Annotated in this window: 166 protein-coding genes, 3 rRNA genes and 1 other annotated feature (1 of these 170 cut by a window edge); of the genes, 65 read left to right on the forward strand and 104 right to left on the reverse strand. The window is 52.5% G+C overall.

All coding sequences use genetic code 11. The annotated features are described in order from the left end of the window. On the forward strand, positions 1–833 hold the end of the coding sequence (locus L1D43_RS08575; RefSeq protein ID WP_239850768.1) for a translocation/assembly module TamB domain-containing protein. 3,139 nt of this gene lie to the left of the window's left edge; 833 of the gene's 3,972 nt are visible here — the last part of the coding sequence; its start codon lies beyond the left edge, outside the window; it ends in the stop codon at positions 831–833. 109 nt (positions 834–942) lie between these two features. On the opposite strand, the gene fadR is transcribed toward L1D43_RS08575, so the two are convergent. Then, positions 943–1,704 carry a fatty acid metabolism transcriptional regulator FadR gene (fadR, locus tag L1D43_RS08580; protein ID WP_052813810.1) on the reverse strand — a complete coding sequence of 254 codons (762 nt, stop codon included), beginning with the start codon at positions 1,702–1,704 and terminating at the stop codon, positions 943–945. Between the two features lie 298 nt (positions 1,705–2,002). Between fadR and nhaB the strand changes: the two genes are divergently transcribed. Together nhaB and dsbB are read left to right on the forward strand one after the other, a co-directional pair. Beyond that, complete coding sequence (nhaB, locus tag L1D43_RS08585; protein ID WP_239850771.1) at positions 2,003–3,598, forward strand: sodium/proton antiporter NhaB; 1,596 nt, start codon at positions 2,003–2,005, stop codon at positions 3,596–3,598. 87 nt (positions 3,599–3,685) lie between these two features. Continuing rightward, the gene (gene dsbB / locus L1D43_RS08590) at positions 3,686–4,201 is read left to right on the forward strand and encodes a disulfide bond formation protein DsbB (protein ID WP_239850772.1); all 516 of its coding nucleotides are present in this window, start codon (positions 3,686–3,688) and stop codon (positions 4,199–4,201) included. Positions 4,202–4,611: 410 nt separating this feature from the next. Here dsbB and L1D43_RS08595 read toward each other — a convergent pair whose 3' ends face one another. The 7 genes from L1D43_RS08595 to L1D43_RS08630 form a co-directional block, all read right to left on the reverse strand. Beyond that, entirely contained in the window at positions 4,612–5,358 is a 747-nt protein-coding gene (locus tag L1D43_RS08595; RefSeq protein WP_239850774.1) for a hypothetical protein, read from the reverse strand. A gap of 151 nt (positions 5,359–5,509) precedes the next feature. Beyond that, entirely contained in the window at positions 5,510–7,369 is a 1,860-nt protein-coding gene (locus L1D43_RS08600; protein WP_239850776.1) for an AAA family ATPase, read from the reverse strand. A gap of 4 nt (positions 7,370–7,373) precedes the next feature. Continuing rightward, positions 7,374–7,868 (reverse strand): ABC-three component system middle component 2, encoded by a 495-nt coding sequence (locus L1D43_RS08605; RefSeq protein ID WP_239850777.1) that lies wholly within the window; start codon positions 7,866–7,868, stop codon positions 7,374–7,376. Further along, positions 7,861–8,961, reverse strand: a complete 1,101-nt coding sequence (locus L1D43_RS08610; RefSeq protein ID WP_239850778.1) for an ABC-three component system protein — start codon at positions 8,959–8,961, stop codon at positions 7,861–7,863. The genes L1D43_RS08605 and L1D43_RS08610 overlap by 8 nt, the downstream gene beginning before the upstream one ends. 1,054 nt (positions 8,962–10,015) lie before the next feature. After that, the gene (locus tag L1D43_RS08615) at positions 10,016–10,456 is read right to left on the reverse strand and encodes a YcgN family cysteine cluster protein (protein WP_239850779.1); all 441 of its coding nucleotides are present in this window, start codon (positions 10,454–10,456) and stop codon (positions 10,016–10,018) included. Between the two features lie 105 nt (positions 10,457–10,561). Next, positions 10,562–11,575: a lytic murein transglycosylase gene (locus tag L1D43_RS08620; protein WP_239850780.1), complete on the reverse strand. Its 1,014-nt coding sequence runs from the start codon at positions 11,573–11,575 to the stop codon at positions 10,562–10,564. A 284-nt stretch (positions 11,576–11,859) separates the two neighbouring features. Beyond that, positions 11,860–12,141 carry a YcgL domain-containing protein gene (locus L1D43_RS08630; RefSeq protein ID WP_239851108.1) on the reverse strand — a complete coding sequence of 94 codons (282 nt, stop codon included), beginning with the start codon at positions 12,139–12,141 and terminating at the stop codon, positions 11,860–11,862. Positions 12,142–12,267: 126 nt separating this feature from the next. Here L1D43_RS08630 and minC point away from each other — a divergent pair, with 126 nt between their 5' ends. From minC to minE, 3 genes are read left to right on the forward strand one after another with little or no spacing between them, the layout of a single operon-like run. Beyond that, positions 12,268–12,933, forward strand: coding sequence for a septum site-determining protein MinC (gene minC / locus L1D43_RS08635; RefSeq protein ID WP_239850781.1), 666 nt, complete (start codon positions 12,268–12,270; stop codon positions 12,931–12,933). Between the two features lie 24 nt (positions 12,934–12,957). Next, on the forward strand, positions 12,958–13,767 hold the full coding sequence (minD, locus tag L1D43_RS08640; RefSeq protein WP_041511058.1) for a septum site-determining protein MinD: 810 nt from the start codon (positions 12,958–12,960) through the stop codon (positions 13,765–13,767). Between the two features lie 2 nt (positions 13,768–13,769). Further along, on the forward strand, positions 13,770–14,030 hold the full coding sequence (minE, locus tag L1D43_RS08645; RefSeq protein WP_239850782.1) for a cell division topological specificity factor MinE: 261 nt from the start codon (positions 13,770–13,772) through the stop codon (positions 14,028–14,030). A 109-nt stretch (positions 14,031–14,139) separates the two neighbouring features. Here minE and rnd read toward each other — a convergent pair whose 3' ends face one another. From rnd to tsaB, 7 genes are all read right to left on the reverse strand, one after another. Next, complete coding sequence (gene rnd / locus L1D43_RS08650; protein ID WP_239850783.1) at positions 14,140–15,246, reverse strand: ribonuclease D; 1,107 nt, start codon at positions 15,244–15,246, stop codon at positions 14,140–14,142. A 90-nt stretch (positions 15,247–15,336) separates the two neighbouring features. After that, complete coding sequence (gene fadD, locus L1D43_RS08655; protein WP_239850784.1) at positions 15,337–17,010, reverse strand: long-chain-fatty-acid--CoA ligase FadD; 1,674 nt, start codon at positions 17,008–17,010, stop codon at positions 15,337–15,339. 200 nt (positions 17,011–17,210) lie between these two features. After that, a complete protein-coding gene (locus L1D43_RS08660; protein WP_239850786.1) occupies positions 17,211–18,155 on the reverse strand; it encodes an alpha/beta fold hydrolase in 945 nt (314 codons plus the stop codon). Further along, positions 18,152–19,006 carry a methyltransferase gene (locus L1D43_RS08665; RefSeq protein ID WP_239850788.1) on the reverse strand — a complete coding sequence of 285 codons (855 nt, stop codon included), beginning with the start codon at positions 19,004–19,006 and terminating at the stop codon, positions 18,152–18,154. The genes L1D43_RS08660 and L1D43_RS08665 overlap by 4 nt, the downstream gene beginning before the upstream one ends. An 82-nt stretch (positions 19,007–19,088) precedes the next feature. Beyond that, on the reverse strand, positions 19,089–19,790 hold the full coding sequence (locus tag L1D43_RS08670; RefSeq protein ID WP_239850789.1) for a M50 family metallopeptidase: 702 nt from the start codon (positions 19,788–19,790) through the stop codon (positions 19,089–19,091). Positions 19,791–19,911: 121 nt separating this feature from the next. Next, positions 19,912–20,253: a hypothetical protein gene (locus L1D43_RS08675; protein WP_239850790.1), complete on the reverse strand. Its 342-nt coding sequence runs from the start codon at positions 20,251–20,253 to the stop codon at positions 19,912–19,914. Between the two features lie 65 nt (positions 20,254–20,318). Then, on the reverse strand, positions 20,319–21,032 hold the full coding sequence (tsaB, locus tag L1D43_RS08680; protein WP_239850791.1) for a tRNA (adenosine(37)-N6)-threonylcarbamoyltransferase complex dimerization subunit type 1 TsaB: 714 nt from the start codon (positions 21,030–21,032) through the stop codon (positions 20,319–20,321). Positions 21,033–21,531: 499 nt separating this feature from the next. Here tsaB and L1D43_RS08685 point away from each other — a divergent pair, with 499 nt between their 5' ends. Further along, on the forward strand, positions 21,532–22,473 hold the full coding sequence (locus tag L1D43_RS08685) for a DMT family transporter (RefSeq protein ID WP_239850792.1): 942 nt from the start codon (positions 21,532–21,534) through the stop codon (positions 22,471–22,473). Further along, positions 22,470–23,771 (forward strand): NAD(P)/FAD-dependent oxidoreductase, encoded by a 1,302-nt coding sequence (locus L1D43_RS08690; RefSeq protein WP_239850793.1) that lies wholly within the window; start codon positions 22,470–22,472, stop codon positions 23,769–23,771. The genes L1D43_RS08685 and L1D43_RS08690 overlap by 4 nt, the downstream gene beginning before the upstream one ends. Positions 23,772–23,811: 40 nt before the next feature. Here the strand turns inward: L1D43_RS08690 and L1D43_RS08695 are convergent, their stop codons facing one another. Further along, on the reverse strand, positions 23,812–25,833 hold the full coding sequence (locus L1D43_RS08695) for an ATP-dependent DNA helicase (protein ID WP_239850795.1): 2,022 nt from the start codon (positions 25,831–25,833) through the stop codon (positions 23,812–23,814). A gap of 293 nt (positions 25,834–26,126) precedes the next feature. Continuing rightward, positions 26,127–26,247, forward strand: a sequence feature (His leader region). A 68-nt stretch (positions 26,248–26,315) separates the two neighbouring features. Here L1D43_RS08695 and hisG point away from each other — a divergent pair. From hisG to L1D43_RS08775, 16 genes are all read left to right on the forward strand, one after another. Next, on the forward strand, positions 26,316–27,215 hold the full coding sequence (hisG, locus tag L1D43_RS08700; RefSeq protein ID WP_239850797.1) for an ATP phosphoribosyltransferase: 900 nt from the start codon (positions 26,316–26,318) through the stop codon (positions 27,213–27,215). A 34-nt stretch (positions 27,216–27,249) separates the two neighbouring features. Next, complete coding sequence (gene hisD / locus L1D43_RS08705) at positions 27,250–28,551, forward strand: histidinol dehydrogenase (RefSeq protein WP_239851109.1); 1,302 nt, start codon at positions 27,250–27,252, stop codon at positions 28,549–28,551. A 1-nt stretch (position 28,552) separates the two neighbouring features. After that, positions 28,553–29,638, forward strand: a complete 1,086-nt coding sequence (gene hisC, locus L1D43_RS08710) for a histidinol-phosphate transaminase (RefSeq protein WP_239850799.1) — start codon at positions 28,553–28,555, stop codon at positions 29,636–29,638. A gap of 62 nt (positions 29,639–29,700) precedes the next feature. Beyond that, the gene (hisB, locus tag L1D43_RS08715) at positions 29,701–30,768 is read left to right on the forward strand and encodes a bifunctional histidinol-phosphatase/imidazoleglycerol-phosphate dehydratase HisB (protein WP_239851110.1); all 1,068 of its coding nucleotides are present in this window, start codon (positions 29,701–29,703) and stop codon (positions 30,766–30,768) included. Continuing rightward, a complete protein-coding gene (gene hisH / locus L1D43_RS08720; RefSeq protein WP_239850802.1) occupies positions 30,765–31,454 on the forward strand; it encodes an imidazole glycerol phosphate synthase subunit HisH in 690 nt (229 codons plus the stop codon). The genes hisB and hisH overlap by 4 nt, the downstream gene beginning before the upstream one ends. Next, positions 31,451–32,188 carry a 1-(5-phosphoribosyl)-5-[(5-phosphoribosylamino)methylideneamino]imidazole-4-carboxamide isomerase gene (gene hisA / locus L1D43_RS08725; RefSeq protein ID WP_239850803.1) on the forward strand — a complete coding sequence of 246 codons (738 nt, stop codon included), beginning with the start codon at positions 31,451–31,453 and terminating at the stop codon, positions 32,186–32,188. The genes hisH and hisA overlap by 4 nt, the downstream gene beginning before the upstream one ends. Beyond that, positions 32,170–32,943: an imidazole glycerol phosphate synthase subunit HisF gene (hisF, locus tag L1D43_RS08730; protein ID WP_239850804.1), complete on the forward strand. Its 774-nt coding sequence runs from the start codon at positions 32,170–32,172 to the stop codon at positions 32,941–32,943. Before hisA ends, hisF begins: the two co-directional genes overlap by 19 nt. A gap of 28 nt (positions 32,944–32,971) precedes the next feature. Further along, positions 32,972–33,592 carry a bifunctional phosphoribosyl-AMP cyclohydrolase/phosphoribosyl-ATP diphosphatase HisIE gene (hisIE, locus tag L1D43_RS08735; protein ID WP_239850805.1) on the forward strand — a complete coding sequence of 207 codons (621 nt, stop codon included), beginning with the start codon at positions 32,972–32,974 and terminating at the stop codon, positions 33,590–33,592. A 710-nt stretch (positions 33,593–34,302) separates the two neighbouring features. Continuing rightward, positions 34,303–35,448 (forward strand): GGDEF domain-containing protein, encoded by a 1,146-nt coding sequence (locus L1D43_RS08740; protein ID WP_239850806.1) that lies wholly within the window; start codon positions 34,303–34,305, stop codon positions 35,446–35,448. A 254-nt stretch (positions 35,449–35,702) separates the two neighbouring features. Then, the gene (locus L1D43_RS08745; RefSeq protein ID WP_041511043.1) at positions 35,703–36,443 is read left to right on the forward strand and encodes a response regulator transcription factor; all 741 of its coding nucleotides are present in this window, start codon (positions 35,703–35,705) and stop codon (positions 36,441–36,443) included. A gap of 6 nt (positions 36,444–36,449) precedes the next feature. Beyond that, entirely contained in the window at positions 36,450–38,705 is a 2,256-nt protein-coding gene (locus L1D43_RS08750; protein WP_239850807.1) for a tetratricopeptide repeat protein, read from the forward strand. A 597-nt stretch (positions 38,706–39,302) separates the two neighbouring features. Beyond that, positions 39,303–41,120, forward strand: coding sequence for a S8 family serine peptidase (locus tag L1D43_RS08755; RefSeq protein ID WP_239851111.1), 1,818 nt, complete (start codon positions 39,303–39,305; stop codon positions 41,118–41,120). 739 nt (positions 41,121–41,859) lie between these two features. Beyond that, on the forward strand, positions 41,860–45,240 hold the full coding sequence (locus L1D43_RS08760) for a S8 family serine peptidase (RefSeq protein WP_239850808.1): 3,381 nt from the start codon (positions 41,860–41,862) through the stop codon (positions 45,238–45,240). A gap of 418 nt (positions 45,241–45,658) precedes the next feature. After that, complete coding sequence (locus L1D43_RS08765; protein WP_239850811.1) at positions 45,659–46,345, forward strand: proprotein convertase P-domain-containing protein; 687 nt, start codon at positions 45,659–45,661, stop codon at positions 46,343–46,345. A 229-nt stretch (positions 46,346–46,574) separates the two neighbouring features. Beyond that, positions 46,575–47,681, forward strand: a complete 1,107-nt coding sequence (locus L1D43_RS08770) for a phosphoribosylaminoimidazolesuccinocarboxamide synthase (protein ID WP_239850813.1) — start codon at positions 46,575–46,577, stop codon at positions 47,679–47,681. A gap of 556 nt (positions 47,682–48,237) precedes the next feature. Then, on the forward strand, positions 48,238–50,400 hold the full coding sequence (locus L1D43_RS08775) for a M3 family metallopeptidase (RefSeq protein ID WP_239850815.1): 2,163 nt from the start codon (positions 48,238–48,240) through the stop codon (positions 50,398–50,400). Between the two features lie 116 nt (positions 50,401–50,516). Here L1D43_RS08775 and lpxM read toward each other — a convergent pair whose 3' ends face one another. The 4 genes from lpxM to pheS all read right to left on the reverse strand — a co-directional run bounded on the left by lpxM (position 50,517) and on the right by pheS (position 55,289). Then, positions 50,517–51,452 (reverse strand): lauroyl-Kdo(2)-lipid IV(A) myristoyltransferase, encoded by a 936-nt coding sequence (gene lpxM / locus L1D43_RS08780; RefSeq protein WP_239850817.1) that lies wholly within the window; start codon positions 51,450–51,452, stop codon positions 50,517–50,519. 149 nt (positions 51,453–51,601) lie between these two features. Beyond that, positions 51,602–51,898, reverse strand: coding sequence for an integration host factor subunit alpha (ihfA, locus tag L1D43_RS08785; RefSeq protein WP_041511036.1), 297 nt, complete (start codon positions 51,896–51,898; stop codon positions 51,602–51,604). A 4-nt stretch (positions 51,899–51,902) separates the two neighbouring features. Then, positions 51,903–54,290 (reverse strand): phenylalanine--tRNA ligase subunit beta, encoded by a 2,388-nt coding sequence (gene pheT, locus L1D43_RS08790; RefSeq protein WP_239850820.1) that lies wholly within the window; start codon positions 54,288–54,290, stop codon positions 51,903–51,905. Between the two features lie 15 nt (positions 54,291–54,305). Next, complete coding sequence (gene pheS, locus L1D43_RS08795; protein ID WP_041407220.1) at positions 54,306–55,289, reverse strand: phenylalanine--tRNA ligase subunit alpha; 984 nt, start codon at positions 55,287–55,289, stop codon at positions 54,306–54,308. A 392-nt stretch (positions 55,290–55,681) separates the two neighbouring features. Between pheS and L1D43_RS08800 the strand changes: the two genes are divergently transcribed. Further along, the gene (locus L1D43_RS08800; RefSeq protein ID WP_239850823.1) at positions 55,682–57,184 is read left to right on the forward strand and encodes a methyl-accepting chemotaxis protein; all 1,503 of its coding nucleotides are present in this window, start codon (positions 55,682–55,684) and stop codon (positions 57,182–57,184) included. A gap of 100 nt (positions 57,185–57,284) precedes the next feature. Beyond that, positions 57,285–59,912: a PAS domain-containing protein gene (locus L1D43_RS08805; RefSeq protein WP_239850825.1), complete on the forward strand. Its 2,628-nt coding sequence runs from the start codon at positions 57,285–57,287 to the stop codon at positions 59,910–59,912. A gap of 60 nt (positions 59,913–59,972) precedes the next feature. Here the strand turns inward: L1D43_RS08805 and L1D43_RS08810 are convergent, their stop codons facing one another. From L1D43_RS08810 to topA, 5 genes are all read right to left on the reverse strand, one after another. Continuing rightward, entirely contained in the window at positions 59,973–60,857 is an 885-nt protein-coding gene (locus tag L1D43_RS08810; RefSeq protein ID WP_239850827.1) for a RimK/LysX family protein, read from the reverse strand. Between the two features lie 58 nt (positions 60,858–60,915). Continuing rightward, positions 60,916–61,290 carry an STAS/SEC14 domain-containing protein gene (locus tag L1D43_RS08815; protein ID WP_239850829.1) on the reverse strand — a complete coding sequence of 125 codons (375 nt, stop codon included), beginning with the start codon at positions 61,288–61,290 and terminating at the stop codon, positions 60,916–60,918. A 566-nt stretch (positions 61,291–61,856) separates the two neighbouring features. Next, complete coding sequence (locus L1D43_RS08820) at positions 61,857–62,207, reverse strand: DUF3802 family protein (protein ID WP_239850834.1); 351 nt, start codon at positions 62,205–62,207, stop codon at positions 61,857–61,859. Between the two features lie 119 nt (positions 62,208–62,326). Further along, complete coding sequence (locus L1D43_RS08825) at positions 62,327–62,902, reverse strand: YceI family protein (RefSeq protein WP_239850835.1); 576 nt, start codon at positions 62,900–62,902, stop codon at positions 62,327–62,329. Positions 62,903–63,100: 198 nt separating this feature from the next. Further along, on the reverse strand, positions 63,101–65,755 hold the full coding sequence (topA, locus tag L1D43_RS08830) for a type I DNA topoisomerase (protein ID WP_239850836.1): 2,655 nt from the start codon (positions 65,753–65,755) through the stop codon (positions 63,101–63,103). 357 nt (positions 65,756–66,112) lie between these two features. Between topA and astB the strand changes: the two genes are divergently transcribed. Further along, positions 66,113–67,450, forward strand: a complete 1,338-nt coding sequence (gene astB / locus L1D43_RS08835; protein WP_239850837.1) for an N-succinylarginine dihydrolase — start codon at positions 66,113–66,115, stop codon at positions 67,448–67,450. Between the two features lie 144 nt (positions 67,451–67,594). Here the strand turns inward: astB and L1D43_RS08840 are convergent, their stop codons facing one another. Continuing rightward, entirely contained in the window at positions 67,595–70,117 is a 2,523-nt protein-coding gene (locus tag L1D43_RS08840; RefSeq protein WP_239850838.1) for a hypothetical protein, read from the reverse strand. A 216-nt stretch (positions 70,118–70,333) separates the two neighbouring features. Between L1D43_RS08840 and L1D43_RS08845 the strand changes: the two genes are divergently transcribed. Continuing rightward, positions 70,334–71,653: a dicarboxylate/amino acid:cation symporter gene (locus L1D43_RS08845; RefSeq protein WP_239850840.1), complete on the forward strand. Its 1,320-nt coding sequence runs from the start codon at positions 70,334–70,336 to the stop codon at positions 71,651–71,653. Positions 71,654–71,778: 125 nt separating this feature from the next. Here L1D43_RS08845 and L1D43_RS08850 read toward each other — a convergent pair whose 3' ends face one another. The 13 genes from L1D43_RS08850 to L1D43_RS08910 all read right to left on the reverse strand — a co-directional run bounded on the left by L1D43_RS08850 (position 71,779) and on the right by L1D43_RS08910 (position 86,560). Then, a complete protein-coding gene (locus L1D43_RS08850) occupies positions 71,779–73,083 on the reverse strand; it encodes an inosine/guanosine kinase (RefSeq protein ID WP_041511024.1) in 1,305 nt (434 codons plus the stop codon). 197 nt (positions 73,084–73,280) lie between these two features. Further along, a complete protein-coding gene (gene hemH, locus L1D43_RS08855) occupies positions 73,281–74,294 on the reverse strand; it encodes a ferrochelatase (RefSeq protein WP_239850848.1) in 1,014 nt (337 codons plus the stop codon). Between the two features lie 122 nt (positions 74,295–74,416). After that, positions 74,417–75,061, reverse strand: a complete 645-nt coding sequence (gene adk / locus L1D43_RS08860; protein ID WP_160793579.1) for an adenylate kinase — start codon at positions 75,059–75,061, stop codon at positions 74,417–74,419. Between the two features lie 196 nt (positions 75,062–75,257). Beyond that, positions 75,258–76,097 (reverse strand): tetratricopeptide repeat protein, encoded by an 840-nt coding sequence (locus L1D43_RS08865; RefSeq protein WP_239850850.1) that lies wholly within the window; start codon positions 76,095–76,097, stop codon positions 75,258–75,260. 138 nt (positions 76,098–76,235) lie between these two features. Then, a complete protein-coding gene (htpG, locus tag L1D43_RS08870) occupies positions 76,236–78,155 on the reverse strand; it encodes a molecular chaperone HtpG (protein ID WP_239850851.1) in 1,920 nt (639 codons plus the stop codon). A 154-nt stretch (positions 78,156–78,309) separates the two neighbouring features. Continuing rightward, the gene (gene recR, locus L1D43_RS08875; protein WP_239850852.1) at positions 78,310–78,909 is read right to left on the reverse strand and encodes a recombination mediator RecR; all 600 of its coding nucleotides are present in this window, start codon (positions 78,907–78,909) and stop codon (positions 78,310–78,312) included. A 2-nt stretch (positions 78,910–78,911) separates the two neighbouring features. Continuing rightward, entirely contained in the window at positions 78,912–79,241 is a 330-nt protein-coding gene (locus tag L1D43_RS08880; protein ID WP_011866032.1) for a YbaB/EbfC family nucleoid-associated protein, read from the reverse strand. A gap of 234 nt (positions 79,242–79,475) precedes the next feature. After that, entirely contained in the window at positions 79,476–82,637 is a 3,162-nt protein-coding gene (gene dnaX / locus L1D43_RS08885; protein ID WP_239850853.1) for a DNA polymerase III subunit gamma/tau, read from the reverse strand. 384 nt (positions 82,638–83,021) lie between these two features. After that, entirely contained in the window at positions 83,022–83,576 is a 555-nt protein-coding gene (gene apt, locus L1D43_RS08890) for an adenine phosphoribosyltransferase (RefSeq protein ID WP_083764354.1), read from the reverse strand. A 159-nt stretch (positions 83,577–83,735) separates the two neighbouring features. After that, positions 83,736–84,104, reverse strand: coding sequence for a YbaN family protein (locus tag L1D43_RS08895; protein ID WP_239850854.1), 369 nt, complete (start codon positions 84,102–84,104; stop codon positions 83,736–83,738). A 299-nt stretch (positions 84,105–84,403) separates the two neighbouring features. Beyond that, a complete protein-coding gene (locus L1D43_RS08900; protein ID WP_239850855.1) occupies positions 84,404–85,147 on the reverse strand; it encodes a putative DNA-binding domain-containing protein in 744 nt (247 codons plus the stop codon). Then, positions 85,148–85,984 carry a DUF692 domain-containing protein gene (locus tag L1D43_RS08905; protein ID WP_239850856.1) on the reverse strand — a complete coding sequence of 279 codons (837 nt, stop codon included), beginning with the start codon at positions 85,982–85,984 and terminating at the stop codon, positions 85,148–85,150. It abuts the gene before it with no gap. A 102-nt stretch (positions 85,985–86,086) separates the two neighbouring features. Beyond that, positions 86,087–86,560 carry a hypothetical protein gene (locus L1D43_RS08910; RefSeq protein ID WP_239850858.1) on the reverse strand — a complete coding sequence of 158 codons (474 nt, stop codon included), beginning with the start codon at positions 86,558–86,560 and terminating at the stop codon, positions 86,087–86,089. A gap of 441 nt (positions 86,561–87,001) precedes the next feature. On the opposite strand from L1D43_RS08910, the gene dusC reads away from it, so the two are divergent. Together dusC and L1D43_RS08920 are read left to right on the forward strand one after the other, a co-directional pair. After that, positions 87,002–87,931: a tRNA dihydrouridine(16) synthase DusC gene (gene dusC / locus L1D43_RS08915; protein ID WP_239850860.1), complete on the forward strand. Its 930-nt coding sequence runs from the start codon at positions 87,002–87,004 to the stop codon at positions 87,929–87,931. A 210-nt stretch (positions 87,932–88,141) separates the two neighbouring features. After that, entirely contained in the window at positions 88,142–88,498 is a 357-nt protein-coding gene (locus L1D43_RS08920) for a TraR/DksA C4-type zinc finger protein (RefSeq protein WP_041511011.1), read from the forward strand. A gap of 155 nt (positions 88,499–88,653) precedes the next feature. On the opposite strand, the gene L1D43_RS08925 is transcribed toward L1D43_RS08920, so the two are convergent. From L1D43_RS08925 to L1D43_RS08955, 7 genes are all read right to left on the reverse strand, one after another. After that, the gene (locus L1D43_RS08925) at positions 88,654–91,272 is read right to left on the reverse strand and encodes a TonB-dependent receptor (RefSeq protein WP_239850862.1); all 2,619 of its coding nucleotides are present in this window, start codon (positions 91,270–91,272) and stop codon (positions 88,654–88,656) included. A 590-nt stretch (positions 91,273–91,862) separates the two neighbouring features. Further along, positions 91,863–92,777 (reverse strand): exo-alpha-sialidase, encoded by a 915-nt coding sequence (locus L1D43_RS08930; protein WP_239850864.1) that lies wholly within the window; start codon positions 92,775–92,777, stop codon positions 91,863–91,865. 334 nt (positions 92,778–93,111) lie between these two features. Then, positions 93,112–93,978, reverse strand: coding sequence for a 23S rRNA pseudouridine(2605) synthase RluB (gene rluB, locus L1D43_RS08935; RefSeq protein WP_041511006.1), 867 nt, complete (start codon positions 93,976–93,978; stop codon positions 93,112–93,114). Further along, on the reverse strand, positions 93,971–94,588 hold the full coding sequence (gene scpB / locus L1D43_RS08940; protein WP_239851112.1) for an SMC-Scp complex subunit ScpB: 618 nt from the start codon (positions 94,586–94,588) through the stop codon (positions 93,971–93,973). Before scpB ends, rluB begins: the two co-directional genes overlap by 8 nt. A 15-nt stretch (positions 94,589–94,603) precedes the next feature. Further along, positions 94,604–95,392: a ScpA family protein gene (locus L1D43_RS08945; RefSeq protein ID WP_239850865.1), complete on the reverse strand. Its 789-nt coding sequence runs from the start codon at positions 95,390–95,392 to the stop codon at positions 94,604–94,606. 183 nt (positions 95,393–95,575) lie between these two features. After that, a complete protein-coding gene (locus L1D43_RS08950) occupies positions 95,576–96,196 on the reverse strand; it encodes an L-threonylcarbamoyladenylate synthase (RefSeq protein WP_041511004.1) in 621 nt (206 codons plus the stop codon). Further along, complete coding sequence (locus L1D43_RS08955; protein WP_239850866.1) at positions 96,193–97,053, reverse strand: PHP domain-containing protein; 861 nt, start codon at positions 97,051–97,053, stop codon at positions 96,193–96,195. Before L1D43_RS08955 ends, L1D43_RS08950 begins: the two co-directional genes overlap by 4 nt. A gap of 445 nt (positions 97,054–97,498) precedes the next feature. Between L1D43_RS08955 and L1D43_RS08960 the strand changes: the two genes are divergently transcribed. The 8 genes from L1D43_RS08960 to L1D43_RS08995 all read left to right on the forward strand — a co-directional run bounded on the left by L1D43_RS08960 (position 97,499) and on the right by L1D43_RS08995 (position 105,817). After that, entirely contained in the window at positions 97,499–99,067 is a 1,569-nt protein-coding gene (locus L1D43_RS08960; RefSeq protein ID WP_239850867.1) for an anthranilate synthase component 1, read from the forward strand. Further along, positions 99,064–99,675 carry an aminodeoxychorismate/anthranilate synthase component II gene (locus L1D43_RS08965; RefSeq protein WP_239850871.1) on the forward strand — a complete coding sequence of 204 codons (612 nt, stop codon included), beginning with the start codon at positions 99,064–99,066 and terminating at the stop codon, positions 99,673–99,675. Before L1D43_RS08960 ends, L1D43_RS08965 begins: the two co-directional genes overlap by 4 nt. Beyond that, on the forward strand, positions 99,669–100,724 hold the full coding sequence (trpD, locus tag L1D43_RS08970) for an anthranilate phosphoribosyltransferase (RefSeq protein ID WP_239851113.1): 1,056 nt from the start codon (positions 99,669–99,671) through the stop codon (positions 100,722–100,724). The genes L1D43_RS08965 and trpD overlap by 7 nt, the downstream gene beginning before the upstream one ends. After that, a complete protein-coding gene (gene trpCF, locus L1D43_RS08975) occupies positions 100,724–102,193 on the forward strand; it encodes a bifunctional indole-3-glycerol-phosphate synthase TrpC/phosphoribosylanthranilate isomerase TrpF (protein WP_239850875.1) in 1,470 nt (489 codons plus the stop codon). Before trpD ends, trpCF begins: the two co-directional genes overlap by 1 nt. 51 nt (positions 102,194–102,244) lie before the next feature. After that, complete coding sequence (gene trpB / locus L1D43_RS08980) at positions 102,245–103,453, forward strand: tryptophan synthase subunit beta (protein ID WP_041407223.1); 1,209 nt, start codon at positions 102,245–102,247, stop codon at positions 103,451–103,453. After that, entirely contained in the window at positions 103,446–104,249 is an 804-nt protein-coding gene (gene trpA, locus L1D43_RS08985) for a tryptophan synthase subunit alpha (protein WP_239850878.1), read from the forward strand. The genes trpB and trpA overlap by 8 nt, the downstream gene beginning before the upstream one ends. Positions 104,250–104,587: 338 nt before the next feature. Beyond that, positions 104,588–105,193, forward strand: a complete 606-nt coding sequence (locus L1D43_RS08990) for an HAD-IA family hydrolase (RefSeq protein WP_239850879.1) — start codon at positions 104,588–104,590, stop codon at positions 105,191–105,193. 93 nt (positions 105,194–105,286) lie between these two features. Beyond that, the gene (locus L1D43_RS08995) at positions 105,287–105,817 is read left to right on the forward strand and encodes a CIA30 family protein (RefSeq protein ID WP_239850880.1); all 531 of its coding nucleotides are present in this window, start codon (positions 105,287–105,289) and stop codon (positions 105,815–105,817) included. Positions 105,818–105,907: 90 nt separating this feature from the next. Here the strand turns inward: L1D43_RS08995 and L1D43_RS09000 are convergent, their stop codons facing one another. Then, positions 105,908–107,110, reverse strand: a complete 1,203-nt coding sequence (locus L1D43_RS09000; protein ID WP_239851116.1) for an HD-GYP domain-containing protein — start codon at positions 107,108–107,110, stop codon at positions 105,908–105,910. Between the two features lie 374 nt (positions 107,111–107,484). Here L1D43_RS09000 and L1D43_RS09005 point away from each other — a divergent pair, with 374 nt between their 5' ends. The 3 genes from L1D43_RS09005 to xthA are packed head-to-tail and all read left to right on the forward strand — an operon-like array spanning position 107,485 to position 109,162. Further along, positions 107,485–108,030 carry a septation protein A gene (locus tag L1D43_RS09005; protein WP_239850881.1) on the forward strand — a complete coding sequence of 182 codons (546 nt, stop codon included), beginning with the start codon at positions 107,485–107,487 and terminating at the stop codon, positions 108,028–108,030. Continuing rightward, a complete protein-coding gene (locus L1D43_RS09010) occupies positions 108,030–108,329 on the forward strand; it encodes a YciI family protein (protein WP_011866059.1) in 300 nt (99 codons plus the stop codon). Before L1D43_RS09005 ends, L1D43_RS09010 begins: the two co-directional genes overlap by 1 nt. A 23-nt stretch (positions 108,330–108,352) precedes the next feature. Next, positions 108,353–109,162, forward strand: a complete 810-nt coding sequence (gene xthA / locus L1D43_RS09015) for an exodeoxyribonuclease III (RefSeq protein ID WP_239850882.1) — start codon at positions 108,353–108,355, stop codon at positions 109,160–109,162. 61 nt (positions 109,163–109,223) lie between these two features. Here xthA and L1D43_RS09020 read toward each other — a convergent pair whose 3' ends face one another. The 7 genes from L1D43_RS09020 to L1D43_RS09050 form a co-directional block, all read right to left on the reverse strand. Continuing rightward, positions 109,224–110,672: a methyl-accepting chemotaxis protein gene (locus tag L1D43_RS09020; RefSeq protein WP_239850883.1), complete on the reverse strand. Its 1,449-nt coding sequence runs from the start codon at positions 110,670–110,672 to the stop codon at positions 109,224–109,226. Between the two features lie 71 nt (positions 110,673–110,743). Next, a complete protein-coding gene (locus L1D43_RS09025) occupies positions 110,744–111,238 on the reverse strand; it encodes a DUF1097 domain-containing protein (RefSeq protein ID WP_239850884.1) in 495 nt (164 codons plus the stop codon). Between the two features lie 251 nt (positions 111,239–111,489). Beyond that, on the reverse strand, positions 111,490–113,733 hold the full coding sequence (locus tag L1D43_RS09030) for a molybdopterin cofactor-binding domain-containing protein (RefSeq protein WP_239850885.1): 2,244 nt from the start codon (positions 113,731–113,733) through the stop codon (positions 111,490–111,492). Beyond that, complete coding sequence (locus tag L1D43_RS09035) at positions 113,730–114,236, reverse strand: (2Fe-2S)-binding protein (RefSeq protein ID WP_011866064.1); 507 nt, start codon at positions 114,234–114,236, stop codon at positions 113,730–113,732. Before L1D43_RS09035 ends, L1D43_RS09030 begins: the two co-directional genes overlap by 4 nt. Before the next feature lie 209 nt (positions 114,237–114,445). Beyond that, the gene (locus L1D43_RS09040) at positions 114,446–115,207 is read right to left on the reverse strand and encodes an NTP transferase domain-containing protein (RefSeq protein WP_239850892.1); all 762 of its coding nucleotides are present in this window, start codon (positions 115,205–115,207) and stop codon (positions 114,446–114,448) included. After that, positions 115,204–116,313 (reverse strand): XdhC/CoxI family protein, encoded by a 1,110-nt coding sequence (locus L1D43_RS09045; RefSeq protein ID WP_239850893.1) that lies wholly within the window; start codon positions 116,311–116,313, stop codon positions 115,204–115,206. Before L1D43_RS09045 ends, L1D43_RS09040 begins: the two co-directional genes overlap by 4 nt. Positions 116,314–116,489: 176 nt before the next feature. After that, positions 116,490–117,134, reverse strand: a complete 645-nt coding sequence (locus L1D43_RS09050) for an MBL fold metallo-hydrolase (protein ID WP_239850894.1) — start codon at positions 117,132–117,134, stop codon at positions 116,490–116,492. Between the two features lie 160 nt (positions 117,135–117,294). Between L1D43_RS09050 and L1D43_RS09055 the strand changes: the two genes are divergently transcribed. From L1D43_RS09055 to L1D43_RS09070, 4 genes are all read left to right on the forward strand, one after another. Beyond that, entirely contained in the window at positions 117,295–118,584 is a 1,290-nt protein-coding gene (locus L1D43_RS09055) for an alpha/beta fold hydrolase (RefSeq protein ID WP_239850895.1), read from the forward strand. 1,078 nt (positions 118,585–119,662) lie between these two features. After that, entirely contained in the window at positions 119,663–121,339 is a 1,677-nt protein-coding gene (locus tag L1D43_RS09060; protein WP_239850896.1) for a choice-of-anchor X domain-containing protein, read from the forward strand. Further along, positions 121,332–121,904 carry a hypothetical protein gene (locus tag L1D43_RS09065; protein WP_239850897.1) on the forward strand — a complete coding sequence of 191 codons (573 nt, stop codon included), beginning with the start codon at positions 121,332–121,334 and terminating at the stop codon, positions 121,902–121,904. Before L1D43_RS09060 ends, L1D43_RS09065 begins: the two co-directional genes overlap by 8 nt. 790 nt (positions 121,905–122,694) lie before the next feature. Further along, positions 122,695–124,380 (forward strand): AIPR family protein, encoded by a 1,686-nt coding sequence (locus L1D43_RS09070; protein WP_239850898.1) that lies wholly within the window; start codon positions 122,695–122,697, stop codon positions 124,378–124,380. Positions 124,381–124,546: 166 nt separating this feature from the next. Here the strand turns inward: L1D43_RS09070 and L1D43_RS09075 are convergent, their stop codons facing one another. The 4 genes from L1D43_RS09075 to L1D43_RS09090 form a co-directional block, all read right to left on the reverse strand. After that, positions 124,547–125,434 (reverse strand): class III extradiol ring-cleavage dioxygenase, encoded by an 888-nt coding sequence (locus tag L1D43_RS09075; protein ID WP_239850899.1) that lies wholly within the window; start codon positions 125,432–125,434, stop codon positions 124,547–124,549. Between the two features lie 55 nt (positions 125,435–125,489). Further along, positions 125,490–126,464: a glutathione S-transferase family protein gene (locus L1D43_RS09080; protein WP_239850901.1), complete on the reverse strand. Its 975-nt coding sequence runs from the start codon at positions 126,462–126,464 to the stop codon at positions 125,490–125,492. A gap of 78 nt (positions 126,465–126,542) precedes the next feature. Further along, positions 126,543–126,983 (reverse strand): DoxX family protein, encoded by a 441-nt coding sequence (locus L1D43_RS09085; protein WP_239850903.1) that lies wholly within the window; start codon positions 126,981–126,983, stop codon positions 126,543–126,545. Positions 126,984–127,220: 237 nt separating this feature from the next. Further along, positions 127,221–128,420 carry a LysR family transcriptional regulator gene (locus tag L1D43_RS09090; RefSeq protein WP_345773702.1) on the reverse strand — a complete coding sequence of 400 codons (1,200 nt, stop codon included), beginning with the start codon at positions 128,418–128,420 and terminating at the stop codon, positions 127,221–127,223. 216 nt (positions 128,421–128,636) lie between these two features. Here L1D43_RS09090 and L1D43_RS09095 point away from each other — a divergent pair, with 216 nt between their 5' ends. Beyond that, on the forward strand, positions 128,637–128,831 hold the full coding sequence (locus tag L1D43_RS09095) for a DUF4250 domain-containing protein (RefSeq protein ID WP_239850905.1): 195 nt from the start codon (positions 128,637–128,639) through the stop codon (positions 128,829–128,831). 153 nt (positions 128,832–128,984) lie between these two features. On the opposite strand, the gene galK is transcribed toward L1D43_RS09095, so the two are convergent. The 4 genes from galK to L1D43_RS09115 form a co-directional block, all read right to left on the reverse strand. Further along, on the reverse strand, positions 128,985–130,178 hold the full coding sequence (gene galK, locus L1D43_RS09100) for a galactokinase (protein WP_239850915.1): 1,194 nt from the start codon (positions 130,176–130,178) through the stop codon (positions 128,985–128,987). A 59-nt stretch (positions 130,179–130,237) separates the two neighbouring features. After that, positions 130,238–131,326 (reverse strand): UDP-glucose--hexose-1-phosphate uridylyltransferase, encoded by a 1,089-nt coding sequence (locus L1D43_RS09105; protein ID WP_239850917.1) that lies wholly within the window; start codon positions 131,324–131,326, stop codon positions 130,238–130,240. Between the two features lie 343 nt (positions 131,327–131,669). Beyond that, a complete protein-coding gene (locus L1D43_RS09110; RefSeq protein WP_239850919.1) occupies positions 131,670–132,545 on the reverse strand; it encodes a helix-turn-helix domain-containing protein in 876 nt (291 codons plus the stop codon). A 245-nt stretch (positions 132,546–132,790) separates the two neighbouring features. Further along, positions 132,791–134,761: a DNA topoisomerase III gene (locus tag L1D43_RS09115; protein WP_239850921.1), complete on the reverse strand. Its 1,971-nt coding sequence runs from the start codon at positions 134,759–134,761 to the stop codon at positions 132,791–132,793. Positions 134,762–134,912: 151 nt separating this feature from the next. On the opposite strand from L1D43_RS09115, the gene L1D43_RS09120 reads away from it, so the two are divergent. Next, positions 134,913–135,188 carry a hypothetical protein gene (locus L1D43_RS09120; protein WP_239850923.1) on the forward strand — a complete coding sequence of 92 codons (276 nt, stop codon included), beginning with the start codon at positions 134,913–134,915 and terminating at the stop codon, positions 135,186–135,188. A gap of 122 nt (positions 135,189–135,310) precedes the next feature. On the opposite strand, the gene L1D43_RS09125 is transcribed toward L1D43_RS09120, so the two are convergent. The 20 genes from L1D43_RS09125 to trmJ all read right to left on the reverse strand — a co-directional run bounded on the left by L1D43_RS09125 (position 135,311) and on the right by trmJ (position 156,350). Beyond that, entirely contained in the window at positions 135,311–137,428 is a 2,118-nt protein-coding gene (locus tag L1D43_RS09125) for a methyl-accepting chemotaxis protein (RefSeq protein ID WP_239850924.1), read from the reverse strand. A gap of 244 nt (positions 137,429–137,672) precedes the next feature. Next, positions 137,673–139,187 (reverse strand): amidophosphoribosyltransferase, encoded by a 1,515-nt coding sequence (gene purF, locus L1D43_RS09130; protein WP_239850926.1) that lies wholly within the window; start codon positions 139,185–139,187, stop codon positions 137,673–137,675. An 87-nt stretch (positions 139,188–139,274) separates the two neighbouring features. Further along, complete coding sequence (locus tag L1D43_RS09135) at positions 139,275–139,763, reverse strand: CvpA family protein (protein ID WP_011866100.1); 489 nt, start codon at positions 139,761–139,763, stop codon at positions 139,275–139,277. Positions 139,764–139,966: 203 nt separating this feature from the next. Then, on the reverse strand, positions 139,967–140,680 hold the full coding sequence (gene dedD, locus L1D43_RS09140; protein ID WP_239850928.1) for a cell division protein DedD: 714 nt from the start codon (positions 140,678–140,680) through the stop codon (positions 139,967–139,969). Between the two features lie 6 nt (positions 140,681–140,686). Further along, complete coding sequence (gene folC / locus L1D43_RS09145) at positions 140,687–141,979, reverse strand: bifunctional tetrahydrofolate synthase/dihydrofolate synthase (RefSeq protein WP_239850930.1); 1,293 nt, start codon at positions 141,977–141,979, stop codon at positions 140,687–140,689. A 44-nt stretch (positions 141,980–142,023) separates the two neighbouring features. Then, complete coding sequence (gene truA, locus L1D43_RS09150) at positions 142,024–142,809, reverse strand: tRNA pseudouridine(38-40) synthase TruA (protein ID WP_011866103.1); 786 nt, start codon at positions 142,807–142,809, stop codon at positions 142,024–142,026. 261 nt (positions 142,810–143,070) lie between these two features. Further along, the gene (locus tag L1D43_RS09155; protein WP_239850932.1) at positions 143,071–145,797 is read right to left on the reverse strand and encodes a FimV/HubP family polar landmark protein; all 2,727 of its coding nucleotides are present in this window, start codon (positions 145,795–145,797) and stop codon (positions 143,071–143,073) included. Positions 145,798–145,998: 201 nt separating this feature from the next. Further along, positions 145,999–147,015, reverse strand: a complete 1,017-nt coding sequence (locus L1D43_RS09160; RefSeq protein ID WP_239850938.1) for an aspartate-semialdehyde dehydrogenase — start codon at positions 147,013–147,015, stop codon at positions 145,999–146,001. Positions 147,016–147,017: 2 nt separating this feature from the next. Next, a complete protein-coding gene (locus L1D43_RS09165) occupies positions 147,018–148,148 on the reverse strand; it encodes a 4-phosphoerythronate dehydrogenase (RefSeq protein WP_239850939.1) in 1,131 nt (376 codons plus the stop codon). 144 nt (positions 148,149–148,292) lie between these two features. Then, positions 148,293–148,724, reverse strand: coding sequence for a nucleoside-diphosphate kinase (gene ndk / locus L1D43_RS09170; RefSeq protein ID WP_041510960.1), 432 nt, complete (start codon positions 148,722–148,724; stop codon positions 148,293–148,295). Between the two features lie 202 nt (positions 148,725–148,926). Next, the gene (iscX, locus tag L1D43_RS09175) at positions 148,927–149,118 is read right to left on the reverse strand and encodes a Fe-S cluster assembly protein IscX (RefSeq protein WP_239850940.1); all 192 of its coding nucleotides are present in this window, start codon (positions 149,116–149,118) and stop codon (positions 148,927–148,929) included. A gap of 120 nt (positions 149,119–149,238) precedes the next feature. Then, the gene (gene fdx, locus L1D43_RS09180) at positions 149,239–149,574 is read right to left on the reverse strand and encodes an ISC system 2Fe-2S type ferredoxin (protein WP_041510958.1); all 336 of its coding nucleotides are present in this window, start codon (positions 149,572–149,574) and stop codon (positions 149,239–149,241) included. 8 nt (positions 149,575–149,582) lie between these two features. Continuing rightward, entirely contained in the window at positions 149,583–151,445 is a 1,863-nt protein-coding gene (hscA, locus tag L1D43_RS09185) for a Fe-S protein assembly chaperone HscA (RefSeq protein ID WP_239850941.1), read from the reverse strand. Positions 151,446–151,518: 73 nt separating this feature from the next. Then, positions 151,519–152,040: a co-chaperone HscB gene (hscB, locus tag L1D43_RS09190; RefSeq protein ID WP_239850943.1), complete on the reverse strand. Its 522-nt coding sequence runs from the start codon at positions 152,038–152,040 to the stop codon at positions 151,519–151,521. Between the two features lie 17 nt (positions 152,041–152,057). Next, complete coding sequence (gene iscA / locus L1D43_RS09195; RefSeq protein WP_041510955.1) at positions 152,058–152,381, reverse strand: iron-sulfur cluster assembly protein IscA; 324 nt, start codon at positions 152,379–152,381, stop codon at positions 152,058–152,060. Positions 152,382–152,395: 14 nt separating this feature from the next. Further along, entirely contained in the window at positions 152,396–152,779 is a 384-nt protein-coding gene (gene iscU / locus L1D43_RS09200; protein ID WP_041510954.1) for a Fe-S cluster assembly scaffold IscU, read from the reverse strand. Between the two features lie 36 nt (positions 152,780–152,815). After that, positions 152,816–154,030 carry an IscS subfamily cysteine desulfurase gene (locus L1D43_RS09205; protein ID WP_239850951.1) on the reverse strand — a complete coding sequence of 405 codons (1,215 nt, stop codon included), beginning with the start codon at positions 154,028–154,030 and terminating at the stop codon, positions 152,816–152,818. Between the two features lie 77 nt (positions 154,031–154,107). Beyond that, positions 154,108–154,569 (reverse strand): Fe-S cluster assembly transcriptional regulator IscR, encoded by a 462-nt coding sequence (gene iscR, locus L1D43_RS09210; RefSeq protein ID WP_011866115.1) that lies wholly within the window; start codon positions 154,567–154,569, stop codon positions 154,108–154,110. 196 nt (positions 154,570–154,765) lie between these two features. Continuing rightward, entirely contained in the window at positions 154,766–155,587 is an 822-nt protein-coding gene (gene cysE, locus L1D43_RS09215) for a serine O-acetyltransferase (protein ID WP_041510952.1), read from the reverse strand. A gap of 4 nt (positions 155,588–155,591) precedes the next feature. Continuing rightward, positions 155,592–156,350 carry a tRNA (cytosine(32)/uridine(32)-2'-O)-methyltransferase TrmJ gene (gene trmJ, locus L1D43_RS09220; RefSeq protein WP_239850952.1) on the reverse strand — a complete coding sequence of 253 codons (759 nt, stop codon included), beginning with the start codon at positions 156,348–156,350 and terminating at the stop codon, positions 155,592–155,594. 157 nt (positions 156,351–156,507) lie between these two features. Here trmJ and suhB point away from each other — a divergent pair, with 157 nt between their 5' ends. The 6 genes from suhB (at position 156,508) to L1D43_RS09250 (ending at position 160,931) form a co-directional block, all read left to right on the forward strand. Beyond that, positions 156,508–157,311: an inositol-1-monophosphatase gene (suhB, locus tag L1D43_RS09225; RefSeq protein ID WP_041510950.1), complete on the forward strand. Its 804-nt coding sequence runs from the start codon at positions 156,508–156,510 to the stop codon at positions 157,309–157,311. Positions 157,312–157,654: 343 nt separating this feature from the next. Further along, positions 157,655–158,827 carry an NnrS family protein gene (locus tag L1D43_RS09230; protein ID WP_239850953.1) on the forward strand — a complete coding sequence of 391 codons (1,173 nt, stop codon included), beginning with the start codon at positions 157,655–157,657 and terminating at the stop codon, positions 158,825–158,827. A gap of 108 nt (positions 158,828–158,935) precedes the next feature. After that, positions 158,936–159,340 (forward strand): phosphate-starvation-inducible PsiE family protein, encoded by a 405-nt coding sequence (locus L1D43_RS09235; protein WP_239850954.1) that lies wholly within the window; start codon positions 158,936–158,938, stop codon positions 159,338–159,340. 175 nt (positions 159,341–159,515) lie between these two features. Continuing rightward, positions 159,516–159,818, forward strand: coding sequence for a PilZ domain-containing protein (locus L1D43_RS09240; RefSeq protein ID WP_041510949.1), 303 nt, complete (start codon positions 159,516–159,518; stop codon positions 159,816–159,818). Positions 159,819–159,931: 113 nt separating this feature from the next. Beyond that, the gene (locus tag L1D43_RS09245) at positions 159,932–160,600 is read left to right on the forward strand and encodes an AAA family ATPase (RefSeq protein ID WP_041510948.1); all 669 of its coding nucleotides are present in this window, start codon (positions 159,932–159,934) and stop codon (positions 160,598–160,600) included. Next, positions 160,587–160,931: a hypothetical protein gene (locus L1D43_RS09250; RefSeq protein ID WP_041510947.1), complete on the forward strand. Its 345-nt coding sequence runs from the start codon at positions 160,587–160,589 to the stop codon at positions 160,929–160,931. The genes L1D43_RS09245 and L1D43_RS09250 overlap by 14 nt, the downstream gene beginning before the upstream one ends. A 7-nt stretch (positions 160,932–160,938) precedes the next feature. Here L1D43_RS09250 and L1D43_RS09255 read toward each other — a convergent pair whose 3' ends face one another. After that, complete coding sequence (locus L1D43_RS09255) at positions 160,939–161,181, reverse strand: YecH family metal-binding protein (RefSeq protein ID WP_041510946.1); 243 nt, start codon at positions 161,179–161,181, stop codon at positions 160,939–160,941. Positions 161,182–161,338: 157 nt separating this feature from the next. Here L1D43_RS09255 and L1D43_RS09260 point away from each other — a divergent pair, with 157 nt between their 5' ends. The 3 genes from L1D43_RS09260 to L1D43_RS09270 all read left to right on the forward strand — a co-directional run bounded on the left by L1D43_RS09260 (position 161,339) and on the right by L1D43_RS09270 (position 165,299). After that, positions 161,339–163,036 (forward strand): sensor histidine kinase, encoded by a 1,698-nt coding sequence (locus tag L1D43_RS09260; RefSeq protein ID WP_239850955.1) that lies wholly within the window; start codon positions 161,339–161,341, stop codon positions 163,034–163,036. Continuing rightward, positions 163,033–163,743 (forward strand): two-component system response regulator BtsR, encoded by a 711-nt coding sequence (gene btsR, locus L1D43_RS09265; RefSeq protein WP_239850959.1) that lies wholly within the window; start codon positions 163,033–163,035, stop codon positions 163,741–163,743. The genes L1D43_RS09260 and btsR overlap by 4 nt, the downstream gene beginning before the upstream one ends. Before the next feature lie 119 nt (positions 163,744–163,862). Further along, positions 163,863–165,299, forward strand: a complete 1,437-nt coding sequence (locus L1D43_RS09270; RefSeq protein WP_239850961.1) for a carbon starvation protein A — start codon at positions 163,863–163,865, stop codon at positions 165,297–165,299. Between the two features lie 113 nt (positions 165,300–165,412). Here L1D43_RS09270 and L1D43_RS09275 read toward each other — a convergent pair whose 3' ends face one another. The 9 genes from L1D43_RS09275 to L1D43_RS09315 all read right to left on the reverse strand — a co-directional run bounded on the left by L1D43_RS09275 (position 165,413) and on the right by L1D43_RS09315 (position 173,413). Further along, positions 165,413–165,952 (reverse strand): YaeQ family protein, encoded by a 540-nt coding sequence (locus tag L1D43_RS09275; RefSeq protein WP_239850963.1) that lies wholly within the window; start codon positions 165,950–165,952, stop codon positions 165,413–165,415. 68 nt (positions 165,953–166,020) lie between these two features. Continuing rightward, positions 166,021–166,932 (reverse strand): bifunctional precorrin-2 dehydrogenase/sirohydrochlorin ferrochelatase, encoded by a 912-nt coding sequence (locus tag L1D43_RS09280; protein ID WP_239850965.1) that lies wholly within the window; start codon positions 166,930–166,932, stop codon positions 166,021–166,023. A gap of 70 nt (positions 166,933–167,002) precedes the next feature. Then, positions 167,003–167,320: a DUF2007 domain-containing protein gene (locus L1D43_RS09285; RefSeq protein ID WP_041510940.1), complete on the reverse strand. Its 318-nt coding sequence runs from the start codon at positions 167,318–167,320 to the stop codon at positions 167,003–167,005. Between the two features lie 336 nt (positions 167,321–167,656). After that, complete coding sequence (secF, locus tag L1D43_RS09290; protein WP_239850967.1) at positions 167,657–168,604, reverse strand: protein translocase subunit SecF; 948 nt, start codon at positions 168,602–168,604, stop codon at positions 167,657–167,659. A 13-nt stretch (positions 168,605–168,617) separates the two neighbouring features. Continuing rightward, on the reverse strand, positions 168,618–170,468 hold the full coding sequence (gene secD / locus L1D43_RS09295) for a protein translocase subunit SecD (RefSeq protein ID WP_239850969.1): 1,851 nt from the start codon (positions 170,466–170,468) through the stop codon (positions 168,618–168,620). A 39-nt stretch (positions 170,469–170,507) separates the two neighbouring features. Further along, positions 170,508–170,840: a preprotein translocase subunit YajC gene (yajC, locus tag L1D43_RS09300; protein ID WP_033539156.1), complete on the reverse strand. Its 333-nt coding sequence runs from the start codon at positions 170,838–170,840 to the stop codon at positions 170,508–170,510. A 27-nt stretch (positions 170,841–170,867) separates the two neighbouring features. Continuing rightward, positions 170,868–171,992, reverse strand: a complete 1,125-nt coding sequence (gene tgt / locus L1D43_RS09305) for a tRNA guanosine(34) transglycosylase Tgt (RefSeq protein ID WP_011866134.1) — start codon at positions 171,990–171,992, stop codon at positions 170,868–170,870. Between the two features lie 168 nt (positions 171,993–172,160). Then, complete coding sequence (gene queA / locus L1D43_RS09310; protein ID WP_239850971.1) at positions 172,161–173,198, reverse strand: tRNA preQ1(34) S-adenosylmethionine ribosyltransferase-isomerase QueA; 1,038 nt, start codon at positions 173,196–173,198, stop codon at positions 172,161–172,163. A gap of 71 nt (positions 173,199–173,269) precedes the next feature. Beyond that, the gene (locus L1D43_RS09315; protein ID WP_162484110.1) at positions 173,270–173,413 is read right to left on the reverse strand and encodes a hypothetical protein; all 144 of its coding nucleotides are present in this window, start codon (positions 173,411–173,413) and stop codon (positions 173,270–173,272) included. Between the two features lie 195 nt (positions 173,414–173,608). Between L1D43_RS09315 and L1D43_RS09320 the strand changes: the two genes are divergently transcribed. Beyond that, positions 173,609–174,202, forward strand: a complete 594-nt coding sequence (locus tag L1D43_RS09320; RefSeq protein WP_239850973.1) for an ACP phosphodiesterase — start codon at positions 173,609–173,611, stop codon at positions 174,200–174,202. 155 nt (positions 174,203–174,357) lie between these two features. Next, positions 174,358–174,798 carry a protein disulfide oxidoreductase gene (locus tag L1D43_RS09325; protein ID WP_239850975.1) on the forward strand — a complete coding sequence of 147 codons (441 nt, stop codon included), beginning with the start codon at positions 174,358–174,360 and terminating at the stop codon, positions 174,796–174,798. 32 nt (positions 174,799–174,830) lie between these two features. On the opposite strand, the gene L1D43_RS09330 is transcribed toward L1D43_RS09325, so the two are convergent. Both L1D43_RS09330 and L1D43_RS09335 read right to left on the reverse strand, forming a co-directional pair. Further along, positions 174,831–176,186: a sigma-54 dependent transcriptional regulator gene (locus L1D43_RS09330; protein WP_239850978.1), complete on the reverse strand. Its 1,356-nt coding sequence runs from the start codon at positions 176,184–176,186 to the stop codon at positions 174,831–174,833. Continuing rightward, complete coding sequence (locus L1D43_RS09335) at positions 176,183–177,805, reverse strand: HAMP domain-containing sensor histidine kinase (protein ID WP_239850980.1); 1,623 nt, start codon at positions 177,803–177,805, stop codon at positions 176,183–176,185. The genes L1D43_RS09330 and L1D43_RS09335 overlap by 4 nt, the downstream gene beginning before the upstream one ends. A gap of 452 nt (positions 177,806–178,257) precedes the next feature. Here L1D43_RS09335 and L1D43_RS09340 point away from each other — a divergent pair, with 452 nt between their 5' ends. Together L1D43_RS09340 and L1D43_RS09345 are read left to right on the forward strand one after the other, a co-directional pair. Then, positions 178,258–179,037, forward strand: coding sequence for a hypothetical protein (locus L1D43_RS09340; protein ID WP_239850982.1), 780 nt, complete (start codon positions 178,258–178,260; stop codon positions 179,035–179,037). A gap of 93 nt (positions 179,038–179,130) precedes the next feature. After that, complete coding sequence (locus tag L1D43_RS09345; protein ID WP_239850984.1) at positions 179,131–179,466, forward strand: hypothetical protein; 336 nt, start codon at positions 179,131–179,133, stop codon at positions 179,464–179,466. Here L1D43_RS09345 and L1D43_RS09350 read toward each other — a convergent pair. Genes L1D43_RS09350 through L1D43_RS09360 form a run of 3 tightly spaced genes read right to left on the reverse strand, consistent with a single transcriptional unit; the run spans position 179,463 to position 182,503 of the window. After that, the gene (locus L1D43_RS09350; RefSeq protein ID WP_239850985.1) at positions 179,463–180,977 is read right to left on the reverse strand and encodes an ABC transporter permease; all 1,515 of its coding nucleotides are present in this window, start codon (positions 180,975–180,977) and stop codon (positions 179,463–179,465) included. The two genes, L1D43_RS09345 and L1D43_RS09350, sit on opposite strands and share 4 nt — an antisense overlap. Continuing rightward, on the reverse strand, positions 180,970–181,644 hold the full coding sequence (locus tag L1D43_RS09355) for an ATP-binding cassette domain-containing protein (protein WP_239850986.1): 675 nt from the start codon (positions 181,642–181,644) through the stop codon (positions 180,970–180,972). The genes L1D43_RS09350 and L1D43_RS09355 overlap by 8 nt, the downstream gene beginning before the upstream one ends. 4 nt (positions 181,645–181,648) lie before the next feature. Further along, entirely contained in the window at positions 181,649–182,503 is an 855-nt protein-coding gene (locus L1D43_RS09360; RefSeq protein WP_239850988.1) for a putative selenate ABC transporter substrate-binding protein, read from the reverse strand. A 240-nt stretch (positions 182,504–182,743) separates the two neighbouring features. Here L1D43_RS09360 and L1D43_RS09365 point away from each other — a divergent pair, with 240 nt between their 5' ends. Continuing rightward, positions 182,744–183,418 carry a response regulator gene (locus tag L1D43_RS09365; RefSeq protein ID WP_239850990.1) on the forward strand — a complete coding sequence of 225 codons (675 nt, stop codon included), beginning with the start codon at positions 182,744–182,746 and terminating at the stop codon, positions 183,416–183,418. Further along, complete coding sequence (locus L1D43_RS09370; RefSeq protein ID WP_239850991.1) at positions 183,409–184,758, forward strand: sensor histidine kinase; 1,350 nt, start codon at positions 183,409–183,411, stop codon at positions 184,756–184,758. The genes L1D43_RS09365 and L1D43_RS09370 overlap by 10 nt, the downstream gene beginning before the upstream one ends. Here L1D43_RS09370 and L1D43_RS09375 read toward each other — a convergent pair. Continuing rightward, positions 184,755–185,450, reverse strand: a complete 696-nt coding sequence (locus L1D43_RS09375) for a 2OG-Fe(II) oxygenase (protein WP_239850992.1) — start codon at positions 185,448–185,450, stop codon at positions 184,755–184,757. The two genes, L1D43_RS09370 and L1D43_RS09375, sit on opposite strands and share 4 nt — an antisense overlap. A gap of 120 nt (positions 185,451–185,570) precedes the next feature. Between L1D43_RS09375 and L1D43_RS09380 the strand changes: the two genes are divergently transcribed. Together L1D43_RS09380 and L1D43_RS09385 are read left to right on the forward strand one after the other, a co-directional pair. Beyond that, positions 185,571–186,836 carry an HD-GYP domain-containing protein gene (locus tag L1D43_RS09380; protein WP_239850993.1) on the forward strand — a complete coding sequence of 422 codons (1,266 nt, stop codon included), beginning with the start codon at positions 185,571–185,573 and terminating at the stop codon, positions 186,834–186,836. An 89-nt stretch (positions 186,837–186,925) separates the two neighbouring features. Continuing rightward, positions 186,926–187,234, forward strand: coding sequence for a DUF3135 domain-containing protein (locus L1D43_RS09385; RefSeq protein WP_239850994.1), 309 nt, complete (start codon positions 186,926–186,928; stop codon positions 187,232–187,234). 78 nt (positions 187,235–187,312) lie between these two features. Here the strand turns inward: L1D43_RS09385 and corA are convergent, their stop codons facing one another. After that, positions 187,313–188,260 carry a magnesium/cobalt transporter CorA gene (gene corA / locus L1D43_RS09390; protein ID WP_041510922.1) on the reverse strand — a complete coding sequence of 316 codons (948 nt, stop codon included), beginning with the start codon at positions 188,258–188,260 and terminating at the stop codon, positions 187,313–187,315. Positions 188,261–188,420: 160 nt separating this feature from the next. Continuing rightward, the gene (locus L1D43_RS09395) at positions 188,421–188,789 is read right to left on the reverse strand and encodes a hypothetical protein (protein WP_239850995.1); all 369 of its coding nucleotides are present in this window, start codon (positions 188,787–188,789) and stop codon (positions 188,421–188,423) included. Between the two features lie 164 nt (positions 188,790–188,953). On the opposite strand from L1D43_RS09395, the gene L1D43_RS09400 reads away from it, so the two are divergent. Beyond that, positions 188,954–189,736 carry a DUF2057 domain-containing protein gene (locus L1D43_RS09400; RefSeq protein WP_239850996.1) on the forward strand — a complete coding sequence of 261 codons (783 nt, stop codon included), beginning with the start codon at positions 188,954–188,956 and terminating at the stop codon, positions 189,734–189,736. An 88-nt stretch (positions 189,737–189,824) separates the two neighbouring features. Here the strand turns inward: L1D43_RS09400 and L1D43_RS09405 are convergent, their stop codons facing one another. The 4 genes from L1D43_RS09405 to L1D43_RS09420 all read right to left on the reverse strand — a co-directional run bounded on the left by L1D43_RS09405 (position 189,825) and on the right by L1D43_RS09420 (position 195,163). Then, positions 189,825–190,712, reverse strand: coding sequence for a patatin family protein (locus L1D43_RS09405; protein ID WP_239850997.1), 888 nt, complete (start codon positions 190,710–190,712; stop codon positions 189,825–189,827). A gap of 696 nt (positions 190,713–191,408) precedes the next feature. After that, positions 191,409–191,524 (reverse strand): 5S ribosomal RNA (gene rrf / locus L1D43_RS09410). A 109-nt stretch (positions 191,525–191,633) separates the two neighbouring features. Then, positions 191,634–191,726, reverse strand: a 5S ribosomal RNA gene (gene rrf / locus L1D43_RS09415). Positions 191,727–192,270: 544 nt separating this feature from the next. After that, positions 192,271–195,163 (reverse strand): 23S ribosomal RNA (locus tag L1D43_RS09420). Between the last annotated feature and the right edge of the window lie 27 nt (positions 195,164–195,190).

The raw sequence follows: 195,190 nt of genomic DNA on the forward strand, positions 1-195,190 counted from the left end.
GCCATATCACCATAGCTCAGCTCCCCGAGGGCGGCGTGGCCGAGTCCAGCGATGTGGTCTTCAACGACAGCCTCGCCAGTCAGGTCCAGGTTAAAGACCCCATAGCGGTCACCAGCCAGATAGCTATCCAGGTCGGCGACAAGCTCATCGTCGATGGCATGGGCCTGAGGGGCCTGCTCGTCGGTACTCTGGAGCTGCGCCAAGCCGCCTTCAAGCCGCCGCTGCTCTACGGCGATATCAAGGTGGTGAACGGCAATTACAAATTTATGGGGCAAACCCTATCGATCAAGGCCGGTGAGGTGCAGTTTGTCGGTCCTATGGCGGTGCCTAACCTGAATATCGAGGCGATACGAGAGATTAAAGATGAAGATGTAGTCGCCGGGGTACGCATTACCGGTACGCCGCAGAAACCCATAGTGACTCTCTTCTCTACCCCGTCCAAGGAGCAGGCCGAGATCCTCTCCTACATCATCAAGGGAACCGGATTTAACAGTAACGATTCGGATCAAAACAGCGCCCTGATGATGGGCGCCGCGCTGACCCTGGGCAACCAGCTGGGCAAGAACGCCTTCGGTAACCTGGGCAGCTCGGCCTCCAACATCATAGAGAAGCTAGGGATCTCTAACGTGCAGTTTGACGCCAATGATGACGGTAAGGTCGCCATCAGCGGCTTTATCGGGGATGACCTGATGGTCAAGTATGGTGTGGGGGTGTTCAACCCCGGCTATGAGATGACGGTGCGTTACTACCTGATGTCTCAGCTTTATCTTGAGAGTGTCTCGGGGACCATCTCCAAGACCCTGGACATCTACTACAGTTTCGACATCGACTAGCGTCCTAACCTGCGCTAACCAGCAAGCCAGGACAGACACTAATAAAAAAGCCGCTCTCTATGAGCGGCCTTTCTTTATTTCGACAGGGTCTTTATTTTAGACAGAGCTTTTAGCCCTGGTTAGCCTCGGCCGACTGCATCAGGTTCGCCTTATAACGCTGCCACACCTTACCGCTGTTGATGCCGTAGCTGCGCATCAATACCGGCACGTCGTTGTGGTTGTGATCTTTGGCTAATGCTTCGAGCGCCTGGTAGAAGTCCAGCGCAAGCTCGCGCGCCTTCTCGATGGCAAAATACTCTTCACCCACGCGGCTATAGAGGCCCTTGAAGCCGTTAAGGATCAACACATAAAGCGGGTTGCCAGAATGGTAAGCCAGGGTGTGATGCAGATGGTAATCGAATTCGATAAAGGCCTTGGCATCATCCTTTAGGGTCGCCAGCGGCGCTAATGCCTCTAATACCTTGTCCGGGTTGTAACGCACCGCGCCCTTAAAGTAGATGGCGCTGATGTTGGTACGGGCCGACAGCAGTTGCTCCAGCAGCACAGGTTCACCGGCAGGATTAAGCTCGGCGATAGTCTCAAGCACGTTAAGTCCAGAGGTTTCCCAGATATCATTAACCTTAGTCGGCTTACCGTGTTGAATGGTCAACCAGCCATCGCGGGCGAGGCGTTGCAGCACTTCGCGCAGTGTCGTACGTGTCACGCCGATCAGTTCAGACAATTCGCGTTCGGCAGGCAGAATGGAACCGGGTGGAAACTTTCCCTCCCAAATCGAACGAACAATATACTTTTCGGCAAAGCTCGCAGGACCCTTCGCTTCAATAATATCTTTGTCTTTAGGCGTTACAGGTACTTGGGGGACAGTTGTCATCAGGCCACTATTCCAATTTATTCAAAGTTATCTTGGGCACTGATCATACCAGAGCGGTAAAAAATGGAAACCTAATCCGTAACATTACTGGATAAGATCAAGGACTCAGATCGCAATAATGAGCAAAATAGAGACCACATCAACAAGCTTGTGATATAGATTGCAGTTAATGTCTGTTTTTAGGCAATCTGAGCTAAAAAGGTATTAAATTCTACATATCATTAGGATACACTGAATTGAACAGCGGACTGTTCGTTAACTTTCTGTCAAAAAAAAATTATATAGATGAGAGGATGCCATGCCTGTGACCATGAGTCAGGCGTTTATTGACAATTTCTTAGGAAATTCTCCTAAGTGGTTCAAAATCGCAATTTTATCATTCTTAGTGATCAACCCGATCGTCTTCTACCTCAATCCATTTGTTGCCGGATGGTTACTGGTAGTCGAGTTCATCTTCACGCTGGCCATGGCGCTGAAATGTTATCCCTTACAACCCGGTGGTCTGCTTGCCATAGAGGCGGTATTCATCGGCATGACCTCCCCCACACAGGTACTGCACGAGATCGAAGCCAACCTCGAAGTGCTGCTGCTGTTGATCTTCATGGTCGCCGGCATCTACTTCATGAAGCAATTGCTGCTGTTCGTGTTCACCAAGATGATCACCAAAATCCGCTCTAAGGTAGTGGTTTCCTTGATGTTCTGTGTGGCATCGGCCTTCCTGTCGGCCTTCCTCGATGCGCTCACGGTAATCGCCGTGATCATCGCCGTGGCAGTAGGTTTCTATTCTATCTACCACAAGGTGGCTTCGGGCAAGAGTTTTACCGACGATCACGACCATACCTCAGATAGTCATGGCGAAGGACATCCCCTGTGTGAAGATGAGCTGGAGGCATTTCGTGGCTTCCTGCGTAACCTGCTGATGCACGCCGGTGTCGGTACTGCATTAGGTGGCGTCTGCACCATGGTGGGCGAGCCGCAAAACCTGATCATCGCCGCCCAGGCCAACTGGCAGTTTGCCGAGTTTGCCCTGCGCATGGGCCCGGTCACAGTGCCTGTGTTCGTAGCCGGTATCGCGACCTGCTTCCTGGTAGAGAAATTCAAGTGGTTTGGCTACGGTCAGCAACTGCCCGAGGCGGTACATAAGATTTTGTCTGACTATGCCTCTTATGAAGATGCACACCGCACCAACCACGACAAGATCAAGTTGGTTATCCAGGCTTTAGTCGGTGTTTGGCTGATCGTGGGTCTAGCCTTCCACCTGGCCTCTGTGGGTCTTATCGGTCTGTCGGTGATCATCTTCACCACCGCCTTTAACGGCGTCACCAACGAGCATGCCCTGGGTAAGGCGTTTGAAGAGGCGCTACCCTTCACCGCACTGCTGGCGGTCTTCTTCGCCATCGTGGGGGTTATCATCGACCAACAGCTGTTTGCGCCTGTGATCCAGTGGGCACTGAGCTACGAAGGCAACACCCAGCTGGTGATCTTCTATATCGCCAACGGCCTGCTCTCTATGGTGAGCGATAACGTGTTCGTGGGTACCGTCTATATTAACGAGGTGAAGGCCGCGCTACTGGATGGACAGATCACCCGCGATCAGTTCGACCTGCTGGCGGTTGCCATCAACACGGGGACTAACCTGCCATCTGTGGCGACGCCTAACGGTCAGGCTGCGTTTCTGTTCCTGCTGACCTCGGCCATCGCTCCGCTGATCAGGCTCTCTTATGGACGCATGGTGTGGATGGCGCTGCCCTACACTATCGTATTGTCGATCGTGGGTATTGTGGCCATCGAGACAGGCTTCCTCAGCGACATGACCCAATACTTCTACGATTCGCACATGCTGATCCACCACTCAGTGGCGGAAGCGGCCAAGGGCACAGTTACCGGGCACTAATTTGTTGATTGACTGAACTTATCTAGTTTCGTAAAGTCTTAAAAACGCCTCTAGCAGTTAGAGGCGTTTTTTTATAGGAGAATATCGTTGAGTGCCCTGACCCGATTCGCACAGTCTCGTTTAGCCTGGACCATACTGCTACTCACTGCCCTAGGCTTGGAAGCTTGTGCCCTCTTCTTTCAACACGTGATGAAACTCGACCCCTGCGTCATGTGCATCTATCAGCGCTTAGCGGTACTCGGCGTACTCACCGCCGGCCTCATCGGCGTGGTTGGCCATCAATTCCGTCTGCTGCGTTTCCTCGGCGTACTCCTCTGGGGCGTTAGCGCGGCCTGGGGCCTCAAGCTGGCGCTGGAGCTGGTCGAGATGCAAACCAACCCATCGCCTTTCTCCACCTGCTCCTTCCTGCCGGAATTTCCAGAATGGATGCCGCTACACGAATGGTTCCCGTCAGTCTTCCTGCCCACCGGCATGTGCACCGACATTCCCTGGGAGATGTTTGGCATCACTATGTCACAGTGGATGGTGGTGGCCTTCAGCACCTACCTGATTGCCCTGGTGGTGTTTATCATTCCGGCGTTAATGCCGACTAAGAAAGCCTAATTGCGTTTAGGTTATCGCTTATAAGAAACGCCCTTAATGGGCGTTTTTTTGTGGCTAGCTATCGCCTAGCCACGAAAGTCGCTTATTCACCCATCTACCTTGAATCCTATTGATTAGATATTCGAAAATCACTCCTTCAATCTAGTTAATAGCCTGCGGCTCGCTTATGTGCAGATACATCTGCTACACGCCGTAAATCCATCCTTGGAGGCTCGACGATGGCATCCCTGCCATCGACGTCCGCAGATGCATCTACACTGGGTATCTAACGTCTCTTCGATTTGGCGGAATTGGTAATGAAAAGAAGATAAGTCAGGGATTCGAGGTACAACTTTCTGCTTAAGAATGAGGAGCTACGATGTGTGAAAACTAAGATAAATAGGCTAAACGCCACTGTCACTTGTTATATTTTATATTATGAAGTCTTCCTTCTTTACGACTTCAATAAACTGATCAAGCATGGCTCTAACTTTTTGTCCTGACTCACTCACACCTTTAACCTGTTCGTAATACTTTGCTTCACTCTCTTTTCCTTGGCTTTTCCAGTGGAAAGGAGGCAAGTACATTTCCCCTGTTGTATCTTCTTGTGCCCCAAGATGCCCCATACATTGAACATTGAAATCTTGAATTTGATCTATCAAAGCTGTTTTCGCAGTTTCCACGCTTTGGTTATATACCTTATAAGGAGCGTCGTTGAACTTTTCACATTCTTGCAAATCGTGTGAGAAATCCCGTCTTAACCCCGCGTAACCAGCTTGCTCTAACCAATGATGAGTATTTTCATAGGGTAATAACACTAGCAATTCATCGATTATTTTTTTGTCATGAGGTTGCTGACTTTTAAGTACTTCCAGCGCCTTACCATCATTGTATTTAGTCTGCACATAGTTAATATATTGAAACCCAATGTTATGAAGACCGCCAAGAAACATTAACGCTACTCCAGCTACATAAGCAGGCACATCCGGAACATCAATTGGTATATCAATATCAAATAGTTTAAGTAGTACAACCTTTATAATTAAATGCTCAATTAACGGTGCAGCTACGATAGCAGCACCAGTATAAAGAAACATTTTTGTTACTTTGTTTGAAAAAGGCGCTAATAACCACCGTTTGATAAAAGGTAGAATTAGTTCACTCCAAATTTTTTTCATGCTCAAATCTCAGATTAAAATATAACGCCCGCATTTGCGGCTGGTTTGGTGCGCAGCGAAAAACCAGTCCGACAACATGCGCTTGTTATACGAATCCCCACTTAAAGGTATCCAACATTGGCAACAGATGGTCTCCCTTTTGTTCAAATCGCTACTGTATCACCCTCGGAGGGAAGAGACCGAAACGGCCGTGCTGAGGATTTTTAGTGAATACCGTCAACCCAAGCTGATCTTTAAAAGATTCTGGTGGGTGCTCATTTTCTACAATTATAACTTGGCTGTCGGAATGCTCTTCAATCAGGTACTTATAAAATTTCTGTTTTAGACTTGTTCCCTGGAGAGTATCGTCTTCGCCCTCGGGCTTATAATACGCCAATAATGGTGAATCAAGCACTACAAAACCTGGATGTGGTAGCGAGTGCTCTTTACAATATTCGAGTAAGCCTAAAGTAGCTGCAGCGTGCGTTATCGCTCTAAGCCCTTTCCCCCTATTGCCGCGGAGCTTTCCGTTAATAACAAAGTCCATTGTGGCTTCATCAAAATGTACACTGCCTTTATCAGGAAAATCCCAAGCCTCAAGTATTCGCTCTACTGTTTTTGAAAAGTCATGTAGAACCTGAGTCGATAGTTTAGTAGCAACCTTTTGAGCGTCAGACCCCCCTTCCTCTACATCACCGAATAATTTGTCTTTTTGCGCTAGAAGCTTATCTAATCGTGTAAAGACGGAGAGATGTGAAATAACTCTACTGCGTGTATCAACAAACTCAGAGTAGGTAGTTTGTGTGTCTGATAGTTCAGGCGCTATGGAGTTCTTAATGTCAATCTCAACTCCGTCAAATCGGTTATCGATCTCAATTAGGTCTTTAGATAGCCGTACGGATTCCTCATGCAACGCAGTAACTGTAGAATTTAGATCACTTGCCAATTTCTTGATCTTTTCCATTTCTGCTGCTGCCGCAATGACAACTGATTCAACGTCGCCATCACATTTTTCGGTATTGTGTTGAGTTTCAGGTGGAGCACCACAAAGCGAGCAAGGTGCTCGATCTTGGTGCACAAAAAGGGAACCTGATTCTTCAATGGCCATCAGACGATGTAAATCTGTTTCATATTGTGTCTTTAGTAAGTTGAAGCGCACTAACATATCAGCTATGTCATCTTTTCGATCCCTGATTGCCTCACGATCTCTCACAATTTCTCGTCTTTGAATCGTCAGCTCATTCAGCTCAGACTGAATCAGTTGCAGCTTTTCTTTATTTGAGGCAATGGATTTTTCTAGCTTTTCGAGTTGGTCCTCCAACTCCTCACGCCCGACCCCAAACTCGGTAATCTCGTCCTCTACATCAGCAATCCATTGTTCAAGAAGCTCTGCTTTTGCCTGATCGTTAGATTCCGATTGTTTCTGACTATCCAATGGCACTATCGAACTATCATCCGAGCCTGTAAGCATGAGTTTTAAGGTGGATTTTTCGGCGGTTTTAGAAATATATTGACCAGTTAAGAAAGGGGAGTCCTGACGAATTATTTCCTGCTCATTAACAATTATGAGCCTAGCCAAATCGCGAAAACTGAGAGACCTGCAATCTCCATTCGCATTCTTTCGCACACATTTGTTCAGTAAATCTATAACGCCAAGGAGCCAGCCGGAAATATTATCTTCCTTGCCTGCTGCGTGTTTCATCTTAATCGTGCCGCTTCCATTGACATCAGTCGCAGCTTCAACATTCCCCTCGAATATTCGGTAGTTACCGCCCTGAGTACTGCGCTCAAACGTCCATACCCCTTTTTCCGATGATTCAACAGCAATCCGGGCTTTGTCGTAGCCATCCAGTTCAGGAATTTCTCGCAGCTCCTTTCCTCCAAGAAGGAAGTCAATAGCCTCAACAAGGAAGGACTTTCCTGTATCGGATGCGCCACATACAACGCTTAAGCTTTGATCGAATTCTATGAAAGCGGGGGCAACCCTAGTCCCCAAAAAGCATATGCTTCTTATTTTAATTGTCTCATTCATCTGATTAACTTCCACCTAATCCTCGTGACGGATGAAATTGAGTAGTCCATTTGTTAAAGAAGCCACTAATCAGATTGTGAAGATCGATAGTGTCCATATTCCCGAAAGTATCCCCAACCCAATTAGCTCTATCTATCAAAGAACGCATATATGGAGTAGTCAACGAGTCGACGAATGGCTTGGCATAATCACTTGCCTGATAAACAATCCCTTCCGCGCCTGCAATTCTAGTGACAAGCCCACGGCTCATCATTAATAAAATTCCTGATTCAATAATTTTACGCCTAACAAGAAGTTCTCCTTCTCTCATAGGAAGTGGAGGATGAAGGCTTTCGGGACCGTCAAGATCGCCAGAATGAACAACTAGATAGTCAAAGTCTACCAGACGCTGCAAATCCATTGCAGCCGGGAAATTGGCGGCAAGGATGACTAGTGAGCGAATACCTGTCTCAAGAGCGCTGTTAAATACTGTGACATTTGGTCTGCACTCTTCACTCATCTTTCTCACTCCAATTCAACCGGTTGTCATTCACAAGTTGATGGCACATTCCTTGTTTATCCTTCGGACGGGTGACACTAGAAAGTGGGCTCGCATCAACGATAACATTAGCGGCCTGACTCATTGTTGCATTTAAACGATCCATGTCACAGGCATGCGAGGCTTCACACGTATCCACCACTCCATCGAAGATATCATTTTGAAGAGCCTCGAAGACACCTAACGGGACAGTGTCACGAGAAAAACTTCGCAATGACTCTGCATGATAAAAGCGCTCACGCTGCCTGAGAAAGTTGTTCCTTATCCTGTCATCTTTGTCCAGCAGGGAAAGGTCTGGTGATTGCTGGTTATCGCTAATGGACTGCGCATATACACTTAGTAACTGTCTTATGTAGCGCTGATCCATTGATACAGTATTTTCTGGCGGTATTTCAGGATCGGGACGGGTACCAAGTCCTCCACCAAACCTTACTGCATGAAAAGGCGTGAGTGCATGTTGTTCAATCATTTGAACGAGCGACACGGAATCGAATATCGTAAAATCAAAACTCTCAAAATGACTAAGAAGATCACCTTCAAGCTTTATCTTGGCTGTAGATGTAATGCCATCCTCGCAATACTTCTCCCAGTTTTCTTTTAGCTGTTCTTTTAATCTAGGTGCATTGACGAGAAGTTTACCTAGTTTCGTTCCGATTTGTTTTGGGGCAACAAAGTAGTACTTTCGTGGCGGTGTGTATGAACCACATTTCGTAAAATAAATAATCTTACTGAACTCGACCCAAACATCGGAAGGAGTTAAAGGTTTATCGTAAAACTTACACTGGTAGTTATCCCAGCCATCATTAAACTGGTTAGAATTAATAAAACCTACAACGTCTAGCCCTTGGTCGCCTGCACCCGCAAAGCGCTTTACACAATGATACGAACTTTCAAGAGATGAAGCCCACTCCTCAGTAAACTCCTCCCACTCGTCTGCGCTAAATAGCTGCACACGCTGCGTTTTAGGAATAGGAATGCCTGCGCTCACATGCTCTGAGCTATACAACCCTTTTCTAGGATTGGGTGAGATTTTTTTGAAATCATCTTCGTTCATTTTCATTCCGTAGCACGCCGGCCAAAATTCTGACTTAGTCATCCTTAAATTAAGTTTCGAATCGCAATGGTTATTAGTTATGTTCGCTCAGAATAAAAACGCGAACATGCTACGCATCGTATAACAACTTATTAGTGAGACCTTGCAAGGTACGCTACCTTGTAAGGTAGGAGTCCAAGCATGTAAATAAATGAGAACAGAGTTACTTTTTAAGGGATTTGATTGGCGCATATTGGGTCGCTTTATCATTCCCTAAATGGCGTGGTCGATGATTGATTCGATTTGGCCTAGCTCTGTCCTTGATTGGTGATACTTTAATCTGTTTTGTTGCTGAGATTCAACATCTCATTTCACACTTTCGTGAAATTTTTCTTTAGGAATAATAGCTTGTATCAATGAGTAACAGACAAAGCCAAATCGAAGAAACGTTAAATATCGAGTGTAGATGCATCTGCGGACGTCGATGGCAGGGATGCCATCGTCGAGCCTCCAAGGATGACCCCCTTTAAAACAAAGAGTCGGCGTGTAGCAGATGTATCTGCACATGAGCCTGTCGCAGGCAATTGATCCACCATGAAGTGATGATTCTAGGTGCCCTTCCAAATACAAAACGTCGCTAGACGCTCCAGCCCAAACATCAACTAGAAATCAGAAAGGCTAAATCGAAGAGATGATAGATACGGGTGTAAGCACGCTTTTGGCTCTCGGCGGCATGGACGCCGCCGTGAAGCCTCCAAGGACGACTCTCTTTGACAAAAAGTCGGCGTGCCAAAAGAGTGCTTGCACATACGTCGTTCCTTCACATCCATGTGATCACGATATTGGTACTTCCGTGTACAGCACCCGCCGGCAGGCGTTAGATAACCATGAAGTTATGGTGTTAGATACTTTAGCAAACAATCAAGCCCAACAGGCACCGTAGCAGAGCTATCTCACAAGCGTATCTGCACGAAGAGCCTGCCGCAGGCAATAAGTAACATTGATGGCTAACGCTACAGCAAAGTGATTGCAGTCAAAGAAGACTAAAAACACTTTTCACTAGTTGAGTGAAGTACTAGTCGCAATCTTTGAGCGGCCACAACACGATATGATCCTCAAGGTACCTGACCTTGTTCTCATTCACTATCTTGTCGCGGGTCGACATCCCAAGTTCATGCATCTTGGTCTTGTTGCCGGTTAACAGCGGATGCCAACTGGGAAGGTCCCGGCCCTGATACAGGCGGCGGTAGGCGCAGCTGTCTGGCAGCCAGGTGAGCTCGGCGATGTTATCTACCGTCACCTTAGTGCAGCTGGGGACGAAGGTAAAACGCTGCTCATAGTGCATGCAATTACACGCCTTTGCATCGAGCAGCTTACAGGCGGCGTTGGTGTAGTAGAGCTCATCGGTTTCATCGTCGATGATCTTATTGAGGCAACACTTACCACAGCCATCGCACAGCGACTCCCATTCCTGGGGACTCAACTCTGCAAGGGTTTTCTCTTTCCAAAACGACATCTTTACAATTCTTTCAAGGGCCGACCTCTGCCGCTTTCAACGGGCTGAGTCCGGCTTAATGTGGGAGGCCGAGCGGCGCTTTGCCTGCTCGGCATCTGAAATGGTCTATTTTATCTCAGGATATTTAATTCTTTCTGACAGGTAGGTCACGGCCAGGGTAAGGTGTTCTGACCCTTGGGTCTTTCTGAGCACCCGGTAATTGTCATACACCAGGTAGCTGCGACCATTCTTGCCATCTGGCATGATGAGCGACACCTGCATATCCTTGCGTGAGGGCAGATCTGAACCATTAAAGCGTCTGACGCCCAGCGCCTGCCACTGATCGAAGCCCTTATGCACCGCTAGCCCCACGAGATCTTGGGGTAAGGCCTTGGGCGCACTAACCTGACGTCCCCAGGTGCCATCATAATCCCAGCCCAGCTGCTTAAGATAATTTGCCGTGGTGGCAAAGGCATCATCCAGGCTGTGCCAGATGTCGACCCTACCGTCGCCGTTACCATCCTGACCATACTTAGCCAGTTGCTTGGGGGTGAAGTGGGGGTAGCCCATCAGGCCGGTTGAATCACTCTTGAGGTTGTCAAACTTGAGCTGGTCGCGCTCCATCAGCTTGAGCGCCGAAATAAACGCCGCGTCGTATCCATCGCCGCCATAAGCTTGTGCAACGTTAACGGCCTGTTCACCATGGTAGGCGTTAGAGGCGATCACCGTCAGCGCAGGATAGTCGCTGGCATCGAAGGCAGAGGTTATCCCCCAGTAGGCCAGCACAAACCTTGGCTGAACGCCGTACTCCTTGCCGAGTCGGTCGAAAAGCGCCTTGTTATCGCGATACAGGCTTCTGGCCTGTTCGACTAAGGCTTCGCTCACCCGGTTCGGCAAATATTTGTCTAAATTCTCAGGGCCGCTGTTGGCGGGTTCATTGACAACGGCCTTCTTGAACAGCTTTATCTGATCGAAAACCGCATCTATGGTGCCCTGGGCGATCCCCTGCTCGACTGCTTGCTGCTTTAACTCAGAAAGATACTGATCGTAACTGAGCGCGGACTCCTGAGCTTGTAAAGGGCTGGCTAAAAGCAGGCCTTTTGCTAGTAGAGCACTTAGCAAAACATTCTTTAAAAACATGCACTTTCCTATCGGTGACAAGGGTCTGTTTATCTTTCAGGTTTAATTTTTGTTCAGTCTAAACGCGTTTTGCTCGCGGCGTAAGCAAGTAAAGCATAGTCAGCTATGTAAATTGCGCACAACAATGAGCAGGACGCGTTTAGAAGAACCCTCCGGGCAGCTTTTGAAGACAATTTCTACTGCGTTATCGCCCGTTTGTGTAGAATAACTACACCACACGAGCTCTGCCTTGTATAAATCTCCTTCAAAATGCTGCAAAAACAAACAGGAAAGGTCAACAGACCCTAATCTCTGCTATAACCTATCTCTTTCTTGTACTCTTCGAGTAGGTTAACCGGAGGTGGTGGTAATTGAAGATAATACCCCTTCTCGGCAAGTTCAACTTTTACTTTTTCGATATCGGCAAGGGCTAACTGTTCACGTTTGTTTAGCGGCAGCAACATCACCAGTTCGGGCGTACCAAACATCTTCATCAGCGGGTCGGGCACACGCTCGAAATCGTTACGTTTCTCCACAAAAAGATAACTATCGGGTTTTAAGCGACTCTTATATACAGCACAGATCATATAGGGCGAAATTTCCAGTTTATTCAACTTGCCAGCAAATTCCGCACACTATAACATGGAGCGCAAGGATTATAATAATATCTAACCGGCCCAGGCCGGTTAATTTTATCAAGAGCAAGTTTAGGAATGCAGAAACCTAGCCTCGAATTAAAAGGCTCTTCATTTACGCTTTCAGTGCTGCATATTAATGATGCAGATCTCGACGGGGTCGCCCGCGAACTCGACGATAAACTGGCCATCGCGCCGCAGTTTTTTCTTGGTGCGCCCCTGGTGGTCAACCTCAGCGCCATTTCAGATCCCGACTATAACCTCGCCGGCCTCAAAGATCTCTTGATCTCAAGGCAACTGGTGATAGTGGGGATCACGGGCGCGCCGAGTGCCATCGCCACTCAGGCCAAGGCCTTGGGGCTTGCGCTGATCAAGTCTGGCAAACAGAGTCAGAACCAGCCCCAACTGCCCAAGACCACCAAGATAGTGAAGCAAAATATTCGCTCTGGTCAGCAGATTTACGCAAAAAATGGCGATCTCATCATCATTGGCGCCGTGGGTAACGGTGCAGAAGTGATTGCAGATGGCAGCATACACATATACGGTAGTCTTAGAGGCAAGGCCATGGCGGGTGCCAATGGCGATAAGAATGCCGTGATCATCGCCCAGAATATCGATGCCGAGCTGGTCTCCATCGCTGGGCAATATTGGTTAACCGAGAATCTACAGGCACATGCCTCGATCAAGAGCGGTTGTATCAGGCTAGACGGCGACAGCCTTACCGTCGAAGCACTATCGCTATAGAAATTGAAAAGGACAGAAACAAACATGGCACAAATTATTGTTGTCACCTCAGGTAAGGGTGGAGTGGGCAAGACCACTTCGAGTGCGGCCATTGCCACCGGCCTGGCATTGAAAGGCCATAAGACAGTCGTGGTCGATTTCGATATCGGGCTACGTAACCTGGATCTCATCATGGGGTGCGAGCGCCGCGTGGTGTACGATTTCGTCAACGTGATCAATGGCGAAGCCAACCTGAATCAGGCGCTAATCAAAGATAAGCGCACCAGCAACCTGTTTGTACTGCCCGCCTCACAGACACGAGACAAAGACGCCCTGACCAAAGAAGGGGTTGGCCGTGTACTGGAAGAGCTTAAGCAGGACTTTGACTACATCATCTGTGACTCACCCGCAGGTATCGAGACGGGTGCCATGATGGCCCTCTATTTTGCCGACACCGCCATTGTGACCACCAACCCAGAGGTTAGCTCGGTGCGCGACTCAGACCGTATCCTGGGCATGTTGCAGAGCAAGTCTAAGCGCGCCGAAGAGGGACTAGAGCCGGTCAAGGAGCTGCTGCTACTGACCCGTTACTCCCCTACCCGCGTGGCCACCGGCGAGATGCTCAGCGTGGCGGATGTGGAGGAGATCCTGGCCATTCCGCTACTTGGGGTGATCCCCGAGTCGCAAGCCGTACTCAAGGCCTCTAACTCGGGCATACCCGTGATCATCGACCAAGAGAGCGATGCCGGTAAGGCCTACAGCGACGCCGTGGCACGACTAACGGGTGAAGAAGTAGAGATGCGTTTCGTCACCGAAGAGAAAAAAGGATTCTTGAAAAGGATATTTGGTAGCTAATTATGTCTTTACTCGATTACTTCAGAGCGAAAAAAGAGCCAACGACCGCCGTCACCGCCAAGGAAAGATTGCAGATCATCGTCGCCCATCAGCGCGGCGAGCGTGACGCGCCAGACTACTTCCCGGCGATGAAACAGGAGATCATCGAGGTGATCCGCAAGTATGTGCAGATAGACAGCGACCAGGTGTCGGTGCAGCTGGATCAGAACGACGACAACCTGTCGGTACTGGAACTGAACGTGACCCTGCCGGAAAAGTCTTAGGCGACTGGCAGGTCTTACTCAGTAGCCTGAATATGCATACAGAAAAGCCCTCAATTGAGGGCTTTTTCATTGGCGCCGTTTGGCATTTAGCATCTTGGATAATCCTACCTTAGCAGCTAATCTCAGCCAAGGCGTCCTTACTCAGCTCACCGCGCCAGCCCTGCAACACCAAGGGCGTCTCGCCCTGGCCATCGTTCCAGCGCCACTGCAGGTATTCATGGATATGACGCTTAGAGCCCAGCAGCTCCATCGGCACCTGATGGGTTTCCGCCACCTGGGTTAGCGCCTGTTTGATCGCCTTAAAGGCCGACTTGTAGCCGGGTTTCAGGGCGATCACATCGATAGCCTCGGGCAGGTTTTCCAGATCTGCCTTGGCCATCTCGGCGATGATCGCCTTGGCATGCATGCGTTTCTCCTGCTCGGTTAGCTCTGTCATCCTGAAGATCTCGCCGGTAGATTTGGGCTGCTTCTTGGCCAGCGCCAGCAGGGCGTGATCTTTAATCACGAAGCCCAGGGCTAAGTCTCTGTCCAGCGCCTTTTGCAGGCGCCACTTGGCGAGCACCTTCAGATAGGCCAGCTGCTTAGGGCTGAGCTGAAAGGCGTTCTTCACCCTAAGGTAGGCGCTGTCGCCATCCGGGCTCTCTAAACGCCCCTGGGTCATACGCTCACCCTCTTCCAGCAGCCAGGGCATTCTGCCACTCTGTTCGAGCTTTTCTAACAGCTGGGGATAAAGCCGATAGAGGTAATCCACATCGTTGGCGGCATATTGCAGCTGGGCATCGCTGAGCGGGCGCTTCATCCAGTCGGTACGCGACTCGCCCTTATCCAGCTGGACGCCCAGGCAATGCTCCACCAGCTTGGCATAGCCCATACCGTGGCCCCAACCACAGAGCGCGGCGGCGATCTGACTGTCGAACAACACCTTAGGCTGACAGCGACCGTAGCGAGCCAATACCTCGAGATCTTCGCTGCAGGAGTGCAGTACAGTGATCATGTCGTCACGTTCCAGCAGCGCCCAAAATGCAGAGAGGTCGCTTACCGCCACAGGATCGATCAAGGCGAGGGTCTGTCCGTCATAGACCTGGATCAACCCCAGCTTGGCGTAATAGGTGCGGGTGCGAACAAATTCGGTATCTAACATCAGGACCTTCGCCTGACGATACTTGTCCACCAGCGCTCTCAGGCTGGCGTCATCCTCTACATATTGAAAGGTCAAATCTCATCTCCAAATACTGTGGCTCGGTGAACGCAAAAGCCGGCATTATGCCGGCTTTGAGTCACCTAAAACAGGTGGTTCCCTATGCAACTAGGCCGATTTGGCTTCGTCGCGCAGCTCGCGGCGTAAGATCTTGCCCACGTTGCTCTTAGGTAGCTCATCCCTGAATTCTACCAGCTTAGGAATTTTATATCCCGTCAAATGATGACGACAGTGCTTGATCACCTGCTCTTCGGTCAAAGATTTATCTTTCGGTACCACAAACACCTTCACCAGCTCACCGCTCACCTCGTGGGGAACGCCAACGGCGGCCACTTCCAGCACCTTAGGATGCAGGGCCACCACCTCTTCCACCTCGTTGGGGAAGACGTTAAAGCCAGAGACCAAGATCATATCTTTCTTACGATCGACGATATAGAAGAAACCCTGCTCGTCCATGTAACCGATATCACCCGTAGCCAGGTAACCATCGTTATCGATCACCTTGGCCGTCTCTTCCGGGCGCTGCCAGTAGCCCTTCATCACCTGAGGCCCCTTGGCGTAGAGCTCGCCCGTCTCACCCTGAGGCAGCACATTGCCCTCTTCGTCACGCACCTGCATGTCGGTATTGGCGACCGGGAAGCCGATAGAGCCGTTGTAGCCCTCTAGGTTATATGGACAACAGGTCAGCAGCGGCGACGCCTCGGTCAGGCCATAACCTTCCAGCAGGCGGGTCTTAGTGATCCCCTGCCACTTATCGGCCACAGCGCGTTGCACCGCCATACCGCCACCGATAGAGAGCTTAAGGTTAGCGAAATCCAGGGTCTTAAATTCTTCTGAGCTGACCAGGGCGTTAAATAGGGTGTTCACCCCGGTAAGGGCGGTAAAGGGATGCTTCTTCAGCTCAGACACGAAGGCCGGAATGTCCCTCGGGTTAGTGATCAGCAAATTGTTAGCCCCCTTATGGAGGAACAGCAAACAGTTCACCGTCAGCGCGAAGATATGGTAGAGCGGCAGCGCCGTGACCACAAATTCCTTACCATCGGCCAGCAGCGGCGAATAGGCGGCATCGGCCTGCAACAGGTTGCTGACGATATTGCCATGGGTCAGCATGGCGCCCTTAGACACACCGGTCGTACCGCCGGTGTATTGCAAGAAGGCGATATCATCACCCTTGATGGTCGGCTTCACATACTGCAGGCGACGTCCCTTAGAGAGCGACTGACGCATGGAGATAGCATGGGGCAGATGATATTTAGGCACCATCTTCTTGATGTACTTCACCACAAAGTTCACCAGGGTGCGCTTAGGCGCGCTGAGCAAGTCACCAAGACCTGTGAGGATAACGCTCTTCACCGGCGTCTGATCCACCACCTGCTCTAGGGTATTGGCGAAGTTAGACACCACGACGATCGCCTTGGCGCCCGAGTCGTTGAGCTGATGCTTGAGCTCTCTTGGGGTATAGAGCGGATTCACGTTGACCACCACCATGCCGGCACGCAAGATACCAAACAGGGCGATAGGATATTGCAGCAGGTTAGGCATCATGATCGCGACGCGATCGCCCTTCTCCAGCTTGAGTTCATTTTGCAGATAAGCGGCAAAGGCACGGCTGCGCTCTTCGAGTTTACGATAGGTCAGCGTCGCGCCCATGTTGACGAAGGCGGGCTGATCGGCGTACTTGGCCACCGAGCTTTCAAACAGGTCGATGAGCGAGCTGTATTGCTGCGCATCGATGATAGATGGCACATCATGGGGTAAATTTTTCGTCCAAAGCTGTTCCACGAGTCTCTCCTAAATCCCCAGGCAGAGTTAGGGTGAATGAAATCATTCACCTAAGGTTTCAAATATAGAAACTAAACACTGACTTATAAATATTGTAGGTAACACCCAAAAAAATCATACGGGCGTTTTAATTTTGAACATCATCACACAATTAGAGTAAAAATCCTAGTGTAATTTTACCATCTCTTCCCGAGGGGCTGTCACGCTAAAAATGCCTTAATTGCCGCGGCCACCTCAAGGTGATTGCCCATATGGAGATGATGGTCACCCTCGAGCCTTACCTGAGTGAGATCTTGATACCAGGCGGCGACCGAATCGGCCAAACTATCGCCAGTCCTATGTTCAGTACTATTGCCAGACCCTGCGCGGGTTGCCGACACATTCCCCATCAAGGGATAACCAGTTGTGGCGTGGATCGCCAGCACCTTGCCGGCGTGGCCCTGCATCAGGCCACTGACATGATCAAAGTTGAGCCGCATGGGCGAATCTAACTTGAGCCTGGGGTCACTGCGCCAATAACAGTGACCCTCCATTTGCTGCAAGTTGCGCTCGAGGATCAATCGGCACCAGGGCATATCCAGCCCGGTCAGTTTGTGCCTCGCCCTGACGGCAGCATCTAGCACCACAGGTTTGGGCGCCATCTGACTCGTCGCCGCGCGCTGATGGGCGTCGAAGCTGCGCCTGAGCCTCAGTTTGCTCTTATCCGGCGACTCAAACAGGGGCGCGAGCGCCTCGATTAAGATCCAGCGCTCGGCCTTCTCGGCAAAGGCGGCGCTGTAGGCCGAGGCCACTATGCCACCAAGCGAGTGGCCTATCACCCCATGTAGCGGCTGATGACGCACTATGGCATCGATCAGCAGCTCGAGATCATAGAGGTAATCTATCCAGTGCAGCGGATAACCGCCGGGCCTGTGCTGTGACGCACCGTGGCCCGGCCAATCGATTGCCAACAGCCGATAGTCATCAAGGTGCTGGGCGAGCGGCGCGAAGCTATTGGCGTTATCCAACCAGCCATGGAGCGCCAGTAGCAGCGGCTTATCCGCCTCGCCCCATAGACGGCCACCGAGGCGAATATGGGGCAGCGTGATAGTGACCTCGTCACTCCCCTGGCTTGGGGTACACAGCGGCGCTAATGGATCATTCATGCTTTAGGTTTTTTAATGAATTTCAGCGTCATACGATCGCTCTCACCGATAGCAAGGTACTTGGCCTTGTCCTGCTCCCCAAGACGCAGGCTCGGCGGCAGGGTCCAGACGCCCTTAGGATGATCTTTGCTGTCCTTTGGATTGGCATTGACTTCACTGCTAGCTACCAGGGTAAAACCCGCCTTCTCGGCCAGGGCGATCATCTCATCCTGCACCATGTAGCCAGTGCTCAGATCCATGCCAGGGTTGGCCCTGTGTTCGACCACTCCAAAGGTACCGCCAGGCTTAAGCACCTCATAGACGGATGCGAATACCTCCTCAAGCGCACCGGCCTTGGCCCAGTTATGCAGGTTTCTAAAGGTCAGCACGGCATCGGCGCTGTTGGGTGCGCCGAGACTGACGAGTCTTGGCGGATCGAATGCTATGCTAGAGGCTTGTCCCAGCTTGTCGGCATGGCTCTGCAGCCAACTATCTAGCGCCTTGCCCAAGCGAATACGATAGCCTGGCACCTCAAGGCCCTCAGGCGGGTTGGCATCGAAGTTGGCGGCGATATAGTGCCCCTCCTTGGCCAGATAGGGCGCTAGGATCTCGGCGTACCAGCCGCCGCCGGGCCACAACTCCACCAAGGTATCGCTCGGCTTAATCTCGAAAAAACTGAGAGTCTCGCCTGGATGACGATACTGGTCTCGCTCAACATTTGCCGCTTTGCGCAATGGATTGCTTAACGCATCTGTGACCTGTTGATTGACCACAGTCGGCTCGCTGGCCTGGGCATAGTTTGGGCTGACTAGGCTAGGCGTCGCCACGCCTATGGCTAATGCCAGTGAGGCCGCTAAAGTTAAGGATTTCATCGATTCTCTCCCTGAAATAAGGCTATTGGAAAGGCCTAAGCTAGCAGGCTAATTGATAAAATAAAACCTGATATACAGTCGGTTACACTTTTTGCGCGCTCAACTGATTGGCACTGTCGACCCTGCGCCAGCAGAGCCAGAGCATGGTCAGGCTGGTCAGTAACCAGACGCCTACCCAGATCCAGGCCGGGATCCAGGTCTGCTCGGCCAACATGGCGGCATCTCCTCGTCCCGGCATGCCCAGCAACACGGTCGGGCTAGCGAGCGCGTTTAACATCACCATCAGCGCCATCACCCGCAGGGCAAAGGTGAGCAGCGGGCTGTGACTAAGTTTTAACGGCAGCAGAAACAGCAGGGCCAGCATCAACAAGATGGCGACCGTCAAGAGATCCCGCCCCCAGAGTACGATACTTGCCAACACCACCAATCCTAGACAACTAAAACTGACGCGGATCCCCTTGGCCCAGGTAGCCAGATGAAAGATCAGCAATCCCCAGAGCGCCGCGCCAAAATAACCAGCAAAGCCGATCAGCACGGGCCAGCCCCCTTGGCTGACACACAGGCCAGCGCCGTTGGGATAAAGTTCGATATGACTGACTATGCCGCCGCTAAACAGGGTCGCCAGGGCGTGAGATACCTCGTGAAAATAACTCTCAAGCCACTTGAAGGGCACGCTCAGATAGGGAATGCGTGTCAGGGCCAGCGCCAGCAATAGCTCTACCATGAAGAGGCTGCGAGTCGGCATACCGGCGCGAGAAGAGGGGGAATCGATAGAAAAAGCCATACTGGAGAACCCGTCCTTTAGGTTGTTGATGCCTTAAGAGCCGGCGCTTTAGACACGCTGGCGCTACGCCGAAACATCTTCCCTTATTGAAGACTAAACATGAACCTAGCTAAACATGAACCTAGACATAGGTGTCTATGCCCACCATCTGGGAGATGGCATCGCGCTGAGCGGCATGTTGATGCAGCAGATATTGACCTATGGCGCCGCGGCTGTTGCCGGTCTGTTGATCGTACTCGAGCTTGGCGTTGAGTCTGTCTTCGAGCGAACTCATATTCTGCTCGGCGACCTGTGTGGAGATCGATGCGCTGGCATCAAGCTCAGCCCGCCCTGCTGCGGCAGGCCCAACGGGCGTCACATCGGTGACGTTGGCTTGCAGCGCTTGCTGGGGCGCGATGGCATCGCTAATCGCCGATGCGCTCGAAGAGAGTCCAGGCATCAGGTTAGATGACGAAACTTGCATCAAAGTGATTCCCCCTTCTCTCCTGACAGTCTGGTTACGGGATTATGCTTCAAGCCTACACTAAATTACTCGCGACCGGGCAGTTTTTTCCAGGTCACGGTATCGCGCAGATAGACAGGCTGTAACTGATCGACCTCGGTCGCCAGACCCGCCTTCACCGCCGCCTCGGCCAGCGGCAGCATAAAGCGTGCGAGTGGGAACTTAGCCTCTTCAACCAGGCTCATCTGCTCGGTCAATAGCGCCGGATAGGCATCGAAGCCTGTGCCACAGGCGGCAAGCGGCGTGTCAAAAGCCAGCTGGCTCGACAACTCCTCTGGCGCGCAGACTCGCTCTTCCCCAACCAGGCTGGCTAGGCCATCGACGGCGCGATACTCCCCCCAGTAGATCTCACCCATGCGGGCATCGATGGCGGTGGCGACCTGCGCGGCTCCCTTGAGCGTTATGGCGGCCTGCGCCATGGCGGCAAGGGTTGAGATCCCCACCACGGGCAGATCTTGCCCTAAGGCCAGCCCTTGTGTCATCGAGGTACAGATACGAATGCCGGTGAAACTGCCAGGGCCACGGCCATAGGCGATCACGCCTACCTGACTGAGGGAGATCCCCGCCTCTTGCAACACCTCTTGTACCATGGGCAGCAAGCGCTGACTGTGTTCCCGCGGCGCATCGGCCTCACGGGCAAACACCTGTCCCTGATATTGCAGGGCAACCGAACAGAACTCGGTGCAGGTATCGAGCGCAAGTAAACTTAAAGGGGCAGAGAAATCTTTATTTTCCGGCATGTAAAACGAACCAAATCTGTTGCGATACCATGGCGCTGCGCTGCTTATTCAACGGCGCTCGCCCCTCATCGCCAAAACCATAAGATGAATGGCGCCGATTATAACGTAAAAGCCGCCCAGGTATAGCCCTAATTCCGCCAGGTAGAATCCGGGAACCTCGGCAAAACAGGCCGTGTTAAGCTCACTGCACCTCACAAAATGATGATTGATAGACGTCCAGGCTTTCTTCCTCTTTGATGTAAATATCGATTTTCAGCCGAGGATAAACCCGATAACATAAGACGCTAAATTAGGTCGATAAATTAGAGCGATAGCAAGATGCGCGTTAAGCATGGCCACACTAAGCTAGTCGCATGAGACTAGCCAAATTAGCCTGGCCACATTAGTCTCGCAACAATTAGCCTGGCTGCTATCGACGTGACCGCTTTAGGCATAAAAGCCAAAGGTAGTGTTCGCCGACAGAATGTCGATAAGCCTTCTCTTACTCGAGGGTATAGCTGTGCAGAGTCAAACCATAGCCCTGACTGCGAGTCAGTCACATTCACAGGCCATCATCATGGCTCTGGGCTCGGCCGTCTTGATGGGCACTATAGGCGCCCTTGCCCGCACCGCCAACCTCGATGCCAGCATCATCACCTTCTATCGCCTGCTGATAGGCGCCGCCTGCCTCATCACCTACATGCTGCTCACGGGCAAAACGCAGCAGATATTACATCGCCCCAGTAAGCTGCACCTGGTTAACGGTGCCATGCTGGCCGGTTTCATGGTGTTCTATGTACAAGCCATCGGCTACATCAACATGGCCAACGCCGTCATGGTGATCTACCTCGCCCCCCTGGTCAGCGCGGTAGGCGCCCACTTTTTGTTTCAAGAGCGGCTCAAGCGCCAGGATCTGCTCGCCATCGGCATCGCCCTTGTCGGGGTGGTCGCCATCTTACCCAGCCTAGAGAGCCTCACGGGCAGTACGGCCGAACTCAAGGGCTATGGTTTTGCCCTGCTGGCCCTGGCAAGTTACAGCGGCTTCATGTTGATCAATCGCCGGCCCGCCAGTGCCAGCCCCTATCAGAGCACACTGATCCAGTTGAGTTTCGGCGCCCTCTGCCTGCTTCCCTTTGCCATTCATCAAGCCGTGATACCGAGCTTAACCCAATGGTTCTGGTTGGCGCTCATCGGCGTATTTCCTGGATTTCTGGCCATCTTATTAGCGGTTAAGGCGCTCAGGGTGTTGCCCGCGGCGACCTTCGGCACCTTGGCCTATATCGAACCTGTGACCGTGGTGATCATCGGCTGGAGCCTGTTTGCCGAGCACCTCACCCCGAGTCAGTTAATGGGCTGTAGCCTGATCATCTGTGCCGGACTGATACAGACGCGCAAGCGGCGCCGGGGAATGATACAGACACGCAAGCTACTCCGGGCCCCCAATAGAAGGAGTTGTCAATGAGTGCAAAGATCCCAAGAATCGTCATTGTGGGCGGCGGTGCCGGCGGACTAGGCCTGGCCACCCAACTGGGACACAAGTTAGGCAAGAAACAGCAAGCCGAGATCCTGCTGATAGACAAGAACCGCACTCATATCTGGAAGCCCTTGCTACACGAGGTGGCCACTGGCTCCCTCGATGCCGATCTCGACGGCGTGGTCTACTCGGCCCACGCGGTGAAACACGGTTATCAGTTTCAGCTGGGCGAACTTACCGGGCTGGATCTTAAGGGCAAACGACTGCAGCTTGGCGCCATCAGCAACGATAAGGGCGAGGCCCTGCTGCCGGCCAGGGAACTCGAATATGACACCTTAGTGCTGGCCGTTGGTAGCGTCAGTAACGACTTTGGCACGCCAGGGGTGAAGGAACACTGCTTCTTCCTCGACTCTCACCATCAGGCGAACCGTTTTCATAACGCCCTGCTCGACAGCTTCACCCGCATGCATCAATCCGACGAACAGCAAAAGCTCAACATCGCCATCGTCGGCGGCGGTGCGACCGGTGTAGAGCTCTCGGCCGAGCTGTATCATGTGACCGATCTGCTCAAGAGCTATGGCCTAAGCAAGATGACCGCCGACAGACTGGCGATCACCCTCATTGAGGCGGGCCCAAGAATTCTACCCGCCCTGCCCGAGCGCATCGCCGCCTCGGCCACCCGCGAACTGACCAAGCTCGGCGTATCCGTACGGCAAAATACCCGCATCGAAGAGGCCAGTTCCAAGGGCTTTGTCACGGCGGAAAATGAGCTGATCGCCGCCAATCTGATGTTGTGGGCCGCCGGCGTCAAGGCGCCGGACTTTATCAAGCAAATTGAGGGACTTAATTTAAATCGTGCCAACCAGATTTTGGTACGTCCCACCTTGCAGGCCCAGGGCCATGACGATCTCTATGTGATTGGCGATTGCTGCGCCTGCGAGCAGCCAGACGGCAGTTTCGTGCCGCCAAGGGCGCAGTCGGCGCACCAGATGGCTCAGTGTGTCGAGCGCAACATTCTCAATGATCTCAAGGGACTCAGCCTAACCGAATATGAATATGTGGACCATGGCTCACTGGTGAATCTGTCGCGCTTTAGCACCGTTGGCAGCCTGATGGGCAACCTCACCAAAGACAGCATGTTTGTCGAGGGTAAGATCGCCCGCTTCATGTATATCTCCCTCTATCGCATGCACCAGAAGGCGATTCATGGCGTCGCCAAGACCTTCGCCCTCTGGTTGGTAGAGAAGATGATGCGGGTGGTGCGCCCGCGGATGAAGCTGCACTAGCAGCTTAAACCCGGGACGGTTAGGCTCGCCTTGGCTGTCCCTAGTCGATCTGTTGCAGGAAGCTCACCGCCCTGTCGAGATCCCGGGTGCGGTGCATAGGCGGCAAGGAGTTGATAAACGCCTGGCCATAGGGACGATTGACGATACGGTTGTCGCACAGGATCAACACCCCTCTGTCTTTCTCGTCACGAATAAGCCGCCCTACGCCCTGGTTGAGAGAGATCACCGCCTGGGGCAAGGAGAGTTCCATGAAGGGCTCTTTTCCCTCACGCTGCACCCCGTCGGCCCGGGCCTTGTAGAGGTTATCGTCCGGTGAGACGAAGGGGAGCTTATCGATAATCACGCAGCTCAGCAGCTTACCGCGCACATCCACCCCCTCCCAGAAGGCGCCCGTGCCCAGCAATACGGCATTGCCCAGCTGTCGATATTTCTTAAGCAAAGTTTGCTTGCCCGCCTGGCCCTGCACCAAGAGTGGATAGTCGACCCGGCCCTGCAGCATAACCGCCACCAGGTTGAGCATGCGATGGCTGGTAAACAGCATGAAGGTGCGCCCCTTGGCGGCATTAATGGCCTTTATGGCTATTTCCACCAGCTGCTTGGCGGCACGCTCCTGGCTGGCCACCGCCGCCAGATGGCGCGGCACACAAAACAGCGACTGGCGGGCATAGTCGAAGGGACTGTCCAAAATGGTGGTGTTCGTGTTGGTGTGAGTGCTGCTGTTAGTGCCGCGGTTGGTATTAGCACTGGTCTTATCCAACCCCAGCGCCTTGGTAAACAGCGACAGATCTCGGTTGATCTGCAGGGTAGCCGAGGTAAAGATCCAGCTGACATCAGGACTGAACAACGACTGACACTCTTTGGCCACCTTGATGGGGGCGATTCGCAGCGTCAGGTGCTGATAACCATATTCGATGCTATAGGCACTGTCTGGGTTATCACATTGAATAAAAACGGTTAATTTGCTGAGCAGCGCATCAAACTTTTCGACCCCATCGTCAAAGGCTTCATTGCGACCAAGGTAACCCAGCAACATGGTGCGATAGGCGGTCAGCTCGGAGACCAGCGACCAGGCCGCCTCCATCAGGGCCTTATCGCCAAGCAGGCGGCGCCAGTCACGCTCCTCGCTGGCAAACAACAGCCCCTGCCAGTGTAGCAGCTGGGTGTGGCAGCGAGCGGTCATAGCGCCAATCTGCGGCGAGTCGGCCATCTGGGTGCGATAGAGTTCGTTAAAACGCTCAAGCAGGCGAACAAGACTCTTGAAGCTAAGCTGCTGACCGAAATAGGTCACGGCAATATCGGGCAACAAGTGCGCCTCATCGAATATCACCACGTCGCTATCGGGCAGCAGTTCGGCAAAGCCCGTCTCCTTCAGGATGCGATCGGCGAAGAACAGATGATGGTTCACCACTATGATCTTGGCGTCCAGCGCCTTGGCGCGGGCCTTACGGGTGAAACAGGCCTCATAATGCTCACAGCCCTTGCCGATACAGGACTCTTTACTGCTCACCACCAGGGGAATGGCGGGCGACGTCTCAGGGACGGAGTAGAGGCTGCCGATATCACCATCCACCGTCTGGCTGGCCCACTGATCGATACGCAGCAGATCGTCTAAGATCTTGCCGTCGGTCACCTCGACGCCGCTGAGTTGCTTCGCCATCAGGTGCTGACACAGGTAGTTACTGCGCCCCTTGAGCAAGGCGACCTTGGGCCTTATGCCGAGAATATTGAGTAGCGCAGGTAAGTCTTTGAAAAATAGCTGCTCTTGCAGGTTTTTACTGCCGGTACTGACGATGATCTGCTTGCCGCTTAGCAGCGCCGGTACCAGATAGGCATAGGTCTTGCCTACGCCCGTGCCCGCCTCGACCACTAGGTTATCGCCCTTTTGCAGCGTCTCGCTGACTCGAGTGGCCATCGTCTGCTGCTGAACGCGACAGCTATAGCCCTTGATATGACGGCTTAAGCTGCCATCGGGGGCAAATACCTGTTGTACATCCTGAGTCAGTCGTTTGTTCAATGAATGGCTGATGGTTAATCGTTGATGTTTAAAATGACATCCTGGCATTATGCGGATTTTCTTAGCCAGCACAAGGGACTTGAACCATCGGCTAGCCGCTGCCCTAAATGAACCAAACGCTGCCGCTTACGGCTTAGACTAAGATCAAGACTCAGATTGAAACTCAGATTGAATTAAGAGTGCTCAACAAAGCATCAAGTTGAAGAATTTTCACCCCGCTTAAATTAGCGCTTGCATACTCATGCAAACTTGATTAGTTTAAATACAACTCAGGGCGAACTGACGCCCCAAATTACGCACTGCGAGAGAAGACAGAACATGACACAGCGTTTGAATACTATCCATCATCACCATCATATGCGGTAGCCTTCGGATGCTTACTGCCGGAGGACTATTTCCTTCTGGCGGTTGATTCAAAAGCGATCTAAAACCCCTGGAAGGAATTCCGGGGGTTTTTAGTTTCTAGCTTAAGATTTTGTTTTAAAACGATTTAAACAAGTTTACTGAATCAACAAATGAGGAATCATCCTATGTCAGAGTCAAATCGATTACGCATCGCCATTCAAAAGTCCGGCCGCCTGTCTAAAGAATCACAGAAGCTACTCAAGAGCTGCGGCGTTAAGTTTAACGTCAACGAACAGCGCCTCATCGCCCACTCTGACAACATGCCCATCGACCTCTTGCGAGTACGCGATGACGATATTCCCGGTCTGGTGATGGATGGCGTGGTTGATCTTGGCATCATAGGCGAGAACGTCCTCGAAGAGGAGCAAATAGAGCGCCAAACTATGGGTAAGCCAAGCGATTGCATCAAGCTGCGCCAGCTCGACTTTGGTGCCTGTCGCCTATCGCTGGCGGTACCGACCGAGTTTGCCTACCAAGATGCCGCCTCACTAGAAGGCCTCCGCATTGCCACCTCCTACCCTAACCTGCTGCGCCGCTACATGCAGGAGAAGGGCATCAACTACCGCGACTGTATGCTTAAGGGCTCGGTGGAGGTTGCTCCCCGTGCAGGACTGGCCGATGGCATCTGCGATCTGGTCTCTACCGGTGCGACCCTGGAAGCCAACGGCCTGTATGAGACAGAGGTTATCTACCGCTCCATGGCCTGCATCATCCAATCCACCCAGGAGCAGAGTGAGACCAAGCAGGCACTGATCAACAAGATCCTCTCTCGCATCAACGGGGTGGTGCGAGCCAAGGAGAGTAAGTATATCCTGCTACACGCCCCCACCGAGACGCTGGATCAGATAGTCGCCCTGCTCCCTGGCGCCGAGAACCCTACCGTACTGCCGCTGAACGATGACACCAATCGTGTGGCCATCCACGCCGTCAGCAGCGAAGATCTCTTCTGGGATACCATGGAGGCCCTGACTCAGCTCGGCGCCAGCTCCATCCTGGTGATGCCAATCGAAAAGATGATGGGATAACGCCATGACCACAAGCACCATCACAGCCACACAGATGCAGCGCCTCGACTGGCAGGCGCTAGATGACCAGGCCAGATGCCAGGCCCTGTCACGCTCGCCGCTGATTGGCGATGCCAATCTTGAGCAGCAGGTCAAAGATATTATCGACACAGTCGCCAGCCAGGGCGACGCCGCGCTAAGAGCCTTCTCTCGTCGGTTCGACAGGGTGGAGCTCGACGCCCTGCGCCTGAGTGACGAGGCCATCGAGGCTGCCAGCGCGCGAGTCGATGACCAGATCAAGGCCGCCATCGAGCAGGCCAAGGCCAACATAGAGACCTTTCACCAGGCGCAGGCCTTTAAGGGAATTGATCTTGAGACCCAAGCCGGGGTGCGCTGCGAACTACGCAGCGAGCCCATCGAAAAGGTCGGCCTCTATATTCCTGGCGGCAGCGCGCCGCTGATCTCCACTGTGCTCATGCTGGCGCTGCCGGCTAAGATCGCCGGTTGTCAGCAGCGAGTGTTGGTCAGTCCCCCGCCCATTAATGATGCCATCGTCTACGCCGCCAAGGTTTGTGGCATCACGGATATCTATCAGGTCGGTGGTGCTCAGGCGATCGCGGCCTTAGCGCTGGGGACAGAATCTGTGCCAGCGGTTGACAAGATCTTCGGCCCCGGCAATCGCTATGTCACCGATGCCAAGCGCCTGGTGGCACAGGATAGCCGCTGCGTGGTCAGCATAGACATGCCCGCCGGCCCTTCTGAGGTATTGGTGATCGCAGATGGCGACGCCAACCCCGACTTCATCGCCGCCGATCTGCTGTCGCAGGCGGAGCACGGCCCAGATTCTCAGGTGATGCTGGTGACAGATAGCCAGACACTGGCCGACGCCGTTAATTTAAGCCTTGGCGAGCAACTGGCCAGGCTACCCAGGGCCGAGATAGCCACTCAGGCCCTCAGCGCCAGTCGCACCCTGATGGTCGCCGATATGGCCCAGGCCGCCGAGGTCTCTAATCGTTATGGCCCAGAGCACCTGATCATTCAGACCCGCGCCCCCCGTGAAGTGCTGAGCAAAATCCGCGCCGCTGGCTCGGTATTTCTCGGCGCCTATACCCCGGAGTCGGTAGGCGATTACGCCAGCGGCACCAACCACGTGCTGCCCACCTATGGCTATAGCCGCGCCGTCTCCAGTTTGTCCCTGGCAGACTTTAGTCGCCGCTTTACCGTGCAGGAACTCAGCGCAGAAGGGCTGCGGGGACTGGGCGATTGTGTCATGACCCTGGCCAGCGCCGAGCTGCTGGACGCCCACAAAAATGCCGTCGCCGTGCGACTTGCCACGCTAACGGGCGAGGAGAAATAAGATGAGTGTAGAAGCCAAGATGAGTGTTAACACGACATCGCTCGCCGAGCGTCTCGCCCGGCCCGAACTCTTATCCCTCGAGCCCTATCAGTCGGCGCGCCGTATCGGCGGTGAGGGACAAATTTGGATAAATGCCAACGAGTCACCCTTTAATAACAGCGAGTTAGAAGGGTTAAACCGCTACCCCGAGTGTCAGCCGCCCGAGCTTATCCAGCGCTATGCCGACTATGCAGGGCTGTCGAGCCGACAGGTACTCACCAGTCGCGGCGCCGATGAGGCCATAGAGCTGCTTATCCGCACCTTCTGCATCCCGGGCCGAGACAGCATCGCCTGCTTCGGCCCCACCTATGGCATGTATGCCATCAGCGCGCAGACCTTTAATATCGATGTCAACGCCCTGCGCCTAGATGCAACCTATCAGCTGCCCCAGGATCTGCCGAGCCTGGTCGGCGATGCCAAGCTGGTGTTTATCTGCAACCCCAACAACCCGACCGGCACTGTGATTGAGCCCGATGCCATAGAGGCGGTGATCCGCAGCCTGCCAGATACCTTGGTAGTGGTGGATGAAGCCTATATCGAGTTTTGCCCAGACTACAGCGTGGCAAGCCTACTAGATAAGTACGACAACCTGGTGGTGCTGCGCACCCTGTCCAAGGCCTTCGCCCTGGCAGGTGCCCGCTGCGGCTTCATGCTGGCAAACCCTGAGGTCATTGAGATGGTGATGCGGGTGATCGCCCCCTATCCAGTGCCGCTGCCGGTAGCCAAGCTGGCAATCGAAGCCTTAAGCGCCGAGGGAATTGAGCAAATGCTGACCCAGGTCGACACCCTTAAAGCCAACGGTGAAAGGCTCGCAGCGGCATTAACGGCTGCAGGCGCCAGGGTGCTGCCCGCCTTTGGCAACTTCGTGCTGGCCTATTTTGATCAGGCAAATGAGATAAGCGTCGGTGAGATGCAGGCGCGTCTCAAACAGGCGGGTGTGGTTGCCCGGGCTTATAAAGACCCGGTGCTTGCCGATGCCATACGTTTCAGCTTTACCAGTGATGAGCAGACAGATGCCCTACTCGCGCTGCTCAGCCAAAGAGCCTAACCAGGCACACGACTCAATTAAAACAAAATTCAAGATAGAAGCAGATTTAAGGTAGAAGCATGATGAAACAGAAAATCCTCTTTATCGACCGTGATGGCACACTAATCGAAGAACCCGTCACCGACAAGCAGGTCGACAGTCTGGCTAAGCTGGTATTTGAGCCTCAGGTGATCCCGGCGCTGCTCAAGCTGCAGAGCGCGGGCTATCGCCTTGTGATGGTCAGCAACCAAGATGGCCTGGGCACCCCCTCCTTCCCCAAGGATGACTTCGATGCGCCGCAAGATATGATGATGCAGATCTTCAACAGCCAGGGCGTCAAGTTTGATGAGGTGCTTATCTGCCCTCACTTTGACGATGAAAACTGTAGCTGCCGCAAGCCTAAACTCGGCCTGGTTAAGGCCTATCTCACCGAGGGGCGGGTGGACTTTACCCAATCGGCGGTGATTGGCGACAGAGAAACCGATCTAGGCCTGGCCGACGCCATGGGCATTAAGGGGATACAGTACAATCGCGATAGCATGAACTGGGACGCCATCGCCGAGCAGCTCCTTGGCGGCAATCGCGTGGCGACCGTGGTGCGCACTACCAAGGAAACCGATATCAAGGTCACAGTCGATCTCGACAGTGAGCTAAAGAGCAGTATCGATACCGGCATAGGTTTCTTCGACCACATGCTGGACCAAATCGCCACCCACGGCAATTTCAGGCTGGACGTCAGCGTCGATGGCGATCTTGAAATCGACGATCACCACAGTGTGGAAGACACGGCGCTGGCCATAGGCGATGCACTCAGACAAGCCCTAGGGGATAAACGCGGCATCGCCCGTTTCGGCTTTAGCATCCCCATGGATGAAGCCAGCGCCAGCTGCCTGCTGGACCTGTCCGGTCGCCCCTTCATCAAGTTTGAGGGGCAGTTCGAGCGCGAGATGGTGGGCGAGATGGCCACCGAGATGGTGCCGCACTTCTTCCGCTCTCTGGCCGATGGCCTGCGCTGTACGCTGCACCTCTCCACTCAGGGGGACAACGATCACCACAAGGTCGAGAGCCTGTTTAAGGTCTTTGGCCGTACCCTGCGCCAGGCGGTAAAGGTCGAAGGCGACGCCTTGCCATCGAGCAAGGGGGTGCTATGACAAGCCAGGAAACTAAGGCTAGCAACGGCTCCACTATCATCATAGATACCGGCTGCGCCAACTTAAGCTCGGTGCGCTACGCCTTCGAGCGTATCGGCGCCGATGTGGAGGTGAGCGACGATATCGCCAAGATCAAGGCCGCCACCCGCGTGGTATTGCCGGGCGTCGGTACCGCCAAGGCCGCCATGCAGGCACTTAAGGATAAAGCCCTTATCGACACCATATGTGGCCTGACCCAGCCAGTGCTCGGCGTCTGCCTCGGCATGCAGATGCTGACCAAGGCCTCACAGGAGCGCGGTGGCTTAAGTTACGGGAATAGTAACGAGAATACTAGCCAAGACTGTGAGTGCCTCGGGCTGATCGACACCAATATCGAGCAGCTCGATTCAAAGGGTCTGCCCCTGCCTCACATGGGCTGGAATCAGATAAGCCCAAGCCAGCACCCGCTGTTTGCCGGCGTTGCCGAGGGGAGCTACGTCTACTTCGTTCACAGCTACCGCGCGCCACTTGGGGACTTCACCATCGCCAAGAGTGAATATGGCGAGGGCTTTAGCGCCGCCATCGCCAAAGACAACTTTATGGGCGTGCAGTTTCATCCCGAAAAGAGCGCTGGCGTGGGCTCCACTATCTTGAAAAACTTTATGAGAATGACTAGCGAAAGCTTTGACAAGGAGAACGCCCTATGATCATCCCAGCAATCGATCTCATCGAGGGACAGGTGGTGCGTCTCTACCAGGGCGATTACGCTCAGCAGACCACCTTTGAACTCAGCCCACTGGCGCAGCTGCAGCGCTATCAGGCTCAGGGCGCGACCTGGCTGCATATCGTCGATCTGACCGGCGCCAAAGACCCTGACAGAAGGCAGACCCGGCTCATCGGCGAGTTGGTCGACAACCTCGATGCCAACATACAGATCGGCGGCGGCATTCGCAGCGAATCCCAGGTCAAAGAGCTGTTAGCACTCGGCGTCAAGCGGGTGGTAATAGGCTCTCTCGCGGTCAAGCAGCCAGAGTTGGTACAGGGCTGGCTCAAGACCTATGGCAGCGACGCCATCTGCCTGGCGCTGGATGTCAACATCAACCAGGCGAGCGAGAAGATAGTCGCCGTCTCTGGCTGGCAGAGCGGCGGTGGCAAGACACTGGAATCTCTGGTCGCCACCTTCGCCCCCTATGGCCTTAAACACGCGCTGGTGACAGACATCAGCCGTGACGGCACCCTGCAAGGCAGTAATACGGCGCTTTATCAAGAAATTGCCGAGCGCTACCCAGAGATCCAGTGGCAGGCCTCGGGCGGCATCGCCACCCTAGATGATGTTGCCGCCGTGCGTGACAGCGGCGCCAGCGGCATCATCATAGGTAAGGCACTGCTCATCAATAACTTTAACGTAGAGGAGGCGATCGCATGCTGGCCAAACGCATAGTGCCCTGCCTGGATGTCAGAGACGGCAAGGTCGTCAAGGGCGTGCAATTTCGTAACCATGAGATCGTCGGCGACATAGTCCCCCTTGCCGCACGATACGCCCTTGAGGGCGCCGACGAGCTGGTGTTTTATGACATCACCGCCAGTGCCCACGACAGAGTGGTCGATAAGAGTTGGGTCAGCCGAGTCGCAGAGCAGATAGACATCCCCTTCTGCGTCGCCGGCGGCATCAAGAGTATCGAACAGGCACGTGAGAAGCTGGCCTTCGGCGCCGATAAGATCTCCATCAACTCTCCGGCGCTGAGCGATCCTAGCCTTATCGATCGCCTGCAGGATGAATTTGGCCGCCAGTGCATAGTGATCGGCATAGACTCCTACTATGACGCAGATACCGACAGCTACAAGGTGAAGCAGTTTACCGGCGACGAGGCGGCGACCAAAGATACCCAGTGGTATACCCAGGACTGGGTGGAAGAGGTGCAAAAGCGCGGCTGCGGCGAGATAGTGCTTAATGTGATGAACCAGGATGGCGTCCGCCAGGGATATGACATCAAACAGCTTGCCATGGTGCGCGCCATCTGCGACGTGCCGCTTATCGCCTCGGGCGGTGCCGGCACCATGGCGCACTTTCTTGAGGTGTTTGCACAGGCCGGCGTCGATGCCGCCCTGGCCGCCAGCGTGTTTCACAAAGGCATTATCGACATTCAGGCATTGAAGAGTTACCTGCGCGATAACGACATACAGATGCGGCTGTAATCGCCCTTAATCTGCCCAAGGAATAAAGATGAAAAACCTAGAAGATTTCAATAATTTGGACTGGGAAAAACAGCAAGGCCTGCTACCTGCCGTGGTACAAAACCACCTCACGGGTAAGGTACTGATGCTGGGGTATATGGACAAGGCCGCACTGGCTCAGACACTCACCAGCGGCAAGGTCACCTTCTTTAGTCGCAGCAAACAGCGGCTGTGGACCAAGGGTGAGACATCGGGCAATACGCTGGATCTCATCGCCATCGACAGTGACTGTGACAACGACAGCCTGCTGCTGCAGGTGATCCCCAATGGCCCCACCTGTCACCTGGAGCGGGAGAGTTGCTGGCCCGATGGCGAGGCGCACCCCTTTATCGACAATCTGGCGACCCTGATCGCCTCACGCAAGGGGCAAGACGCCAAGAGCAGCTACACGGCGCACCTGTTTGAGCGAGGCACCAAACGCATCGCCCAGAAGGTTGGTGAGGAGGGACTGGAGACTGCCCTGGCGGCCGCCACCCATGACAAGGAGGAACTGGTGAACGAAGCCTCAGATCTTATCTATCACCTGCTGGTGCTACTAGAAGATCAGGAGCTCAGTCTATCTGATATCACGGCTAACCTGCTAAAGCGCCACAGCGCAGCAGAAAAATAGACTAGGACGGTTCGGGCTGACTGGATTGACTGGCTGTATTGACTAACGGTATTAGCTGACGGTATTGGCTAACGGTAAAAGCCGATAAGCCAATACAGTCAAAACCAAAGCATTAGTAAACCTGACACCAAACTGCCTACTGGGCGCAGGACACAAGCTAAGAAGTCTGGGATATCGGCACAAGCCCTGAACACAGCCACAGCCTCTATACCCAGAGAAGGACGCGGTGCTAGCCGCGCCCTTACTACCCAAAATGCCCCTTAGTTCCATTGATAGCTAAGCACCAAGTAACTGACCTGTGCCCTGTGCCCTGTGCCTTGCTCCCTTTCATCAATTTTTGTTTTACTCTGCTTAAACCTATTTCCTCATACTAAATCCAATACCTATACCTATACCTATGCCTATGCCTATGCCTATGCCTATGCCTATGCCTATGCCTATGCCTATGCCTATGCCTATGCAGATCAAGCATGGTATCGGCTATTAGCAAGACGCAAACCCTGCACGCCTACCAGCATTTATCGCCCCTGGCCTCGTCAATATGTGTGTTTCTTAAGACCAGTGTTGCAAAATCGGCCTAAGCAACATAATATACATCCGTATACATATGAATACAGGATGTAACAAAATAGCGTTACATACACCTTTTTGTTACAGCCTTGCCAGATTAAGTGCCCCAAAGCGTGTGTTTAAACTAGAGGTATCCCTTTATGGTCAGGCGTTCTCGACACTATCCACTAGGACGTGGCACATGCCTAGCGTGCTGCCTAACCCTATCGTTATCTTTTCCGCTACAGGCCTATTCGGCAACGGGTCAGGCGCAGCTGCTGGCCGCCCCCTTTAACCAGGCATCGGCCATGTTACCTGGGCTTGAGACAAATGCCGCCCAGGGCCTTTCACCCTTGGTAAGTTATTCGCCTTCGATGGCGGGACGAAAAGACGACGGCTCGATCGCATCGAATACAGCATTGAGTCATAACAGAGGCACAGGCTTAACCTCCTCCTCATGGCTAGCCAGTCTCCACGAACTGAGACCGGCACTGACGCTTAACTATCTGTTCGCCTGCCTATTCGCCATCGTCGCGCTAGCCTATCTCATGCACCGGCTATATAAGCAGGCCGTTACATATTCGACCACACGCCTGGAACAAAAGATCGATGAGCGCACCCAGGCATTGGCGCTTGAAAACAAACGACTGCACGAGATGAGCCAGAAAGATCCGCTAACCGGCATAAAGAATCGGCATTTCATCGAAGAGGTCATCGACCAGGACGTCAACCGGGTGAAGCGCGCCTACGATGCCGCCAGAGAAATGGGGCAGGCCCCCGTCAAGGCCGATATGCTTGCCTTTATCGTCGATATAGATCATTTCAAACCCATCAACGACACCTATGGCCATCTGGTTGGCGACCATGTGCTAACTCAGGTGGCACAGCGATTGAACACCCTATTTCGCAATTATGATTATGTGGTGCGCTGGGGCGGAGAAGAGTTTCTGGTGGTGGCACGCTTTGTCGATCGTCAGCAGATAGACAAACTGGCGGAGAAAATTCGTCTGGCCATAGAAACCATGGACTTTGGTCTCGAGCATCAGGGAGCCATTCGGCTCACCGCCTCCGTTGGCGCTGCCCCCTACCCCTTTTCGGTGACGCAAGCTGACAAGATAAGCTGGGAGCAGGTAATCCACCTCGCCGACATGGCACTCTATGCAGCCAAGACGAGCTCTCGCAATACCTGGTTTAGCTACCGCGCCCAGGAGACTCAGGCCATACCGGACGAGGTACACCTGCATCCCGACAGCATAGAAAAGTTCACCAAGATCTCGAGCAGATCTTACTACCGCAAAACCGCCTAACAGGGCCAGCCATTCAGGCAGGGACGCCGCCCATACCAGCTTGCTTTATCCTCGTTTTCCCCTCGCTTTACCCTCGCTTTACCCTCATCACTCCCCGTCTCACAATTGACGTCTTCACCCACCTAGACAGTTTTTATGCCTCAGTTACAGACAAATAGATCTTTTATATACATAAACATACATTAGAATACAAAAGTGATATATAATAATCGGCAATAACTCCTTTACAGTATTGCAACACTCAGAGGACTATCGTGAAGCAAAATAACTGGATACTGATCGTCGATGACGATGCAGACCTGGCGCTCTTGGTTGCCGATTTTCTCGAAATGAACGGCTACCAGACCAAGATAGAACATAACGGCGCCAAAGCGGTCGAGTGCATCATCAATGAACAGCCAATGCTGGTGATCTTAGATGTGATGCTACCGGATATGGATGGCCTGTCCATCTGCCGTGCGGTGCGCCATGGACATCCTGGGCTGAGCGGCTGTTACAACGGCCCTATTCTGATGCTGACCGCCCTCAACAATGACATAGATGAGGTGGCCGGCCTGGAGACAGGCGCCGATGACTACCTCGCCAAACCCGTTCGCTCCCGGGTGCTATTGGCTCGCGTCAGGGCACTACTCAGACGTAAGCCCGAGCCCGTTGTCGAAGAAAAGTTCACCAAACTACCGAGCAAAAACGATGATGTTATCGCGTTTGATGGACTGGACATAGACAAGAAGTATCAAAGAGTGCAACAGCATGGCGAAGATGTTGAGCTGACCACCGCCGAATTTGAACTCCTCTGGTTACTGGCCAGCAGAGCGGGCGAGATCTGCGACCGGGATTTCATTTCCGATTATTTTGGCGACCTGGGTTATGAGAGCTCACATCGCACCATAGATCTGCGCATATCCCGCATTCGCCGTAAACTCGGTGATGACCCCAGCCACGCCAGCCGCATCAAGACTATCCACGGCAAGGGCTATCTCTTTGTCGGGGATTAATAACAGATGCGCATAAAGCCCCTCGCCCTCTGGTTGCTAGCCGTGCTGATCACCTCGACGCTGGCCGGCATTGCTGTGAGTACTCAGCCCTCCAAGGAAACGGCAGATCTGAGCCATCAGGAGCGAGATCTGCAACTCATCGCCGAGCGAGATCGGGGGGAGGTCTTAACCGCACTGGTCAAACATTACCGAGACAACGACCCACAGAAGAGTTTGCAATATGGCGAGCAGGCGCTGGCACTCTTTTCACGCTGGCCCGACGATAGCCGCAAAATTGTGGTACTGAATAACATGGCATGGGTGCATGTCTCCCTAAGCCAGTACGACAAGGCTCAGCAACGAACCGATGAAAGCAAGGGCCTCGCCAAGGCCAATCAGGACACTAACGGCCTCTACACCGCGCAGACCATGCAGGGCATCATCTACTGGCGCAAAGCCGACTATCTGACCGCACTAAAGACCTTTGAACAGGCGTTGGAGATTGCCAAACAGGAAGAAAACCATAGGGGTATCGCCAATACCACTAACTATATGGCGATCATCTACCAAACCCTGGGGCAACCCGAGAAAGCACTCTCCTACTTTTTGCGCGCCTACAACATACAGAAGGAACTGGGTGACGAGAAGAGCATTGCCGTATCACTCAACAACATCGCCAACATGTATGGAACCAGTGGTAACTACAGCCTGGCGCTGGATTACCAATTACAGTCGCGCAAGATCCGCGAGAAACTCAACGATCTTCCGGGCCTGGCGCAGATCCTAGGCAACATAGGCCTGACTTACTTTTACCTCAAAGACTATGACCAAGCGCTGGCCTATCTGCAGCGTTCCCTGGGGTATTACGAGTCTCTGGAGGATAAACAGGGCATTGCCGAGATCCACAACAACCTGGGTATGGTTCATCAGCAAAAACAACAATTCGAATCGGCCCTGCATCAATATCAGCAAGCCTTGACCATGGCCCAGGCGATCCAAGACACAGCGCTGGAGGCAAGGGTCAACATAGAACTCGCCAATGCCTACATAGCGCTGGACAATGGCGCCCTTGCCGAGCAACAGGTTACCCTAGGGCTGGAACAGGCCGATAAACTCGGCATAGTGACACTCAATGCCTACGGCCTGCTCACCCGCGCTAAGGTAGAACAGCTAAACGGCAACAGTGACCAGGCACTGGCCCTGAGTGAAGTGGCCTTGAGCCATGCGCAACAGGTACAGGATATGCTCATCGTTCGAGATATCCATGAGTTTCGCTATCGGCTCTATAAAAATTTAGCCAAGCCCCAGGAGGCATTACTGAGTCTGGAAGCCTTTAAACAGGTCAACGATGAGATGTTTAACTCAGAAAGTGACCAGAGATTGGCCTTCCTTCTCAGCCACTTCGAGGCAGAGCAACACGAGCAACAGATAAAGCTGCTACAAGCGGATCAGGCACTACAAAGAACACAGCTGGCCCAGCACAGATACCAACGTAATGTATGGCTCGCCGGCCTTACCGTGTTGTTCGTGATCATACTTCTACTGGTCAATCGCCATCATCAACGCAAGATCAACGCCTCGCTCAACCAAAACATCAAGTCACAACGTGAGTTAATTCAGGCCGTCGCCCATGAGTTTAGATCGCCCCTTGCCAGGGTGCAGTTTGCATTCGATATGCTAGAGGAAAAAGTTATCGGCGACAGAGAGCCCAGACTAAGCGAAAACATCAATACCGGCCTGAGTGAACTGGAGAATTTGATCAAAGAGGCTTTGGATTTCATACAGATAGAAAACAAATCAAGGCCACTGCATCTCTCCCAGGTCAACCTGGTTAAGGTACTCAGTGAGCAGATCGACGCCCATACCGGCCTGTACCCAGACAAAGACTTTACCCTGGAGGTCGACAGAAACCGAGAGTGGCTGGTGAGCGCCGACAGTATCCAGCTCGGCCGCGCCTTTTCCAATATCATTCGCAACGCCGCGCGCTTTGCCACCAGACAGATAGTGATCACCCTAAAACAGGAAAAGACCGCCATTGCCATTATCATAGAAGACGATGGACCAGGCATCCCACTCGAGCAAAGAGAGCGGGTCTTTGAGCCCTTTGTCAGGCTAGATCAGAGTCGATGTCGAGACTCTGGCGGTGTCGGGCTCGGCCTGGCACTCGCCAAGAAAATATGTGAGGCACATGGCGGCAGCCTAACGATCTCCTCATCCCCTCTGGGCGGTGCCAGGTTATGCCTCTCCTGCCCGCTCACCACAAAAAACCAGCAGAGCAAGTAATACTGTCGCCCTACTTTGGCTTGCCGTGCCATAGGCAGAAGGCACGGCGCCACTCATTCTTGTTACGCTCACATCTCACACTCTCATCACTCACTTCCATACCTTCTACTGCCACATCTACTACTCTCACACTCATACTCTCACACGAACTGCTACCACATCTTCAGCTCTCACTCACCTTTACTGTTTTCACTCTGAAAGCAATCATGGCTTAAGCCACTGTTTACTTTATCGTTCTGACCTTAAGCAAGCGATACCCGATCGTCATTCTGCGCCCTCCCCAAGTAGCTTAATAATTGAGTTCAACCTCATACCGGCTAGAGGCAGGTTTAAAAAATGTTCTACACTTGTTAAATAAAATTTGATCAAATGAATGTGTTTGTATATAAATGTATATATCGTGTCTGTTGTAGCCAGGGCTGAGCCAGCCAAAGAAAACAGCAGGGCGGTGAGCCTAGCTCAAGCCGAGATCAAATAAACCAACAACGCGACGCCCTCGGAATCGACATGTTTATGCCTGCGCACAGGACTCGGGCCAGACTTGCAAGAGGATAAATATGACATGCCCCAGGCATCGCGTGGAGTCATAAAATGAAGATGAAAATGAACAAACTCGCCAGCATGATCGCCATGTTGACCCTTGGCGTAGCGGCACAAAGTTATGCCGAAGATAACCGCTACGTCATCCAGGTAGATAACCAGCATAAAGGTATGATCAAGGCCTTGGCGGTAAAATCCGGTGCCGACATAAAAGTCGACGGCAATGGCTTCTTCGCCGCGGAATTTCCCGAGCGAGATCTTGCAAAGGTTAAGGGGCTACTCAACAATCCCCACGTACGCCTGGTCGAAGAGGATCAGCGCCGTCGCCTACTGTCACTCTATCAGGATGATGCGGGCGATCCTATGGTCAAGCAACTGACCCCCTACGCCGTCTATCAATCTCAGGCCGATCAGGTCGATTTCGTTGCGGGTAACGGCACTAAGGTCTGCATCATAGACTCGGGGCTAGATAGATCGAATACAGATTTCAACTGGGACGGGATCACGGGGGACTATGACTCGGGTACCGGCGATTGGGATGTCAATGGTGGTCCCCACGGAACACACGTCGCTGGCACGATAGGCGCCGCCGATAATGACATTGGTGTCGTCGGTATGGCGCCCGGTGTCGACATGCACATCATCAAGGTCTTCACCGCCAGCGGCTGGGCCTATTCTTCGGATCTGGCCCATGCGACTGATCTATGTAGCCAGGCCGGCGCCAATATTATCAGCATGAGTCTGGGTGGCGGTGGCGCCAACAGCATAGAGTCTAACGCCTTTGAAGCCTTTACCCAGGCGGGCGGACTCGTGGTGGCCGCGGCGGGCAACGATGGCAACAACGCCCGCTCCTATCCAGCGGCCTACCCCTCTGTGATGATGGTCGGCGCTAACGATGCCGACAACAATATCGCCAGTTTCTCACAATTCCCTAGCTGTACCAGCGGCCGTGGCAAGCGAGCAACCACGGATGAAACGACCTGTGTCGAGATCACCGCAGGTGGCGTACAGACCCTATCCACCTACCCGGCTGACATGGCAACCATGGCCAGCCTCCAGGCCGACAGTCAGTATTACGATACCGCCGCCATGGAAAACCTTGGCACTGCCAGTGGTGCCACCTACTTCATGGGCACGGCGGAAAGCCCGGATGCTGCCGCCAACGGCAAGCTGTGTGTGATCGATCGCGGGAACATCTCTTTCCATGATAAGGTCGCTAACTGTGAGGCTTCCGGTGGTATAGGAGCCGTCATCATCAATAATGTCGACGGCATGTTGTACGGCACCCTTGGCGAGAGCAACACCACGAGCATACCCGCCGTTGGTGCCGATCTGGCCGATCGCACCGCATTCATGGAGGCAACCACGGCCTCTGTCGCCATCACCGCATCCGACTACGGCTACATGAGCGGCACTTCGATGGCGACTCCCGCAGTATCGGGCGTCGCCGCCTTGGTATGGTCAAACTTCCCCGAGTGTACCGGTAGTGAGATCCGCCAGGTGCTGAAAGCGACGGCAGAAGATCAAGGTGCACCAGGCCACGACGAGTATTTCGGCTATGGTATCGTTAAGGCAAAAGCTGCCTATGACTACCTGCAAAACCATGGCTGTAGTGGCCAGGATACATCTCCGGGAACCTTTAGCCTCACCGCCGACTACGGCTTTGCCCGCGGCAAACACACGGTTACCTTGACGACACAGGCCGCCTCAACCCCTAGAGTCGACCTGTATCGCGACGACGTGAAAATTGCCACGGTTGCAGCCAGTACTAGCTATGAAGATACCTTCGGCCGTAAGGTCAGTGGCAGCTTTACCTACAAGGCCTGTGAAGAGAACAGCCAGATCTGTACCGAGACTCAATCTGTTGCCTTCTAACCCAGTATCGTTTAACGACTGGTACTCTCTAACAACGAGTACCGTTTAACGACTGGCACTAGAGAACACTTAGGCAACTGAGTCAGTATCAGGGCAGAGCCCTCTGCCCTTCACACAGGCGTGCCGCGTGTAGCATCGCGCGGCACGCCTGTATTCATCTATATAGCGACCAGGATTCTGTAACGGCTAAGCATCTATAACTGCCGGGCTTCTATAACTGCTAGGTTTTTGTAACTGCCAAGCCCTTTCACTGACTGCCGCCTATCACTATCCAACTCCTTCAGTTGTAAGCCCATACAGCTATAAGCCCCGGCAAGTTCAGGTGTGTAAACGACCAGGCATATAACAAGCAAGCCGATACCCTATTGGCTAGCCCATCATTTTCCCGCCAGGAATCACAGGCTTAGTCCACATTAAGACCATCAAACTACATACATTTATTTACAAATATGTACATTTTGTGACAATTAAGCTAAATAAATGTTGATCTAAATCATATCCGCATATATAACTGTATACATATAGCACACAACTGTATGCGATATAGCCGATTTAAGACCTCATAAGTAACTGGGTGCAACAACACTGAGTACTTACAAATTTAATAACAACAGGAGATCAGTTGATGACTACACCAAAGAAATCATCTACCAAACTGCTCACAACCTTATTAGGTGCATCACTATTAACGGGCTTAAGCCCTGTAGCGCTGGCCGTATCAAAAGCACCGCTCAAAGCTATGCCTGAATACGATCAACAATCTGTTATCGTTAAGTTCAAACAAAAAGTAGCTAAAAAGGATCGTAAAGAGCTTACTCGTAATCTTGGCGTATCTTTCAAAGATAAGAACAACGACGGCGTAGATGACCGCCTGCGCAACATATCTAATGGCCGTCTGGCGGTACTTGAACTGGGTCAAGGCCGTAAAGTTGATGCAGTATTGGCAAGCCTTAAGAATCACCCACTGATCGAATATGCAGAGCCTAACTACATAGTACACACGACTGCAGTGCCTAACGACACTTCATACTCAAGCCTGTACGGCATGCAGAAGATCCAAGCGGAAACCGCCTGGGACTATGTGATCGGTGATTCTTCTGTCGTTGTTGGTGTTATCGATACTGGTTTCGACTTCAACCACCCAGATCTGGCTGACAACATCTGGACCAACCCGAATGAAATCGCCGGCAACGGTATCGATGACGACGGTAACGGTTATATCGATGATATCCACGGTATCTCAGCCATCCTGGATAACGGTAACCCGTCTGACACCGGCGCTCACGGTACTCACGTATCTGGCACTATCGGTGCCAAAGGTAACAACGCCCTGGGTGTTGCCGGTGTCAACTGGCAAACCAACATGGTAGGTTGTAGCTTCCTGGGTTCAGGCGGCGGTACCCTGGCCGACGGCGTACAATGTATCGACTATATGGTTGGCCTGAAAAACGCAGGCGTTAACGTACGCGTACTGAACAACAGCTGGGGTGGCGGTGGTTTCACTCAGACGCTTAAAGACGCTATCACGGCGGCTAACAATGCCGACATGCTATTCGTCGCGGCAGCGGGCAATGACTCGGCCGACATCGACAACGGCGGTTTCTATCCAGCCGGTTACGATGTACCTAACGTAGTAGCAGTAGCTTCTACCGACAACGCCGACAACCTGTCTGGTTTCTCTAACTACGGCGACCAACTGGTTCACCTGGCTGCACCGGGTTCATTCATCCTGTCAACGACGCCTAACAACAGCTATGACACGTTCAGCGGTACTTCAATGGCCACACCTCACGTAGCCGGCGCTGCTGCCCTGATCCTTGCGGGTAACCCGAACCTGACCACGTCACAGCTAAAAAGTGTACTAATGAATACGGGTGATACGCTTGCGGCTTTGGAAGGCAAAACCATCTCAGGTAAGCGTCTGAACGTTGCCAACGCCCTGATCGATTCAGGCGGTGCGGGCCCTTCTTTCTTCATGGAAGCAACGCCAACTAAATCAACCATCAACCAAGGCGACAGCCAGGCTTACGCTATCGACCTGGTTGCAGCGGGCGGTTTCAACGGCACCGCGACTATGAGCCTGACCAGCGTTCCTGAGCTTAACGCAGACGTCATGTTCGCTCAAAACCCGGTTGCAGGCGACACCACTAACACCATGACTATCAATACGACAGAGCAAACTGCGCCTGGTACGTACAACATGACAGTCAACGCCACCGACGGCAGCGTTTCTAAAAACATCAACCTGGAGCTGAAAGTATGGCCTCAAGGTACTGTTTCTACTATGCTGACCAGCAACGAAATCGTGCCTATCAGCGATGACGATCCTTCAAACCCAGCAACCAGCAGCATCAATGTTCCTTACGACATGACGCTGACTCAGGTAGAAGTGTTTGTTGACATCACACACGCTTGGGCATCTGACATGGTTGTGTCTGTTATTTCACCTAGCGGTGAAGAAGTTGTTCTGCACGACCGTGCCGGCGGCAACGGCACCGGCCTGGTTGGCAACTTTATTCCTACCGAATACGAGTTGGACAATGCATTTGGTGAGTGGACACTGAAAGTCGTTGACGAAGTTGCTGGCGATACGGGTGCTATCAACAACTGGTCACTGAAACTGACAGGCGCACCTTCTGCCGGCACAGACTTCGCACCAAACGTACAGATAGTGACACCTGCTAACCAAGGTGCGTACCTGACCGGTGAAACCGTTAGCTTCAGCGCAAGCGCTAACGACACAGAAGACGGCGACCTGACTGCTGACATCGTTTGGACGTCAAGCATCGACGGCGTGATCGGTAACGGCGCGACCTTCACTAAGTCTAACCTATCTGTAGGCGACCACGTCATCACTGCGACCTCTACTGATTCTGCAGGCCAGGCCAGCACAGAAACTGTTGAGCTGTCGGTTGCTGATGCTAACACTACGGTAAGCGGTGCAAACAACACGGCAATCGCTATGCCTGAGATGGGCGGTAAGGTATTCACTGAAATCGACCTGCCTACCGGTGTTGCTATCGATGCGATTGAAGTCAATGTTGATATCTCGTTCGAATCGGTTCAATACCTGAACGTATGGCTACAGTCTCCAACTGGGACCATGGTTAAACTGGTCACCTGGCGTCAATTCTGGAACAAAGATCTGGTTAAGACCTTTAACCCAGTTGAGTTCGCAGGTGAGTCGAGCATGGGGACATGGCGTCTATTTGTTGAAGATACGTCAAGCTACACCATGAACGGCGTACTGAACAACTGGAGCATCTCGGTATCAAACGGCGACGCGGTACTTCCACCTCCTGCTGAAAACACAGCGCCTGTGATGACTATCAATGCACCTATGGGTGGTTCTAGCTTCAACCTAGGCGACAGCATCACCTTCGACGGAACGGCAACTGACGCCGAAGACGGTAACCTGAGCGCTGGCATCAAGTGGTACGATAACTTCAACGGCCTAATCGGTGAAGGTGCCCTGTTCAGCACTAACTCGCTAAGTGCTGGTGACCACATAGTGACAGCTGTAGCGACCGACTCGCAAGACGCGTTCGACCAGGCACAGGTCAGCTTCACAGTGGTAGATGCACCTGTAAACGAAGCCCCTGTTGCTGACTTCGGCTTCACAGTAAACGGCCTTGACGTGCAGTTCTCTGACCTAAGTGGCGACACTGACGGTGCGGTAACAACCTGGTCTTGGGACTTCGGTGACGGCGCAAGCTCTACGCTAGCGAACCCCGGCCACAGCTACACAGCTGCGGGGACTTACACAGTCACCCTAACAGTAAGCGATGACGACGGTGCGACGCACTCAATCACTAAAGACGTCACTGTGACTGAGCCTGTACCAGAGCCAACCATCTTACTGGACGGCAGTGCAACAGTAAGTGGTGATCGCGTTACCGTTTCACTGAACTGGACGACGCCTAGCAAGATGAACCTTGATGTCTATCGTGACGGTACTCTGTTGAAAGCCGGTGAACGTAAGTCTAGTTACACCGACCGCTTTAGCTCAACGGCTACTAGCTTCACCTACCAAGTATGTGAAACTGGCACAGACAACTGTTCTTATGAATTGACTATTGTTCCGACCAATAAGTCAAAAGGTAACACCAAAAAGAACTAAGTAACTCGGGGGGAAGGTGCCGTTTTGGCCCTTCCCTTTTTTACCATCTGACATTAGCTAAACCTTATCGGCATAAAGGCCGAAACCATCATTTCTTTATCAAACACCTGAGGCATTAGAGGTGAACACTAGACGCTCTGCGCTACTTATTGCGCTGCTTTGCACCATCACACAGGCATCTGCCGAATTTATAACACCCTATCGGCCCTATGAGTCACAGCGGCTTAGACTGGTTTACCAAGTTCAAACAGACGATTCAATGAGCGCTCTGGCGCATGATTCAGGCCTGGCGCTGGAAGATATAAAACAATCCTTGACGAGAAAGGATACCGAAGAGACTCGCCCCACCTCCCCCTTACCCACTAATAAAAAATCCCTAAGTGAGGTTATTCAGGCTCCAAAGGCAGGCGATTTAAATATGACGGTACAGACCGGCGTCCAGCGCAGGTCCGCCGGCGAGACGGCAGTTTATTACTTTAATACCCAAGCAGATCAGGAGTGGCAGGGCGATATTAGCCTAAGCCTTGCGTCTTCCCTGGCCAGTGCACGCCTTTCGACCCGTTCGATCATCGCCGGGGAGCCTTTTAGCCTCAGTGTGCCAACGACGCCTAACTGCCAGTCGGGCGACTACATGTTTACCATCACGGCGACGGCCAAAAACGGTAAACAAGTTCGCCAACAGGCGGTAAGCCTGGAGCTTCTACCAAACCACACCATAACCCACAGCTATCACAACACACAGAAGATCACCATAACGGATCACAATACCCATGGCATAAAGAGCATCATCAAGGTACCCCAGACAGGCACAGTCTATGGCATTAACCTCATTGTTGAGATAGCTCACCCCTGGCGTAGCGATCTTCAGGTCACCCTCACCTCACCCTCTGGCACTACTCACACCCTAGATAAACGAGACGAGCCAACAGCGAGCTCCTGCCACTATCGCCTTAAGCAATTCGAGGGGGAAACCAGCAAAGGCGACTGGACACTGAACATCACAGATCGCGCATCGGGCGATCAAGGCTATTTGCACAGCTGGACGATGGAGATCTTAAGCTATGACGCCCAATCTCCATCTGATTTAACCAAGAGCCTTAAGTAGTCGCGGTTTAGTCCCATAAAATCCACGTAGATTAACGGGTAGTTTGCCCCGCTAAATCCACATAAAATAGGGGGCAATTTGCCCCCTGCCTGCGGTCATCATCCTCTTATCAGAACACACTGTTTTTACTGCCACAAATGCTCGGAAAAGGCTGTTGTCCATTGGCAGTTCTGCTACAATTTCGCCGTAATTTCCTCCTCCAACATTACATATAAAAATATACGACCCTATGAATCAATCAAACAAAGTTTTAGCCGTTAATGACGACCTGCCTATTCGCACTGACAAGCCGGTACACTCGGGTAAAGTTCGCAGCGTCTATTGGTTGACAGCCGAAGACAGCGCACGTCTTATTGCGCAAAAAGGTTATGACGTTCCTGCCGATACGCCACTGGCCATCATGGTGATCAGCGACCGTATCTCCGCCTTTGACTGTATCTGGCAAGGCGAAAACGGCCTCAACGGCGTCCCAGGCAAAGGGGCGGCGCTCAACGCCATTTCAAATCATTGGTTCAAACTATTTAAAGAGAAGGGCCTGGCCGACAGCCATATTTTGGATGTGCCTCACCCCTTCGTCTGGATAGTACAAAAGGCCCAGCCCGTGATGGTCGAGGCAATTGCCAGACAATACATCACAGGTTCTATGTGGCGTGCCTACAGCAAAGGCGAGCGTGACTTCTGTGGTATCACCCTACCTGAAGGACTGGAGAAGGATCAGAAGCTGGAAGAAGTGCTGATCACCCCATCGACCAAAGGTGTCTTAACCGGCCTTGAGGGGGTCCCAGAAGCCGACGACGTCAACGTTTCACGTGCGGATCTAGAGCGCCACCTGGAAGGCTTTAACTTCCACAGCAAGGAAGATATCGACCTGTACGAGAAGCTGCTAAAAGAGGGCTTTGCGGTGATAAGCGAGGCCTTGGCCGAGCAGGATCAGATCTTCGTCGATACTAAGTTTGAGTTTGGCTATGTGAACGATGCTAACGGCCAGGAAAAACTCATCTATATGGATGAAGTGGGCACCCCAGATTCTTCACGCATCTGGGATGGCGAAGCACGTCGCAATGGCAAGATCATCGAGAAGTCAAAAGAGGGCTTCAGACAGTGGCTGCTAAACCACTTCCCGGATCCCGATATCCTGCTAAACAAGGAGCGTATGCCTGAGCGTTTTGCCCTCGCCCGTGATAACAAGCTGCCAACTGAGGTGATGATGGATATCTCTAACACCTACGTTGGCATCGCCGAAACCATTATTGGCGAGAAGCTTCACCTGAGCGAGAACCCTCGCCAGGAGATCATCGACATCCTGCGTGATGAGTACCAGCTGATCCAGGCATAACTGATACTCAGCCTGGCTAAGCTTGCCAGGGATAACTCGAAGTTTGATAAAAGATAAGGCCAGCGCTTACGAGACGCTGGCCTTTTTATTACGCTTGCCTGGCAATTGTTCTTAGCTTTTATTCTTGGCTCTATGTTCCTAATTTAAGTTCCTAGTTTAAGCTATTAATTTAGGTTCTTAGCTTTTTTTGTGCTCAGCCTCTTTGCCTCTTCTATCGCAGTGATAGCTGTATTAGTGATTAAGGGCACCAAGCAGTGAGGCGCTTCCCCCTTATTGACGCAAGGGATTTACACCAGCACAAACGCCAGTACAGACACCAGTAAAGACACAGGCAAGGGTGGGATTAAAAAGCCCCAACGTGGCAACGCCCCCACTAGCACACTCGAATATAAAAACCGCTTTAATATTTTCTCACAACTTTATTAATCGAATCTTAAACTTTTGAATTGCCGCGCCCCTGCCCGACTTGATAAGGTATGGCGGCAATCACATCTTTAGCGCCCCCATGCCTGTTAGGCAGCAAAAAACGATTGGGCGCCAGCAACAGGGAGAACCCATGCGCAAGTCTCTTCTCACCACGGCTATCTTAGCCGGTCTATATCTCACTGGCTGTACACCAGCGAGTCAGGAAGCAAGCAATACAGAAGTAGCGAGCACTGAAGCGGCGAAATCTGCCGCGCAGGCGAGTGAAGGTCAAATCAATGCCAGCAACGTACTGCTCAAGAAAAGCGTATTGCAGTATCAGGCGCCAGAGTTTGACAAGATCACCTTCGACGATTATGCCCCAGCATTCACCCAAGGGATCATAGAGCACGATAAAGAGATCCAGGCGATCATCGACAATCAGGCGGCGGCCGATTTTGACAACACCATAGTTGCCATGGAAAAGTCTGGCAGCCTGCTTACCCGCGTGGCCAAGACCTTCTTTAACCTGGCCAGCGTCAACTCTAACAGCCAGGTACAAACCCTGGAAGCCGAGCTAGCACCAAAGCTATCTGCGCACTGGGACAACATCTTCTTAAACCCTGAGCTGTTTGCCCGCGTCGAAAGCGTCTACAAGAGCCGCGACAGCCTGAGCGCCGAAGATAAACACTTGGTCGAGTATTACTACCTGGCGTTTGAGCGCGCCGGTGCCAAACTGTCTGACGCAGATAAAGAGAAGATGCGCGATCTTAACGGTCAGCTCGCTAGCCTGACCACAGAGTTTTCAAAGAACGTTCTCGATTCCTTCAAGAAAGAGGTGATCATAGTTAAAGACAAGGCAGAGCTCGACGGCCTATCTGACGCCGAAATTGCTACCCTCGCCCAGGCCGCAAAAGATGCCGGCAAAGAGGGATACCTGATCACTCTTGTGAACACCACCCGTCAACCAATTCTTTCCAGCCTGAACAATCGCGAGCTAAGAGAGAAAGTGTGGAAGACCTCGGCAAACCGCGCCATGGCGCTTAACGGCCCGAATATCGTCAAGCAGTCACACCTGCACGCCGAAAAGGCGGCGCTACTTGGCTATGACTCTTGGGCAGCCTACACGGTAGCCGATCAGATGGCCAAGACACCGACGGCCGTATATGAGATCTTAGATGACCTAGCACCTAAAGCTGTGGCCAAGGCCAAGCTAGAGGCGGCGGACATACAGGCGCAGATTAAGGCATCGGGTCAAGACTTCGAACTGGCACCATGGGACTGGGCCTATTACAGCGAGAAGGTTCGTAAGGCCAAGTACGACCTGGATCAGAGCCAAGTCACGCCTTACTTCGAGTTTAACCGCGTTCTCAACGACGGTCTCTTCTTCGCCATGGAAAAACTCTACGGCATCACGGTCAAGGCGCGCAAGGATCTGCCTGTATGGAACCCGGATGTGTTGGCCTATGAGATCTTTAACAAAGACAAGAGCTCAGTCGGCATCTTCTATCTGGACCCTTATGCCAGAGAAGGTAAGAACGGCGGCGCCTGGATGGATGAGTTTGTGACCCAGAGCGGCCTACTAGGCACTAAGCCTGTGGTCTACAACGCGCTGAACATTCCAAAGCCGGCTTCAGGCCCAACCCTGATGACCTATGATGAAGTGAGCACCATGTTCCACGAGTTCGGTCACGCGGTCCATGGTCTCTTCTCTCAGGTGAAATACCCAAGTGTGGCGGGTACGGCTACCCCGAGAGACTTCGTCGAATTCCCATCACAGGCCAACGAAGACTGGTCAATCGATCCTGAAGTCCTGGCCAACTACGCCAAGCACTATCAGACCGGCGAGCCTATCCCTGCCGAGCTGCTGAAGAAGGTCCTGGCGGCGAGCAAGTTTGGACAAGGCTTCGATACTACAGAGTATCTGGCGGCGGCCATCCTGGACATGGAGTGGCACTCAATTGGTGTCGATGCCAAGATCGACGACGTGGCTAAGTTTGAGCAGCAAGCTCTGGCTAAACACGGCATCGACTTTGCGCCTATCCCACCTCGCTACAAGTCAGCCTACTTTAGCCATGCATTCGCTGGCGGCTATTCGGCAGGCTACTACGCCTACCTGTGGACCGAGGTCTTTGCGGCAGACGCCTTCGACTTTATGAGCCACAACGGCGGCCTGTCACTGGAGAACGGCAACAAGTTCCGCGACAACGTGCTGTCTAAAGGTAACAGTGAAGATCTGATGCAAGACTACATCAAGTTCACCGGCAGAAAGCCAACCGTGGATGCCCTGCTAAAACACAGAGGCCTAACGGAATAAGTCTGAATTTCAGGCATTAAAAAGCGGCTCATTGAGCCGCTTTTTTTATCACTATCTGCTTCAGCGCGATCTTTTCCCTAACTCTAACACTAACTTTCAAGAGCTTACTTTAAAAGCTAGTAGATAGAGGCTTCGCCCGGCGGACGGGTACGCAGGAGTTTGAGGAACCACATATATTGCTCTGGATAGGCGTTTATCACCTGCTCCACCGCGCGGTTTAATGCTAAGGCCTCATTCTCCTTACCCTGCATCTCCTCGGGTGAGATGGGCGGCAGTACCGTCAGCAGATACTGACGCTTTTGCTGATCATAGCCAATCTTAACCGGCATCACCTGGGCGTTACCGGCCGAGGCCAGACGCCCCACCACAGGTAATGTGGCCTTAACCGTACCAAGAAATGGCGCGAAGACGCTCTTCTCAGGGCCTAAGTCTTCATCTGGCAGATAGAAGAAACTGTTATCGTTTTTCAGCTCAGACAGGAGCGCACGAATGCCCGCCTCCCGCATATAGACGTTGCCGCCCTTAGAGCTACGCATACGGTTATTAAACCAGTCGAACAGCTTGTTACGATGCGCCTTGGCCATGGTGACCATGGGCAGTTCCAGGTTCAACCTCAGCCCGGCGTACTCTATGCCCCATACATGGGGCATGATGAAGATCACCGGCTGACCCGCATCACGAGCGCGCTGCACATGCTCGAAGCCTTCAAGCTGAACGCGGCGACGCAAGTGAGCATCTGAGCGCAGCAGCAGTTCAGACTGCGCCAACAGGATCAACACAAAGTTCTCGATATTATCATCGAGTAGCTTATCGATCTCGGCAGCCGACTTATCGGGAAAACAGGTCTCTAGGTTTACCCTGGCCACCTTGAGCGGCTTCTTGGCGATCTTCTTCACCAGACGCGCCAACAAACGTGCTATCGGATCCCGCAACCAGGCAGGCATAAGGCCGAAAAACACCAGAAGGCCTATGGCAAACCAGGTTAGCCAATACTTGGGATGCAATAACTCGGCGCGAAAACGGCGATCGAAATACTTTGGCTTTTTAGACATGGCTTTTTTAGATATGGATTCTCTAGACAAGAGTACAACCTCTTCCTCATCTAGCGCCTGTACAACACAGGCTTTAACAACAGATAACCAGTTCAGAAGAAACAGAAAAAGCCACTCAAGGAGTGGCCTTCTCTATGTATTAAGTCGGATTATTTACCGGCGTTAGCCTCTTCAACACGACTCTTCAGTTTCTGTCCTGGACGGAAAGTCACCACACGGCGAGCAGAAATCGGGATATCTTCGCCTGTTTTAGGGTTGCGACCCGGTCTTTGATTTTTGTCCCTTAGGTCAAAGTTGCCAAAGCCAGATAACTTGACCTGCTCACCACTCTCGAGGGCTTGACGAATTTCTTCGAAAAACGCCTCAACCATCTCTTTCGCAACGCGCTTGTTAATGCCAAGCGTTTCAAAAAGATGTTCTGCCATTTCGGCTTTGGTAAGTGCCATACTTTTAATCCCTCAACAATGCGTTGAACTCGGTCTTGAGTTCAGAAACTACCTTTTCTACCATTTCAGCAATTTCTTTCTCTTCAAGCGTACGAGCGTTGTCTTGTAGTGTAAGTGCAATCGCCAGACTCTTTTTACCTGGTTCAACACCTTTACCTTGGTATACATCGAACAAGTTTAAGCCAACCAACTGATTTTCGCCAACTTTTCTTATCAAATTTACAACATTTCCTGCCGAAACATCTTCGTCAACTAAGATGGCAATGTCTCGTCGGTTTGCTGGAAACTTAGACACAGTCTGGGCTTGCGGCAAACTCGCGCGCAATAAGGCGTCTAATTCGAGCTCGAATACGATGGTTTTACCATTTAAGCCGAAGGGCTTTTCCAGGCTCGGATGGACGGCACCAATGACACCAATTACACGATCATTTCTTAAGATTTCAGCACATTGCCCCGGATGAAGCGCCGGATGAGATGCTTTTTTAAAAGTAAATTCATCCTCTGAAACTGTCAAGCCGATAATGGCTTCGAGATCGCCCTTAAGGTCGAAAAAGTCGACAGTTTTTGATTCCATCGACCAATGTTCGTCATTTTGGTTACCGGCAATGACGGCGCCCAGCATAGCTTGTTGACGCACACCTGATTCTGCATGCTCATCAGGCACGAAACGCAGACCGGTTTCGAACAGGCGTACACGGTTTTGCTGACGGCTCTGGTTGTAACCCACAGCGGTCAGCAGACCTGTGAACATAGACAGACGCATGGCAGACATCTCTACCGAGATTGGGTTTGGTAGCACCATGGCATCTACGCCCGGATGTACCAACTGCTGCAGCTTAGGATCGACGAAGCTGTAGGTCACGGCTTCCTGGAAACCACGAGCTACCATCATGGCGCGCACACGCTTAAGGTCGATATCGGCCTCGTTATGCAGCGGCATGCTCAGTGCCGCAACCGGCGCAACATTCGGAATGTTGTTGTAACCATAGATGCGGGCAACCTCTTCGATAAGATCTTCTTCGATCGCCATATCGAAACGGTAAGTCGCCGTGGTCACCTGCCAGTTATCATCACTGCGTGATACGCTAAAGCCCAGACGTTCGAGGATTTCGGTCACATCGGCATCGCTAATGTGATGACCCAGTACACGGTCTAGCTTGCTGCGACGCAGCAGGATGTCTGCAGGCTGAGGCAGATGCTCGTCGGCCTTTGCTTCGACCACAGGACCGGCTTGGCCGCCACAGATCTGGAGTACCAGGCGCGTAGCACGGTCGATCACCTTATGTTGTAGCTCAGGGTCGACGCCGCGCTCGAAACGGTGTGACGAGTCTGTGTGCAGACCCAGGCGACGGGATTTACCCATGATCGCCAGTGGCGCAAAGAAGGCACACTCAAGCAGGATATCCTGAGTCTCGCCGGTCACTCTCGAGTATTCACCACCGAACACACCGGCCAAGGCCAAGGCTTGGCTGTTGTCGGCGATAACCAGAGTATCGTTTGGTACGGTAATTTCGTTGCCATCGAGCAGGGTAAGCTTCTCCTCACCATCGCCCAGACGGATCTGGATCTTGCTATCGATTTTGGCTAAGTCGAAGGCATGCATAGGTTGACCGAACTCGATCAACACATAGTTGGTGATGTCGACGATAGGATCGATAGAGCGAATGCCACTACGACGCAGCTTTTCCTGCATCCAGAGTGGCGACTGCGCCTTAACGTTAACATTCTTCACCACGCGGCCCAGGTAGCGTGGACACGCACTCGGCGCCTGGTTATCGATCTCGATGACGTCATCTATGCTAGGTGCTACGGCTTCCCAGGTTGGCGCGACAACGGCTTGGCGGTTAAGTACACCCACTTCGCGGGCCAGACCCACCATGCCGAGGCAATCGGCACGGTTAGCGGTAAGATCCACATCGATGATCGCATCGTCGAGATCTAGGTATTCACGGACATCCTGGCCAATCGGCGCGTCCAGCGGCAGCTCGATAATGCCATCGCTCTCGATCTCTATGCCAAGCTCGCCATAGGAGCAGAGCATACCAAAAGAGGGCTGACCACGTAGTTTAGCCTTCTTGATCTTAAAATCACCCGGCAGTACGGCACCCACCATGGCCACGGCCACTTTTAGGCCCTGACGGCAATTTGGCGCGCCGCAGACGATATCGATCAACTCATCCTGACCGACATTAATTTTCGTCACACGTAGCTTGTCGGCGTCTGGATGCTGGCCACACTCGACCACCTCACCCACTACAACGCCCGAGAAATCACCGGCTACAGGGTCGACACCATCGACTTCGAGGCCCGCCATGGTGATCTGATGTGACAAATCGTCACGACTAATACTTGGATTGACCCACTCACGAAGCCAAGACTCACTGAATTTCATTATTTACTCGCTCCGTTATTTGAATTGCTTAAGAAAACGTAGATCGTTTTCGAAGAATGAACGCAGGTCATTAACCCCATAACGCAACATAGATAGGCGCTCAACCCCCATACCGAAGGCGAAACCTTGGTACTTCTCAGGATCGATGCCAACGCTGCGTAGCACATTCGGGTGAACCATGCCGCAACCCAATACTTCTAACCACTTGCCATTCTTACCCATTACGTCAACTTCGGCCGAAGGCTCAGTAAACGGGAAGTAAGAGGGACGGAAGCGTACTTGTAGATCTTCTTCGAAGAAGTTGCGCAGGAAGTCATGCAAGATCCCCTTCAACTCAGCGAAGTTAACATTTTCATCGACAAACAACCCCTCTACCTGATGGAACATAGGCGTGTGAGTCTGGTCATAGTCATTACGGTAAACGCGGCCCGGAGAGATGATACGCAGCGGCGGCTTTTCCGTTTCCATGGTGCGGATCTGCACGCCCGAGGTCTGGGTACGCAGCATCAGCTTAGGATTGAAATAGAAGGTATCGTGATCGGCACGCGCCGGATGATGCTCGGAAATATTGAGTGCATCGAAGTTATGGAAATCATCCTCGATTTCTGGCCCCTGCTTGACGCTAAACCCAAGCTCACCAAAGAAGGTTTCAATACGTTCGATGGTACGGGTAACCGGGTGCAGACCACCGTTGTCGATGCGACGTCCAGGCAGGGTCACGTCGATACTCTCGGCGCTCAGCTTAGCTTCAAGCTCCTGAGCCTTTAGGCCTTCGATACGCTCGGACAGCTTTTGCTGTACCGCTTGCTTAGCCTGGTTGACCGCCTGACCAAAGGCCGGCTTCTCCTCAGGACTCAGCTTACCCATCATCTTCATCATGTCGGTGATCTTACCCTTCTTACCCAGGTAATCGACACGAAGGTCATCGAGGGCTTTCAGATCATCTGTCCCTTCGATTGCCTGCAAGGCCTGTTCTACGATTTCTGTTAACTCTGACATCATCTCTTCCAGTACGCCCGCTCTCACGCTGAGAGCCAAGACTTTCTATATGCTGACTATTTAATCTTTACGAAAATAGAAAAAGAGACAAATTTTACGTGACCATAAGACGTTTGACTAGGGCTTATTTGGTATTTTTCTAACGAAATCCGTGAGAAAAGGCCATGCAAGCGGAGCAACAAACTCAGATAGGCTAAAAAGCCATCCCAAAATGTAATTTTGATTCGCCGCGATCTCACCAAGCATGTACACTTGAGCCGTACCTTATTTAACAATAACGATAAAAACCCAGTACAAATAAACAACAAACAAACGCCCTGTGACGAAATTCTCGTTAAGTAATCCATTTGTGATCCGATAACGAGATCATCCCCTGGCGACAGAGAAAAGCTATGAGAGAAGTAAAGTTTCGATGGATAGATCAATATCTTATCCATATGACCCTGAAAACCAAGTTCACCATATTGGCAATCATCCCCATCATCACCCTCATGGGGCTTTCCTATATTCTTTATGGACAGTTCAATAGCCAGCTTAAACAGAGTCACCAGCAGAGTGCCCTGGCCGACGCCCAGAAGATGGCGGAACTTATCGACCTGAGTCAGCAATATGTTGCTGACGACAAGGCCGATAACTATCAGCAGGCGCTCATCAGTGCCGGCTTTGCCGACCGCCAGTCGTCACTGAGCACCAAGGCGAGTCGCCTGGTAGACAACGGCGGCGGCACCTTAATGCAGGGGGATTCCCTGACGGCATACAGCCCGGCCGCAAGCGCTAATCTGGCGGCCAAGACAGAGGTGACAGATCTCGACAGTGTGCTCAGTTCGGCCCAGAGCATCGTCATCATCAGCCTAGTGGCGCTTATCCTGGTCATTCTGATCAGCAGCTACTATATCTCCACCTTTGTCGGCGGCGCCCTCTACACCAACGTGATGGCGCTCAAACGAGCGGCCGATGGCGACCTCACTGGGCGATTAAACTTCTTCGAGGTGAAGGACGAGTTCAGCATTCTGGCGGTGAGCATAGATACCCTAGTCGAGCGTCAGCATCAGCTGGTAAGCCGCATGACCCAGGCCAGCAGCCAGATCCGCACCGTGGTGCAGGCCTTCAGACAAACGGCCCAGGAGGGACAGACCCTGGCCGCCGAGCAGCGTCAACACCTGGACTCACTGGCCACCGCCATGGAAGAGATGACCGCCGCGGTAAAAGAGGTCGCCCGCAATGCCGAGCAATCCTCCAATGAGACTCAAGAGGCTAACCAACAGGTAGAGGCAGGCTCGAAAGATATCGCCGTCACCGTCGAGGCCATTGGCGATCTGGCCAACGAAATCGGTGATGCCTCAACCGCGGTGAATACCCTGAACGACAATGCCGCCAAGATCGACGAGGTGGTCACCACCATTAATGCCATCTCAGAGCAGACCAACCTGCTGGCCCTCAACGCCGCCATCGAGGCCGCCCGCGCCGGTGAGCAGGGCCGAGGCTTCGCCGTGGTTGCCGATGAGGTGAGAACCCTGGCCGGCCGAACCCAGGCCGCCACGGTTGAGATCAAGTCGATGATCGAGGCGCTGCAGTCAGGTTCTCAGGCACTGACACAGGTGATGAAACGCACGGTCGAGAAGGCCCAAGACGGCAAGCAGCATGTGCTGGAAACCGGTGAAGATCTCAAGGCCATCGCCCATCACAGTGAGCGGGTGTACGAAATGAGCGTGCTGATCGCCACCTCGGCCGAGGAACAATCGGCCGTGGCCAACGAGATCGCCACCAACCTGATGGAGATCCGCAATCAGTCTCATGACGTGGAGCAGTCAGCCAACCAGTCGGTCTCGGGCTGTGATGAACTGCACGCCACCGCCGAGCAGCTCGATCAGCTGCTGGTCGGGCTGAAAATCTAGTCAGTTTAGCAGCTTAGGGTGGCCACTCGTCACCCTAAGCAAGCTTCATAAGAGTTTAATCCTTTCTCATTTTGATTTAATCTTGATCTATCACTAATGCATGAATGGATCACAAGCCCCTATGGTCGCCAATGAGAAAGACGAGGCCAGCTCATTAAATACTCAGTGGAAGAATAGCCTTACCTTTAAATTCACCATAGTCCAATTTGTGGTCGCGGTCCTGATCATCGCCTCAAGCATCTGGTTGATCTTCTCAACCGAAAAGAAACATCACATGGACACCCAGCTCTCCCTCAGCCAAAACTATGGCCTAGCGGTTATTGAGCAGCTACAACAAGTCACCTCCAAGATCGAGACACTGGCCAACACCATAGGCATAGTGGGCGAAACCTATCGCGGCGAAGATGAGGTGGTGAAAGAGCTTATCCCTTCCCTGCTGGATATCGGCGAGCGCCATCAGTTGATCGCCGGCGGCGGGATCTGGCCCGAGCCCGGCATGTTCGGTAAGCAGAAGACGCGCAACAGCTTCTTCTGGGCACGGGACAAGCATGATGAGTTTCAGTATTTAGACAACTATAACAGCGCCGATGACCCTGGCTACCACCAAGCCTTCTGGTACCTGCCGGCAAAATATTTCCAAGATGGCCATACCCACTGGTCGAAATCCTATGTCGACCCCTACACCAAGGAGGTGATGATCACCGCCTCTGTGCCCATGCGCGCCGATCACAGCTTTATCGGTGTGGCCACCGTGGACATTGCCCTTAGCGGCCTGGATAAACGCTTTAACTTCTCGGACCAAAACCCCCTCTCCAAGGGCTATATTCTGGCGCTGGACAGCTATAACAATCTGCTGGCCGATCCTTTCGATGACGCAGATGCGGGTCAATCCGCCATGCTCGGTCAGCCACTGTCTCAACTGGTCCAGCGCTACCCACAACTTGCCCCCATCGCCAAGCGCATAGCATCTATGGATCAGGCATTTAGTCACCAGATCATGGCCAGCCCGGCCTATCGCCCGGAACAGCTCGAAAAAATACTCGCGCAGACGCCCAGAGCAGAGCGAGAGCGGTTAACGACACTGATCAACGCCTCGATTAAGGGTAGCCATGGTAAGGCGCCCATAGTGACCCTCGAGCTAAGTAGCGATCCCCTGTTCGACGAGCCCGTGCTGGTATCGATTCTGACCATGGCTCAGACCCAGTGGAAGATCATCCTGGTAACGCCATTATCGAGCCTCGCATCCCAGGCCAATGCTATCGCGCTTAAAATAGGCGCCTTCCTGTTACTGGCACAGCTAGTTGCCCTGCTCATCTTGTTTATCTTCCAACATAAACTCTTTATCCGGCCAATCTTTCAGATCGTCTCGGCGCTGCAAAGCGGTAACCTTGGAAGGCTCGAACTCGACGCCAATAGGCGCCAGGATGAGGTAGGCCAACTGGCCAAGGCCTTTATCGCCCGCAGTAATCAGCTGGAGATTGCCTACGCCAGCCTGGATGCCAGCAATCTCGCCCTGGAGCAGCAGCTGGCAATGCAGCAGCTGGCGCAGCAGGAGTTGGAGACCAAGAAGGAGCTGATTAATTCCCTGCTCAATGCGTCGCAGAACCTTATCTGCATCAAGGACACCCATGGCTGCTACTCCCTGGTCAACGACAAGTTCTGTGAGGTGATGGGCATAGAGAGAACTCGTGTCATCGGCATGCGCGACAGCGATCTCTATCCGGCGCATATTGCCGAGATCATCAATCATCACGACCATATCATCTTAGATAGCGATCAGGCCCAGAGCTTCGAACAGCCCATGCCGACCGTGCAGGGTGAACGCATCTACCTGATCACCAAATACCCGATCAAAGACAAGGATGGCAACATCATCGCCCTGGGCGCCATGGCGGTGGACATCAGCAGCCTAAAGACCAAGCAGGCAGAACTTGAGCAGACCATCAAGTTACAGTCCGCAAGAAACGCCGAGTTAAGGCAGGCATTAGACGCCAAGCCTCAGGCCTCAGTGAAAGAAGGCGTAGATCCCAAGGGGCTGGCGCAGCTAAAACAGATAGAGCTAGCACAGCAGGCCATCTTGCCACAGGTGTTACATCAGTTGCTGAGGCAGGAACTACAGGCACTCGAACATATCTTTATTTTGCTACGTCAAATGGATGCCGGCGATATCGATGAGGCGAAGCTCGCCAAGTTTACCGAGGCGCTGACCAGCCAGATAGATATCATACGTCATGGACAATCTTTGATCAGCGCAGACATCACTGATATTCGCGCCACGGTGGCCGACCTCTTTCTTCAGGACTTGGTCGCAATGCTCAGCCCGCAGCTCATCGCCAAGGAGGTCGAGGTGCAGATCGACTGCCCCCATCATTTGACACTTCCCATCTCTCCCTGGCACTTCTTAGTGCTTTGTCACAGATTGATCGGCAACAGCCTGCAACATGCCTTTCCCGATAATCAGGCGCTTAATCGGCCGAAACGGCTCGTTATTGGTATTCGCTACCATGAGGGCCGACTCACCCTCACCCTAAGGGATAACGGCGTAGGAATAAGTCAAAACCGGCTAGAGAAGTTGTCGCACGCACTCGCAAACAATAGTGAAGGACAAGGCTCACTCATCAATATCAATCACTGGCTCAAGGCACAATTCAACGGCAGACTCACGCTCAGCAGTCAGAGCGCGCAGTTTACCGAGCTGGTCTGCGAGCTGGAGCTCGATAAGGCATAAAAAAATCCCCGCATGTATTTACATCCGGGGATTAGACTTATCGATTAGTACGCTAATAGCTCACTGAGCCACATCGACCAGATAGTGGCCCTGCAACCAGTTACGACCGATTAACAGCTTATTGGTCATCTTGGTACGGTCTCTGAGATTCACCTTAACCTTATATTCTCTACCCGGCTCGCCCACATTGAGTTCAACCATATAGCGCACCTCACTCCCCTGCGCGTTGCGAATGAGGGAGGTCTCGACGATACGGGCATGGACACGTTTTGTTTCACCTTTCTCATTTTCTGTGGTGAAAGAGAGCATCTTACCGACGTTTTGCTCCATGTCCGCTACGCCATTCTCCACCTTGAGATCGACCGCGTGCAGCGAATTTTCCACCGCGCCGGTATCGATACGGGTATCAAACAAGAGCCCGGTCTCTAAGATGCTGATGGGCGCTCTGGCACCGATCAGGCGCTTTTCGGCCACATCCACCACATACTTGCCTTTAAGCCAGTTACGACCAACCAGCAGCTTGTAATCCATGTGGCTTCTATCTCTAAGGTTCACCTTGACCTTACGACTATCACCATTAAAGCCGACGTGCATCTCTACCATATAGCGGGTCTCTGTCCCCTGAGAATTACTCACGGTAGAGGTTTTGACTATCTTAGCGCTTAGACGCTTACGCTCACCGGCGGCAGTTTCTGTGGTAAACCAGACCGTCTTACCCACGTTATCTTGCATCTTAGCTGCACTCCCTCCCTGGATCTCGAGGTCGAAGGCGTGCAGAGAGGTGTTACCGGCGCCGGTATCGATACGCGCCTGAAAGACGAGTCCGGCCTCATCGACCGACATCATAGCCGTCTGGCCGATCACGGCTTTATCTGCGCCATAGGCTGATGCCAGAAGAAAAAATGCCACTAACGCCAGCGCTTTAGAGCTCAACATTCTAAACATAAAAAATACCCTAATCCCTATGAAACAAAGCCGACTAGGTGTCGGCTTCTCTGATATGTTAGTCAGGTGAACTCTCCCCCAACCAGCGCAGCGCCTCATCGGCCGCCTGACGGGCAAACACCTTGACCGGACACGGTGCCATATAGGCCATCACTTTAGCGGTTTTGGCCACCCATTCGCTATCAGTGATGATGGCGACTCTGGAAAAGTCAGTCAAATGAAAGAAGCCTAATTTGGCATCATCCCACAAGGTCTCAACAGAAACCCCTTCAAATGCTTCACTAAATTCATACCAGAGTTTAATGGTTGAGTGATCTTGTAACTTTGACTCGATTGCCGGCACCAGAGTCTCGTCGTAGTCGGCGCGAGACAGTACGCCCCTCGCCTTAACGGCCACGATATCATGGTGAAACCCCGAAAGCAGTTCGATCATCACTCGCTCCTTATAATACCAATCGTAATAAACAATTGATCATTCTAGCTTGTTAAAACGCTCGATAACTGTATTAGCATTTTTAATTGTAGAATAACTACTTATCTAAAAATCCTGCTTTGTTCTCAAGCGTTTTTCCTGCGCTATTTCTGATCACATGTTTACTGTGATTGGTATAACTTAATAAACAAAATGATAGACGAAAAGACAGAACAGAGTACAGGTACAGATACAGTGCACCAAATGCTCACTTAAATTGGGCCCTAATCGAATGTACCTGTAATGGCGCATAAACTGTACGCCTAACCAGACCAGGATAAAGGGCACAAAGGGTAATGAGATGACGAACGGAATAAACCCCCAGCCAAACCCCAAGGCATTGGCACTAAAGATCTGAAAAACGACCCAAAACAACACCAGTATCCCATAGATAACAAAGTGTTGTTTACTGATAGAGGCTGCAGACATGCACACAAATTCCCAATTTCGCTCTTACGCTAACAGTAGGAATAAAGACTGACATTCTCAAGCAATGAGTTGTAAACACCTGTTTCGGATTGCAAAAGCTAAGCTTGCATCTTGGCAATTTCCTGATCGAACAGATTTTTGATCAGTCCAGAAAACTCGGTAATAAACAGGGTCTGTTCTTGAGTGGCATTGTGATTGGCCACCTTGGCTAAGATCTCTTCTAAGTCATAGACGATGGCGTCGACTTCGCGAATCACCATGTTGCGCTCGGCGAAGGTTAGGGACGGATTTTGGCCACACACCATGATGATCTGTGCCGCCAGCTGCTCCTCAAACAATTCCATGACGGTGTCACCCGCAACCCCACCGGCTTCGGAGGACTCAAACAGGCCTAGATGCTCGGTAAGATATTGTATTAGATGTATGTATCCGTCTTTATCAGTAACCATTTTTAACCCTAAACACACGACTTATATATGAGCATGGTATAGCCCATGCTCAATATCCAGTTTCTATCGCCATTATGATATAAATCGAGTGTTCGATCTCGTTGTTAGTGCACGTTTTTCTATCGCTTTAAGGTCAGAACGAAAGAAACTGGTACCGCCTTGCTGATAGCGGGTAAACCGGCCAGCTCTCTGAGCTTCTCCACCCCTGGGGTCAGGCCAAAGTCACCGGCATTCACCACCAAAGGCGCCTCGCTCGCCACCATCAACTTATCACTGGCCACCTTGGCCATACTGACCATAACCGGCATGGTCTGCGTCTTGCCATGCAGGCTCACTTTGGCATCGACACTCATGGACATGATGCTACCCACACTCGCCTTATCGATCGCTTGGCCGTCGAGACTAGCACTTAACTCGACACTCGGGTACTGCGCGGTGTCGAACAATACCTCTTTCATGCGCTGATCACGGATCTCCACATTGGTGACCACGCTATTGAGCGGAATTGACAGACTAAAGGCGCCGGCATCACTAAGCGTGCCGGAAACTTGACTAAAATGGTGCACCTCGGCGATATCGCCTTTCTTGATTGAGATAAAGTTAACCCGCGAGCCCTGGTTACTCACCTGCCAATCGGCCGAATAGGCGTTTAAGCTTAACATCCCAAGTCCTGCTGCCATGATCAGTGTTTTCATTTTACGCTCCATTTTTAACCTTAAGTCCGTCGAAACCTCTGCGAAGAAAACCCAGCTAGTTTAATGATTAGCAAGGTAATCTTATCTATATTAGCCTAATACAAAAGATTATGAACCACTAATATTGCACCAATAAAAAAGCCCTAACTCGGTTAGGGCTCTTAACAAGTGAATGACAGCCTGTCAGTTAGACAGCGTCTAGGCCTTCTTCTTCGCCTTTGGTTTAGGCTTAGCCTTGGCTTCGCTGACCCACTTACCGTCGATATATTTCGCCGTCCAACCGGTCGCCTTGCCATCGACCTCAGTTGCCACGTACTGCTCCTTCGTCTTACGGCTAAAGCGCACAACCGCCTTGTTGCCGTCATCATCGGTCACAGGCGCATCGGCCAGATACTGATACTTAGGCCATAGTAGCTCACGGTACTTCACCAGTTCCTCTACCAGTGGCGCCCGAGTCTCGCGGGATTTAGGGAAGGTGCTCGCGGCCATAAAGATCCCCGCGGCGCCGTCTCTCAGCACGAAATAGCCGTCTGACTTAGTGCATTTAAGCTCTGGTAGATGAATAGGATCCTCTTTTGGCGGCGCTACTTCACCGTTTTTCAACAGTTTACGAGTATTCTTACACTCGCTGTTAGTGCAGCCAAAATACTTACCGAAACGACCATTCTTCAGCTCCATATCGTTGCCACAGCGGTCGCATTCGATAATCGGCCCTTCGTAGCCCTTAATCTTGAACTGACCCTGCTCGACCTCGTAGCCATTACAGATAGGATTGTTACCACACACATGCAGCTTGCGCTTCTCATCGATGAGATAACTGTCCATGGCCGTGCCACAAACGCCACATCTGTGTTTAGCCCGCAGTGCATCTGTCTCGGCATCTTCGCTGTTTTCGCTGACGGCCTCTTCACCCGGTGTCAGGTTCATGGTGGTCTTACAGCGCTCTTTCGGTGGCAGGGCATAGCCTGAGCAACCTAGGAACACGCCGGTTGTGCCCGTACGTATGCCCATTGGGCGTCCACAGGTAGGACAGGCGATATCAGTCAGCACCATCTCGTTAGGGCGCATGCCGCCCTCTTCCGGTGGTAACTCGGCCTTTTCAAGCTGTGCGGTCAGGCCCTTGTAGAAGTTGTCTAGCACCTTCTTCCATTCAAGCTGGCCCTGGGCCACATTATCCAGTGTCTGTTCCATGCCGGCGGTGAAATCGTAACTCATCAGCTCTTCGAAGCTGCCGATAAGGCTCTCGCTAACGATCTCGCCCATCTTCTCGGCGTAGAAACGACGATTCTCGACCTTCACATAACCACGATCTTGAATGGTAGAGATGATAGTCGCATAGGTAGATGGACGACCGATGCCGCGCTTCTCTAGCTCTTTCACCAGTGATGCTTCACTATAACGTGCCGGCGGCTTAGTGAAGTGCTGCTTGGGCGCCAACTCCTCGAGGGTCAACACGTCGCCTTCGACAACCAGCGGCAGAGTATTGTCTTCCTCGTTTTTCTTCTTAAGGGCGGTCTGAACTCGGGTCCAACCGTCAAACTTAAGGGTACGGCCACTGGCCTTGAGTTCGTAATCCCCTGCGGTCACCGTCAGGCGAGTCGCATCATATTTAGCTGGTGTCATCTGACAGGCAACGAATTGGCGCCAGATCAACTCATAGAGACGCTGAGCATCTCTTTCCATATCGGTGAGGCTGCTGGCGCTGACGTTGACATTAGACGGACGGATCGCTTCGTGCGCCTCCTGAGCCCCCTCTTTACTGCCATAACGTATCGGCGCATCGGGCAGGTACTTATCACCGTATTCCTTGCCGATCATTTCACGCACACTATCCAGCGCTTCCTGACTCAAGTTGGTCGAATCGGTACGCATATAGGTGATGTGGCCTGCCTCGTAGAGACGCTGGGCCATCATCATGGTCTTCTTAACGCCAAACCCTAGGCGAGTACTGGCCGCCTGCTGTAGCGTTGAAGTAATAAAAGGCGCCGAGGGCTTGCTCGAAGTCGCTTTGACTTCGCGGCTACTGACCTGATACTTGCTATCTGTCAGTGCGTTCACCGCAACCATGGCTTGGCTTTCGTTTACAGGGTTAAAGTTCTCCCCATTAAACTTGGCCACCTGCATCTTAAGCCCTTCGTTACCTAGGGTGGTTAGCTGCGCATGAATGTCCCAGAACTCTTCTGGCACAAACGCCTTAATCTCGCTTTCGCGCTCAACCACCAAGCGAGTCGCAACAGATTGCACTCGTCCGGCAGAGAGGCCGCGGGCCACTTTCTTCCACAGCAGGGGCGAAACCATAAAGCCTACGACACGGTCGAGGAAACGTCTCGCCTGTTGCGCATTCACCATGTTGGTATTGAGCTGCGACGGATGACTGAATGCCTCTTGAATCGCACTCTTAGTGATCTCATTAAAAACGACGCGCTGATAACGCTCTGGGTCACCACCAATCACCTCTTGAAGATGCCATGCAATTGCCTCCCCCTCTCTATCCAAATCGGTTGCGAGGAAGATATGATCTGCATTTTCAGCAAGTGACTGTAACTCTTTGACGACTTTCTCTTTGCCCGGCAGGGTCTGATACTTAGCCTTCCAGCCTCGCTCGGGGTCGACCCCCATACGGGCAACCAAGGCTTTCTTCGCTTTCTCTGTCTTATATTTAGCCTTCTCTTCGGGGGACATCTTGCGCACTTCGGCGGGCGATTTCGTCGACGAACTGGCGTCACTGGAGGAGGAAGTCGGGAGATCACGGATGTGACCTACACTCGATTTTACGATGTAATCTTTGCCGAGATATTTGTTAATAGTCTTGGCTTTGGCCGGTGATTCGACAATAACTAGCGATTTACCCATAGAATGATCTGCGCCAAAAAGTCTCAAAATTCTGTAAATTGGCTCCATATATAGAGGGTTGTATCAATAGTTTCAAGCTAATCCCTGTTTTATTTGTTACGGCGAGCCAATTTTTAACCGTTTTTGAAAAAAATGTGAAAAATAATATTGCGTAATTAAAAACTAATATTTCATTATTCCCCAACTAGCAAGCAATACTTATGCATTTCTGAGCCAATATCACAGATAAGGCCCCAATCCCCTAGCTTGTTATGCCCTAAAGCTCAAGTATACTGGTGCACAAATTCAACGAATTACAGCGCCATCGCTAACCTGTTTTGGCGCCTATTAAAGCAATAATAACTTGAAGGATATGCAATGAAGCATTACGAAGCGAACTTTGATGGACTCGTCGGACCGACACATAATTATGCGGGCCTGTCATACGGTAATGTGGCTTCTTTAAATAACGCCGCCGCAATATCCAGCCCTAAGGCGGCTGCGAAGCAAGGACTCAAGAAGGCCAAGGCCCTCGCCGACTTAGGCCTGGCCCAAGGGATGCTCGCCCCTCAGGAGCGCCCAGATCTTCACACACTGCGCCGAATCGGTTTTTCTGGTACAGATGCCGAAGTGTTAAATAAAGCCGCGAAACAGGCTCCTGCGCTTCTCAGAGCCTGCTGCAGTGCCTCAAGCATGTGGACAGCCAATGCCGCGACCGTGTCACCGAGTGCCGATACCCATGATGGTAAGATCCATTTCACCCCGGCAAACCTGGTAGACAAACTGCATCGCAGCATAGAGCCGGTGACAACGGGTAACATACTCGCTGCCACCTTCAACAATTCCCGCTACTTCCATCACCACCAGCACCTGCCTGAGCATGTGAGTTTCGGTGACGAAGGCGCGGCTAATCACACACGCCTGTGCAACGAATATGGGCATGCCGGCATCGAACTCTTCGTCTACGGCCAGGAAGCGACTAACCCGAGTGCGCCTAAGCCCAAAAAATATCCGGCGAGACAGACACTAGAGGCCTCACAAGCCATCGCCCGCCTGCATCAACTCGATGATGAAAGCAGCGTCTTCATTCAGCAAAATCCTGACGTCATCGACCAAGGCGTATTCCACAACGATGTGATCGCCGTGGGTAACCAAAATGTGCTCTTCTATCACGAGCAGGCCTTTGTCGATACGCAAAAGAAACTGGCGGAGATCCAAGACAAGTTCAACGGTCACGAACTGCACTTCGTTGAGGTGCCTACTGCCAAGATTGGCATTCAGGATGCGGTGAAGAGCTACCTGTTCAACACCCAAATCGTTACCCTGCCAAACGGCGAGATGGCTATCATAGCGCCCACCAACTGTCAGGAAAATGAGGCCGTCCACGCCTACCTGAATGAGCTGGTCACCTTGGGCACACCGATCAAGCAGGTGCACTATTTCGATGTGAAACAGAGCATGCAAAACGGTGGCGGTCCCGCCTGTCTGCGTTTGCGTGTCGCCATGAACGAGACAGAGCTTGCCGCCGTCAACCCCAATACCCTGATGACAGATGAGCTGTTTAACAGGCTCAACCTCTGGGTCGACAAGCACTACCGTGATGAGCTCGCCATAGAAGACCTTGCCGATCCACAGCTCATCGTCGAATCGCGCACCGCGCTGGATGAACTGACGCAGATCATGAAGCTAGGTAGTGTGTATCAGTTCCAGAAGTAGGTATTAATTACTAAGTTAGAATTGAAGAAGCCATCTGTAAAGATGGCTTCTTCAATTCCAAAACTAACGAATTACTTTAGGAAGTCGATGACTCATTGACTCAATAAAAAAGGCGCCTGAAGCGCCTTTTTTAAACAAAGAATATTAGAGAATATTAACTCCAATCGAGACTACCTGAGTAATCAGTCCACCAGGTGTTTCCACTTCGACGATAAACACACCTGTGTTAGGTTCATCTTCACCCTTCAAGGTAACAGTAAATTCACGGCCACCATTATAGTTTGAACTTGGCCAGACATATTCGGCGGTACTCACCACTGAACCTGCACTCGTCTTAAAGCGAACCTTAGAACCTGCAGGCATCTGCTGGTTATGCAGATCTGATATGGTGAAAGATACGCTAGCAGCACCTTTACCTACGATGTTAATGCTGCCACCATAATGATCGCCATCTTTATCGCTAATCAGAATATCATCGGCAGCGGTCGCATAAGCCGTGCTGCCCGACATCACAATGACTAAGCTACGACGAACATACAGCGACTTAGAATCACTTACTCCATCGGCGCAACCTGCATGGACAGGGTCAGAACACAAGACGCCATTATACTTCTTGTCTTTAACATCAAAGATACCGTTGGAATTAAAATCGACTAGCCTCTCTTTTTCGCCGCCCTTATCTTGACCTATTAGCTGATTTGCTGGCTGTGGATTGAATACAGTGTCCTCATTATAATCTCGGAAGGCATCACTTAAATCATAAGACTGCCCAGAAACATCTGTGCCTTTGAGAAACTCATCCATCTCATTGGCATCGAAACGACCATTACCATTGAGATCTGGGAATGACTCCTCGCCAATGGCCGTCGCAGTGATAGTTGCACGACCGCCATACTCTTGGCCATAATAATTGCCATATATTCTAATCTGGTCTGAATTCGAAATATCGCAAACATCCGAATCATCTTCAGTTTCTTTTAGAACGAAGCATCTGAGAGCAGCAGTTGGTCCAATGTCAACATAATCACCTTGCTCATTAAACAAGGTATTTCCGTCTGGGCGCGGTAACTGACTCTTCCATTTAACCGAACATGCACCACCGATTGTCTGACATGCATCCTCAATTGAACCACCTTCGGTGGTAAACGACACTGTTGTGCCATCGGGTACTGGGTTGTTAAAGGCATCGGCCATACGAGCAGTCACCACAACCTCTGTGCCATCCTCGTCCCAACCTTCGGCATTAAGTACAGAGGCTGAAAGTGAGAAACTGTCTTGGTCAGGAATGCCGGTAGATACGATTAATTGACTCGACTGGCTTGAGATAGCTGGTACCGCACCATTATCAACGGTCGCGGTAACACGCAGTGATGTAGCCACTGTACCTGTAGTAACGACAGTCTGTACTATCCCTTCATTGTTAGTCGTTGCCTGCAGAGGTGAGATATCTACACCGCCAACCTTAGTGTTGAGCGAGAACAATACATTCTGATTAGGAACAGGGTTACTGTTCTTATCTAACACCTTGAATTTCACCACAGAAGACTCTACGCCGCCCGTCCCTAAGATGGCGATATTCTGTGGCGTTGCCGAGTCAAATACGATACTACCAACATCGGCTTGCAGCACACTGAGCGTACCTGTCGCCGAAAGACTGATGCCACCGGCACTTGCCGTAACATTGATCTGATCTTCACCCACACAGCCCTGAGCTCTATAGGTCGATGTCGCTACACCATTGCTCGATGAAACCGGCGAGCTAATCTCGGCCTGAGCAGGAATCTTGGTCGCACAGGTTGAGGAGAAATTAACATCTACAGGCTGAGTAAAAGGATTTCCCTTATCATCTTGAATCAGAACAGAAATCGTTGCGGTGCCACCTGCAGAAAGGGTTGCCGTACTAATCTCGGCCTTACCCTGTACAAAAGGATCGCCGCTACCCATCACCACATTTGTCGCGCCGACAACAACGATAGTCTTACCGACTTCATTAGTTGACAGACTGGCGGTGACTTCACCTGCCCCTAAGGAACTGCCCGCGTAGATATCAACTGTCGCCTTTCCTTCAGAATCGGTCACGGCCGTCTTGATAGGGAGATCGCCAATAGTCGTCGCAAACGTCACAATTGTAGGCTTAGTGATGCCCGTTACTGTTGCAGTGATTTTCCCTGGCTCAAGGATGCTGATAGATTGAATAGGGTTACCGGCACCGTCGGTAAGAGACACTGAAACCTGCGCTCCACCGCCGGCTTCACCGCCATCACCCACCATGGTGACGTTCAGCGATGCACTCTCGCCAGAGCTAGTGGTTGCAGTAATGGTTGCGCCTGTATTAATTGCAGCCGTATCCAAGCGCACCTTGGCAATACCATCGGCATCGGTAGCTACCTCGCCCGTACCGGGAGAGAAAGTACCATAAGTATCATTATTTAGACTAAATGATACTAAGGTACTAACAGCTGCCCCGGTCGAATCTTTAACCTTAGCGGTGATCATCGCAGGTTCAGCCACTGAGATCTGCGTATTATCGATAGATAATTCAATAGAGATAGTTGGCGGCGTCGGCGTACCACCCGAGCCATCGTCTGTGACATTCCCCCCGCCGCTACAGGCGACAATAAAAAGCATAAATAAATATGAGGTAAAAACTTTAAACGCTGACTTCATTGTCAGACTCCCTGTTACTCAGATTATCATTGAAAGCATCTGCTTATTACTTATAGGCTAACATTACACAATTTTCCCATAACTTTTCCATCACTAATCGCAATTAAGCGCGTAAAAGTGACAAAAACTTTAACTATTTAGCCATTTCATCACCTAGGGTTTCTTGCTAGGCTTTAGGTGCAAATTGAAAAGCATAAAAATAATACAGGAAGCACTATGGCTGGCACGCAAAACAAAAAAATTGGCCTCACCGGAAAAATACTCATAGGTATGGCTGGCGGCATTTTAATCGGGCTACTGCTACGCAGTTTCTTTCCCGGAAGTGAGTTTATCCAAGAATATATTACTGACGGCCTACTCAACGTCGTCGGCAGTATTTTTATCTCAAGTTTACAGATGTTGGTCGTCCCTTTAGTTTTCATCTCCTTGGTATGCGGCACCTGTTCATTGAGCGACCCATCATCCCTTGGCAGACTCGGCGGAAAAACCATCGCTTTTTATCTATTTACCACGGCTATCGCCCTCTCAATGGCCATTCTTGTTGCCCTGCTCGTCCATCCTGGAAACGCCTCGCTTGCAGCAGAAAACATGCAGTACAGTGTTAAGGAGGCCCCTAGCCTTTCCAATGTATTGATCAACCTCGTTCCCCGTAACCCGATACAAGCGATGACAGAGGGGAATATGCTGCAGATCATCATCTTTGCGGTGATATTTGGCTTTGCCATCTCTCATATTGGCGAGCGCGGCAGACGCGTATCGGCATTATTTAACGACTTAAATGAAGTGATCATGCGCGTGGTCACCCTCATCATGCAACTGGCCCCCTATGGTATATTTGCCCTCATGGGTAAACTCGCCTTAACCTTGGGTCTGGAAACCTTTGAGAGTGTGGTTAAATATTTCGCAGTGGTGTTGGCGGTATTATTAGTGCACGCCTTTGTGAGCTATCCCGTACTATTAAAACTCTTCTCCGGATTAAGCCCCATCACCTTTATTCGAAAACTGCGAGATGTGCAGCTATTCGCCTTTAGTACGGCAAGCTCAAATGCCACGCTGCCAGTTACCCTGGAGACAGCAGAGCACCGCCTTGGGGTCGATAACAAGGTCGCCTCATTCACTCTACCCCTCGGTGCGACCATAAACATGGACGGCACGGCGATTATGCAAGGTGTCGCCACAGTATTTATTGCCCAGGTATTTGGTATCGATCTCACCATCACCGATTACGCCATGGTGGTAGTAACCGCAACCCTAGCCTCTATCGGCACCGCTGGTGTTCCTGGTGTCGGCCTTATCATGCTAGCAATGGTGCTGAATCAGGTGGGTCTGCCCGTAGAAGGTATCGCCCTTATCATGGGGGTCGACAGATTGCTGGATATGGTGCGTACTGCCGTTAACGTTACTGGCGATTCGGTAGCGACGGTTATCATCGCTAAATCGGAAAATGCCTTTAACCAGGCTACGTTCGATGATCCTCAGGCGGGTAAGACGGCAGGCAGCTTCGTCGATCAGGTGAATGCCGAGCTGAAAGAGTAAAGCCTAATACAGGCTTTAAACCGGCACATTAAAAACAAAAAAAGGCGTCCAACGGACGCCTTTTTAACATCTGTGCACTTCAACAGACCCTCGCTAAAACAGCCTCATCAAATGCAACCCTAGCCCTATCGTTCCCAATAGGCTTCTTCTAAGCTGTCTTCCCGCTCAGGCAGACCACGAGACAGGCGCGGACTGTGCTGCGCCAGCACCTCATAGGCCACGCGGTTGGCATACTTACAGATCTGTGAGAAAGAGGAATAACACAGGCCGTCGCGCTTATGCTTGCTCGAGCCCGGCACATTAGCCTTGTGATAGGTATTAGAGGCAAGGTCGTGCAGTAGCGCCGCCAGCGCCCCGTCACCCGCGCCATTAGTGTTACGGATAATTTCCGGGCCGCCCATGTAAGGCGAGATATGAGCGAACACCTTGATCGGTGTCTGGCAATCACGCTTTAGCTTAGGCCTTGAGAACTCATAACGGTTGAATTCTGGGATCGCACCTGGCAGCAAAGTATGGCTGGTTTCACGCTTCTCCGAATCCTCGGTATAACCTGAGGTATAGAGCCCCAATGGCCCCGCGGTGGTGAGCACCATATCACACCACTCAAGCGCTGCATTGCTGGCGCTCAAGGGATCTTTAAAGCCGGTCAGGGCTTCGCCTTCATCTTCGTTCATCGCAAGGATAGTGACATTTTCCTTAATGAACTCTATCCACCACTGTGGATCTTCTTCGATGAGGAAACGTGTGCCTAACGTCAGCACCACTGGAACCTCAGCGGCCTTGGCATATTCAATGGCTTTTAACGCCGCATCGGTGATCTTGTCGCCGCCACTGGCGCGCATCAGGTAGGCCGTCAGCACTAACGCCGAAGAAGTTTGCACTATCTCCTGGTCGATATATTCTGGCGTCAGCTTATCCATCGAACCCTTGCTGATAGCGAAGGTGCGCTCGCCACATTCAGATATCAAGGTAAAGCAACGGCCAATCGGCCCATCGACCGGCTGCAGAAAATTGAGATCCACTTTAGATGAAGTGTTACACAGATAGCGATAGGCGTAGCTGCCCACTTCGATGTGGTTACTCATCACGCCAAACAATACCGAGCGATCGTCGGCCAGAATAGAATAGTTGTGTACCGTGTTACCTATGGTACCGCCGGCAAATTCATCGCTGATCAGCTCAGAAGTTTTCAGTTCGGTGTAGAGCTGATGCGCCTTCTCGTCATCAATAAGTGTCGAGTTTCCTTTTGGTAAAGCGTAACGACTAAGCAACTCGTCACCCACTTTGGCCTCGATATCGACAAGCGTCTGATCGATTCCACTGATGTGGGTAGAAATATGCTGCGGTTGCAGCGTTAACTGCGCCAATAATGGATCGCGATTCTTAACTGGAAAGTAATGTTTCGACTTACGTTGACCGGGAAACTTCATAAGGAACTCACTCTAATGCATCCATGCAGAATCAAATAAGAACAGACAGCACACTAGACCCCCTTAGTCTGCTGTCTATCAGGCCGCGTGGTGATTTATGCAACGCGGGCACCTTCGCCATAAAAATTCGGCGGCGGATCGTACCATATAAAATAGCATCGGGCAGTGATTTATGCCGTTAACATACGATTCTTTGCTTAAGATTTAAGCCAACCCGCCGCCTGCTCGGTAACCAGGTCTGCTAGCAATTGCATATGAGCCTCATCGTCGTTCAGACAAGGGATGAAATGATAGGCCTCGCCGCCCGCCTCGATAAAGCTCTCTTTGCCGCCAATCGAGATCTCTTCAAGCGTCTCTAAACAATCTACCGCGAAGGCCGGGCAGAGAATATCCACTCGTTTAACCCCTTGGCTTGGCAGGCTCTCAAGCAGGGCGTCGGTTGCTGGCGTCAGCCACTCCTCTTTACCAAATTTCGATTGGAAACAGAGGCGCCACTGTGATTCAGATAATCCTAATGCCTCGGCCAATAGCTGGGCCGTTTGTTGGCACTGTGCCTGATAAGGGTCACCCTCGGTCACATAACGCAGCGGCACACCATGAAAGGACATTAATAGGCAATCGCCCTGTCCCTTTTCTTGCCAATGACGCCGCACAGAGTCAGCCAATGCCGCAATATAGGCTGGATGGTTAAAATATTCTTTACTAAAGCGCGTCTCGGGATAGTTACGACGTTGCTTGTAATCGCTGGCGATGGCATCAAATACCGGTGCCACTGTCGAGCAGGAATATTGTGGATATAGAGGGAGCACCACCAGGCGCTCGACGCCCTTGGTCAGCAGCTTATCGATACCCGCAGACAACGAAGGATTGCCATAACTCATCCCCAACTCAACCGGAATATCACGACCATGACGCGCTTTAAGTATCTCGCTTAGCGCCTCACGTTGACGCTCGCTGATCACCATCAGCGGCGAGCCTTCTGGCCACCAGATAGACTCATAGAGCTTGGCCACCGCCTTGGGACGAGTATTTAAGATGATGCCATTGAGTATGGGTTTCCAGATCCAGGGGCTTAAGTCGACCACGCGCGGGTCGCTGAGAAACTGTTTCAGGAACTGCCTAACATCTTTAGGGGTTGGCGTATCTGGCGTGCCGAGATTAACCAGCAAGACACCAAGTTTGGCGGGAGATAAGTTGTGGACTTTGTTCAAGAATTACTCTACTCATATTCTCTGACAAGGATAGCGATAGGCTAGCACCCACCCTGACATAAAAAAAGCCCACCTAGGTGGGCTTTTTCAAATATGAGAAGCAGCTCATTAAAGGAGCCGGCTTAGCCAATCGCCTTAACGATAGCCTCGCTCACGTCGCCAACACTCTGAGTGCCGTCGAACTTGTTGTAGGTCAGCTTGCCTTGCTCGGCAACTTTACCATAGTACTCAACCAGAGGCTTAGTCTGCTCATGGTAGATGCCAAGACGCTTACGCACTGTGCTCTCTTCGTCATCGGGACGAATCGCCAGGTCTTCGCCAGTCACATCATCTTTGCCTTCCACTTTAGGTGGGTTATAAACGATGTGATAAACACGGCCAGAACCTGGATGAACACGACGACCACTCATACGCTTAACGATCTCTTCGTCTGGCACATCAATTTCAATCACGTGATCGATATCGATACCGCTAGCCGCCATCGCATCGGCCTGAGGAATGGTGCGAGGGAAACCGTCAAGCAGGAAACCCTTGGCGCAATCGTCCTGGGCGATACGCTCTTTAACCAGTCCAATAATCAGCTCATCAGAAACCAACTGTCCTGCATCCATCACTTTCTTCGCTTCGAGACCCAGAGGCGTTCCCGCTTTAACGGCTGCACGGAGCATGTCGCCCGTAGAAATTTGTGGCACGCCGTATTTTTCCATGATGAATTGGGCTTGAGTACCTTTACCGGCACCTGGGGCACCTAATAGCATAATGCGCATCTGAGAGTCCTCTTATTTCGCATAGATTTGATTATTAGTTTTATCATTGGGCGGCGATCTTCGCACAAATGGCCGTCCATTTGAAGGGCTGTATGGCCAGTTTTAATTCGACTTTAGGCTGATACCACACATACCACCTTATAAAGCATAGAGGCCAGCATATATCACTGACATACTGGCCCAGTGCAGAGATGCCTTAGTAGAGCAAGGTGTATAATTTGCGGCGATATTGATTGGCCACGGCATGCCCTTGACCCAGTGCGGTAAGGATCTCCATGAAAAGCTGCTTAATCTCACCCTGGTGAGCCTGCAGATCTGTCTTTAATACCAGATAGAGTCGCTCGAGCGCCTCCTCGTCACGCTTGGCACTGTGTAGCGCCTTGGCAAGTGACAAGAGCTTGGCATAATCGCTGGGATTTTGTTCAACCTCTTCCAGCAGGCCCCTTATCTCGGGCGTATCGGCGGCGTCCAGCGCCAGCGAAAGCTTCGCCTTGAGGCTCTGATAGTAGGCGTCTTGGTCGGCGAGACCTATAGCGTCAAGCAGCACCTTGGCCTGATTGATGTCGGCAACGGCGAGCAGCGCATCGGCATATACCAAAGAGACTTCTGCCGTCTGACACTCCTGATAGGCTTGTTTTAACAGTGGCAGTGCCCCTTCGGCATCGCCCTGAGCAAGTTGTACCTTGGCTTGATTAAGGGCGACTTGCCAAGCCTTGGGCAGATGCTGGTCGAGTAACGCCTCGATCTGCGCCGCCTCCTGCAGGCCGGCAAAGCCATCGACCGGTTTACCCTCTTTTAATACCAAAGTGGTCGGCAGGCTCTGGATCTGAAAATAGTTGGCTATCTCCATCTCCTGATCGCAGTTGACCTTGGCCAGTACGAAACGCCCCTGCGCCGCGATCTGGGTCAGCGTCTGCATCAGCTGCAGGCTCTCTGGGCTCTGCTGGCTCCAGAAGGCCATGACAACCACCTGCTGCATGGAGGCGTCGACCACCAGCTGAATGTTTTCTTTAGTTAAATCCAATACCGAATCCATAATGTCTCTTTACCTGAGAGTGCTCTTTACTTTAAGAGTGTCTCTTTATCTGAGAGCGCATGCCTCATTTACTGAGTTAGCGATAAGTAGATAACATAAGAGGCAGTCAAACTGCCTCTTACTTACTCTAGCTTAGATTTATTTTAAGCTGGCTAACAACATCTTGTTCATCAGTTTGATGAAGGCAGACGGGTCGGCCAGGCTGCCTTTCTCAGACAGTTGTGCCTGCTGCAGCAAGAGCTCGGCCCACTGACCAAATAGCGCTTCATCTTGCTCGCTATCCAGACGCTTCACCAGTGGATGCTCGGGGTTGAGCTCAAACACAGGCTTGCTTTCTGGTACGGCCTGACCGGCCGCTTGCATCAGCTTGATCATCTGCGACGACATTTCGCCGGCGCCGGCGACCACACAGGCTGGGGTATCGGTGAGACGACTGGTCACCTTAACCTCGGCCACCTTATCACCCAGAACCTCTTTAACGCGCTTCACTAAACCTTCAGATTCAGTCTCCAGCTTCTCTTGCGCCTCTTTCTCGGCGGCGTCTTCCAGCTCGCCAAGTTCCAGGTCGCCACGGGTCACTGAGTGCAGCTGCTTGCCGCCAAACTCGGTAAGATGGTTGATCAACCATTCGTCGATACGCTCTGACATCAAGAGCACCTCGATGCCTTTCTTACGCAGCAACTCGAGATGCGGGCTGTTAGCCGCCGCTTCATGGCTATCGGCAACGATGTAGTAGATCTTGCTCTGACCTTCCTTCATGCGCTCAACATAGTCGCTCAATGATACGGTATGAGCCGCTTCATTGGTGTGAGTCGAGGCAAAGCGCAGCAGACCGGCGATCTTCTCCTTGTTGGCGAAATCTTCCGCCGGACCTTCTTTCAATACCTGACCAAACTCGGCCCAGAAGGTTTGATACTTCTCGGGATCGTTCTTAGCCAGTTTCTCTAGCATACCTAGCACACGCTTGGTCACAGCTGTGCGCAACGCGGTGGTGATCTTGTTATCTTGCAAAATCTCACGCGATACGTTTAGCGGTAGATCGTTAGAGTCGATAAGACCCTGCACAAAACGCAGGTAGCTCGGCATAAACTGCTCGGCATCGTCCATCACGAATACGCGTTGCACGAAGAGCTTGAGGCCGTGTTTACGGTCACGGTTCCACAGATCCCAAGGTGCCTTCGATGGTATGTACAGCAGGCTGGTGTACTCCTGCTTACCCTCGACACGGTTGTGGCTCCACAGTAGCGGGTCGGTAAAATCATGGGAGATATGCTTATAGAACTCTTGATACTCTTCGTCGCTGACATCGCTCTTGTTGCGGGTCCACAGGGCGGTCGCCTTGTTCATCGCCTGCCAGTGACCTTCGGTCGCAGGAATGGCTTCACCGCCCTCCTCACTCGCTTCCTGGGCTGGCGTGCCTTCTTGCCACATCTCTACCGGTACCGAGATATGATCTGAGTATTTGGTGATGATAGAGCGCAGACGATAATCACTGGCAAACTCTTTCTCTTCTTCGCGAAGGTGTAGGATGATCTCTGTACCGCGACTCTCTTTGACGATATTTTCGACGGTGAATTCGCCTTCACCGGCCGATTCCCACTGCACCGCCTCATCGGCCGCGTGACCGGCGGCGCGAGTGCGCACCGTGACCTTGTCGGCGACGATGAAGGCCGAGTAGAAGCCCACACCAAACTGACCGATCAGCTGTGAGTCTTTAGACTCATCACCCGATAGATTCTTAAAAAATTCCGCGGTGCCAGACTTAGCAATGGTACCCAGGTGTTCGATCACGCCATCGCGTGTCATACCGATACCATTATCTTCGATGGTCACAGTGCCCTTCTCGCTATCGGCACTGACACGCACGCGCAGCTCACCATCGCCTTCATAAAGCTCATCTTTTGTCAGAGCTTCGTAGCGAAGTTTATCGGCCGCATCGGCGGCGTTAGAGACCAATTCACGCAAGAAAATCTCTTTATTAGAATATAAAGAGTGGATCATCAAATTTAGGAGTTGTTTGACTTCTGTTTGAAAGCCATGGGTTTCTTGATGTGACATGGATGTTTCCTTCTCTATTTCACAAAAACGCTTATGGCAATAGAGATGGGGCTGGATTTTGACTTTTCAAGCCAAAAACAAGCAAAGCCGTTTATTTGCTCAAAAAAAATCCAGTTCATGATGAACTGGATTTTATCGATGAGCTTAATAAGCCCTATAACGGGATGCGTCCATTAAAGGAGAGCGCCAGCGTGGTGCTGTCGACATACTCGAGCTCACCGCCCACTGGCACACCGTGAGCGATACGGCTCACCTTGATCTCATGCTGCTTGGCCATATCGGCGATAAAGTGCGCCGTGGCGTCCCCTTCCACCGTCGGATTGGTGGCCAGGATAAGTTCGGTCACCTCACCACTGGCCAGGTGAGTCTCAAGCAGACTCAAGCCCAGCTCGTCCGGCCCCACACCATCGAGCGGTGACAGATGCCCTAAGAGCACAAAATAACGCCCCGAGAAATGACCACCGGCTTCGATCGCCAATACATCGGCGGGCGTCTCGACCACACAGATCAAATCTGAGTTGCCACGACGACTACTGGCGCAGATAGGACACAGACTCTCTTCGGTGAAGGTACGACAGCTGCTGCAGTGCCCCACATCACTCATGGCGCTCGACAGCGCCTGGGCCAGCTTATGACCCGCCTTACGGTCGCGCTCTAACAATTGAAACGCCATGCGCTGTGCCGACTTGGGGCCAACCCCGGGCAAGCAGCGTAGCGACTGGATCAACTCGTCGACCAGGGGACTAAATTTCATCTTTAGAAAGGCATCTTCATGCCAGGTGGCAACTGCATGCCGCCTGTGACTTCTGCCATCTTCTCTTTCTGACTCTCTTCGACACGACGCGCCGCATCGTTGCAAGCTGCCGCGATCAGATCTTCGAGCATCTCTTTGTCATCTTCTAGCAGGCTTGGGTCGATCTCGACCTTACGTACACTGTGAGAGCCTGTCATAGTGACTTTAACAAGACCAGCGCCGGCTTCACCGGTCACTTCCATGCGTGCGATCTCTTCTTGCACCTTAGCCATCTTGTCTTGCATCATCTGGGCCTGTTTCATCAGGTTGCCCATACCGCCTTTTCCAAACATATCGAGTTCTCTTCAATATTAAAAAAACTGGCTAATCTTACTGAATTAGCACCAATAAGCAATCAAAGCTGATCACCAATCTTAAAACTTATGACCTGCGAGCCCTTTCGTCGCACTCAGCGGGCTCATCGCACCAGGCTCATTACAGCTGGCTCGCCGTGAGAGTGCATTACAGCTAACTCACAACACTAATGACTCGTTCTAGCGACAGACTCAGCTGACAACTAACGAGAGTTAAGACTCTTCAATAGCCACAAAGTTCGACTTATCGATAAGTGCTATCGTCTGGCCCCGCTTACCCAGCAGCTCCGGCAGATAACTTAAGCTGTCTGGCTCCATCTCTGCCTGCATCACCTGTGTCAGCCATCGAATGTTCTCATCTTGCAATAACCCCTGATGCGCCAGCTCGAGCAGCTCACGATGAAAACGCTGACGGATCTCTAGCGGCGTCTCGCGCTCAGGCTCGACCCCGACACTAAACGCCACCTGACAGCTGCCGCCTAACGCCTTAGACAAGGCATCTTCGAGCTGCGTGATGGCGCCTGGCGCCGCCAAGTGCTTCTGATTGGGTTTGAGCACCAAAGGCAGTGGCTCACTAAAGGCCTTACATACGGCGTTGACCGCCAGCTGTCTTACCCGGCCGCCGATCTCCAGCGCCGACATCAAGCGGTACCACTTAAGATCCGTATCGTGCCCTGTGATCTCATCGGCCACAAAGGCCACCCGGGTCGTCTGACTGACGGGCTGAGTTACCGCTGAAGATGCAGAAGATTCCTGCGCTGCAGGACTCTGGACGGGATGATTGCCGATAGCAGCGCTTTCATTTGTACCTTGGTCATCCGAGCTTTGGTCCTCCAAACTGAGATCATCCAAGCCTTGTTGAGTCTGAGCAGCGGCATCAGCGCGGGCGTGTGACTCAGATTGAGTATCAACTTGCCCAGCAAGATTAGGCGCTTCATTGCTTGGCGCGATCATCACCTGCTGGCTTGGCTCAGGTGATTCCCAAGGCGGCCTGTCTTCATCATTTAGGTACGCAGTAGGTTTCTGCGCAGAATTATCATTCTGCGTCTCAGGCGCTTTCGTCCCATGCTCAGTCTTCCCAGCCTCAGTCATACCTGCATCAGTCGTCACAGCCGTGTTCGAGACAGCTTCTACGCTCAGGGCTGCTTGCTCTGGCCGTTTGGGCGGCACATAAGGCGCTGCGCCAAACTGATTATCTTCGCCAGCCTGCTGCTCACTACTTGGCTGAGCCTGGTTAGCCCCAGGCTTTTTAGCGCCGACTAGGGGCTTTTTTGATGCGCTCTCCTTAGCCGCGTCCTCCTTAGCCGCATCTTCCTCAAGATCGCTAAGCAGACTCTGACGCGCATTCAGCACGGCGTCGAGCAGATCATCTTCTAACAGGTTGGGCGTGGTTTCTTCACTCGCCGATGCTGTACCGGTGGCCATGCCGCCATGGGGGGCATTTTCACTTACCGGAGCGCTAATAGTCTGGGCACTGTTGTCAGCCTGCGTTGTCGCCTCAGAGGAAGAAATATCGCCAGACGCCGGATTATCCTGTCCCTGCTGATAGGCAAGATAGGCTTCATAGTCGCTTGGGTCGCCAGACTCATCTTCATCTGAGCTGAAATAGAGATCATCGTAAAAACTGCCACTCTCGTCTGCTGACGAACTGGCTTGCTCGGCTATTGAAGCTGTTTGCTCGACGCTTTCTGCAGGCGTTTGAATCTCGCTAGGCAGAGCCGCTTCATCGCCTTGTGCTATCGCAGCACTCGTCGACGCATCCACTTTAGACTCGGCAGATGCTTCGCTTACGGGATTTTTATTTGCCGAGCTTGTTTCTTGCGAGCTCGGCTCAGGACTAGATTCAGGCTCAGGGCTGTGCCCTTGGCTTTGGGCCTGGCTCAAGATCAGCTGCTGCTCGGCAAACAGCTCGAGTGCGCCCTCATCCTCTTCAAGCGCATCCTTTTCTGTCGAATCAGCTTCAACTAAATCCACTGCAACTAAATTCGCTTCAAATGGGCCGTCAGTATCGCTTAACTTGTTCGTGTGCTCTGCAGTTGACGTTTGCGCATCGTCTCGGGACAACATTGCCGCATTTGCTTCACAGCTGGCCTCAACCTTAGCTTTTTCTTCAACCTCGGCTTCCACTTCGATCTGACTATTTGGCACAGACTCAGCAGGTTTCACCGACTTAACTGTTCCATCTGGCCTAGCAGAGGTTGGCGCAACATCTTCACCCTTGCCCTGTTCTGGTAAAAGAGTGTCTGGCAAGAGGATCTCGCTACCTGCCTCGCCCATCCAGCGCTGCACGGGTGCCTCGGGCACAAAGGCGATGGCGCGCAGCAGCGCCATCTCGAGACCGGATTTAGGATCTGGCGCATGGGGCAAATCCTGGCGACCATTTAGCAATAGTTGATAATAGAGCTGTACCTGCTCGGATCTCAGCTGTTTGGCGAAGGCCTTGATCTGCTCGGCATATTGAGATAGCTGAGCGGCACTCGGCGCAAATTGGGTCAAGGTGATCTGATGCAGCAGTTCCAGCAGGCTACGCAGCACCTCATGGGGATCGGCGCCAAAGGATAGCACCTCCCCAGTGACCGTCAGCAACTTGTCGACATCACCATCGCACAGAGCCTTGAGCAAGACGATCACATGATGCTCATCTATGGTCCCCAGCATGGTCTGAACCTGGGCAAGCCTCACCTGACCGGCCCCGAAGGCGATCGCCTGATCCGTTAAGCTCAAGGCATCACGCATACTGCCGTTGGCGGCCTTGGCGAGTAGTTTTACCGCGCCATCGTCATACCCCACCTGCTCCTGAGATAGGATGTGACCAAGCTGCACACAGATCTCATCGAGCGTCAGGCTCTTAAGATTAAATTGCAGACAGCGTGAGAGTACAGTTACCGGCAGACGCTGGGGGTCTGTGGTCGCCAGCAGGAATTTAACATGTTCCGGCGGCTCTTCCAGCGTCTTCAACAGCGCATTGAAGCTGCTACGGGAAAGCATGTGCACTTCATCGATCAGATACACCTTGAAGCGGCCGCGTGTGGGGCGATACTGAACGTTGTCCAGTAACTCGCGGGTGTCGTCGACCTTAGTGCGCGACGCCGCATCCACCTCGATAAGATCCACAAAACGACCCTGGGCGATCTCGACACAGCTGGCACATTGGCCACAGGGCGAGGCCGTTACCCCTTGCTCACAGTTCAGTCCCTTGGCAAATAGCCTGGCCAGACTCGTCTTACCCACCCCTCGGGTACCGGTAAACAGGTAAGCATGATGTAGGCGATTTTGCGATAAGGCATTGGTAAGGGCATGTAGCACATGTGACTGACCGACGACTTGCTCAAATGTTGCAGGCCGCCATTTTCTGGCTAACACCTGATATGACATGAAACTCCCCAAGGTTGGTAACTATTACGAAGCACACTTCATTAATCAGCAAACAATAACATGCCAAGGTCCATCTCGCTAGCAAGCTAAGCGCTTAGCGCGCCTTAATTTATCTTTGTTAAGCCAGCTTGCTTCATGTTTAACCTATCACCCGCTTTGCCAGCCATTTAAAGGCCGATTTCTAAGCCATCTTGAGCCACTCTTTAGTCAGTCTTTAGCGAGTTAACAGGGCAATGCTCGCCTTCTCCCACGCCATCAATCCCATGGGGTAGACAGCAGGTTCACATATCTCATCGGCCTAACATCACAGAGGCCCTGATAGCAAAATGCCGCGGCATAGCCACGGCACTTATATGATCGACATGAGTGATCAATTAGACGGTATTACTCGCCTTCGAACTCACATAGTGTCATCAATGAGAGGCCCATCTCGGCAAGACGATGCTCGCCGCCAAGCTCTGGCAGAGAAATCACAAACGCCGCATGCTCAACCTCGCCGCCTAGCTGACGGATAAGCTTTACTGTCGCTTCGATAGTGCCGCCAGTGGCAAGCAGATCGTCGACCACCAAAACCTTATCGCCCGGCTTAATGGCATCCGTGTGGATCTCCAGCATGTCATGGCCATATTCCAGCTCATAACTCTCAGAGATAGTTTCACGCGGCAGTTTACCTGGCTTACGTACAGGCACGAAACCGACGCCAAGCTCTAACGCCAGAGGCGCGCCGAAAAGGAAACCACGTGCCTCGGTGCCCACCACTTTGGTCACACCAAGATCTTTATAGCGCTCAACAAACAGGGCAATCGTCGCCTGATAGGCCGCTGGGTCTTCCATTAAACTGGTTACATCGCGAAACATGATCCCTGGTTTCGGATAATCTGGAATTGTCTTAATGCTCTGCTTGATCAAGGCTAACTTGTCTGTATTCATTACTACCATCTTTTTCGTTTGAGCCCTTAAAAAGGACAAACTGGCCATAGGGCCAGTTTTGACTAGAATTTTCGGCTAAAGCTTAAGCTCCTTTGGTATGGGTTGCAACAGCGAATGTCACAAAGCTTAACCAAACTCACCGCCAAGGTTCACAACCTAAGTTCACAATCAGTCATCTAATTCGGGAATTTGCCTAAGGTAAAGCAGCAAGCCTGTCAGCATGGCCAGCAGCATCAACTTCACCCACAGCAGCGGCACCAAGATGATACTCACGCTAAAACTTAAACAGGTGGCGATATAGGCCTTGCGCTTCAAGCCGCGGCGAATGGCACGCTCGTTGTGCCAGTTCTGCAGCGCATCGGCAAACCAGGGGTGGGTCATCAGCCAGGCATGGAGACGTTCACTCGAGCGGGCAAAACAGAAGGCCGCTAGCAAGATAAAAGGCACAGTCGGCAAAAGCGGAACGGCGATGCCTAGCAGGCCCAAAAACAGACTGCTAAGGCCTATGAGTAAATAGAAGCCCCGCTTGATGACCATGAATTCCTCGCATAAAAAAACCACTCATAAATGAGTGGTTAGTATACCTGAGTTCGCTCGTTAGGCTAGATGCTTAAGAGATCAGGTTTAGGTGTTTCAACCATGACAGGGTAGCTGGCAGCGTAGGCAACATCATTACCAGCAAGAAACCAAGAAAATAAACAAAATTAAACGGGTCTTTAAACGGCTGACTCATACTTTCCTCACTCATGATTGACAACTTTTATTGATCTAGATCAATTTTCGCCGCCATTATAGAGACAAGCCAGCACGATAGAAAGGACTAATTTGGACAAATTTTATCTCGCGGCGACCACTATCCCCCGCTCGGCCATATCCGCTAGCAGCTGCCTACAGCCTTCCACAATCTGCTGCCTGGGCATCTGCTGGTAGAGCTGGGTTAACCAGTCACACAAGGCCGTAAAGCCCACACCATCTTGTTGACCTATGTAGGCAAGTACCTGAGCGGTAAGCGGATTAAGCTGCAAGAAACACACTTCATCACTGCTATCCCGATAGAGGCAGAAAAAGTTCGGCTGCTCACTGGGCAGCTCGGGACGATAGTCTGGGCTGATGCGCTGCACCTCAAAATGATATTGCGCCACACGGGCGGCCAGGCTTAACGCCAGCGGACGCGCTTCTATGCTTTGTGCATCCAGGCGCTGGGACTGTCTATCATCGGGTGCCGTGGCAACCACCAGCTCCAACCATTCGTAGTGAGCCAGCTCGAGCATGAAGGCCGGGTCTTGCTCGCTCATCTGATATTCGTTTTGCAAGAACAGCAAAAACTCCTGGGCAATCTCGATGAAAATCGGCGTCTGGCAGTCGTGTGTGGCAAAAAACCGCTGAACGAGCGCCTGCCAGGTCTCTTCCTCATACAGGGAGCAGAGCACGGGAAAACCGCTGGCGACAAAGCCCTTCACATTGTTAAAAAACAGCTCGCGATAGATCCCCATGCGTCTGGCATCTGTCCCCTGCGGCAGGGGCGATGAGGGATCTTTGATGTAATCGATGAACGACTGTTGAACTTGGGTAAAACTCATTTAGGCACTCCGGTGACTGGGCTGCAATGCCTGGGCCTGATAGTCGTGTATCCTATTGATCTCTTTTAGCAACTCTGCGGTGGCGGGAATATTAAAGTCGCGCTCGAGCAAGGTTGGAAACACGCCGTGGGTCTGATAGCAAAGCGCTAACAAGCGCCAGACGGGATCGATAACATCGCTGCCATGGGTATCAACCTTAAGATCCTCCGCCTCATCGTAATGACCGGCAATATGCAGGTAGGCGATGCGTTCACAGGGCATGGCCTTCAGGAAGGCCTCGGCATCATATTGATGATTAATCGAATTAACATAGATGTTATTCACATCCAGCAGCAGTCGACAATCCGCCTCTTCCAGCACGGCATTGACAAACTCGCATTCACTCATCTCGCTACCGGGCGCGGCGTAGAAAGAGACATTTTCCAAGATGAAGGGGCGCTCAAGAATGTCCTGAACCTGCTCAATTCGCTTAGCAACATGACGCACCGCCTCATGGGTAAAGGGGATAGGCATCAAGTCATACAGATGGCCCTTGCCCGAGCAGTAACTTAGGTGCTCCGAATAGATATCGATACCATGATGGTCGAGAAAGGTTTTAACCTGCTTAACGAAACGCGTATCTAGGGGCTCCGGACTACCGATAGAGAGCGACAGCCCGTGGCAGAAAAACTTGTGCTTCTCTGTTAACTGCCTAAATTGACGGCCAAATTTACCGCCAAGTGTCATCCAGTTCTCAGGCGCCACCTCGAAAAAATCGATGGCACTTGGAACCGACTGGCAAAACTCATCTAGCATCTCACGGCGCAGGCCTAGACCCACCTTAGCTTGTGTCATCATCACTTCACCTCTAGTGAACAAATTGACGCATTTACCTTATGTAAAAAAAATTAGGCCAGTGAATACTGGCCTAATCGACATGGGCAATTGCCTTAAGGCCGATTACTTGTGGCCACCACACTTGCCTTCTTTGCCTTTCTTCATTCCTTCGCCACACTTGCCCTCTTTGGCCTTCATGTTCTCGCCACACTTACCTTCTTTGGCTTTCATGTTCTCGCCACACTTACCTTCTTTGGCTTTCATGTTCTCGCCGCACTTACCCTCTTTCTGAGCCTTCATCTGGGCGCCGCACTTACCTTCACCACACTTACCTTCTTTGGCGCCTTTCTTCATACCTTCGCCACATTTACCCTCTTTGGCTTTCATGTTCTCGCCGCACTTACCTTCTTTGGCGCCTTTCTTCATGTTCTCGCCGCACTTACCTTCGCCACACTTACCTTCGCCATCGGCGATCTGGTAACCAGCTTGCATTTCACTGTAACCAAACGGATTAGCTTGAGCCTGCGCCGCAAACGCGCTACCAACAAACACAGTGCCTAACGCTACAGCAACAGCAGTATTCTTAACTAATTTCATAATCTCTTCCTTTGTTGATCTCTTATATGCAATGGTTTGCCAACATCAGTGCGTTGCTGGCTCGGATAATATGACCCGGCCCCCTAGCTTTTTATTTCAAAAAACTTATCAGGCATCACATTTATGACCCAAATTATGTGTTAGCGCAAGCATCTAAACAGCAGTAATCGATTGATCTCACGTCTTTATTGACTAAAAATCGATAAGCCAGTCATAGATAACAAAAGATGCTCGCATCTGACTCATAAGTTTGGCTGGGCACAGCCGTTATCCCCACCCCTTCCCGCACGCACACAGGCTTTGTATCTGCCAGGTGCTTGACGTAGAATAAGCGCCCTTTTACCCGGCCTGGCAATGCAGTACTGAAGCAGTACGTACACCATGGCCGACAGGTTCACCTTTTTAGGCTCTGCGCCTTGAATTAATGAGAAAACGAGAATCATGCGTGTCATATTAGCCCCGATGGAAGGCGTTGCCGACGCCCCGATGCGAGCCCTGCTAACCAGCGTTGGCGGCTATGACATGGTGATCAGCGAATTTATTCGCGTTGTCGATCAGCTACTGCCTGAGAAAGTCTTCTACCGACTCTGCGCCGAACTGAAATATCAATGTAAAACCGCCTCCGGCACCCCGGTACGCCTGCAACTGCTGGGACAGGAACCCAACTGGATGGCCGAAAATGCCATTCGCGCCGTCGAGCTGGGTTCTCGCGGCGTGGATCTTAACTATGGCTGCCCGGCACCTATGGTTAATCGCAGTAAAGGCGGCGCCGCACTATTAAAGGAGCCGGAGACCATCTACCGGGTGACCCAGGCCGTCAGGCAGGCGGTGCCCAGGGACAAACCCGTGTCGGCCAAGATCCGTCTGGGGTGGGATGACAAGAGCCGCTGCACCGAAATCGCCCAGGCCATCGAAGCAGCCGGCGCCACCGAGCTCACGGTACACGCCCGCACTAAAGAGGAGGCCTATCGGCCACCGGCCCACTGGGAATATATAGCGCAGATCAAATCGGTGACCTCCCTGCCCATCATTGCCAACGGAGAGATCTGGGGCAGAGAAGATTACCTCAAATGCCGCGAGGCCAGCGGCTGTGATGACGTCATGCTAGGACGTGGCGCCCTGACCATTCCTAACCTGGCCCACGTGGTTAAAGGTAATCAGTCACCCATGCCTTGGACTGATGTTTTGGCGCTACTGCTGCAGTATTCGGAGTTTGAGATCGTCAGCGAGAAAGAGAAATACTATCCGGCGCGTATCAAACAGTGGCTCAGGTTTATCGCCCGTCACTATGAGGAGGGCGAAGCCCTATTCCGTCAGGTGCGTGTACTGAAAGATACCCAGAGTATCTTATCCCTGCTGCGCGGCAGCTAACACTCACCTTATGCCCATCTGTCGCGTCTGCTAACCCTCCCTAACGTAAGGCGCGACAAATAACCAGCCCAGTCTCTCCTTAACTGGTCTGATCTTTACATCCCTAAATGAGATTCACCATAAAAGTCACCGACTTTTGATCTTAGTCATAGCTAAGACGCCCAAGCGGTTTAGACTGATTATCTAAGAATATCAACTAGGCAATGATTTGTGAGCAGATCCCATATCAGACATGAACTGTCGGTGCTTGAAGCGAATCTCAGGAAAGAGTTAGGTACCCTGCTGGCATTACATCAAATAACACTCGATACCCAGCAGCTTTCGCTGACCTCATTAATAGACGAGATGACCTCAGCCAAATTGGCCGACGAACCGCTATTTATCAAGCTAACCCAACTCGATGCAGCCCTATGCCAGCTCGACCTTGGACTCTACGGCCTATGTTCAGACTGCGAGGCCGATATCGAAGCCGAGCGGCTCAACGCCAACCCGCTTGAGCAGCGCTGCACCCAGTGCGCCGCCGATTACTCCCACGAGCATAGGCACGAGCTCAGGCTCACCCACTAGCCACACCTTTATTAGCGGCCTGCTTTGTCATCGAGCAGCTCGCTTAGCCACGTCAGTCATCGATGGCCAAACCAAAAGCATTACGTCAAACATAAAAAAAGCCTCCTGAATCAGGAGGCTTTTATCGTTAAGTCACAGGGAGGGTGAATAACGATTTAGAACTTCTGTGTATAAGAGGCTGTGTAAGTTCGACCATACAAGTTATACAGCGCTGAATCGTATGCTAAGTTGGAATCCAATACTGGATCTTCGTTAGTTAAGTTGCGAATACCCAACGCAAACTTACCACTCCACGGCGCCATATAGTTATAGCTTAGGTCAAAGGTAGTTTGAGAAGGTAGACTACCAATCTCTTCAAACGTTGTAGGATCTGTGGTTTCCGCCTGACCAGCAATATGTTGGGTCAATAATGACACCCCATGGTCGCCATAGGTCCAATCAATTACCCATGTGAAGCGATAATCAGGCAAGCCATTACGTCCAACCATATTGTTTACAGGACCATCAAAGTACTCTTCATCTTCATAGGTAAGAACATAGGTCAAATCAAAACTTGAGCCAAAGTCACCAATTGACGTTTCAATTGGGGCTAAGGACAAGTTGAAGTCAATACCCGACGTATCGAAGCCATTACCGTTAACCAGTGGTGTGGTCGCTTCGAGAATCTTACCGTCTGGACTGTCACCGGCACGAATAATTTCACCTCGAGATAGATTGCCGTAACCGACTTTTGCTTCTTCTCTTAACAGCGAATCTAGAGATACGAAGGTGATCACATCATCAATTGATAAGCTGTAGTACTCAACTTTAGTGCTTAAGCTGTCTGTGATGTTCCAGATAACACCCACGTTGTAAAAATCTGACGTCTCAGGGCCAAGATCTTCATTTGCTGTGCGAGTCACGTCATATTGAGTCGAACGACAATCGGAAGGTGCAGTGCCCTGCAACTCACAATAATGATAGTCTGTCGCATAATCAGCACTGAAAGAGTCCGCTGCATATAAATCTGATAGTGCAGGCGCCCTAAAACCTTGTCCCCAAGAACCACGTATAACCAGGTTATCTAATGCTTGATAACGTAGTGCGACTTTCGGTGTGGTCGCGGTACCGAAGTCTGAGTAATTATCGTAACGGAAAGCAAGGTTCAGCTCTAAATCATCGGTAATTGGCAAAATAGATTCACCAAACAACGCGAATACATCACGATCACCACCCGAACCGTTACCTGAAGAACCAATAACCTCCCCAGCTGCTGATTCTGCATCTACCTTAGACTTGTACTTATACTGCATAAATTCAGAACCGAAGTACCAACCCACTAATCCACCGGGTAGCTCTAACGCTTCAAAGTTTATGCCTGCATTAACGCTTTGAAACTCCATGATATCTTGAGCTAGTGTATCGTGTGAAATAGCCGCTACAACATCGGCACTATTGCCTTCAGGGCCAAAATTAAACTCACCGCTCTTCACCAACGCTTCCACTGTTGGACGGTGAACATAACCCGTACCATAGTTGCTGTTTTCCGCTAGGTTATAGTGATAGGTAAAATCCCAACCAAAGCTATTGTGTTCGCCAACTAAACCAAGCTGAATATCCGTGCTGTAGTCAATCGTCGTAGAATCACGTGTACCCACATCAGTGAAACGATAGTAAACTCGACCGGCATTTTCATTTTTAGTGGTATTAATATAGTTGCCATCGGCATCATAGTTCTGAACGTCTAGCTGACCTGCGTCAACGTTAAACCAACCTGCAGCAGGTGCGTAACGACCAAAGGTTTCGTTGCGGCTAAATAGGCCTTGACCTTCGAAACGGATCTCATCAGAGATCTCGTAATCTGCAGTAACATAACCCGCGGTATACTGACGAGCGGCGTGATCTGCTGCTTCAGAGGTATAGTCATAACCGCAGATAAAGTCACCATCACCATAATCATAGACATGACCGCCACCGACCATTTTTTCGTTGTCACAAGCAGCCATCGGCTTGAACTGGAATGTAGTCATATCCAGGAAGTTACGAGCGTAGGCTGATACCCCTGTAGTATCGGCATACTTATCGGCTAACACGTTAGTAGAGCTTGAAAACCAACGATCACGTTGATAGATAATCTCTCGATTTTGGTGCTCAAATGAGAACGTTAAACTTCCTTTGTCGCTCGTGGTTCCACCAACAACGTGTACTTTCCATTCCTCACCACCAGGTTGATCTGGACTAGTACCCGTTGCCGAAACCTCGAGACCTTCAAAGCCTTTTTTCAAAATAATATTAACTACGCCAGCAACCGCGTCCGAACCATAAACAGCGGAGGCTCCATCGGTAAGCACTTCAATACGTTCAATCGCGGCTGTAGGGATTGTATTAAGGTTTACAGCAGTCCCCCCCATAGTCGGTGAACCCGGCATACGTTTACCGTTTAGCAGCACCAAGGTGCGATCTGCTCCAGCACCACGAAGAGAGATGTTGGCCTGACTTTGCCAGGTACTACCTGATGATTCAGAGAACGAACCGAAAGTGTTTAAATTACTACGGCGCAATACGTCAGCAATTGACATCTCACCTGTCTTCTCAATATCGGCCACACTTATCGTCGTTACCGGAGAAGAACCTTCCATATCAGTTCTTTTAATACGCGAGCCAGTGACTTCGATGCGTTCAACTTTATCGCTTTGCTCTTCAGCAATTGCGATACCAGATAAAGCAAGGCTAGATGTCGCCGCGGCAAATAAGCCTACGCGAACCGCCTTTGCAGTTAAGGTCAAAGAGTTCATATGTTTCCCTCATAATACGAAATCAGAAAAATCCAGTTTCGATCATCAATATATTTTTATTTTTAAATTAAGAAGAATGTCCTTCGGTGAAGATATTGTGAAAAAACAACAAACAAGTCAACGCCGTTAACAACAAAATAACCAGGATGATAATAATTGATACAAATGGATAATAAAAAACAACATAACAGCGCCACAAAAGATCATTCAACCGACTGATAATTAGAGATTTTAAACATAACCCCTTCTTATTGAAAATAACGTAAAAACATAGCCACACAATTGCAACAACTTAATACACCTGTATTTTTTATGTTTAAATTATTAAATAAAGATCAACGGAAAACCAAAAACAAACAAGAAGACAACAATGTAAAACAATGTATCGTAAAAGTAAGTAAGAGCAAGCAATTAGATTTAACAACGGAAAGTTAAAAAACCATTTACCAGGCACCTTTACTTTTATTTAAAAGCAAACTAAACCTCCCCATTAAATTCACGAAGAGTGTATTAAGAACATTTAACCAGGCAATAAAAGGTAATAAAGAAGAGATTAAGACTAAATGAGGACTCACTTAGTCTTAAATATGTTAAAGGGCAATTTTTGCGAAATAAATAGCGCAAGTACCTTCGTGGGAGGAGTAATAGCTCAGCATTAATGTATCATCTTTCAGCACGACACCTGCGTAGCTGGTATCGCCACCCGAGGGTAGAGTCAATAGCTCCTCTATCTGAGCCGTTTGCCGATCGATCGCTACAAGAGAGGTGCGCACTCTGTCGTCATACAGGCGTACCACGCCATAGAGCTTACCCTGATAGAGAAAAGTAACAGGTCCCCCCACGCGACAATTTGTCACTTGCCAACACCACTGGGTATAAGGAGGCGCTGACTCACCCAGTAATGCACGCTCATCGGTCTGCCAAAGCGGATCCCGGCGCAGCAGACAGATGGCCTTATCATGCTCATCGAACACTAGGCCGGACTCATTCACATAACCCGCCTGACTCAGCTTTTCCACCAGGGGCTGAAAATCCCTGTCTGCATTACTTTTATATAGCGCCGCATAGCCATCATGTTCGTGACACAAATAGGCGATGCCATACAAGTGCCCCTTGTGCGGCGTGATGCGCCATAACCACTCTTTCTCTTTCACCAGCGCCTTGAGAGCGGACCAATGCTCACCATCGTGGGATTGCCAGCAGTAAGAGCGCATGCCCTCGCCCTTCCCCTCATGCATAGCGCCGCCACCAAACAGCAGTAATCTGTCATTGTCGGCCACCAGCTTACCATCTCTTAGATCGGCAAAGTCGACATCGACAAGGGCGACACTCTGCCAGTCTTGCCCCTCGTTATCGGATCTAAGGATACGCAGTGCACCGTCTGGCGACACATGGGCACTGGCCTGACGAAATACGCAATACAGCTTGTTTTTAAAGCGCACCAGATCCGTAAAGGCGTTGTGGGGCGAAGCGTCCCAAATCTTGGCTACTGAGATTAGTTTCATGTGTTTCTCCGCACATTGATTGCATTAATGATGGCCGACTAAAATGATGGCCGAATAAGGTTCGTGACTCAAGCCAAGACACAGTTAAAAACAGTCTATAACCAATGGCTAAGGTCTGGCTCTGCGCAAGCACCACTACCAACATGACTAGGTCTGTTGATCTTTCGCGTTCATTTTTGCTGCATTCTGTATCGCTTTTATACAAGGCAGAGCGATTGTCATATAGTGCACTACATCAATGAGCGATAACGCAGCAGAAAAATGATACAGACATAAAAAAGCCTCACTCTCAAAAGAGTAAGGCTTTCTTGATACATGGGCTAATCGGCTTAACCTAGCTTCTCTGGCGCGGCGTCTTACCGGCTGTAGTCTTATGCTTACGCACGGCGCGGCGGATCTTAGCGCTCTTCACCTTGGCGCGGGCCACACTGTGTTTGTCTGTGCCCAGCAGGGTGCGGGTTTCTTCATCTAGGCCGGCCAGCTTACGCAGATAGTTTACCTGCTCTATCGGCAGCTCGACCCAGCCGCCACGAGGCAGTGACTTGGGCAGATCTATCATACCGTAGCGAATACGAATCAGACGGCTCACCTGGACTTCCTGAGATTCCCACAGACGACGAACCTCACGATTACGACCTTCGGCCAGCGACACATGCCACCACTTGTTCATGCCCTCGCCACCGGCTGGCTTTATCTTATCGAAATGCGCCGGGCCATCTTCCAGGGTCACGCCGGTGCGCAGACGCTGAATACAGGCGTCGGTCACCTCACCAAAGGTACGAACAGCGTATTCACGCTCCACCTCATGGGACGGGTGCATCAGGCGGTTAGCCAGCTCACCATCAGAGGTAAACAGCAACAGGCCTGAGGTGTTGATATCCAGACGTCCCACCGCAACCCAGCGTGAGTCGCGGGTCTTAGGTAAACGGTCGAATACCGTCGGGCGCCCTTCGGGATCTTTGCGGCTGCAGATCTCCCCTTCAGGCTTGTGATAGGCGATCACACGGCAAACCAAGTCATCCTCAGACTTGATCGATACCGTACGGCCATCGATACGCACCTTGGCATCGGCCTCGATACGATCGCCAAGTTTGGCAATTTCACCGTCTATACTAACTCGACCTGCAGCAATCCATGCCTCCATCTCACGACGGGAGCCATGGCCTGCACGGGCCAAGACTTTCTGCAATTTTTCACTCATTAGTAGACTCTTCATCGGTTTTAGGCGCTGTATTGTCAGGGGCCGACTCGACCACCTGTGTTTGTCCAAACAGCGCCGCTAGTGACTCGGCATCGGATAAGGGAGGAAGGTCCGCAATCCTGTCCAAGCCAAAATAGGCTAAAAATTCATTTGTGGTCGCATAGAGTGCGGGCCTGCCCGGCACCTCTTTATGACCGATTATCTTAATCCAGTGTCTATCGGATAGACTCTTTATGATATGACTTCCCACCGCCACACCACGAACAAACTCTATATCGGCACGAGTAACCGGCTGACGATAGGCGATCACCGCCAGCGTCTCCAGCGTCGCTCGCGAATAGCGCGGCGCCTTCTCCTGCCACAGAGGCTGCAAATAAGGGCTCAAGGTCTCGATGGACTGAAAACGATATCCGCCCGCCACCTTGACTAACTCTATGCCCCGCCCCTGATAATCCTGCTGCAACTCCTCAATGGCGGCCTTCACTTTGGTGCGGGAGACGCTAAAGTTGGCCAGCACACTCTCATTTAAATGCTTGATAGAGACAGTCCTAGCCATCACAAACAGACTGGCTTCAATCAGCTGTTTGAGCTGATCCGGATTTATTTGCAGTTTCTTACTCGACAATCAATAGGCCCTAACATGTATGGTCGACAGCGGCTGCGCCTGGATCAGATCGACCAAAAGCTCTTTCACCAGCTCCATCAGCGCAAGAAAGCTCACCACCACGCCAGCTCGCCCCTCAGAAACATCAAATAGCTGCTCAAAAGGCACATAGGACTTGCCTTCTAGCATAGCCAATATTTGCGTCATGCGTTCCCGTGTCGACAGCTGCTCGCGTCTCACATGGTGATGCTCAGTGGCCTCGACCCGTTTTAACACGGCCGCGAAGGCTCCGGCTAACTCCACCAACGACACAGACGGCGGCACCAACACAGGCTTGATATCCGGCGCTGGTAGCACCTTAGCCTGAAACACATCCCGCTCGAGTCGCGGCAAGGCATCTAGCCTTTGCTGCGCATCTTTAATCACCTCGTAGGCCTTAAGCTGTCTGATCAGCTGGGCTCGTGGGTCCGCCTCATCTTCCTCTTCAAGCTCGGGCCTAGGTAACAAGAGGCGCGACTTTATCTCGGCCAGGGTCGCGGCCATCACCAGATAGTCGGCGGCCAGTTCTACCCGAGCGCCTTGCAAGAGATCAATGTATTCAAGATACTGATCCGTCACCGGCGCAATGGCCATCTCGACAATATCCAGCTTCTGCTTGCGGATAAGATAGAGCAGCAGATCCAGCGGCCCTTCGAAAGACTCGAGAAACACCTCCAGCGCCTCGGGCGGAATAAAGAGATCCGCCGGCAGTTCTCTGACGGGTTCGCCCCTGACCAGGGCCAAAGGTAAACTTTGCTGAGTCCCCTGCATCCGCTCTCCAAGTCACCCGGCAGGTATCACCCAGCCGGAAGCTAAAGGTATAACTAAACTAAATCCGTAACTAAAATGGTGAGGACCTGCACCGATCGACGGCGGATAATCATCCAGCCAAGGCGAGGCTAATCGACACCAAACGCGCGATTATACCTGCAAATTTGGCCAATAGACAGGGCTTTAGCCAAACTGGCTAATATCCCCGGCGCCTTCACGTAGAATCTCGATATCGCCCTCAGACAGATCGATAACCGTAGTAGGTTTCTCACCCAGATAACCGCCATGAATGATCACATCCACCTGATGCTCCAGGATGTCGCGAATGTGCTCGGGATCTGACTCGGCAAACTCTTCACCCGGTAGGATAAGACTGGTGGACATCAGCGGCGCATCGAGCGCTTCCAGAAGCGCCAGGGCAATCACATTGTCCGGCACGCGAATACCGATTGTCTTTTTCTTGGGGTTTTGCAGGCGCTTAGGCACCTCTTTGGTCGCCTTGAAGATGAAGGTGTATGGCCCAGGTGTGTTGTGCTTCAGCACGCGGTAAGCCTGATTGTCCACCCTGGCATAGGTCGCCAGCTCGGACTGGTCACGCACCATCAAGGAGAAGTTGTGATCGTTCTCTATCTGACGAATACGCACTATGCGGGTCATCGCGTCTTTCTCGCCCAGCAGGCAACCTAAGGCATAGCCAGAGTCTGTGGGATAGACCACCACCCCACCCTGCTTGATCACATTCACCGCCTGATTGATCAGGCGAACCTGAGGATTTTCCTCATGTACATAAAAAAATTGACTCATGGGTTTACCATCCAATTATCCATTTGCCACACCCAATCAACTCCTTGGGGTTGGAACATATTTTTACCTAACTCGAGCCAGCTGCCAGGGAAATGAAAATCGCTTCCCAGCGAGGCGTATAGTTCGTTAAGCCGACTCAAGGCTATTAAGTTGTTACGATCGTCCAGGGTTTGCTGCCCCAGCACCACTTCCATGGCATCGCCACCGGCGGCCTTAAATTCACGTACCAGACGCTTTAACCATTTGGCCGACAACTTGTAGCCACTGGGGTGTGCCAGCACGGCGACGCCGCCCGCCTCATGAATGATGGCGATAGCGGTTTCCATATCGGACCAATTGTTCGGCACATAGCCAGTCTTACCCCGGGCCAGGTATTTCTTGAACACGGCGGCTGCATTGGTGGCATAGCCGTTGTCCGCCAACCAGCGAGCATAGTGGCCGCGACTCAGGGCGGCGCCTTCGGCTAACGCCTTGGCCCCCTCATAGGCACCGCTGATCCCGGCCTTCTCAAGACGCACACCTATCTCCATCGCTCGCGCCTCACGCAAGGCACGCTGCTCGGTCAAGAAGGCATCCAGCCCCTGATGTTCGGGGTCGATATTGAGTGCAACGATATGAATATCGAAGTTATTCCAACGAGTGGAGATCTCGCAGCCGTTAATCAGAGTCAAAGGCTCGGCTTGACTGTCGTTGAAGCTGTGGGCTTCCTTGAGACCGGCTAAGGTATCGTGATCGGTAATGGCCAGCATCTGCACCCCATTAGCGAGGGCACGGGCCACTAATTCTGACGGGGTTAACTGGCCGTCGGATGCCGTGGTGTGGCTGTGAAGATCGATTAAACGCGTTTCATCTGTCATCCCTTTATTCTACTCGACTTTGTTATTAGAAACATCTAATTGGATGAAAATGGACGAAATTGCATGAGATTCGTTAAATCTCATCGGCAATCGCTGCAGATTGTGATCTCAAGATGATAAATACGCCAAATAGAAAAATATTCAATTGACAAGGCTGCGGGGGGGATGTTTTTATATAGCCATCAACGAGATTTTACCTTTACATGAGATAGACACTGAAATGACGACGCAGCTATTCAACAACATCAACTGGTGGTGGCACTTCCCAACTTAGCGGGTGGTGTGAATTTCTGTGCTCATGTAAAAGAGACAAGATTTAAACAAAAAGCCCGCATTCGATGCGGGCTTTTTGCATTTAATCGCCTAATTTTATTAATAGATTTATACACGACTAACCCAAACAAACAATCGAGTTAGTCCACTACCGGCAAGTAGGAGCGCAAATATGGGGCAAGAGTTTCTGGCCAGCGTCAACACCATAAAGGAACGGATCACCTATCATGACGATCCTCTCCAGCTGTATCAGCACCTGACACTGGATGCGGCACATACCATGTTGCTGGAATCGGCTGAGATAGACAGTAAGGATCACCTCAAGAGCATCATCATGACCCACGCCGCCCTGGCCATACGTTGTGAAGGTTATCAGCTCAGCTTCACCGCGCTGAGCGACAATGGTCAGGCGCTACTCGGCCCCATTGCCTGCTTCTTCGGCAGCGATGAGCGTCAACTTGAAGGCAAGACCTTAACCCTTACCCTGCAAAAGGATGCAGGCCTACTGGATGAAGATGCCAGATTAAAGTCGACCTCGCCGCTAGATGGCCTGCGCAGCCTGATAAAACATATCGACATGGGCAATGATGCCCAGTTCGAGAGCCTGTTTCTCGGCGGCGTGCTGGCGTTCGATCTTATCGACACGGTAGAGCCGCTGCCCAAGGTGAACCAGAGCGCCAATACCTGCCCTGATTATCTCTTCTACCTGGCCGAAACCCTTATTCTGGTGGATCACCAAACCCGCAGCGCCGATATCATCAGCCATGATTTTACCCAGCAGACCGATGTTAAGACATCATCAGTCGCGGCGACACTGGCCGAGCGGCGCGCCCAGCTCAGCCAAGCCTGCGGCTCGCTACCTGAGGTAGCGCCACTATCTCCTGTCGATTGCGAAGCCGAGGTCAATGTTTCCGATGAAGCGTTCAAGACCATAGTGACAGATCTTAAGTCCCACATCGTCGCCGGCGACATCTTTCAGGTGGTGCCTTCGCGCAGCTTCAGCCTTCCCTGCCCGAGCCCACTGGGCGCCTACCGCGCCCTCAGAGAAACAAACCCCAGCCCCTATATGTTCTACTTCCGTGGCGATGACTTTACCCTGTTTGGCGCCTCGCCAGAGAGTGCCCTCAAGTATGAGGCCAACACCAATCAGGTCGAGATCTACCCCATAGCCGGCACCCGCAAGCGAGGCAAGACGGCTAATGGCGATATCGACTTCGATCTCGACAGCCGTATCGAGCTGGAACTGCGCCTGGATAAGAAAGAGTTGTCCGAACACCTGATGTTGGTGGATCTGGCCCGTAACGACGTGGCCCGCATCAGCCAGAGCGGCACCCGCAAGGTGGCCGAGCTGCTGAAAGTGGATCGCTACTCCCACGTGATGCACCTGGTCAGCCGGGTCACCGGCCAGCTTAGAAGCGACCTCGATGCCCTGCACGCCTATCAGGCCTGCATGAACATGGGCACCCTAACCGGCGCCCCTAAGGTTAGCGCGGCACAGCTTATTCGCGGCGCCGAAAAGACCCGCCGTGGCAGCTATGGCGGAGCCGTGGGCTACCTCAATGGCCTTGGCGACATGGACACCTGCATAGTGATCCGCTCCGCCTTCGTGAAAGATGGCCAGGCCCATATTCAAGCCGGCGCGGGCGTAGTGTATGACTCAGATCCCCAGGCCGAAGCCGACGAGACCCGCCAGAAGGCTCAGGCGGTCATATCAGCCATCAAGATGGGAGGCGGACAATGAAGCTCTACCTACTGGATAATTTCGACTCTTTTACCTACAACCTGGTGGATCAGTTCCGCAGCCTGGGCTTCGAGGTGGTGATCTACCGTAACGACTTAGACGCCCAGTTTATCGCCGACAAGCTGCTACAAGAGCAAGACAAGGCGGCGCTGGTATTATCGCCCGGCCCGGGAGCGCCCCATGAGGCGGGCTGCCTGATGGCGCTCATCGATCTCTTGGCGGGCAAGGTGCCTATGCTGGGGATCTGCCTCGGCCACCAGGCGATGATCGAACACTTCGGCGGCAAGGTGGAACGAGCCAAGCAGGTGGTTCACGGCAAGGCCAGCCCAACCGAGCACAACGGCCAGGGGATCTTTGCCGGCCTACCCTCGCCGCTCCCCGTCGCCCGATACCACAGCCTGGTAGCCACCAAAGTGCCCGACTGCCTGGAGGTGATCGCCACCACAGACGAGATGCCCATGGCCATCTCCCATAAAACCGTCAAAGCGGTGGGCTTTCAGTTCCACCCCGAGTCTATCTTGACCACACTCGGCAGCCAGCTGCTGACACAGACATTGACCTACCTGACCCAAGACGCCCAGTTAAGCCGCGGCCAAGGAGTATTGTAATGAGTGAACTACAGCCGATTTTCGACAGGCTTTATCAGGGGCAAACCATCAGCCGCGAGGAGACCAAGGCGCTGTTTAGCGAGATAGTCGAGGGCAAGATGGATCCCGTCGCCATGGCCGGCATGTTGGTCGCGATGAAGATGCGCGGTGAGACCATAGATGAGATCTCCGGCGCGGCCGACGCATTGCTGCAAGCCGCCAAGGCGTTTCCCGCCCCCAGTGAGGCGACACGCACCCAGGGCATAGTGGATATCGTGGGCACCGGCGGTGACGGTCACAACACCATCAACATCTCGACCACCTCAGCCTTCGTGGCCGCGGCGGCGGGCGCAAAGGTGGCCAAGCACGGCAATCGCAGCGTATCGAGCAAGTCTGGCTCGTCGGATCTGCTGGCGCAGTTTGGTATCGATCTCACCATGGCGCCCGAGACCGCCCGGGACTGTCTCGACAATCTGGGGCTCTGTTTCCTGTTCGCGCCCCACTATCACGGCGGCGTGCGCCACGCTGTGCCTGTGCGTCAAGCACTGAAGACCCGCACCCTGTTTAACGTCTTAGGTCCATTGATCAATCCAGCCAGGCCCGACTACATGCTACTGGGGGTCTATGATCCTATGCTGGTGCGCCCTATCTGCGACGTGCTCAAGGCGCTGGATGTAAAACGCGCCATGGTAGTCCACGGCAGCGGCCTGGATGAGGTAGCGGTACACGGCGAGACCTTAGTCTGTGAGCTGAAACAGGGCGAAATCGTCGAATATTACCTCTCACCCGAGGCCCTGGGGCTAAGCCGCGCCGAGATAAGCGATCTCGCCGGCGCAGGCCCTGCCGAAAACGCCGAAATCACCCGCGCCATATTGCAAGGCCATGGCCAGTTGGCGCACACTGAGGCGGTAGCTGCCAATGCAGGCTGCGCTCTCTATGTGTCCGGTTGCTGTGACAGCCCACAGCAAGGCACGGCGCTGGCGCTACAAACCCTCACCAGCGGCAAGGCATACACCCTACTCCAGCAGCTTGCTAGCGCGAGCCAAAGTGACAACCTAGGAACAAACTGATGCAAGCGAGTGTAAACAGTCAAGCAGGCGAATCCAAGACAAGCAGCAATGTGCTGACCCGTATCGTCGACACTAAACCGGCTCATATCGCCGCGCTGAAACAGCGCTTCCCCGAGGCCTCGCTAACGCCCAAGGTGTCCGATCGCAGCCTGTATCAGGCACTCAAGGCGCCCAATGCCGGCTTCATCTTCGAGTGCAAGAAGGCCAGCCCCTCTAAGGGCCTCATCAGACAAGCGTTCGACGTCGAGGCTATCGCCGATGTCTACCTGCATTACGCTGCCGCCATCTCGGTACTGACCGACGAGCAGTTTTTTCAAGGCGACATGGATTACCTGCCCAAGGTACGCGCCCGGGTGACCCAGCCCATCTTATGTAAAGACTTCTTCGTCGATCCCTACCAGGTGAAACTGGCGGCCCACCAGGGCGCCGATGCCGTACTGCTGATGTTGTCGGTACTGGATGATGACCATTACCGCCAGCTGGCAAGCCTGGCGGCCCAGTACCAGCTGGATGTGCTGACCGAGGTCAGTAACGAAGAAGAGCTCAAGCGCGCCATCGCCCTGGACGCCGCTATCATAGGGATCAACAACCGCAACCTGAGAGATCTCACCACAGATCTGGCAACCACTGAGGCTTTAGCCCCGCATATCCCGGCCGACCGCGTGGTAGTAAGCGAATCAGGCATCTACACTCAGCAGCAGGTGAGACGCCTCAGCCCCTTAGTTGATGGCTTCCTGGTAGGCAGCTCGCTGATGGCCGAGGCCGATCTTGATCTCGCCTGTCGCACGCTCACCCTTGGCCACAACAAGGTCTGCGGCCTGACCCGCTGTGAAGATGTGCGCGCCGTCACTGATGCCGGCGCCCTCTACGGCGGACTAATCTTTGCCAATAAATCGCCTCGCTACGTTAGCCCAGAGCAGGCACTAGACTTAGTCGAGCAGCAGCGAAGCAGTGGTAAGGGGCTGAATTTTGTCGGCGTCTTCGTCAACGAAGAGGTCACCACCATCGCCGAGCTGGCCAAACGTTTAAACCTGTTTGCGGTGCAGCTTCACGGCAGCGAGAGCGAATACGATATCGATCAGCTCAGACTTAAGCTAAATGAACTTGATTGCCAGACCCAGATCTGGAAAGCGATTGCCGTCGATGTTGATGCTAACGTTAGTGTCGACAGCGACGATTGCCAGGCCCCCTCCATCCCAACCAATGCCGATCGCCTGCTCTACGACAGCAAGACAAAGGCGACAGACGGTGTGCAGTTTGGCGGCACGGGCCATGCCTTTAACTGGCAGCAGCAACTGCCGCAAAAGGCTGATGCCATATTGGCCGGTGGGCTTAACGCAGGCAATGCCTTCGACGCCGCACGGCAGGGCTTCTTCGGCCTGGACTTTAACTCGGGCCTCGAGTCGGCTCCCGGCATCAAGGATGCAGAGCTTATCAAGCAAGCCTTTACCGCCCTTAGACAATATTAACGTTTTGCGGCGCACCGAAACGGCGCCGCCCCATACAGAGAGAGCTTTATGATGACTAAGCTGGACCCTTATTTCGGCGAATATGGCGGTATGTTTGTACCGCAGATTTTGATGCCCGCCCTCAAGCAGCTCGAAGCCGCCTTCGTCGATGCACAGAACGATCCTAGCTTTCAAGCCGAATTTACCGATCTGCTGAAAAACTATGCCGGCAGACCGACCGCCTTGACGCTGACCCGTAACCTCAGCCCCAATCCTCTGGTGAAGATCTACCTCAAGCGTGAAGATCTGCTCCATGGCGGCGCCCATAAGACCAACCAGGTATTGGGTCAGGCCCTGCTGGCCAAGCGTATGGGCAAGAAAGAGATCATCGCCGAAACCGGCGCCGGACAGCACGGCGTCGCCACGGCCCTGGCCTGCGCGCTATTAGGCCTCAAGTGTAAGGTCTACATGGGCGCCAAAGATGTCGAGCGTCAATCGCCCAACGTGTTCCGCATGCGCCTGATGGGCGCCGAGGTGATCCCGGTCACCTCAGGCTCTGCCACCTTGAAAGATGCCTGTAACGAGGCGATGCGCGACTGGTCAGCCAGCTACGACAAGGCTCACTACCTGCTGGGGACCGCCGCCGGTCCCCATCCCTTCCCCACCATAGTGCGCGAATTCCAGCGCATGATTGGCGAAGAGACCAAGGCGCAAATACTCGAACGTGAAGGACGTCTGCCCGATGCGGTGATCGCCTGTGTCGGCGGCGGTTCTAATGCCATCGGCATGTTTGCCGACTTTATCGACGAGCCTTCGGTTAAGCTTATCGGTGTCGAGCCTGCCGGCCTCGGCATAGACACGCCCAAACATGGCGCGCCCCTCAAACACGGTAAGACGGGGATCTTCTTCGGCATGAAGGCGCCGCTGATGCAAGACAAAGAGGGGCAGATTGAAGAGTCTTACTCCATCTCTGCCGGGTTAGACTTCCCATCGGTCGGCCCGCAGCACGCCCATCTGGCGGCAACCGGTCGTGCCACCTATGAGTCGGCCACAGATGATGAGGCACTCGCCGCCTTCCAGCTGCTGGCCCGCAGCGAGGGGATCATCCCGGCGCTGGAGTCGGCCCATGCCCTGGCCTATGCCATCAAGCTGGCCGAGGCCGCCACCGAGGAGACCCTATTGGTGGTCAACCTCTCAGGCCGTGGCGACAAGGATATCTTCACCGTTGCCGACATCTTAGAGAAGCAACAAGCAAACAACGAGGAGAGCGGCAATGAGTAACCGTTATCAGGCAGCATTTGCCGCACTAGGAGCCAATAACCGCGGTGCATTTGTGCCCTTCGTTACCATAGGCGATCCCAATAAAGAATTGTCGCTGAAGATCATCGAGACCCTGGTAGAGAATGGCGCCGACGCGCTGGAACTGGGCTTTCCCTTCTCCGATCCCCTCGCCGATGGCCCGGTGATCCAGGGGGCTAATTTGCGCGCCTTAGCCGCAGGCACCACGCCGAGCGCCTGCTTCGAGATCATCGCAGCGGTGCGCGCTAAATACCCAGACCTGCCCATCGGCCTGCTGCTGTATGCCAACCTGGTGTATGCCAACGGGGTGGAAGCCTTCTATGCCAGGGCCAAGGCCGCCGGCGTGGATTCTGTGCTTATCGCCGACGTGCCGGTTGAAGAAGCCGCGTCCTTTATCGCCGCCGCCAAGGCCCACGAGGTAGCGCCAATCTTTATCGCGCCGCCCAATGGCGATGCCGAGACGCTGCGCCAGGTGGCCGAGCAGGGTCAAGGTTACACCTATCTGCTCTCACGCGCCGGGGTAACGGGCACTGAGTCTAAGGCAGGCATGCCGCTGGATGACATCCTGGCCCAGCTAAAAGCCTTCGACGCGCCGCCGCCCCTACTGGGCTTTGGCATCGCCGAGCCAGCTCAGGTCAAGGCCGCCATCGACTCGGGCGCGGCGGGCGCCATCTCGGGCTCTGCCGTGGTGAAGATCATCGAGGCCCATCAAGACGATGAGCAGGCCCTGCTCAGCGCTCTGGGTCAGTTTACCCGTGAGATGAAGGCGGCGACCTAAGCTGAGGTGTCACACTAGGCAGCTCAGAACATACATTACGATCCCCGCCCTGTGCGGGGATTTTTTTATCCATCATGGCCATATCACTGATCCTTTCTGCTGTCTTCGCCGTAACGCTTACAGCCACCCATCTAGCCCAAACATTCCAAGCTGAAGGATATAGATTCAACACGCATCCTCAGCCCCTTGAATACTGAACAAGATTTACAGTAACAGGAGTAATTGGTGGCCACGGCCTATACTTACTCTATTGCGCTAAAAGCGTTTTTTAACGGCCATTTAACCGCTACTTTGCAAAAATCAGTAGCCCGCATCGCCATTTTACATAAGGACGCGCAATGCAAAGCTTTGACAACTTATTTAAGGGAGTGATCTTCGATCTCGACGGCACCTTGGTGAGCAGCTCCCTCGACTTTAAGGCCCTCAAGCAGGCGGTCGGCTGCCCGTTAGATCAGGATATTCTCGCCTTCGTGAGGCTGCTGCCAAAGACGCGCTCCACCGAGGCGCACAAGATCATCACACGGGCAGAGCACCTGGACGCTATGAGTGCCGAGGCGCTAACCGGCGCATTAGCCCTGCTGGATTTCTTACTACTGCAACAGATCCCAACGGCAATCGTCACCCGCAACAGTCGCCGCGCCGCCGAGTTAAAGATAGAGCGCTGCAAGCTACCGATAGACCTCATCTACAGCCGCGACGATGGCCCGGCCAAGCCCGATCCCAGCTGCCTGCTGGCGCTAGCTAAGGCCTGGCATCTGCCGCCACAGCAGATAGCCTATGTCGGCGACCACCACTATGATGTCCAGGCCGCCAAGCGGGCAGGCATGCCATCAGTACTGCTCACCGCGCGGCGAGCCTATGGCGAGCAGCACGGCGCCAGTTTCATCTTCAAAGATCTGATGGCGCTGCATAGGGCACTGCCCTCCATCTCGCTATGCGCCTGAGCTTGCAATCAATAAGCAGCGCACATGAAGATGCTACTTGGCTTGACCTTACTAGGCCCTAACCTTCTCACTGTCCAAGGAGTCGACACTAAGATGGAAACATTAGCCTTACTGACTCACCCAGGTCACTGGCAATTAGTCAACGATGGGGTAATGGGAGGCCGCTCCCAGAGTGAGCTGAGTGAGTTCCTCAACGACAATCAGCAATATCGACTGCGCTTTAGCGGCAATGTCTCCCTCGAGAACAACGGCGGCTTCGCCTCTGTGTCGCGCACCCTGAGCCAGGAGGAGCAGCAGATTTTACAACAGGCTCGTCCAAGCGGCATTCGCCTCACCACCTTAGGTGATGGCAAGCACTACCAGCTCAGACTCAAAGTGCTTAAACAGGGCGAACTGGTCAGCTACAAGGCAAACTTCGACACCCAGGCGGGCAGACTCGAGCAGTGGACATTTACCCCAGGGGAGTTTATCGAGACCTTTCGCGGCGCGGATTATCCAACGCGGCCCTACCCTGATCTGACGCAACTGGTCGCCGTTGGTCTCTTGATTGGCAATGGCCAGGCGGGAGATTTTGAGCTGCAACTCGCCGAGCTGGCCATTCAATACACACCGGCCTCTCAATGATCCAGGAAAGCCCTATTAACTCAGGACGTTATAGAGCTAAGAGTTAAATGAGCTAAGGCGTTAATAAGCTAGCGTTTGACCAAAAAAGCGCTAGCCCTCGTGGGAGAGAAACTCGATGATCTCATCCATGTTGAGGTCGAAATCATCGGCGCGCACATTCTTGACTATGATGTCATCACGCATCGCTGCCAAATCGATATTGGCCGAGACCTCGAAGTGATTGGGATTCAGGCTATAGAAGGGCTTCACCTTGGGGCGGATAGGGTCTTGATGGTTATGACTCTCGACAATCGCCAGACGATTAGATTCCAGCTGCACCAGAGAACCCACGGGATAGACTCCCATGCACTTGATGAAATGATCCACCAACTCGGCATCCAGCTCGTTATTCTCCCCCAGGGCGCGCAGTATGCTAAAGGCCTTCACCTGAGGATAACCCGCCTTGTAACAGCGATTGGCGGTTAAGGCGTCGAAGATGTCACAGATGGCGATCATCCGCCCATAACGGGAGATCGCCTCGGCGCTGACGCCAAAGGGATAACCCTTGCCGTTGAGCTTCTCATGATGCAGCCTGGCGACCTCCAGGCTCAGCGGGCTGATGTTGGGGGTATTCTCTATGATACTGATGGAGTGATTGGCATGGGTCTTCATCACCTCGAACTCCTCGGCCGTTAACCGACCCGGCTTGTCGAGTATGCTGGGGGAGATCATGATCTTACCCACATCGTGTAAGAAGGCACCGATCGCCAGCTCCCTCACTATCTCTTTATCTATCTTGAGATAGCAGGCAAAAATCGTCATCAGCACAGAGACGGCCACCGAGTGCTCCAGCAGGTACTGATCCTTATGGCGTATGTTGATCACGCAGGCCAGCGCATCGGGATTATCGAATATCGCCTCGATTGACTGATCCGTGACCCGTTTTACCGGTTCAAGGGTCAGAGGCACGCCGTTTTGCGCATCATCGAACAGGCGTCTCTGTATCGCCTTCGACTCATTAAACAACTGCTTGGCCTCGGTCAATCGCCGTTTAAAAAGCCCTGGAGTCTGCTTTGCTGCCCCTGAAGGCACTATCTGCCTAGCTTGTTTTTCCTGAGCGGGGGCGGTTTGCGGCACGCGTCGCTTACTGGCATCGACCAATAACTTTTCGATGCCCTTGTGCTTAAATCCGTCTATCACCTGTTGTTTAGTGATCCATCCCTGCTCCGCCAGTTGAAACTTGCCCTTGGGCTGAGTGATCTCAACCACATACATACCAACGGTCAATTCCGAAACATCCAGTTCCACTATCATATGCTGTACGCCCGCCCCCAGGAGGAAATTCACTGCTTGCTGTGATGCACCAAGGCCCACACAAACAGCTTGGCATCATCTGCAAAAATGTAACACAAGCTTTAACAAAAAACTGCGCCTCAAAATCATCAAGATTTGAGGTATATCAAAAATCTCACCAATAATCATTAACATAGAGTAAACAACCACAATATCCCAGCAGCGTGATTGCCCAAAAGAGCAACAGCGACAATAAAAGCTGTGTGTGCGCTAACCCAGATTAAGGGAATTTCATCGCATTTGCGCCGGTTTCACCTCGCAGCACCGTTTGCCCTACCCAAGAGGCATGTTACACTGCCAGCCATCTTTCTTCCTTGTTTGGTGAACTTGCCTACATGAAACAACTGCTCGACTTTCTCCCTCTGGTGATCTTTTTCGCCGTCTATAAGTTTTTCGACATCTATATCGCCAGCGGCGCCCTGATAGCTGCCACCGCACTGCAGTTGATCATCACCTATCTCCTCTATAAGAAGATAGAGAAGATGCACCTGATCACCTTTGCCATGGTGAGCTTTTTCGGCACCCTCACCTTAGTCTTGCATGACGACGCCTTTATCAAATGGAAAGTGACAGTGGTCTATGCCCTGTTCGCCACCGCGCTGGCCGTGAGTCAATATCTGAATAAGCCTATCCTCAAGGGGATGTTGGGTAAGGAACTGATTGTCGACGACAAGATCTGGTCTCGGGTCACCTGGTACTGGGTCACCTTCTTCCTTGCCTGCGGTCTGATGAACATCTATGTCGCCTTTAACCTGTCTCAGGAAACCTGGGTCAATTTCAAGGTGTTTGGCCTGACGGCTCTGACACTGATCAACACAGTAGTCACTGTGGTTTACCTCTACAAACATATGCCTGAAGAACATAAAAAGGAACTCAAATAATGTGGTACATGATCTCATCTCAAGATGTTGAAAACAGCTTAGAAAAACGCCTTCAAGCCCGTCCTGACCACCTGGCACGCCTACAGGAGCTCTCTGACGAGGGTCGTCTGATGATCGCCGGTCCACACCCAGCCATCGACAGCGACAACCCGGGTGAAGCGGGCTTCACCGGCTCACTAGTCGTTGCCGAGTTCGACTCACTGGAAGCGGCCCAGGCCTGGGCAGACCAAGACCCATACGTGGCTGCTGGCGTCTACCAGAGCGTCATCGTAAAACCCTTTAAGCGCGTACTCCCTTAACACCAAAATTAGGAAGCAAGCTCTTGAAAATAGTTTCATTTAACATCAATGGTCTCAGGGCCAGACTGCATCAGCTACAGGCGCTGATCGACACTCACAGCCCGGATATCATTGGCCTGCAGGAGACCAAGGTGCACGACGAGGCCTTTCCGCTGGCCGAAGTGGAGGCCATGGGCTATCAGGTGCACTACCATGGCGGCAAGGCCCACTATGGCGTCGCCATGCTCTCTAAGCAGACCCCGGTCAAGATTCAGAAAGGTTTCCCCACAGATGATGAGGAGGCACAGCGCCGAATGATCATGGGTACCTTTACCCAGGCCAACGGCCGTCAACTGACGGTACTTAACGGCTACTTTCCCCAGGGCGAGAACATCAGCCATGAGACCAAGTATCCGGCCAAGCGCAAGTTCTACCAGGATCTGATGCAGTATCTGCAGCTGCATCACAGCCCGGATGAAGATATCGCCATCATTGGCGACATCAACATCTCGCCTATCGATCTGGATATCGGCATTGGCGAGGCCAACGCCAAGCGTTGGTTGAAAACAGGCAAGTGCAGCTTCCAGCCCGAAGAGCGTCAGTGGCTGCAAACCCTGCTGGACTGGGGGCTGATTGACACCTTCCGTCAGCTGCATCCGGCACGCAGCGAGCGCTACTCCTGGTTCGACTATCGCAGCAAGGGCTTCGATGACAACCGTGGCCTGCGCATCGACGTGATCCTGGCGACCCCCTCTCTGGCGGAGCGCCTGACCGAATCTGATGTAGACTATGATCTGCGCGGTATCGAGAAACCGTCGGATCATGCGCCCATCTGGAGCAGCTTCCAAGACTAATTCAGTCAGCAATAAAAAAGGCGCCACGAGCGCCTTTTTTATTGGGTATCGCAGCCTTTAACTACTGCAAGCGGTACTGTGACAGGATCCCATCCAGCTCGGCCGAGGATTGTTGCAACTCACTGGCCAGCACCACAGATCGCTCGGCGGTCTCCTTGATGGTCTGGGACTGGTCACGGATCTCGTTGAGCTGAGAGGCGATATCCCTCGCCGACACGCTCTGCTCTTCCGCCGAGGCGGCAATTTGCGAACTCATATCGAACACCTGATCGATAGAATCGGCCATGGTATCGACGTCGCTGCCGACCGACTCGATAGCGGACCGGCCGAGCTCGGCCTGCTCCACAATCTCATGGGTGATATCGGCCAACTGGCCCGAGCCAGATTGCAGGCCTTCGATCATCGACTGGATCTCCACCGTCGCCTGCTGAGTGCGTCCGGCCAGGGTACGCACCTCATCGGCCACCACGGCAAAGCCTCTGCCCTGCTCGCCGGCGCGCGCCGCCTCGATGGCCGCATTGAGCGCCAACAGGTTAGTCTGCTCAGAGATGCCGTTGATGGTGGTGACCACGGCGCCAATCTCAGTGGCATTGCCCGACAGCTGGTCCACAGCGCTGGAGGCCGCATCTATCTGGCCAGTCAACTGGCCGATACGACGTACCGCCTCGGCGATACGCTGCTTGCTGTCGGCCGCGGCCGTTGCATTTTGCTTGGTGTGATCTGAGGTGTTAGCCGCATTATGGGACACCTCTTCGATGGCGGCGGTCATCTGATCCATCGCCACGGCGACGGTATCGAGAAACTGATGCTGGAACTGCGCCAGCTCATCGTTCTGTTTCGCCTGCAGATTAAACTCATCGGAGGCATTGGCCAGCGTCTGGGCGTTATTGCCTATGGCCTTGACCATCTCGCTCATGTTGTCCGCGTTTCTGTCGATCTCGCGGGCGATAAGGCTAAAGTCATCCTTACCGAAGAAATTGAGCCTGAAGGAGAGATCGCCGTCGGCCAAACGCTTAATGGCGATATACATGTCCCACAGGCCACCGCCCAAGGAGGTGGAGATCCAGTAACTCAGCTGATACAGAGGATAGAGGGCAATCAAGGCGACCCACAGCATCCACCAGGCATCGCTCTTGCCCTCGGCCTCCCAGGCGGTGACATCCTGGCTCAGCTGCAAATATTGCCCCGCGACCGGTGCACTGGCGGTCACGTTGTCGCCTCGGCGCGATTGCTCGTCGCTCGATGCCAGTCTCAGGCCGTTGTCCTGGGCAAAACGCCCCAGCGCCTCACCGCTTAAGCCCATCTGACTCGCCACCTTGGCATAGGCATCGACGCTCGCCTGTACCCGGGCCGCCGAGCCGGCGTGCAATTGATTGTTGGCGGCATTTAAGTTCAGCAAGGCGATGGTCAGGGTAATGGCCGTCACCATAGAGCAGACCACCCAAAATTTACCGTTAAGGCTGAGTTTGATCAGCAAGGCATCTATCTTTCTAAACTGGATAGCTTTCATGGAAACCCACTTGTTTATCAGACTAAATTGACGATTTCTTTGGTTCTACCAAATCAAGTTAAGCACAATTTTTATTCTTGAGCCTTGATTAGGCGTAACTTTATGGCGGGTATGGTCTTAGCGGTAAAGGCCACCATCTGCCCCGTCAGTAGCGTCATGGCATAACCCAGGAGCGCGCCGATAACCAGCGGCGGCAGGATGGCCGCCAGATCGCCGCCCAGGGCGAAGGTGATGCAGCAGCCGATGAAGGCGCCAGGAATAAAGGCGAGTCGCTGATAGCTGGCTTGCAGACACATCAGGCTGGTGACGATACCCGTCAGCAGATAACCCACGAGCGGCGTATCGAAATAGCTACCACCGGAGATCACCACCCAGGCCCAGAACACGCCGGAGAGATTAGTGAACCAAGTCATTAACACCCCTTGAAAACCCGTCTTTGGCTGAGCGAAGAAGGTGCTACATGCGAGAAAGCCAACCCAAGTGACTAAGTGAAATGCATCGGCGACCCCTGCCCAAACGGCAGCAAGCAGCCCTGCAGATAATGCGACCTGCATACGATTTTCCATGTATGACCCCTCATTACATTGGAATATTATTTTTGGTTAAATTACTCCAAAACGAATGACAAAAACAGGATCTAGGCCAAATAAACCGGATTAAATGTTATTAAATTGATACACCGCCAATATTTGTAGTAAAAGAACAAAATAATGCTTAGTAATGGAATAAAAATAGCAAAGGCATGAGCGTGGTGATAAAAAAGCCAGTCGATATAACGACTGGCTCTAATGGTTTAAAGCGTATCTAAAGGTAGCGACTAGATCTTGAAATAATCGCTCAGAGGCAGATCGCGAATGCGCGTGCCACTGGCCGCAAAGATAGCGTTGACGATACTGGGCGCGATGGGCGGCACACCCGGCTCGCCCACCCCGGCGGGCGGCGCCATAGATGGCACTAAGATGGTCTCTATCTCGGGGCATTGACTCAGTCGCAGCAGCGGATAGTCATGAAAATTAGACTGCTCCACCCGGCCATCCTTAAAGCTAATGCGCCCCATCAGGGCGATACTGAGGCCAAACATCACGGCGCCTTCGAGCTGAGAGGCCACCCGGTCGGGATTGACCAGGGTACCGGCGTCGATGGCGATAATCGTCTTGAGCACCTTAAGCTGCTTATCCTCGCTCACCTCCACCAGGCTTGCAGCCGCCACATAGGCGGTAAAGCTGCGATGCACCGCGAAGCCCCAGCCTTGTCCCGCCTTGGGCTTAGGCAGCTGCTTCACCTTCTGCTCCACCGCTGAGATCACCCCTTTATAACGGGCGGTGTCCACTGGGTGACGGGCCAGGGTCTCACCATAGTTGCCGTAGTTAAACTTTTGATCGCTAAAGGTCTCTTGTCTGTCCTTGCCTAATAGCTCGCGCCACATGGTAAAGGTATCCAGGCCGCGTTTGCTCGCCAGCTCATCGACAAACACCCCGATGCCGAAGCCATGTTGAATGTTGCACACCGAGCGCATCCAGCCGATACGGGTATGGGCGCTGGCCTTCACCGACTCGCAGCGCAGGCTGTCGATCGCCAGTGGCACATCGACGAAACCCAGATCCAGCTCGGAGGCGCTGGGTTCATCCACCCCCTCGGCGAAGGTCGAACTGATACTGGGGAAGCCGGTGCGCTGCAACATGGCCTCGACCCCCTTGTCGCCCATCCTGGCCTTGAAATACTGGGCACTGATGGCGTGCAGGTAACCATTTTGCAGCTCATCTTCCCGGCTCCAGCACACCTTGATCGGCTGGCCCGCTTGGCGAGACAGCAGCGCCGCCTCGACGCAGAAATCTGGCTTAGACTTGCGACCAAAGCCGCCCCCCAGCAGAGTCACATGCACTGTCACCTGCTCTGCCTTCAGCCCCAAGGCGGCGGCCACATTACCCTGGGCACTCTGTGGCGTCTGGGTCGATGCCCAGATCTCGGCGCCCTTATCGGTGACACTCGCGGCGGCCGCCGGCGGCTCCATCATGGCATGGGCCAGATAAGGCACACTGTAGACCGCCTCTATCGTCTTATCCGCCGGCCAGCTCTGGCTCTGCTCCCCCTGTTGTCTCACCGCCTTACCAGGCTTTTGCACCGCCTGCTTAAGCTGCGCCAGATAGGCGCCGGAGTCATGACCATCATTTGCCGAGTCACTCCAGCTGATGGCGAGTGCCTTACGACCCTCAAGTGCACTCCAGGAGTTGGTGGCCAGCACGGCGACGCCGCCCAGCGGTTGAAAGCTCGGCGCGCCCTGATGTCCCGGCAGGGTAATAACATCCACCACACCGGCGACGGCGCGTGCCGCCTTATCATCGAGCTTGTCCACCTTGCTGCCCAGCACAGGTGGGCGCACTATGCTGGCATAGAGCATGTTTTCCAGCTGGATATCGTAACCATACTCGGCGCTGCCGTCTAAAATCGCCTCCATATCCACTATGGTGTGCCCCTTGCCGATATGGGTAAAGGCCTTGGCGGACTTAAGCTTAAGCCCAGTCACCTCAGGCAGCGGCAACTTGGCCGCCGCCATCGCCAGCTCGCCGAAGCTGAGGCTGCGGCCAGAGGCCGAGTGAGTGACCTTGTTATCGGCTGTGCTCAGCTCGGCTACCGGCACCTTCAAGCGCTCGGCCGCGGCCTGCTCCAGCATGGTACGCGCCATGGCGCCCATCTCACGCATCTTGTCGAAACCCTTGCGTATGCTGCGGGAGCCATCCGTGTTCTGACTGCCGTAACGCTTATCGGCCAGCCCCTGCACCACTACAACCTTGTCCCAATCGGCGCCCAGCTCGTCCGCCAACACCTGAGGAATGCCGGTGCGGATCCCCTGCCCCATCTCGGATCGGTGACAGGTGAGGTAGACCCTGTCATCCTCGCCGATGGCGATAAACAGGTTGAGGCGCGCCTCGCCGTCTTGCGCCAGCGCCATCGGGCTCCAGGCGAGACCGCTGCCACCGAGGGCCAGACCGCCACCAGCCGCGCCGAACAGCTTTAATACGTCCCGGCGACTGAAATTTTGTACCGCGCTGAACTGACTCATGCCTCAATCTCCCTTAAGCTCTGCTCCCTTTCATTCAGATCAAGCTGAGCCGATGTGCCGCTCGCCTGTTTGATCGCCGCCTTGATGCGGGTATAGGTGCCGCAGCGACACAGGTTGCCCACCATGGCCTCCTCTATCTGAGCATCGTTTGGCTGCGGATATTGACTCAGCAGCGCCGCCGCCGACATCAATTGCCCCGCCTGACAGTAGCCGCACTGGGGCACATTATTGTCGCGCCAGGCCTGCTTGAGGCCATCGGCCGCCAGCCCCTCTATGGTGGTCACCTGCTTGCCCTGCACCTGCTTTAGGCTGGTCAGACAGGCCCTGGCGGGCTCGCCATCGACATGTATGGTGCAGGCGCCACAGAGACCGGCGCCGCAGCCATATTTGGTGCCAGTCAGCCCCAGGAGATCTCTGATGGCCCAGAGCACTGGCATATTGGGATCGGCATCTAAGGTGTAGTCTTTTCCGTTTATCTTGAGTCCAAGTTTCGATTGGGACATCAGTTTCTCCTTGTTGACCAATAAGCTATGGTTAACGGCCTTGCTTTAATCTGAATAGCTTGCTTTGATTTAGTTTTAATCTGAATAGCTTGCTTTGATTTAGTTTTAATCTGAACAGCTTGTTTTGTTTTCGCTTTTATTTGATTTAGCTTTGCTTGGTTTAACTTTAATCGACTTAGCGAGTATCTAATTAATTCGAGTCGGTTGCGTCATTGGGCGCCCGCCTTGCTCCTCGCCAAATACGCCATTAGCTGAGATCGGGTATCGATATCGACGCTGGCATTCTCCATCGCCATGGCGATGAGGTTGCCCTCCTGGTAGCGCCGTGACAAGAGGGCCTTGGCGCCGCGATCGCCGCTAAGACTCGACAGCGCCTCATAATCGTCGAAATGAAACAGCGCCGGCGCCCCCAGAGTTAACTCATAATAGGCACAAACCCGGGTGTTTGCCCGGGCGCGGGCGCGAAACAGCCCGAGGTAATCATCAGCCCCCAGCAGCAGCTGATCCCCAAGGGCAATCAGTAGCGTCTCGGCCCGCAGGGCCCTAGCCTCCTTAGCCGCGGCGGCGATGGAATGGCCAAGCCCCCCTAGCCAGTCAGGGTTATGCACTAGCTTGGCCGATGGCGGCAGACAACTGGCCACCGCCTCATGGTGGGCACCGGTGATCACACAAAGACTCGCGCCCAATCTGGCTGCCACCTCGCTTAGCGCGCTATATTGATGACCTATCAGGGTCGTCGGGGATGGACTGGCTGTAGAGTAAAACTCTGGCTGGTAAAATACAGGCTGCTTAGATTCATTGGGCTTAGGTTCTGACGAAGCGCTTGCTAGGTCATTAGCGATTAAGTCATCACTCGCCAAATCATCATTTGTTAAGGACTGCGCCAGTTTCACCCCGCCGAAGCGTCGGCTCTCCCCCGCTGCCAGCAGGGCGATCATCACCTTACCTTGGATACAGGTATCAGGCTTCACGCCATCACCTCTTTGAGGGCGACCCGCTTGGCGCCGTGCAGCACGCCGTGACACTCAGACAAGATAGAAAGCGCGATCGAAGCCGGCAGCTCGCCCCCCAGTGCCAGGCCGGCGGGCGCCGAGAAATAGGCGTTAAAGCTTGCCGCGTCGAGCCCGGCAAGGGCCAGCACCCTGTCACGTCTGTGGCCAGGCCCCAGCAGCGCCAGGTATTTAAGCTGCTCACCGCTGGCATGAATCGCCGCCAGGGCCTCGGAATCAAGCTCAAGGTTGTGCTGCATCACGATGGCGCCATCCAGCCGCGTCCAAAAGGCCTGAGGTAACTCGGCCACCGGACACTTGATGATGTTGGCGCCGACAAAGTCATACTCCCTGGCATAGCTGGTGCGACGGTCGACCACATCAACACGCCACCCCAGCTGCAGGGCTATTTGACACACGGGCTGGGCGTCCAGGCCGCCGCCGAAGATCGCGATGCGATGACGCTCACGCAGCGGAACGACTAAACTCGCAGACTCACCTTGCACCGACTCACATAGCACAGTCTCGCCCTGCACTGACTGGCCCTGTAAAATGCCGGGGCGGGGAAAGTCGCTCAGTTGCCAGCCCGCCTTGGCGTCATCCAGGGCCTGCTGGCTGCACCACACCTGGGCGCCAACTGAATCTGAGGAGCCCGCGGCATTAGTCGAATCGAACGACAGCGAATCGTCGATGAGATCTAACTGATAATGGCATCGCCCCTGGCTGGCGAGCGCGGCCTTAAGCGCCTGAAAATGCAGAAAGTGATTGGCAGCGCACAGGGGCACCAGCATGAGATGAACGAGTCCGCCACAGCCCAGCTGATAACTGGCATCGGCCTCGTCGGTAGCATCGTAACAGACGCTGGCGGCCTGCCCCGTCTGGATCACCTTCTGGGCCCGGCGGCGCAGGTCGGCCTCCAGGCAACCGCCGCTCACCAGGCCGACACTCTTACCCATGCCGTGGATCAGCATCATGGCGCCCACCTTGCGATAGGCCGAGCCCTCCACATGGGTCACCACGGCCAGCACCCAATCATCTTGGGGCGCCGCCGACCAGGCGTTGAGCAGATCTTCGATGTGATGTGACATATCCCTGTGTCTCTTAGGCAAAATTAAGGACTAATGCCTTAACCTAGCAGACACAGAAATAAAAAACAGACTCAAAGCGTTGCAAAAGATTTCACAATGAAAAAACGGCGATTCGAATGAACCGCCGTCTTAAAACAAGCATTTAGAATCCTGATTATCAAGATCAGTTAGTGAGATCAGTTCAGCAGTTGATCCGCCACGAAGGGGTTTTGCTGCCGCTCGGCGCCGAAGGTCGAGATAGGGCCATGGCCGGGAATAAAGCTCACCTCTCGGCCCAAAGGCCAGAGCACCTGGGTGATGGAGTTTATCAGATCCGTATGACTCGACTGAGGAAAATCGGTGCGGCCGATGGAGCCTTTAAACAACACATCCCCCACCCAGGCCAGCTTGTCGGCCGCACTGTAGAACACGATGTGGCCCGGCGTATGTCCTGGGCAATGCAGCACCTCTAAGGTCTGCTCGCCCACGGTGACGCGATCGCCCGAGCAAAGATACTGAGCAGGCGCAAAAGCGGCGACCGGCATGAAACCAAAGTGCTTGCTCTGTTGCGGCAGGGTCTCGAGCCAAAATGCATCATCCTTATGGGGGCCAATAATGGGCACGCCCGCGGCATCCGCCAGCGCCTTGGCGCCACCCACATGGTCGATATGCCCATGGGTCAGCAGTATTTTCTCCAGGGTCAGGCCATGGTGCGTCAGCTGCTGCTGGATGCGCTCTATGTCGCCGCCGGGGTCGACCACCGCGGCCTGCTTGGTTTTTTCGCACCAGATGATGCTGCAATTTTGCTGAAAAGGCGTCACAGGCACAATTTGATACTTCATCTTATTCTTTCCACTTTCATCCACCTCGGCATAGATTAAGTGATCGCGGTGGGATTCACTAACGGCACTGACAAAAAGATTGATCTAGGATAACCTATCCGCGTCATTTAGTACCCCATTGCCTCACACTGGCGCATAAAATTTACAATAAAGGCCCATCATGTCAGACCTTCAACGCCTCGCCGGCATCCACTGCCGCAAACACTTTTTTTCTCTGCCACTGGATCACAATGCAAAGGATGGCGAAACCATCGAGGTGTTCGCCCGCGAACTCGTGGCCCCAGAACACAAAGACAGCCAGTTGCCTTATCTGGTCTACTTCCAGGGCGGACCGGGCTTTGGCGCCATCAGACCCGCGGCCAACGGCGGCTGGATAAAGCGCGCCCTGCAGGAATATCGCGTCTTGCTGCTGGATCAGCGCGGCACCGGCCTCTCGAGCCCGATCAACTATGTTTCACTCGCGCACCTGGACTCACAAGCCCAGGCCTACTACCTCAGCCATTTTCGCGCCGACAGCATCATCCAGGATGCCGAGCTTATTCGCGCGCAGCTGATAGGTGATGAAAAGTGGAGCATACTCGGTCAAAGCTTCGGCGGCTTCTGCGTGCTGAAATACCTAAACGATGCGCCCCATGGCCTGCATGAAGCCTATATCACGGGCGGCATCCCTTCGCTGACCCGCAGCGCCGATGAGGTCTATCAGGCCACCTACAAGCGAGTGCTGGCCAAGAACCAGGACTTCTTCGCCCGTTTCCCAGACGCGCAAGCACTGGTTAAACGCCTGGCCGCCTACCTGCAACAGAACGAGGTGCGCATCGCCACTGGCGAGCGTCTCACGGTGGAGATGCTGCAACTACTTGGGATCAACATAGGCATGGAGCAAGGCGGCGAGCCCGTCTATTACCTGCTGGAACAGGCATTGATAGAGACGGCCCAGGGCACTCAAGTCAACCCGCTGTTTTTGGCCTACTTCTGCCAGTTATTGGACTTTAACACTAACCCCATCTTCGCCCTGCTGCACGAGAGTATCTATTGTCAGCAAGACGCGTCGAGCTGGGCGGCCCACAGGGTGAGACAGAGTTATAACGAGTTTAACTACCAGGCAGACAAGCCCTTCCTGTTTACCGGCGAGATGGTCTACCCCTGGTTCTTCGATCAGTTCACTAATCTGAAACCGCTGAAACACGCGGCGCACCTGCTGGCCGACAAGGCCGACTGGCCCATGCTGTACGATCCCGCCAAGCTGGCCGACAACCAGGTACCGGTCGCCGCGGCCATCTACAGCGAAGATATGTTCGTGGAGATGAATTACAGCCTGGAGACAGCGGCTCAGGTGGGTAATCTGAAATACTGGCTAACCTCAGAATATGAGCATAATGGCATCCGTATGGATGGTGAGCATATTTTGGATAGGTTGATTGTGATTAATCGAGGGGAACAACTTAGGTAAATCTTCTCGGGGGCGTATCGCTCGCCCCGTTTTCCCTGCTCTATCTCTTGCTCATTTCCTGTTTCGTTCCAGTGATTCGTCCATCGAGGCTATTTCGCATTTCTAGCATAATTATTTTAGCCGTTGGCGGTGATGGCGTTTGTTGAGATGATTTGAAGGTCGTACCTTCATGGCTATCTAACGCCTGCCCGGCGGGTGCTGTACAAGGACGTACCAATGTCGTGATCACATGGATGTGAAAGAACGACGTATGTGCAGATACGCCTGTGAGACGCCGTGAATAAATCCCTTTAGGCTCTACCGAAACATCTGATGTGAAAGGACTCACGAATGCCGCGTTGACATGGATGTCAAAGAGCGGCCCTGTTTCGGAAGCTCACCGGCGTATCTACACTCGGTATCCAACATCTCTTCGATTTGGCTTCATTTGTTACGAGAAGTAATTGTAACTGTTCATCTGTTAAGTGAGTTGGGAGTTGTACCTTCATGGCAATCTAACGCCTGCTCCGGCGGGTGCTGTACATGGAAGTACAAATATCGTAATCACAGGGATGTGAAGGAGCGACGGATGTGCAGATACGCCTGTGACACGCTGTGCGCCTTCTGACCTACATGGATGTAGGGAATGCCAAAAAATGTAGGGAACATTTTTGGCCTTGGCCGCTCTGCGGTTTCATCCCTGAAACCGAAGGTCACCGGCGTATCTGCACTCGGTATCTAACATCTCTTCGATTTAGCTTCATCTGTTTCTCGTTGATATAAGCTATTATTTTTAAGGAAAACAGCACATAAAATATGACGCGTCATGTTGAATACCAACTATAGATTAGATTAAAGTTTCACCAGTCAAGGACAGAGCTAGGCCAACTCGATTCAAACATCGACTACGCCATACAGGGAATGAAAAAACCAACAAGCACCAATCAAATCCCTCAATAAGTTAACTCTGACCCTATTTAATTGGGAAAACAGCCGGAACTACGCGATCGTACTTTATGGAAATCTTGGCACCAGGTCTGGACAGATGGACAAGTCATAGACGATGTGCTTGGTGGAATGTTGGGTGGAGTAATTTGAAATGAACAAGCTGATTTTAAGTACATTTTTAGGTATCTTGGCTGTACTCAATACTTTTAGTGCTAGTTCAATACCACAAAGCATACAGATTAATAAGTCTGGCGAGATTATAAATGGTGAGTTTTCAACATCATTTATGTCACCTGCTCTTGAAAAGTTTGTCATTTCGATCTCTATGGTTGATGATACGAATATTAGCAATATTCAGTTAATTATGCCGAGTGGAGTTGTCATTAATTCTGAGAATGCTTCAAATTACAATTGTAACTTTCTATTCTTTACCCCATTGACTCCGCAAGAACACGTAAATTCGTTAGAAAAGGGCCTTATCATAGAGCTCAATAATGTTACCTCAGGTAACTATGTCATTACAGGAAAGGCGAATGGCTCTCAAACTCTTATCCCAATCAGTATAAAATTCCCTACATCAAAGATAAATGTCGCATTAACAGTTGGCGAGGTTGGTCAAAATAAAAAACCAATTAGCGTAGGAAATATGTTTCCTGTCAATGTGCAACTGTATGATGATGGCGTTCCACTGGCTACAGCCGAAGCCTCTTTTGAGTTTGTGAAAGATGGTGTTGTAGTCAGCAAGATTATAGCTGTAGATGATGGCGCTGGAATGGACTTCAAAGCCAGTGATGGGAGTTATCATGCTTTTTTCATCCCTGAGGTTGAGGGGGAGTACACTGTGCTTGTCAGAATTAATGGTACTAATTTAAACGGTGAGAGGTTTGAAGTCAGTGTTGACCAAAGCTTTAAATCTATACTCCCACAAGTATATGTTACCGGCAGTGTTAATGAGAGATTGGTCGACTTAGATAAAGATGGTTATATTGATGAACTCAGATTGGAGTTTGAGACTGCAGGCCCATTTCAATCGACAGGATTTTATTACAATAGGGTTACGTTAGAGACCGAAGATGGTACTAAAATTTTTGCAGGGAACAAAATGGATGCTACAAAAAATAAAATTTTTGTAACGTTTAAGGGGGAGAAACTAAGGAGCCTAGGATATTCAGGTAAATTTACAGTTTCAGATTTCTGGCTTGATTATGGTTATTTGAGGATTCAAGATAAAGATAATTTTTACACTACTTCATATTTTGAACAAGATTCCTGGGAACGAGACGATTTACTTTATTTAGGTAATGTGACATTCGAGCCCATTGACAGCGCGGATGGACGTTTCATCGAAATGATTGACGTATCCTTTGAGGTCGATACGCTTCCCGCGGCAGCAAAGTTTGGCTATTCGGCCACAATAACCACTGTCGGTGACGAGCATGTCGGAGTCTATGGCAATCCTGACATCGAACTGAAGAAAGGGATTAACAGAATTACATTCTCCATTCCTGCAGCTGATTTTGCAAAACTACAATCAAACACGGCATTGAAAATAAACCAATTAACCATGTATCCCTTGATAAAGGGTGGCAATGTTATATCTAAAAGGAATGTGGCAACCAGTGAATTATATTCCTGCTGGGACTTTCGAGGCTGTTCAACAGCCGAGAATGCCATTCCCGTTGTGGTAGACGATGAGGTCACTTCTACTGGAAAAGCCATGTATATACATGTAGCCCAAAATGACTATGACGGTGATTTGCTCAAGGTTAGCGATCAAAAGAAAGATAACCTTGGCACATCAACACAGTGGAGCATTCATTTTGATTAAGTTAAGAATGTTAGAGGCGTTGTGTTCGCTATTATTCGGCGCCGCACTGTTTTACAGTGCAGCGCCCGGGGATACAGGTGTCTCTTTTTTCCCTATGTTGCTGGATTTAGAGCCGCTCTACATATGCTTTGCTATCTGGCTGATATTGTCCGGTCTTGTCGCTTGGTATTTCGGGCCTGTTAAATGGCCGAATATGTTGATTTTTGGGGCCATAGGCATGTTGTCTATTGTCGTGTTATATCCTGTTGAAAAAAGAGTCTATCAGCCCCCAAGCAAGATAGTTGCTGCGGCGAAACAGTATTTGGATGACAACAATGTCTTATATAGCGATTTTAGTGTAGTTGCACGGACTAGAAGCTTGTTTGATCCATTTAGACCTCATTATTGGACTAATAGTGTTTACGCCAATAATAAATTTCCCAATGAAGTAGAAACTGATGATTCCTGGGATCTAGAAAAGCATGGGCGGTTTGCGGTGTATGTTAGAGAATCATTTTGGGGAACTCTGGATATTAAAAGTGGAACATGGTCATCCGATCCCTCACTTTTTTGGCATAAGAAATAAGTCGCATAAATTATGGATACCATCCAACAATACTTCAACATCATTCAAGCCCTTCGCTAGAGCGCAAAAGAAATTAATCGGGCTAGCCATTATGATATGTGGAGTCAGTGATATGCGGGGTCAGAGTATACTTTATTTGATTACCATATTTTTCCTCCCCCCCAGCTTTAGAGTTCACGCTCTATCGCATTTCTAGCATGATTACTTTCGCCGTTAATGGGATTGGCGTTTGTTAAGGTGATTTGAAGGTCGTACCTTCATTGCTATCTAACGCCTGCCCGGCGAGGGATGTGCAGATACACCCGTGAGACGCCGTGAATAAATCCCTTTAGGCTCTACCGAAACATCCCTGTTTCGGAAGCTCACTGGCGTATCTACACTCAATATCTAACGTCTCTTCGATTTAACCTCACTGAACTCTCCCTAAGACAAGCTATTATTATTCGAGAAAAAAACAGGTAAATATGTGACATAACATGTTGATAGCCACTAACAAGATAGATTAAAGTATCACCAGTTAAGGACAGAGCTAGGCCAACTCGATTCAAACATCGACGACGCCATTCAGGGAATGAAAAAACCAACATGCGCCAATCAAATCCCTCAAAAAGTTAACTCTGACCCCATTTATTGTATTGTGTTTGAAGCAAAGGTGATGAATTTCTTTGTAATACAATTGGTTAACAATGCGCGTTTTCACTGATCTAATGAGGTAAACGCGCATTAGTACTAAGTTAAGTTGTCACATGACCAGAATTATATTTAAACCATATTATAGAAGAGGGACTCAATGAAAGATCAAATTTTACATGGATTTGTTGAAGATTTTAGACAAGAAAATAATTTTGGAGATGAGAAGGAGGATGTAGTTTTCGAACACTTTGTAAACCACTGCCTAGTATCCAAACAATACCCAAGAGACTTTGATCTTGGAGACCTTTCAACTGGAGGTGGTAATGACATTGGATTTGATGGAGCCGCATTCATTGTCAATGGTAATATTATTGCGAATGAAGAAGAGGTGGATTTTCTCGTAGAAAAAAATGGATCGCTTGATGTTTCAATAATCCTTATACAGACAAAGAATTCAGTAAAATTTAAAGGCGACCAAGTCGGAACACTCATATTCGGGATAAAAAGTTTTTTTAATAAAAAACCGGCAATTCCTGAAAATGATCAGATTTCAAACTTAAGGAAGATAAAGGATAAAATATACTCCAAGTCAATATACTTCGATTCTCCTCCAGTACTAAAAATTTTCTTCGCAACTAGAGGTGAATGGAAAGAGCCAGAGCCAATCCAAGGGCGGGTTGATTTTGAGATCAATGAAATTAGAGCTAAAAATATATTTTCAAGTATTTTGTTTGATTTTTATGATGCAGAAAAGCTAAAAAACATTTATAGAGAGCTCAAGAGGAAAACAATCAAAGAAGTTCACTTTTCAAAGCATGTTGCATTGCCTGAAATTGCGGGGGTAAGGCAATCGTTTGTTGGTAGTATTTCAGCCAAAGAGTACATAAATCTCATCTCCGATAATGAAGGAGGACTTCAAAAGAGCTTATTCTACGATAATGTTAGGGATTATCAGGGAAGCAATCCTGTAAATACGGAAATAGAGAATACTATAAAGAGTGCAAGTAAACAGGCCGCTTTATGCATTTTGAATAACGGAATCACAATTATCGCAAAAAAAGTTGAGCCTGTTGGCGAAAAAATGAAACTTACTGACTTTCAAATTGTCAACGGTTGTCAATCTAGCCACGTTATTTTCGACAATAGAGCCATTTTTAATGATGGTACAAATATAGTTATCAAAGTAATAGAAACAACTGATCAGGACCTTGCCAACAGTGTCATTAAGGCAACAAATAGACAGACCGAGGTGAAGCTTGAGGCATTTGAGTCATTAGCTCCTTTCCACAAGGATCTTGAAGAGTTTTATAGAGCAAAATCAAAAATTATAAGTAATCCTATTCACTATGAGCGCCGTTCTAAGCAATACGAGGGGTCTGCATCAATAAAGAAATGGCAGATAGTTACTCTAGCAGGGCAAATAAGAGCCTATACTGCTTCTCAGCTTGCGCAGCCACAAAGCACTCATAGGTATTTTGGTGAGTTATTAGAAAGCAATAGATCTAGAATGTTTGTTCAAGGTCAAAATCTTGAAGTTTATTATTTGTCATCACTTCTTCTTAATCGAATTGAACATGCTTTTAAACGGCAGAAGATCCGTGGATTCTACAAGAAATTTAAGTACCAAATTCTTTATATCGCCTTCCAAATCCTGGAGAAAAGGCGAAGTAACGATAAAGGGTATGCATATGCAGTAATGGCGGAAGAGGTAGCTGATTTAAAGAAGGCAATACAGCTATTTACTGATGCCTGCGGAGTTATAGACTCAGCGCTAAGAAATACAACACTTAAACCCTATGATGCCGCCAGAAGTAAGGCATTTACAGAAGAAATTACTCTATAGTCCCAAGCATATAACAAAAGCCTTCAACCGACCGCTTTAAGCGGCGGCTGAGGCCGGCGTTACCCATATAAATATTAATCAGATCCAAGTGGATTAAAGCACAAAGTCTAACTCGAAAATTTCCAATATAATTAATGTCTCGTAAGACCCCTCTCCGCTCAGATAGTTACTCAACCCAAGCGTAGGTGTCGAGGGCGAGGATTTGTAGTTCGACGCTTTGGTGGAGTCGCAGTGGGGGCTTGCTAGCCTCATTAAACCCTTCACCCTGCCCTGCGCCTAGGGCGACGTAGAAGGGCATAAGGTGTTCTATGCTGGGGTGGTTAAACCTGGTGTGGGGTGCCTGACGCTCGACATCCAGCAGCGCGGGCAGATCTCCTTGGGTCAGCTTATCGGCGATCCAATTCACGAAGCTTTGCATCTTCTCTACCTTTTGCGGGTCGCCGGGGCGGCGAAACAGCTCGCCCAAGTTGTGGCTGATGCCGCCCGAACCCAGTACCAATACGCCGTCAGTGCGCAGGGATGTTATCGCCTGTCCCAGGCGGTAGTGATAGTTTGCGCCCTGACGGCTGTCGATAGAGACCAGCACCAGAGGGATATCCGCCTCGGGATAGAGACGGCACAGCGGCGTCCAGAGGCCGTGATCCCAGCCAAGCTGATCATCTAACTCGGCGTCAAATCCGGCGGTTTGCAGAAGATCAGCGACCTCGTCGGCCAGCTTGGGCGCGCCAGGGGCGGGATAGTTGACTCGATAGAGGGCGTCGGGAAAGCCGTAGAAGTCGTGCACTGTGCGTGGGGCCTCGTTTGAGGTAATACGCACCTTGCCACTGAGATCCGTGTGGGCCGAAAACACCAGTATCGCCTTGGGCCTTGGCAGCACCTGACCCAGCTCGGCGAGAAAGACGGCGTTGTCGCTGTCATCCAGGGCCAACATGGGCGAGCCGTGGGAGACGAACAGGCTCGGCATTACACCTGCACTGGTTGCGGCCTTTAGCTGCTCACTCACCTCAGGGGAGATCTGTCTTAAGCTCTTACTTGCGCTCATATTTGTACTCATGCTTGAACTCGCTTTTAAACTCTTTCTGAACTCACTTTCGACTCCATACCTGGCGTCATAAGCTGACCTGGGGGCCGACAGGCACTATGCCCGTTGGGTTAAGGGCCTTGATCGAATAATAGCCCTGCTTGATATGCTCGATGTTGACCGTGGCTGCGATGCCATCGAGGGCATAGATGCGCTGCAGATAGGCCTGTAGCTGCGGCTTCTGGGCGATCAGCTCATGGTTGCACTTGAACAGGCCATAGTAGGCGACATCGAAGCGCACCAGGGTCACGAAGGCGCGAATATCCGACTCGGTCAGCTGCTCGCCAAGCAAGTAGGGGCGACCATCGCTCAGGGTCTGCTCCAACTCATCAAGCAGGCTAAAGACGCCCTGATAGGCCTCTTCGTAGGCAAACTGACTGGTGGCAAAGCCCGCCTTGTAGACGCCATTGTTTAACTCGTGATAGAGACGATCATTCAGGCTATCGATAGCTTGATGCAGCCTCTCTGGATAGAGGTCCAATGCCGGATTTAGTGCCGAGTCGGTAAGGTGATCGAAGGCGGTGTTTAACATGCGTATGATGTCTGCCGATTCGTTATTCACTATCACCTGGCGCTGCTTATCCCAGAGCACGGGTACGGTCGCCCGGCCGGTAAAGTGCGGATCCACCTGGGTATAGAGCTGATGCAGATACTTGTGGCCATTGAGGATGTCGCTGTCTCCAACTACCTTGCTATCAATCGCGCCGCCAAACTGCCAGCCCTGCTCCGAAAGCACGGGGTTGACCACGCTGACACTGATATGCTCGCTAAGGCCCTTGAGCGCCCGCACCATCAGGGTACGTGAGGCCCAGGGGCAGATATAGGCGACATAGAGATGATAGCGACCAGACTCCGCCTTAAAACCGCCCTCACCCGTAGGGCCAGCCTCACCTGTCGGCGTTATCCAGTTGCGAAAGCTAGAGATCTGACGCACGAAACGCCCCTCATCATCCTTCGCCTGCACCGGCTGCCAATCTCCATTCCAACGGCCATCGACTAACATCTGCTTCTCCTTCTAAACCCGTAACAGGATGCGGGGCATAGTCTCTTACACCCGCCCCTACCGTAAAATTGGCTAACCTTAGAGACGACCGGTCAGTAGCTTGTCGATTGAGTAGCGTCCGCCGCCCTGCACCGCCAGAGATAAGGAGGCCGCCAGCAATATCAAGGCAAACTCGTAGCCGTTGTTAGAGACAAACAGGCCGTTGCCCACGTGCAGCGTCATGGCCACCGCCATGGTGAAGGCGGTCAGCATTGCTGCGGGACGGGTCAGCAGACCCAGCACCAGTGCCAGACCACCGAAGAACTCGGCGCTACCGGCCAGCAGGGCCATCAGGTAACCGGGTTCGAAGCCGACGCTGGCCATCCACTGCCCTGTGCCTTCCAGGCCATAGCCGCCGAACCAGCCAAACAGCTTCTGGGCGCCATGGGCGGCAAAGATGAGTCCTAGGGGTAGACGCAGTACTAAGGGGGCCAGTCCTGCATCGCTGTTAAGTAGTTTGATTAACGTTTGCTTGTTCATAGTGATCTCCTCAAAGATGTTTGGTTTGCAGCCTTTAGCCTTTGACTTTGATTAGGTATAAGTCATTAGCCATTCGCTGCCGATGAGGTAAATGTAGCTCTCAACGTTAAATTGATAAACATCACTATCATTTAATGATTAGCAACAAAATGGCGATAATTAGCCTAGACGGCAGATGGGGCTTACGTCTTTAAGCTTTAGTCTTGGGGCTTACGTCTTGGGCATTAGTCTTGCAGCTTAGCGCTCGGACGCAGAAAGCTTGAGGACGAGAAAGCTGACTAATGCGAGAAAGCTAGCTAGAGCGAGAAAGCTGGCCAGAGCGAGAAAGCTGGCCAGAGCGAGAAAGCTGGCCAGAGCGAGAAAGCTGGCCAGAGCGAGAAAGCTGGCCAGAGCGAGAAAGCTGGCCAGAGCGAGAAAGCTGGCCAGAGCGAGAAAGCTGGCCAGAGCGAGAAAGCTGGCCAGAGCGAGAAAGCTGGCYARWGCGAGRAAGCTGGCYARWGCGAGRAAGCTGGCYARWGCGAGAAAGCTGGCCTCATCTAGCGCATCCCAGTAAGGAGTCTTGCCATAGTATTGGCTGAGGGCGTCGACGAAACAGCGCACCTTGCTGGCGAGAAACTTACGGTGCACATAGACGGCGTACAGGCCAAAGGGCTCTGGGGTATAGTCGGTGAGGATCGCTTTGAGCTTACCACTACGCAGGGCCTTGCTCACCAGAAAGGTAGGCTGCACCACTATGCCGCGACCGGCGATGGCGGCCTCCACCAGCATGTCGCCGTTGTTACAGGCCAGATCGCTTGGGATCTTCAGCGCCGAGAAGTGCTCGCCGAATCGACCGAAGGCCGCGCCCAGATCCGAGTAGCTAAAGTGCAGATAGTTGTGATGGATAAGATCCGCCGGGGTCTTGGGCTCACCGCGCTCGGCCAAATACTCGGGAGAGGCGCAGACAACCAGCTTGATCGGGGTGAGCTTCTTGGCGATAAGCGAGGAGCTCGAGAGCTGACCGATACGCAGCGCCACATCGACGCCATCCTCCAGCAGATCCACCTTCTTGTCCGTCAGGGTGATATCCAGCCTGACATCTGGGTGTTGCTGCTGAAACTGCACCAGGGCACTGGGCAGATGGTGAATACCAAAAGACATCGGCGCACTGACCTTAAGCAGACCCGAGGCGGTCTCGCTGAGGTTGGTCAGGGCATTGTCCATCTCCTCTATATCGATAAGCACCTGCTGACAGCGCTCGAAATAGGCCCTGCCCGCCTCGGTCACATTAACCCGCCGCGTGGTGCGATTAAGCAGGCGAACCTTGAGATGCTCCTCGAGTTGAGACACATACTTGCTGACCAGCTGTGAGGAGAGCCCAAGCCTGTCTGCCGCCTTGGTGAAGGAGCCCTCCTGCACCACGGCGGTAAAGGCTTTCATGGTGTCGATTCTATCCAAGACCATCTCCCCTATTCGTTCTCAATCAGTTCTTAATTAGTCGCCAAATTAGTCAACATATGTTGATAATCAAAGACAAAGTAGTCTATTTAATGGAACTTTTGAAGATAATCTAAGGGTAAAAATTCAATCAGCAGAGGTCGTACGCACCGTTGTCAGCCAATAAAAACTGGGCTAAACCTATAACAGATGCATACTCAGACTCAGGAGAACGAGATGGACTACCACTTAACCCAACTAAGCGGCGATATTCTGGTGGGCATAGTCAACGAGCAGCTCAGGCTGAACTGTAATGATAAGCAGGACCTCTTCTACCAGCTGGACATTCCCAGCGCTCAGCTGGAGCAGAAACTGGCGGCATCAGGGTTCGAATATGACCCCATCAGCAACCAATACAAGGCCTGCAAATAGCGATTAACCTGCCAGCGAGTTAAGAAGCTATTTAGCTATATCCCTGGGGATTACGACACTGCCAGCACCAGCTGTCTTGCATCATCTGCGTAAGATCTCTCGCCACCCGCCAGTCGAGTTCCCGGGCCGCCTTTTCAGGGAAGGCTTTGGCGCTTAGGCGAAGGCTCCCGCCCCGCTATGGCACAGATAGATATCCGCCGTCAGCCCAGTCTTTGCCTGATACTCGGCGGCGATTGTCTCGCGCACCTCGGCTATCTTGTGCTCTGGCAGCAGGGCGACCACGCAGCCACCGAAGCCGCCGCCAGTCATGCGCGCGCCGCCATCCATGCCCAGCACCTCGCTCACCAGTGCCACCAGACAGTCCACCTCAGGAGTGCTCACGGCAAAATCATCTCGCAGCGAGCGATGCGAGGCGGCCATCAGACCGCCGATGCGGGCGCTGTCGCCTGCGCTTAACGCCTCAGCCATCTCAAGCACCCGGGCGTTTTCACTCACCACATGGCGGGCACGCCGAAACAGGGTCGGCTCGAGCGAGGCTTCTGCCTGACACAGCTGCTCATAGCTCACCTGCCGCAAAGAGCTCACACCGAAATGCTGCGCCACTTTTTGGCACTGCTCGCGCCTCAGGTTATATTCGCTGCCCACCAGCGCCCGCTTCACATTAGAGTTGATGATCATCAGCCTTAGATCCTCTGGCAGCGGCACCTGATTGATAGCGAGATCGCTGCAATCAAGCAGCATGGCGCGCTCCGCCTGCCCCATAGCCGAGATCAGCTGATCCATGATGCCGCAGTTACAGCCGACAAAATCGTTCTCCGCCTGCTGGCCCAGCTGCGCGGCTTTTATGCCGTCGACCTTGAGATCGAACAGCCCGGCGAAGGCCTTGATAAGCGCCATCTCAAGAGAGGCCGATGAGCTCAGCCCCGCTCCTTTAGGCAGATTGCCGCTAATCATCAGGCTAGCGCCCCTGAGAGGAGGCTGATCCGTCTCGGCCAGATAGGCGCTGAGCATCTTCACCATGCCGCGCACATAGTTGCTCCATGGCGAGACGCTATCCAGTGGCATCTGCGCCATTGCTTGGTCATCGAGCGAAAAGCTAACCTTCTCGTTGTCCATGTCTCTCGCCACCACTTGGATCTGGCTATCATCGCGCTGTGATGCAGCCACCCAGGTGCCCCTGTCGAGCGCCACTGGTAATACCCAGCCCAGGTTGTAGTCGGTATGATCGCCTATCAGGTTGACCCGCCCCGGGGCATAGGCCACCAACGCTGCTTCTTGGCCGAAGGCCTGGGTGAAGGCCTGGGTGAAGGCATAGGTAAGGGCTTGAGTTAGCTCGCCATTTTTCATCTTTCTGTCCTTTTATTTAAAGCCTGGCTTTATCTGTGTTTTTATTGGCTCTGCTTGCCTTAGCTATTTTTGTTGTGGCTGTTCTTGTAATGGCTACTCTTGTAGTGGATTGGGGATTGTTCCCTCAGGCGCGCGGCAGCCTGCTCTGGGGTGATGTCCCGCTGGATCTCGGCCAGCAGCTCATAGCCCACCATGAATTTTTTCACGCTGGCGCTACGCAGCAGCGGCGGATAAAAATGAGCGTGCAGGCGCCACTCGGGGTGGTCCTGGCCATCAAACGGCGCGCCGTGCCAGCCCATGGAATAGGGAAAGGCGCACTGGAACAGGTTGTCGTAACGCACGGTGAGCGCACCGATGATCTCCCCCAGGCTTTCACGGGTTTCGGCGGTCAGCTCGGTCATACGCCTAATATCAAACCTTGGCAGCACCAGGGTCTCGAAGGGCCAGCTGGCCCAGTAAGGCACAAGCGCCACCCAATCATGGTTGCTCACCACAATGCGCACTTCTTGCTGTAGCTCGCGTTCGACATAATCGCCCAGTAGGTTGCCATGATGCTGCTGATAGTAGTCCGCAAGGCGCTGCTGCTTAGTCGCCACCAATGTTGGAAGGTGGTTATGGGCCCAGATCTGCCCATGGGGATGGGGGTTAGAGCAGCCCATGGCGGCGCCCTTGTTTTCAAATACCTGCACCCAGAGATACTTCTGCCCCAATAGCTCGCTCTGGCTCTGCCAGGCGGCGATCACCGCCTGCATCGCCTCGGGGTCGAGCTGTGCCAGCGTCAGGCTGTGATCCGGTGAGAAGCAGAGCACCCGACTCTCCCCCTCTACCGTCTCGAAGCGAAACAGCGGATCCTCCCCCTGAGCCTTGGGGCCTTCACTATTGAGGGCGGCGAAGTCGTTTTGAAACACGAAGGTGGTGTCGTACTTGGGGTTTTGCTCGCCATTGATGCGTTTATTGCCAGGGCAGAGGAAGCACTCGCTGTCGTAACTGGGCGCCGTGGTCAGATCCAGCGCCTCGGTCTGTCCCTGCCAGGGCCGCTTACTTCTATGTGGTGACAGCAACACCCACTCGCCGGTGAGAGGATTGAAACGGCGATGGGGGTGTTCATCGGTTGAAAACTTCGGCTTAGCTTGGGTCTTTTGAAACATAATAGCGATCTACATCCTTGGTTCTTAAGTGATCGCTATGCTCGGCCAGTTGCCCTTTACAGTCATTCCTGAAAAGAGCCTTTTGTTTCCCATTTACCACCCAAGCGAGAAGAAAGCCACACTTATAGTGACAACTAATAGTGGTCAACTAAAATTAAACGCTTCGGGTACTTAGCCCACCCTACATACTACTGAGTATCCAGCACTTCCCCCTCTGTGATCTAGGCAAGAAAGGTTAAAGAGTGACACCCACCATGCTAAACAAGAGCAGATTTTCAATAGGGATTTACCTATTTTAAGGGGACGCTAACGGCACAGAATGCTCCTTTTGGGAAGAATAGCTTCATCCCACCCGGCGACGAAACTCCAGCGGCGACATGTTGAACTCGCGCTGAAAGATGTCATAGAAGCGGCTCACCGAGCCAAATCCTGCCTCCAGCGCTATGTTCAGCACAGGATTCTCGGTATCGATCAGCAAGGCCTGGGCATGTTGCAGTCGTAGCTGGTTAATATATTGTTTTATTGAGACTTTCATTACGCGATTGAAGAGCTTCATCGCATAGTTCTTGTGCAGCCCGGTGGACATGGCCACGTTCTCTATGGTGATCTTCTGATCATAATGGTCGGCGATATAACGCAGCATGGTCTGAATATGGTTAAGCCCGCCAAACACCGGCTTGTCGACCCCATGGCTGCTACGATGAGCCAGATTAAAGGTGCTGTAGTGCTCTATCGCCATGCGCCGGATACGATTGCGGATCTCGTTGATCACCTGACTGGCGAGCAGAGGCTCCTGGCTGGCGATATCCGCCTCCCAGATCTGCGTCAGCTGGCGATCGCACACATAGAGGCTGTCAGACACCATCACCTCGCCATGGAGCAACTGGCTGACAAACTCCCCCGGCAGCATCCAGGTGAGGAAGGCCTGCAGCGGAATGTAGATATTAACTATCTCACCGTCACCATGACAGGCGGTCATCTGATGGGGGATCGAAGCCCAGAAGATGATCATCCGCCCCTCGGGCACAGAGATCTCCTGACCGTTAATCAAATAATCGGCCGAACAATCAAAGAGGTAGTTAATCTCTATATGGCCATGCCAATGGCTGTGGGCCATCACCTCTGGCCGCTTGCGATGAAAGCCAAACTTATTGTCTTGCGCCTGCGCCGTTAACGGACTGGCTTCACTAAACGAAATTTTCTCGACCCATTCGAACATAAGGATAACCCCGGTTAACCCACCTCAGGCGAAACTAACGCACATACACTTGATTCACAAACTTAAGTTATTTTTCGGGAAGTTATACCTTATTTTCAGGAAGGTGCAGAGTGAAACTTACTCAAGTAGCTAGCATGAAAACGACTGATGTTAAATATTCGTTAGGGTATTTTCTGGAAGTCATAGCCACTATTTTGGGAAGTCTCCCATCCAGTATCGAGGATATAAATATCAGGGTGACGTGCTCAATCTCGTTTTGATCCGCTAGCCTTGCCTTTGGTAGCTGTCGCACCGCCGCGTCGATTGCCATAGCCACGTTTCTTAAACGAACGCTTAGGCGCCTCGACACCTTGCAAGGCCTTGGGCAGCTGGGCACCAGCCTGCATTATAAGCCCGTTGAGCGACTCGACTAGCGGCGCCATGAAGCTCAGGTACTTGGCTTCTTTACGACTGATGGCATCCAGGTGACTCTCCCACAGCGCCGTCATATCCGGCGTAGTTGCCGACTCAGGCAGGCTATTGATGAGGCCGCGACCAACAGGGGTCGAGACGATAGATTTTCCCTGGCGCGCCAGAAAGCCTCTTTTAAACAGCAACTCGATGATCCCGGCGCGGGTCGCCTCTGTCCCCAGGCCGTCGGTTTCTTTAAGGATCTTACGGATCTCTGGGTTGCTCACGTAACGACTGATCCCCGTCATGGCGCTCAGCAGGCTGGCATCGGTAAAGGCCTTGGGCGGCTGGGTCTGCTTCTCGATAAGCTCTCCCTGACCAGAGTGCAGTTCTTGCCCCTTATGTAGCGGCGGCAGCAGGGCCAGGGCCTCGTCGCCCTCGCCGTCGGCCTTGTCATCGCTGCGCTTAGGGAACAGTTGCTTCCATCCGGGGGCGATCTCCTGCTTAGCCTTGGTATGAAAATGGCCGCCGGCGATCTCCACCTCAACCTGAGTCTCATGGTAGCGATAGACAGGGTAAAACTGCGCCAGATACTGACGCGCCACTTGCAGGTAGATCTGTTTCTCGGCCTGGCTCAGGGCACTCAGATTAGCTACTTTCTCGGTAGGCACTATGGCGTGGTGGGCATCCACCTTAACATCGTTCCAGGCCTTAGAAACTATCTTGGGATCCGGCGCGGTGCACTGGGCGGTGAGTTCGCCAGCCCCCTTAAGCACGGCGTCGATCACCCTTGGCGCCAGAGCCAGCTGCTCCTTAGGCAGATAACGACTATCGGAGCGTGGATAGGTGATCAGCTTATGTTTTTCATACAAGGACTGACAGGTATCGAGCACCGTCTTGGCACTCATGCCAAATCGTTTCGCCGCATCTATCTGCAGCGACGACAGGTTATAGGGTAAGGGTTGTCCCTGCTGTTTATCTTTGGCCTGCAGATCCGTCACCTTGGCGGGCTGCTCTGTGATCCGCCCCACCACGTTTTCCGCCAGGCGGCGCGACAGCACCCGCCCCTCCTCATCCATATAGGGCTGACAGGCCTCGCTGGGCTGCCACTTGGCCTTAAAATGCGCCTGCTCTTGGGTATACAGATTGGCCTGCACCTCATAGAAAGGCTTGCTGACGAAATTCTCAATAGCCTCATCACGACGCACCACCAATCCTAATAGTGGCGTCTGCACCCGACCGACGGAGAGCACTCCCTGATAGCCCACCTTACGGCCTTGGAGCGTATAGGCGCGAGTCATGTTCATGCCATAGAGCCAGTCGGCGCGGGAGCGCGCCAGCGCCGAGGTCGACAGGGGGATAAACTCTCGGTTGCTACGCAGCTGCCCTAGGGCGCGTTTCACTGCCTGGGGGTTGAGGTCGCTCACCAGTAGGCGCTGGGTCTGTTCTAGCTTGTCGCCCTTGACCCCCAAATAGGCGATCACCTCATCCACCAGCAGCTGACCTTCACGGTCCGGATCCCCGGCGTTCACCAACTGGCTGGCCTGCTTGACCAGTTTTCTCAGTACGCTGAGCTGTCCCCGTGTTTTGCTCTTTGGGGTCATCTTCCACTGCTGCGGCACTATGGGCAGATGGTCGAACGACCAAGACTTGAAGGCGGGATCATAGCTGTCGGGCTCGGCCTGCTCCAGCAGGTGCCCTATGCACCAGGAGACGGTATCGCCATTGGCCGCCGTGATATAGCCCTCGCCCTTCTTGTGGGGTTTAGGTAACACATCGGCGATTGCCCGCCCGAGACTGGGCTTCTCTGCTATGTATAGGATCATACTGACATCAATTACTGTATAAATTAACAGTAACTTTAAACCACTCGTGGCCTTGGCGCAAATAGGAAAAGCAATCTTATGCTTACATGTAAATTTAGTTGAGAATAATTCTCATTAAAGAGTAGTCTAAGGCCATTCTATGGAGGTTGATATGCACATACGACTCAAAACCCCTTACCGACCCGAGCGCCTGCTACTCTATGCCACGCTGACAACGACGGCGCTGCTTCTGCCCTTAATGCCTAACTTAGCATTACCCTGGCGACTGGATCCCCTGATGCTGTTTGGCGCGCTGCTGTTGCTAAGCTGCGCAGGCACTCTATTTGCGCTCGCCCGCCATGGTAAAAATCATAGGCTGGCCATGGGACTCCTGTTCTGCCTCTGGCTGTTGGTGTGGGTAAGCCAAGGCTTGCTGCTCCCCTTCTGAACTCTCGCTATGCTCGATTAGCAGTGACTTGTCCCCAGCTTTGTCTTGGCCTCATCCGGCAAAAACCATTAAAAAGGCGCCTCCCAGGAGACGCCTCAATCAGCTTTAACAACATGCTGAGTCTATGTTTTTAACTTACCTAGCTGTAGGTGCTGCTGCTCCACCAATGCCGCTAGGCTGGCACTGCTCTGCTGCGCCTCATCGGCCAGTCTCGCCAGCTCTGAGGCCGAATCAGAGATGCCGGTTATGTTGCGATTGACCTCTTCGGTGACGGCGCTCTGCTCCTCTGCAGCGGTGGCGATATGGGTCACCTGCCCCGAGACCTCCTGAATCTGGCTCACTATAGTGTTAAGCGAACTCAAGGCCGATTCGGTCTGGGCCACGGCGCGCTGGGCACCATCCACCCCTTGGTCGATGATCTGCGACGCGCTGGTAACCTCCCGCTGTAAGGTCTCGATCAACTTGCCAATCTCATCGGTAGAACTCTGGGTCTTGGAGGCCAGGGCCCGCACCTCGTCAGCAACCACGGCAAAGCCCCGCCCCTGCTCTCCGGCGCGGGCCGCCTCGATGGCGGCATTCAGCGCTAGCAAATTGGTCTGCTCGGCAATGGCGCTGATCACCTCGAGGATCTTACTGATGTTGGTGCTGCTTTCCGCCACCTTGCCCACGGCTTCCTTGGCCAGCAGAGATTCTTGCGACATATGGGTCACATAGCCCATGGCCTGACTCAGGCTGTCTTCACCGGCCTTGACGTTGAGGGTCATCGCCTCGGTTTCCGATGCGGTTTGCTCAGAGGCCTTGGCCACCTCCAGCGCGGTGGCGCTCATCTGATTCACCGCGGTCACCACACTCTCGATGTCACTGTACTGACGATTGACGCTCTTGTGGGTCTGCTGGGCAATCCCGGCTGCCACCTGACTCTCCGCCTGAGAACGTGACGCCAACTCCTTAAGCTCGCCGATCAGCAGGCGCAGCTTGGTAATAAAGCCATTGATGCCGCCTCCCAGGGCGATTAACTCGGCGTGGGATTCCACCGTGATCGCCTGAGTCAGATCCCCCTCGGCGCTGGCAAGGTTTTCCACTCGATTCTGAATCACCTTAAGCGGCGCTATGATGGAACGTATCACTAAACTAATGGTGACCACGGCGATTAAGGAGACGATAACCCCGACGATCAACAGCAGGCTACCCAGAGAGCTGGCCATCGCCGACATCGCCTTATCCATGGCATTGGCGGCCTCATAGGCATCAACCTTGTCCACCTCGATAACCAGCGACCACTGCGCCTTGGCAAGTCCAATATCGATAGGATAAGCGACGATAATATGGCTTCCTTGCTCCAAGTAGCCGCCCTGGCGATGCAGCCCGGTTAACTGACTGGCGAGCGAGGGTGCGATAGACTCGCCCAAGGGCCTTGCCTTCTTATCATAGTGGCTGGCCGCCACCACTAAGCCCTTCTGGCTCAGCAGGGTCACCTTGGCCTTGCCTCGATACAGGCTGGCCGAGAGCTCGTCGATCAGCTTCTGAAACACCGGTAGATTAACGTCTACACCTATCACGCCACGAAAACTGCCGCCCACCACCACAGGTACGGTCAGCGAGGTCATCAGCGCCGTGTTGCCCGGGCTTATCTCATACAGGTAGGGCTCCATCAGACAGGGGCGCTTGGTATCCTTGGCGCACAGATACCATTCGGCCTCGCGCACGCCAAACTCCTTGAGGGTGGCATCATACTTCTCGCTGGCATCGTCCACCTGCTGATGTTCGACGCTGCCATCTTCGTTACGGGTGTAATAGATCTCCAGGGTGCCCGCCTCTGGCACGCTGTGACTAATCTTCTGGGTATATTCGCTATCTCGACCATCATAGCCATTGGGCTCGAACTGGGCGTACATGGAAGAGAGCTGGCTATTCTTGCGCAAAATACCTGCTACAGACTCCTCAACCCCTTCACGAGATAGCGGCTGAGTGGCGGCGCTCTGCTCTATCATGCCCGCAAAGGAGAAGGGAATTCGATAAGCCTCGTTGATGAAACCCGCTACACGCTCGCCATACTCACCGGCTCGGGCGCTAAGACGCTGGCGGGTCTCATCATGCAGCGCACTCTGTACCTGGCTTGCCAGTTGGGCATTTTTGTCGCTGAGCGACCACCAGAGGCTAAAGGAGAGAATGGCAACTATGATCAAAAACAGCGCTGAGGTGATCCAAAGCAACTTAGTACTGATGGACAAGTGTTTCATTTATCACTCCTAAGCAAGGCGGTAGAGATGAGGATTAAGGCGTGAGACCGAGATCTTTCACTCATTAAACATAGCACTAAAGCATTAAAACACCATGCTATCAGGTATTTAATTGACCTTGCAGGAGAAGCGATGTAGCAAAATGCCCCATAAAAAAACCGAGCACTTCTATAAAAATACCGACCTCTCCCATAAAAAAACCGACCACTAGGGGTCGGTTTTTAGCTGACGCATGCGCTATCCCTTAGGGATGACAGACGTTATGTAGCTCTAAGTTAGTGCCGATATCCTTGATGCGATTTGCCTTGGCATCGTCGTTACGTAGCTGGGTCAGGTGATCCAGATAGGCCTGATCCACATCGTTGGTCACATAGTTACCGTCAAATACCGAGGTCTCGAAGCGTTTGATATCCGGGTTCTGCTGACGTACTGCTTCGATCAGATCTTCTAGATCCTGGAAGATGATGCCATCGGCACCGATCAGCTTATTGATCTCTTCGGCGTCGCGACCATGGGCGATCAGCTCGCTCGAGGTTGGCATGTCGATACCATAGACGTTCGGGAAGCGGATCTCAGGGGCCGCAGAGGCGAAGTAAACCTTCTTGGCGCCGGCTTCACGAGCCATCTCGATGATCTGCTCGGAGGTGGTACCGCGCACGATAGAGTCATCCACCAGCAGTACGTTCTTACCCTTAAACTCGGCATTGATAGCATTTAGCTTGCGGCGAACCGACTTCTTACGCTCCTGCTGGCCCGGCATGATGAAGGTACGACCGATGTAACGGTTCTTCACGAAGCCCTGGCGGTATGGCAGGTCTAGGTTACGGGCGATCTCCAGAGCGATATCGCATGAGGTCTCAGGAATCGGAATCACCACGTCGATATCGTGATCTTCCCACTCCTTCTTGATCTTCTCACCCAGCATGGTGCCCATATTCACGCGGCTACCGTAGACAGATACCTTGTCGATGGTCGAGTCTGGGCGGGCAAAATATACATATTCGAAGATACAAGGCGAATAGGTTGGCGACTGGGCACATTGACGCGTGTAGAGCTGACCATCCAAGGAGATATAGATGGCTTCGCCTGGGGCAACATCACGTACCGTCTCGAAACCGACGGCGTCTAACGCCACGCTCTCAGAGGCCACCATATATTCGGTGCCCTGCTCTGTCTCGTTCTTACCCAATACCAGTGGACGGATGCCGTAAGGGTCACGAAACGCCACCAGGCCCTGGCCGATGATCATCGCCGCCACGGCGTAGGCGCCACGTGTCAACTCATGTACCTTAGTGACCGCCTCAAACACCTCGTCGGCAGTGAGGTACTGGCTCTTGGTGTGTTGCAGCTCGTCGGCCAACAGGTTAAGCAGGACTTCAGAATCTGAAGTGGTGTTCACGTGACGACGTTGCTTCACCAGACGCTCGTGCAGCTCGACCGTGTTGGTCAGGTTGCCATTGTGCGCCAGAGAGATCCCGAAAGGAGAGTTAACATAGAAAGGTTGCGCCTCAGACGCGCTCGAGCTACCCGCAGTTGGGTAACGCACGTGACCTATGCCGGCAGTGCCCTGCAGGCGCTGCATATGCTTAGGTTCAAATACGTCTTTTACCAGACCATTGGCCTTACGCAATCTAAACGCATTGCCATCAACGGTGACAATGCCCGCGGCGTCTTGGCCACGATGCTGTAGCACTGTGAGTGCATCATAGATTGTCTGATTAACCGATGTTCGGCCAACTATTCCGACGATACCACACATGGGTAGGTTTCCTCATTTTAAGATGTTCTGATAATTATTATCTGCGGCCATGACCTGAGGTTAAGGCACGCCTATGCTTACGCATTCTTATATTTTAGGTACAAAGCTTGAGGTGTTTTCCACGTAGTCAAAGAACCACTGGATAACCACTCCGAATTCGGGAACCAGTTGCGAGCTGGCCCACCAGTCTGTCTTGGGCGCCCCGGTAAAGGCGTCCAGGAAAAAGAGTATCGCGCTAACGATAAGTGCACCGCGCAGGGCGCCAAAACAGAGGCCCAACACCCTGTCTGTGCCAGACAGGCCCGTCTTGACCACAAGTTGGCCGATAAGGTAATTGACTAAGGCACCGAGAATAAGGGTCGAGATAAACAGGATGGCGATGGCGATGCCGTTACGCACCATTTCATCTTGCATCTGGGTCAGGTAGACGGCGAGATCTTCATAAAATTGACTCGCCACGAAGAAGGCGGCAAACCAGACCACGAGTGACATGGCTTCCTTAACGAAACCACGAAGCAGACTAATTAAAGTCGAGATTGCGATAACCGCAATAATGGCATAATCGATCCAAACCATTGAATAAGGTGATCCAGCATTAGCATTAAGACGGCGGGATTTTACCAGAGACTGAAGACATTCTCACCCCCTAGCCTGATTTAAAAGTGATTTAGTTTATCCGCAATTACGGACACTGAGTTCTGCCCTAAAGCCATTTTGGCCAGAACCCACAAACAGAAACGCCCAGGACGAAGCCTGGGCGTATGATCAAATGAGCTGGGTCACAGCAGTGGGTTATAATCGACCACCGCCGACTTGAGGCCGGTAAACTTATCCAGCTTGGTCTGCAACTTCTGTAGCTTGCTCTTGGAGATATCCGGGCCGACGAACACCTTAGTCAGCTGACCATCCACCGGCTTTTTCGGCACGGTATAGGCGCGGTAGCCCTCGCCTCGCAGTCGCTTGACCAGGGCGTTCACATTATCGGCATTCTTAAAGCTGCCCAGTTGCAGGGTATAGGCCGAGCTTGCGACCTCAACCTTAGATTCAGCCGCCTTAGCTTGCGTGACTTTCGCTGGGGTTTGCCTAACTTCACTGGTTTTAGCTTCACTGGTTTTAGACTCGCTGGTTTTAGCTACGCTGGTATTAGAGGCGTCCGTTTTCGCCGCACTTGTCTTATCATCCGCGCCATCATTCGCCCCCTGCTGCTCGGCTAAGGCTTGGCCGGCGCTATCATCCTGGGCGCTCACCTGCAGGTCGAACTGAGCCTGCTGCTCACTCAGGTCAATGGCCGTAATGCTCTCCTGCTCTTCGAGGCTAGACTCGGCTTGGGGCCGCAGTGGGATCTCGGCAAACTGCTCTTCCTGATGCTGCTTCTTCCCATCTAAGATATCGGGCAAAAAGATCACCCCCAGGGCCACCAAGACTATGATGCCCACCAGACGGTTTTGAAACTGGCTCGATACCTTCTCTTGTTTGACTTCTACTTCATCCACCTGCATTTAACTTAGGTCCAATTGCTTAAACTCTGCCACAGTGTAAAAGGAGCCAAACACAATTACCACATCGGATTGGCCAATCTCTGGCTTTAACGCCCGGTATGCCTGCTCAACCGAGGCAAACCCATAGGCAGCTTTGTCGCCACTCACATAGCTGAGCAAGTCCTGCGCCTTAGCGCTGCGCTCACAGTTAAGATCCGTCAAATACCAGGCGTGGATCTGATCCTCGAGCAGGCCGAGCACGGCGCGGCAATCCTTATCTTTTAGCATGCCACACAGGGCGAAGATACGCTTACCCTTGTAAGCCTCGAGTCGCTGGGTCAGATAGGCCGCCGCATGGGGGTTATGGGCCACATCTAAGATGATCTTAGGCTGCTCGCTGACCACCTCCAGACGACCGGTTAACTTGGCCCCGCTTAACCCGGCAGCGATAGATGTGCGAGCCGCTTCAGTCACAAACTGTAGTGCCAGCAATTGCTGCACCACAGCCAGGGCGGTTGCCGCATTAGCCAAGGGTAAGGTTGGCAGTGGCAAGCCAGACAATGAAAATTGGGGCACAGACGATTGAGGCATATCACCTAGCTCAAAACACCAGTCAGTCTCGCTCGCCTGGTAGCTAAATTCGTGATTCACCCTTACCATCTTGGCGCCGATAGACTCGGCGTATTCAACAACGCTTGCCGGCAAGTCTGGGTCGCCAATAACCACGGGACGGCCAGCGCGCATGATCCCCGCCTTCTCGCGGCCCACCAACTCCCGGGTATCGCCCAGGTATTCCTGATGGTCGATGTCGATGGCAGTGATCACCGCGATATCGGCATCGATAATATTGGTGGCATCCAGGCGTCCGCCAAGCCCCACCTCGAGTAACACCAGATCCAGCTTCGCCTGCTTAAACAGGTAGAGTCCGGCCAGGGTGGCATATTCGAAGAAGGTCAGCGAGATGTCGCCGCGCGCGGCATCTATGGCACAAAACGCCTCGATAAGCGCCTCGTCGCTGGCATCTACCCCATCGATACGTACCCGCTCATTGTATTTGAGCATGTGAGGCGAGCTGTAGACACCGACGCGTTGCCCGGCTTTTCTCATGATGGCTTCTATCATGGCGCAGGTGGTTCCCTTGCCATTGGTACCGGCAACGGTCACCACCTTAGTGCCGCCAAGGCTATCCAGCTCCATGACCTTGGCAACGGCCGCAACGCGGCCAAGGCCCATATCTATCTCTGTGGGATGGATAGCCATCAGGTGGTTCAGCCAGTCATTAAGGCCAGATTGTGCGTTGGGTACAGGCGTCATATCAGAATCTTTTTAATCTTTGTTAATCAGATATTTAGTTTGGATTAGTCGAGCATAAACAGTGGCCCCAGGGCCAGCTTAGGTAAGGCATAGTGCTCGGGATAGGTCACATCCACCAGGTAGAGACCGTTAGGCTTAGCAGTCGCCGCCGCCTGAGTGCGATCCTTCAGCGCCAGCAGCTCCTTAATCCAGCTTACAGGTTGGCGACCATAACCCACCTCGAGCAGAGAGCCGACGATATTACGCACCATGTGATGCAAGAAGGCGTTGGCCTTGATGTCGACACAGATATACATGCCCTGACGGGTCACATTGACCTCGTGAACACAGCGAAATGGGGTGTTCGACTGGCATTGAATGGCGCGAAAGCTGGTAAAGTCCTGCTCACCCAGCAGGAACTGGGCCGCCTCATGCATCTTGGCCTCATCGATCTGCCCCGGATAGTGGCTCACTCCAGAGCGGAGAATGCCGGGTCTAAACTGATGGTTATAGATCATGTAGCGATAACGGCGGGCGGTGGCGGTAAAGCGGGCGTGGAATTCGTCATCCACATCCTTGGCCCAGCGCACGGCGATATCATCCGGCAGGTTGACATTGACCCCTAATGTCCAGGCACTCTCTTTACGCACGGCATTGGTCTCGAAATGCACCACCTGGCCCGTGGCATGAACGCCCGCGTCGGTACGTCCGGCACATTGAATCGAAATAGGTTCGTTGGCAACGAAAGATAGGGCTCTCTCGAGCTGGGCTTGTACCGAGTCCACCTCGGCCTGACGTTGCCAGCCAAAATAACGGCTGCCATCATATTCGATACCTAATGCTACGCGCATGAAATACCTGTCCTCATGTTTAATTACTCACGTTTAAATAAATCTGTTCGCTAGGCGGCGGATTCTAGCACAAGCTAGGTGTTAACTGGATAGTAAATGGCGCGTTAACTGGATAGTTAAGGAGAAAGTTAAGTGGAGAGTCAACTGCACCGATAGCTAACCTCCAGGCTTGCCGCCATCAAAATTATGCTCGTCGCCATAAAAAAACGGCGCCTAAGCACCGTTTTTCAAATCGCTTTTCTAGACTAAATCTCGTATAAATTAGAGCTCGTCTAGCAGCTTCTTAGCTTCCTGCTGCTGACGATCGTTGCCGTCCAGCTCGACCTCTTTAAGCAGCGCCTTGGCGCTGTCCATATCGTCGATCTCGATATAGGCGCGAGCCAGATCCAACTTGGCGTTGACGGCATTCTCTTCATCGTCTACATCGACCATGGCGGCATTGCCCATCAGGCTATCGAGCTCACCCATGTCGACATCCAGCTCCTTGTACTTATCGACATCCAGCTGCTCCTCATCGGCCTCGTTGAGCAGTCTGTCGATATCGATAAAGCCGTTATCTTGCTGGAAGGCGGTCAGGTCGTGCTCAGGCACGGCTCTGGCGGCGCCCTTCTTCTCTGCCGCATCCAGGGCCGCCAGGGCCTGATCCACGGTCAGGTTATCATCATCGTCCAGCTGCAGATCGATACCTTCGTCGTCATCTTCCTCAGCTGGTGTATCCTGTGCACTCGGGGCAGTGCTGGTCAACGCCGATTCCCACTCAAGCATATTATCGCTGCTGCGCTTATTGCCCTTGAGATCACCGAAGAAACCCGACTCACCTTTCTCAGCCTTAGGTTCTGCCTCTTCGACCGATTCGAGGTCGGCCAGCAGTGCATCGAGATCCACCTCGCCGTCATCCTCAGGCTTGGTTTCATCTTGGGCGCTTGGCTCATCTTCACCCAGATCAAATTCTAGCGGCTCATGGCCGTTCGATGGCTTACTCGCTTCCAGCTCGGCTGCTGGGTCGAGTTCGGGCTCGATATCGGCGGACGCTTCATCGCTCGCCGCAATGTCTGGCTCTTGAGTTTCAGCGGCTTCTGGCTCGCTTGCCGGCGCTGCGGGTTCGAACTCCGCCAATAAGGCATCGAGATCCGCCTCATCGGCATTGTCGTTTTCTTCCTCAAATTCGGCGGCAATCTGGCGGGCTATCTCATCATCCTGCTCGCTATCAATTGCCTGCGTCTCTTCGGCTTCAGTCGCTTCGTTTTCGGAGGCTGCTGTTTCAGCGGCTTCAGCATCAAAACCTGCTAGCAAGGCGTCGAGATCGGTATCATCGACCTCGGCTTCATCGCCCTTAGCATCGATAGCCTCTTCAAGTTCCTGCGCTATCTCATCGGCCAGGGTTTCTTGCTGCGCCTCCTCTGGGGAGACTTCAGGCTCGGCGGTTTCCTCAGCCTTAGCCGTCTCTTCCACAGCAGCTTCTTCCACGGCTTCTTCTGCTGGCAGGTTAAACTCGGCCAGCAGCGCATCTAAATCTTCCTCTTTAGTCTCTTCGCTTGGTGTCTCTTGCTCAAATTCGGCTAGCAGCTCATCGAGATCTGTCTCGCTAGTGTCAGCCTCATCTTCAAGCGCTGCAGGCGCCTCGAACGAGGTTTCCTCGGCTAATGGCTCTTCGACTGCCTCGTCCTCAGCGGGTGTCGCTACCGGCGCATCCAATTCGGCCAGCAGGCTATCCAGGTCGTCTTCCGGTGCCGCATTCGTCTCTTCTTCCTGCTCGCCCATGGCCTCGGCCCAGAGATCATCGAGTGACTGCCCTTCATCATCGATCGGTGACATCACTTGCTCATCACCGGCATCGACCACCATCTCGGTGCCTTCTTGCGGCAACTCCTCGCTAAGATCGGCCTCTGGCGTTAACTGGGTTTCGTCGACCTTCATCAAGGAATCCAGCGAATCGGCCTCATCGTCATTATCCAGGTGCACCGCCATTATCTCTTCGCTATCTTCAGGCGCTGGTGCGACAGGCTTATCGTCCATCTGCTCTGCCACAGGCGCGCTCGCCTCGCCAGCCTCGCTCTTATTGTTGCGACGCTTGATAAACAACCATACCAATACCAGCAGCAATAGCGCTGGAATGGCCGCGAACAGACCGAGATAGAGCGGGCTGCTCATCATGGTACGCCAGCTATCATCAACCTCTTTAGGCTGGGCTGGCTGAGTGGCGGCCGCGAGCTGCTGACGTAACTGCTCCACCTCACTGTTGAGTTGCGCCTTTTGCTCTTTCTGAACCAGTAGTGCCTCTTCCAGCTCGGCAATACGGCTGCTTTGCTCATCTATCTTGGCCTGCAACATCTCGCTGTCGTTATTGCCCAGATTCAGCTTATCTTGTGCCCTGGCGAGCTCATCGGTGAGCGACAGGTTCTTGGCCTGCTCGGCTTCGAGCTGCGCCGTTAATGCCTCAATCTGCTTTTGCTGTTCGCCGGTAGGCTTATCAGCCGAAGTCGTTTTGGCCTGAGTCATGTCGGCCTGAGCAGTGTCAGGTTGACTCGCCTCTGGTTCACTCGTTTGCGGCGCTGGTGCCGTCGCTACCGGCTTAGGCTTAGCCGCAGTCTGCGGCTTCTGCCGCCAGCCTCTATCGTTTTTTTCGGCCTGCTGTTTGGCCAGGCTCTTAGGAATAGCCAGCATCACCTCTTTAGAGGGGATCAGCAGGATCATCCCCTTCTCTAGGCTGTTGTAATTGTCACTGGTAAACGCATGGGGGTTGGCTTCATAAATCGCCGCCATCACCTGATAGATGGTCACACTCGCATCGGGACGGGTTTTCTGTGCAATACTCCAGAAGGTATCAGACGCCGTGGTTGGACCGTATTGGCGCAGTGTCTGGCGACTCTCACCATCTGGACCGGTAATATTGAGGGGTTCTGCGGCAGATAAAAGACCCGAAGTCGACGAGAGAACAAGCAGTGCGCTGGCTAGCAAACCAGCAAGATGCGATGTGCGAAAGTTCATCAATTCTTCCCTTTCAAGCGATGATGGACTGCCATTTGGCAGCGTGCTTTAGGCAATTGTATTTATTGAGATTACTATAAACCAGTTTTAGATGGCCTGCTACTGTTCACATTTCAAAAACAAGTGATCACACAAAAAAAAGCCTGCAAACTGCAGGCTTTTTCTCCACTTAGACGCTTATTGGCCCGTTAGGCCGAGCGTTCAGTAGTAGTCTCTGACCAAGACTTCGGCGATCTGTACGCTGTTAAGCGCCGCGCCTTTTCTAATGTTATCAGACACAACCCAGAGATTGATACCGTTAGGATGCGAGATATCTTCACGCACACGGCCCACATAAACAGGATCGGTTCCCGCCGCCTCAGTCGCCGCCGTTGGGTACTCATCGTTAGACTCGAACAGCTCAACGCCCGGCGCATCACGCAACACGGCCTTAACATCTTCGGCGCTCACCGGCTGCACGGTTTCGATATGCACAGCCTCAGAGTGACCATAGAATACCGGCACGCGCACCGCGGTTGGATTAACCACTATCTGGTCATCGCCGAAGATCTTCTGGGTTTCCCAGACCATCTTCATCTCTTCTTTGGTGTAGCCGTTGTCCATAAACTTATCGATCTGTGGCAGCACGTTAAAGGCAATCTGCTTAGGATAGGCCTTAGGCTCTACCGGCAGCCCCTGGAGCAGCTTAGCGCACTGATTGGCCAGCTCTTCGATAGCCTGCTTGCCCGAGCCTGATACAGACTGATAAGTTGCCACATTGATACGTGAGATCCCGAAGGCATCATAGACAGGCTTAAGCGCGACCAGCATCTGAATGGTCGAGCAGTTAGGGTTGGCTATGATGTTGCGGTTACGAAAATCGGCGATCACCTGAGGGTTCACTTCCGGAACCACCAGTGGAATGTCGATGTCGTAACGGAAATGTGAGGTGTTATCGATCACCACACAGCCCTGCTCCGCTGCAATAGGTGCCCACTTGGCCGATACGTCACCGCCCGCCGAGAAGAAACCTATCTGTGCCTGAGACCAATCGAAGGTCTCCACGTCTAAAATTTCGACCTGTTTACCATGGAAAGTTACCGTGTCGCCCGCACTACGACTACTGGCTAAAGGATACAAGTTGGCAACGGGAAAGTTGCGCTCTTCGAGGATCTCAATCATTGTTTGACCCACGGCTCCCGATGCACCTAAAACGACGACGTTAAATTCCTGCGACATAATTACAGACCGACTCCTGAAAAACCTAATTCGAACAACCAATCTACATCAGAACCCGCGGCATTGGCTAGCATTAACGCGCTAAATTCACGTCGATGCTTATGATTTTTTCTCATCAGGTCGAAGCCTTTGTTATTTTGGAATCGCTGGCGAAACAGTTCGTCGTCATCGCGCAGGTCATAGACCAGGCGAACCAGGCTGAGCAAGGCCTTTTCATCGGGCACAGACAAGGGTGACAACTGATGACTCCAGAGCGGTGGCAGCAGGCTGGCAAGCGACTTGTCGACCTCTCTTCCGAGCTGCGCCATCAAGGCCAGATACAACATGAAGGTGCCGCGGGCCTTACCCTCAAGGCTATAGCCTGCAATGTGCGGGGTGGCGATTTCTACCAAGGGCACCAGCTCGGCCGTCGGATCGGGTTCCCCTTCCCATACATCCAGCACCAGCTTAAGATCCTCCCGCACCTGTTTCACCAGAATGAGCGCGCGGTTATCGATCACCTCACCGCGGCAGCAGTTCAGCAGCCAGGTGTCTTCGGCAAGTGCATTCAGGCGCTTCTTATCAAACAGATAGTGGGTGGGATGCTCGCCACCACGCGTTAATGGCACATGCAGGGAGATCACATCACAGCGCTCTATGAGTTCCTCTAGGGAGACAAACTCGCGCTCATCGCCACTGGCTTCGAGCAAGGGGTCGTTAAGCAGCGTATTCACCCCATAGGCTTGCAGACAATGTTGCAGCGCTGTGCCCGTGTTACCAGCACCGACTATGCCGACCGTCTTATTCTTGAGCGGCGAATGAAAACGCCTGGCCAGCTCCAGCATGGCATTGAAGGCGTACTCGCCTACGGCTACCGCGTTACAGCCCGGCGCATTGGTACAGAAGATGCCTCGCTGCTTAAGATAGTCCAAGTCCAGATGGTCCATGCCTATGGTGGCACTGCCGACAAACTTTAGCCTGTCACAGCCATCGAGCAGGGTCTCGTCGACCTTAGTGACTGAGCGCACCAGCAGGACATCGGCATCTTCTACCTGGGCCTGGGTCAGGGTGCGGCCATCGACCATCACCACCTCGCCAAGATCGGCAAACAGGGCTTCGACATAGGGCATGTTTTCATCGGCTACAATTTTCATCGACTTCTCTTCACAGTTTACTTGGGGCTACTTTATCGTATTATTTTGCCGTACCATTTTGCCGCACTATTTTTTTGCAGTAAATTTCGGGCACAAAAAAGGAGCCCTAAGGCTCCTTTTAGCGTGTTTTGCATCAGACTCGTATTAACGAGTACGTGGGCAAAGTTCTTCAGCGCTGAAGAAGTAAGCAATTTCACGCTCTGCAGAAGTCAGTGCATCTGAACCGTGAACGGCGTTTTCGTCGATGCTGTCTGCGTAGTCAGCACGTAGAGTGCCACGAGCCGCTTCTGCTGGGTTAGTTGCACCCATGATCTCACGGTTAGCCAGAACAGCGTTTTCGCCTTCCAGTACTTGAACCATGATAGGACCAGAAGTCATGAACTCAACCAGCGCGCCGAAGAAAGGACGCTCGCTGTGCTCGGCGTAGAAGCCTTCAGCTTGTTCTTTGCTTAGGTGAACCATTTTAGAAGCGATGATTTTCAGGCCAGCGGTTTCAAAACGGTTGTAGATAGCACCGATGTGGTTTTTAGCAACGGCATCAGGCTTGATGATAGAAAAAGTACGTTCGATAGCCATGTCTAGCTTCCTTCATTAAACAGGTTTTTAAAAATTCGCGCGGATTATACGAAATTAAAACCGAAAAACCTACCTTTATAACGAGATGAATGAGACATTCATCAAACCGTCATCTAGGCTGGGCGCGATCCTGCTTGCAAAGTAGCAAACACAAACCTGAACCTCTTTGGGTCAAGGCGATACTAAGAAGCTCGACGCAACATCAATACTCGTTGATCCAACAGGCCTGAATCGCCTCCAGGATCCGCTCATTGCAATGATTGGGGTCGTCGTCAAACTCATCGAGCGCCAGGATCCATTCCCGCAGTTCGGTAAAGCGGATCTTGGCGGGATCCACATCGGGATGGGCCTCAAGCAGACTGAGTGCGACATCGAGAGAATCTATCCATTTCATTGTCTTACCTCTATCGCTGAAAACTCTCCCTTAAGTTTAGTCCCTCGGCGAATTGCGGGATCAAAAAAGCCGGTCTGATGAACCGGCTTTCTTTCGTGTGCAGCGCACTGTTAGTCAGGCTTAACCTTCACTCACCATGTTGATGGTGTATTTAGGGATCTCGACCACAAGATCGCTGTCGGGCACCTTAGACTGGCACGACAGGCGGCTTTCAGGCTCCAGGCCCCAGGCCTTATCCAGCATATCATCTTCGAGCTCATCGCTCTCTTCCAGCTCGTCGAAGCCTTCACGGATGATCACATGACAAGTGGTACAGGCACAGGATTTCTCACAGGCATGTTCGATGCTGATGCCATTACGCAGCGCCACGTCCAGCACAGTCTCGCCCACCTGGGCCTCGACTACTGCGCCGTCCGGACATAACTCTTCATTGGGTAAAAAAACTATTTGAGGCATATTGTTACCTATATATTGTCAACCGACTGGCCCTTGAGCGCCAATCGAATGGAATTATCCATACGTTTCGCGGCAAAGTCCTGGCTGGCATCGTCCAGCGCAGCAATTGCCTTCTCGATGGCGTCCGTATCGGCTTGGCTCGCCACCTGTGCCAGATTGGCCATTCCCGCCTGAATCGTCGCCGCTTCTGCCTCGTCCAGCAGATTGCCATCTTTAGCCAGTGCCGCCGACAGGGATTCTAGTACCCTGGCCGCCTCCACTTGCTGCTCGGCCAACATGCGACGTTCGATATCCTCTTTGGCATGGGCCATCGAATCTTTGAGCATGGTGCCGATCTCTTCGTCGGTCAGACCGAAGGAAGGTTTAACCTGAATGCTGGCCTGCACGCCAGATGATTTCTCCATGGCGGTCACGCTAAGCAAACCATCGGCATCGACCTGGAAGGTGACACGAATATGGGCCGCGCCGGCCGCCATAGGCGGAATGCCTTTGAGGGTAAAACGGGCTAGCGAGCGACAATCGGCCACCAGCTCACGCTCGCCCTGCACCACATGAAATGCCATGGCAGTTTGGCCATCCTTAAAGGTGGTAAACTCCTGGGCGCGGGCAACCGGAATCGTGGTGTTACGAGACACCACCTTCTCAACCAGGCCACCCATGGTTTCGATACCCAGCGACAGCGGGATCACATCCAGCAGCAGTAGATCAGACTCTGGCTTGTTACCCACCAAGATGTCGGCCTGAATCGCGGCGCCGATGGCCACCACACGGTCAGGGTCAATTGAAGTCAGCGGCGCCTTACCGAAGAAACCTTCGACGCGCTCACGCACCAGAGGCACGCGGGTCGAGCCGCCAACCATCACGGTTTCCAGCACTTCATCGGCAGCGATACCGGCATCGCGTAGCGCGCGGCGACAGCTGGCGATGGTCTTCTTCACCAAGGGCTCGATCAGGGCATCGAACTGCACCTTATCGACCACTTGCTCAAATACTTCTCCCGCCGCCAGTGTCAGGCTCGCGGTAACACTTGCCTGCTCGGTCAACGCCTCTTTCACCCGGCGACTCTCGATGAGCAGTGCGCGGCGTTCGCTGGCGCTGAGGCTGGCCAGTTGCCAGCTCTGCTGCAGATGATCCGCCAAGGCATGGTCGAAATCGTCGCCGCCAAGGGCTGAATCACCGCCGGTAGCCAGTACCTCGAACACCCCTTTGTTAAGACGCAGAATCGAGATATCGAAGGTGCCGCCGCCCAAGTCATAGATGGCGATCACCCCTTCCTGCCCCGAGTCTAGGCCATAGGCGATGGCTGCCGCCGTCGGCTCGTTGAGCAGACGCAGCACCTTGACCCCAAGCAGGCTGGCCGCCTCTTTGGTGCCCTGACGCTGAGCGTCATCGAAGTAGGCCGGCACTGTGATCACTACACCTTCTAAGGCCCCCCCTAGGGTCTTCTCGGCGCGATCCACTAAGGGTCTTAGGATATCGGCAGAGATCTGAATAGGGTTGAACTGACCGGCCTGGGTATTAAAGAGCGGCAAGCCGTTTTCGCTGGCAGAGAAATTATAGGGTAGCGAGGCATCCTTGGCCTGGATATCACTCAGGCTGCGCCCCATGAAACGCTTCACCGAGACCACGGTATTGAGTGGGTCTTGGGCAGAGAAACGCTCGGCATCCACGCCGACCTTCACCCCATCTTCGCTGTAGCGCACCACGGAAGCCAGAGCGTGACGGCCTGATTCATCGGCCAGGGTATCGGCAACACCACTGCGCACGGCAGCCACTAGGGAGTTGGTAGTACCTAAGTCAATGCCCACCGCCAGCCTGTGCTGGTGCGGCGCGGCGCTCTGTCCGGGTTCAGCGATCTGCAAAAGTGCCATATCTTTCCAACTTAAAAAAATAAAGGCTCAGTCGACCGCAATCGACGACAGAGCCATAAAAAAACGTTCGGGCTTAAAAGAGAGCGTCTTCGGCTCGCTCGAGTTCCGCCTGCAGCTTCTCCATAAACTTGAGTTTACGCACCAGGTCGGCGGCCTGCTCCAAGACTGAAGCCTCTTCACTGCCTATCTTTTGCGCCAGCTGCGAAGTGATCTCACCGCGATACTCGCCAAAGGATTGATGCAGGTGCTCGATAGCCTCGTCGGGATCATCGCAATCGCTGATCTCCTCCAGCGCCTCACGCCACTCCATCTGCTGCATTAAAAACATTGTGTCTTTAACCGTGGTGGATTCGTGGCTGAGGTCGATTCCCTTGAGGCTGAGCATGTGCTCGGCGCGCGAGATGGGATGTTTCAGGGTGTTATAGCCATCGTTAACCTGGGCGGTATGCTGCACGGCCAGACGCTTGTCCTGCTCGCTGGCATTGGCAAACTTATCAGGGTGCACCGCACGCTGCAGCTCGCGATACCGCTCTGAAAGTAAAGCGGTATCTAGCTCAAACGATGGCGATAAACTAAACAACTCAAAATAGTTCATGTATCTCGATTCGCTCGCTAAACGGTGAAGCTCTCGCCGCAGCCACACTCCCCTTTCGCATTGGGGTTGTTGAACTGGAAGCCCTCGTTGAGTCCCTCTTTGACGAAATCTAACTCGATCCCTTGCAGGTAGATGAAACTCTTGGCATCGATGATGATTTTCACCCCTTCGATCTCATAAACTTCATCGTCGTCATTGAGTTCGTCGACGAACTCCAGCACGTATGCCATGCCGGAGCAGCCGGACGTCTTCAGTCCCAAACGTAATCCGATACCTTTACCGCGGTTAGCCAAGAAACTTCTTACTCGCTCGGCCGCCGCCGGTGTCATCGTTATTGCCATTATTACTCCGACTATTACTTTTCGTGCTTAGCCTTGTATTCGTCTAATGCTGCTTTAATGGCATCTTCAGCCAAGATTGAGCAGTGGATTTTTACAGGCGGTAAGGCAAGCTCTTCAGCAATATCCGTATTCTTAATCGCTTGTGCTTCTTCAATCGTCTTGCCCTTCACCCACTCGGTGACCAGAGAGCTAGACGCGATAGCGCTACCACAGCCGTAAGTCTTAAACTTGGCGTCTTCGATGATGCCTTGCTCGTCGATCTTCAGCTGAAGCTTCATGACGTCACCACAGGCAGGCGCGCCTACCATGCCGGTCACGACTGAAGGGTCGTTCTTGTCGAATGAACCTACATTACGCGGGTTCTCATAATGATCTATTACTTTTTCACTGTAAGCCATGATTCTGCTCCAATCTCTATTCGTTTATCGGCCGGATTAATGGTGTGCCCACTGCACTTTTGACAGGTCTACACCATCTTTGAACATCTCCCACAATGGAGACATCTCTCTCAACTGACCGATAGACTTGGTAATGGTCTCGATCGCATGGTCAATCTCCTCTTCCGTCGTGAAACGACCGATAGAGAAACGGATTGAGCTGTGCGCCATTTCATCGTCTAATCCTAATGCACGAAGCACATAGCTAGGCTCTAAACTTGCTGAGGTACAGGCAGAACCAGATGAAACAGCCAGATCTTTCAGCGCCATCATCAAAGACTCACCTTCGACGAAGTTAAAGCTGACGTTCAGGCTGCCGCAGTATCTCTGCTCTGCATCACCGTTGATATAGGTTTCTTCGATATGCTTGATGCCGTCCCACAGTCTGTCGCGCAGACGACGGATACGGGCGTTGTCGCTTTCCATGTCGGCCTTGGCAATGGCTGCCGCTTCACCCATGCCCACAATCTGGTGAGTCGCCAGGGTACCGCTACGCATGCCGCGCTCGTGTCCGCCACCGTGCATGGTCGCTTCCAGACGAATACGTGGCTTACGACGCACATACAGGGCGCCGATGCCCTTAGGGCCATACATCTTATGGGCCGAGATAGACATCAGGTCGACCTTGGTCTTCTGCAGGTCGATAGGCAATTTGCCCGCGCTTTGCGCCGCGTCTACATGGAAGATCACCTTCTTGGCACGGCAAAGCTCGCCGATGGCGTCGATATCATGAATCACGCCGATCTCGTTATTTACATGCATCAGGCTGAGCAGTATGGTGTCTTCACGCATCGCCGCCTCGAGCTTCTCGATAGGGATGATGCCGTTTGACTCAGGCTCAAGGTAGGTTACCTCGAAGCCTTCACGCTCTAGCTGGCGACAGGTGTCCAGCACAGCCTTATGTTCTGTCTTGCTGGTGATGATGTGCTTGCCTTTCTTATGATAAAAATGCGCAACACCCTTGATGGCCAGGTTGTCAGACTCGGTAGCGCCCGAGGTAAAGACGATCTCACGAGGATCGGCGTTGATCAACTCGGCCACCTGGTTACGGGCGATATCCACCGCCTCTTCGGCCTGCCAGCCGTAACGGTGAGAACGTGAAGCGGGGTTACCAAAAATCCCGTCCATCGTCATGTATTGCATCATTTTCTCTGCTACGCGCGGATCGACCGGCGTCGTCGCAGCATAATCTAAATAAATAGGAAGCTTCATCTCACACTCCGTACTGAGTAGTCATGGCGCGACCACTTAACCACGTACATATAGTAATAATTAATAACAAAGTTAACTTATAGGGTTACTCTTTGTTCCTGTTGCATCTTGTCTTGCTTGATTGAGATAAATTGCACATCTCGCTTGTTCATCAGACCCGCAAGGCTAATGCCATTTAAAAAATCTGAAATCTGTTTGCTCAAATCGCCCCAGAGCGAATGGGTTAAACATCTTGTACCGCTCTGACAATTTCCCAAACCTTGACAACGTGTGGCGTCGACCGACTCATCTACCGCCCGAACCACCATGCCCACGGAGATATCACTGGCGTCGAAACCGAGACGATAACCGCCGCCAGGTCCTCTGACGCTGGAGACTAATCCATGCTTACGTAATTTAGCGAAGAGTTGTTCAAGATAGGAAAGAGAGATTCCCTGACGCTCGGAGATGTCAGCTAATGGGACCGGGCCAGAAGTAGAATGCATTGCAACGTCTAACATTGCCGTTACCGCATACCGACCTTTTGAAGTTAGTTTCATAGCTACCACTGCTCTCTAAAATGCTTAGGTCAATTCAATCATACCCGACTATTTTAGTCAAGTATAAAGCCTAGTATTTTGGTCAGGTATTAAGGGCGTTATCGGAAACAGGAAATACCCTGCTTCGTTGCTGGGGTATTTAACCTGTTTCAAGGCAAAGATTCAACGCTCAGAGGGCAATAAATCTCACTCTTTATTAAATAATGGGATCAAACTCATCTATCGCCTGCTGGCGTTTCTCGGCAGCGGCCTGCTCGGCGTCGCTAAATTCACCCACTTCGAGCTCGGGAAGCCTTTCGGTACAAACGCTGCCGCCCATGCTCTGCACGGCCTGACACACCTCTTGCACCTTAGAGTCCATCAGGTGCATATGGTCGAGCATCTTGCCGATAGCATTGGCCACTGGATCGGGATTATCGGGAGAGACCGCATAGGCATCGAAGCCATATTTCTTGGCCATCTCTGAGCGGCGCTGAGCATGCTCCTTAGCCTCATCGCTAGGCCTGGCCACTTCTCGGGCGGGGATCCCCACCACAGTGGTGTCTTTTGGCACCTCTTTGACCACCACTGAATTAGAGCCCACACGTGCCCCATCGTGCATGGTGATGGGACCGAGGATCTTGGCGCCGGCGCCCACGACCACATTGTTGCCAAGGGTCGGGTGACGTTTGCCCGCCTGCCAGGTCGTGCCCCCAAGGGTAACGCCATGGTATAGGGTACAGTCGTTGCCGATTTCGGCTGTCTCACCGATCACCACGCCCATGCCATGGTCGATAAAGAAACGGTCGCCTATGGTGGCACCCGGATGAATTTCCACGCCGGTCAACCAGCGTGAGAAGGTAGAGATCATGCGCGCCGTCAGACACCACTTGGCCTTCCAAAGCTTATGGCTGACACGGTGGATCCAAATCGCCTGCATCCCTGGATAGTTAAGCAGGATCTCTAGGGTACCGTTCGCCGCCGGATCTCTATGGTAGATGGAGGCTATGTCATCTTTAATTCTGGAAATCACGCCCATGGCTCTATTCTTCCTTCGTTGACTGCACGTCTTTTGTGGCCTGCTGGGCCAATGCGACCTTCTTATCTACCGAGGTCAGGATACCTCGTAGGATGTTCATCTCCTGGCTCTCGATTCTCGCCCGGCTAAAGAGGCGTCTCAGCTTAGTCATCACCTGCCCCGGATGCTGCTTGATGATAAATCCGGTCGAAAGCAGTGTCTTCTCCAGATGAACGAAGAAGTTTTCCTGCTCCTTGGCCAGCGGATACGCCTGCTCTTCCACCGTCTCGGGATCCATGTTGAGATGCGCCACACGCGCCTCATAACAGATGATTTGCACCGCCTGGGCCAGGTTCAGCGAGGTATATTCTGGATTAGCGGGTATGCTCACATGATAGTTGCATTTTTGCAGCTCATCATTGCTCAGGCCATTGCTTTCACGACCAAAGACGATGGCCACAGGGCCATTAACGGCGGCGCCAGCGAGTTTTTCACCCGCCTGACGAGGATCCAGCATGGGCCAGTCCAGAGTACGGCTGCGGGCACTGGTGGCGATCACCAGGCTGCAATCGGCAATAGCGTCTTCCAAACAGTCGACGGTCACCGCATGCTTAAGGATATCCGACGCCCCGGCGGCGAGCGCGACAGACTGGCCATCGGGTGCCACCTTGGGCTCGGCGAGATAAAGTGTGGAAAGCCCCATGGTTTTCATGGCACGGGCGGTTGAACCTATATTACCTGGATGAGTGGTTCCTACGAGAACGACACGAATATTGCTAAGCATGAAACAAGTTTGATTTCTTTCTATAGAACAGTGGATTGATGGTATCACAGCGTAAGGGGATCCCTTAATATAAAAATCTATATTTGATATAACGCTTGAAAAGCGTATAATACGCGCCGATTATTTATATCTGTTCTTTAACATCCAGGGGATTGTAATGCATCCGATGCAGACCATCGCTGTGCGCGCCGCTCGCGCTGCCGGCCAAACAATTATGCGTGCCTATACCGAACTCGACCGTGTAGAAGTTAGCGCAAAAGGTATCAATGACTACGTGACTAACGTAGATAAAGAAGCTGAAGCTGCCATTACATATCAAATCCGCAAGTCGTACCCGGACCACACCATTGTCGGTGAAGAAAATGGTGAGAATAAGGGTCAAAACAGCGACTACATGTGGATTGTCGATCCCTTGGATGGCACTAACAACTTTGTTAGAGGCATCCCTCATTTTGCGGTTTCTATCGCCGTACAACACAAAGGCAAAACCGAAGTTGCCGTCGTCTACGATCCTGTTCGTGACGAGCTGTTCACTGCCGTGCGCGGTAAAGGCGCCAAGCTAAACGATTTCCGTATCCGCGTGAGCAAAGCAAACGATCTTAGCGACGCCATCGTAGGTACCGGCTTCCCATTCAAGGCAAAGCAACACTCAGAAACTTACATGAAGCTGCTGGCCTCTACTTTCAGCCAGTGTGCCGATCTGCGCCGTGCAGGTTCTGCCGCCCTGGATCTGGCTTACGTAGCAGCCGGTCGTATGGACGCCTTCTTCGAAATCGGTCTTAAGCCATGGGACATCGCCGCTGGCGATCTGCTGGTTCGTGAAGCTGGCGGTACCGTCACCGACTTTACCGGTAACCACGGCTACATGGGTTCAGGCAATATCATCGCAGGTAGCCCTAAGGCAACCGTCGCTATGGTGAAGAGCTTCCGCCCTCTGCTGAGCGATGCCCTTAAGCGTTAATCCCGGATTAAACAGCATCGCACGCTAAAGACCGCCTTCATGGCGGTTTTTTTATGCCTGTTGTTTATAACCTATCTATATGGTCTTTTTTAGAGACTTTGAATAACGCTTTTCTCCACTTCATATCCTGATTTCAGCCATAGGCCGTTGCACGGTTTCATCAAGCGCATATCAAGTTAAAAACCGCTACACGAAAAATGCTAGATGAAGAAGCCGCCTCCATTCAAAGCCGGTGCCCTGATTCAATCCTGGTTAATTAAAAACGAGCTGCGCTTATTTACATGCATATAAATTACACCTTATAATATCCGACATATTTACTCGGATATTTAATGAGACGCGTATGCTTAACATAGACGAACCCGCCCATCTCCAACCCAAACTCGCCCTGCTGCGTTTGGGATTTCGTCCCTTCTTCCTGTTTGGCGCCCTGTTCAGCCTGGTTGCCCTGGCGCTGTGGGGCAGCTTTCTCACCGGTCGTCTCGGCTTTACCCCCCATGGAAATCCACTATGGTGGCACGGCCATGAGATGCTATTCGGCTTCGTGATGGCGATTGTCGCCGGCTTCCTGTTAACCGCATCGCAAACCTGGACAGGTCAGAAGAGCATCAAAGGCTGGCCACTGGGAGCCCTCTTCCTGCTATGGCTGACACCGCGCATCTTGCTGGCGAATAATCAATGGGGCGCATTTGAGGTGGTCGCCATGCTGGATCTGCTGTTCGCGCCGGCAGCGGCACTGGTGCTGGCTCGCCAGGTGATCGCCGTCAGGCAGTGGCGCAACTTTGCCTTCATCCCCATCTTGTTGCTGCTCACCATGGCCAATGCCCTGAGCTACTACGGCGTGAGCAGCCAGAATAGCCTACTGGTATCCCATGCCTTTCACGGTGCCACCATCTTGATGGTGACCATAGTGGCCCTCATCGGTGGGCGGGTAATTCCCTTCTTTACTGATAGAGCCACACAGTGGCAGCGCCCGGACAACATCTCCTGGCTGGAGAAGCTCACCTTCATCAGTCTGATGGCACTCTTTATCGCCATGCTCGTGGGTCAGCACCTTGCGGTAATGCTGTGCGCCGCGGTGGCCGGGCTCACCCTCTTGGTACGCTGGTCTCGTTGGGGCGTGCAATCGACCTTTGGCGTACCACTACTCTGGTCGCTGCATCTAAGCTATCTCTGCATCCCGATTGGCCTGCTGCTGATCGCGATGGGCGCTAGCGTCTCGGCCGGTCTGCACGCCATGACGGTGGGGGGGCTCGGCGGCATGATACTAGCAATGATGGCCAGGGTCTCGCTAGGCCATACTGGTCGCAACCTGCTACCACCTAAGGTAATGACTGGCGCCTTCGCCCTTATCCTTATCTCGACAATCACCCGCGTCTTGGCAAGCCTGTTCCCAGAGCAGTTTATGCTTTGGCTCACGGTTGCCCTGGTGGCCTGGATCTTCGCCTTTGGCACCTTTGTTGTCTGCTACGCCCCCATTCTGCTTACCCCAAGGGTTGATGGCAGACCCGGCTAAGCGCCTAACAGAGACCAAAGCGTCAGTTTGTGAAAAGCATCACATCCAGGCTCTGGCATAGCGCTCAATACTTGTTACCATCTATAAAAACATTATTGAGCGCTATTCATGGGAAAACTCTACACGCAATATGGCTCTAAAAGCCTCAAAGCAATAGAACATTTTGTTTTAATTATCATCGCCATCGCCACCATAGTGGCCATAGGGCAAGAGATAGCGCACATCATCAAGATGGGAGAGGTGGCGCTGGCGGATCTACTGCTGCTATTCATCTATCTCGAGGTGCTGGCCATGGTGGCCAACTACGCAGAATCGGGTAAGTTACCGGTGCGGATGCCGCTCTATATCGCCATCGTCGCCCTGGCCCGTTATCTGATCCTAGATATGAAGGGGATGGACGACTGGCGTATTCTAGCCATCTCGGTTTCTACCCTGGTGCTCGCCAGTACGGTTATCGTGATCCGCTGGGGACAGCTAAAACTCCCCTATCCTCGAAAAGAGGACGATCACTAGCCTGTTTGTGGGGCGGCAAGCGCCGCCCCTTTTTACATTTGGCTACCAAGCATCAACTCAACATCAGTTGTAAATAACTAACCGTTATTCATGTTGTTATAACTATTATTTCCCACATAAACTGTGCTACGTTTAAAAGGCTTTCCCCCTATATCTAACAGCAAGGAAAACTCTGATGGATCAAAACCACGAAGATTTTGAAGAACGCCGTCAATCCCTGCGGGTTGACATGGAAGCCGAACGTATCCTGATCTCATGGACAGATGGCTTAGACGTGGTGCACACAGATGATGCCATCTGTATGGATCTGGCGCGTCGTGGTGTGCTGATTGAATACAAGCAGGCTTTTACTTTGGGCGACCTGCTCACTGTCACCTTCAATCCCAACACAGATAAGCAAAACAGTATCAAGGCCCAGGTGTGTCGATGCACCGAATGTGCACCACATCGTTTCCAGGTCGCGATGCAAATTATTTAGCCTTTTCAGTGAACTAAAAACAGGAGTTCGGGCAGTATCCATAACTCTGTTCTATACTAAACAGCACAAGTTCTGCGACATAAAAAAGTGCCAATGCTTGAGGGAGACACGCTATGATTCTGCTTGTTGGGGGTGAGAAAGGTGGCGCGGGCAAGAGTTGCCTGGCCCAAAATATCGCCGTACATATCACTCAAAAATACAAAGCCAACGTATTGATGGTCGACTGTGATCCCCAGCGCACCACCTCAGACTGGATCCAGGCCCGTAACGAAGATACCAGCCTACCCGCGATTAACTGCATTCAACTCTACGGTAAAATTCGTAATGATCTGCTTGGGTTAGACCAAAGATTCGACTATGTGATCGTCGACTGTGGTGGTCAGGACAACCTAGCCATGCGTGCGGCCATGTCGGTAGCCACCTATGTGGTGCTGCCTCTGAGGCCCAAGCGGCGGGATCTAAAGACTCTCCCCCATATGGAAGATATGCTCAGCACCTGTAAGATGGTCAACCCTAAGATGGTGGCTACCGTGGTGATGACCCAGTGCCCTGCGCTGCCCAGCCAATATAAACGCATATTGGAGGCCAAAGAGGTGGTTGAGTCGTTCGGGCTGAGAGTGCTTGACGCGGTGACCTTTAGCCGCAACATCTATGATGACAGTGAAGAACAAGGATCGTCGGTCATCGAAATCGAACCGGAAGGAAAAGCCGCCGCCGAGATACGTGCTATCGCCGATGAACTGTTTGCGATACCACCAGAAAATTCTTATGAGCTTAACTGATCTTAAACGCCGTAAATCTAAGCCACGCAAAAAGTTGTCGGTTGAAGATTTTATCGAGGATGCCAACAACTATGCATTTGGTCAGCCTAGCCTCTCTAATCGCGTCAAGAAACAACGCAAAACCAATACCACGGTCAACCAGAAGAAGCAGGCGAGCCGTATCTTTCGCCATGCCACCTTTACCCTGACCGAGACCAGCATAGCTCAGCTCAATTCGCTGGCGAAGGAGAGCAAGGTGGCCAAGTCTCGCCTGATCCGTATGATGATCACCGAATTCGCCGGTAAATCTAAGGCCGAGCTACAAGCCTTGATAGAGCTCAGCCAGGACTAGCGCTGCGTTAGTGATTGCAGATACGGTCGGCTGCGGTGGCTATCCCCTCAGCCGACTCGGTAAACTTGCCCTTACGTTCGAGAAACGCAATCAGCTCCTGAGCGTCCATCTCGCTGGCCGAACAGGTATGATAGCGTGCATGCTCACCAAACTCGTTATGCATGAGCTGAGTCAGCTCCCTCTTTGATACTGCGCGGCCCAAGGACAACATAAGTTCCATCACCTGATGGCCGTGAATTGAATCTGACATACTCTTCCCAAAAGACATAAAAAAGATATCCCTTTATAACCTATCTCATTGAGAGAAACTTTGATCCCGTACGCAAAGCCCGCCCTTGTCCTAAAACCAGCGCCAGTGCTATGCTGAAGATCACTCAGGCCTCTCCTACACGAGTACCCAAGTTGCTATGCCGCTGATCCTCCTGCTCACCCAACAGATGTGTCTCTATCTGGTGATAGTGTACCTGCTGAGTAAGACGCCGCTGTTTAAGTTGTTTGCCGAAACGGCCACTCGCCTGCCCCATAAGATCTACATCTATCTTATCTTCTCGGGCTTTTGCATCATGGCCACCTATTTTGGCGAGCAGACCAACGATGCTATCGCCAACACCCGAGCCATGGGTGCCGTACTCGGCGGCTTGTTAGGCGGCCCGGTAACCGGTTTTCTGGTCGGCTTAACCGGCGGTCTGCACAGATACAGCATGGGTGGCTTTACCGATCTGGCCTGTGCCATCTCCACCACCGTAGAGGGGCTGTCTGCGGGCATAGTCGGCTTTTATCTGCGCAAACAAAACCGCAGTGAGATGGTCTATGCACCACTGCTGGTCGCCCTGGTCACCTTCTCGGCCGAGATGCTACAGATGGCACTGATCCTGGCTATCGCCAAGCCCTATGGTGATGCCCTAGTCCTGGTTAAACAGATCGCCCTGCCCATGCTGACGGTTAACTCCATCGGCGCCGCTCTCTTCATGAGCATGGTGCGAGATCAGAAGACCATGTTCGACAAGCTCTCCTCCGCCTTCTCCACCAAGGCGCTGAAAATTGCCGAGCGCAGCGTAGGCATTCTCTCTAAGGGGTTCGATCAAGAGGGCAGCACTAAGGTGGCGCAGATCATACTGGAGGAGACCAACGTCGGCGCGGTGGCAATTACCGACAGAGAGAAGCTACTGGCCTTCATCGGCATCGGCGATGACCATCATATTCCCGGGACGCCTATCTCATCTAAGATCACCCAAGATGCCATAGAGCAGAACTGCGTCATGTTCGCCGACGGCGTGGAAACTCCATATGCCTGCTCCATCTCGCCCCAGTGTCGTCTCGGCTCCAGCCTGGTTATCCCCCTGAGGTGTGAGTCTGAGGTGATTGGTACCATCAAGCTCTATGAGCCGAAGAACAAGCTGTTTCTCAACATCAACCGCACCCTGGGAGAAGGGATCGCCAGGCTGATGAGTAACCAGATCCTCTATGGCCGCTATGAGCTGCAACAGAGCCTGCTCACCCAGGCCGAACTAAAGCTGTTGCAGGCTCAGGTAAATCCTCACTTCCTGTTTAACGCCCTCAATACCATCGCCGCCATCATAGGCAAAGATCCCCTGATGGCGAGACAGCTGCTGCAACATCTGTCGCAGTTTCTGCGCATCAACCTCAAGCGCACCACGGGCCAGGTGACCCTCAGCGACGAGCTAGAACATATCGACGCCTACCTCACCATAGAGAAGGCAAGGTTTATCGACAAACTCAGCGTGCATATCGATATTCCGTCCGCGTTGCACCAGTACCGCCTGCCGGCCTTTACCCTGCAGCCCATCATAGAAAATGCGGTGAAGCACGGTACATCACACCTGCTTGAGCCCGGCGAGATCTGGGTCAGTGGCAGAGCCGAGCAAGATTTATTAATATTGGAAGTTAAAGACAATGCAGGTCTGTATCGAGAAGAGCTCAATACAGACACCTCAGGATTAGGTATGTCCATCGTCCATAAGCGGATCCAGAGCCTGTTTGGCCCTAATTATGGCGTTAAGATCAACTGCGAGAAGGACCGTTTTACCCAAGTTATTATTACTCTGCCGCTTAACGATGCGGCACAAACGGAATCCACGGCGTGATCACTTGCTTAATAATCGACGATGAACCCTTTGCCCGCGAAGCTCTCTATGACCAACTCAAGATCTATCCTGATCTTGAGGTAATAGGCCAGTGCAGTAATGCCATAGAGGGGATGCAAGCCATTGGCAAGCTCAAGCCTCAGCTGATCTTCGTCGATATTCAGATGCCCAAGGTAAATGGACTCGAGATGGTCGCCATGTTAGATCCCGACAACATGCCCAGGGTGGTGTTTGTTACCGCCTTCGACGAGTACGCCATCAAGGCCTTCGACAATCATGCCTTCGATTATCTGCTCAAACCCGTCGATGAGGCGCGCCTGGCCACCACTATTGAAAGGGTGCGCCGGGATCTACACCAAAAGCCGCTGGATGCCGTGCTGCCGACTCAGCTCGAGCATGTTCCCTGTTACTGCGGCAATCGTCTCAAGGTGATCAATGTCGATGAAGTGGAGTTTGCCTTTAGCGATCTCAGCGGCATCCATGTCACCACGGCGCAGGAGCAGGTGCACACTCACCTGACCCTCAAGGTGTTAGAGGAGAAGACAGATCTGGTACGCTGCCATAAGCAGTATCTGGTCTCGCCGCAGGCGATCAGCGAGATCCTCATCCTGGAAAATGGCGCCGAGGTGGTCACCCACTCGGGTAAAACCATCCCTGTGTCGCGGCGTTTCCTCAAGCCGCTGAAACAGATCTTCGGCTTTCATTAATACAGTTACCGCCTCGATTTTACCGCTTAATCCGCTTATTCGACCACTCAGCTAAATGTCGGTTTCCTAAAATTGCCGACAGGTTACACTCTTGTTAACTTTTAATGGGAGTACTAATTATGATGTGGTTTCTAATCTGTGTCGGCCTGCTCCTCGGCGGATACTTCATCTACGGTAAGTTTGTTGAGAAGGTGTTCGGTATCAATACCGCTCGCCAAACCCCCGCCTTTACCAAGACAGACGGCGTCGACTATGTGCCTATGTCGAAAGGTAAGGTCTACCTCATTCAACTGTTAAACATTGCAGGTGTTGGCCCCATCTTCGGCCCTATCTTAGGTGCCCTCTATGGTCCTGCCGCCATGCTATGGATCGTCATAGGTTGTATCTTCGCCGGTGCGGTGCACGACTACTTCTCGGGCATGCTGTCGGTGCGCAACAACGGTCAGTCGGTGCCAAACCTTGCCGGTAAGTATCTGGGCAAGAGCGCCAAGCACTTCATGAACGTGTTCGCCATCATACTCTTACTGCTCGTGGGCGTGGTCTTCATCTCGGCGCCGGCTGGCCTGCTAGGCAAATTGACCGGTTGGGATGTTAGCCTTTTCCTTGGCATCATCTTTACCTACTACCTGATCGCCACTATCGTGCCTGTCGATAAGATCATAGGTCGCCTCTACCCCTTCTTCGGCGCCCTGCTGCTCTTTATGTCTGTGGGTCTGACCATCGCCCTGATCGTCTCTAGCGAGCACACTCTGCTGCCAGGTTTCAGCGCCGGTGACTTCCTGACTAACCTAAACCCGAACGACATGCCACTCTGGCCTGCGCTATTCATCACCATCGCCTGTGGTGCCGTATCTGGCTTCCACGCCACTCAGTCTCCGCTGATGGCCCGTTGCGTCGAAAATGAATCTAACGGCCGCTTCGTATTCTACGGTGCCATGATTGGTGAAGGTATCATCGCCCTTATCTGGTGTGCTATCGCCCTGTCATTCTTCGGCGGTGTAGAAGGCCTCAACGCCGGCATGGCGGGTAACCCTGCAAACGTCGTATACGAAGCCTCTACTGGCCTGCTAGGCGCAGTCGGCGGATTCATGGCTATCCTAGGTGTGATTGTTCTGCCTATCACCTCTGGCGATACCGCTTTCCGCTCTGCACGCCTTATCCTGTCAGAGTTCTTCAAGATGCCACAGACAGCGCTGCCTAAGCGTCTAATGCTGGCCATTCCACTGTTTGTGGTTGGTGCGATTCTGACTCAGGTTGACTTCGGTGTGATCTGGCGTTACTTCGGTGTGGCTAACCAAACCACGGCTGTGATGATGCTTTGGACCGCTTCCGCTTACCTGCTGCGTCATAACAAGCTGCACTGGATCTGTACCGTACCGGCCATGTTCATGACTACAGTAGTCATCAGCTTCCTGCTCAACTCGGCCACCTTAGGTGCAGGCCTGCCGATGACGGTTTCTACCATTGCCGGTGTGGTATCAACCTTGGTCATTACCGCACTCATCATAGTAAAGACTAAGGGCCGCGGCGAAGAAGAGTTACCCGAAGAAGCCTAAAATACTCCAGTAACAACCCCCAAAGTAAATAACCAGTCGCGAGACTGGTTTTTTTATGCCTTTATCCAGGGCTTATGGGACGGTAACCGTCGCGCCAGCGTATCTCCTAACGCTTATCCCTTTAGCTGCTCGGGGACTATGTGTACGCTGCCGCTGTCGTTTGAGAGCCACACCTCGCCTTCGCTGATGTTATATTGCAGACTCATGTTACGGGTCACCATCTCACCCATCGCCTTCACCTGCTCTTCGGGCACGTTCCACACCTCGAGATTTTGGTAACGACTGAGCGCCTGCTCATTTTGCTGCCACCAGATAGGCACGGCGCGGCCACCATAGGTATAGAGCAGAACGCTATCGGCGCGGGCACTGGCCTTCCTCAGCCACTTCTCGTCACTCTGACCAAACTCGATCCACAGCTCTATCTCGTCGCTTAAGGATTTCTGCCACAGCTCGGGCTCGCCTTCGACGCACAGCCCCTTGCTAAAGGCCAGGGTGTCGCTGGCATTCAGGGCAAAGGCGAGCAGCCTGACCATCATGCGGGCATCGGTTTCAGACGGGTGTTGTGAAATAGTGAGGGAATGATCCTGGTAGTAGCCACGATCCATGTCGGCAATCTGCAGCTGCACTTTATAAACGGTTGCTTTGGGCGCCATAATGCTCAGTCGTTAAGAATAAAGCGCCTAGTTTACCCTAATTCGGCGCCCTTTGAGCAAGAGAAGCGTTACAGTGCACCCGGGCGCAGGTGTTTCGCCATGGGGAAATGGGCCACCAGCTGGGCTATGGTCTCGGCTTCGGCGTAGACCATCACCCGCTCGCCCTTGTCTAATCTGGCTGCCAACTCACTGAGCGGTAACACGGGCTGACGTCCGGCGTCGCGGCGCACCAACTCAGACAGACGCTCTGGCAGCGCTAAGTCACTACAGAGCCAGTCGAGACGCTGCATCATAGGCACGGCGGCCAGAGGCAGCAGATCGATTGAGGTATGGGCATCGAGCAGCAAAAGCTCGCCACTGGTCGATAGGGTATCGAACGCCTGCTCGTAATAGTTATCGGTGCGCTCATCGAACCTGTCGCCATTGAGGCGGAAAAACTGCTCCCAAAACAGCTTGCGCTGTTCAAACGCCGGCAGACGGTCTTGAACTTCGGTGCGTTTCTCGGCGATGAAATCAAACAGCCCGCTCAGGGATGCTGGCAGCCAGGTCTCCAAACGCGCCCTAAGCTCTCTGGCAAATACAGGCGCCGCGCCGCTGGTGCTGATGGCGACCTGTAAGCGGCCCCTGTCGACGATGGCGGGGGTGATGAAGTTACAGAGTTTGGGGGCATCGACCACATTGACCCAGAGCCCCTGCGCCTTGGCCTGCAGGGCAAACTGACGATTGAGAGGCTCGTCACTGGTGGCCATATAAAGCAGATCTATCCCTTCAAGATCGTCGAGTTCGGCGAATCTCTGTTCCAGGGCGATCAGCCCCTGATTAGCCATGGCCATCACGGCGTCGCAGACATCCGGGGCGATCACCCGAATGTGGGCCTGAGTGCGGCTCAGCAACTCAAGTTTACGGCTGGCGACAATGCCTGCGCCTATCATCAGGATCTTCAGCCCATCGGCCTGAGCGAAAATGGGAAAATATTGCATTATCTAAATGACTTGTCTCGACTAAGAATAAGACAAGAGTAAAGTAAGCCTAAGTCAGCGGCAAGCACTACTAGCTGAGCTGCTCGCTGCGCTCGGCGCTGCAATGCCAGCAGAGTTCAAAGTTACCTTCGTTTATCTCGTGACACTTAACGCACTGCCACTTGGGACTCTCGCTATTTAGGGTCTCAAGCTGCGCCCTGGCCGCCTCATACTGAGACTCTGCGACCCACAGCTCGACATCCTGTAAGTCAACCGGCAACTCACCGATACCACCTAGCAAGGCCTCGCCTCGCAGTTCGACCCCAATACCGCAGGCCTCCAACATCCCTTTCCAAGCATGGGCCTGTAACAAGTTACCACCGGCCACCAACTTACTGCGCTCTTCCATCTTTATCCCCTACAACGCTTGCTCTTTTTGGCAAATTATCAGGTGTATTGATTAATACCAATCGTAATAAATAATTAATCATTCTAGCTTGTTAAAACGCTCGATAACTGTATTAGTATTTTTAATTGTAGAATAACTACTTATCTAAAAATCCTGCTTTGTTCTCAAGCGTTTTTCCTGCGCTATTTCTGATCACATATTTACTGTGATTGGTATATTCGCTCAACATCCTAGCCTTAAAACTGACCAATTGTCGAGTCGGGATCCGGCCAATTTGGCAATAAAAAAGCCACGTAACCGTGGCTTTTTCATGACACATATCAGGCAATCTGTGCCCTATGGCATCAGCGCTTCCTGATCCGCGCCCTCTTTCTCGATCTCTACTGGCATCATATGCTCGCGATTGATCCCCAGCTTAACCGCCAGGAAACTCGCCACATAGATAGAAGAGAAAGTACCCACGAAGATACCCATCAGCAAGGCTGTTGCGAAGCCGTGGATCATGGTACCGCCCTTGAGGAACAGGGCCACAACCACCACCAGGGTCGTACCTGTAGTGATGATGGTACGGCTCATGGTTTGGGTGATAGAGTTGTTCACCACATCTTCTGGAGTGCCCTTACGCATCTTGAGGAAGTTCTCACGGATACGGTCAAACACAACGATAGTATCGTTGAGTGAGTAACCCACCACCGTCAGCACACCGGCCAGGACGGTCAGGTCAAACTCCAGCTGGAACAGAGAGAACACACCTAGGGTGATGATCACGTCGTGCGCCAACGCCGCTACCGAACCCAGCGCCAGGCGCCATTCGAAACGGAAAGAGACGTAGATAAGGATACAGATCAGCGCCACCAAGACGGCCAGGCCGCCCTGCTCAGCAAGCTCTTTACCCACCTGAGGACCAACAAACTCGACACGCTTCTGGGTCACGCTAGGGTCGACCTGAGACGCAGCCTGCATCACATGCTCGACTTGCAGATCGCTCTTCACACCCTCTTTCACCGGCAGACGGATCAGCACGTCGCGGCTCGAACCGAAGTTCTGCACCACGGCACCGTCTGTCTCGTCAGAGGTCAGGGCGCCGCGCAGCTTATTAAGATCGACAGGGTTCTTAAACTCCATCTCAACGACGGTACCGCCGGTGAAATCCAGTCCCCAGTTAATCCCGTTCACGGCCAGAGAGGCGAGTGAGCCGACCACCAAGACAAGTGATAGCGCACTGATGGCCACGGCGTGACGCAGGAAGTTGATCGTGCCTTTAATTGATAAAATCTGGAACATGGTCAACTTCCCCTTAAATAGACAGTTTCTTCACGCGCTTACCGCCCCAGATAGCGTTAACTATCGAGCGAGTACCCACGATGGCGGTGAACATAGAGGTCGCGATACCTATCATCAGGGTCACGGCGAAGCCTTTCACGGCGCCGGTACCCACGGCAAACAAGATCAAGGCCGTCATAAAGGTGGTGATGTTGGCATCGGCAATGGTTGAAAACGCGTTGCCATAACCTTCATGAATCGCCTGTTGTACGCTGCGCCCGGCACGTAACTCTTCACGAATACGCTCGTAAATCAATACGTTACCATCTACCGCCATACCGACAGTCAATACCATACCTGCGATACCCGGCAGCGTCAGCACGGCGCCAGGGATCATAGACATGACACCTACTACCATCACTAGGTTAGCCGTCAGCGCCAGGTTAGCGATAAGGCCAAAGCCGCGGTAATAGACCAGCATGAAGATCAACACGACCGCCATACCCCAGATCATCGCCTGCAGACCGTTGTCGATGTTCTCGGCACCCAGGCTAGGACCAATGGTGCGTTCTTCGACAATAGAAACAGGTGCAATCAGGGCACCGGCACGTAGCAAGAGCGCCAGGTTTTGCGCTTCAGAGTGGTCAAGCCCGGTGATCACGAAGTTGCGGCCCAGACGCGCCTGGATGGTCGCGACCGAAATCACCTCTTCGATCTTATCCATCTTCACGCTGCCGTCAGGGTTCTTGGCGCCGTTATCCTTATACTCGATGAACAGGGTCGCCATCGGCTTGCCGATATTGTCCTTGGTCACGTTCGAGAAGATAGAGCCACCCTTAGAGTCCAGGTTGATAGACACCTGAGGACGACTATACTCGTCGAAACTTGGCTGTGCGCCCTGGATATGGTCACCGGTAAGCATCACCTCTTTATGCAGGGCCACTTTACCGCCCTCGCGGCGATCATAGATCTGCGAACCTGGAGATACGCGACCGGCTGCAATCGCCGCCGCATCGGCCTTCTCGTCAACCATGTGGAATTCGATAGACGCAGTCGCACCCAGGATATCCTTGGCACGGGCCGTGTCTTGAACACCCGGCAATTCGACGATGATGCGCTCCGCACCCTGGCGCTGAACCACAGGCTCGGCAACACCCAACTCGTTCACACGATTACGCAAAGTGGTGATGTTCTGCTGCAGCGCTTCCTCTTTCACTTGCTTGAGGTAGATCTCGCTCATGTTCGCCAGCAGCATGAAATCACTACCAGACGATGCATCGACGAACACCATCTCGTTAGTGCGGCTTTTGAGGAATCGTTCCGCCTTGGCTAAATTCTCGGCATCACGAAACTTGATCTCAATCCCTTTAGGGGTATTGCGAATACCCGCATAACGAATTTTTTCACCACGAAGATCGGTTCTGAAGTCGGCAATTTTTGCTTCTGTCATCTTGCGGATCGCCTCGCTCATGTCCACTTCCATCAGGAAGTGCACACCACCGCGAAGGTCCAGACCCAGCTTCATCGGGCTCCCCCCCATAGACTCCAGCCACTGAGGAGTGGCCGGCGCCAGGTTAAGCGCCACGATATATTTGTCACCGAGTACCTCGGCAATTGCCTCTTTCGCCAGCAGCTGCTGATCGGCATCGGCAACGCGCACCAATAGCTGACCATTTTCCAACTCTGAACGCTTCACCGCGATGCCTTTCGCCGACAGAAGGTCTGTAACCTGACTCTGAGTCGAGACATTAACTTCCGCGCCACGTGTGGCCACGACCTGCACCGCGTGATCTTCACCAAATAAATTTGGTATTGCGTAGAAGGCACCGACGGTGATGATCAAGATCACCATCAGGTTCTTCCACATTGGGTATTTATTTAACACACCATCGCCCTCTTGGCTTAAAGTGACTTAACTTTCAACTTAAAGTGACTTAATAGACCCTTTAGGCAAAACAGCCGCTATGTAATCCTTCTTGATTGTGATTTCTGAGGTTTCGTTGATCGTCAGCAACACGTAATCGTTGTCATCGCTGATCTTGGCGATCTTACCCAAGATCCCACCACTAGTGAGCACTTCATCACCCTTGCTCAGCGAGCTCATCAGGTTCTTATGTTCCTTTACACGCTTAGATTGCGGACGGAAAATCATGAAGTAAAAGATCAAACCAAAAATGACCAGCATGAAAACCAGTTCCATGGTACCACCCGCACCATTTACCGGCGCATCGGCTGCGTATGCATTTGAAATGAACATATTTCTCTCTTCTTATTAGCAGTAAAATTAATCGGATAACTTAGGAACTTCGCGACCTTGACTGGTATAGAACTCCTCAACAAAGGCGTCTAATGTACCTGTCTCGATAGCGCCACGCAAACCTTCCATCAACATTTGGTAATAACGCAAGTTGTGAATGGTGTTTAAACGTGCTCCTAAAATTTCATTACAACGATCTAAGTGGTACAGATACGCCCGTGAGTAGTTCTTACAGGTATAGCAATCACACTTAGCATCGAGTGGTGAAGTATCATCACGATGACGCGCATTGCGGATCTTGATAACGCCTTCACTGGTAAACAGGTGACCGTTGCGCGCATTACGAGTCGGCATGACGCAATCGAACATATCGACCCCTCTACGTACACCCTCAACGAGATCCTCCGGTTTACCTACCCCCATCAAGTAGCGCGGCTTATCGGCCGGGATCTGTGGGCAGACATGCTCAAGAATACGGTGCATATCTTCCTTAGGCTCCCCAACCGCCAAACCGCCGACGGCATAACCGTCGTATCCTATCTCTAACAAGCCTTTAAGGCTCTCATCGCGCAGGTCTTCATACACGCTGCCCTGAATAATCCCGAACAGGGAGTTAGGGTTTTCCAGACGGTCGAACTCATCGCGTGAACGCTGTGCCCAACGCAGTGACATCTGCATCGACTTGCGTGCCTCGTCGTGTGTCGCCGGGTATGGCGTACATTCGTCGAAGATCATCACCACGTCAGAACCGAGCGAGTATTGGATCTGCATCGACTTTTCCGCGTCCATGAAGATCTTTTCGCCGTTAATTGGCGAGCGGAAGTGCACGCCCTCTTCAGTGATTTTACGAATATCGCCGAGACTAAATACCTGGAATCCACCCGAATCGGTCAGAATTGGACGCTGCCAATTCATGAAATCATGCAGATCACCATGCTTGCGCATGATCTCTTCACCAGGACGTAGCCAAAGGTGAAAGGTGTTCCCCAGCAGAATATCGGCGCCCGTGGCGCGCACTTCTTCTGGCGTCATCCCTTTAACCGTACCGTAGGTGCCCACAGGCATGAATGCCGGGGTCTCTACCGTACCGCGTTCGAACACTAAGCGACCACGACGCGCGCGGCCATCGGTTGTATCTAATTCAAATTTCATTTTTAACCTCGCCAGAGAAACAGTCTGACTCTCTTCGTGCCATTAAAACAGACACAGCTGAACAATAGAGATAAGGGCAAACAACTGAGTATCAACCCTCATCAGCAAAAATCTCTAAAAAAATACCCACCTCAAGTGTGGGTGGGTATTTTAAAGCAAAATCATCGCTTAGATCGCTTTTTTAGTCACAAACATGGCATCGCCATAGCTGAAAAAGCGGTATTTTTGTGCAATCGCGTGCTGATAGGCGTTTTTCACCTCATCGAAGCCAGCAAAGGCACTGATCAACATGATGAGGGTCGATTCCGGCAGGTGGAAGTTAGTCACCATGGCGTCGACAATCTGAAACTCATAGCCTGGGTAGATAAAGATGTCTGTGTCGCTGCTGTAGGCCTTAAGCTCCCCTTCGCTGGCCTTGGCCGCGCTTTCAAGCGAGCGTACCGAGGTTGTGCCCACGGCGATGACCCGATTACCGGCCGTCTTGGTCGCCTTTATGCTATCGACCACATCCTGAGGCACCTCGGCCCACTCTGAGTGCATCTTGTGATCTAAGATACTGTCGACTCTGACCGGCTGGAAGGTGCCCGCGCCCACATGCAGGGTCACGAAGGCAACATTTACTCCTTTCTCTTTCAGCGCGGCGAGCAGGGCATCGTCAAAGTGCAGACCCGCCGTCGGTGCAGCCACCGCGCCAGGGTTCTGGTTATAGACTGTCTGGTAGCGCTCCTTATCGGCATCCTCATCGGGACGGTCGATATAGGGTGGCAGTGGCATATGGCCGACCTCTTCGAGCACCTCGAGTATGGTGGACTCGCTATTGAGCTCAAGTTCAAACAAAGTATCATGACGGGCGAGCATGGTCATCTCATAGCCGCCATCTAAGCAGATGATGGTGCCGGGCTTAGGTGACTTGGAGCTGCGCACATGGGCCAGAATACGCTTGTCGTCCAGCATACGCTCGACCAAGATCTCCAGCTTACCGCCGGTTTGTTTCTGACCGAAGACGCGCGCCGGGATCACTCTGGTGTTGTTGAACACCATGAGATCGCCGGGGTTAACCATCTCTAGGATATCGGTAAATTGCCTGTCTGCTACCGCGCCGCTATTACCATCGAGTGTCAATAGTCGGGACGCCGTGCGATTAGGCATGGGATAACGGGCGATCAACTCATCAGGAAGATCGAAAGAAAAATCGGCAACGCGCATAGTCTGTCTCTGCTTAGCATAAATCGGCCGCTAGTCTATTGGCTGATGATGATAAGATCAAGACACAGGGCTTAGCTGGCCTTCTTCTCCTTGTCAGCCACGGCAATATTGGCTTGCAGATCGAAGCTGGCTTTACGGTAACTGTGCTGTTCGAAGGGAATATCGACCTCGACCCGACGCCGTTGAGAGGAAGATTTTTTGCCTAGACGTTTCATTAACCAGTTCCACATCATCCATGATCCTTTAAACCGATAATTAATATGAAGGGTGCTAGGTGCACATCCTGTTGATCCCAGTATCCAGGCATACGGTCCGTTAAAGATAACGCCGCGTCAGATAAAGGTTTCATCACACCTTTGGGCATGATAACGTGAAAAGCGTGAATTAACAAAGCAATTAAACTTTATCTAATGAACTTTTTGGCTCATCTGCACCTGGCAGATAACAGTAAAACCAATCTCGCCGCTAATCTCGCCGGTGATTTTGCCAAGGGTAATATCGCCGATCATCCCAAAGCCCTGCAACAGGGGATCTGGCTGCACAGGCAGATAGATACACTTACCGATAGCCACGAACTCACCAAGGAACTCAAGGCCGCATTTCCTAAGACACTGCAACGCGCCGCGCCGATACTGATCGATCTGTCTTTTGACCATATGTTGGCAAAATATTGGGAAGAGTATCATCACCTGCCGCTGCCCGACTTTGCCCAGCAGGCCTATCAGGCGCTCAGCAGCGCCGAGGAACTTCCGGGCAAACTGAGCGATATCATAATGCGCATGCAGCAGGAAAACTGGCTTATCGCCTATGAGAGCCGTGAAGGACTAAATCAGACCATCAAGGCAGTGAGCCGCCGCGTCTCCAAGCCGGAAATTTTTGATGGCGCCATCGACACGGTGAAGCGGATGGATACCGAGATAGAAATAGCCTTTCGCACCTTCTATCCGCAGCTGATGGCCTATAGCCGCATCTGGACTCGCCAGACACCACCCGAATATCTCTAGTCCGCCATGTCTAGTTCACAGGCTCAATGCCAAACTAAAGGCCAGTAACTGTGTCTTCGCTATTCAAAAGAGTGGTAAGCCGCCCGTTAAGCCACCTGGCGCCTTACCTGAACCCCAGGCGCAAAAGATACCGCTATCTCAGAGACGCAGCCCTTGTGGCACTATTTGCCTTTGCCCTGCTCAGCTACCAGCAGCGTAATATGATATCGGGCGAGGCGCCCCCCTTAAGCGGCATCACCACCCAAGGCCTTCCGGTCACACTCGAGCAAGGTGAGGTCACCCTAGTCTATTTCTGGGGCACCTGGTGCCCGATATGCCGTGTCACCTCCCCCATGGTCAATAGCGTGGCCAATGAACACAGGGTGATCAGCATTGCCGTCGCCTCAGGCTCAGATAACGAGATCAACCAATTCATGGCAGAGCATGGCTATCAGTTTGCCGTCATAAGTGATAGAGAAGCACTACACCAGGACTGGGGTGCCAGCGTATTTCCCGCCATCTATATCATCGACAGACAGGGGCAGATCCGCTTTAAGACCTCTGGTGCCACCAGCAGTTGGGGCATGAGACTCAGGCTGTTGCTCGCCAGCTGGTGACCTGCCGCCAAGGCCGACGGGGCATAGATAAGCTAAACCAGCTGGTATTTCTCCAGGCGATAGAGAAACGCCTTGTAGCTAAGGCCCAAACATTTCGCCGCCTTGGTACGATTGCCCTCGAAGCGGCTCAAGGCCTGGCGCAGACAATCCTTCTCGAAGCTCTCCCACTCGATACCCTCGTCAGGCAAGACAAAGCGAGCCGTATCAAGCGGCCGCGGCGCCGCGTTAAGCTCATGCACCATCTCCTCTTCATCTGTGAGCAAGACGAAACGCTCGATACGGTTAGCCAACTCACGCACATTGCCCGGCCAGCTGTAGTCAAGCAGCGCCTTGAGGGTATCCCGGCTCAGCTTGGGCACGTCCACACCGTATTGATTGGCATGCAGCTTAAGAAAATGTTCCACCAGACGGCCGATATCCTCTTGACGCTCCCGCAGGGCCGGCATATGAATGGGGACGACATTGAGGCGATAATAGAGATCCTCGCGAAAGCGCCCCTCGACCACCTCCTGCTGCAGATCTCTATGGGTCGCGGCGATCACCCTGACATCGAGCTTTATCTCACTGTTCTGCCCGAGGCGAGAGATCACCCCCTCCTGTAGAAAACGCAGCAGCTTGGTCTGCTGCAGCAGAGGCAGTTCGCCTATCTCATCGAGAAAGACAGTGCCGCCATCGGCCGCCTCTAACTTGCCTATCTTCTGGGTATTGGCGCCCGTATAGGCTCCCTTCTCGGCGCCGAATAACTCAGCCTCGGCCAAAGATTCGGGAATGGCGCCGCAGTTGATGGCGATAAAGGGCTTATGGCTGCGCCCGGACAGCTGATACAGCGCCCGCGCCGCCAGCTCCTTGCCCGTGCCACTCTCGCCGCCAATGAGTACGGTCGCGTCGGTGGCACTCACCCGCTGCACCCTCTGATACACCTTCTGCATCTGGGCGGAGCGCCCCACCAGCCCCACCAGCTCCTGCTGCTGCGATAGCTCGGAGGAGAGGCGGCGATTCTGCCGCTTCAGGGCGATAGACTTGGCGACTTTCTCTATGGCCAGCAAGAGGCTCTGACGCTGATAGGGCTTAGCCAGATAATCGTCGGCGCCTGCCTGCATGGCGTCTACCGCATGGGTGATGGTGCCATAGGCGGTAGCGATGATAAAGCCCATGTCGGGGTGTTCACGGCGCACATAGTTGAGCAGGTCCATGCCGGTCAACTGTCCCAGCTTCCAGTCGGAGAACACCAGATCCGGCGCGGACGCCTTAATCATCACAATCGCCTGCTCGACGCTATCGGCGCTCTCCACCTGATACTGGTTTGCCGCTAACATCTGCACGATTAAGGCTCTTTGATCCGGCTCATCCTCAACCACCAAAATATGCAACTTAGGCTGCTCCATCATACTTCCTCTGCCTGGGGCTTAGATTCATCTGAAATAGGTTTGGCGAAATAGAGGGTCACCAGGGTGCCGCCCCCTGGATTATCCGCAAAGGTGATGCGTCCACCATAATGGCCTTGGAGCAACCGCTCGGCGATATAGATCCCCATGCCGGTCCCCTCAGCCTTGGTGGTCACATGGGGCTGCGCCAGCTTATCACGCACCTCGGGGCTAATTCCCTTACCTGTATCGGCCACCTTTAAGATATAACTCTCATCATCTTCCGCCAGAGTCAGATCGATACGGCCCGTGTCCGGGGTCGCCTCCACCGCATTTATTACCACGGCATGCAAGATGCTACGGATCTCAGACTCGGCTCCCTGCACCTTGAGAGCGACATTGTCACAGTGAAAGGCGATGCTGGGCTTGCTACCGTTGATCGACAGTTCCAGCAAGATATCTTGAACCGTCGCTGCCAATGGCACCCATGACTGGCGATTCACCTGGGTGCTCGACAGCGTCAGCAAAGATTGAATGCTCTTATCCATCATGGCGATCTTCTGCTGCATCTGGCTAAGCAACTTGTTGGTATCATCCATAGATGCCGACTGAGCGACGGCCTCAGACAAGAGCCCCAGGGTATGCAGGGGATTACGCAGGCTGTGGGCTATTCCCCGGGTCACCTCACCCAGTTCGGCCAGCTGTTTTTGCTGCGCCATCTGTTTCTTCTGCTCGCTTAATGAGGCAAGCTGGTGACTCATCTTATTAAAGCCATTGAGTATGCTCTTCAGCTCTTTGACGCCACGCTCATCCACCTGATAACCAAGATCCCCCTGTCCCAACTTCTTGTGCCCCTGCGCGAGGGCCGTCAGCGGCGCACTGATCACATGACTGAGCATATAAACCAGCAACAACCCGACCAAGGAGCTCATCAAAATCGCCCCTATCATGGACTCGCTGAAGCGTTCCAACTGCTCGTTAGTCTCCTGATTGGGGAGATTGATATCGTGGGCAAACTCCACGGCGACTCTGCCCTTCTCCGGTGTGGTAGGCGAGATAGGTGCGTCTATGATGGCCACGTTGCCCTTATCCAGCCAGCTATTGGCGTCTATCTCTATCTGACTCACCGCTTCATGTAAACGTCGACGATACTCATCGGCGGCCTCTCTCTTCGCCTCGGCAATACTCGCTTTCTGGCGCTGCTTAAGCTCTCTTTCGTAGGCCATCATGGCATTGAGATGGTCCCTCAGCTCCTGCTGCTTGGCGGCTAGTTTGGCACGGAAGAAGGCTTTCTGCTCGGCAGAGGCCTCGTCGGCCTCCATCTCCATTTGCACCACCTCTTCGCTGAGCTGCGCGATCGCCTCGGAAACCGATTCGATATCCTGCTCAAACTCCTGTCTGAGCGCCTCTGCATCCTCGACTGACGCCTGCATCGCCGCCTCATCGAACTGCACCACGAACTCCTGTTCGCTGCCCACGTTATCGATCAGCACCTTTACCAGGTTTTGCGACAGGTCCCTCGAGCGCTCACTCAACTCGCTCTGTAGCTGCGCCTTATAGAAATGGGAGATCAGCAGCTGGCTGCCACCCAATATCAGAATAAGCGCGCCAAACAGCACAAACAGATAACCTTTAATCGACATAGAGCCCTCAAGTTTCGGTGAAAACGCCGCATTGGCACCATCGAAGATAAATCGTCGCGTGCCTGCCCCCCAGGTTATACAAAAACAGTACCAAGATGAAACCCCTTGTGGAGCACTCTATTAGGCAAGTTGCCAATAAGTCCTCGTGGCCTTCTCTTTAGTAGCGCAAGGCTTACGGGTCTGTAAAGCCGATGCAGAGCACACATGGGACTTGTTCGCAGCTTCCTTAGCACCGAAGTAGCAGTATAGTTAGCACCGAGGTAACAGTATCGCTCGATCGATTTCCCCATATCAGGAATGCCATGACCCATTTGAGGGTAAACCGCTAGGGAACAATATCTCTGTCTTCATGACTGAAGTTGCTCAACCCCTTATCTAGCCTAGATTTCGTCAATTTGGCACGGCCTTAGCAACGCATAGGGAAATCATTCATCACTATGGAAGGAAAAACCATGAAACTCAATAAACTAACTTCGCTCATCGCCTGCTCTGCGCTACTGTCATTTACCTTGGCTGCGGTGCCCACCGACCTACGCCAAATCGATTTTAATGATAGCCAAATCAATGCCAAATTGATTCAGGATGGCGGTGACGCCACTAAGCTGACCCTGGAGCTCGAAGGGAAACAGCACAACTACAGCTTCAGTCAAGAGGAGATGAAAGACGAGCAGCTCATCCGTCAGCAGCTCGCCAAGCTCCCTCGAGAGACCCAAGATAAGATGGTACGCCTGCTCAAACAGATCAACGGTGACGAACATCACTACCATTACCTGCGACACGATAAACTGTCTGAGGCCGATCAGGCTAAGATAGCCTCACTCTCCAAGAAGATGGCTAAGAAAGAGGCTGAACTGGCCAAACATATCGCCAAGATAGAAGTTAAAGTAGCAGCCAAAAGTGCAGAAATGGCGGCGAAAAGAGCCGAAATGGAACGCAAAGCCGCTGAAATTGAAGCGAAAGCCCGAGACTTTGAGGTGATCATCGACGCCCATGATGGCGAATTTAATCACGACATCGAGCTGCTATCGGACGATATCGCCGAAATCGCCACCGAGATAGCAGAGATCGAAATGAAATATCATGGAGACGGCGAGCGAGAGTTCATCGTGATCAGAAATGACGGTGACGAGGCTGACGTCGAAGAGCTGCTCCATCTGATCGAAAGCGGCAAGTTAAGTGACGCCCAAAAGCGCAAACTTCAACAAGCCCTAAACAATGATGATCGCAAATAAATGAAAATGTGAACAACGCGATAGAATACGCCACCGCCCCAAGGTAATCTGCCACCAAGCTATTTATTCACTCTACAATTCGAGGCAATTATCATGTGGTGGCGCATTCTTATCATCTTTCTCGCTTTTGCACTTCTGGGGGCCCATTTTATGCGCTTCGGCCAAACGCTGATCAGCGCAGCTTTCATCGCGGCGCCACTACTCCTGTTTATTCGCCATGTGGCCATCACCCGCAGCCTACAGCTGGTGCTTATCTTAAGCGCCATCTTCGTCTGGGGTTTGAGCGGTTTTGATTATGTACAGATGCGCATCTCGATGGATGCCCCTTGGGTAAGGCTTGCCTTCATCATGTCGGCGGTGACCCTGTTTACCCTCTTGGCCTCTTACTGCTGTCAGGGCGTACAACGCCTGCGACAGGCTAAGCGCTAGACCACACAGGATACCTGGCCGACCGTCATCCCTTGAGACAGGCGCTTGGCCAGCATTCGCCGCGCCAGCGCATCGACCAAGACGTTAAGCAGTGCCGTCACCAAAAGCAGGTAGAAGGCGTTGTTGTAGCGTATCTCACTAAAGGCGCTATCGATATAGAAGCCTAGGGTCATTACCCCCAGCACCCCAAAAATCGCGGTTTCCCGCAAGATCACCTCGAAGCGATAGAAGAGCAGCGACATCAGGTTCGGATAGATTCGCGGCAACACCTCATAACCATAGTGATCGCTGCGGCGCTGATACAGGGCGCTTGGTGTGATCAGCCTATCCTGGCGCGTCAGCAAGTAGGCGATCAGGGCGCCGTTGTGCAACCCCAAGGCTAGCATTGCAGGCAACATCGAGGGGCCACACAGCATCATGAAAATAAACGCCAGAATATACTCAGGCATGGAGCGCATGATCAGCAGCAAGAGCTGCGCTAGGGGCATAGAATACTTACTGCGGCTATGCATGCTGGCAAAACGATGCCCAAGCAGTGCAAGCAGATGGGTCAGTCCCAATGCGCTCACCGCCAGCACTAAAGTCGCCCCCACACCGGGTAAAGCCTGCTCAAAGGTCAGGCGCTGCCACCAGCTGGCAAATCGCGTGAGCCCTTGTGTCAGGTTCTGCTGACCATGGAGCAGCTCGCGGATCCCTGGGGGGAGAATATCGAAGGTTAGGAACTGCCAAACCAGGTGCAGATCGACGCCTGTCATCTTAGGCAAGGTCAACAGCGCCGCCAACAGATAGAGCGGCAGCAGACGGCGACGCGACCAGAGCGGGATGGTGCCAATCAAAACCACGAAGAGGATGAGCAGCGCCGCCCCCTCATGATACTTGCCCTGGCGAAATGCAGTCTCCAGGTAGAAGCCGAGCGTCGGCATACCGATAAAGCCCAATACGGCGCTGCTGCGCAGGGCACACTCGAAACGGTAACGTACGTAGGCCAGCATCAAAGGCAGCACGTGGCCTAGCTTACCGTAACAATAAGCGCTCAACCTGTCACAGCCAAAGGGCAGCGTTTCCCTGGTGGTTCCCGGCGCCTGTTGCAATATATCGTGAAAGACCCGGGCAAAGGTCGCGCCATAAGGTAAGGCGATCGCCAATACACCGGTTAACGGCGACAGGCCAAAGACTTGCAGGAAGAGCAGTGCCCAGAAGATCTCATGGATCCCCCGCACCATGGCGCAGACACCCGCCACCAAAGGCGAGCGATAAACCAGCGCCAAAGGCGATCCAAGCAGCAAACCCAAGGTCACGCCGAGTAAGGCGAAACTCACCGTCTGCCAAAGGGCATTAACCAGTGATTCGGTCGCAAAGAAATCTGGCGTCAGCAGCCCCTGCCCCATGCGCAGCAACTCGCCCCAGGGATCTAGGCTAATGATCTCGATATCGACAAACAACAGGCTGACACCAACCAGCAGCCAGAGGCCTAATGTCAGCCGCTGCCAGGGACCGACAAACTTAAACATCTTGAGTGGTCGCCATTTGGGTATCGAAGAAGCGGGACAGTTGCTCACCATCGAGTTCACTCGCAGGCTTATCGAGCACTAACTTGCCCTCGCTAAGCCCTATTATGCGATCGAAATGTTTCAGTGCCAGCTCACTATCGTGCAGCACCATGATAACCGTCTCATGGCGCGCCTTGACCAGGCTAAGCAGGCGCTGAGCCATCACAGGATCCAGGGCGGAGAATGACTCATCGCCGATGAAGGTCGGTTTTTCCTGATAGAGTGCCCGTGCCAGGGCAACCCGTTGGCGCTGGCCACCGGATAGTGAAGAGACAGTTTTTTGCAGCGGCGCCTCGAGGTACAGCTCAGCACACAGCCTGGCCACCTCTTCACGTCTCGCCGCCATTGGCCAGGCGAGATTCAATAGGTTATAGGCAGAAGAGTGCCTGGCCAAAGCGCCCATATAGACGTTATGAAACACGCTCAGGGCATCGACCAAACCTTGGGACTGACTGCACAGGGCGGCGTCTTGCTTAAGCTGCTCGTAGATATAACTCAGCAGCGTCGACTTACCCGCCCCAGAAGGACCGACTATGGCTAAAGACTCTCCCCGTTTAATCGACAAGTCGAGATCGTCGATGACCCGAGTCTCGCGATAACTCAGGGAGAGTGATGCTATGTGAAGCACAGAATTAATCTAACAGGCCGATCGCCGTCGCTACTGACTCGATTGGCTCGTAGTCTGCGTTATCGGCCTCAACAAACGACTGACGCGGGAAGCTGGCCAGTAGATCTGGATCTTTCATCTCTAGCAGGGCCTTGGTCAACTTCTCGGTAAAGCCATCACCGAAACGCTGTTCGGCATCGGCACGTACCGTCCACTGATAGTCTGGATAGGCAGGTGTTTCCCAGATAACCTTTACCTTGCTGGTATCGACAGTGCCGTTGGCCACAGCCGTTTCCCACACCTTATAGTTTACCGCGCCCACCTGATAGGCACCTGCCTCTACTTGGGCTATGGTGCGGCTATGATCGCCGGAGAAACCGATACGGGTAAAGATATCCTTCACCTGTTTACCCATGTTGCGCTCAATATAAAACTGCGGCATCAGGCGACCAGAGGTAGAACCTTTCGAACCGAAGGTAAAGGTGTAGCCATTCAGGTTAGGAAAGTTGCTTGATTGCTCGAGTGGCGTCGAGGCATTGGCGATAAAGAAGCTCTTAAAATATTGATCTTCATAGCCCTGAGCGATGGCCTGCGAGCCAGGTACCAGACGCCTCGCCTGCACCCCAGAGAGGCCACCAAACCAGGCCAACTGCACCTGATTGTTACGAAATGCCGTTACGGCTGCGGCGTATGATTTCACCGGCACATAGTTCACCTTAACGCCCAGCTCGGCCTCCAGGTACTTAGCCACCTTGTTAAAGCGTGTCTTGAGCTGACTCTCGTTTTCATCCGGAATCGCGGTAAAGGTAAAGGTCTCGGCCAAGGTCGCCGGCACGAACAGACAGGTAAAGATCAGGGGTAAAATTTTAGCTAAGGACATATCCAGGCCTAATAGAGTATAAAATTAACCGGATTCTAACCATTTGACAGGTAAATTAACAGGTACAAGAAGCCCTTATTGCTCACAAAATGCTAACGACTAAAGCCTGTTTGAAGATGAGTCAGTCCCTGTTAAGCTAACCTATTATAAAGTAATGTTTTATAAAACGTCCTCCGCTTGGTTAACAATTGCCCAACCGGCTAACTAAGCGAGAACACAAATAAACAATAGGCAAAACATATGAGAATTTTGGTCGTTGAAGATGATCCCCTCCTGTCCCACCACCTCAAGGTACAGCTGAGTGAATTAGGCAACCAGGTTCAGGTTGCCCTGACCGCCAAAGAGGGCTTTTATCAGGCGACTAACTACCCCATAGACATCGCCATCATCGACCTGGGTCTGCCGGATCAGGATGGTATTGCCCTGATCCAATCGCTACGTAAGGCAGATCTCAAGGCACCCATCCTCATCCTGACCGCCCGGGTCAACTGGCAGGATAAGGTCGAGGGGCTAAACGCCGGCGCCGACGACTACCTGGTAAAACCCTTTCAGAAAGAGGAACTGGTCGCTAGACTAGACGCCTTGGTACGCCGCAGTGCAGGCTTCGTCAAACCGCAGATCACCAGTGGCCCCCTGGAGCTGGATCTGGCCGCAAAGCAGGTCACACTGGATCAGAGCCCGATGGAAGTTACGGCCTTCGAATATCAGATTCTGGAATACCTGATGCGCCACTGTCACGAGGTGGTCGCCAAACAGCGACTACTGGACGTGATCTATGGCGATAAGGAGGGTGATCCCAACACCATAGAGGTGATGGTGAGCCGCCTACGCAAGAAACTCTCCAAGGGCGGCCTGGAAAACCCCATCGCCACCATTCGTGGTCAGGGCTACAAGTTTAATTTGCCATGCAAATAAGGTTTAAGCCCAAACAGCGTCTGCTCACGCGGATGTTTCTCACCTCGCTCTCCATCATCGCCCTGGTGGGCTTCGGCCTGGCCTGGCTGGTCAATTTGTTATACGCCCAAAATAGCTATAACGAGGAGACCGCCGAGCTTATCGCCGAGATCCCCAAGGTGGCAGCCGAGCTGAGGGAGCACGACCTCATCCCCGAAACCTCTGAGTGGCTGGAGGAGAACAACACCCCCCAAAAATATATCATCGCCAGCTGTGATGAGGAGTTCAAACAGGTGTGGACCTCCTCCCTTGCCGTGGATCGCGGCCTGTTCGACACCTGTGAGCGCTTCAACGAGATACGCTTCGACTCACCGCCCTACTACCTCAACCTCGCAGACAGTAAAAACTACTTCGTCTATCTGCTGTCGGTGGAGATCGCCAAGCACAAATACAACCTCTTGGTGATGAAGGATGCCCAGAAGCTCGAACAGGAGTTCGACAAGTTCAGCCGCCGCACCTACTGGCGTTTAGGCATGATCTTGGCCCTGGCCTTAGTGCTATTGATCAGCGCAGGTTACTGGGGGATGCGACCTCTGGTTCGTATGCGTAACGAGCTGCACCAGGTCAGCAGCGGTAAGGCCAAGGCACTCTCGGAGGATTATCCGGTGGAGCTCGAAGGTGTCACCCAGGCGCTCAACCAGCTGCTGGTGCAATCGAGCGCGCAGCAAGAGCGATACCAAAATGCCATGAATGACCTGGCCCACAGCCTGAAGACGCGCCTGGCGGCGGTGCACGCCATTACGGACGACCAGAGTTTGAGTAAGGCGGGCGCCAGCGAGAAGATCATGGAGCAGGTCAGCCAGATGGATCACTTGGTCAAGTATCAGCTCAAGCGCGCCATGCTGGGCCGCAAGGGACTTAAGCAGGAGCAGACCCTAGTAGCGCCACTGATAGAGCAGCTGTCACAGATGCTGTTTAAGGTTTACCGTGACAAGCAGATCCAATTTAGCGCCGATATCCCGGCCGATCAGGTGTTCCCAGGAGACAAAGGGGATCTGATGGAGCTGTGTGGCAACCTGATGGAGAACGCCTTCAAGCTATGTATCAGTAAGGTGGCGGTTACGGCTCGCTACAGCGACAACAGCGAGTTTGTTTTGATCGTGGAAGATGACGGCCCAGGGGTTCCCGAGGCCATACGTCAGAGGATCATCGAGCGCGGCGTTCGCGCAGACACCCAAAAGGCAGGCCAAGGCATAGGGCTTGCCGTTTGTCACGAAATTGTCTCAAGCTACAACGGCAGCCTCAGCATAGATACCTCGTCCCTCGAGGGGGCGAGGTTTACCATTAAGATCCCACTTTAACCCAAGGGGGCGTATAGCTTCTCGGCACGGTTAAACATCACCCAAGAGGTGGCGATATACTTATCGCCACTGATGGGCATGTTGCCTCTATGGCTATGGGTAAAGCCGGCTGGGGCGATCACCATGGTGCCCTTCTTCGGCTTTATCTTACGTTGCTGATAGAAGAACTCGGTTTCGCCGCCCTCTTCCACATCGTTAAGATAAAACATATACAGCACCACTCTATGCAGCGCCTCGTTATGTCCCATCTGGGGGAATTGCTCAGAGTGCCAATGAGGGTATCCCCCCTTACCTTTCTGATAATATTGAATATTAATGCTGCCGCTACGATACAGGTACTGCACCAGGGGCTGTACCCTGTGGCGTCCCAGGGTATCGAAATTTTCCGGAGTCAGCGTCTGCGGCTTGCCCTGCTCATCTGCCAGGGTGACAGCCACCGCCCCCATTAACCCCAGGGCATATTTTTCAAAATATTGCGCGCTGTGTTTTAGCGTATAATTAAGGAGTTCGTTTCTCAGTGGCAGTAACTCCTGAAAGTTATCCATGGTAATGTCACGGCTAATTTTCTTTTCCAGGTCAACACCATGACCCGTAATACCATCAATAACACCAGGATGTGTGTTGACGGTCTCGATGAGACGATCGCACAGTTCATCTGGGATGGCATTGGGGTAGACTTCGATGAAATCCATGTACAACTCGCTAATTTAGATAAATTTGTGATGTAACTATGCTGACACATAGCTTAAGTAATTGTAAAGCCAGCTGGTTCAGATAAAATAACGCGCAACTCAAGGCAAACGTAAATACACATGAGCAGAAGCTGTAAGGTAAAAACAAACCAACTACAAATCGGCAACTTTGTTAGATTACCTGTCTCCTGGAAAGACCATCCCTTTCTATTTAATTCCTTTAGACTCAAGCAAGAAGCTCAGATCGAACTGATCAAAAAACTCGGTATCGAGTATGTGTTTGTCGACCTGGACAAGAGCTCAGCACCGCCGCTGGGCAAAGAAGAAGCCTACGATGCCCCCAGCTTTCGAGATGAAAACGACCTGACACAGCTCAGTCAGCAGATGAATCAAAATAAGCAAGAGCGTATCGAGCACCTCAAGAAACTCAGGCGCGATCTCAAGAAAACCGAGCAGGAATTTGACCGCTCGGTCGCCATGATGCGCAACCTGATCGCCAAGCTGAGAAATCGCCCGCTTAACGCCATTTCCGACGCCAAGGAGCTGATCAACAGCATCACCGAAGAGCTGCTCAACTCTGACAACCTGGTGCTGCACCTGATGAGCGACGCCAAAGACAGCGACGGCATCTACTATCACTCCCTCAACGTGGCGGTGCTCTCCATGATGATCGCCAAGGAGCTGGACTGGCCAAGAGAAGATATCGAGGCGGTCGGTATGGGCGCCCTGTTCCATGACACCGGCAAGCTCAAGATCCCACCCCAGCTGCTACGCAAGAAGACGCCGCTCACCCAGCCCGAGCTGAACTTCATCCGGCAACACCCGGCCATGGGGATAGAACTGTTGAAGCTGGCCAATAACTTCCCCGAAGATGCGGCGCCAATCGTAAGGGATCATCACGAATTTCTCGATGGTAGCGGCTATCCCAGGGGCTTGAAGGCGGAACAGATCAGCCTGCCGACCCAGCTGGTTGCCGCGGTAAATCTCTACGATCAGCTCTGCCACCCAGAGGGGCAAGTTAAGGCTCGAACCCCCTATGCCGCGCTAGGCTACCTGTATAAGAACTACAAGGAGCGGCTAAATCAGGAGGCTATAGGTAAGCTCATCAAGATGCTCGGCGTCTATCCGCCTGGCAGTGTGGTGGAGCTTTCCAGCGGACAATATGCCATGGTGATGGCGGTGAATCTTGAGAAGATCCTCTTCCCACGGATCTTGGTATACGATGCCTTAGTGCCTAAAGAACAGGCGCCTATCGTGGATCTGGAGAGCGAAGGACTCACTATCGTCAGGTGTATAGCCCCCTCGGCTCTACCTGAAAAGATCTTCAAATATCTGAGCCCCAGAGAGCGCGTCAGTTATTTCTTCGGTGGCGATAAGAAGGCGTAAAGCACGACTGACTGTCTTTCTCCGCAGGCCAGACTAAAATTAGAGTACTGGCCTTGCATTATGGTGTTTATGCGCTAAGGGGAAAGAGTATGGTAGAGCTACCCGATTTCGACAGCCTGAAATGGCTGGCGCAGCACGCGCCGCAGCAACTGGCTACCCTGCAGAAAAACCTCAACAAGGCCTTGATCAACGAGGCCCATGCCAACAACCGAGCCCAGCTGGAAACCATTCGCCATCACCTCGAGTTCAAGCTATCGCGCTGCGCCACACCATACGCCCGCAGCTATATGGCGCTGCGGCTGATGAATGACAAGTTCATCACCTTAAATCAGGTGATCAATCAGCCCGACCTTTACACAGATAACAGAGCCAAGGTGCTCTGTTATCCAGGTAAATAGCCTAGAGCATGAGGCTTGAGGCTTGAAGTATGAGGCGTGAGACTTAGTCCAAGCTAAGCCATAACAACCAGCCTGAACTTAGAGCCAGCCTTTGCGTTTAAAGAAGAAATAGGTCGAGGCCGCACTGCCAATCATCATCATGATCGCCATCGGATAACCCCATTGCCATTCGAGCTCAGGCATATTGGTAAAGTTCATCCCGTAGGCGCTGGCAATCACAGTAGGAGGCAGGAAGATCACCGCCGCAACCGAGAAGATCTTAATGATTTTGTTTTGCTGCAAACCACTGAAACCCATGGCCGCATCGAGCAAGAAGTTTAACTTATCGAAAATAAACTGACTGTGCGGCATCAGAGACTCGATATCCGACAACATCTCCCGTAGATCTTTAAGATCTTCCTCGGTCAACTTGCCACGATAATAACGCTGCATATAACGAAGAGAGCGCTGAGTATCGAGCAAACTCAGGCGGATCTTACCGTTAGAGTCTTCCTGCAAGGTGATAAGCTTAAAGACATCGTCCAGCTCGTCACTCTGAAACACCTGCTCGCCCACGTTGTCGAGCACTGAATAGACATCTTCGATGAGATCCGAGAGATAATCCACCTTGAGGTTGAACAGTTCTAGGAAGAGCGCCTGCGGCGTCTGCACCTCTAAGCGGCCTAGACGCAAATAGTTACGCAGTAGTCGGATCAGCCCTACATCGTCTTCCCTGAGGGTCACCAGAAACTGGGGGCGCAGGTTAAAGGAGACGTTCACCCCTTTTACGTCCTGCCCCACACGCTGGGGGAACAGGGAGTTGATGTGCAAGCCGTCCTTGTTTTGATAGAAACGTGCCGAGGCCTCAATTTCGTTAATATCTTCCTCGTCCGGCAGTTCCTCTGCCGAATAGCCCCTCAGCCATTCACGTTCGTCATCTTCAGGTTTGTAGAGATCTAGCCATAAGGTCCCCTCGGGAACACTGTCTCGAATATTCAACTCGACAATGGATAACTTATTCGCTTGAAAGACATAAGCCGTGATCATAGGACCTCCTGAAAAAGACACTTAGATGAAAACTCACCACATCCAAGCGCAGGGTATAATTTGGCGTTATTCTACCGAATAACACGCCATTGAACAGCCTAATTGACTGCTAATGAAGGGAATATAACCAAAATAAAAGTTTAGCCGTCAAAAAGAGAGCCTACCTCATATTTGGCGGGGTATCGGCAATCACAATTCGCTCTTGAGTCGACAACCGCACCTTTAGGCCATCTACTGTAGTAAAGGCATCAGTCTCTAATTCGCGTTTACGCACCTGATAGACCTCCTTCGAAGCCGCGGCTGGCGAGATAATGGTGACATAAACCACCTGATTCCCCTCTTGCCAGGACCAATACCAATAGGCGCCACTTCCCAGGAGCGCCAGGGCCGCAATACCAAAGGCGAGATACTTAAACACGATTCGTTGACCCAACTGACTGGCAGTGGGTTGACTTGCCACCTTGGGCTTACGAAGATAGGCGATTGCGCCGGCAATCACTAACAGAGTCACTAAAATTTTAGTTAACACGCTACGCTCCTGGAATTAATTCCCACCATTATAGGGCCTTAGTTCGCAAATTACTGTAACCCATCCCCCAGGATGCTCAAAAAGCCTAACGGCCACCTGTAAAGTTGTCCAACTGGGCTGCGAGGTGCTATAACACAGGTAAATTACTCTTTTCTCGGTTTACCATGAAATCTTTAATCCATTGCCTATTCCTGATCCCGCTATTATTTGTACAAGCGTACGCCGAAGTCACCATCACCCTACCCGATAGCGCCGAGCCACTGCTTCTTAACGGTAAGGATATCAGCAGCCATCGGCTGATCTCACAAAATGGTCAACAGCAGCTGGCCTTTAATGCCCGCGCCAGCTACCGCGAATTTGGCCAACAGAAGCGCTTCGTCTCAGAGACCCTCATCGTCACCTTCTTGGGCGAGAACAATCACTACCGCGTCACCCTACCTAAAATCAACTCTCCTAGATCAGCAGAAAAATTTAATGACGCCCCCCAAGTCAGTATCACGGATACTCAAGGCAATAAGGTCGCTTACAAGATAGATAAGTTGCTCAAGGATGGAATTCAGATAGGCCGCGATTACAGCGAAGAGATAAAGGCCTACAACATGGGCCAAGGCGTTGCGGCCATAGCGGTCAATCAGCTGGTCCAAATGGCACCTAACACCTCAACCAGAGCCTCGACCAGTACCTCAAGCGGCACAGCAAGTCCTGCGGCGGCCTCCACGACCTTGGCAGCGCAGCAAACCACTGCGCCACAGGGCGCTCAGCCTGTTGGCCAGGCAACTAGTCAACCAAGCACTCAGCCTGTAACTCAAACAGGCACGTCACGCCGCGATCAGATCAATGTGGGCCAGATGTTAGACTTTTGGTACGAACAAGCAGATGAAGCCACCAGAGAAGCTTTTAAAAAGCGTATAGAACTCATCGAACAGGCTCAGCAAGGCGGGCACTAAGCCGGCCGGTTGGATACTACCAGTATCGATAGGCGGCATGACTTTCAATGAAATAGCTTTAAGTGAAATAGCTTAAGCCAGCATAACGTTATGCGGCACGCTTCATGGTGGAAAGGCTATCCTGTTTCAGGAACTTAAATCCCGCCTGCCGCCCAAGTCGATAATCCCTATCAAGCTCTGCCATCGAACTGCCGAGTAACTTGCTCGCCAGTGCCCGGTGGGGGAATAGCTGAATGATCTCCACACCCTCGGGTGGATTGTCGATAAAGGAAAGTGAGCGCTTATATTCCGCTTCATGATGCAGGTAATACTCAATCGCCCTAGGGCAGCGATTCGAGCTGCAGATCCAAGACTTGAGACGATTCACCCAAGGGGTATAAGCTTGGTATTCCTCGGGCATGGTACGTATCACAACTATCTTAGTCGCCCCCCGCCGATAGGCCTCCTCCACCGGCAGCGGTGCCGACAGGCCGCCATCGACATAAAAGCTGTCCTCTACAGGAACTCCTTGGCGATAGAGAAACGGCAGTGCACTCGACGCCTTGAGTAACTCCAGCCAGTTCTGCTTATTGGGCTGACGAAATATCGCCTGATAGTTAGAGCCATTGGTCATGCTAAAAAGCAGCTGGCGATGGCTCAATGCCCGCATCCCGGCAGACAGATCCAAGCCTAACGACTCGCCTTGCACCTGATTAAAGTACCAATCGAGATCCACAGTACTCTTTCCGGCAAGACCGCGACTCACCTTCACAAATTGCGGATCGCGGGACAAGCCCTTAATCGCCTGCTTGGCCAAGCCAATTTGACCTGTGAGATAACTCGAGAGATTCTGAGCACCAGCCGAGGTCCCGATTAGCAGCGCAAATGGGTTATAGCCTTTCTCAAGCCAGGTATCCAACACGCCAGCGGTAAATATCCCCCGCTGCCCACCGCCTTCGGCAATCAGCGCCGTATTTGCCTGAACGTGCGTAGGCATTTGCCCTGGCTGGCTGACCTCTCCCCTAGGAGTCAAGGATGGCCCCAAATGAGAAAGCGAGTCTGTAGAATCAGTATTTAGAGAACTAGTGTTAGGAAAAATGGCAGTTGGAAAACCAGCATTAGGAAAGCCAGAATTAAGAGAATGCATCACAGATTTAGTACCCCAGTTAGCCATTAGCTTTATCCCCTAAATCTAGATCCCCTCGACTCCTCTGTATAATTGAATGATCAAATCGTGCAGATAGAAAACATCTATTAACGCCCAAGTACGCTCAAAGTAACCTATATGAGCCTCTCACATAGAGACTTACGACATCTGCTAATTCAGTGCTTATTAACGGATGGAGATAAACTGCTAGGTCGAGGCCAGCAAAAGAAATGGCATACGCAGACGGCCTCTCACATGGGGGCGTAAGACATCTGCTAATCAAGCGTAGCCTGATGAATTACTGGAGCGCGAAGCAGCTAGGCTGCGAGCTGGGGGGCCTGACCGCCATGGATGGCGGAAATGCAGTTTATGAATGGAGCACTTAACTGCCACCCACGAAGTGACTGTGGGCTGCGTGTGAAGTAGCACTTCCGCGCGACCTACATGGATGTAGGAAGTGCCATAAATTGACAGGAGCAATTTAGGCGAGCGTATAAACGAAAAAATCCCCAGCACAGTGTGCTGGGGATTTCTCGTTTATTAGGCGCCTGGAAATGACCTACTCTCACATGGGGAGACCCCACACTACCATCGGCGCGATTGCGTTTCACTTCTGAGTTCGGGATGGGATCAGGTGGGGCCACAATGCTATGGTTTCCAGACAAATTCTTACTGGTTAATTCTTCGTCTGACGGCATTGTTTCCTCGCTGCAGTGCTCATGTACTCTAGTACACTCCGCGCTTCGCTTCGTTACGGCTTTGTCAGCCCACATGGGGAGACCCCACACTACCATCGGCGCGATTGCGTTTCACTTCTGAGTTCGGGATGGGATCAGGTGGGGCCACAATGCTATGGTTTCCAGACAAATTCTTACTGGTTAATTCTTCGTCTGACGGCATTGTTTCCTCGCTGCAGTGCTCATGTACTCTAGTACACTCCGCGCTTCGCTTCGTTACGGCTTTGTCAGCCAAACAATTACCTGCGTAATTAACCGAAATAATAAATTTAGAAAGCTGTACTCTTATCTAAGAGTCAATCTGAGTTTTAGTACACGGATGTACTGTATGTCATAAATGCAGGAGCAATTTATGACCTCACTTCAATCAAGTACTTTGTATTCTTTTGATTCAGTAACCATCTTACGAAACCCTTTTGGGTTGTATGGTTAAGCCTCACGAGTCATTAGTACAGGTTAGCTCAACGCCTCACAACGCTTACACACCCTGCCTATCAACGTCCTAGTCTCGGACGGCTCTTTAGAGACCTTAAAGGTCTAGGGATGACTCATCTTAGGGCTCGCTTCCCGCTTAGATGCTTTCAGCGGTTATCGATTCCGAACGTAGCTACCGGGCAATGCCATTGGCATGACAACCCGAACACCAGCGGTTCNAAACCCTTTTGGGTTGTATGGTTAAGCCTCACGAGTCATTAGTACAGGTTAGCTCAACGCCTCACAACGCTTACACACCCTGCCTATCAACGTCCTAGTCTCGGACGGCTCTTTAGAGACCTTAAAGGTCTAGGGATGACTCATCTTAGGGCTCGCTTCCCGCTTAGATGCTTTCAGCGGTTATCGATTCCGAACGTAGCTACCGGGCAATGCCATTGGCATGACAACCCGAACACCAGCGGTTCGTCCACTCCGGTCCTCTCGTACTAGGAGCAGCTCCCTTCAATCATCCAACGCCCACGGCAGATAGGGACCGAACTGTCTCACGACGTTCTGAACCCAGCTCGCGTACCACTTTAAATGGCGAACAGCCATACCCTTGGGACCGACTTCAGCCCCAGGATGTGATGAGCCGACATCGAGGTGCCAAACACCGCCGTCGATATGAACTCTTGGGCGGTATCAGCCTGTTATCCCCGGAGTACCTTTTATCCGTTGAGCGATGGCCCTTCCATTCAGAACCACCGGATCACTATGACCTGCTTTCGCACCTGCTCGACGTGTATGTCTCGCAGTTAAGCTGGCTTATGCCATTGCACTAACCGTACGATGTCCGACCGTACTTAGCCAACCTTCGTGCTCCTCCGTTACTCTTTGGGAGGAGACCGCCCCAGTCAAACTACCCACCAGGCACTGTCCTCAACCCCGATTCAGGGGCCAGAGTTAGAACATCAACACTACAAGGGTGGTATTTCAAGGWTGACTCCACGAGAACTGGCGTTCCCGCTTCAAAGTCTCCCACCTATCCTACACATGTAGGGTCAATGTTCAGTGCCAAGCTATAGTAAAGGTTCACGGGGTCTTTCCGTCTAGCCGCGGGTATACGGCATCTTCACCGCAATTTCAACTTCACTGAGTCTCGGCTGGAGACAGCGTGGCCATCATTACGCCATTCGTGCAGGTCGGAACTTACCCGACAAGGAATTTCGCTACCTTAGGACCGTTATAGTTACGGCCGCCGTTTACCGGGGCTTCGATCATGAGCTTCTCCGAAGATAACCCAATCAATTAACCTTCCGGCACCGGGCAGGCGTCACACCGTATACGTCATCTTGCGATTTTGCACAGTGCTGTGTTTTTGATAAACAGTTGCAGCCACCTGGTATCTGCGACTCCCGTCAGCTTAGAGAGCAAGTCTCATCACCAACAGGAGCGTACCTTCTCCCGAAGTTACGGTACCATTTTGCCTAGTTCCTTCAGCCGAGTTCTCTCAAGCGCCTTGGTATTCTCTACCCGACCACCTGTGTCGGTTTGGGGTACGATTCCTACTAACCTGAAGCTTAGAAGATTTTCCTGGAAGCATGGCATCAACTACTTCATCACCGTAGTGACTCGTCATCAACTCTCAGTATTAGGTRCCCGGATTTGCCTAAGYACCCTACCTACAGCCTTAAACGCGGACAACCAACGCCGCGCTAGCCTAGCCTTCTCCGTCTCTCCATCGCAGTTAGCAGAAGTACGGGAATATTAACCCGTTTCCCATCGACTACGCCTTTCGGCCTCGCCTTAGGGGTCGACTCACCCTGCCCCGATTAACGTTGGACAGGAACCCTTGGTCTTTCGGCGAGGAGGTTTTTCACCCCCTTTATCGTTACTCATGTCAGCATTCGCACTTCTGATACCTCCAGCGTGGGTTACCCCTTCACCTTCAACGGCTTACAGAACGCTCCTCTACCGCACTAGCGCAAGCGCTAGTACCCATAGCTTCGGTGTATTGCTTAGCCCCGTTATATCTTCCGCGCAGGCCGACTCGACTAGTGAGCTATTACGCTTTCTTTAAATGATGGCTGCTTCTAAGCCAACATCCTAGCTGTCTAAGCCTTCCCACATCGTTTCCCACTTAGCAATAACTTTGGGACCTTAGCTGATGGTCTGGGTTGTTTCCCTTTTCACGACGGACGTTAGCACCCGCCGTGTGTCTCCCGAGTAGTACTCATTGGTATTCGGAGTTTGCAAAGGGTTGGTAAGTCGGGATGACCCCCTAGCCTTAACAGTGCTCTACCCCCAATGGTATTCGCTCGAGGCGCTACCTAAATAGCTTTCGAGGAGAACCAGATATCTCCCGGTTTGATTGGCCTTTCACCCCCAGCCACAAGTCATCACCGCATTTTTCAACATACGTGTGTTCGGTCCTCCAGTTGATGTTACTCAACCTTCAACCTGCCCATGGCTAGATCACCGGGTTTCGGGTCTACACCTTGCAACTAAACGCGCAGTTAACACTCGGTTTCCCTACGGCTCCGCTATTCGCTTAACCTCGCTACAAAATGTAAGTCGCTGACCCATTATACAAAAGGTACGCAGTCACGGTCTCAAGAACCGCTCCCACTGCTTGTACGTATACGGTTTCAGGTTCTATTTCACTCCCCTCACAGGGGTTCTTTTCGCCTTTCCCTCACGGTACTGGTTCACTATCGGTCAGTCAGGAGTATTTAGCCTTGGAGGATGGTCCCCCCATATTCGAACAAGATATCACGTGTCCCGTCCTACTCGTTTTCACCTAAAGTTAGTTTTCATGTACGGGGCTATCACCCTGTATCGCTGTGCTTTCCAACACATTCCACTAACACCCTCTAGGCTTAAGGGCTAATCCCCGTTCGCTCGCCGCTACTAGGGGAATCTCGGTTGATTTCTTTTCCTAAGGGTACTTAGATGTTTCAGTTCCCCTCGTTCGCCTCATTAAGCTATGTATTCACTTAATGATGACAGCTTATGCTGCCGGGTTTCCCCATTCGGACATCGTTAGCTCAAATGCTTGTTACTAGCTCGCCAACGCTTTTCGCAAGTTACTACGTCCTTCATCGCCTCTGACTGCCAAGGCATCCACCGTATACGCTTAGTCACTTAACCATACAACCCAAATGAGTTTCATCTGAG

Source organism: Shewanella sp. Isolate8 (assembly GCF_022398495.1).
GTDB lineage: Bacteria > Pseudomonadota > Gammaproteobacteria > Enterobacterales > Shewanellaceae > Shewanella > Shewanella aquimarina.

Excerpts from the sequence above, each read along its gene's own strand:
- fadR (WP_052813810.1), bottom strand. The coding sequence starts at position 1,704 with ATGACAACTGTCCCCCAAGTACCTGTAACGCCTAAAGACAAAGATATT.
- nhaB (WP_239850771.1), top strand. The coding sequence starts at position 2,003 with ATGCCTGTGACCATGAGTCAGGCGTTTATTGACAATTTCTTAGGAAAT.
- L1D43_RS08595 (WP_239850774.1), bottom strand. The coding sequence starts at position 5,358 with ATGAAAAAAATTTGGAGTGAACTAATTCTACCTTTTATCAAACGGTGG.
- L1D43_RS08600 (WP_239850776.1), bottom strand. The coding sequence starts at position 7,369 with ATGAATGAGACAATTAAAATAAGAAGCATATGCTTTTTGGGGACTAGG.
- L1D43_RS08605 (WP_239850777.1), bottom strand. The coding sequence starts at position 7,868 with ATGAGTGAAGAGTGCAGACCAAATGTCACAGTATTTAACAGCGCTCTT.
- L1D43_RS08610 (WP_239850778.1), bottom strand. The coding sequence starts at position 8,961 with ATGAACGAAGATGATTTCAAAAAAATCTCACCCAATCCTAGAAAAGGG.
- L1D43_RS08615 (WP_239850779.1), bottom strand. The coding sequence starts at position 10,456 with ATGTCGTTTTGGAAAGAGAAAACCCTTGCAGAGTTGAGTCCCCAGGAA.
- L1D43_RS08620 (WP_239850780.1), bottom strand. The coding sequence starts at position 11,575 with ATGTTTTTAAAGAATGTTTTGCTAAGTGCTCTACTAGCAAAAGGCCTG.
- L1D43_RS08630 (WP_239851108.1), bottom strand. The coding sequence starts at position 12,141 with ATGATCTGTGCTGTATATAAGAGTCGCTTAAAACCCGATAGTTATCTT.
- minC (WP_239850781.1), top strand. The coding sequence starts at position 12,268 with ATGCAGAAACCTAGCCTCGAATTAAAAGGCTCTTCATTTACGCTTTCA.
- minD (WP_041511058.1), top strand. The coding sequence starts at position 12,958 with ATGGCACAAATTATTGTTGTCACCTCAGGTAAGGGTGGAGTGGGCAAG.
- minE (WP_239850782.1), top strand. The coding sequence starts at position 13,770 with ATGTCTTTACTCGATTACTTCAGAGCGAAAAAAGAGCCAACGACCGCC.
- L1D43_RS08660 (WP_239850786.1), bottom strand. The coding sequence starts at position 18,155 with ATGAATGATCCATTAGCGCCGCTGTGTACCCCAAGCCAGGGGAGTGAC.
- L1D43_RS08665 (WP_239850788.1), bottom strand. The coding sequence starts at position 19,006 with ATGAAATCCTTAACTTTAGCGGCCTCACTGGCATTAGCCATAGGCGTG.
- L1D43_RS08670 (WP_239850789.1), bottom strand. The coding sequence starts at position 19,790 with ATGGCTTTTTCTATCGATTCCCCCTCTTCTCGCGCCGGTATGCCGACT.
- L1D43_RS08675 (WP_239850790.1), bottom strand. The coding sequence starts at position 20,253 with ATGCAAGTTTCGTCATCTAACCTGATGCCTGGACTCTCTTCGAGCGCA.
- tsaB (WP_239850791.1), bottom strand. The coding sequence starts at position 21,032 with ATGCCGGAAAATAAAGATTTCTCTGCCCCTTTAAGTTTACTTGCGCTC.
- L1D43_RS08690 (WP_239850793.1), top strand. The coding sequence starts at position 22,470 with ATGAGTGCAAAGATCCCAAGAATCGTCATTGTGGGCGGCGGTGCCGGC.
- L1D43_RS08695 (WP_239850795.1), bottom strand. The coding sequence starts at position 25,833 with ATGCCAGGATGTCATTTTAAACATCAACGATTAACCATCAGCCATTCA.
- hisG (WP_239850797.1), top strand. The coding sequence starts at position 26,316 with ATGTCAGAGTCAAATCGATTACGCATCGCCATTCAAAAGTCCGGCCGC.
- hisD (WP_239851109.1), top strand. The coding sequence starts at position 27,250 with ATGCAGCGCCTCGACTGGCAGGCGCTAGATGACCAGGCCAGATGCCAG.
- hisC (WP_239850799.1), top strand. The coding sequence starts at position 28,553 with ATGAGTGTAGAAGCCAAGATGAGTGTTAACACGACATCGCTCGCCGAG.
- hisB (WP_239851110.1), top strand. The coding sequence starts at position 29,701 with ATGAAACAGAAAATCCTCTTTATCGACCGTGATGGCACACTAATCGAA.
- hisH (WP_239850802.1), top strand. The coding sequence starts at position 30,765 with ATGACAAGCCAGGAAACTAAGGCTAGCAACGGCTCCACTATCATCATA.
- hisA (WP_239850803.1), top strand. The coding sequence starts at position 31,451 with ATGATCATCCCAGCAATCGATCTCATCGAGGGACAGGTGGTGCGTCTC.
- hisF (WP_239850804.1), top strand. The coding sequence starts at position 32,170 with ATGCTGGCCAAACGCATAGTGCCCTGCCTGGATGTCAGAGACGGCAAG.
- hisIE (WP_239850805.1), top strand. The coding sequence starts at position 32,972 with ATGAAAAACCTAGAAGATTTCAATAATTTGGACTGGGAAAAACAGCAA.
- L1D43_RS08740 (WP_239850806.1), top strand. The coding sequence starts at position 34,303 with ATGGTCAGGCGTTCTCGACACTATCCACTAGGACGTGGCACATGCCTA.
- L1D43_RS08750 (WP_239850807.1), top strand. The coding sequence starts at position 36,450 with ATGCGCATAAAGCCCCTCGCCCTCTGGTTGCTAGCCGTGCTGATCACC.
- L1D43_RS08755 (WP_239851111.1), top strand. The coding sequence starts at position 39,303 with ATGAAAATGAACAAACTCGCCAGCATGATCGCCATGTTGACCCTTGGC.
- L1D43_RS08760 (WP_239850808.1), top strand. The coding sequence starts at position 41,860 with ATGCCTGAATACGATCAACAATCTGTTATCGTTAAGTTCAAACAAAAA.
- L1D43_RS08765 (WP_239850811.1), top strand. The coding sequence starts at position 45,659 with ATGACGGTACAGACCGGCGTCCAGCGCAGGTCCGCCGGCGAGACGGCA.
- L1D43_RS08770 (WP_239850813.1), top strand. The coding sequence starts at position 46,575 with ATGAATCAATCAAACAAAGTTTTAGCCGTTAATGACGACCTGCCTATT.
- L1D43_RS08775 (WP_239850815.1), top strand. The coding sequence starts at position 48,238 with ATGCGCAAGTCTCTTCTCACCACGGCTATCTTAGCCGGTCTATATCTC.
- lpxM (WP_239850817.1), bottom strand. The coding sequence starts at position 51,452 with ATGTCTAAAAAGCCAAAGTATTTCGATCGCCGTTTTCGCGCCGAGTTA.
- ihfA (WP_041511036.1), bottom strand. The coding sequence starts at position 51,898 with ATGGCACTTACCAAAGCCGAAATGGCAGAACATCTTTTTGAAACGCTT.
- pheT (WP_239850820.1), bottom strand. The coding sequence starts at position 54,290 with ATGAAATTCAGTGAGTCTTGGCTTCGTGAGTGGGTCAATCCAAGTATT.
- pheS (WP_041407220.1), bottom strand. The coding sequence starts at position 55,289 with ATGTCAGAGTTAACAGAAATCGTAGAACAGGCCTTGCAGGCAATCGAA.
- L1D43_RS08800 (WP_239850823.1), top strand. The coding sequence starts at position 55,682 with ATGAGAGAAGTAAAGTTTCGATGGATAGATCAATATCTTATCCATATG.
- L1D43_RS08805 (WP_239850825.1), top strand. The coding sequence starts at position 57,285 with ATGAATGGATCACAAGCCCCTATGGTCGCCAATGAGAAAGACGAGGCC.
- L1D43_RS08810 (WP_239850827.1), bottom strand. The coding sequence starts at position 60,857 with ATGTTTAGAATGTTGAGCTCTAAAGCGCTGGCGTTAGTGGCATTTTTT.
- L1D43_RS08815 (WP_239850829.1), bottom strand. The coding sequence starts at position 61,290 with ATGATCGAACTGCTTTCGGGGTTTCACCATGATATCGTGGCCGTTAAG.
- L1D43_RS08820 (WP_239850834.1), bottom strand. The coding sequence starts at position 62,207 with ATGGTTACTGATAAAGACGGATACATACATCTAATACAATATCTTACC.
- L1D43_RS08825 (WP_239850835.1), bottom strand. The coding sequence starts at position 62,902 with ATGAAAACACTGATCATGGCAGCAGGACTTGGGATGTTAAGCTTAAAC.
- topA (WP_239850836.1), bottom strand. The coding sequence starts at position 65,755 with ATGGGTAAATCGCTAGTTATTGTCGAATCACCGGCCAAAGCCAAGACT.
- astB (WP_239850837.1), top strand. The coding sequence starts at position 66,113 with ATGAAGCATTACGAAGCGAACTTTGATGGACTCGTCGGACCGACACAT.
- L1D43_RS08840 (WP_239850838.1), bottom strand. The coding sequence starts at position 70,117 with ATGAAGTCAGCGTTTAAAGTTTTTACCTCATATTTATTTATGCTTTTT.
- L1D43_RS08845 (WP_239850840.1), top strand. The coding sequence starts at position 70,334 with ATGGCTGGCACGCAAAACAAAAAAATTGGCCTCACCGGAAAAATACTC.
- L1D43_RS08850 (WP_041511024.1), bottom strand. The coding sequence starts at position 73,083 with ATGAAGTTTCCCGGTCAACGTAAGTCGAAACATTACTTTCCAGTTAAG.
- adk (WP_160793579.1), bottom strand. The coding sequence starts at position 75,061 with ATGCGCATTATGCTATTAGGTGCCCCAGGTGCCGGTAAAGGTACTCAA.
- L1D43_RS08865 (WP_239850850.1), bottom strand. The coding sequence starts at position 76,097 with ATGGATTCGGTATTGGATTTAACTAAAGAAAACATTCAGCTGGTGGTC.
- htpG (WP_239850851.1), bottom strand. The coding sequence starts at position 78,155 with ATGTCACATCAAGAAACCCATGGCTTTCAAACAGAAGTCAAACAACTC.
- recR (WP_239850852.1), bottom strand. The coding sequence starts at position 78,909 with ATGAAATTTAGTCCCCTGGTCGACGAGTTGATCCAGTCGCTACGCTGC.
- L1D43_RS08880 (WP_011866032.1), bottom strand. The coding sequence starts at position 79,241 with ATGTTTGGAAAAGGCGGTATGGGCAACCTGATGAAACAGGCCCAGATG.
- dnaX (WP_239850853.1), bottom strand. The coding sequence starts at position 82,637 with ATGTCATATCAGGTGTTAGCCAGAAAATGGCGGCCTGCAACATTTGAG.
- apt (WP_083764354.1), bottom strand. The coding sequence starts at position 83,576 with ATGGTAGTAATGAATACAGACAAGTTAGCCTTGATCAAGCAGAGCATT.
- L1D43_RS08895 (WP_239850854.1), bottom strand. The coding sequence starts at position 84,104 with ATGGTCATCAAGCGGGGCTTCTATTTACTCATAGGCCTTAGCAGTCTG.
- L1D43_RS08900 (WP_239850855.1), bottom strand. The coding sequence starts at position 85,147 with ATGAGTTTTACCCAAGTTCAACAGTCGTTCATCGATTACATCAAAGAT.
- L1D43_RS08905 (WP_239850856.1), bottom strand. The coding sequence starts at position 85,984 with ATGATGACACAAGCTAAGGTGGGTCTAGGCCTGCGCCGTGAGATGCTA.
- L1D43_RS08910 (WP_239850858.1), bottom strand. The coding sequence starts at position 86,560 with ATGAAATTAGTTAAGAATACTGCTGTTGCTGTAGCGTTAGGCACTGTG.
- dusC (WP_239850860.1), top strand. The coding sequence starts at position 87,002 with ATGCGTGTCATATTAGCCCCGATGGAAGGCGTTGCCGACGCCCCGATG.
- L1D43_RS08925 (WP_239850862.1), bottom strand. The coding sequence starts at position 91,272 with ATGAACTCTTTGACCTTAACTGCAAAGGCGGTTCGCGTAGGCTTATTT.
- L1D43_RS08930 (WP_239850864.1), bottom strand. The coding sequence starts at position 92,777 with ATGAAACTAATCTCAGTAGCCAAGATTTGGGACGCTTCGCCCCACAAC.
- rluB (WP_041511006.1), bottom strand. The coding sequence starts at position 93,978 with ATGAGTGAAAAATTGCAGAAAGTCTTGGCCCGTGCAGGCCATGGCTCC.
- L1D43_RS08945 (WP_239850865.1), bottom strand. The coding sequence starts at position 95,392 with ATGCAGGGGACTCAGCAAAGTTTACCTTTGGCCCTGGTCAGGGGCGAA.
- L1D43_RS08950 (WP_041511004.1), bottom strand. The coding sequence starts at position 96,196 with ATGAGTCAATTTTTTTATGTACATGAGGAAAATCCTCAGGTTCGCCTG.
- L1D43_RS08955 (WP_239850866.1), bottom strand. The coding sequence starts at position 97,053 with ATGACAGATGAAACGCGTTTAATCGATCTTCACAGCCACACCACGGCA.
- L1D43_RS08960 (WP_239850867.1), top strand. The coding sequence starts at position 97,499 with ATGGGGCAAGAGTTTCTGGCCAGCGTCAACACCATAAAGGAACGGATC.
- L1D43_RS08965 (WP_239850871.1), top strand. The coding sequence starts at position 99,064 with ATGAAGCTCTACCTACTGGATAATTTCGACTCTTTTACCTACAACCTG.
- trpCF (WP_239850875.1), top strand. The coding sequence starts at position 100,724 with ATGCAAGCGAGTGTAAACAGTCAAGCAGGCGAATCCAAGACAAGCAGC.
- trpB (WP_041407223.1), top strand. The coding sequence starts at position 102,245 with ATGACTAAGCTGGACCCTTATTTCGGCGAATATGGCGGTATGTTTGTA.
- trpA (WP_239850878.1), top strand. The coding sequence starts at position 103,446 with ATGAGTAACCGTTATCAGGCAGCATTTGCCGCACTAGGAGCCAATAAC.
- L1D43_RS08990 (WP_239850879.1), top strand. The coding sequence starts at position 104,588 with ATGCAAAGCTTTGACAACTTATTTAAGGGAGTGATCTTCGATCTCGAC.
- L1D43_RS08995 (WP_239850880.1), top strand. The coding sequence starts at position 105,287 with ATGGAAACATTAGCCTTACTGACTCACCCAGGTCACTGGCAATTAGTC.
- L1D43_RS09000 (WP_239851116.1), bottom strand. The coding sequence starts at position 107,110 with ATGATAGTGGAACTGGATGTTTCGGAATTGACCGTTGGTATGTATGTG.
- L1D43_RS09005 (WP_239850881.1), top strand. The coding sequence starts at position 107,485 with ATGAAACAACTGCTCGACTTTCTCCCTCTGGTGATCTTTTTCGCCGTC.
- L1D43_RS09010 (WP_011866059.1), top strand. The coding sequence starts at position 108,030 with ATGTGGTACATGATCTCATCTCAAGATGTTGAAAACAGCTTAGAAAAA.
- L1D43_RS09020 (WP_239850883.1), bottom strand. The coding sequence starts at position 110,672 with ATGAAAGCTATCCAGTTTAGAAAGATAGATGCCTTGCTGATCAAACTC.
- L1D43_RS09025 (WP_239850884.1), bottom strand. The coding sequence starts at position 111,238 with ATGGAAAATCGTATGCAGGTCGCATTATCTGCAGGGCTGCTTGCTGCC.
- L1D43_RS09030 (WP_239850885.1), bottom strand. The coding sequence starts at position 113,733 with ATGAGTCAGTTCAGCGCGGTACAAAATTTCAGTCGCCGGGACGTATTA.
- L1D43_RS09035 (WP_011866064.1), bottom strand. The coding sequence starts at position 114,236 with ATGTCCCAATCGAAACTTGGACTCAAGATAAACGGAAAAGACTACACC.
- L1D43_RS09045 (WP_239850893.1), bottom strand. The coding sequence starts at position 116,313 with ATGTCACATCACATCGAAGATCTGCTCAACGCCTGGTCGGCGGCGCCC.
- L1D43_RS09050 (WP_239850894.1), bottom strand. The coding sequence starts at position 117,134 with ATGAAGTATCAAATTGTGCCTGTGACGCCTTTTCAGCAAAATTGCAGC.
- L1D43_RS09055 (WP_239850895.1), top strand. The coding sequence starts at position 117,295 with ATGTCAGACCTTCAACGCCTCGCCGGCATCCACTGCCGCAAACACTTT.
- L1D43_RS09060 (WP_239850896.1), top strand. The coding sequence starts at position 119,663 with ATGAACAAGCTGATTTTAAGTACATTTTTAGGTATCTTGGCTGTACTC.
- L1D43_RS09070 (WP_239850898.1), top strand. The coding sequence starts at position 122,695 with ATGAAAGATCAAATTTTACATGGATTTGTTGAAGATTTTAGACAAGAA.
- L1D43_RS09075 (WP_239850899.1), bottom strand. The coding sequence starts at position 125,434 with ATGAGTACAAATATGAGCGCAAGTAAGAGCTTAAGACAGATCTCCCCT.
- L1D43_RS09080 (WP_239850901.1), bottom strand. The coding sequence starts at position 126,464 with ATGTTAGTCGATGGCCGTTGGAATGGAGATTGGCAGCCGGTGCAGGCG.
- L1D43_RS09085 (WP_239850903.1), bottom strand. The coding sequence starts at position 126,983 with ATGAACAAGCAAACGTTAATCAAACTACTTAACAGCGATGCAGGACTG.
- L1D43_RS09095 (WP_239850905.1), top strand. The coding sequence starts at position 128,637 with ATGGACTACCACTTAACCCAACTAAGCGGCGATATTCTGGTGGGCATA.
- galK (WP_239850915.1), bottom strand. The coding sequence starts at position 130,178 with ATGAAAAATGGCGAGCTAACTCAAGCCCTTACCTATGCCTTCACCCAG.
- L1D43_RS09105 (WP_239850917.1), bottom strand. The coding sequence starts at position 131,326 with ATGTTTCAAAAGACCCAAGCTAAGCCGAAGTTTTCAACCGATGAACAC.
- L1D43_RS09110 (WP_239850919.1), bottom strand. The coding sequence starts at position 132,545 with ATGTTCGAATGGGTCGAGAAAATTTCGTTTAGTGAAGCCAGTCCGTTA.
- L1D43_RS09115 (WP_239850921.1), bottom strand. The coding sequence starts at position 134,761 with ATGATCCTATACATAGCAGAGAAGCCCAGTCTCGGGCGGGCAATCGCC.
- L1D43_RS09120 (WP_239850923.1), top strand. The coding sequence starts at position 134,913 with ATGCACATACGACTCAAAACCCCTTACCGACCCGAGCGCCTGCTACTC.
- L1D43_RS09125 (WP_239850924.1), bottom strand. The coding sequence starts at position 137,428 with ATGAAACACTTGTCCATCAGTACTAAGTTGCTTTGGATCACCTCAGCG.
- purF (WP_239850926.1), bottom strand. The coding sequence starts at position 139,187 with ATGTGTGGTATCGTCGGAATAGTTGGCCGAACATCGGTTAATCAGACA.
- L1D43_RS09135 (WP_011866100.1), bottom strand. The coding sequence starts at position 139,763 with ATGGTTTGGATCGATTATGCCATTATTGCGGTTATCGCAATCTCGACT.
- folC (WP_239850930.1), bottom strand. The coding sequence starts at position 141,979 with ATGACGCCTGTACCCAACGCACAATCTGGCCTTAATGACTGGCTGAAC.
- truA (WP_011866103.1), bottom strand. The coding sequence starts at position 142,809 with ATGCGCGTAGCATTAGGTATCGAATATGATGGCAGCCGTTATTTTGGC.
- L1D43_RS09155 (WP_239850932.1), bottom strand. The coding sequence starts at position 145,797 with ATGAACTTTCGCACATCGCATCTTGCTGGTTTGCTAGCCAGCGCACTG.
- L1D43_RS09160 (WP_239850938.1), bottom strand. The coding sequence starts at position 147,015 with ATGTCGCAGGAATTTAACGTCGTCGTTTTAGGTGCATCGGGAGCCGTG.
- L1D43_RS09165 (WP_239850939.1), bottom strand. The coding sequence starts at position 148,148 with ATGAAAATTGTAGCCGATGAAAACATGCCCTATGTCGAAGCCCTGTTT.
- ndk (WP_041510960.1), bottom strand. The coding sequence starts at position 148,724 with ATGGCTATCGAACGTACTTTTTCTATCATCAAGCCTGATGCCGTTGCT.
- iscX (WP_239850940.1), bottom strand. The coding sequence starts at position 149,118 with ATGAAATGGATAGATTCTCTCGATGTCGCACTCAGTCTGCTTGAGGCC.
- fdx (WP_041510958.1), bottom strand. The coding sequence starts at position 149,574 with ATGCCTCAAATAGTTTTTTTACCCAATGAAGAGTTATGTCCGGACGGC.
- hscA (WP_239850941.1), bottom strand. The coding sequence starts at position 151,445 with ATGGCACTTTTGCAGATCGCTGAACCCGGACAGAGCGCCGCGCCGCAC.
- hscB (WP_239850943.1), bottom strand. The coding sequence starts at position 152,040 with ATGAACTATTTTGAGTTGTTTAGTTTATCGCCATCGTTTGAGCTAGAT.
- iscA (WP_041510955.1), bottom strand. The coding sequence starts at position 152,381 with ATGGCAATAACGATGACACCGGCGGCGGCCGAGCGAGTAAGAAGTTTC.
- iscU (WP_041510954.1), bottom strand. The coding sequence starts at position 152,779 with ATGGCTTACAGTGAAAAAGTAATAGATCATTATGAGAACCCGCGTAAT.
- L1D43_RS09205 (WP_239850951.1), bottom strand. The coding sequence starts at position 154,030 with ATGAAGCTTCCTATTTATTTAGATTATGCTGCGACGACGCCGGTCGAT.
- iscR (WP_011866115.1), bottom strand. The coding sequence starts at position 154,569 with ATGAAACTAACTTCAAAAGGTCGGTATGCGGTAACGGCAATGTTAGAC.
- cysE (WP_041510952.1), bottom strand. The coding sequence starts at position 155,587 with ATGGGCGTGATTTCCAGAATTAAAGATGACATAGCCTCCATCTACCAT.
- trmJ (WP_239850952.1), bottom strand. The coding sequence starts at position 156,350 with ATGCTTAGCAATATTCGTGTCGTTCTCGTAGGAACCACTCATCCAGGT.
- suhB (WP_041510950.1), top strand. The coding sequence starts at position 156,508 with ATGCATCCGATGCAGACCATCGCTGTGCGCGCCGCTCGCGCTGCCGGC.
- L1D43_RS09230 (WP_239850953.1), top strand. The coding sequence starts at position 157,655 with ATGCTTAACATAGACGAACCCGCCCATCTCCAACCCAAACTCGCCCTG.
- L1D43_RS09235 (WP_239850954.1), top strand. The coding sequence starts at position 158,936 with ATGGGAAAACTCTACACGCAATATGGCTCTAAAAGCCTCAAAGCAATA.
- L1D43_RS09240 (WP_041510949.1), top strand. The coding sequence starts at position 159,516 with ATGGATCAAAACCACGAAGATTTTGAAGAACGCCGTCAATCCCTGCGG.
- L1D43_RS09245 (WP_041510948.1), top strand. The coding sequence starts at position 159,932 with ATGATTCTGCTTGTTGGGGGTGAGAAAGGTGGCGCGGGCAAGAGTTGC.
- L1D43_RS09250 (WP_041510947.1), top strand. The coding sequence starts at position 160,587 with ATGAGCTTAACTGATCTTAAACGCCGTAAATCTAAGCCACGCAAAAAG.
- L1D43_RS09255 (WP_041510946.1), bottom strand. The coding sequence starts at position 161,181 with ATGTCAGATTCAATTCACGGCCATCAGGTGATGGAACTTATGTTGTCC.
- L1D43_RS09260 (WP_239850955.1), top strand. The coding sequence starts at position 161,339 with ATGCCGCTGATCCTCCTGCTCACCCAACAGATGTGTCTCTATCTGGTG.
- L1D43_RS09270 (WP_239850961.1), top strand. The coding sequence starts at position 163,863 with ATGATGTGGTTTCTAATCTGTGTCGGCCTGCTCCTCGGCGGATACTTC.
- L1D43_RS09275 (WP_239850963.1), bottom strand. The coding sequence starts at position 165,952 with ATGGCGCCCAAAGCAACCGTTTATAAAGTGCAGCTGCAGATTGCCGAC.
- L1D43_RS09280 (WP_239850965.1), bottom strand. The coding sequence starts at position 166,932 with ATGCAATATTTTCCCATTTTCGCTCAGGCCGATGGGCTGAAGATCCTG.
- L1D43_RS09285 (WP_041510940.1), bottom strand. The coding sequence starts at position 167,320 with ATGGAAGAGCGCAGTAAGTTGGTGGCCGGTGGTAACTTGTTACAGGCC.
- secF (WP_239850967.1), bottom strand. The coding sequence starts at position 168,604 with ATGTTCCAGATTTTATCAATTAAAGGCACGATCAACTTCCTGCGTCAC.
- yajC (WP_033539156.1), bottom strand. The coding sequence starts at position 170,840 with ATGTTCATTTCAAATGCATACGCAGCCGATGCGCCGGTAAATGGTGCG.
- tgt (WP_011866134.1), bottom strand. The coding sequence starts at position 171,992 with ATGAAATTTGAATTAGATACAACCGATGGCCGCGCGCGTCGTGGTCGC.
- queA (WP_239850971.1), bottom strand. The coding sequence starts at position 173,198 with ATGCGCGTTGCCGATTTTTCTTTCGATCTTCCTGATGAGTTGATCGCC.
- L1D43_RS09315 (WP_162484110.1), bottom strand. The coding sequence starts at position 173,413 with ATGAAACGTCTAGGCAAAAAATCTTCCTCTCAACGGCGTCGGGTCGAG.
- L1D43_RS09320 (WP_239850973.1), top strand. The coding sequence starts at position 173,609 with ATGAACTTTTTGGCTCATCTGCACCTGGCAGATAACAGTAAAACCAAT.
- L1D43_RS09330 (WP_239850978.1), bottom strand. The coding sequence starts at position 176,186 with ATGATGGAGCAGCCTAAGTTGCATATTTTGGTGGTTGAGGATGAGCCG.
- L1D43_RS09335 (WP_239850980.1), bottom strand. The coding sequence starts at position 177,805 with ATGTCGATTAAAGGTTATCTGTTTGTGCTGTTTGGCGCGCTTATTCTG.
- L1D43_RS09340 (WP_239850982.1), top strand. The coding sequence starts at position 178,258 with ATGAAACTCAATAAACTAACTTCGCTCATCGCCTGCTCTGCGCTACTG.
- L1D43_RS09345 (WP_239850984.1), top strand. The coding sequence starts at position 179,131 with ATGTGGTGGCGCATTCTTATCATCTTTCTCGCTTTTGCACTTCTGGGG.
- L1D43_RS09350 (WP_239850985.1), bottom strand. The coding sequence starts at position 180,977 with ATGTTTAAGTTTGTCGGTCCCTGGCAGCGGCTGACATTAGGCCTCTGG.
- L1D43_RS09360 (WP_239850988.1), bottom strand. The coding sequence starts at position 182,503 with ATGTCCTTAGCTAAAATTTTACCCCTGATCTTTACCTGTCTGTTCGTG.
- L1D43_RS09365 (WP_239850990.1), top strand. The coding sequence starts at position 182,744 with ATGAGAATTTTGGTCGTTGAAGATGATCCCCTCCTGTCCCACCACCTC.
- L1D43_RS09370 (WP_239850991.1), top strand. The coding sequence starts at position 183,409 with ATGCAAATAAGGTTTAAGCCCAAACAGCGTCTGCTCACGCGGATGTTT.
- L1D43_RS09375 (WP_239850992.1), bottom strand. The coding sequence starts at position 185,450 with ATGGATTTCATCGAAGTCTACCCCAATGCCATCCCAGATGAACTGTGC.
- L1D43_RS09380 (WP_239850993.1), top strand. The coding sequence starts at position 185,571 with ATGAGCAGAAGCTGTAAGGTAAAAACAAACCAACTACAAATCGGCAAC.
- L1D43_RS09385 (WP_239850994.1), top strand. The coding sequence starts at position 186,926 with ATGGTAGAGCTACCCGATTTCGACAGCCTGAAATGGCTGGCGCAGCAC.
- corA (WP_041510922.1), bottom strand. The coding sequence starts at position 188,260 with ATGATCACGGCTTATGTCTTTCAAGCGAATAAGTTATCCATTGTCGAG.
- L1D43_RS09400 (WP_239850996.1), top strand. The coding sequence starts at position 188,954 with ATGAAATCTTTAATCCATTGCCTATTCCTGATCCCGCTATTATTTGTA.
- L1D43_RS09405 (WP_239850997.1), bottom strand. The coding sequence starts at position 190,712 with ATGCCTACGCACGTTCAGGCAAATACGGCGCTGATTGCCGAAGGCGGT.